Here is a 202,921-nt window from a genome sequence, read left to right as displayed (position 1 = left end):
ACACGGCCGGCGCCAGCAATCCGGCGGCCATCACCGCCGCCGCCATGCCGATCACCGCGCGCCCGACCAGCCTGCGCATCCGACCTCTCTGCCCGTTCACCAAGCCTCCCAGTCGAGGGTTAGCCCCCTATCACTGGCCACGCCCGCACCTGCAAGCCCCGCGAGCGGGTCGTACCCCCACCGCGAGGAAGTAACCCCGTTACGAACCGGATTATCGCCGGGCTCGCATAACTTTGCCTTCGCCGACAGGCAATGCGAAGTCAAATTACGAAAATTGCGAAAACGGTGACCGGGCCGATGTCGAAATGATGCCGGATTACGCCCTAACCGCGACCGACCTCCCAACGAGGCATCGCGACCGACAGACGACAAACCCATGCGCCGACGGTACGCGAAGCCGTTAGCCCGTCGGCGATCTGCCCGCCCAAACGACCATTTCGGCCATTCATTATTTGACGGGCTACCTAGATGGCCGCCACCCGCGTAAGGTCTTCGCCGCGATTGCGGTTGCGCGGCAACGGGATTGCTAGACGCCGAGGCTGCGGCCGACGATTTCCTTCATGATCTCGGTCGTGCCGCCGTAGATGGTCTGCACCCGAGCGTCGAGATAGGCTCGCGCCACAGGGTATTCGCGCATGTAGCCGTAGCCGCCGTGCAGCTGCAGGCAGCGGTCGATCAGGTGCACCTGCTTCTCGGTGGAATACCACTTGGCCATCGCGGCCTGTTCGGCCGTCAGCTTTCCGTCCAGGTGCAGGCGGATGAACTCGTCGACCATGATGCGCACCACGGTGGCCTCGGTGGCCAGCTCGGCGAGCACGAAGCGGCTGTTCTGGAAGCTGCCGATCGGCTTGCCAAATGCCTTGCGCTCCTTGGTGTATTGCAGCGTGTCCTCGAGCACCTGCTCCATGGCCGCGGCGGCCATGATGGCGATGTTGATCCGTTCCTGGGGCAGGTTGCGCATGAGGTAGATGAACCCCATGCCCTCCTCGCCGAGCAGGTTTTCGGTCGGCACGTGCACGTCGGTGAACGACAGCTCGGCGGTGTCCTGGGCGTCCAGCCCGATCTTGTCCAGGTGCCGGCCGCGTTCGAAGCCCTCCATGCCGCGTTCGACGACGAGCAGCGAAAAGCCCTGGGCGCCCTTGTCGGGGTCGGTCTGGGCCACCACGATCACCAGGTCGGAGTTGATTCCGTTGGTGATGAACGTCTTTGATCCGTTCAGGACGTAGTGGTCGCCCTGCTTGACCGCGCGGGTCTTGATGCCCTGCAGGTCGCTGCCGGTTCCCGGCTCGGTCATCGCGATCGCGGTGATCAGCTCGCCGGTGCAGAACTTGGGCAGCCAGCGCTGCTTTTGTTCGTCGTTGGCCAGGCTCAGCAGATAGGGCGCGATGATGTCGTTGTGCAGGCCGAAGCCGATCCCGCTGTAGCGCCCGGCGGTGGTCTCCTCGGTGATGACCGTGTTGTACCGGAAGTCGGGGTTGCCGCCGCCGCCGTACTCCTCGGGCACCGCCATGCCCAGGAAGCCCTGCTTGCCGGCCTCGAGCCACACCCCGCGGTCGACGATCTTCGCCTTCTCCCACTCGTCGTGATACGGCGCCACATGGCGATCGAGGAAGGCGCGGTAGGACTCGCGGAACAGGTCGTGCTCGGGCTCGAAAAGAGTGCGCTGGTACTTGACGGCACCGCTCATGGGTAACCTCCGCTGGCTTCCGGGCGAATGGGACTCTTCGGCCCAAGATATACCAACCAGCCGGTTGGTCGGCATTCGACGGCCCAGTCTCAGTCCGCGGTCGAGAACTCGCGCAGCGCGGCGGCCAGCGCCATCGGCACGCGGGCGCGGATGCGGGTGCCGTCGGCGTCGTGTTCTTCGCGCTGGACGCGCCCGTCGGCGTGCACCCGGGCGACCAGGTCACCGCGCTCGTACGGGATCACCACGTCCACGACGGTGTCGGTGGGCTTTGACAGCTGAGCGAGCTCGGCGATGCGCCGCCGCAGGCCGTCGATGCCCTCGCCGGTGCGCGCGGAAACGAACAGCGCGCCGGGCAGCCCGTGGCGCAGCTTGGCCAGCGCCAGGTCGCCGGCGGCGTCGACCTTGTTGACCACCAGCAGCTCCGGCGGCGCGTCACCGTCATGGTCGGCGATCACCTCCGCGATGACCTGGCGCACCGCGTTGATCTGGGCCGCCGGGTTGACGTCGGAGCCGTCGACCACGTGCACCAAGAGGTCTGCGTCGACGACCTCTTCCAGGGTGGAGCGGAACGCCTCGACCAGCTGGGTGGGCAGATGGCGGACGAACCCGACGGTGTCGGTGAGCACGAAGGGCCGCCCGTCGACGAGTTCCGCGCGCCGGGTGGTCGGCTCGAGGGTCGCGAACAGCGCGTCCTGCACCAGCACCCCGGCCCCGGTCAGCGCGTTGAGCAGGCTGGACTTGCCGGCGTTGGTGTAGCCGACGATCGCGATCGACGGGATGTCGCTCGCCAGCCGGCGGCTGCGCTGCGTGTCACGGGCCTGCTTCATGTCCTTGATCTCGCGGCGCAGCTTGGCCATCCGTTCGCGGATGCGCCGCCGGTCGGTCTCGATCTTGGTCTCACCGGGGCCGCGCAGGCCCACCCCGCCGCCGCTGCCGCCGGCGCGGCCGCCGGCCTGCCGCGACATCGACTCGCCCCAGCCGCGCAGCCGCGGCAGCATGTACTCCATCTGGGCCAGCGACACCTGGGCCTTGCCCTCCCGGCTGGTGGCGTGCTGGGCGAAGATGTCGAGGATCAGCGCGGTGCGGTCGATGACCTTGACCTTGACGGCCTTTTCCAGCGCGGTCAGCTGCGCCGGGGACAGTTCGCCGTCGCAGATGACGGTGTCGGCGCCGGTCGCCACGACCACCTCGCGCAGCTCGGCCGCCTTGCCGGAGCCGATGTAGGTCGACGGGTCCGGCTTGTCGCGGCGCTGGATGAGGCCCTCGAGCACCTGCGAGCCGGCGGTCTCGGCCAGCGCCGCCAGCTCGGCCATGCTGGCCTGGTTGTCGGCGGCGCTGCCCTCGGTCCACACGCCGACCAGCACGACGCGCTCCAGCCGCAGCTGGCGGTACTCGACCTCGGAGACGTCGGCGAGTTCGGTGGACAGCCCGGCGACCCGGCGCAGGGCCGAGCGGTCTTCGAGGGCGAGTTCGCCCGCGCTGGGCTCGAGATCGGGAAAGGGAGCTTCGGGATGTGTCATAGGCAATTAGCAATACTGCACGCCAAATCGGTGGCGTGCATCCGAATTATTGTGCGCGCCACCAATCCTCGCTGAGCTCGCCGCGGGCCACCAGCACCGACGGCCCGCGCAGGTAGCTGGTGGCGTCGGTGATCGTCACCGCGACGTCGCCGCCGGGCACCCGCACGGTCAGCGTGCCGGTGTCGGCGCCGGACTCGGCCAGCGCGGCGACGGCGGCCGCGACGGTCCCGGTGCCACACGAGCGCGTCTCCCCCACCCCGCGCTCGTGCACCCTCATCCGGACCGAGCCGCCGGCCGGGGCGGTGAGCACCTCGACGTTGACGCCGTCGGGGAATTGGGCGCGGTCGAATTCCACGGGCGCGCCCACGTCCAGGGCCGCGAGCGCTTCGGCGCTCAGCTGCGGGTCCACGCACGCCAGGTGCGGGTTGCCCACGTCGACGGCCAGGCCGGTGAAACGCCGGCCGCCGACGACCGCCTGCCCGCTGCCCACCCGGTTGGCCTTGCCCATGTCGACGGTGACGTCGGCGTCGGTGTCACCGGCGCGGTGCAGCACGACGGGTCGCGCGCCGGCCAGCGAGCCGACGACGAACTCGTCGCGGGCTTCCAGCCCGCTGACCCGCAGGTAGTGCGCGAACACCCGCACGCCGTTGCCGCACATCTGTGCGGTCGACCCGTCGGCGTTGCGGTAGTCCATGTACCAGTCGCTCACGCCGACGCCGTCGGGCAGGCGGTCGAGCACGCCCACCCGCAGGGCCGCGCCCGCTGTGGTGACCCGCAGCACCCCGTCGGCGCCCAGGCCGCGGCGCCGGTCGCACAGCGCGGCCACCCGGGCGGCGGTCAGCGTCAGCTCCGCGTCGAGGTCGGGCAGCAGCACGAAGTCGTTCTGCGTGCCGTGGCCCTTGGCGAACAACATCTGATCAGGATACGTCCCGCCACGCCCGCACGGCGTCGCCGACGAGGTCGGCGCCGGCGGCGTCGAGCCAGCGGATGCGGTGGTCGCGGCGAAACCACGACCGCTGCCGCCGCACGTAGCGGCGGGTGGCGACGAACGTCGGTTCCCGCGCGCCGTCGCCGTCGCCGCCGGCGTCCAGGTCGGCGATCACCTGGGCGTAGCCCACGGCGCGCGAGGCGGTGACCCCGTCGCGCAGACCCTCGCCGAGCAGCCCGCGCACCTCGCCGACCAGGCCGCCGTCGAACATCGCCTCGGTGCGCCGGGCCAGCCTCTCGTCGAGAAGCGTTGTCTCGCAGTCCAATCCGACGATGACGGTGTCCCATCGCGGGACGCCGATGCGCGGCGCGGACGCGGCGAACGGGCGCCCGGTGAGTTCGACGACCTCGAGGGCGCGCACCGTGCGGCGGCCGTCGGTGGGCAGGATCGCCGCGGCGGCGGCCGGGTCGCGGCGGGCCAGCTCGGCGTGCAGGCTGCCCACCCCGACCTCGGCGAGCCGTTGTTCCCAGCGCGCGCGCACCGCGGGATCGGTCGCGGGAAACGACCAGTCGTCCAGCAGGGATTGGATGTAGAGCATCGAGCCGCCGACGATCACCGGCACCGCGCCGCGGGCGGCGATCGCCTCGACGTCGGCGGCGGCGGCGCGCTGATAGCGGGCGACGGTGGCGGTCTCGGTGACGTTGAGCACGTCGAGCTGGTGATGGGGAATGCCGCGACGCGCTGCGGGGGGCAGCTTGGCGGTGCCGATGTCCATGCCGCGGTACTGCTGCATCGCGTCGGCGTTCACGATCTCCGCGCCCAGCTCTTCTGCGACGTCGAGCGCCAGGTCCGACTTGCCGGTGCCGGTGGGCCCGACGATCGCCAGGGGTCGCACGGCCTCGCTCACAGCTGCCAGATGCCGGCGAAGTAGCCCACGCCGTAGGGCGCGCCCCGGTAGAGCTCCTTGGCCGATCGCGGCCCCGGCTCGGCGAGGCCCGCCAGCACTCCGAACGCGACCCGGCCGCGGATCTGGGGCGCCAGCGCGGTCAGCGCGGCGGCGTCCCCGTCGGCCAGGGCGTCGTCCAGGGCGCGTTGCGCGTCGGCGTCGCCCGGCCGGTAGCCGCCGGGGGCGGCCGGCGTGAGGGTGTTCGCGCCGTCGGCGACGACCAGCACCCCGACCGGGTCCGGCGCGCGGTCGAGCTCGGCGCGCAGGCGCCTCCCGCGGGCCAGGGCGGCCTCGGCGTCGTGGTCGAAGCGGTAGACGCGGACCTGCACGTCGGCGTCCGGCCGGGCCCGGCCCCGCACCCACGCGGCCAGCAGCGCGCACACCGGCAACTCGGCGGGCGGGTCCTGCGCGCGCGGGGACAGCGCGACACGCAGGTCGGCGCCGAAGCCGGCGAGGGTGCCGCTGGGGCCGTCGGGCTCCAGCACGCGGTCGTCGTCGCCCGTCCCGACGGCCACCCAGCGCGGCGGCAACAGCGCGGCCGCGGCCAGCACCGCGGCGGTTAGGTCGGCGACCTCGGCGGCGGCCGCGCCGGCGAGCTCGGGGACGAGCAGCGGCGCCGAGGGAACGATCGCGATGGGGCCCAGCACGTGACCAAACTTAGCCGGGAGGCGCTAGGTGATGGTCCGGCTTCCGTTCGGCGTGGCCGGGGCGACGCCCGGGGGCAGGGGGGTCTCGTCGCGGACGGCCAACAGCACGTCACGGCCCGTGCCCGCCGCCATGGACGCGGCCTCCCCGCGCGCCAGGGCAACCGTCGCGATGATCACCAGCGCCACCGCCGCGACCAGAACGATCGACTCGGGGCCCCTGGCCTTCAGGGTCTCGTCGAGCACAAAGACGCCCAGCACGCCGGCCACCACCGGCTTGCAGACGGTCATCGTCGGCAACGACGCGGTCAGCGCGCCGGCCCGAAAAGCGGACTGCTGGAAGATCATTCCGCACAGCGCCGCCGCCAGCCACGGATAGAACTCGGGGGCGCGCAGCACGGCACCGGGGCCCGCCTCGAGCACCTCGACGATGCCCTTGGTCAGCACCGCGAACAGCGCCAACGACGAGCCCGCGACCACCGCCAGCAGGGCCGCCGCGATCGGGCGGCCGGACCAGATCCGCGCCGCCAGCACGCACACCACCAGGGCGGGGCCCAGCACCACGGCCACGACGAGCCACGTCGACCACGGCGCCCGCTGGTTGCCGGCCGTCGGGTCGCCGACGATGACGACCACCGCCAGCGCGGCCGCCAGCACGAACGCCCACATCCACTCCCAGCGGGTGACGCGGTGCTTGGTCAGCCGCGCGTAGATCGGCAGCGCGAACAACAGCGCGGTCACCTGCAGCGCCGTCACGAGCACCACCGACCCCCACGCCAGGGCCGCGGCCTGCAGGGTGTAGTTGGTCACGGCCGCCACGCCGCCCAGCCACCACCGCTTGTCGCGCAACGACATCCGGAACAACTCGAGGTGGCCGACTTCTTTGTCCGTGATCTCCTGCGCGGAGCGCTGCCGGACCACGTCGCCGATCGCCGAGGCCAGCGCCGCGCACAACGCGATCAGCGCCGCCACGTCAACTTTCGTCATGGGAACCCCTCACCAGCGCTCCCCCCGAAAGCCTTGTGTACACGCGCCGTTCCTTAGCAGTTCAACGACCACTGTACGGCCAGTGCGCCGGGTCCGCGGCCGCAGCGGTGTCCGCCACGGTACCGGGCGGCGCGGCGCCGCCGGATGACCCGGGCGGCGGTGGAATCGAACCGTTACCCCGTGCGGGCGGTAACTGGTAGGCGCGCTCGACCGGCCAAGCTGCTTGAATACTGTTGGAGCCTGCGCGAACGGTTTTGGCAGAAGGGTGGTGACGAGCGCATGACGGCGGACGAGCCCGGCAGCGACGCCACACCCAAGCCCGCGCCGCGTCCGGGACCGCGTCCCGGACCCCGGCCCGCGAGCCCGGGCCCACACCCGCTGGCCGCGCACCCGGCCAGCGACCCGCACCGGTTCGGCCGCGTCGACGACGACGGCACGGTCTGGCTGATCAGCTCGGCCGGCGAGCGTGTCATCGGCTCCTGGCAGGCCGGCGACCGGGAGGCCGCCTTCGCCCACTTCGGCCGTCGCTTCGACGACCTGAGCACCGAGATCACGCTGATGGAGGAACGGCTGGCCTCGGGGACCGGGGACGCCCGCAAGATCAAGGCCAACGCGTCGGCGCTGTCGGAGACGCTGCCGAGTGCCAGCGTGCTGGGCGACATCGACGCGCTGGCGGCCCGGCTGGCCGGGATCCTCGAGCACGCCGACGCGACCATCGCGACCGACCGTTCCAAGCGCGAGGAGCACCGGGCCGCCCAGACCGCCCGCAAGGAGGCACTGGCCGCCGAGGCCGAGGAACTGGCCGCCAACTCGACGCAGTGGAAGGCGGCCGGCGACCGGCTGCGCGCCATCCTCGATGAGTGGAAGACGATCAGCGGCCTGGACCGCAAGGTCGACGACGCGCTGTGGAAGCGCTACTCCGCGGCGCGGGACACCTTCAACCGCCGGCGCGGAGCCCACTTCGCCGAGCTGGACCGGGAGCGCTCGGGGGTCCGGCAGTCCAAGGAACGGCTCTGCGAGCGGGCCGAGGAGCTGTCCGACTCGACGGACTGGACCGCCACCAGCGCCGAGTTCCGCAAGCTGCTCACCGAGTGGAAGGCGGCCGGGCGCACCACCCGCGATGTCGACGACGCGCTGTGGCGGCGCTTCAAGGCCGCCCAGGACTGCTTCTTCACCGCGCGCAACGCCGCGACGGCGGAAAAGGACGCCGAGTTTCGCGCCAACGCCACCGCCAAGGAGGCGCTGCTGGCCGAGGCGGAGAAGCTCGACACGAGCAACCTGGATGCGGCGCGCGCGGCGCTGCGGTCCATCGCCGACAAATGGGACGCGATCGGAAAGGTGCCGCGGGAGCGGTCCGCCGAGTTGGAGAGGCGCCTGCGCGCGGTCGAGAAGAAGGTGCGCGACGCCGGCGAGGCGGACTGGTCCGACCCCCAGGCGCAGGCCCGCGCCGAGCAGTTCCGCACCCGCGCCGAGCAGTACGAGCAGCAGGCCCAGAAGGCGGCGACGGCCGGCCGGGTTAAGGAGGCCGAGGAGGCCAGGGCCAACGCCGAACAGTGGCGACAATGGGCCGACGCGGCCGCCGAGGCGCTGACCCGCAGAAGCTAGCCTTCGGGTTTCAGCGTCGTATCGGCCCAGTCGGTCCAGTCCTCGGCGGGTCCCCAATCGGCGATCCCGGCCAGCGGCCGCTCGTCATTCTCCAGACGCTGCTCGGCGTATGCCTGCGCGTCCGGATCGGCCCGGTGGCCGGCAACCCGCCTGGGGTTACGCACCGCGATCCTCGGGAGGCAGCGTCCCGTCGTCCAGGCTCTCCAGCAGCGTCCTGGACTGTTGCTGGGCGGCGACGCGGCGGCGTTGCTCCTCGGCCGCCAAGTGGACGGCGGTGCGCGCCCAGACCACCCGGGCCCAGTGAAATGTCAACAGGATCACGGTGATCCACGCGAGGAAGAGCCCCACCCCGGGGCCGGGGTGTCCGGCGGCCACGGTCTGGCGCGACCACACGGCCAGCAGCCCGGTCGCCGACGCGATCGACGAGCCCGCCAGCGCGACCCAGGCCAGGGCCCAGCGGCGCGTCAGCAGCGCCAGCATCGAGAAGCCCACCCCGAACACCAGCGCCAGCCAGGCGAACACCCGCGACGGCAGTCCCACCGCGGCCGCACCGGCGCCGTGGCTGGAAAACAGCACGTCCCATCCGCGCACGTGGCCGGTGTGCGGCAGGATGAACGAGGCCAGCAGCACGAACACCAGGATCGCGACCACCAAAGCCCTTGCGCCGGGGTCGATCTCGCGGGCCACGCGGCGTTCGGCGGCCTCGATTTCGGTTCGCAACGCGTCGATGTCGGTGTCTTCGTTCTTCATCGGGCACATCCCAGGGGTTCTTTCGGATCGGTGGTCGGCCCGACGGCGGGCATGCCGAGGCCGATGGTGCGCGGGCGCTGCCCGGCGGCGTGCGCGTCGCCCGCGCGCGTGCGGCGGTGGATGAGGATGCCCGCGTCGGCGATGAGGTGATGGGGCGCGGCCTCGGTGATCGTCGTCGTGACGACGTCGCCGGGCCGCACCGCGTCGTCGGCCGCGAAGTGCACCAGCCGGCCGTCGCGCGCCCGCCCCGTCATGCGCGCGGTGCGCGTGTCCTTGCGTCCCTCGCCGGCGGCGACGAGCAGCTCGACGGTCCGGCCGATCAGGGCCTGGTTGCCCTCCAGCGAGATTTTTTCCTGCAGGTCGACCAGCCGCTCGTAGCGTTCCTGCACAACGGCTTTCGGCAGCTGATCGGGCAGTTCGGCGGCCGGGGTGCCGGGTCGCTTGGAGTATTGGAAGGTGAACGCGGCCGCGAACCGGGCCCGCCGGACGACGTCGAGGGTGGCGGCGAAGTCCTCCTCGGTCTCGCCGGGAAACCCGACGATCAGGTCGGTGGTGATGGCCGCGTGCGGCATGGCCGCGCGGACGCTGTCGATGATGCCCAGGTAACGCTCGGCGCGGTACGAGCGGCGCATGGCGCGCAGCACCCGGTCGGATCCCGACTGCAGCGGCATGTGCAGCGCCGGGCAGACGTTGGGCGTCTGCGCCATCGCCTCGATGACGTCGTCGGTGAACTCGGCCGGGTGCGGCGAGGTGAACCGCACCCGTTCCAGCCCGTCGATCTCTCCGCAGGCCCGCAGCAACTGTGCGAAGGCGCCACGGTCGCGATGCTGCGCGGGGTCGGCGAAAGACACGCCGTAGGCGTTGACGTTCTGGCCCAGCAGGGTGACTTCGAGCACGCCGTCGTCGACCAGCGACCGCACCTCGGCCAGGATGTCGGCCGGGCTGCGGTCGACCTCCTTGCCGCGCAGCGACGGCACGATGCAGAACGTGCACGTGTTGTTGCACCCGACCGAGATGGAAACCCAGGCGGCGTAGGCGGATTCGCGGGCGGTTGGCAGGTTGGACGGAAACTCTTGGAGTGCCTCTTTGATTTCAACCTGGGCGGTGCGGTTGTGGCGGGCCCGGTCGAGCAGCGTCGGCAGCGAGCCGATGTTGTGCGTGCCGAAGACGACGTCGACCCACGGCGCCTTGCGCAGCAGCGCGTCGCGGTCCTTCTGGGCCAGGCAGCCGCCGACCGCGATCTGCATGTCGGGGTTGCCGCGCTTGCGCGGGGCCAGGTGGCTGAGGTTGCCGTACAGCTTGTTGTCGGCGTTCTCCCGCACGGCGCAGGTGTTGAAGACCACGACGTCGGCGTCGGCTCCGTCGGCCGCGCGGGCGTAGCCGGCCGCCTCCAGCAACCCCGCCAACCGCTCGGAGTCGTGGACGTTCATCTGGCAGCCGTAGGTGCGCACCTGGTAGGTGCGCGCCTCGGCCGCCAGCGAAGTCACCGTCGAAGTCACGGGGCCATGGTACGGCGACCGGGACTTACGGGATTAACCCGCAGCTAGACGCGGCGGCGCTCCCGTTCGGCGGCCAGCTCGGCCAGCACGACCTCGCACGCGAGGTTCTGGCTGTAGCCGCGACGCGCCAGCATCCCGACCAGCCGGCGCGTCACCCGCGTTTCGTCGCTCAGCGTCTCCCGCCGCAACTTGGACCGCACCAGCTCCTCGGCGCGGTCACGCTCGGCGCCGGCGTCGATGCCGGCCAGCGCCGCGGTGATCACGTCGTTGTCGATTCCCTTGGTGTGCAGCTCGGCGGCCAGGGCGCGTTTGCTCTTTCCCGCCCTCGCGTGGCGCGAGGTCACCCACTGCTCGGCGAACTCGATGTCGTCGATCAGGCCGACGGAGGCCAGCCGGTCGAGCACCCGCTTCGTGACGTCGTCGGGGTAGCCGCGCTTGGCCAGCTGCCCGGCCAGCTCGGAACGGGTGCGCGCCCTCGCGGTGAGCAGGCGCAGGCACAGCGCCCGCGCCTGCTCTTCGCGGGGTGGCTCAGAAGTCGACGGGAGCGGGGAGGACATCGCCGGAGGGGTCGTCGGTCACGACCGCGCCAATGCCGAGCTTTTCCTTGATCTTCTTCTCGATCTCGTTGGCCACGTCGGCGTTTTCCATCAGAAAGTTGCGGACGTTCTCCTTGCCCTGGCCCAGCTGCTCGCCCTCGTAGGTGAACCACGAGCCGGACTTGCGGATGAAGCCCTGGTCCACACCCATGTCGATCAGCGAGCCCTCGCGGCTGATGCCCCTGCCGTAGAGGATGTCGAACTCGGCCTGCTTGAACGGCGGCGACACCTTGTTCTTGACGACCTTGACCCGGGTGCGGTTGCCGACCGCGTTGGTGCCGTCCTTGAGTGTCTCGATCCGGCGCACGTCCATGCGCACCGACGCGTAGAACTTCAAAGCCTTTCCGCCCGTTGTCGTTTCGGGCGAGTTATGCACCATCACTCCGTCAACGAAGTAGTTGTGGTTGCCCTCGACCTCGATGTCGAACCGGTTCATGGATCGCGTGTGCGGTTTGACATGCACATCCAGAACGCGGGCCGGCACCAGCTGCTGTGTGGGTTCGGTGAACTGTGGCGTTACCGTCCCCTGTCCGCGGAACCGCGGCAACAGCTTGTACTCCATGGACGGCGCCATGTACGGCGCGACCAGTTCCTGGAACTTCGCCGTGGCCGCGGTGGAGAACACCAGGACCGCCTTGCCGGCCGCGCCGGCAAGGCGTAGCCGGACATCCAGGCCGTGCGTGTCGCGCAGATAGTCGCGCAACCGTACCCGCGTGCCTTCGGTCATGGCCTCGACGCAGATCGCGATGCGCCCGCTGCCGCCGGCGGTCCGTTCCTGCAAACCCTTGGAGCGCAAGGTGAATGAGCCGTCATCCATGTACCAAATAGCCAGAGCGAGGGGCGTAAGCGCCTTGAGGTACTCCTCGGAGAGGAATTTCTTGCCGTCCCCGAGGTAGACCGCGCGCTGAAGCTCGGCGAGCTCCGGCAGTGGGGTGAAGTCGACGAAGCTCGCGCCCTTGGCGTTCTCCCGCACCGTATGCGAAATGTTGCCCATCAACGCGGTCTTCCACCGCAGGTACTCCACCTGCTTGGCGCCGTGACCCAACCGGAAACGAACTCCGTTTCGATCGCGCCGGTTGGGCGAGAGGTTCCCGTCGCCCATCAAAGACCCCAGTACCACCTGGAACTGCTGGTCGCTGAGTAGATGCGGTTCGGCGGCCAGCACCCGGTCACCGGTGTTGAGGTCACCGGCCTCGGTCCAGCCACCGGGCGTGCGGATCAGGTGGTTGGGGGTGGCCGCGAACTGCGATTTGCCGTTGCCGCCGGACTTTTCGACGGTGAACTGCAAGAACTGCTCGGCCGGTCCGTTGTTGAACCAGTTGACGACCTTGCGCGGGACGACCCGATCGGTCGCCGGGTCGTAGGACAGCACCTCGACGTCCATCTTGTTGTTGACGATCTTGCCGATCTTTTCGGTGGAGCCGTCGGCGAGGGTCACTCGGGTGGAGTAGTTCATGCACCCGAACATCACGCCGATTTTTTCGCGGAGCTGGTTGATGAAGATCGCCGTGGTTCCCGAGTTGTTGAGCGCGCCGGTCATCTTCCGCAGCGCCTGGCTCATCAGCCGGGCCTGCAGGCCGACGTGGCTGTCGCCCATCTCGCCCTCGAGCTCCGCGCGCGGCACCAGGGCCGCCACCGAGTCGATGACCAGGATGTCCAGCGCGCCGGAGCGGATCAGCATGTCGGCGATCTCGAGGGCCTGCTCCCCCGTGTCGGGCTGGCTGACCAGCAGCGAGTCGGTGTCCACGCCGAGCTTCTTGGCGTAGTCGGGGTCCAGCGCGTGCTCGGCGTCGATGAACGCCGCGACGCCGCCGGCGGCCTGCGCGTTGGCCACCGCGTGCAGGGCCACGGTGGTCTTACCCGAGGACTCCGGGCCGTAGATCTCCACGACCCGGCCCCGTGGCAGGCCGCCGATGCCCAGGGCCACGTCCAGGGCGATGGATCCGGTCGGGATGACCGAGATCGGTTGGCGCATCTCGTCGCCGAGACGCATCACCGATCCTTTGCCGTAGCTCTTTTCGATCTGGGCCATCGCCAGCTCGAGAGCCTTCTCGCGGTCGGGGGCTTGCGTCATGGTGCCTCTTCCTATCGTCGTTGGGTTCTTCTGACCGGTATCGGTCGGTTGGTCGTGACCCTAGGGAAGGCCACCGACAAGTCGGTCTCCGAACGCTTCCCACAGTAGCCGAACACGTGTTCGATTCAAGCGGACACGCCGGGCGCGGCGCGGGTGTGGCACCATCTGTCTGCCCCGCCCGGGAGCCGGGCGGATCTCCCCCGACCAGGATGGGTGGCCCGGACATGGACATCTCGGCCGCGCTGGCCGAAGTCGCTTCCCACGGGGGCTTTTTCGCGCTCACCGTGGGCGGCGCCGCGGCTGGATGGCACCCGGCCCGGCAGGCCTACGCCGACGGCTTCACCGACCTGATCGACGCCACCGCCCGCCGCTACCACACGTCCGACCTGCGGATCGGCGCCTCGCTGGTGCATCTCGGGCACGCCACGCGGCTGTGGTCACCCGTGCTCGCCTGCGCCGTGGGCCACGGCGTCGTCCCCGACCTGAGCGAGCTGCAGCGCGCGGACGACGGCCCGCGGCTGCGCATGCCCAAGCCCGTCGGGAAGGGCTCGCCGTCGGCCGAGCTGCTGTACCGCGTCGTCGTGCACGAGCACCTGGAGCCGCTGGCCGCCGGCCTGCGGGTGAAGCTGGCGCCCGGCCTGCTGGCGGGCAACATCGCGTCGGCGCTCGTCGGGGCGGCGCGGGCTTTGCTCGCCGCGCGCCCGGACCTGCGCGGCCCGGTCGCCGCGATCACCGGCGCGCTGCTGGACACCGGCGTGCTGGCCGGATCCGGCGTGCTCGACGGGTCGGGCTTCCGGCGCCGCAGTTGCTGCCTGTTCTACCGCGTCCCCGGGGGTTCGCTGTGCGGCGATTGCGCGCTTCGCCGGCCGCCGCCCCGGAATCGATTGTGAAACCTGGGCTTTGATTGTGAAGCCCGGGCGAAAACCGGGCCCGAAATCCGCCCTGCGCTCACACCCAAAGCCGTGAGCTCACACTCGATGCCCGAGTCACCACTGGTCGCGCGGCACGTCGAAGTCGACGCACAGCGCGCGCCAGACGTCGCGCGGCTCGACGCCGTCCTCGATGGCCTGCTCGGCGGTCTTGCCTCCGAAACCGCTCAGCACGTGATCGGCCAGCACCGACGCGCCGTATGCCGCGCCGAACCGCAAGACCACCCGCTCGTTGAACTCCGTCAGCCGCACGTCAGCCAACTTACCCAGCGAGCGCCAGCGCTTCGTGGCACACGGCCACCGGGTCGGCGACGTCGGCGGCGCCTGCGGCGGCCCGCCGCGCGGCCTGCAGGTAGGCCGGTGCCGACAGCACCCCACCGACCGCGGCCACCAGCGCGTCGGCGCTCAGCGGCCGGATCAGTCGGCCGCTGCCCTGGCGTGCCACCCGGTTGGCCATCTCCCACTGGTCCCCGCCGCCGGGCACCACCACCAGCGGCACCCCGGCCAGCATCGTCTTGGCCACCATGCCGTGGCCGCCGCCGCAGACCACCAGGTCGGCGTGCGTCAACAGCTCCGACTGGCGCCCCAGCCCGGCCACCGCGTACGGCGGCAGCGTCAGCTCGGGCCCGCCCAGCCACGAGATCACCAGCCGCGAACCGGCGGGCAGCGTCTCCCCCGGCACCAGGCATTCCAGCGCGACTTCGGCCAGGCCCGCCGTCCCCGTCAGCGCCGTCGACGGCGCGATCACCACCACCGGCCCGTCGCCCGCCGGGATGGCGAGCACCCGGTCGGTCGGCTCGAAGTGCAACGGCCCGACGACGACGGCCTCCTCCGGCCAGTCGGGGCGAGGGACCTCCAGGGCGGGCAGCGTGGCGATCAGCCGGCGCAACGGTCCCGGGTCGACGGCGGGCAGCCCGATCTCGAGCCGGGCGGACCCGCGCTGCTTGATGCCGGCCCGCCACGACCGCGCGGTCAGCGCGCGCATCGTGGCGTCGCGCAGCCGGCCGCGCACGCCGGTGCCCGGCGCCAGCCCGCTGCCGATCGGCGGCAGGCCCTTCGACGGCAGGTACAGCGGATGCGGGTTGAGCTCGATCCACGGGATGCCCAACAGCTCGGCCGCCATGCCGCCGCCGGCGGTGATGACGTCGGACACCACCAGATCGGGCGACAGGTCCCGCAGCGCCGGCACGTTGAGCACGGCCATCCGCGCCGCGCGCCGGTGGATGCGCGCCCCGGCGTCGACGTCCTCGTCGGTGGCCGCGAGCCCGTCCAGCTCGACGGCCTTCACGCCGGCGGCGCGGGCGGCACCGGTCCATTCCTCGCCGGTGAACAGGACGGGCTCGTCGCCCGCCTCGGCGAAGCGTTGGCACAGTGCGATCGCGGGAAACGAGTGGCCGGGATCCGGCCCGGCGACCACGGCGACACGCATCGGCCCTACCCTGCCACAGCGCCGGGCTACCCTGGCAACCATGACCGAGCTGACTGGGACAGGCGTGGCGAACACCCGCACGGTCGAGGGTTTCCTGAACGCCCTGCAGGACACGGATTACGACGCCGCGGCCGCCGCGCTGGACGACAACCTGGTCTACCAGAACGTCGGCCTGCCGACGATCCACGGCCGCGCCAGGGCGATGAAGCTGTTCCGGATGATGGAGGGCCGCGCCGCGTTCGAGGTGAAGATCCACCGCGTCGCGGCCGACGGCGCCGCGGTGCTCACCGAACGCACCGACGCGCTGATCTTCGGCCCGCTGCGGCTGCAGTTCTGGGTGTGCGGCGTGTTCGAGGTGCACAACGGGCGAATCACGTTGTGGCGCGACTACTTCGACTTCTTCGACATGTTCAAGGCGACTTTGCGCGGCCTGGCCGCGGTGGTGGTGCCGTCGCTGAAGGCGTCGTTCTAGCGATGAACACGGCCCGCACCAAGCCCAACGCCTGGCAGTTCGTCCGCTACTGCGCCGGCGCGCGGCTGCCCGACTCGATGCGCGACTGGGTGCGCGACGACCTGGCCGGCAAGGGCGCAACCGGCCGGATGATGAGGCGCGTCGCGGTGCCGGCGGTGCTGGTGCTCGCGCCGTTCTGGTTGATCCCGACGACGCTGGACGTCCACCTGAGCATGACGCTGCCGATCCTCATCCCGTTCGTCTATTTCTCGCACGCGCTGAACAAGGTGTGGCGCCGTCACATGCTGGCCGTGCACGACCTGGACCCCGACCTCGTCGACGAGCGCGCCCGCGAGCGCGATGCCCACATCCACCGGGCGTACATCGAGCGCTACGGCCCGCGGCCCGAGGACTAGTCAGCGCCGGGGCAGCCCGCCCAGTTCGTCGAACGCCTGCGCCCAACCGAGCAGCCGATCGGTGGCGCCGACCAGCTCGCTGCGGTAGCGCTGCTGCGCCGCCCCGGTGTCACCGTTGGCCGAGGACACCAATTGCGCTGCGGCGGTGACCATTTCGTTGTACTGGCGCACGCCGGCGCTCAGCTGCGCGGTGAACGCGTTGATGGTGGGCACCAGATACGACCGCGACGAGTCGGAATGCTGGGCCGCCCGCTCCATCGACACCACCTCGGTGGCGGTGGCCGCCATCGCCGCCGAAGTCTTGCGGGCCGCGGAGGTCAGGTCGTCGATCTCGCCCGCCGGCAGCATGGAGCCGCGCTCGATCACCCCCAGCAGCGAGAAGAACCCGCGCTCGGAGGCGCCCAGCGCGTACATCGCTGGCCGGGCGGCCGAACCGGGCGGGGGCAGCCGGCGGCTGGCGGCGGGCCGCTGCACGGGCAGCGGCTCGGCCCGCAGCCAGCGGTAGCGAAGCAGCAGCAGCGTCGCGGGGATGGCCAGCACGACCGCGACCGCACCCGTGATCTCCAGCAGCAACGCGAACCAGCCCCAGGCCGCCAAAACACCCGTCACCGCGATCCAGAACAGGCAGCCGACGCTGAAGATCAGGCCCCACCGCAGCGCCCGGCGGCGACGGCGCAGCAGCCGGGCCCGCGGATCGGCGGCGGCGCTGATCCTTCGGGCGACCACCTCGGAGAGGTCGGCGGCGGTCTCGAATCCCCGCTGCAGCAACGCGCGCCACGACCCGCGCTGGGTCGCTTTCACCGCCATCGCAGGCCGTCCGGGCCGTTACTGACCAAAGGGCTTCTCGGCGACTTGGCCACCGGCGGTCTCGGCGGGCGCGGGCGTGGCCGGGGCGCCCTCGGGAGCGGCCGTCCCGCCGGCGGGCAGGGCCTCGCCCCGCATCGACGCGCGGATCTGCTCCAGCCGCGAGTGGCCGGCCATCTGGATGCCGGCCTGCTCGACCTCGAGCATGCGGCCCTGCACCGAACCCTTGGCGAGTTCGGCCGCGCCGACGGCGTTGGCGTAGCGGCGTTCGATCTTGTCGCGGACCTCGTCGAGGTTGGGCGTGGTGCCCGGCGCGGCGATCTCGCTCATCGACCGCAGCGACGCGCTGACCTGCTCCTGCATCTTGGCCTGCTCGAGCTGGCTGAGCAGCTTGGTGCGCTCGGCGATCTTCTGCTGCAACACCATCGAGTTCTGTTCGACGGCCTTCTTGGCCTGGGCCGCGGCCGACAGCGCCTGGTCGTGCAGGGTCTTGAGGTCCTCGACGCTCTGCTCGGCGGTCACCAGCTGGGCCGCGAACGCCTCGGCGGCGTTGTTGTACTCGGTGGCCTTGGCGGCATCCCCCGCGGCGGTGGCCTGGTCGGCCAGGGTCAGCGCCTGACGCACGTTGACCTGCAGCTTCTCGATGTCGGCCAGTTGCCGGTTGAGCCGCATCTCCAGCTGGCGCTGGTTGCCGATCACCTGCGCGGCCTGCTGGGTCAGCGCCTGGTGCTGGCGTTGCGCCTCCTCGATGGCCTGCTGGATCTGGACCTTCGGGTCGGCGTGCTCGTCAATCTTGGCGTTGAACAGCGCCATGAGGTATTTCCACGCTTTGACGAACGGATTGGCCATCAGTCAGCTCCACCTTCGCTTCTGGTCTGCCGGGCAAGCACCCTGTCGCTCAATTTAACGGGTCGGCGCCGATCGCCCCACCCCTCGCGCGTCGCGCCGGGGCGGTCAGGCCACGGCCAGCGACGCGACGGGGGGAATGACGACCTTGGTGCCGGGGTCGATGGTGCTCGCGCCGGCCTCGGCGTGGGCGGTGCGTTCCTCGCTGGCCATCCGCTCGCCGGCGCCGGTGAGGACCGTCGACAGCGGCACGTCCAGGGCGTCGCAGATGGCGTTGAGCAGCTCGCTGGACGGCTCCTTGCGCCCGCGCTCGACCTCCGAGAGGTACCCGAGGCTCACCCGGGCCGAATCCGACACCTCGCGCAGCGTCCGGCCCTGTGACGTCCGGGCCCGGCGCAACACGTCCCCGATGACCTCGCGCATCAATGGCGGCATCCTGCTCTCCTTCGTCCAGTCGGCCCTGCCCACACGTCAACAACCCCACTTTCAAGCAGGCGCTCATTACGCTCAACGCCGCCGGCGCCGGGCTGGTTCCCGCTCAGTCGGTGGCTTCTCGCACGGTCTTGACGGTGCCCGCCACGTAGTCGACGCCGGTGACGACGGTGAGCACGATCGCGATCCCCATCACCACCGACGCCGCCACCTGGAACGGCCCGGACAGCGGCAGCACGAACAGGCCGATCGCCAGCGCCTGCACCACGGTCTTGAGCTTGCCGCCCCAGCTGGCGGGGATGACGCCGCGGCGGATCACAGCCAGGCGCAGCAGCGTGACCACCAGCTCGCGGGTCATGATCACCACGGTCACCCACCACGGCAGGTCGCCCAGCATCGACAGGCCGATCAGCGCCGACCCGATCAAGAACTTGTCCGCGATCGGATCCACGAACGCGCCGAATTCGGTTGCCATGCCGTAGTTTCGCGCCAGCAGCCCGTCGAACCGGTCGGTGAGACACGCGATGGCGAAGATCACGAAAGCGGCTATGCGGTTGGTGATCTGGTGGCCATCGGCGGTGAACAGCGCGAGCAGGAAGACCGGGACCAGCACCAGCCGCAGCAGGGTCAGGGTGTTGGCGAGGTTGGCGATGCGGGCGCGGCCGGTCGGTCCGGTTAGTGGACCCGTCTGCGGCTGTCCCGACACGGCATCAGAATAACGGTTGACCAGCGCGCCCTTTCGCGTCGCCGATACTGTTACCCGTGACCGAAAGTTCCCGGGGCCGCCTGACGGCGGTCCGGCGTGCGCGAACCTCGGATGTCCCCGCGATCAAACAACTCGTCGACACCTATTCGGGGCGGATCCTGCTGGAGAAGAACCTCGTGACGCTGTACGAGGCCGTCCAGGAGTTCTGGGTGGCCGAATACGAGTCCAGGGTGGTCGGCTGCGGCGCGCTGCACGTGCTGTGGGCCGACCTCGGAGAGATCCGCACCGTCGCGGTCGACCCGGCGATGACGGGCCACGGCATCGGCCACGCGATCGTCGACCGGCTGCTCGAGGTGGCGCGCGAGCTGCAGCTGCGGCGGCTGTTCGTGCTGACCTTCGAGACGGAGTTCTTCGGCAGGCACGGGTTCACCGAGATCGAGGGCACGCCCGTCACCGCCGAGGTGTACGAGGAGATGTGCCGGTCCTACGACATCGGTGTCGCCGAATTCCTGGACCTGAGCTACGTCAAGCCCAACATCCTGGGCAACTCCCGGATGCTGCTGGTGCTCTGACGCATTAAATGGCGAAAGCCGGTGACCCGTTGAAGACGACCCACGGGACGAACGGCTCGCCGGACTGCGAGATAAACGAGACCCCGGTGGGACCCAGCGGGCCATAGCTTTCCAGAATGCTCGCGCTTACCGGATAGCTACCGAAGATCGGCTGGTTGTAATAAAAGCCCTGCGCGGTGTCCCAGAAGTTGGTGGCATAGAAGGAATACTCGAAACTGTTCGGCCCGACCGGGAGGCCCGACAAAGTCCAGCCGAACCCGTTGTTCAAAAACCCGAGATGGTAATCGAACGGCGTCAAAGGCGCATCCGGCGGCCCTATCGTGGTCGGCGAGACAAAGGCGTTAGCCGACACCAATGAAAAGTTGCCGAGTGGAGTTCCTATATAGGCGTCCAAGGTCGACAAATTGTCCGACGAGGTCGTCGTGACAGTAACCGGACCGTAGCGTTGGCTTCCGGTGGTGGGCGTGCTGGCGGCGGCCACCGGCGCATTTACCGCATGAATGGCGGTTTGCTGAGCGTTGGCGACCTCGGTGTTCAGGTATTGAGACGCCCCGCCGCTCAACAAGTTCACGAACCGATCGTGAAAAGCCGTCGCCTGGGCGCTCGCGGCTTGAAATGCTCCGGCATGGCCGGCGAACAAAGCGGTAATCGCCGCAGAAACCTCATCACCGGCCGGGGCCGCGATCGCGGTGGTTGGTGTCACCGCCGTGGCGACCGCGCTGCGCAGAGTGGAGCCGATATTCGCCAGGTTCCCGCTTGCCGCGGAAACGAGATCGGGCACGACGGTCAATGACGCCATAGCTAGCCTCCTCGGCTGAATCGCCCCCGGCGGGGGTAGCCTAGCCCGCTACCTGGCGCGCCGAGCGTGAAGTGGCTGCGAAAATCCGTTATTCGGCGCCCTCGTCAGAAGCCCCGTCGCCGCGGATCGCGGCCAGCGTGACCGCCAGCTCGTCGGGCTTGACCAGCACCTCGCGCGCCTTGGAGCCCTCGGACGGCCCGACGATGCCGCGGGTCTCCATCAGGTCCATCAGCCGGCCGGCCTTGGCGAAGCCGACCCGCAGCTTGCGCTGCAGCATCGACGTCGACCCGAACTGGCTGGACACCACGAGCTCCACCGCCTGCAGGAACACGTCCATGTCGTCGCCGATGTCGGGGTCGACGTCGGTGCGTTCCCCGGTGGGCTTGGCGGTGGTGACGCCCTCGGTGTACTCGGGTTCGGCCTGGTCCTTGCAGGCGGCCACGACGGCGTGGATCTCCTCGTCGGTGATGAACGCGCCCTGTAGGCGCAGCGGCTTGCTGGCGCCCATCGGCAGGAACAGGCCGTCGCCCATGCCGATCAGCTTCTCCGCGCCGGCCTGGTCCAGGATCACCCGGGAATCGGTGAGCGACGACGTCGCGAACGCCAGCCGCGACGGCACGTTGGTCTTGATCAGCCCGGTGACCACGTCGACCGACGGCCGCTGGGTGGCCAGCACCAGGTGGATGCCGGCGGCGCGGGCCTTCTGGGTGATCCGCACGATGGCGTCCTCGACGTCGCGCGGCGCGGTCATCATCAGGTCGGCCAGCTCGTCGACGATCGCCACCACGTACGGGTAGGGCCGGTATTCGCGCTGGCTGCCCAGCGGCGCGGTGATCGCCCCGGAGCGCACCTTCTCGTTGAAGTCGTCGATGTGGCGCACCCGCGAGGCCTGCATGTCCTGGTAGCGCTGCTCCATCTCCTCGACCAGCCACGCCAGCGCGGCCGCCGCCTTCTTCGGCTGGGTGATGATCGGGGTGATCAGGTGCGGAATGCCTTCGTAGGGCGTCAGTTCCACCATCTTCGGGTCGATCAGGATCATCCTGACCTCCTCCGGGGTGGCCCGCGTCAGCAGCGAGATCAGCATGGAATTGACGAAGCTGGACTTCCCGGATCCGGTCGAGCCGGCGACCAGCAGGTGCGGCATCTTGGCCAGGTTGGCCGAGATGAAGTCGCCCTCGATGTCCTTGCCCAGCGCGATCACCAGCGGGTGGTGGTCGCGGCGGGTCGACGGCGCGGTGAGCACGTCGGCCAGCCGCACCATCTCCCGGTCGGTGTTGGGCACCTCGATGCCGACGGCGGACTTGCCGGGGATCGGGGCCAGCATGCGCACGCTCTCGGTGGCCACCGCGTAGGCGATGTTCTTCTGCAGCGCGGTGATCTTCTCCACCTTGACCCCGGGGCCCAACTCGACCTCGTAGCGGGTGACGGTCGGCCCGCGCGTGCAGCCGGTGACCGCGGCGTCGACCTTGAACTGGGTGAGCACCTCGCTGATGGCGTCGGCCATCTGGGTGTTGGCCGCGCTGCGCTTCTTGGGCGGGTCGCCGGCCACCAGCAGGCTCAACGACGGCAGCGTGTAGGGGCCCTCGACGACCCGGTCCAGTATTTCGGTGGTCTTCTTCGCGCGACGGCGGCGTGGTTCGGGGATGGTCGGCGTGTCGTCGGCCAGCGGCGCTTCGGCACTGGGGTCGCCGGCCGACGGCCAGGCCTGGGGCGCTTCGTCCGGGAACTCGTCGTAGTAACCGTCGGAGAGGTCGTCGCGGGGCTCGGGTTCGTCGTCGAACTCGTCGGCGTAGTCGTAGGCGAACTCGTCATCGCCATTGCCGCGCTGTCCCAGGCGGGGGCCGAACATGGCGCGCACCACGTCGGGCACCTCGCGGATGGTGGTCCCGGTCAGCAGCAGCAACCCGAACATGAAGCCGATGAACAACAGCGGCGCGGCGATCCAGGGCGTCAACCCGTCCGACAGCGGCCCGCCGATGGCGAAGCCGACGAATCCCGCTGCGCGGCGGCGCAATTCGGGATCCTCCGGCGACCCCGACCACAGGTGGCGCAGGCCGAGCGCCGACAGGGCGAGCAGGCTGCCGCCCAGGATCAGCCGCGGCCGCGCGTCGGGGTTGGGCTGGGTGCGCATCAGCGTCACGGCCACCGCGGCGGCGACGACGGGCAGCGCCAGGACGCCCGCCCCGATGAAGGTCCGCAACACGGTGTCCACCCACGCGCCGACGGGCCGGGCGGCGCCGAACCACGAGCTCGCGGCGACGACGACGGACAGGCCGAGCAGCACCAGCGCGATCCCGTCGCGGCGGTGTTCGGGATCGATGTCGTGGGCCCGGCCCAGGGATCGGGCCGCCCCGCCGGTGCCCCGCGCGGCCATCAGCCAGGTGGCGCGCAGGGCCCGCCCGCAGGTCAGTCCGGCACCGACCAGCAGGGACTGGTTGCGGCGTTTGGCGGGCCGGCCGGCCTTCTTGCGGGGGGCCGCCGGTCGCCGGCTTGCGGGCTTGCCTCGCGAAGGGGCCTTTGACCTGCTCGTTCGACTTCCGGAGCGGGCGGCGGTCTTACTGGGCATGAAGCCAAGCCTAGTCGCAATCGCCCCATATTCACCATGTGCCACACGGGTCACAAAAAGATGACGGTTCGGTCGCCGGCGCGTCTTGAATGGCCCCATGGCCGAAACCACCGCTCTTACCCCCGCGACACGCCTGCCGAGGGCCAGCAAGGTCCTGTGCGCCGTCTATGCCGCCATCGCGATCGCCGCGCTGGTCGCCACCTGGAGCCAGAACGTCGCCTATCTGGACCGGCCCGGCCGGTTTCTCGCGGCGTTCCTCGACGACACGAAAGTCACCGCGGCGTCGCGGTCGCTGACGGTGGACATCCTGCTGTTCTTCCTCGCCGCCGCCGTGCTCATGGTCGTCGAGGCCCGCAAGCACGGCATCAGGTTCGTGTGGCTCTACATCCTGGGCGGATTCGCCATCGCCATCAGCGTGACGTTCCCGTTGTTCCTGATCGCCCGCGAGCTGCGCATCGCCAAGTCGAGTCCGGCGCGGCCGGGTGCCGTCGACACCGCTGCGCTCGCGGCATTCGCGATCGCGGTCGCGGCACTGGTCCTGTGGGTGAGTGGGTAGGGTGACAGCCGTCCCCTCAGACCCCTAGGAGCCCCGCATGCCCGTCGTCGTCGTCGCCACCATGACCGTCAAACCCGAATCGGTCGACACCGTCCGCGACATCCTCACCACCGCGGTGTCAGAGGTGCACGACGAGCCGGGCTGCCAGCTGTACTCGCTGCACCAGACGGGCGAGACCTTCGTGTTCGTCGAGCAGTGGGCCGACGAGGACGCGCTCAAGGCGCACAGCACCGCGCCGGCGATCGGCAAGATGTTCGCGGCGGCCGGCGAGCACCTGGCCGGGGCGCCGGACATCAAGATGCTGCAGCCGATTCCGGCCGGCGAGCCGAGCAAGGGACAGCTGCGCGCGTAATGGCTGGGCCGCTCGAGGGCAAGGTCGCCTTCATCACCGGTGCGGCGCGCGGTCAGGGCCGCGCGCACGCGGTTCGTCTGGCCGCCAACGGCGCGAGCATCATCGCCGTCGACGTGTGCGACCAGATCGCCAGTGTGCCGTATGCGCTCGCCACCGCGGACGACCTGGCGGCCACCGTGAAGCTGGTCGAGGACACCGGCGCCCGGATCGTGGCCAGCCAGGGCGACGTGCGCGACCGCGAATCCCTCTCCGCGGCACTGCAGGCGGGCCTCGACGAATTCGGACGGCTCGACATCGTCGTCGCCAACGCCGGCATCGCGCCGATGTCCGCCGGCGACGACGGCTGGCGCGACGTCATCGACGTCAACCTCACCGGGGTCTACCACACCATCAAGGTCGCGATACCGACCATGGTCAAGCAGGGCACCGGCGGGTCGATCGTGCTGATCAGTTCGAGCGCGGGGCTGGCCGGGGTCGGCAGCCCCGACGCCGGATCCGTTGGCTATGCCGCCGCCAAGCACGGCGTGGTGGGGTTGATGCGGGTGTACGCGAATCTGCTTGCCAAGCAATACATCCGGGTGAACTCGATCCACCCGTCGGGTGTCGAAACGCCGATGATCAACAACGAGTTCACCCGGGAATGGCTGGCCAAGATGGCGGCCGGGACCGACACGCCGGGTGCCATGGGAAACGCCATGCCGGTGGAGGTGCTCGAAGCCGAAGACATCGCCAACGCGGTGGCGTGGCTGGTGTCCGACCAGGCCCGTTACGTCACCGGGGTCGCCTTGCCGGTCGACGCGGGCTTCTTGAACAAGTAGCCGCCGGTGGCACCAAACCCCGTGGCGCAGACCGCTTTCGGCCCGATGGTGCTGGCGGCCGTCGAGCGCAACGAGCCACCCGGGCGCCGCCTGGTGGACGACGACCTCGCGGAGCTGTTCCTGCCGGCCCCGCTGCGCTGGCTGGTCGCCGCGACCCGGTGGACCCCGGCCCGCCGGCTGCTGGTCCGCGGATCGGAGTACACCGGCCCCGGCCTGTGGGCCAACCTGGCCTGCCGCAAGCGTTTCATCGCCGACAAGCTCGACGAGGCGCGCGACGGCATCGACGCGGTCGTCATCCTCGGCGCCGGCTTCGACACCCGCCCCTACCTGCTGACCCGGCGGGTCCGCATCCCGGTCTTCGAGGTCGACCTGCCGGTCAACATCGCCCGCAAGGCCCAGACCGTCCGGCGGGTCCTGGGCGAGTTGCCGCTGTCGGTTCGGTTGGTGGCGTTGGACTTCGAGCGCGACGACCTGCTCACCGCGCTGGCCGAGCACGGCTACCGCACCGACTACCGGGCCTTCTTCATCTGTGAGGGCGTGACCCAGTACCTCACCGAAGCCGGCGTGCGGCGCACCCTCGAGGGCCTGCGCGCGGCCGGCCCGGGCAGCCGGTTGGTATTCACCTATGTGCGACGGGATTTCATCGACGGGACGAACCGCTACGGCTCCCGCACACTGTACCGCAACGTGCGCGAGCGCCACCAGCTGTGGCATTTCGGCCTGCAACCCGAGGACGTCGCGGAGTTCCTCGGCGAGTACGGGTGGCGGCTGGTGGAGCAGGCCGGCCCCGACGAACTCGTCCGGCGCTACGTGGCGCCCACCGGCCGCAAACTCGGTGCCTCCCAACTGGAATGGTCGGCCTACGCGGAGAAGGACTAGACTTCGATGACCGTCGGCACGATCATCGGCTGCCGGCGGTAGGTCTCGCCGACCCACTTGCCCACGGTGCGCCGCACGCACTGGGCGATCCGGACCGCATCGGTCACGTTGTCGGCGGCCAGCTGCTCGAGCTCCGCCTCGACCTTGCGCACCGCGGGCTCGAGCGCCTTGGGGTCTTCGGAGAACCCGCGCGAAAGCAGTTGCGGCGCAACCACCGGACGCCCGGAGTCGCGCGAGACGACCACGATCGCCGCGACGAAGCCCGACGACAGGATGAGCCGCTCGCCCAGGGTGATGTCGCCGACGTCGCCGGTGATCAACCCGTCGACGAACATCTTGCCCACCGGCACCGCGCCGGCGATCGAGGCCTGCCCCGCCATCAGGTCGACGCTGACGCCGTTCTCGGCCAACAGGATCGACTCCTCGGGCACCCCGGCGCGCGCGGCCAGCTTGGTGTTGGCGCGCAGCATCCGCCAGGTGCCGTGCACCGGCATCACGTTGCGCGGCCGCACCCCGTTGTAGAGGAACAAAAGTTCGCCCGCATACGCGTGACCCGAAACATGAACGCGCACTTGCTGGTTGGTGACGACGCGGGCGCCGATCTTGGCCAGCGAGTCGATGACCCCGTACACCGCCTCCTCGTTGCCGGGTATCAGCGACGACGACAGGATGATCAGGTCCTCCGACGTCAGCGTGATGCTTCGGTGCTCGCCGCGCGACATCCGCGACAGCGCCGACATCGGCTCGCCCTGGGTGCCGGTGGTGATCAGTACCACGCGCTCCGGCGGCATCATCTCGGCGGCGGAGATGTCGATCAGGTCCGAGTCGTCGACGCGCAAAAAGCCGAGCTCCCGGGCGATGCCCATGTTGCGCACCATGGAGCGCCCGACGAACGACACCCGCCGGCCCAATGCCACTGCCGCGTCGATGATCTGCTGCACCCGGTCCACGTTGGAGGCGAAGCACGCCACGATGACGCGGCCCTCGGCACCGCGGATCAGCCGGTGCAGGGTCGGGCCCACCTCGCTTTCCGAGGGCCCGACACCGGGGATCTCGGAGTTGGTCGAGTCGCACAGGAACAGGTCCACGCCCGCGTCGCCCAGCCGCGACATGCCGGGCAGGTCGGTGGGCCGGCCGTCGAGCGGGAGCTGGTCGAGCTTGATGTCGCCGGTGTGCAGCACGGTGCCGGCGCCCGTGTGGACCGCGATGGCCAGCGCGTCCGGGATGGAATGGTTGACGGCGAAGTACTCGCACTGGAATACGCCGTGGGTGCTGCGCTGCCCCTCGGCCACCTGCACGAAGACCGGTTTGATGCGGTACTCGCGGCACTTGGCCGCGACGAGCGCGAGCGTAAATTTCGAGCCCACTACCGGGATGTCGGGCCGCAGCCGCAGCAGGAACGGGATCGCCCCGATGTGGTCCTCGTGCGCGTGCGTGAGTACCAGCGCCTCGATGTCGTCGAGCCGGTCCTCGATGTGGCGCAGGTCGGGCAGGATCAGGTCGACGCCGGGCTCGTCGTGGGTCGGGAACATCACGCCGCAGTCGATGATCAGCAACCGGCCCAGGTGTTCGAAAACCGTCATGTTGCGGCCGATTTCGCTGATGCCGCCCAGCGCGGTGACCCGCAGCCCGCCCGGGGTCAATGGTCCCGGCGGGGCGAGGTCTACATCCACTTGACGGCCAGCCTTTGGTTACCTGAGCACCGAGGCGGCGCGCATGTCGGCGGCGAGGGCCTCGATTTGTGCGGGGGTTGCCGGCATTTGCGGCAGGCGGGGATCGCCGACGTCGATGCCCTGCAGGCGCAGGCCGGCCTTGGACATCGTCACGCCACCAAGGCGGGCCATCGCGTTGCACAGCGGCGCGACGGAGCCGTTGATCTTGCGGGCGGTGGTGACGTCGCCGGAGTTGAAGGCGGACAACAGCTCCCGGAGTTGGCCCGCCGCCACGTGGGCGATCACGCTGATGAAGCCGGTGGCGCCCATCGCCAGCCAGGGCAGGTTCAGCGCGTCGTCGCCGGAGTAGTAGGCCAGCCCGGTCTCGGCCATGACCTGGCCGCCGCTGTGCAGGTCGGCCTTGGCGTCCTTGACGCCGACGATGTTGGGGTGGCGGGCCAGCGCGTGCAGCGTGTCGGGCTCGATCGGGACGACGGAGCGCGGCGGGATGTCGTAGAGCAGCACCGGCAGCTCGGTGGCGTCGGCGACGGCGGTGAAGTGGGCGATCAGCCCGGCCTGCGGGGGGCGCGAGTAGTACGGCGTGACCACCAGCAGCCCGTGCGCCCCCTCGGCCGCGCAGGCCTTGGCCAGCGCGACGCTGTGGGCGGTGTCGTAGGTGCCCGCGCCGGCGATGATGCGCGCCCGGTCCCCCACCGCCTCCAGCACGACGCGCAACAGCTCGCGCTTCTCGTCGTCGCTGGTGGTCGGCGACTCGCCGGTGGTGCCGGACAGCACCAGGCCGTCGCATCCGGAGTCCACCAGGTGCTGTGCCAGTCGCGCCGCCGCGGCGGTGTCCAGGGAGCCGTCGGCGGCGAAGGGCGTCACCATCGCGGTCAGCAGGGTTCCCAACCGGGCGGGGACGTCGAATCCGACGGAACTCACGACATCCAGGTTACCTGGCGGTACCAAGCCCTTTTGGTACCGCCGCGAGCCTCACCCCCGCGAGCGGGCGTGTGTGTACAACGACACGCCGCTCGGCCCGGCATTTTGCGGACGCTCGGCGTGTGCCGCGTCAGGCCTCGGTGGCCAGCGGGCTGGTGGCGACCTCGGTGCCGTCGGCCAGGGTGGAGACCTCGAAGTCGGCGAACACGGCGGGCGCGACGCCGACGAGTTGGCGCAGGCATTCGATGGCCAGCCGCCGGATTTCGACGTCGGCGTGCTCGCTGGCGCGCATCGCGATGAAGTGCCGCCACGCCCGGTAGTTGCCGGTCACCACGATGCGGGTTTCGGTGGCGTTGGGCAGTACCGCCCGGGCGGCCTGGCGCGCCTGCTTGCGCCGCAGTGTGGCACTGGGTTGATCGGCGAACTTGGCCTCCAGCTTCGCCAGCAGCTCGGCGTAGGTGGCGCGGCTGGCGTCGGCGGCCGCGGTGAGGATTCGCTGCAGTTCGGGGTCGTCGTCCATGCCGGGCGGGACGACGACGCGCGAGTCGCCCTCGGGCACGTAGCGCTGCGACAGCTGCGAGTAGGAGAAATGCCGGTGCCGGATCAGCTCGTGGGTGCACGACCTCGAGATGCCGGTGATGTAGAACGACACGCTCGCGTGCTCGAGCACCGAGAAATGCCCGACGTCGATGATGTGGTTGATGTAGCCGGCGTTGGTTGCCGTCTTTGGGTTGGGCTTCGACCAGCTCTGATAGCAGGCCCGGCCGGCGAACTCGGTCAGCGCGGGTCCTCCGTCGGCATCGGTGCTCCACGGCACGTCCGGCGGCGCCAGGAACTCCGTCTTGGCGATCAGTTGCACCCGCAGCGGCGCGGTCTCGGCCACGGCGACCACCTTATCTTTAAGCGCCCAGCCTACGGCCAGAGCGGGTGGTCGCCCCTTCCGGTCAGGTGATCGCGCACCACCTTCTCCAGCCGCGCGGACTCGTCGAGCGCGTCGAGCAGTTCCGTCGTCAGCCGCGTGACCTTCGCGCCGACCGGCTCCCCGTCGGCCTCGATTTCGGGGGCACCGACGTAGCGTCCGGGGTTGAGCGCGTAGCCAGCGGCCTTGACCTCGGCCAGCGTCGCGGATCTGCAGAATCCCGGGACATCCTGATAGCTCACGCCTTTCGCGACGGCGGACCGAGATCCGCGCCAGGCGTGGTAGGTATCGGCGATGCGACGGATGTCCTCGTCCGTCAGCGCACGCTCGGCGCGGTCGACGAGGTAGCCGAGTTCGCGGGTGTCGATGAACAAGACCTGCCCGGACCGGTCGACGGAGCCCTGACCGCCCGCCGTCTTGTCTTTCGCGAAGATCCACAGGCACGCCGGGATCGCGGTGTTGCGAAAGAGCTGGGCGGGCAGCGCCACCAGGCAGGACACCAGGTCCGCCTCGATGATCCGGGCGCGAATCACGCCCTCTCCGTTGGTGTTCGACGACATCGAGCCGTTCGCCATCACCACGCCGGCCCGGCCGCCGGGCGCCAGCTTGGCCAGGATGTGTTGCAGCCAGGCGTAGTTCGCGTTGGTGGCGGGCGGGACGCCGAAGCGCCACCGCGGGTCGTCCTCGGTGCGGGCCCAATCCTTGATGTTGAAGGGCGGATTGGCCATCACGTAGTCCATCTGGACGTCGGCGTGCTGGTCGCGGACGAAGGTGTCGCCCCAGCCGAGGCCCGTGTTGTCGATGCCGTGGACGGCCAGGTTCATCTTCGCCATCCGCCAGGTATCCGCGACGCTCTCCTGCCCGTAGATCACGACATTGCCGGGATCGCGGTCGCGGGTGTGGATGAACTTGTCGGTCTGCACGAACATGCCGCCCGACCCGCAGCACGGGTCGTACACCCGCCCGCTCGAGGGTTCCAGCACCTCGACGATCAGGCGCACCACGCCGGGCGGGGTGAAGAACTCCCCGCCCCGCTTCCCTTCCGCGCGAGCGAAATTGCCGAGGAAGTACTCGTAGACCTCCCCCATCAGATCCCGGGCCCGGTGCTCGCTGTGCCGGCCGAACCGCGCGCCGTCGAGTAAATTGATCAACTCGCCGAGGCGGCGCTGGTCGACGTCGGTGTACAGCCGCGGCAGCGTGGCGGCGAAGGCGGGGTTCGCCGCCATCACGGCATCCATCGCCTCGTCGACGAGCTGCCCGATGCGCACGGGTTCGTCTTTGGCGTTGTCCGCCAGGAACTTCCAGCGCGCGCTCGGCGGCACCACGAATCCGTCGGAGCCCGCGTCGGAGACGTGCTTGAGGAACACCAGGCCCAGGATCACGTCCTTGTATTGGCTGGCGGACAGCGAGCCCCGCAGTTTGTCGGCGGTCTTCCACAGCGTGGCTTTGAGCTCCTTCGCCGTCGACGGTTCTTGCGTCCCGGGCTTTTCCTTCGGGGGCATCAGGGGCACGCCGACCCGGTGACATGCGCCAGCGCATGTCTGAGCCCTGCGACGTCGGGTTCGCCGACGGCGATGGCGACGATCGCCGACGTATCAACGATCACCGCGGCAGACCGTCCTCGTCGTAGAGGTCGACGTCGCGCTGGCGAATCGCGCGCTTGTCGCTGTCGGTGAGCAACTCGCCGAGTTTCGCCAGGGTCTTTTCCGCGGCCGCACGCCTGGACTCGACCGCCCCCGTCTGGTTGGCCCCGGTGCGGGCGGCCCTGTTGAGGCTCATGGTAGAAGGATGCCAGCAGCGGGGGAGACGATCTACCCTAGCTCGGCCCCGCCTGTCACCAGCAGCGGCAGCAGCGTCTCGCGCACCGACGCCAGCCGCGCGGATTCGGCGCGCCGCCCATGGCAGAGGGCACCGAGGCCGGTCAGCGTTTGCGCCGTCCGGGGCGCCAGGCGGCGCACGTCGCGCACCTCGACGTCGAGCAAGTCGGCCGGTGGTATCCGTTGGTGGCTGCCGGTCACGCCCGCGGCCTTACGTCGCAGGTTCGCCGAGATTTCGGGTTGCCGCAGCGCCGACCAGAGGGCCGAGGCGTCGACACCCGTTGGCTGGAGAACGACGAATTCGGTACTGGCCAACGCGGTTTCGGCAGGCAGGGCGGTGACATCCCAGATGCGCGGTATGCGCGGGTTCAGCTTGGAGAACAACACGCACGGGCCGGTGAGGACGAATTTGGGGCTCTTGATTTCGCTGCCGGCGACGACGCAGGGTTGGGCGCCGTCGTCGTACGCGGAGAAGCTGTAGTGCGCGACGGGGCCGTCGATTCCCTGCGGGTCGACCGAACGCGTCGATCGTCTCGCCAGATTCGACAGGGCGGTCCTTTCGGCGACCTGCCCGACCATCGCGACCATCAGGGCGTCGGCGGCTTCGACGACGCGATGGTTGGCGGCGATCTTGTCATCGAGGGAGCCGAGAATCTCGCCGATGCGCCGGCGGTCCGGCGCGGGGGCGGCGCGGATCGCAAGGCGCCGCAGTACGCCCTGGTTGAGCAGCGGCTGGCCCGATCCGGCGCGGTGCCGGTTGAGCCCGCAGGTCTGCAGCGCGTAATACCAATAGCGCGTCTCGTCGGGTTTCTTGGCGCGGCAGACCAGCGCGTTGTCGGTCACCCATACGTCGCGATCGCAATAGCGCAGACTGCCGCAGTACGAGCCGACGCGACCCACCACGATGAGCGGGCCGCGCGCGTTGTGCGCGTCCGCGTAGCCGATGGTGCCGTTGGCCCCATACACGGGATAGCGTCCGTCGGGCGCTCGCGCCGGCGGCGCGCGCCCGGCGCCGAAGTCGAGATGGTCTGCCAGCCTGACGGTTTCGGCCATCAGCCGGCCCGCTTGACGGCCTTGCGCAGGTCCCCGGCCAGATCGCCGCGGCCGGCCACGCTGAACCCGCCGAGGCCCAGCCACGACGCCATCGACTCCAGCTCGCCGGCCAGGGCCGCGGCGACGCGCGCCCGCGGCCGGCCCGGCTCGGCGAACGCTCCCAGGACGCGCAGCGAGTTGGCGGCCCGGTCGGCCTTGAGGTCGACGCGCGCGACCAGCTCGCCGTCCAGCAGGAGCGGCCACACGTAGTAGCCGTATTTCCGCTGAGCGGCCGGGGTGTAGATCTCGATGCGGTAGTGGAAGTCGAACAGCCGCTCGACGCGGGGCCGAAAGAAGATCAGCGGGTCGAACGGGCACAGCAGCGCGGTGCCGCGGTCGAGGCGTGGCACCGTCCGCCCGGCGCGCAGGTACGCCGGCGCCGGCCAGCCGTCGACGTCGACGCGTTCGATCGCACCGGTGGCTTCCAGCTCGGCGATCGCCGGCTTGGTCTGGGCGGCCGACAGCCGGAAGTAGTCGCGGATGTCGGTCTCGGTGCCCACGCCCAGCGCGGTGGCCGCCCGCAGCGTGAGCTCGCGGACGGCCTCGTCGTCGGCGACCTCGCGGGCCAGCACGCTCGGCGGCAGCACCCGCTCGACCAGGTCGTAGTGCCGCGCGAAGCCGACCCGGGTGGCGGTGGTGAGTACGCCGGCGGCGAACAGCGCCTCGGCGACCCACTTGGTGTCGCTGCGCGTCCACCAGGTTCCCTTCTTGCGGCGCGGCTCGGCGGCAAGGTGGGCCTCGATCTGCCCCGCGGTGCTGGGCCCGAGCTCCGCGACGGCGGTGACGATGTCCTCGGCGAGCCGCGGGTTGTCCCTGGCTGCCTCAAGAGACCGGTGCGTGCGCCAGCGGCCGTGGCGGTACTGGCGCATCCGCCAGCGCAGCAGCGGCCAGTCCTCGACGGACATCAGCGCGGCCTCGTGGGCCCAGTACTCGGCCAGCAGCCGCGACGGCCGCGGCCCCCACGCCGCGCGGTCCAGCACGTCGCGGTCGTAGGGGCCGAGCCGGCTGAACACCGGCGCGTAGTGGGCGCGCACCGCAACCGACACCGAATCCAGTTGCAGCACTTGGATTCTGGATATCAGCCGCTTGAGATGCGCGCGGGTGACCGGGCCGGCGGGCCGCGGCTCGTTAAACCCTTGGGCCGCAACGGCTATCCGCCGGGCCTGCGCGGCGGTCAGCCTGAGGGTCCGAGTGGACACGGCGCAGACAATACCGGCCGCCTCGGACATCTCCGGTCGCGACGCTTAGCCGGCGCCGACTTTGTCGTCCGAGGGGTTCTTCTGTTCCTGGTATGCCGACTCGAGAGCGGCCGGGACGGCTTCCAGGTCGCGGTAGACGCCCATCAACTGCTCGAGGATTTTGATGCGCTGCCGGCTCGCCTCGTCCACCGCGCGCCGGGCCTGCTCGCGATCGTGATCGGCCTTCTGGCGGGCGTCGGCCAGCAGTTGCTCACGCGCCTGGTCGGCGTCCTCGCGCATGCTGGCCAGCTCGGCCTCGAGCTTGTCCTTGGTTTCCTGGTACTCGGCTTCCATCGCTTTGCGCCGCGCCTCGAGGTCCGCCAGCACCTCTTCATGCTTGCGCCGCTCGGCCTCGATCTCGGCCTCGGCCGCCGCGATCATCGCGTCCGCCTCGGCGCGCGCCTCTGCCTGCATCTCGGAAACCTCGTCGACCGCGCGGCGCAGCATCTTCGCCATCCGCTTTTGCATCGCGTGCGGCGAGGGTGACGTGTCGGTGAGGACGGCGACCTCCTTGCGCAGGGCGGCCGCCTCGTCGCCGGACTCCTGCAGCCGGGCCCGCAGGCTCTCGACGTCGTCGAGGAGCAACTGCTGCTTGGTGGTCAGCATCTCGATGTGCGCGTCAACCGCCGACGGGTCGTAGCCCCGGAACATGCGGGTGAACGTCTTTGCGGGTTCGGTTATCACTGCCAATTTCCCCTCCTGGAAACGCCTGGTGGACCCCGTGCGCCCCGACCCCCGACTTTCGAGTATGTCAGGTAATGCCCTCGCCGTCGCCGCGTGCGCTCATGGCCGACGGTAGCTATGGAAGCGGTAGCGCAGCCCGGTGCGGCTGCTCTGCCACTCCCCCGTCACGCCCACCCAGGCCTCGTCGAGCACCGGGGCCAACGCGTCCTCGTCGTCGCGAACCAGGTCGATTTCGACCTCGGTGACCTCGCAGCGGGTGGCCAGCGGCAGCGCAAGCCGGTAGACCTCCGCACCCCCGATTACCCACGTCTGCGATTCTGACTCGAAAATGTCCGACGCGGCCTCGAGCGAACCGACGACCTCGGCTCCGCCGGCGACGAAGTCGGCCCGGCGCGAGAGCACCACGTTTCGGCGTCCGGGCAGCGGCCGCACCCGGGCCGGCAGCGACTCCCAGGTCCGCCGGCCCATCACCACGGTGTGGCCCATCGTCACCTGCTTGAAGCGGGCCAGGTCCTCCGGCACGCGCCACGGGATGTCGCCGCCGCGGCCGATGACGCCGGATGTCGACTGAGCCCACACCAGACCCAGGTCCGTCATACTGCGACGGGGGCTTTGATCGCCGGGTGCGGATCGTAGTTCTGCACGACGACGTCGTCGTAGGTGTAGTCGAAGATCGAATCCCGATGGGCCAGAAGCAGTTTCGGGTACGGTCGCGGTTCGCGGCCGAGCTGGAGGCGCACCTGTTCGACGTGGTTGTCGTAGATGTGGCAGTCACCGCCGGTCCAGACGAACTCGCCCACCGACAGGCCGGCCTGGGCGGCCATCATGTGGGTGAGCAGCGCGTAGCTGGCGATGTTGAACGGCACGCCGAGGAAAAGGTCGGCGCTGCGCTGGTAGAGCTGGCAGCTCAGCCGCCCGTCGGCCACATAGAACTGGAAGAAGGCGTGACACGGCGGCAGCGCCATCTGCGGGATGTCGCCGACGTTCCACGCCGAGACGATGATGCGCCGCGAGTTCGGGTCGGTGCGCAGCAGCTCGAGCGCAGCGCTGATCTGGTCGACGTGCTCGCCGTTCGGCGTCGGCCAGGACCGCCACTGTACGCCGTAGATCGGCCCGAGATCGCCTGTGTCACTTGCCCATTCGTCCCAGATGGTGACGCCGTGCTCGTGCAGCCAGGCGACGTTGGAGTCGCCGCGCAAAAACCACAGCAGCTCGTAGACCACCGATTTGACATGCACCTTCTTGGTAGTCAGCAGCGGGAAGCCGGCCGACAGGTCATACCGCAGCTGCTGGCCGAACAGGCTGCGGGTCCCGGTGCCGGTACGGTCGGATTTGGCCGCGCCCCGCTCGAGCACCAGGCGCAGCAGGTCCTCGTAGGGGGTGGGGATCGGCACGCGGCCAGCTTAGCTCTGGCGCCGGGGAGTAGAACGGATGCCATGCCGAAGATCACCGACACCGTCACCACCCCCGACGGCTCGTGCCCCGTCGCGTTGTTCACCCCCGACGGCCAGGGCCCGGGCCCCTGGCCTGGCGTGGTCATGTACTGCGACGCCGGCGGGGTGCGCGACACCTTCGACCAGATGGCCGCCAAGCTGGCCGGATTCGGTTATGCCGTGCTGCTTCCCGACGTCTACTACCGCAGGGGCGACTGGGCGCCGTTCGACATGGCCACCGTGTTCTCCGATGCCAAGGAGCGCAATCGGCTGTTCCGGATGATCGGCAGCGTCACGCCCGACAAGATGGCCGCCGACGCCGGCGCCTTCTTCGACTACCTTGCCGCGCGCCGCGAGGTGTCCGGGGACCGGTTCGGCGTGTGCGGCTACTGCATGGGCGGGCGCACCTCGGTGGTGGTGGCCGGCCGCCTGCCCGACCGCGTCGGCGCCGCGGCGTCGTTCCACGGCGGCGGGCTGGTGACCGACGGCGAGGACAGCCCGCACCTGCTGGCCGACCGCATGACCGCGACGGTGTACGTGGGCGGCGCAAAGAACGACGCGTCCTTCACGGCCGACCACGCCGAACAGCTCGAGAAGGCGCTGACGGCGGCCGGCGTGGCCCACACCATCGAGTGGTACTCGGCGGCGCACGGGTTCGCGGTTCCGGACAACCCGCCCTACGACGCGGCGGCCGACGAGCGGCACTGGGCGGCGATGACGGAGACGTTCGGTTCGGCGCTGCCTCGCTAACCCGAATGAATTGATCCCGTCGGGCAAAACCGGACGCAACAGCCGTCACACGCGTTCCCGTGCTCGCTAATGAGCGCCGAAAGGCGGGCAATTTCTCCGGCGTCCGAGGCGTCCGGTGGCCCAAGTTAGCGAAGCTTGCGGCGGCCGGTTGCTGCCCGCGGCATTCCGCGGTTCGTCCCAGCGCCACGGAGTTAGCGAAGCCGGGCGTGAAAGTTTGCTGCGCGGGGCCCGTCTGCTGCGTCAAGACGAATAAAGTGAACGGTCAGCTAATAAATAGTGCTAGGAAAAACAGGAGCGATATCCCCAACTACCACGCGAAACAATTGGGCGCGTGGCAAATAGCTAATACGACTAACGAACTATGGACTTACCACCGGCCTTACCATAATATTTGCGCTCAGCGCATTTAGACCGGAATGCGCTTATCCCCGCATCGGGTGCGAGGGCGACGAAGGGCACACCGTGATCACGAAGACTCCCGCAGCCGTCAACAATCGGAGAGTAGAGCGCCGCAGCCCGAGACCACCCGACCAGGGGCCCATCGACGAACTCCAGCGGATGCCCGCGTTGATCGTCCTGGAACGGCTACCGGCCCCGGCCCTGGCGGTCGACCGCGTCGGCAGCATCCTGTTCGCCAACGGCCCGTTCTGCGACATGGTGGGCTATTCGTGCGACGAGCTCCTGGCGATGGAGTTCGAGGACATCTTCTTCCGCCTGCCGGCCGACGACCGGTGGGTCGCGCTGGTCGGCACGGGCGCCAAGCGCCTCGTCGAGCTGCGGCACAAGGCGGGCCACGCGGTGTGGGCCAGCATGAGCAAGTCGGCGATGCGCCGCCGCGACGACACCGTCGCGCTGGTCACCTTCCACGACCGCACCGAAGAGCTATGGCTCCACAGCGACGCGCCGGATCACGACGCCGGCAGGTCGACCAACTGGGCCAACCGGGCGCGGTGACCGTAGGCGCTGCCCAGCGCTAACTGGTCGGCCTTGGCGCGCTTGAGGTACAGGTGCGCCGGATACTCCCAGGTCATCCCGATGCCGCCGTGTAGTTGCACGCACTCCTCGGCGGCGTGCACCGCGACGCCGCTGCAGTAGGCCTGCGCGATGCTCGCGGAGATCTCGGCATCCTCGTCCCCGCGCGCTTGGGTGTCGGCGGCGTAGCGGGCCGCCGCCGTGGCCGACCCGACCTCGAACCACAGGTCGGCCAGCCGGTGCTTGATCGCCTGGTAGGAGCCGATCGCGCGGCCAAACTGCTTGCGCTGCTTGGCATAGCCGAGCGTGGTTTCGAAACACCACTGCGCCAGGCCGAGCTGCTCGGAGGCCAGCAGCGCCGCCCCCGTCTGCAGCGCCGCGGAAATCGATCCGTCCGCCGGACCCACCCGCGTCGACTCCGCCGCCGAAAAATGAACGTCCGCAAGGGGTCTCGTCATGTCCAGCGCCAGCACCGGGGAGACCTCGACGGCCGCGGCGGTCCGCGCGACGGTGTGCAGTTCGGGGCCGTCGGGGCCCGCGAGCGGCACCACCAGCACGTCGGCGGCGTCGGCGCCGGCGACACTGCTGACCGACCCGGTCACGCCGTCGGCGCCAACGGTCAAGCCGGAGAAGGGATCCCAGGGGGCCGCCGACAGCGGAACCACCAACGCCGCGGTGACCGAACCGCGGGCCAGTTCGGGCAGGATTTCGGTGTCGCCGGCGGCCAGCAGCGCGACCGTGGCGAGCACCGCGCTGGTCAAAAACGGCACCGGCGCGACGGCGCGGCCGATCTCCTCCATGACGACGGCGGCTTCCCGGGCACCCGCGCCGGCGCCGCCGAGCGCCTCCGGCACCAACAGACCCGCCACCCCCAGCTCGGCCGCCAGCGTCCGCCATAGCGGCGAAAAGTCATGTGGTGGTTGGTCGTAGGCTTTCGCCACCAGCTCCGCCGGGCAGCGGTCGGCGAACAGCTGACGGACGCTGTCGCGCAACGCCTCCTCGGTGTCGGAGTACAGCAGGTCGCCGACGCTCATCGGTCCCCCTTGTTCAGGTCCTTGAACGCGACGTCCTTGTCGACGCGGTGTTCACCGGGCAGCCCGAGGATCCGCTCGGAGATGGTGTTGCGCAAGATCTCCGACGTGCCGCCCTCGATCGAGTTGCCACGCGCCCGCAAGTAGCGGTAGCCGGGCTCGCGCCCGACCAGGTCGACGGTCTCGGGCCGGCGCATCGTCCAGTCGTCGTAGCGCAACCCCGCTTCGCCGTGCAACTCGATCTCGAATCCCGAGATCGCCTGCGCCAGGCGGGCGAAGGCCACCTTCATGCCGGCGCCTTCGGGCCCGGGCTGACCCGTGCTGGCCTGCTGCCGCAGCCGTTCACCGGTGAGCCGCAGCACCTCCGCGTCCACCCACAGCCGCATCAGCTCGTCGTGCATGGCGGGATTGCGCAGCGCCGGCTCGTCGCGCCAGGCCGCGGCGACCTTGCCGATGTGGCCGGCTTCCCGCGGGGCGCCGGAGCGGGAGCCGATCGCGATGCGCTCGTTGTTGAGCGTGGTCGTCGCGACCCGCCAGCCGCCGCCCTCGGGACCGAGCCGGTTGGCGTCGGGCACCCGGACATCGGTGAGGAACACCTCGTTGAACTCCGCCTCGCCGGTGATCTGGCGCAGCGGCCGGACCTCGACGCCGGGTTGGGTCATGTCGCACAGGAAGTACGTCAGCCCTTGGTGTTTGGGCACCGTCGGGTCGGTGCGGGCGACCAGGATGGCCATCTGCGCGTGCTGCGCCTGCGAGGTCCACACCTTCTGCCCGTTGACGATCCAATCGTCACCGTCACGCACCGCGCGCGTGGCGACACCGGCCAGGTCCGAGCCGGCGCCCGGTTCGCTGAACAGCTGGCAGTAGATCTGCTCACCGGTGAACAACGGGCGCAGGAACTTTCGCTTCTGCTCGTCGGTGCCGAACGCCGCGATCGTCGGCGCCGCCATGCCCATTCCGATGTAGTTCTTGGGGGTCCCGCCGACCGGGGCGCCGGCGGCCGCGAGCCGCGCGTCGACGCGTTCCTGCGCCTTGCGCGGCAGACCCAGCCCGCCGAAGCCCTCCGGCAGATGCACCCAGGCCAGCCCCGCATCGTACTGCGCGCCAAGGAATTCCCGCGCGTCGCTGGTCGCCGGGTCGTGCTCGTCGAGCAGCGCCCGAATGCGGGCGTCGAGGTCCGGGGTGCTCACGAGTCGCCCCGGGACTGGAATCCCTGCGCGGCGCCGAGCAACAGGCCGCCGTCGATCACCATCGTCTCCCCGGTGATCCAGCTCGCCGCGTCGGACACCAGAAAGGCCACCGCGCCCGCCACGTCGACCGGCTCACCGATGCGGCCCAGCGCGATCGATGCGGCCAGCGGGTCCTCGTGATCCTTCCACAGTGCCTCGGCCAGCCGGGTGCGCACCACCCCGGGCGCGATGGCGTTGACGCGCACGCGCGGCGAAAGTTCCAGCGCCAGTTGCTTGGTGACGTGGATCAGCGCGGCCTTGGTGGCGTTGTACATGCCCATCGCCGGCGATTGGTGCAGGCCGCCGATCGAGGCGGTGTTGACGATTGCCCCGCCGTGCTCGCCCATCCACGACTTGACCACCAGCGAGGTCCACAGCAGCGGCGCCCACAGGTTGACCTCGAAGATCTTGGTGAAGCGGGCGTGGTCCTGGTCGATCAGCGGGCCGTAGGCCGGGTTGGTTCCGGCGTTGTTGACCAGGATGTCGACACTGCCGAAGCGCTCCAGCGCCAGATCGACGCAGCGCCGCGCGGCGTCCTCGTCGACGGCGTGTGCGCCGACGCCCAGCGCCTTGTCGCCGACTTGCGCCGCGGCCGCCTCCGCGGCCTCCTGCTTACGGGCGGTCAGCACCACATCGGCGCCGGCGGCGGCGAGTTGCTGGGCGATCGCCAGCCCGATTCCGCGCGAGGCGCCGGTGATGATCGCGGTGCGGCCGCTCAGATCCTGTGAGGTCATCGTGGTATGCCTTCCGTTGCGCGGAAACGAACGATCGCCGTTCGCCCCAAGGATGTTTTACACGTGGCGCCTTGTGGTATGCGAGCCGCATGTCAGCGAAATTAACCCTCACGAAAATATTGGTGGCGGCCGGGGCCGTCGCCGCATAGCGGTTCACCCCCGGCCTCCCGGGAGCCTGGTGATCCAGGCCCGGGAGTCTGCGGGGTCGATGACGTCGTCGAGTTCGAAGGTGGTGGCCGACCGCAGCGCCTTGCCGTGCTGATAGGCCGCGGCGACCAGCTTGTCGAATAGTCTCTGGCGCTCGACCGGATCCGCCTCGGCCGCAAGCTCTTTGCTGAACCCGAGGCGCACGGCGCCTTCGAGGCCCATGCCGCCGATCTCCCCGGTCGGCCAGGCCACGGTGAACTGCGGGGCCCGAAACGACCCGCCGGCCATCGCCATCGCGCCCAGCCCGTAACCCTTGCGCAGGATGATCATCCCCACCGGCACCGTCAGCTTCGCCCCGAGGACGAACATCCGGCCGAAGCGGCGCACCGCGGCGTCCTTCTCCGCGTCCGGCCCGACCATGAAACCGGGGGTGTCGCACAGCGAGACGACCGGCAGCCCAAACGATTCGCACAATGCGAGGAAGTCGCCCGCCTTGTCGGCCGCCTCGGCGTCGATCGCGCCGCCGAGGTGGTGGGTGCTGTTGGCGATCAGCCCGTACGCCACGCCCTCGACGCGTACCAGCGCGGTGACGATCCCGACGCCGTAGTCGGGGCGCAGCTCCAGGACGGACCCGACGTCGACGATCGACTCGATTGCGCGCCGCACGTCGTAGGCCCGTAACCGGTTCTCCGGCACCACGTGTCGGGCCAGCCGCGGATCCGGCGCCTCCCAGCTGTGCGTGCGGCCCTGGAAGTACGACAGGTACTGCTTGGCCAGCGACACCGCGTGCGCCTCGTCGCGGGCGACCAGGCTCACCACGCCGTTGTGGCGCTGCACGTCGATCGGGCCGATCGCCTCCGGCGGGTACACGCCCAGCCCGCCGCCCTCGATCATGGCCGGACCGCCCATGCCGATGTTGGCGTCCGGGGTCGCGATGATCACGTCGCACACGCCGGCCAGCGCCGCGTTGCCGGCGAAGCACCGGCCCGAGACGATCGAGACCAGCGGGACCCGGCCGGACAGCCCGGACAGCATCCGGAAGGTCGGCACGTCCAGACCGGCGGCGCCGCCGACGTCGGTGTCGCCCGGCCGGCCCCCGCCGCCCTCGGCAAACAGAACCACCGGCAGGCGTTTTCGGCCCGCGAGCTCGAAGACCCGGTCGGTCTTGGCGTGGTTGCGCATGCCCTGCGTCCCGGCCAGCACGGTGTAGTCGTAGGACACGACGACGGCCTCGGCCGCCGCCCGCCCGAATCGGTCCGCGCCGATGGTGGCCAGGCCCGCGACCAGGCCGTCGGCCGGGGTGTTGGCGATCAGGTCCTCTTCGGTGCGCCGGCTGCGCTGGGCGGCGATCGCCAGGGCGCCGTATTCGACGAAGCTGCCGGGATCGACCAACTCGGCGATGTTCTCGCGGGCCGTGCGGCGGCCCCGCGCGTGCCGCTTGGCGACGGCCTCCGCGCGGCCCTCGTCCAGGGTCAGCAGATGCCTCCTGCGCACCTCGTCGAGATCCTCGCGCGGCCGGTCCAGATCCATGGCGGCCGAGGCCGATTCGCTCGCGGCGCCGGTGCCGGTGCGGACGAAGACCAGCAGCGCGTCCCCGGTGCCGACGACCTGCCCCGGCGACACCAGGCTGCGGACCGTGCGCAGCGCGTCCGGCGCGGCCAGCACGTGTTGCATCTTCATCGCCTCGAGGACGACCAATTGCGCGCCGGCGACAACCTCGGTGCCCTCCGCCGCCACCTCGACCACGGTGCCGGCCAATTGCGCGCGCAGCGCCTCCTCGCCCGGGTACAGCTCGACGGGCGCCGCACGGACGTCGTGCTGGTGCGACAGCGCGGCGGCCGCCAGCTCGGGGAGCTTGTCGTCGAGGAAGTCCGTCGTCACCCAGCCGGACTGGATCTGGTTGTCGCCGAGCAGCTCTCGCAGGAACGCGAGGTTGGTGCCGACGCCCTCGATGGCGAATTCGCCGAGCGCGGTTCGGGCCTTGCGCACCGCCGCGGCCCACGACGGCCCGCGCACCTGGGTGATGACCTTGGCCAGCAGCGAGTCGTAGCGCGGACTGGTGACCAGGCCCGGCCGGCCATAGGTGTCGACGCGGACACCGGGACCGCTCGGCGGCGAGAATTCCGTCAAAGTGCCCGCGGCCGGGACCACCGACCCGTCGGCGGCGAAGGTCTCCATGTTGACGCGGGCCTGGATCGCGATGCCCCGCCGCGCGGCCGGCTCCCCCATGACTTCGATTCCGTCCGAGGCGATTCCGGCCGGCAGCCCCAGCTGGTAGTACGACGCGCCGCCGGCGATGGCCAGCTGCACGGCCACCAGGTCCACACCGGTGGTCTCCTCGGTCACCGTGTGCTCGACCTGGATGCGCGGGTTGATCTCGAGGAACACGAACTCGTCGCCGGTGACCAGGAACTCGACGGTGGCCAGCCCGCGCAGGCCGACCCTGGCGCACAACCGCACCGCCGCCTGGTGCAGGGCGCGGCGCAGCCCGTCCGAAAGCCCCTGCGCCGGAGCGATTTCGACCAGCTTCTGATAGCGCCGCTGGATGCTGCAGTCGCGGTCGCCGAGCGCCAGCGCGTGCGTCTGGTGCCCGGCCGCCGCGCCCACCACCTGGACCTCGATGTGCCGGGCGGCGTCGAGGACCGCCTCGGCGAACAGCGCGGGATCGCCGAACCCGAGCCGGGCCTCCGCCGCGCAGTGCCGGTAGGCGGCGTCGACCTCGTCGGCGTTGCGCACCTTGCGCATTCCGCGACCGCCGCCGCCGGCGAGGGCCTTGATCATGACCGCCCCGCCCCGGGCGCCGAAGAACGCCCTGATGTCCTCGACACTGCTCGGCCCCTCGGTCGCGGGCAGCACCGGGACATCGGCTGCCGCCGCGGCCGCGCGGGCCGACGACTTGTTGCCGACCAACTCCAGCACGCCGGCATCCGGCCCCACGAACGTGTAGCCGGCGGACGCGCAGGCGCGGGCGAATTCGGCGTTCTCGGAGAGGAACCCGTAGCCCGGGTGGATCAGCTCGGCGCCCGACGTCTTGGCCGCGGCCAGCAGCTCGGCGTGGTCGAGGTAGGCGCCCGGCCCGGTGCCCGGCAGGCCGATCGCTTCGTCGGCGGCGTGCACGTGGGGGCTGTCGGCGTCGTCTTCGGCGTAGACCGCCACCGTGCGGATGCCCAGCTCGATCGCGGTGCGGATGATTCGCAGCGCGATCTCACCGCGGTTGGCGATCAGCAGCGCGGCGGTCATCGGAGCGGGTCGCCCCACCGCACCTGCCCGCGCAGCTGGCCCTTGAGGAGCTTGCCGCCGGCGTTGCGCGGCAACGCCTCACCCACCACGGCGACGTATTGGGGGACCTTGAAGTCGGCCAGCTGGGCACGGCAGTGCTCGAGCACCGCCCGCACGTCGATCTCGCCGTCGCCGGCGACGAGGACCGCGCCCACCTTTTCCCCCATCACCTCGTCGGACACCGCCAGCACGCAGGCGTCGGCCACGTTGGGCGCCCCCAACAGCGCCGCTTCGACCTCGACGCTGGACACGTTCTCGCCACCCCGGTTGATGATGTCCTTGAGCCGGTCGACGATGTGCACCCGCCCCGCGTCGTCGATGCGGACCACGTCACCGGTGTGCAGCCAGCCGTCGGCGAAGGTCGCCGAGTCGGCATCCGGCCGATTCCAGTAGCCCGCAGTGACATTCGCGCCGCGCGCGACCAGCTCCCCCACCCCCGGCTCGTCGCCGGCGAACGGGACCATGCCCAGATCCACCGAGGGCACCGCATAGCCGACCGAGTCGGCGTGCTCGACGGCGTCGCGGTCCGGCAGCGCGGTCATCAGGGAGGCGGTCTCGGTCATGCCGTACCCGTTGAACACGGTGGCTCCCGCAAACGCCGCCTTCACCGAGCTCACCAACGACGGCGCGATCGGCGCCCCGCCGTAACCGACCCACCGCACGCCGGACACGTCGGCGCCGCCAAAGTCCTTGTGCCGCAGCATCAGGGCGTAGATCGCCGGGACGGTCACCATGACCGAGATGCGTTCGGCGCTCAGCGCGGCGATCAACTCGTCGAGGTTGAGCGCGGGCATGATCACCGACGCGCCCCCGAGGCGGGTGGCGACCAAAAGCTGTGAGTTGCAGCCGGTCACGTGGAACAGCGGCACCGAGATCAGGGTGCGCATCGCCTCACCGAGATCCCGCGGCTGATCGAGGCAGCGGATCGCGTTCTCGGTGTTGGTCAGAAACGCCTCGTGGGTGGTGGGCACGCCCTTGGGGTGGCCGGTGGTGCCCGACGTGTAGAACAGTGCGGCCACGTCGGCGCGGCCGAGTCGCTCCGTGACGTACGGCCGGCCGTCGGGCAGCGGCGCGTCCGCGGCCAGGTCCACCCGCGCGCCGGAGTCCGACAGGACGAACTCGACCTCCGGTCGCGCCGAGCGCGTATTGACCGCCACGGCAACGCCGCCGGCCATCACCGTGCCCCAGAACGCCAGCACCCAGTCGATCCCCGCGGGGTGGCGCACGGCAACACGGTCGCCGGGCTTCAGTCCGGCCGCGCGCAGGCCGCCGGCGACCCGCGCCGCGCGATCCCAGAGCTGCCGGTAGGTCAGCCGGCCGCCGCCCAGCTCGACCAGCACCTCGCTGTCCGGGCGCAGGTCGACCTGCTCGGCGAGCATGTCCAGCAGGGTCGCGGGCAGCCCGTCGTAGCGCGGGATGCCGTCGGCCGAACGGGACACCCCGGCCGTCGGGAATGGGTTGTGATCCCGCGGAATTTCGATCACTGCAGGCATGCCCGGTCCCTACTCTCCGGTGTCCTATCGTGATAGCGGTGACGATCGACGATTCCGCCATCATGCCCGAGGCGTTCTTCACTGTCGACGGCGACTCCTACGTGCCGGGCCCGATGACGCGCGGTCCGTGGGGCGCGGCGATGGGCGGCCAGATCGTCGGCGGCCTGTTGGGTTGGGGGATAGAGCGATCGGGCATCGATCCCGACTTTCAGCCGGCGCGGCTGACCGTCGACCTGCTGCGCCCGGTCCTGCTCGAGCCGGTGCGGATCGAGACCTCGGTGCAGCGGGAGGGGCGGCGCATCCGGCTCGTCGACGGCGCGTTGGTGCAAAACGGGCGGACGGTCGCGCGCGCCAGCGCGCTGTTCTTGCGGCGCGGCGATCACCCCGACGGCCAGGTGTGGTCCGGCCCCGCGGAAATGCCGCCCCTTCCGACGCGCACCGACGGCTTTCCGGCGGACATGCCGTTTCTCATCTGGGGCTATGGGGCCACCCTCGACGGCACCCCCGGCATCGCGGCCGGCGAGTGGGAGCAGGCCCATTCCCAGAAGTTCGCGTGGGCGCGGCTGTTCCGGCCGATGGTGGCAGGCTTCCCGCTCACGCCGTTCGTTCGCCTGGCGTTCGCCGGCGACTGCACCAGCTCGCTCACCCATTGGGGCACCGGCGGATTGCGCTACATCAACGCCGACTACACCGTCACCGCGAGCCGGCTGCCCGACGGCGAATTCCTCGGCCTGGCGGCCCAAACCCACTACGGCACCGACGGCGTCGCCACGGGGAGCGCCATCCTGTTCGACCGGCACGGGCCGCTGGGCACCAGCACGGCGCTGGCCCTGGCCCAGCCCGCCGATGCGTTCCGGCCGACCTATCAGTAGGTCACTCCATCAGCGTCGCGGCGAGCGTCCCGCCCAGCTCGTAGGCCCGTTCGCGCGCCGCGGCGTCGACGCCGCCGACGATCTCGAGCACGTCGGCGGCCTGGCTCAGCGACAGCCCCGTGGCCAACTTGCCGACGGCGGCCGCCGCGCCGACGGTGTCGTTGTTGCCGTGCACCCACAGGCCGTAGGGCCTGCCGGCGACGTGGTCGAGGCTCGGGTAGTAGACCGTGTCGAAGAAGTGCTTGAGCGCCCCGGACATGTAGCCGAAGTTGGCCGTGGTGCCGAACAGGTAGCCGTCGGCGCCGAGCATGTCCGGTAGCGTCGCGGCCAGCGCCGGGCGCGAAACCACGTCCACGCCCTCGATCTCGGGGTCGTTGGCGCCGGCCAGCACGGCCTCCAGCAGTTCGCGGGTGCCCGGCGACGGGGTGTGGTGCACCACCAGCAGCGTCTTGCTCACCGACCGGCCTGCAGTTCGACGGCCGTCTTCATGGCTTCCCGCGCGCGCCGCCGATCGCCGGCGTAGTCGTAGGCACGGGCCAGCCGGTACCAGCGCCGCCAGTCGTCGGGCGCCGCCTCCACCTCGGTGCGCACCGTGGCGAACAGCGCGTCGGCCGCGTCCCGCTCGAGGCGGCCCGAGGGACGCCGCGGCAGCGCGCTGGTGTCGAGTTCCAGCCCGTCGTCGGCGATCAGGCGGGCCAGCCTCTGGTGGGCGAACCCGGCGCGCAGGGTGGCGACCATCGCCCACAGCCCGATCAACGGCATCACCAACAGCGCCGCGCCCAGGCCCACGGCGGCGGCCCGGCCCGAGCCGATCATCGCGATGGCCAGGTGGCCGAGCAGCGCGAAGTACACCAGCATCGCCACGCACAGGAACGCGATCAGCAGCTGGATGCGCAGCGCCTTGGTCATTGGAGGTTGAGCAAGGGTTCCAGGCCGACCGTGAGGCCGGGGCGTTCCCGGATGCGCCGCACGGCCAGCAGCACGCCGGGCACGAACGACGTGCGGTCCAGGCTGTCGTGGCGGATGGTCAGCGTCTCGCCCTCGGTGCCGAACAGGATCTCCTGGTGGGCGACCAGCCCGGCCAGCCGCACCGAGTGCACCGGGATGCCGTCGACGTCGGCGCCGCGGGCCCCTTCGAGGCTGGTGCTGGTGGCATCGGGGTTGGGCGGCATGCCTTTTCGCGCCTCGGCGATCAGCTTCGCGGTGCGCGCCGCGGTGCCCGACGGGGCGTCGGCCTTGTGCGGGTGGTGCAGCTCGATGACCTCCGCGGAGTCGAAGAACGGCGCGGCCTGCCTCGCGAAATGCATCGACAGCACCGCCCCGATCGCGAAGTTCGGCGCGATCAGCACCGACGTGTCAGTGCCGGCGAGCCACTTCTCCACCTGCCCGAGGCGCTCCTCGGTGAAGCCCGTCGTGCCCACCACGGCGTGAATTCCGTTGCCGATCAGGAACTCCAGGTTGCCCATTACGACGTCGGGGTGGGTGAAGTCGATGACGGCCTCGGTGTCGGCGTCGGTCAGCAGGCTCAGCGCGTCGCCGGCGTCCACCTCCGCGGACAGGGTCAGATCCTCGGCGGCCCGCACGGCCGCCACCATCGTCGAACCGACTCTGCCCTTGGATCCCAGCACGCCTACCCGCATGGCTTCACCCTAGCCCGGGGGGTTGAGCGGCTTGGAATTTGGAAGCTGTTTCACAGTTGACAGCGGTATTCTGATATTCGACGCAGCCAATTCTGGAGATGAGCTATGGCGGCACGATCAATGGGTTTCGCGGCGATTACCGGCCGCCTGCTGATTGCCGGATTGGCCTGGGCCGCGCCGGCTCACGCCGACGCCACAAGTTATCTCAACCATCTGCACAACGTCGGTATCCATGACGTCGACGGCGGCGACGCCGAGCTGTTGCAGGTGGGCCAGAAATTGTGCAGCCAGATCACGTACGGCGCTTCGCCGGCGGAGCTGGTGGGCATTGCGCTGCAACGCTCCGACGCCACGCTGGGCGCGAATGGCCTCACGCCGGAGCAAGCCAACGATCTGGTGGGCTACGCGGTCGCCGATCTTTGCCCGAACGCCTGATTAGCGCTGCGCATACTCGGGGCAGTAAGAGGCGGCAGCCGCCTCGACCATGAACCTCACGTCGTCGTCCGATATCCCGTTGGTCTCATGCAATTCGTCGCTGTCCACGAGCGCGTTTATGCCGTAGCCGTCGCTCAGCAATCGGCAGACATTGTGCGCGAAGCTGATCAGCTCTTGGTCGCCGTGCTCCATGGTGATGCCGCGGTCGTGGGCGGCGTTGAGAAACGCGGTGTCGTCGTCACCGGCGCCTGCCAGCGGCGCCAGACCGGTCGACAGGGCGGCGAAAAGCGCGGCTCCTAGCACGAGAATCCGGCGCTTCATGGTGCCGCATCGTAGCTGGGTGCTTTGTCAACAGTTGGCTATTCATCCACAGGCGCCGGGTTTCCGATGGCGGGGGCGGCGCCGTCGGCATAGAGTTCGAACATGCGTTCGATAGCTGTCCCGCCGGAGGTCGCCGCCGCGTTCGACGCGCTCGACGCCGCCGTGGCCACCATCGCCGGGCTCGACTTCGGCGCCCTGGCCCCGCCCATCCGGCTGCGCGCGCTGGAGCGCATGGAGACCTCACGGCGGCTGCAGACCGCGGTCAGCCACGACGTGATGGCCGGCCTGGACAAGGAGGATCCCGCCGACGTCGGCGGTCCGGTCCACAAGGTGATCGCGGACTGGCTGCGGATCAGCTGCGCCGAGGCGGGCCGCCGGCTCCGCGACGCCCAACAGCTCTCGCCGCGATTGACGCTCACCGGCCAGGAGTTGCCGCCCGAGCTGCCCGCGACCGCCCAGGCCTGGCGCGAGGGGATGCTCGACGGGCAGCACCTGCGGGTGATCCAGGCGTTCTTCCGCGAACTGCCGGAGGTGACTCCGGTCGACGTCGTGGAGAAGTCCGAGCGATTCCTGGCCCGCCAGGCGCGGGAGCTGCGCCCCGACCAGTTGCAGAAGGTGGCGACCCAGTGGGCGGTGCGGATCAACCCCGACGGGAAGTTTTCCGACTCCGACCGCGCGCGCCGGCGCGGGTTCACCTGGTGTGGTCAGCGCCCGGACGGGATGAGCCTGGGCAAGCTGGTGGCCTCGCCGGAGTTGCGCGCCAACCTCGACGCCTGGTTCGCGCGGTTCGCGGCGCCCGGCATGTGCAACCCCGATGACGAATTCCCCTGTGTGGAGGGCGAACCCGCCGAGATGTTTGTGAACAGGGACACGCGCAGCCATGCCCAGCGCCAACACGACGCGCTCAACGCCCTGGTCCGCGGCCAGCTGGGCGATCCGAAACTGGGCCAGCACAACGGGTTACCGGTGGCCGTCATCGCGTCCGCGACGCTGCCGGAGCTTATGGCGGCCGCGGGACACGCCGTTACCGGTGGCGGGACCCTGCTGCCGATGCGCGACCTGATCCGGATGGCCAGCCACGCCTGGCATTACCTCGCCATCTTCGATGAGCATTCGGAACGCCCGTTATACCTGGGCCGCACCCGCCGGATCGCGTCACCGGATCAGCGGATCGTGCTGTACGCGAAGGACCGCGGTTGCACCCACCCGGGCTGCGATGTGCCCGGCTACTGGTCGGAGGTCCACCACATCGACGAGTGGGCCACCGGAGGCAGGACCGACGCGGACAGGCTCACCTTCGCCTGCCCGCCCAACCACAAGCTGATCGAAATGGGTTGGCGGACGCGGAAACTGCCCAACGGGCAGACCGAGTGGATTCCGCCGCCCGACCTGGACCGAGGGCAGAAGCGCACCAACGACTACCACCACCCCGAACGCCTCATCGACGACGACGACGAGCCCGGTTGATGCCCCGGCTACCTCTTGAACCGCCCGGCGAACCCGCGCAGCGGCAGGTCGGCGCTGGTGATCAGCCCCGGTGGCGCCGCCACCACCGACCTGATCGAGGCCAGCGCGGGCATGCCCGTGACGGTCATGCCGATGGACGCGAAGCTGTCCGGATTGGACAGGTCGACGCCGGGCCTGGGGAAGATCATGTGCTTGTTGTAGATGCAGGGATCGCCCTTGATCTGGGTGATGTAGCAGCCCTTGATGTTCCAGCTCGGGTCGGTGTGCGGGGTCATCTGCCACTCCAGGTGCGTCTCGACGCGCGGAACCCCGTTGACCATCCCCTGGTAGCGGATGTAATTGCCGCCCAGCGAGCCCTTGGGCAGGGTGTACCAGCCCAGGTCGACGTCCTTGGTGCACGCGCCCAGCTCGTAGCTGAACTTCACCTCGTCCAGCGGCAAATCGAAGCAGTCGGCCATCATCAGCACGCTGTCGGCGAACACCCGCGTGTACTTCTCCAGCTTCGACGGGATTTCCGGATCGTCGACCGGCTGGCCGTAGCCCACCTCGATCCAGGTGTCCTTGGAGTGGTGACACGACACGTCGACGGACTCAATGGTGGTGATGTTCTCGATCTCGGCGACGTCGGCCGAGCACACCACGCCGAGGATCTGGTTGACGCCGGGGTTCATGCCGGTGCCGTAGAACGTCGCGCCGCCCCTCTCGCAGGCCTCGGCCAACAGCCGGGTCACCGGCTTGCCCGACGGGTGCGGGTGGTTCGTGTCGCGGTGCCACCCGGTGATCCAGTCGGCGGTGGTGACGATGTTGATGCCCGCCTCGAGCACTTTGACGTAGAGGTCCTCGTCGGGAAACACCCCGTGGAAGGTCAGCACGTCCGGCTTGGCCGCGATGATCTCGTCGATGGTGCCGGTGGCCTTCACCCCGTTGGGTCCGATGCCCGCGATATCGCCGGCGTCCTGCCCGATCTTCTCCGGCGAATAGCAGTGCACGCCAACGAGTTCCAGGTCGGGCTGCGTGGCGAGCCGCTTGATCATCTCCTTGCCGACGTTTCCGGTGGCCACCTGGAAGACGCGGATCGGTGCGTTCATCGAAGTTCAGCCTTTCTGCGCTGCGAATGCCTCGGGGTAGAACTGCTTGGCCCACTTGCGGATTGCGGTGAAGCCCTCGTACTCGTCGGGAGCCAGCGCCGGCGGGTCCGAGTAGCGCTGGTGCCGCCAGATCTCGATGTCCTGCTCGAACTGCCGGATCACCTCCCGCCCGAATTCGGCGGCCCTGAGCTCGGCCCGGGCCGGGTCCTTGCCCGGGGTCCGCCCGATGTAGACCATGAACCGGACGTCGGAGGTGCAGTCGTCGACGGGGGTGACCGCCGAGATGGTGCGGTTGTCGACCATCCCCCAGCTCTTGGTCACCGCGATGCCCAGCCCGCCGTTGATGGCCTGCACGCCGCTGTTGACGTCCTCGATCTTCTGGCCGCCGTCGCCCTCGAAGGTGATGGTGAAGTCGACGAATGACACCGGCTCGGCGAAGTCGTGGCGGGTGAACACCGGCACGATCGGGGTGTGGTGCACGTACTTGAAATGCGCGAAGTCCACGCCGTTTTCGAGCACGTACTGCGGATGCAGTTCCAGGGCCGGCCGGTACAGCCGCTGCTGCGCGTAGTAGTCGCCGGCGCCACTGCCGTCGCCGAACGAGGCGAACACGTCGGGCGCGTCGAAGAACGGCTCGCGGCGCTGCGCGTCGTGCCAGATGTAGACGGACTCGTTGCGCTCGACCACGGGGTAGGTGCGGATGCGCCGGCCGCGGTTGGGCCGGTCCTGATACGGGATGCAGACGTTGCGGCCGTCGGAATTCCACTGCCACCCGTGGAACGGGCACTGCAACACCTCGCCGACGACCTGGCCGCCGTAGCCCAGGTGCGCGCCGAGGTGCTCGCAGTAGGCGTTCATCACGGTCAGCTCGCCGGACTCGGCGCGCCAGGCGACCATCTCCTGGTCGAAGTACTTCATCTTGTGCACATCGCCGGCGCCGATCTCGTCGGACCAGGCGACCTGGAACCATCCCGTCGGCGTCATCGGCAGCGGCGGCTTAGCCATAGAATCACAGTACCCTCTATGAAAATGTTAGGCTAGGCGGGTGGCCGAAACCAAGGTCTCCGGCAGGCGCCCCAACCGGCGCGGCCACGCGACGCGCGAGAGCATGCTCGAGGCGGCGCTCAAGTCGCTGGCCTCGGGCGAGCCCGGCTCGGTGTCGGCCAATCGCATCGCCAAGGACATCGGGGCGACCTGGGGCGCGGTGCAGTACCAGTTCGGCGACACCGACGGGTTCTGGGCCGCCGTGCTGCACCGCACCGCCGAGCGGCGCGCCGCGACGTTCTCCACGCCGCAACCGTGCGACGTCCCACTTCGGGAACGGGTCGGCGCGATCATCGACACCCTCTACCACGGCCTGGCCTCCGCGGATTCCCGCGCGATCGAAAACCTGCGCGCCGCGCTCCCCCGCGACCCCCGCGAGCTCGAGCGCCTCTACCCGCGCACCGCCGCCGAGTTGTTCTCGTGGGGCAAGAGCTGGCTCGAGACCTGCCAGCACGCCTTCGCCGGCCTGGACGTCGACCCGGACCGCGTCCGCGAGGTGGCCGCCCTCATCCCCGGCGCGATGCGCGGCCTGGTGTCGGAGCGCCAGCTGGGCTCCTACGCCGACCTCGACATGGCGCGGCGGGGCCTGACCAACGCGCTGGCCGCCTACCTGGAGGCGTGACCCGTGGCGGCCGCCGACATCCGGATCCGCGAAGCCACGCCGGACGATTACCCCCGCGTCGCGGACATGCACTATCCGGTGTGGCGCCAATCGTGGACCGGGATCCTGATCTCCCCGGTGCTGGATCTGCTCGGGCCGGCCAGGCGCTGGGTCGCCGACGTCTACCCGCAGAGCCTGAGCCGCGAAGGCTGGCGCATGTGGGTCGCCGAGTCCGGCGACCGGATACTCGGCGTGGCCATCTTCGGGCCCGACGCCGACGACCTGCAGATCGACGCGCTGTACGTCGCGGACGATTGCCAGCGGCACGGCATCGGCGGCCGGCTGCTCGACGAGGTGCTGGGCGCGCATCCGTCGGGCGACGTGATCCTGTGGTGCGCCGAACAAAACGCCAAGGCACGCCGCTTCTACGAGAAGAACGACTTTCGCGCCGACGGCCGCACCCTCACCTGGGAGCCGCTCCCCGGCATCCAGGTGGCCCACCTGGGGTACCGGCTCACGCGCCGGTGACGTCGACCCATTCGGCCGTCAGCCGGGCGATGTCGTCGGGGCGCGAGCTGACCACCCAGTGCCCGCCCTCGATCTCAATCACCCTGCCGCCCGGCGCAATTGCGCCGGTGAACCGCTGCAGCGCCGGGGTGACGAAGATGTCGCGGCGCGGCGCCAGGACCTGCACGGCGACGCTGGTCTGCGGCAGGCGCGGCCCGGGCCGCAACATCGGGCCGGGCATGTTCGCGCGGTACAGGCCCAGCCCGTTGACGTAGTCGGCGATCGACCGCGGCGGGCGCCCGCCGCGGTCGCCCGGGGCGCCGATGCGTTCCAGGGCCTCATGGACTTTCACGCCGACCCGCGAGCGGAACGCGAGCTCGGGCACGCCGGGGCACAAGAAGAACGCGATGTAGACCGATCCCAGCAGCTGCCGGGCCACCTGCCCCACGGCCCGCGCCGTGCGCGCCGACCGCAGAAACACGCCCGCATACCGCAGGTGCGGACCCGAAATCGAGGTGAACGACGCGACTTTGGGCATCACCGCGTTGTCGGTGACCGCGTCCCAGGCCTGGATCGAGCCCCAGTCGTGGGCCAGCAGGTGCACCCGCCCGACGCCCAGGCTGTCGATCACCGCGCCGATGTCGGAGACCAGTTGCGCGAAGGCGTATCCGGATCTCTTTGCGGGCAGCGAGGATTCGCCGGCGCCGCGGACGTCGTAGGCCACCACGTTGTAGCGGTTCTGCAGTTGAGCGGCCACCCCGTCCCACAGGTGGTGGTTGTCGGGCCAGCCGTGGATGGCGAGGATGGTCGGGCGCGCCGCGTCGATCTCGGTGTAGCGGTGCACCGCCAGGGTCACGCCGTCGGACGCGGTGACGCGCGAGGATGCGGATGATGTAGTCACGGGTCAGCGCGACGCGCGCGCCGCGGGCGAGACCGCCAGGTAGTCCACCGCCCGCTCCAGCCCGCCCAGCTGTGACGGGTGAAAACCCGGCCGGTAGTAGTCGAACACCACCCGCACGAAGCGCAGCGGACCGGGCACCAGGCCGCGGCGGGCCGCGCGCAGGTAGTGCCACCAGCGCGGCTTGCTTCCCGGCGGCAGGTACGGGTCCACCGAGTACAGGAACCGGACCCCGCGGATCCACAGCAACAGCATGGCCGGCGCCACGACCAGCTGGGCGCGCGCCCGCCGCCAATACCCGGCGCGCAGGTGCTTCATGGTGTCGAAGGCGACGGCCTTGTGCTCGACCTCCTCGGCGCCGTGCCAGCGCAGCATGTCCAGCATCACCGGGTGGGTGCCGATGGCGTCGTGGGCCGGGGCGTCGAGCACCCACTCGCCAAGGATGGCGGTGTAGTGCTCGATCGCCGACACGATCGACACCTGCTCCAGCAGCCAGCTGTGCTGCCGACGCTGGCTCCAGCCCGGTCGCGGGCCCAGCAGCTTCTCGAACAGCCACCTGATCTGGTCGGTGTACGGCGTCACGTCGACGCCGGCGGCGGCGAAGTGGGCGAGCACGTTGGCATGGGCCCGGGAATGCGTGGCCTCCTGCCCGATGAACCCCTGCACGTCCAGCCGCAGCTGGTCGTCCTTGATCAGCGGCAGCGCCTTCTTGAAGGCGTCGACGAAGAACTCCTCGCCGGCGGGCAGCAGCAGGTGCAGGACGTTGAGCATGTGCGTGGCGAACGGCTCGCCCGGTACGTAGTGGAAAGGCAGGTCCGCCCAATCGAATTCGACGTCGCGCGCCTCGAGGACCAGCCGCTCGTGGTCGAGCGACGCGTCATGCGGACCCGCTGCCTGGTCGTCGACAGTGAACATCGTGGTCCCCCTACCCTTTTCAGTGCTGGTGAGTATAGGCGCCGTCGCGGCGCAGGTCGTAGTCCCCCGGGGCGGTGGCGGCCAACATGGCGCGATGTGCTGCCGGGGTGAACGGCCACACCTCGGGCACCCCGTCCTTGTTCAGATACCAGCTGTCGCAGCCGGTGGTCCACACCGTGTCCGGCATCGCCGCCCGCAGCCGCGCGTTGTAGCTCTCGGTCGCCGATTGCGTCGGCTCGACCGTGTCGAATTCGCCACGGCGCCAACGCCGGATCCACGCCACGATGTGGTCGGCCTGATGCTCGGCCACGGCCGTCAGCGAGTGGTTTCCCACCGGGCTGTGCGGCCCCAGCATCATGAAGAAGTTCGGGAAGCCGGGCATCGCCACGGTCCGGTAGGCCCGCGGCCCGTCCCGCCACACCTCGTCGGCGGCGACGCCGTCGCGGCCCGTCAGGCGCATCGGCCGGAAGAACGCGTGGGTGTCGAACCCGGTACACAGCACGATGACGTCGGCCTCGTGCAGGACACCGTCGTCGGTGACGATGCCGCGCGGTTCCACGTGGTCGATTCCGGCGGTCACCAGCTCGACGTCGTCGCGCTGGATCGCGCGGTAGAACCCGCCCGACACCACCAACCGCTTGCACATCGGCTGGTAGTCGGGCGTCAGCGCGGCGCGCAACCCGGGGTCGCGCACCCGGCGCAGGTTGGCGCGGCACAGCGCGCCCATCATCGTGCGGCGCAGGCCCGGCTTGGTCAGCGCGACGGCGAAGGTGTCGAAGAGGAGGCTGTACGCCCGGTACGCGAGCCGATCCAGCCACGGCGCGGCCCGGTGCGTGGCGTCGGCGAACCGGGAGTACCGCGGGTTGGGCATCGGCACCACCCACTGCGCGGTGCGCTGGAACAGCAACACCCGGCCCGCGAGGCCGGCGAGCCCGCAGACCAGCTGCACGCCGGTGGATCCGTTGCCCACCACCGCGATTCGCTTGCCGGCGAGTCCGACGGAATGATCCCAGCGCGCGGAGTGGAAGACGTGCCCCCCGAAGCCGTCCAGCCCGGCAATCGACGGCATCCGGGGATGGTGCAGAACGCCGGTCGCCGAGATCAGGAAGTCCACCGTGCGTTCCTCGCCGGCGTCGGTGCGCAGCGCCCAGCGGCCGCCCTCGAAACGGGCGCCGACGATCTCGGTGCCGAACCGGATCCGCTGTCGCAGCCCGAATTGGTCGGCGACGCCGCGGAAGTACGCCTGGATCTCGCCGCCGGGCGAAAACATGTGCGACCAGTCGGGTTTCGTGGCGAACGTGTATTGGTAGACGCGCGACGGCACGTCACACGTCAGCCCGGGATAGGTGTTCTCGCGCCAGGTGCCGCCCACCTCGTCGGCCTTCTCATAGATGACGACATCGTCAACGCCGCTGCGCAGCAACGCGATTGCGGCGCACAGCCCGGACATGCCCGCGCCGACGATGGCGACCGCGGGATCACGTGTGGCCGTGTGGCTAGCCGGCTTCCGCACGCTGCTTGAGCCGTTGCAGGGTCAGCCGGATGTGCTCGGCGTTGGCGGCCGCGCGATCGGTGACGCCGGTGCTCTTGCCGGCGACCTTGCGGAACCACCCGGGCCGGCGGTCCCAGGTGCTCTCGGTGACGCGGCAGCCGCCGTCACCCGCGACGATGTCGTACTGCCAGCGGGCGATCGGCAGCACGGCGTAGCGCACGTCGAAGGCGAAGACCCGGCCGGGGTCGGCGTCGGTGACCGTGCACTTGGTGCTCCAGCGCCGGCCGGCGTTTTCGTTGCGGCCGACGAACACCGCGCCCGGGCGGACGGCGTCGCCCTTGCGCCACTCCATGGCCACCGCCTCCTCGGCCAGCGTCGCCAGCGTCGGGAGGTCGGTGATCAGGCCGTACACCACGTCGGGGCGGGCATCGATCTGCACGCTGGCCGTCACGCACCGCTCATCCATCCGCCGATCATAAGGCTCAGACGGGTGAAGCCCCGCGGAGGTGCTCGAAGATCAGCGACGTCTGGGTGCCCGCGACGTCGGCGTCGGCGTTGAGGTTCTCCACGACGAACGCGCGCAAGTCCTCGGTGTCGCGCGCGGCGACGTGCAGGATGAAATCGTCCGCGCCGGCCAGGAAGTAGACGTCCATCACCTGGGGCCTGGTGCGGATCTGCTGGATGAAGCTGCGGATCTTGCCCCGCGCGTTGGACTGCAGGTTGACCGAGATCATCGCCTGCAGCGGCAGCCCGACGGCGACGGGGTCGACGTCGGTGTAGAAGCCGCGGATGACGCCGAGTTCCATCAGCCGCCGCACCCGCCCGTGACACGTCGACGGGGCGATCCCGACCGCCTCGGCGAGCGCGCTGTTGGTCATCCGCGCGTCGGCGTGCAGCAGGCCCAGGATTTGGCGGTCCACCGCGTCCAGGTGGGCGGGCCGAACATCCTTCGGGGGATCGCCCGGCCGAGGGTTCGATGCAGCAGATGGATCGGGCATGTCCGAAGTCTACAGAATTATCATCAGCATGTTTGCTGAATAGGTGAACTTTCTTCACAATTGAGGTATGCGCGTCGGCGTCCCCACGGAGACCAAGAACAACGAATTCCGGGTGGCGATCACGCCCGCCGGCGTCGCCGAACTCACCCACCGCGGCCACGAGGTCCTCGTCCAATCCGGCGCCGGGGACGGCTCGGCGATCACCGATGCGGACTTCAAGGCGGCGGGCGCCCAGGTGACCGGCGCCGCCGACGAGGTGTGGGCGGGCGCCGACCTGTTGCTCAAGGTCAAGGAACCGGTGCCGGCCGAGTACGGGTTCCTGCACGGGGGCCAGGTGGTGTTCACGTATCTGCATCTGGCCGCCTCGCGCGTGTTGACCGACGCCCTGCTGGCGTCGAAGACGACCGCGATCGCCTACGAGACCGTCCAGGCCGCCGACGGCTCGCTGCCGCTGCTGGCGCCGATGAGCGAGGTCGCCGGCCGGCTCGCCGCCCAGGTCGGCGCGTATCACCTGATGCGCACCCGGGGCGGGCGCGGCGTGCTGATGGGCGGGGTGCCCGGGGTCAAGCCCGCCGACGTCGTGGTGGTCGGGGCCGGCACCGCCGGCCACAACGCCGCCCGCGTCGCGTCCGGGATGGGCGCCAACGTCCTGGTCTTCGACGTCAACATCGCCAAGCTCCGGCTGCTCGACGCGGAGTTCGCCGGCCATATCGGCACCCGCTACTCGTCGGCCTACGAGCTCGAGGGCGCCGTCAAGCGCGCCGACCTGGTCATCGGCGCCGTCCTGGTGCCCGGCGGCAAGGCCCCCACCTTGATCGCCGATTCCCTTGTCGCGCAGATGAAGCCGGGCGCGGTGCTGGTGGACATCGCGATCGACCAGGGCGGCTGTTTCGAGGACTCGCGGCCCACCACGCACGACGACCCGACGTTCGCCGTGCACGACACGCTGTTCTACTGCGTGGCGAACATGCCCAGCGCGGTGCCCAAGACGTCGACGGTCGCGCTGACCAACGCGACGATGCCGTACGTGCTGCAACTCGCCGACCGCGGCTGGCGGGCGGCCTGCCGTTCGGATCCCGCTCTGGCCCAGGGGCTTTCGACGCACGGCGGCGCGCTGCTGTCCGCGCGGGTGGCCGGCGACCTGGGCCTGCCCCACACCGAACCGGCGGGCGTGCTGGCCTAGCCCGCGAGGCCGGCGACGATGTCGGCTACCGGCCCCGGGCGCGCGTCGCCGAACGAGGTGCCCGCCCACAGCGCCATCCCGTTGGGGTCCTCGCGCTCGGTCGCCGCCTGCCGGATCGGCAGCGTCATCTGGTTGACCTCGGGATAGCCCAGCGGGGCCACGCCGTCGAGCAGGCGGATGAATTCGTTCTCCAGACCGCGGGCGTAGCGACCGGAGAAGGCGCGGGTGACGATCGTCTTGCCGAACAGCTGGTTCTTCATCGCGGTGCGGTGCGCCTGGCTGGTGCCGGCCTCGTCGGAGAGCAGCAGCGCGGTGCCCACCTGCGCGGCCACCGCCCCCCGGCGCAGCGCTTGGGCGACGTCGTCGGCGGTGCCCAGCCCGCCGGCCGCGATGAGCGGGACGTCGCGGTGCGCCCGGTGGATGCGGTCGATCAGCTCGTGCAGCGTCTCGGTGCCGGGCTCGCGGTCGGGCGCGAACGTGCCGCGGTGCCCGCCGGCGTCGGGACCCTGCACCACCAGGCTGTCCGCGCCGGCGGCCACGGCCACCCCGGCCTCGTACGGCGACGTCACGGTGACCATCACCAGCAGCCCCAACGCGCTCAGCCACCGGATGACGTCGGGCGGCGGCACCCCGAACGTGAAGGACACCAGCTCGGGGCGCACGTCGGCGACGACCTCGAGCTTGCTCTCCCAGTCGTCGTCGTCTCCGTACTCCGGCCGGCCGACCTCCACCTGATAGTGCTCGGCGATGCCTTCGAGTTCGTCGGCGTAGTAGTCCAGCGCGACCCAGTCGGCGACGCTGGGCTGCGGCACGAACAGGTTGACGCCGAGCGGGCCGGTGGTCAGGGCGCGGGCGGCGGCGATGTCGTCGGCGAACCGCTCGGCGGTCAGGTACCCGCCGGGGAGGAAACCGAGCCCGCCCGCGTTGGACACCGCCGCGGCCAGCGCCGGGGTGCCCGGCCCGCCGGCCATCGGCGCGCCGACGATGGGCACCGCGATGTCCCAGAAGCCCAGTACCATGGAGAATTAATTTACCATCGCCCGAAGTTGTTGGGGCAGCGACCGTTTCGAGGCGTACGGGCCCAGAACGGCGGCGCCGTAGCGCTTGCCCAGCAGGCGGCGGGCCACGGCGTTGACCTCCTCGACGGTCACCTTGTCGATCTGTTGCAGGGTGTGTTCGATGCTGCGGTGCCTGCCGTAGTTCAACTCGTTGCGCCCGATGCGGCTCATCCGGGAACCGGAGTCCTCCAGCCCGAGGACGAGCCCGCCGCGCAGCGAGCCCTTGGCGATGCGGCATTCCGCCTCGGTGATGCCGTCGCGCGCCACCGCGTCGAGCACCTCGCCGGTGACCCTCATGACGTCGGGGAAACGCTCGGGCAGGCACGCCGCGTACACCGACAGCGCGCCGCTGTCGGCGAAGATGTCCACCGCCGAATAGACCGAATAGGCCAGGCCGCGCAGCTCCCGAACCTCTTGGAACAGGCGGGAACTCAGCCCGCCGCCCAGCGCGGTGTGCAGCACCGACAGCGCCCACCGGTGTTCCCAGTTGCGCCCGGGGGTGCGCACCCCGAGCGACACGTGGGTCTGCTCGGCGTCGCGGTTGACCAGCGCCAGCCCGGGGCTGCCGTTGACCCGTCCGGCGCCCTTGCGCGGGGCGATCGGCCGCCGTCCGCGCACCAGGTGCGCCCCGAAGTGCTCGCGCACCAGTGCGATCACCGCGTCGTGGTCGACGTTGCCGGCGACCGCGACCACCATCCGCTGCGGGGTGTAGCGCCGCACATGAAACGAGTGCAGCTGGCCGCGCGTCATCGCCGACACCGACCGGGCGGTGCCGATCACGGGGCGGCCCACCGGGTGGTCGCCGAACAGCGCCGACAGGAATATGTCGCCCAGCGCGTCCTCGGGGTCGTCGTCGCGCATCGCGATCTCCTCGAGGACGACATCGCGTTCCAGCTCGACGTCGTCGGCGGCGCAGCAACCGTTGAGCACCACGTCGGCGACCAGGTCGATCGCCAGTTCCAGGTCGGTGTCGAGCACGTGCGCGTAGTAGCAGGTGTGCTCGCGGGAGGTGAACGCGTTCAGCTCGCCGCCGACGGCGTCCATCGCCTGGGCGATGTCCACGGCCGTGCGCGTCGGCGTCGACTTGAACAGCAGGTGCTCGAGGAAGTGCGCCGCCCCGGCCACGCTGGCACCCTCGTCGCGCGATCCGACGCCGACCCAAACCCCGACCGAGGCGGAGCGCACCGCGGGCAGGTACTCGGTGACCACCCGCAGGCCTCCGGGCAGCGTGGTGCGGCGCAGGGCCCGGGCGGTCGCAGGATCAGCTGGTGACCGTTGCGGCATCGGCAGGAGCTGAGGCGGGCGCGGCCGCGCTGTCCGTCGAGTCCTCTTCGTCGACCAGGACCAAGGAAATCTTGCCCCGCTTGTCGATGTCGGCGATCTCCACGCGCAGCTTGTCGCCGACGTTCACCACGTCCTCGACCTTCGCGATGCGCTTGCCCCGGCCCAGCTTGGAGATGTGCACCAGGCCGTCGCGCCCGGGCAGCAGCGACACGAACGCGCCGAAATCCGTTGTCTTGACGACGGTTCCAAGGAACCGCTCGCCGACCGTCGGCAGCTGCGGGTTGGCGATCGCGTTGATCCGGTCGATGGCGGCCTGCGCCGAGGGACCGTCGGTGGCGCCGACGAACACGGTGCCGTCGTCCTCGATCGAGATCTGCGCGCCGGTCTCCTCGGTGATCGCGTTGATGACCTTGCCCTTGGGGCCGATAACCTCGCCGATCTTGTCCACCGGGACCTTGATGGTGGTCACCCGCGGCGCGTACGGGCTCATCTCGTCGGGCGCGTCGATGGCCTCGGCCATGACCTCGAGGATGGTCAGGCGGGCGTCTTTGGCCTGGGCCAGCGCGCCGGCGAGGACCTTCGACGGGATGCCGTCGAGCTTGGTGTCCAGCTGCAGCGCGGTGACGAAGTCCTTGGTGCCGGCACACTTGAAGTCCATGTCGCCGAACGCGTCCTCGGCGCCCAGGATGTCGGTCAGGGTGACGAAGCGGCGCTCGGTACCACCCCCGTCAACCTCGACATCGTCGGAGACCAGACCCATCGCGATGCCGGCGACCGGCGCCTTGAGCGGCACCCCGGCATTCAGCAGCGACAGCGTCGACGCGCAGACCGACCCCATCGAGGTCGATCCGTTGGAACCCAGCGCCTCGGACACCTGCCGGATCGCGTACGGGAACTCCTCGACGCTCGGCAGCACCGGCACCAGGGCCCGCTCGGCCAGGGCACCGTGCCCGATCTCGCGCCGCTTGGGCGAGCCGACGCGGCCGGTCTCGCCGGTGGAGAACGGCGGGAAGTTGTAGTGGTGCATGTAGCGCTTGGAGGTTTCGGGCCCCAGCGAGTCGATCTGCTGGGCCATCTTGACCATGTCGAGCGTGGTCACGCCCAGGATCTGGGTCTCGCCTCGCTGGAACAGCGCGCTGCCGTGCGCCCGCGGGACGACGGCGACCTCGGCGCTCAGGGCACGGATGTCGGTGATGCCCCGGCCGTCGATGCGGAAGTGGTCGGTCAGGATGCGTTGGCGCACCAGCTTTTTGGTCAGCGAGCGGAACGCGGCGCCGACCTCTTTCTCCCGGCCCTCGTAGGTGTCGGCGAGCCGCTCGAGCACTTGAGCCTTGATCTCGGCGGTGCGCTGGTCGCGTTCGGCCTTGCCGCCGATGGTCAGCGCGTTGGCCAGCTCCTCGGTGGCCACCGAGGACACCGAGTAGTACACGTCGTCGCCGTAGTCTGGGAACGTCGGGTAATCCGCGGTTTCCTTCGCGGCGGCGTCGGCGAGCTCCTGCTGCGCGGTGCACAGCGCGTCGATGAACGGCTTGGCCGCCTCCAGGCCTTCGGCCACAACGCTTTCCGTCGGCGCCTGCGCGCCGCCGTCGAGCAGGGCGATGACGTTCTCGGTGGCCTCGGCCTCGACCATCATGATCGCGACGTCGCCGTCCACCTTGCGGCCGGCCACCACCATGTCGAACACCGCCCGCTCGAGCTGCTCGACCGTCGGGAACGCGACCCACTGGCCGTCGATGAGCGCCACCCGCACCCCGCCGATGGGGCCGGAGAACGGCAGGCCGCTGATCTGGGTGGAGGCCGACGCGGCGTTGATCGCCAGCACGTCGTAGAGGTCGTTGGGGTCGAGGCTCAAAATCGTGACGACGACCTGGATCTCGTTGCGCAGACCGTCGACGAACGACGGGCGCAGCGGCCGGTCGATGAGCCGGCAGGTCAGGATGGCGTCGGTGGAGGGGCGACCCTCGCGGCGGAAGAACGAGCCGGGGATGCGCCCGGCGGCGTACATCCGCTCTTCGACGTCGACGGTCAGCGGGAAGAAGTCGAAGTGCTCCTTCGGGCTCTTGCTGGCGGTGGTCGCCGACAACAGCATGTTCTCGTCGTCGAGGTAGGCGACGACGGCGCCGGCGGCCTGCTGGGCCAGCCGGCCGGTCTCGAACCGGATGGTGCGGGTGCCGAAGCTCCCGTTGTCGATGGTGGCGGTCGCCTCGAACACGCCCTCTTCAATCTCAGCTACAGACATGGGTGCCCGTATGGCCTCTCTGGGTATTCAGCTGGTTTCGCGCGTCGGCAGACAAGCGGGCGAACCCGGAGAGCAATGAGTCTGAATGCGGCTACGGCCATCGATCGAAGCGGCCGAGAATCCCCAGATCCGGGGAGCGCGGCAGCCACTACCGAAGACCGCCCGATGCAGACTGGGCTGCTTCCGTCTTGACACGCTGGAACGGCACACGCGGATCTGCGCGACCGCACCGTTTGCTCGGGCCAAGCAGGCCCAGAACGCTCCCACTCTACACGGGCGCATCGCCCCCGCCAGCGCCGGACCGCCCGGCCTGGCTCAGCGGCGCAGGCCCAGCCGCTCCACGAGCGAGCGGTAGCGCTCCACGTCGATCTGCGACACGTACTTGAGCAGCCGGCGGCGGCGGCCGACGAGCAGCAGCAGTCCGCGCCGCGAGTGGTGGTCGTGCTTGTGCACCTTGAGGTGCTCGGTCAGGTCGGCGATCCGCCTGGTCAGCAGCGCGACCTGGGCCTCCGGCGAGCCGGTGTCGGTCTCGTGCAGGCCGTAGGAGGTCAGGATCTCCTTTTTTTGCTCGGCAGTAAGCGCCACGAAAACATCTCCATCAATCGGTCCGCGATCATTCGGTATCAAGGCGCGGCCACCGCGAACCGCAGCACGCGCCGATGTCGCCCGGCAGTTTATCAGTCCGTGAGCAGGGCGCGCGCCCGCTCGGTGTCCTGGCCCATCGCGGCGACGAGATCGGCTACCGAGTCGAACTTGTGCTGCCCGCGGATGCGTGCGACGAAGTCCAAGGCCACGTGCTGGCCGTACAGGTCGGCGGTGGTGTCCAGCACGAACGCCTCGACGGTGCGGGTGCGCCCGGAAAAGGTCGGGTTGGTGCCGACGGACACCGCGGCCTGGTAGCGCTCCCCGGGGACGATCGCCTTGGGCGTGCCGGCCACCGGGCCGGGACCGAGCAGGGTGAACCAGGCCGCGTACACGCCGTCGGCCGGGATGGCCGAATACATCGGCGGGGCCACGTTGGCGGTGGGAAACCCCAGCTCCGCGCCCCTCCCGTAGCCGCGGACGATGACGCCCTCGACCCGGTGCGGGCGGCCCAGCGCGTCGGCGGCCGCCACCATGTCGCCGGCGTCCACGCAGGACCGGATGTAGGTGGACGAGAACGTCACGGTCTCGTTGCTGTGATGCTCCGACAGCAGCGACATCGACTCGACGGCGAAGCCGAACCGCTCACCGGCGCGGCGCAGGGTCTCGACGTTGCCGGCGGCCTTCTTGCCGAACGTGAAGTTCTCCCCCACCACGACCTCCACCACGTGCAGGTTTTCCACCAGCAGCTCGTGGACGTAGCGCTCGGGGGTGAGTTTCATGAAGTCGCTGGTGAACGGCATCACCAGGAAGACGTCGATGCCCAGCTCCTCGACCAGCTCGGCGCGGCGCGCGAGCGTCGTCAGCTGGGCGGGGTGGCTGCCGGGATAGACCACTTCCATCGGATGGGGGTCGAACGTCATCAGCACGGCGGGCACGTTGCGGGCGCGGCCCGCCTTGACCGCGTGCGCGATCAGCTCGGCGTGGCCCCGATGCACGCCGTCGAACACCCCGATGGTGACCACGCATCGGCCCCAGTCCGTGGGGATCTCGTCCTGGCCACGCCACCGCTGCACGACCGCAAGCCTACGACGCGGGACGGGGTTGCCTAAACTTTCAGCTTGTGAGGGCTGACGACGAGCCAGGCGGGATCACCGCGGTCGGCCAGGACTACCTGAAGGTCATCTGGAATGCCCAGGAATGGTCTCCGGAGGGCGCGCCCGAGAAGGTCAGCACCAAGATGCTGGCCGACCGGATCGGGGTTTCGGCCAGCACGGCGTCGGAATCGATCCGCAAGCTCGCCGAGCAGGGGCTGGTCGACCACGAGAAGTACGGCGCGGTGACGCTGACCGAGGCGGGCCGGCGGGCGGCCCTGGCGGTGGTGCGCCGGCACCGGTTGTTGGAGACCTTCCTGGTCAACGAGCTCGGCTACGGCTGGGACGAGGTGCACGACGAGGCCGAGGTGCTCGAGCACGCGGTGTCCGACCGCCTGGTGGCCCGCATCGACGCCAAGCTGGGCTATCCCCAGCGCGACCCGCACGGCGACCCGATCCCCGCCTCCGACGGGCAGGTGCCCACGCCGCCGGCCCGCCAGCTGTGGGCGTGCGGCGACGGCGACGCCGGGACGGTGGCCCGCATCTCCGACGCCGACCCCGAGATGCTGCGCTATTTCACCGACGTCGGGATCCACCTGGATTCGCGGCTGCGGGTGCTGGCCCGCCGCGAGTTCGCCGGCATGATCTCGGTGGTCATCGAATCCGCCGACGGCGCCGAGAACGCCGTCGACCTGGGCAGCCCGGCGGCCCGGGCAATCTGGGTCGTCGCCTAGCTCAGGCCTAGCTTTCTGTCCGCGAGCCGAACCTGGCTGCGATTTTCTAGCGCGAGGTTCGCAGTGCGGTTCGGCTCGTGATGCTGGCTTAGTCCGCCAACAGGCCCTTGGCGATGTGGGTGACCTGGACCTCGTTGCTGCCGGCGTAGATCATCAGCGACTTGGCGTCGCGGGCCAGCTGCTCCACGCGGTACTCGGCCATATAGCCGTTGCCGCCGAACAGCTGCACGGCCTCCATCGCCACGTCGGTGGCCGCCTCCGACGAGTACAGCTTGATCGCCGACGCCTCGGCCAGCGTCAGCGGTTTGCCGGCCTGCTGACGCTCGATGGTCTGAAAGACCATGTTCTGCACGTTCATTCGCGCGATTTCCATCTTCGCCAGCTTGAGCTGGATCAGCTGGAACTGCCCGATGTTCTTGCCCCACAGGGTGCGCGCCTTGGCGTAGTCCACGCACAGCCGGTGGCATTCGTTGATGATGCCGAGCGCCATCATCGCGATCCCGATCCGCTCGGCGGCGAAATTGTCGCGGGCGCTTTCGCGGCCGTCGCCGCCGGCGTGCTGTTCGCTCTCCCCCAGCAGCCGGTCGGGGGTCAGGCGCACGTTGTCGAAGAACAATTCGCCCGTCGGCGAGGACATCATGCCCATCTTCTTGAACGGCTTGCCCTGCGTCAGGCCCTCCATGCCGGCGTCCAGCACGAAGACCAGGACCGGCCGGTTTCGCTTGTCTTCGGTCGAACCGTCGTCGAGTTTGGCGTACACCACCAGGACGTCGGCGTAGGGGCCGTTGGTGATGAAGGTCTTCTGCCCGTTGAGGATGTAATCCGCACCGTCGCGCTTGACGTATGTCTTCATCCCGCCGAACGCGTCCGAGCCGGAGTCGGGCTCGGTGATGGCCCACGCCGCGATCTTTTTCAGCGTCATCAGGTCGGGCAGCCAGCGTTCCTTCTGGGCCAGCGTGCCGCGACTGGCGATGGTCGCCGCGCCCAGCCCGAGGCTGACCGACGCGGTGCTCAGCAGCCCGATGCTGACTCCGGCGAGCTCGGAGACCAGCACCGCCATCATCGACGCCTGCGCGCCGCCCGCTCCGAAACCGCCTGAACTATCCCGCTTTTCGTCCCGTCCACTGCGCTCGCGGTCCAGCATGTTCTTGACCGCCTCGGCGGCCATCGCGTCGAGACCGAACTGGCTGAACAGCTTGCGGGCGATCGGATAGGGCGGTAGCGCGCCCGTTTCCAGCTCGTCGAGATGCGGGCGGATCTCCTTGTCGATGAACTGACGGACGGCATCCCGAACCATCAGGTCGGTGTCGGACCACTCGAACACGGGCTGCCCGGGGTCAGCGCTGGGCGCGCTGGTAGGCGGTCACCACGGCGGCCCCACCCAGCCCGATGTTGTGCTGCAGCGCGGCCGTGACGCCCTCGACCTGACGCTTGTCCGCGGCGCCGCGCAGTTGCCAGGTCAGCTCGGCGCACTGCGCCAGGCCCGTCGCACCCAGCGGGTGCCCCTTGGAGATCAGGCCGCCCGACGGGTTGACCACCCAGCGCCCGCCGTAGGTGGTGTCGCCGTTGTCGACCAGCTTGGGTGCCTCACCGGGCCCGCACAGGCCGAGCGCCTCGTACAGCAGCAGCTCGTTGGCCGAGAAGCAGTCGTGCAGCTCGATCACCTGAAAGTCCTCGGGGCCCAGGCCGGTCTGGTCGTAAACCTGTTGCGCCGCTTGCACATTCATGTCGTAGCCGATGAGGTTCTTGGCGGTGCCGTCGAACGTCGAGGCGAAGTCGGTGGTCATCGCCTGACCGACGATCTCCACCGCCCGCTCGGCCAGCCCATGGCTGTCGACGAAGCCCTCCGAGGCCACGATCGCCGCGCCCGAACCGTCGGACGTTGGCGAGCACTGCAGCTTGGTCAGCGGGTCGGAGATCATCCGTGCCGCCAGGATGTCGTCGAGCGTGTAGGACTCCTGGAACTGCGCGAACGGGTTGTTGACCGAGTGCTTGTGGTTCTTGTAGCCGATCTTGGCGAAATGCTCTGCGGTGGTGCCGTATTGGCGCATGTGCTCGCGGCCGGCGGCGCCGAACATCCACGGCGCGACGGGCAGCGCGAACTCGTCGATCTCGGCCATCGCCTTGACGTGGCGGCCCATCGGCGACTCGCGGTCCTCGGCGCCGCCGCTCAGCGCGCCGGGCTGCATCTTCTCGAAGCCCAGCGCGATCGCGCAGTCGACGATCCCGCCGCGGACGGCCTGGGCCGCCAGGAACAGCGCCGTCGAACCGGTCGAGCAGTTGTTGTTGACATTGACGATCGGAATGCCGGTCATGCCCAGCTCGTAGAGCGCGCGCTGCCCGGAGGTGGAGTCACCCGAGCAGTAGCCGACGTAGCCCTGCTGCACCTCGCGGAAGTCGATGCCGGCATCTTTGAGGGCGTTGGTGCCCGACTCCCGCGCCATGTCCGGGTAGTCCCAGCCCTCGCGGCGGCCCGGCTTCTCGAATTTCGTCATGCCGACGCCGACGACGTAAACCTTGTTGGACATCTTTGGCCCCTTCCGAACGGCTTAGGCTCTCAGTTTGCAACGTGGCCGCGCGGGGGTTGTCGGCGGGAGGGTCTTGGGTGTGAGCTCAGGGCCTCGAGTGTGCGGCCAGGGCGCTCTGAAGCCGGTTTAGCCGCCACCGCTTCACACCGAAAGCCACCGGCGCACAGTCGATGTTGAGGCGTCCCGCCGCTACAGCGTCGCCGGGCGCAACACCACCACCGACTTCGTCCGTGAACCCTCGTCGCGCAGCAGGGCGATCACCCGGCCGTCGGCGTCGGCCGCGGCGTAGACGCCGTCGATGCCGGCGGGCGCCAGCGCCCGGCCGTGGCCGGTCGCCAGGGCCTCCTCGGCGGACAGGTCGCGGCGGGGAAAGAGCAGCAGGCACGCCTCGTCCAGGGTCAGGGTCAGCCGGGGCCGCTCGGCCAGCTCGTCCAGCGCGCACGCCCGGTCCAGCCCGAAGCGGCCGACGCGGGTGCGCCGCAACGACGTCAGGTGCCCGCCCACCGCGAGCGCGGCGCCGACGTCGCGGGCCAGCGCGCGGATGTAGGTGCCCGACGAGCAGTCGACCTCGACGTCGACGTCGACCACCTCGCCGTGGGGCCGCACGGCCAGCACCTCGAAGCGGTCGATGCGCACCGGGCGGGCCCGCAGCTCGACGTCGTGGCCCTCCCGGACCAGCCGGTAGGCCCGGCGGCCGTCGACCTTGATCGCGCTGACCGCCGACGGCACCTGCTCGATGTCGCCGCGCAGCCCCGCGACCGCCGCGGCGATCTGTTCGACGGTCACGTGCCCGGCCGAAACGCTCTGCACGACTTCGCCTTCGGCGTCCTCGGTGGACGTGGTCTGTCCCAGGCGGATGGTGGCGGCGTACGACTTCGACGCCGCGGTCAGCAGGCCGAGGATCTTGGTGGCGCGCTCGACGCCGATCACCAGCATGCCGGTGGCCATCGGGTCCAGCGTGCCGGCGTGACCGACCCGCCGGGTGGAAAAGATCCGCCGGCAGCGGCCCACCACGTCGTGACTGGTCATTCCGGCCGGCTTGTCGACCAGGACCAGTCCGGGCCCAGGCCCCGCTTCGTTCACAACACGATGGCCGTCAGCACCAGACCGCGCTCGACCGACCAGCGGCCCCGCAGCGCGGTGAGCGGCGGGCCCGACAGCGCCTCCCCGTCGATCAGGATCTTGGACACGAAGACCCCGGTCGTGCCGCCGTCGGGCGGGTCGAGGTCGAACACGATGTGGGCGTCCTCGAACCCCAGCCACCGCCGGGTCAGCGGGAACCAGGCCTTGTACGTTGCCTCCTTGGCGCAAAACAGGATCCGGTCCCAGTGCAGGCCCGCGGGCAGCGCGGCGATCTCGTGGCGCTCCTCCTCCAGGGTGATCGCGTCCAGCACGCCGTCGGGCAGCACGTCGTGCGGTTCGGCGTCGATGCCCACCGAGCGCACCGCGCCGGCGCGTCCCACCACCGCGCCGCGGTAGCCGGTGCAGTGGGTGAGGCTGCCGACCACGCCGTCGGGCCAGCACGGTTCTCCCTTGTCGCCCTTGAGGATCGGCACCGGCGGCACGCCGAGTTCGCCCATCGCGATGCGGGCGCAGTGGCGGACGGTGATGAACTCGTTGCGCCGTTTGGCCACCGACTTGGCGATCAGCGGCTCCTCCTCGGGCAGCGGCGTCAGGCCGGCCGGATCGTCGTAGACCTCGGCGTAGGCCAGATCCTGGGCCGCCGAACCGAGGAGGGTGCCGGGCAGCACCGACGACACCAGCGTGCGCCCCGTCATCGGGACTGCCGCTGGCGCACGCGTTCCCGGAACTGCTGGGCCTGGCGGCGCATCTCGGGCGTGATCACGAAGTGGCCGCCGAAGTCGTTGAGATAGCCGGGCGCGTACTGCGGATCCGGCAACACCTGGCGCAACCAGCTGTACGGCTTGCGCCGGCGCCACTCCCGCGGGTAGCCGACCGACACCTCCTCGAAGCGCACGTCGTCGTACCAGGTGGTGCGCGGTATGTGCAGGTGCCCGTAGACCGAGCAGATCGCGTTGTAGCGGGTGTGCCAGTCGGCGGTCTTGGTGGTGCCGCACCACAGCGAGAATTCCGGGTAGAACAGCGCGTCGCAGGGTTCGCGCACCAACGGGAAGTGGTTGACCAGGACGGTGGGTGTCATCCAGTCCAGCTCTTCGAGGCGGGCGCGGGTGACCGCCAGCCGTTCGCGACACCAGGCCTCGCGCGTGGGGTACGGCTCGGACGACAGCAGGAACTCGTCGGTGGCCACCACGTTGCGCTCCCGCGCGATCGCCATGCCCTCGGCTTTGCTCGTCGCCCCCTCCGGCAGGAACGTGTAGTCGTACAGCAAAAACATCGGCACGATGGTGGCCGGGCCGCCGCGTTCGGTCCACACCGGGAACGGATGCTCGGGCGTGACGATGCCCATCTCGTCGCACATGTTGACCAGGTACTCGTAGCGCGCCTTGCCGAAGATCTGCATGGGGTCGCGGGTGGTGGTCCACAGCTCGTGGTTGCCGGGCACCCAGATCACCTTGGCGAACCGGCGCCGCAGCACGTCAAGCGCCCAGCGGATCTCGTCGGTGCGTTCGGCGACGTCGCCGGCGACGATCAGCCAGTCGTCCGGCGACGACGGGTACAGAGATTCGGTGACCGGTTTGTTGCCCAGGTGCCCGGTGTGCAGGTCGGAAACCGCCCACAGCGTCGGCCGCCCGCCGTTCGTCGATCCCTCGCCTGCCACGACTACCCAGCCTAACGACCCGCGTCGACGGGCCGGTTTCCCCTCGGCCCTTGCCCCGCGGGACTGCAACGTGTTCTGGTTTGTCTGTGACGGTGCTGACCCGGCTTGTACACTCCCGGCAAGGGACCGCCGAGGCGTCAGGGGGTGGCATGTTCGCCAATCTGCGTTTGCTCGGGGCACTGGGGGCGGTCGCGGCGGCGGTGGTGCTGGGCTGGCAAAGCGTTCCGGCCGGGCCCGGCGGCGGCGGCCCGGTCGAGTTGCGCTCGACCGCCCAGCCGATGGAGACCACGATGAAGAGCCCCATCGTGGCGACCACCGACCCGCGCCCCTTCGACGCGTGCGAGGACATCCCGCTGGGCGCCCTGCAGGGGCTCGGGCTGGCGTTCACCCCGCCCGAACACGAGGACGGGCTGCGCTGCCACCTCGACGCGGGTAACTACCAGATGGCCGTCGAGCCCATCATCTGGCGCACCTACGAACAGTCGCTGCCCGCCGACGCCGTCGAGACGACGATCCAGGGGCATCGCGCCGCGCAGTACTGGGTCCTCAAGCCGACCTACCACAACAGCTTCTGGTTCTTCTCCTGCATGGTCGCGTTCAAGACCAGCTACGGGGTGCTGCAGCAGGCGCTGTACTACTCGACGGTGTACTCCAACCCCGAAGTCGACTGCATGTCCACCAATCTGCAGCGCGCCAACGACCTCACGCCCTACTACAAGTTCTAGCCGCTCCCGCGTGAGTACGACCTCCACCAGCGCCCCGCGGTCGGGGCCGGGCATTGTGGGGCGGGCCGGCGACCACGCGCTGGGCCGGCTGCTGGGGCTGCCGCGGGCGACGAGCGCCTACACGGTGGATCGCGCCGAGGTGCCGATGCGCGACGGGGCCCGGCTGCTCGCCGACCACTACGCGCCCCTGACTTCCAGCCCCGCGGGCACCTTGCTCATCCGGGGGCCGTACGGGCGGGCGTTCCCGTTCTCGTGGGCGTTCGCGCGGCTGTATGCCGCTCGCGGCTACCACGTCGTATTGCAAAGCGTGCGTGGCACATTCGGGTCGGGCGGCGAGTTCGAGCCGATGGTCAACGAGGCCGCCGACGGCGCCGACACGGTCGATTGGCTGCGCGAGCAGCCGTGGTTCACCGGGCGGTTCGCCACCGTCGGCGTGTCCTATCTGGGCTTCACCCAGTGGGCGGTGTTGCGGGATCCGCCGCCGGAGCTGGCCGCCGCCGTCATCACCGCCGGCCCGCACGATTTCAACGCGTCGTCGTGGGGCACCGGCTCGTTCACCGTCCAGGACTATCTGGGCTGGTGCCACCTGGTGGCGCACCAGGAGGAGCCCTCGCGCCTCCGGCTGGTGACGCGCCAGCTGCAGGCCCGGCGCAAGGTGCCCGAGGTGGCCGCCGCGCTGCCCCTGGGTGAGGCAGCCCGGAGGCTGCTCGGCCGGGGCGCGCCGTGGTTCGAATCGTGGGCCGAACAGCACGACCACACCGACGCGTTCTGGGACCGGCTGCGGTTCGCCGAGGCGCTGGACCGGGTGCGGGTGCCGGTGCTGGTCATCGGCGGCTGGCAGGACATCTTCCTGCGCCAGACGCTGCAGCAGTACGGGCACCTGCGCGCCCGGGGTGTCGACGCGGCGCTCACCGTCGGGCCCTGGATGCACGCCCAGCTGGTGGGCAGGGCCCTGCCCATCAGCGCCCGGGAGACCCTGGACTGGCTCGACACCCACCTGGCCGGCGCCGCCCCGCGCCGCCCCGCCCCGGTCCGCGTCTATGTCACCGGGCTGGGCTGGCGCAACCTGCCCGACTTCCCGCCCGCCACCACCGAACGGGCACTCTACCTGCGACCCGGCGGCCACCTGGGCGAGACCGCGCCGACGGGAAAGGGCCTGGCGCCGGCGACGTTTCGCTTCGACCCCGCCGACCCGACGCCCACCATCGGCGGCCCGCTGCTGTCCCCCGACGGGGGCTACCGCGACGACAGCCGCCTCGCGCTGCGCGACGACGTGCTCGCCTTCACCAGCCTCACCCTGGCGCAGGACCTGTACGTCTACGGCACTCCAGTGGTCGAGCTGGCGCACAGCGCCGACAACCCCCACGTCGATGTGTTCGTCCGGGTGAGCGAGGTGGACGCTAAGGGCCGCTCGCGTAACGTCAGCGACGGCTACCAGCGGCTGGACCCCGCCCGCACCGGGGCCGGGACCGTGCGGCTCGAGCTCGACGGGATAGCCCACCGCTTCCGCGCCGGATCCCGCATCCGGCTCCTGATCGCGGGCGGCTGGTTCCCCCGCTATGCGCGCAACCTGGGCACCGGCGAACCCCTGTTGACCGCCCGGCAGACAAAGCCGGCCACCCACTCGGTGCACTACGGGAGCTCGCGGCTGCTGCTGCCCGCCGGGTCAGCCGAACCGTCAGCCGACCGCGTCGCGGACCCGCCGGGCGACCCGGTCTAGCGCTTCGTCGTCGTGCACCGGCGCGGCCAGCCGGACATCGGCCAGCGGCAGCTGCACCCAGCTGACGCAGCCCGCGTATTCGGGGGCACGCGCGATCGGCACCGGTTCGGCCAGCGGAAGCACCGACACCACCAGCACGGCCAGCTTGTGCTTGGGCCGGAAATCGAGCCGGTCGGTTTGCACCGACGCGGCGGTCCAGATGTGCAGGTCCTCGATCGCCGAGAGGCCATCGGGACGGTTGACCTCTTGTGCGGCAACGACTTTCGCCGCGGCCCGCAGCACGAGGCGTTCGCCGGTGCTGTCGGCCGCGGCGGCCGCCAACAGGTCGCGATGCTCGGGCCGGACGCGCTCGGCGTGGCTGTGGGCGACGGTCGGGAACAACAGGAACTCGCGCGCGGCCAGGTCAAAGCGCTTCTCGCCGATGCCGCCCTTGCGCAGCAGCACCAGCTGCCTGCCATCGAGCAGCGCGTGCACGACCGCGCCCCATTCCTTGAGGGCGGTCAGGGTCAAGATGCTCCCGATCCGGCGAGGCGGGCCACCACCTCCGGCCGGCGCAGCGGCGGCACGGTCTTGGGCGGCTGACGGCGCGGCGGCAGGGCCGCCAGCAGCCGCGCCGTCGTCTCGGTGACCTCGGCGACCGCTACTTCGAACGCCTCGGTATTGGCGCTCGTGGGTCGGGTGATGCCGCTGACCTTGCGCACATACTGGCGCGCGGCCGCCGCGATCTCCTCGGGGGTGGCCGCCGGCTGCAGGCCGCGCAGTTCGGTGATGTTCCGGCACATGGCTCAACGATAAGCGCCGCGCGCGACCCTCTACGGTGAACGCATGACCGACGACATCCTGGTGATCGAGACCGACGAACGGGTGCGCACGCTGACCCTCAACCGGCCCCAGGCGCGCAACGCGCTGTCGTCGGCGCTGCGGGATCGGTTCTTCGGCGCCCTGTCCGACGCCGAGGGCGACGCCGACGTCGACGTCGTCATCGTCACCGGCGCCGATCCGGTGTTCTGCGCGGGGCTGGATCTCAAGGAGCTGGGCGGGCAGTCGGCGATGCCGGACATCTCGCCGCGCTGGCCGGCGATGACCAAGCCGGTGATCGGCGCGATCAACGGCGCCGCGGTCACCGGCGGCCTGGAGGTGGCGCTGTACTGCGACCTCCTGATCGCCTCGGAGCAGGCCCGCTTCGCCGACACGCACGCCCGGGTCGGCCTGCTGCCGACCTGGGGGCTCAGCGTGCGGCTACCCCAGAAGGTGGGCGTCGGGCTGGCCCGGCGCATGAGCCTCACCGGCGACTACCTGTCGGCCGCCGACGCGCTGCGCGCCGGGCTGGTGACCGAGGTGGTGCCGCACGACCGGCTGATGCCCGCGGCCCGGCAGGTGGCGGCGTCGATCGTCGGCAACAACCAGGACGCGGTGCGGGCGCTGCTGGCGTCCTATCACCGCATCGACGACACGCACACGAGCTCCGGGCTGTGGCTGGAGGCGATGGCCGCCCGGCAATTCCGGACCAGCCCCGGCGACATCGCCGCCAACCGCGAGAAGGTGCTGCAACGCGGGCGTGCCCAGGTGCGTTAGGGGTCGACTCGCGGGGGCAATACGATCCCCACAGCAGTCACTGTTGGCGCAGGAGGAATCATGCGTGCTGGTCGGCTCACCGTGGGGGCGGCCCTGGCTGCGGCCGCTATTGCAGTGGCGATCGTGTTGGCCCCGCCGCAGGCCGGCGCGCTGCCACCGCCGGGATTTCCCAACCTCGACGGTTTCACCGCCGTCCCCGCCGACGGCTACGCCACGGCACTGCGCCAGCCCGGCGCGCCGCGCATCAGCTTCTCCGCGTCGCCGACGCTGGTGTGCGACTTCTACGGCGGCACGGCGCCGCCGGCCCAACCGTCGCAGGACATCAAGTGCAGCGGCGACATGCCCGGGATGGACGACGTCCCGATCTCCGGCGGCGGCCGCCCGAAGCCCGGTGACTGCGTGGTGGGCGCGGCGAATTTCAAGGGACCCGGCTACGCGTTGAGCCGCATGTCCTACGGCGGGTGCGACGGCAACCCGCCCGCGCTGCCGCCGGGCAAGCCGTTGGCCGCGGGCCAGAAGCTGACCTACCTCAACGTGACCTGCGCCGTGGGCACCGACGACCTCGTCGCCTGCCTGGACACCACCAGCGGCGACCACGGCTTCGTGCTGCAGCGCTCGGGCAGCTGGGCGTTCTGACCGCGGTCAGTCTTGCGTGACCGCCCAGCGGCCGGTCGACGTCCGCCAGCCGACGAATATCAGCCGCAGCACGACGAAGGCGCTCAGGCCAGCCCAGATGCCCGCCAGACCCCACCCGAATATCAGCGAAAGCCAGATCAGCGGCAGGAAGCCGACCAGCGCGCTGATCACGGTGGCGGTGCGCATGAAGGCGGCATCGCCGGCGCCAAGCCGCACGCCGTCCAGCGCGAAAACCGCTCCCGCAAAAGGCAATTGGGCCACCAGGAACCACCACGGCACACCGATCGCGGCCAGCACCGGATGGTCGCCGGTGAACAGCCGGGGCAGCGTGGAAGAACCCGCCGCGAACGCCGCGGCCAGCAGGGCGGCGGCCGCCGTCGAGAACACCGTCACCCGCCGGGCCACCGATTTGGCGTGCGGCGCGTCACCGGCGCCCAGCGCAGCCCCCACCAGCGCCTGCGCCGCGATCGCCAGCGAATCCAGCACCAGCGCAAGGAATTCCCACAGCTGCAGCACCACCTGATGCGCCGCCAGCGCCGAGGCGCCGAAGCGGGCGGCCACCGCGGCGGCCGAGACGAAGCACGCCTGGAACGCCAGCGTTCGCACCACCAGGTCGCGGCCAAGCACCAGCTGGGCCCGCAGCACGCCGCGGTCCAACCGCAGCGGCGCCCCCTCGGCCAGCAGCGCGCGCCCGAACAGCGCGGCGGCCAGCCACTGCCCCGCCACGTTGGCCACCGCCGAGCCGGCCAGGCCCAGCCGGGGCAGCCCCAGCCAACCGAAAACCAGCAGCGGGCACAGCAGCGCCGAAAGGCCGAAGCCCGCAGTCACATACCGCAACGGGCGCGCGGTGTCCTGCACGCCGCGCATCCAGCCGTTGCCGGCCAGCGACACCAGGATCGCCGGGGCGCCCAGGATGGCGATCCGCAGCCACGGCAACGCCGCGACGGCGATGGCCTCCCCTCCCGCTGAGCGCCCCGATTGATCGCCGGCGATGACCGCCACCAGCGGCACCGCCACGGTCTGAATCACGACCACGGTCAACGCGCCCAGGCCCAGCGCCATCCACGTCGCCTGCACGCCCTCGACGACGGCCGCCTTGCGCTGGCCGGCACCGAAGCGGCGCGCCGAGCGCGCGGTGGTGCCGTAGGACAGAAACGTCAGGTCCGACCCGACCAGGCCCAGCACCAGGGCCCCGATGGCCAGCCCGGCCAGGCTCAGCGCGCCGAGCCGGCCGACGACCGCCGTGTCGAACAACAGATAGAGCGGCTCGGCGGCCAGCACGCCGAGCGCGGGCAGCGCCAGGGCGGCGATGCGGCGGGCGCCCGCGGCGGGTGGATCCCCCTCGGTCACCCGAGGGCGGCGCGCAGCGACGCGACGGCGTCGTCGATCGAGCCGGCGGTCGAGTAGCCGGCGGCCAGCCGGTGGCCGCCGCCGCCGAACGCGGACGTGACCGCCGCCAGGTCGACCTCGGCCTTGGCCCGCATCGACACCGACCACTGCCGCGGGGCGACCTCCTTGAACACCGCCGCCACCTCCGCCTGCTGCGTGGTGCGCACGATATCGACGATGCTCTCGACTTCCTCCGGCCGAGAGCTGACCCAGTCCTGATGCCCGACGACCGCGTAGACCAGCCCGCGACCGCCCGCCGCGTCGGGCAGCAGCTGCGCCGACGCCAGCACCCGCGACAGCAGCGGCAGCCACACGAAGGGGTGGGTGTCCATCAACGTGCGGCTGATCGCGGCGTTGTCGACGCCGACGTCGACCAGCCGCGCCGCCAGCCGCAACGCGCGGGCGCTGGCCCAGCGGAACGAGCCGGTGTCGGTCGTCAGGCCCGCGTAGATGCAGTGCGCGACCTCGGGGTCGATCGGCTTGCCCCAGGCGTCGAGGATGTCGGCGATCATCATCGTGGTCGAATCCGCCGCCACGTCGATGAAGTTGGCGGTGCCGAACAGGTCGTTGGAGGCGTGGTGGTCGACGACCAGCAGCTCGCGGCCCGGACCGGCCAGGTCGGCCAGCTGCCCCAGCCGCTTGAGGCTCGGAACGTCAACGGTCACAACCAGTTCGGCGTCGCGGCGCATCTCGTCCGGGGCCACCAGCAACCGGCGGCCCGGCAACGAGGCCAGCGACTCAGGCAGCGTGTCGGGCGCGGCGAAGCTGACCTCGACGCGCTTGCCGCAGTTGTCCAGCACCAGGGCCAGCGCCAGCCCGGCGCCGATGGTGTCGGCGTCGGGGTGGACGTGGGCGACCACCGCCACCGACTCCGCGCGCGACAGCAGCTCGACGGCGCCGTGGGCGTCCACGGATAACCCCGCCGCCGCGCCGGCCAGTTCAGTCGTCGGGTCGATCGCCGTCACCGGTGTCTCCGTCGCGTGCGTCGTTGCCCCCGCTAACCCGGTACGGATCGGCCTCCCCGGCCGGCTTGGCGCCCGAGCGAACCCGCGCCAGATCGGCGTCCGCGGCGCGGGCGCGCTCGAGCAGCTCGTCCATGTGCTGCACGTGGTCGGCCGTCGTGTCGCGGGTGAACGTCAGCGTGGGCGTGAACCGCACGCCGGTGCCCGCCCCGACCTTGGTGCGCAGCGCGCCCTTGGCCCGCTCCAGCGCGGCCGCGGCGCCCGCGTAGTCGGGCTCGTCGTCGAGCGTGCGGCCCATCACCGTGTAGAACACCGTCGCGTCGTGCAGGTCGGCCGTCACCTTGGCGTCGACGATGGTCACCCCGTCCAGCCCCGGGTCCTTGATCTCGAACTCGATCGCCGAGGCGACGATCGTGAAGATCCGCTTCGCCAGCCGGCGCGCCCGGGCGGGATCCGCCATTAGGAGCGTTCTTTCTGCACGAGCTCGTAGGACTCGATGATGTCGCCTTCCTTGATGTCGGAGTAGCCAAGCGTCATACCGCATTCGAAGCCCTCGCGGACCTCGGTCACGTCGTCCTTCTCCCGGCGCAGCGAGTTGATCGTCAGGTTCTCGGTGACCACGATGTTGTCCCGCAGCAGCCGTGCCTTCGCGTTGCGGCGCACCACGCCCGAGCTGATCATGCAGCCGGCGATGATGCCCACCTTGGAGGACCGGAAGATCGCCCGGATCTCGGCGCGACCCAGCTGGTTCTCCTCGTAGATCGGCTTGAGCATGCCGCGCAGGGCCTTCTCGATCTCGTCGATCGCCTGGTAGATCACCGAGTAGTAGCGGATCTCCACGCCCTCGCGGTTGGCCAGCTCGGTCGCCTTGCCCTCGGCGCGCACGTTGAAGCCGATGATGATCGCGTCCGAGGCCGACGCCAGGTTGACGTTGGTCTCGGTGATGCCACCGACACCGCGGTCGATGACGCGCAGCGCCACCTCGTCGTCGATCTCGATGCCCATCAGGGCCTCTTCCAGCGCCTCGACCGTACCGGCGTTGTCGCCCTTGAGGATCAGGTTCAGCTGGCTGGTTTCCTTCAGCGCCGAGTCCAGGTCCTCCAGGCTGATCCGCTTGCGGCTGCGCGCGGCCAGGGCGTTGCGCTTGCGGGCGCTGCGCTTGTCGGCGATCTGGCGGGCGATGCGGTCCTCGTCGACGACCAGCAGGTTGTCACCGGCGCCGGGCACCGACGTGAAGCCGATGACCTGCACCGGCCGCGACGGCAGCGCCTCTTCCACGTCGTCGCCGTGCTCGTCGACCATGCGGCGCACGCGGCCGTAGGCGTCGCCGGCGACGACGGAGTCGCCGACGCGCAGCGTGCCGCGCTGCACCAGCACCGTGGCCACCGGGCCGCGGCCGCGGTCCAGGTGCGCCTCGATCGCCACGCCCTGCGCCTCCATGTCGGGGTTGGCCCGCAGGTCCAGGGCCGCGTCGGCGGTCAGCAGCACCGCCTCCTCGAGGGCCTCGATGTTGGTGCCCACCTTCGCCGAGATGTCCACGAACATCGTGTCACCGCCGAATTCCTCTGGCACCAAACCGAATTCGGTGAGCTGCCCGCGGATCTTGGCCGGGTCGGCGCCCTCCTTGTCGATCTTGTTGACCGCCACCACGATCGGCACGTCGGCCGCCTGCGCGTGGTTGATGGCCTCCACCGTCTGCGGCATCACGCCGTCGTCGGCGGCGACCACCAGGATGGCGATGTCGGTGGCCTTGGCGCCGCGGGCACGCATGGCGGTGAACGCCTCGTGGCCCGGGGTGTCGATGAACGTGATCAGCCGCTCGGTGCCGTCGAAGTCGACGGCCACCTGGTAGGCGCCGATGTGCTGGGTGATGCCGCCGGCCTCGGCCTCACGGACGTTGGCCTTGCGGATGGTGTCCAGCAGCCGGGTTTTACCGTGGTCGACGTGGCCCATCACGGTCACCACCGGCGGACGGGTCTGCAGGTCCTCCTCGGTGCCCTCGTCCTCGCCGTAGGTGAGGTCGAAGGACTCCAGCAGCTCGCGGTCCTCGTCCTCGGGAGACACGACCTGGACGACGTAGTTCATCTCGCTGCCCAGCAGCTCGAGCGTCTCGTCGCCGACGGACTGGGTGGCCGTGACCATCTCGCCGAGGTTGAACAGCGCCTGCACCAGCGAGGCCGGGTTGGCATTGATCTTGTCGGCGAAGTCCGACAGCGACGCGCCGCGTGCCAGGCGAATGGTCTCGCCGTTGCCGTGCGGCAGCCGCACGCCGCCGACGACCGGCGCCTGCATGTTCTCGTATTCGGCGCGTTTTGCCCGCTTGGACTTGCGGCCGCGCCGGGGCGCGCCGCCGGGGCGGCCGAACGCGCCGGCCGCGCCGCCGCGCTGGCCGGGGCGGCCACCACCGCCGCCGCCGGGACGGCCGCGGAAACCGCCCGCGCCGCCGCCGGGCGGGGCGCCGACCCCGCCGCCACCGCGGTAGTTGCCGCCACCGCCGTCGCGACCGCCCGGTCCGCCGGGCCGGCCGCCCCCGGGTCGCGGGGCACCGGGCCGCGGTGGGCGGCCCTGCGCCGCGGCGCCACCGGGCCGCGGCGGCATGCTGCCGGGCGAGGCGCCCGGGCGCGGCGCGCCCGGTCGCGGGGCACCGGGCCGGGGCACCGGACGCGGGATGGGCCGGTCGACGGGCTGCGCCGACGAGAACGGGTTGTTGCCGACGCGCGGGGTGCGGACCCCCGGCTTCGGGGTCGGGCCGGGCCGCGCGCCCGGCGCCATGCCGGGGTGGGCGCCGGGTTGTCCCGGGGCCGGGGGCGCCGGCTGCCCGGCCTGCGGTGGCCGCCCGGGGGCGGGGGTCGCCGGGGGCGCGTCGGCGGTCACCGAACCCGCCGCCGCAGCCGGTTGGGCGGGCGCGGCGGCCTCGCCGTTGCCGGCGGCCTTGCCGACCGCCTTGTCGAGGGCCTTGTCGAGTGACTTGTCGGGCGACTTCGCGGGCGCCTTCTCGGGGGCCGGCTTGCTGCCGCCGAACGACTCGCGCAGCCGGCGGGCCACCGGCGCCTCGACCGTCGAGGACGCGGATTTGACGAATTCGCCCTGTTCGCTCAGCCGGGCGAGGACTTCCTTGCTGGTGACACCGAGTTCCTTGGCCAACTCGTGTACGCGGGCCTTACCTGCCACTACATCTCCTGTCTATGAGGCGACAGTCGGGTGGGCGGCCGCGCCTCGGGTTTAGCTATGACGCATTGTCATCGGGACTTCACGGTGTGCTCATGTTCTTTGCTACCTGTTCTGTTGCCGGGGCGAGTCGTGCACCTGCAAGTGCTCGACCACCGCGGAGGTGTCCGGTGAACCGGTGATGCGCAACGCTCTGGTGAAAGCCCGCCGCCGGATCGCCTGTCGCACGCAGTGCGGTTCGGGATGCAGCCACGCACCCCGCCCCGGCAGGTTACTCCTGCTGTCAACGATCACGGCATATTCGCCGTTCCCCGTCGACACAGCCACCACTCGAAGCAGTTCGGCGGCCAACTCTCGCTTCCGGCACCCCACGCACGTCCGCACCGGTCCGCCGGGGCTTCTGTGCGCCAAGTCCGAAGGCTCGCGCTGGATCACGCGCTAGTTTAGCGCCCCCCGACCGGAGCTCCGAACGGCTAGCGGTCGTGCGCCACCGGATGGCCCGCGCCGTGTTCGGGCTGGCCCTCGGCGTGCCCCGGGGAATCCCCGCGGATGTCGATGCGCCACCCGGTGAGCCGGGCGGCCAGCCGGGCGTTCTGGCCCTCCTTGCCGATGGCCAGCGACAGCTGGAAATCGGGCACCACCACGCGGGCGGCCCGGGCGGTCTGGTCGATGACCGACACGGAGACCACCTTCGCCGGCGACAGCGCGTTGGCGACGAAGCGGGCCGCGTCGTCGTCGTAGTCGATGATGTCGATCTTCTCCCCGGACAGCTCGCTCATCACGTTGCGGACCCGCTGCCCCATCGGCCCGATGCACGCGCCCTTGGCGTTCAGGCCGGACACGTTCGAGCGCACCGCGATCTTGGAGCGGTGACCGGCCTCGCGGGCCACCGCCACGATCTCCACCGACCCGTCGGCGATTTCGGGGACCTCCAGCGAGAACAGCTTGCGGACCAGGTTGGGGTGGGTGCGCGACAGCGTGATCAGCGGCTCGCGGGACCCGCGCGTCACCCCGACGACGTAGCAGCGCACCCGGTTGCCGTGCTCATAGCTCTCGCCGGGCACCTGTTCGGCGGCCGGGATGACGCCCTCGGAGGCCTTGGTCTCGGTGCCCATCCGCACGACGACCAGGCCGCGCGCGTTGGCCCGGCTGTCGCGCTGGATGACGCCCGCGACGATCTCGCCCTCGCGGGTGGAGAACTCGCCGTAGGTGCGCTCGTTTTCGGCGTCGCGGAACCGTTGCAGCATCACCTGACGCGCGGTCGTCGCGGCGATGCGGCCGAAACCCTCGGGGGTGTCGTCCCATTCGCTGATGACGTTGCCGTCCTCGTCGGTCTCGCGGGCGATCACCTTCACGACGCCGGTCTTGCGGTCGATTTCGATGCGGGCCTCGTTCTGGTGGCCCTGGGTGTGCCGGTAGGCCGTCAGCAGCGCGGATTTGATCGTCTCGAGCAGCTCGTTGACCGAGATGCCCCGGTCCACCTCGATCGCGTGCAGCGCGCCCATGTCGATGTTCATGTTGCGGCCTCCGTCCGGTCGGCCCGACCACCCGTCGCCAGTTCCATCTCCGCCTGAGCGGGCTGTGAAAACTCAACCTGCACAACGGCTTTCGCGATATCGACGAGCGGGACCTCGCGCAGCGCCCAGTCGCGTCCGGCCCGGACCACCAGCGTGACCGCGCCGTCGCGGGTCTGGCCCAGCCGGCCGGTCAGCCGCGATCCGTCCGACAGCGCGATCTCGGCCTTGCGGCCGCGGGCGCGGCGGAAGTGCTTCTCGGTGGTCAGCGGGCGGTCCACGCCGGGCGAACTCACCTCGAGCACATAGTCCCGAACGCCGTTCAGACCGTCCAGCAAAGCCGAGGCCGAGCGCGACAGGGCGGCGATGGTGTCCAGGTCGAGGGGGTCGTCGCCGTCGGCGATCACGGTGATCCGCGGGGGGCGCGCCCGGGTGTCGATGACCACGTCTTCGATTTCGTAGCCGGCGCGCACGAACTCTCCGTCGAGTAGCTCGATCACCTGCGTCTGTGAAGGTAGCCCGGTGGTCACGGCGAGCTCCTCATCTTGAGTTGTCCGGTCATCTGGCGGAGGAGCCACCCAGGTGGCTTCCGGGCGGCTTCCGGTCTAGTCAGCTATCCACGATACGCCAGGAATCGCCTAGAACGGGCGGACGCGGCGTGATCGGCGGGTGGTCGCCACGTGGCAGGATGTTGCTGTGTCCAGCGCAGCGCCCGTCACCAACAGGCGGGGTGTGCTCGCCGGCGCCGCGGCCCTCGCTGCGCTCGGGGTGGTCGCCTCCGCCTGCGGCGAGTCCCCGCCCAAGCCGCCGCCCGTCGAGAACCTGTTGGGGCCGTTGGACCAGGCCCGCAAGGACAGCGCGCTCGCCGGTGCCGCCGCCGCGGCCCTCGGCACCGCGCCCCAGATCGCGGCGGCGCTGACCGTCGTCGCCACCCAGCGCGCCGCGCACGCGCGAGCCCTGTCCACGGAGGTCTCGCGGGCCGCCGGCAAGCTCAGCTCCCCCTCGTCGAGCGAGACGACCAGCCCCAGCGCGGCCCAGCCGTCGGGTCCGCCGCCGCCACCGCCGCCGGTGTCCGACGTGATCGATTCGCTGCACGCGTCGGCCGACAGCGCCGCGCGCCTGGTGGCCACCGAATCGGGCTACCGCGCGGGGCTGCTGGCCTCCATCGCCGCGTCCTGCACGGCGTCCTACCAGGTGGCGCTGGTGCCGGGGGGCCCGTCGATATGAGTTCGGGCAAGGACGCCGACAACGCCGCGCTGTGCGACGCGCTGGCCATCGAACACTCGACGATCTACGGCTACGGCATCGTGTCGGCGATGTCGCCGCCCAGTGTCAACGGCATGGTGGTCGAGGCCCTGACCCAGCACCGCCAGCGCCGCGACGACGTGATCGCGATGCTGGCCGCCCGCCAGGTCAACGCGCCGGTCGCCGCCGCGGGCTACCAGCTGCCGCTGCTGGTGGGCAGCGCGGCGGACGCGGCGCGGCTGGCGGTCCGGATGGAGAGCGACGGCGCGATCGCGTGGCGCGCGGTGATCGAGCGTGCCGAGACGGCCGGCGACCGCGCGTTCGCCTCGACAGCGCTGACGCAGAGCGCGGTGATGGGCGCCCGGTGGAACCGGGTGCTGGGCGCCTGGCCCATCACGACGAGCTTCCCCGGCGGCAACGAGTAGCGACTACTGGTTCAGGGCCGCCGCGACGTCGGCGGCCAGGGAGGGGCCCACGACCAGCTCGCGGGTCTGTCCGGAGAAGCGGTCGCGCAGTTCGACCACGCCGTCGGCCCAGCCGCGCCCCACCACGACGATCCAGGGCACGCCCAGCAGCTCGGCGTCCTTGAACTTCACCCCCGGCGACGCCTGCCGGTCGTCGAGCAGCACGTCGATGCCCAACCGGTCCAGGCCGGCGGCCAGCTCGGTCGCCCCGGCGCGGGCCTGGGCGTCCTTGTTGGCGATCACCAGGTGCACGTCGAACGGCGCGACCGCCGCCGGCCAGCGCAGCCCCAGCTCGTCGTGGTGCTGCTCGGCGATGACGGCGACCATCCGCGACACCCCCAGCCCGTAGGAGCCCATGGTCAGCCGCACCGGCTTGCCGTCCTCGCCCAGCACGTCGACGGTGAAGGCATCGGTGTACTTGCGGCCGAGCGAGAAGATGTGGCCGATCTCGATGCCGCGCGCGGAGACCAGCGGGCCGGCGCCGTCCGGGGACGGGTCGCCGTCGCGCACCTCGGCGGCCTCGATGGTGCCGTCGGCGGTGAAGTCCCGGCCGGCCACCAGCCCGACGACGTGGCGGCCGGGCTCGTCGGCCCCGGTGATCCAGCTGGTGCCGTCGACCACGCGCGGGTCGACGAGGTAGCGAACACCGTTGTCGCGCAACGCCTTCGGGCCGATGTAGCCCTTCACCAGGAACGGGTACTTGGCGAAGTCGGCGTCGTCGAGCAACGCGTAGTCGGCCGGTTCCAGCGCGGCGCCCAGCCGCTTGTCGTCGACCTCGCGGTCGCCGGGCACCCCGATGGCCAGCAGTTCCCAGTCCCCGCCGGGCTGGCGAACCTTGAGCAGGACGTTCTTCAGGGTGTCGGCGGCGGTGACGGTGCGGCCCAGCCCGGCGGTGTTGGCCCACTCGACCAGGGTGGCGATCGTCGGGGTGTCGCCGGTGTCGTGGACGACGGCGTCGGGCCGGCCGTCGATGGGCAGCGCCTCGGGGCGCGCGGTGACGACCGCCTCGACGTTGGCCGCGTACCCGGACTGCAGGCACCGCACGAAGGTGTCCTCGCCGACCTCGCTTTCGGCCAGGAACTCCTCCGACGCGCTGCCGCCCATCGCCCCCGACACCGCGGACACGATGACGTAGCGCACCTGGAGCTTTTCGAAGATGCGCTGATAGGCCTCGCGGTGCGCGTGGTAGGCCGCCTTGAGCCCGGCGTCGTCGACGTCGAAGGAGTACGAGTCCTTCATCACGAACTCCCGCACCCGCAGGATGCCCGCCCGCGGGCGCGCCTCGTCGCGGTATTTGTTCTGGATCTGGAACAGCAGCAGCGGAAAGTCCTTATACGAGCTGTATTCGCCCTTGACCGTCAGCGCGAAGAGCTCCTCGTGGGTGGGACCCAGCAGGTAGTCGTTGCCGCGGCGGTCCTTCAGCCGAAACACGCCGTCGCCGTATTCGGTCCAGCGGTTGGTCGTCTCGTACGGGGCGCGCGGGAGCAGGGCCGGGAACAGGATCTCCTGGCCGCCGATCGCGGCCATCTCGTCGCGCACGACACGCTCGATCTTGCGCAGCACCCGCAGCCCCAGCGGCAGCCAGCTGTACAGGCCCGGCGCGACGGGCCGGACGTACCCGGCCCGGATGAGCAGTTTGTGGCTGGGCACTTCGGCGTCGGCGGGATCGTCGCGCAGGGTGCGCAGGAACAGCTCGGACATCCGGGTGATCACAGCGGGCAAGCCTAGCCTGCGCCGATTGGCATCGCGAAAGTGCAACCAGCGACGCGTTTTCCGAGTGGCGCAGTCGGTAGCGGCACCCTCGCGGGCGGCCTGGCGGCGTTACAGCTCGCCGGCGTCGATCGCGTCCTTGACCTCTTGCGCGTGCGCGACCTGCTGGGGGGTGTAGCCGATGAACAGCGCCGCGCCGCCGACGATGACGGCCACGCCGGCCACCCACAGCAGGCCGTAGGTGTAGCCGTGGTCCAGCGCGCCCAGCTGGGCGTCGTTCATGAACTTCACCGGGCCGGTGGTGCCGCCGAGGTACAGGGTGCGGGAGGTGATGACGGCCTGGATGACGGCCAGCACCAGCGGCCCGCCCAGGCTCTGGGCCATCAGCGCGATGGCCGACACCGGGCCGATCTGGTCGAAGCCGACCCCGGCGATCGCCGACAGCGTCAGCGGGACGACGGCCATGCCGATGCCGATCCCGCCGATGATGATGGGCAGCACCAGGTTGGGGAAGTACGGCACGCCGCGGTGCATGAAAAACGAGCCGTACAGCATCGCCCAGAACAGCAGGATGCCGCCGCCGATCGTCAGCACCCGCGGCGAGAACCGCGACACCAGCTGCGAGGACGCGCCGAGGCCGATGCCCATCGCGATGACGAACGGGATGAAGCCGATGCCCGCGTGCAGCGCGCTGTAGCCCAGGATGTCCTGCACGTACAGGCCGATGCACACGGTCAAGGTGAACATGAGCCCGCCGGCCAAGAAGATCGCGATGAAGGTGATCAGCCGGTTGCGGTCGCGGAACAGACGGAACGGCACGACCGGGTTTTCGGCGCTGCGTTCCACCACGACGAAGGCGAGGGCGGACGCCAGCGCCACGCCGGCCGAACCGAGGGTGGTGACCGAGATCCAGCCCTTTTCCGGGCCCATCGAGAAGGCAAACACGGCCGCGGTGCACGCCAGCGTGGCCAGCACGGCGCCGGTGGCGTCGAGCTTCATCCGCTCCCGGTTGGTTTCCCGCAGCGCGGTGCGGGCCAGGTAGATCATCACCAGGCCGATCGGCACGTTCACCAAAAAGGCCAGCCGCCAGGAGAACTCGGTCAGCGCGCCGCCGACCACCAGGCCCATCACCGAGCCGACGGCGGTCATCGCGGCGAACACCGCCGTCGCGGCGTTGCGCGCCGGTCCCTTCGGGAAGGTGGTCGCCACCAGCGCCAGACCGGTCGGCGAGGCGATGGCCGAGCCGATGCCCTGCAGCAGCCGGGCGATGACCATGGTCGCCTCGTCCCAGGCCACCGCGCACAACACGGAGGAGATGGTGAACAGCGCGACGCCGACGATGAAGGTGCGTTTGCGCCCGATGGTGTCGCCGAGGCGCCCGCCGAGCAGCATCAGCCCGCCGAACGTGAGCACGTAGGCGGTGATGACCCAGCTGCGGCCGGCGTCGGACAGGCTCAGCTCGTTCTGGATCTTGGGCAGCGCGACGATGGCGACGGTGCTGTCCATGGTGGCCAGCAGCTGCATGCCGCCGATGGCGATCACGGCGGCGATGAAGCGCCACGAGGGCATCCAGGCCGGGTAATACCGGCTGATCCGTGATGAGGCGGTCTCGGAGGCGGTTTCGGACGGGCGCGTGGTGCGCACCGGGGCCGGACGATCGGGGCGTGCGGATGCGGCCAGGTTCTGGCCCGCGCGCTCTGTGTCGTTGAGAGCCGTCATAATGGGTTACCTTACAGTAATCTTAAGAATCGTTTAAACGCCGAACGCAGCAACCGGGCCGATGACGATGATCGCGGGAGGTCGGATCCCCTCCGCGCGGATCTTCTCGGGCGTGTCGGCGAGGGTGGCCCGCAACGTGTGTTGAGCAGCCGTTGTGCCGTGCTGGACCACCAGCACCGGCGTATCCGCAGGTCGGCCGCCTTTGAGCAGGACGTCGACGAAAAGTTCGATGCGTTCGACGGCCATCAGCAAAACGATGGTGCCCCGCAGGGCCGCCAAAGCGTCCCAATTCACTAACGATTCGGGGTGGCCGGGCGCGACGTGGCCGCTGACCACCACGAACTCGTGGTTGATGGCCCGATGCGTGACCGGAACACCCGCCAGGGCGGGAACGCCTATGGCGCTTGTCACACCCGGCACCACCGTCACCGGGATCCCGGCCTCGGCGCACGCCAGCACCTCCTCGTAGCCGCGCGCGAAGACGAAGGGGTCGCCGCCTTTGAGGCGGACGACGAACTGGCCCGCTTTCGCCCGCGCGATCATGACGTCGTTGATCGCGTCCTGGGCCATGGCCCGCCCGTACGGGATCTTGGCCGCGTCGATGACCTCCACCTGCGGGGGCAGCTCGGCGAGCAGTTCGGGGGGCGCGAGCCGGTCGGCGACGACGACGTCGGCGCGGGCCAGCAGGCGGCGGCCGCGCACGGTGATCAGCTCGGGGTCGCCCGGGCCGCCGCCGACCAGCGCCACGCCGCCCTTTACGACGTCGTCGCTCTCGGGGCTTTCGGTGATGATGCCCCGCTGCAGGGCCTCGCGGATGGCCGAGCGGATCGCGGCCGAGCGGCGGTGCTCGCCGCCGGCCAAGACCCCCACCGACAACCCGGCGTAGTCGAAGGTCGCCGGGGTCACCGCGGTCCCCTCGACGGCGATGTCGGCGCGCACGCAAAAGATCTGGCGGCGTTCGGCCTCGGCGACGACGGCCGCGTTCACCTGCGCGTCGTCGGTGGCCGCGATCGCGTACCAGGCCCCGTCCAGGTCGCCGTCGCGGTATTCGCGCACCGACAGCGTGATTCCGGCCATCGCCTCGACGGCCGGGGTGGCGCTGCGCGAGATGAGGTGGACGTCGGCGCCGCTGGCGATGAGCAGCGGCAGCCGGCGCTGGGCGACGCTTCCCCCGCCGACCACCACGACCTTCTTGCCGGCCAGCCGCAACCCGGCCAGGTAGGCGTTCTCGGTCACCGGGCAAGCCTAAAGGTTGGTGGCCCTCTGGGCCGCGGCGTGCGCGACGAACCGCGCCACCGCGGCGGGCGTCGCGGCGGGGTGGGTGTGCAGGTACGACGCGTGGACGCCACCGTGCGCGACGCCGTCGCGCACGGTGCCTTTTTGGTGGCCGGTCTCGCCGCCCCGGTACACCCACGCCGGCTGGTAGTCCCGCGCGAAAGTGACTGCGGTGCGGTGGAATTCGTGCCCGACCACCCGCTGGCCGGCGCAGTACAGCGGGGAGTCGGCGACGGCGACGGCGTCGCGGTAGGCCAGCGTGAGGTGCGGGGTGAACCGCGCCGACCCGGCCAGCACGCCGCACATCGCGTGCCCGTCCAGCTCGGCGGCGAGGTAGATCAGCCCGGCGCATTCGGCGTGCACGGGCGCCCCGGCGGCGGCCAGCTCGTTGATCTGCCCGCGGACGACGTCGTTGGCGGACAGCTCCGCGGTGAACTGTTCGGGAAAGCCGCCGGGCAGCAACACGGCGTCGGTGCCGTCGGGCAGCGCGTCGGCGAGCGGGTCGAACTCGGCCACGTCGGCGCCGGCGGCGCGCAACAGCTCGGCGTGTTCGGCGTAGCCGAAGCTGAACGCCTTTCCGCTCGCCAGCGCGACGGTCGGGCGCGCAGTGGATGGCTCCCCCACCGCCGCCGCGGGGTCCCACGGCGGGTCGGCGGACCGGCAGCCGGCGGTGGCTTTCACGGCGGCCAGGTCGACGTGGCGGGCGACCAAAGCCGTCATCGCCTCCACCGCGTCCTGCGCGCGGCGGCCGTACTCCACCGCGGTGACCAGGCCGAGATACCTTGTGGGCAGCTCCAATTCGGCCCTGCGGGGAATGGCGCCCAGCACCGGGACCCCGGCCTGCTCGCAGGCCTGCCGCAGCACCTGCTCGTGGCGGGCCGACCCGACCCGGTTGAGGATCACGCCGCACACCCGGGTCGCGGCGTCGAACGTCGAAAAGCCGTGCAGCAGCGCGGCGATGCTGTGGCTCTGGCCGCGGGCGTCGACCACCAGGATCACCGGGGCGCCCAGCAGCCCGGCGACGTGGGCGGTGGAGCCCGCCGCCGGAGCGGTCGCGGTGGCCCCGATGCGCCCGTCGAAAAGCCCCATCACGCCCTCGATCACGGCGATGTCGGCGCCGCCGGCGCCGTGGGCGTACAGCGGGCCGATGCGGTGTTCGCCCACCAGCACCGGGTCGAGGTTGCGGCCGGGGCGAGCGGCGGCCAGGGCGTGGTAGCCGGGGTCGATGAAGTCGGGGCCGACCTTGAACGGCGCGACGGTGTGGCCCGCGCGGCGCAGGGCCCCGATCAAACCCGTTGCGACCGTGGTCTTTCCGCTGCCCGAGGCGGGCGCGGCGACGACCACGGCGGGGACGCTCACCGCGGCCCCTCCCACCTCGGCGAGCGCCCGCAAAATGCCACGTTGCACGGCGTGTCGGCTGGGGGCACCACCCGCTTGCGGGGGAGCAAACACGGGCGCTCGCGAGGGGTGGGGGCTGGGCGGCTCACCACTCGATGCCCTTCTGGCCCTTGCGGCCGGCATCCATCGGGTGCTTGACCTTGGTCATCTCGGTGACCAGGTCGGCGGCCTCGACCAGCCGCGGCGGGGCGTCGCGCCCGGTGATTACCACGTGCTGGTGGCCGGGCCGGGCCAGCAGGACGTCGACCACGTCGTCGACGTCGACCCAGCCCCACTTCAGCGGATAGGTGAACTCGTCGAGCACGTAGAAGTCGTGGCGCTGCGCGTCCAGCCGTCGCGCGATCTCGGCCCACCCGTCGGCCGCGGCGGCGGCGTGGTCGACGTCGCTGCCGGCCTTGCGCGTCCAGGACCAACCGCTGCCCATCTTGTGCCATTCGACGGGTGCGCCGATCCGGTACCGGTCGTGCAGTTCGCCGAGTTGGGCGAACGCCGCCTCCTCCCCGACCTTCCACTTCGCGCTCTTGACGAACTGGAACACGGCCACGCGCAGCCCGGCGTTCCACGCGCGCAACGCCATTCCGAACGCCGCCGTCGACTTGCCCTTGCCCGCGCCGGTGTGCACCGCCAGCACGGGCGTGTTGCGGCGCGCCCGGGTGGTCAGGCCGTCGGCGGGCACGTGGAGCGGTTTTCCCTGTGGCATCGAGGCCTACCTCTCAGGCGGCGCCGCGCACGGCCCGGGTCAGGTGGTCGGCGCGCAACTGCTCCAGCCGCACGGCCGGCGCCCCGAGCTGATCGGCGAGCCGCTGGGCCAATCCCAGCCGCACATACGAGGTCTCGCAGTCCACGACCACCGCGGCGGCGCCCTCGGCGAGCAGCCGGGCGGCCGCGATCCGGCTGCGCCCCAACGGGTCCGGCCCGGCGGTGGCCCGGCCGTCGGTGAGCACCACCACCAGCGGGCGGCGCGCCCGGTCGCGCGCCCGTTCCCGCACGATCAGCTCGCGCGCGGCCAGCAGGCCCTCGGCCAGCGGGGTCTTGCCGCCGGTGTCGAACCGGGCCAGCCGGCGCCCGGCGATGTGCGCCGACGACGTCGGCGGCAGCAGCAGCCGCGCCCCGGCTTGCCGGAAGGTGATGACGGCGACCTTGTCGCGGCGCTGGTAGGCGTCGCGCAGCAACGACAGGGTGGCCCCGCTGACCGCGGCCATGCGGTCGCGGGCGGCCATCGACCCCGACGCGTCGACGACGAAGATCACCAGGTTGCCTTCGCGCCCTTCGCGGATGGCCCGGCGCACGTCGTCCGGCGTCGGCCGCAGGGGCCCGGCCCCGGCGCGCCCGGCGGCCGACAGCAGGGTGGCAAACAGGTGCAGCCCGTGCGCGCCGGGCTGGGGTTGGTCGGCGTCGGCGGCGGCCACCACGCTGCCGGAGGCGTTGCGGGCCCGCGACCGCCGCCCCGGTGCGCCCGCGCCGACGCCGGGGACGGTCAGCGCCCGGGTGCGAAACGTCGCCGACGGGGGCGCGCTGGGCTTCGGCGGGCGTGGAGTCGAAACGTATTGCTGGGCAGGCGAATCCGCGGACTGGCCGCCGCCGGGCGGGTCGGGGTCGGGCTCGGGGTCCTCGGCGCCGGCGCGCGCCAGGGCCTCGTCGAGCTGCTCGCGATCGATGCCGGGGTCGTCGAAGGGGTCGCGGCGGCGCCGGTGCGGCAGCGCCAGCTCGGCGGCCACCCGGATGTCCTGCTCGTCGACGGTGGTCGCGCCGCGCCACGCCGCGTGCGCGACGGCGGTGCGGGCCACCACCAGGTCGGCGCGCATGCCGTCGACGTCGAACGCCGCGCACAGCGCCGCGATGCGCCGTAATTCGCTGTCCGGCAACACCACGTCGTCGACCACGGCGCGCGCCGCGGCGATCCGCTGGGCCAGTTCCGCCTCGGCGCCGGCGTACCGGTGCGCGAACCCGTCGGGGTCGGCCTCGTAGGCCAGGCGCTGGCGGATGACCTCCGCCCGCACGGCGACGTCGCGGGAGGCCTGCACGTCGACGGTGAGGCCGAAGCGGTCCAGCAGCTGCGGGCGCAGCTCCCCCTCCTCGGGGTTCATCGTGCCGATCAACACGAACCTCGCCTCGTGCGAATGGGAGATGCCGTCGCGCTCGACGTGCACCCGCCCCATCGCCGCGGCGTCCAGCAGCACGTCGACCAGGTGGTCGTGCAGCAGGTTGACCTCGTCGACGTAGAGCACGCCGCCGTGCGCGCGGGCCAACAGCCCCGGGGAGAACGCGTGCTCGCCGTCGCGCAGCACCCGCTGCAGGTCCAGCGAACCGATGACCCGGTCTTCGGTTGCGCCGAGCGGCATTTCGACCAGACCGGAGTCCGGGGTGTTACCCGACGCGGCGGCCAGCAGCGCCGCCAGCCCGCGCACCGCCGTCGACTTGGCGGTGCCCTTCTCGCCGCGGATGAGCGCGCCGCCGATCTCGGGGCGCACGGCGCACAGCAGCAGCGCGAGCCGCAGCTGGTCGTGGCCCACGATGGCGCTGAACGGGTAGGGCTTCACGGCTGCTCCGGGAGGCCGGAGCGGGGCTTGAGCATGGGCACGTGCGGGATGCCGTCGTCGACGAAATCGTCACCGTCGCGCACGAATCCGTGCTGGGCGTACATGTCGGCCAGATAGGTCTGCGCGTCGATGCGGCACGGGTAGTCGCCGACCTCGGCCAGCGCGGCGCGCAGCAGCCGGGTGGTGTGGCCGTGCCCGCGCGCGGCGCGCTTGGTACACAGCCTGCCGATCCGGAACGCCTTCTCGCCCCCGGCGTGCTCCTCCATCAACCGCAGCGTGCAGATCACCTCGCCGGCGGGCGTTTCCAGCCAGAAGTGCCGGGTCTCGGCCAGCAGGTCGCGCCCGTCCAGCTCCGGATACGGGCAGGCCTGTTCGACCACGAACACCTCCACCCGCAGCTTGAGCAGCTCGTAAAGGGTCGCGGCGTCAAGGTCTTTGGACCAGGCGCGGCGCAAGGCTTCAGTCATGGCGCCTCCAAGTCGAGCGCCTTGGTTCCCCAGGCCCACACCTCGTCGAACAGCGCCGGCTCGCGGGACAGCTCCGCCCCCAGCGACGGCACCATCTCCTTGAGCGTGGGCAGCCACGCACCGTAGCGGTCGGGGAAGCAGCGCCGCAGCACGTCGAGCATGGCCGGCACGGCGGTCGACGCGCCCGGCGAGCCCCCGAGCAGCCCCGCGATGCTGCCGTCGGCCGCGCCGAGCACGCTGGTGTCGAAATCGAGCGCGCCGCCGGTGCGCCTATCGCGGCGGATCACCTGCACCCGCTGACCCGCGACCGTGAGCTCCCAATCCGAATCGGTTGCGCTGGGCGCGAATTCGCGCAGCGCGCGCACCCGGCCGGGCTCGGACAGGCGCAGCTGGCCGATCAGGTAGTTGACCAGCGTCAGCTGGGTCAGCCCGACGCCGAGCATCGACACCACGTTGTCCGGCCTGATCGAGCGGGGCAGGTCGGTGAAGTGACCGTGTTTCAGGAACTTCGGCGACCAGCCGGCGTAGGGCCCGAACACCAGCCAGGCCTTGCCGTTGACGAACCGGAGGTCCAGGTGCAGCGCGCCCAGCGGCGGGGCGCCCGGCGCCGGCGCGCCGTACACCTTGGCGCGGTGTGCGGCGGTGAGCGCGGGGTTGGCGGTGCGTAGGAACCGGCCGCCGATCGGGAAGCCGGCGAAACCCCTGACCTCCTTGATGCCCGACTTCTGCAGCAGCGGCAGCGCGTCCCCGCCGGCGCCGACGAACACGAATTTGGCGTTCAGCCGGCGCTTTTCGCGGGTGCGGCGGTTGCGGACCGAAAGCGTCCAGCTGCCGTCGGCCTGGCGGGTGAGGTTGCGGACCTCGTGGCCGAACAGCGCGGTGGCGCCGCCCCGCACGCAGAACCCGATCAGCTGCCGGGCCAGCGCACCGAAGTCGACGTCGGTGCCGTCGGCGGCCCAGTTGAGCGCGGTCGGCTCGGAGAAGTCGCGGTCGGCGGCCATGTACGGCAGCCGGCGCGCGAATTCGCCCGGGTCCTCGATCAATTCGGTGCGCGCAAAGAGCGGGTTGTCGGCCAGCGCGCGCCGTCGCCGCCGCAGGTAGTCCACCCGTGCCGCCCCGCGCACGAAGCTGGCGTGCGGGATCCGGTTGACGAAGCCGCGGTCCCCCAGGATGCCGTTCTCGACGGCGTACGCCCAGAATTGGCGGGTCACCTGGAACTGCTCGTTGATGCGCACCGCTTTGGTGATGTCGACCGAACCGTCGGTGCGCTGCGGGGTGTAGTTCAGCTCGCACAGCGCGGAGTGCCCGGTGCCGGCGTTGTTCCAGGGGCTGCTGCTTTCGGCGGCGACGGCGTCCAGCCGCTCGATCAGGGTGATCGACCAATCCGGTTCCAGCCGCCGCAGCAACGCCCCCAGCGTGGCGCTCATGATGCCGGCGCCCACCAGCACGACGTCGACGCGCGCGGTGGTGGCTGGCCCTGACACCGTCCCAGGTTATCCCGACACCACGCGGGCACTTGCGGCGTGCGGCTCCCGGTCCCCAGCAAAACCTTTAAGCTGGCCACGTGACTGGCTGGGCGACTGGCTGGGTGCCCGACGTGCTGCCCGGCTATTGGCAGCGCACGATCCCGCTCGGAGCCGACCCCGCCGGCGAAGGCAACATCGTGGCGACGCTGATCCGGCGCGGCGAACCCACCGGCGACGACCGCCACGCCGTCCTGGCCGTGCACGGCTACACCGACTACTTCTTCCACACCGCGCTGGCCGATCACTTCGCCGGGCGCGGCTTTGCCTTCTATGCGCTGGACTTACAGAAATGCGGCCGGTCGCGGCGCGACGGGCAGACCCCGCACTTCATCATCGACCTCGCCCGCTACGACGCCGAGCTCGAACACGCCCTGGCGGCCATCCGCGAGCAGGCGCCCAGCCGCGTGCTGGTCTACGGCCACTCCTCCGGCGGTCTGATCGCGTCGCTGTGGCTGGACCGGCTGCGCCGGCGCGACCCGGCCGCGCACGCCGCCATGGGCGGTCTGGTGCTCAACAGCCCGTTTCTGGACCTGCCCGGCCCGGCGGTGCTGCGCCTGTTCACCACCTCGGCGCTGATCGCCGGGCTGTCGCGGGTGTGGTCCAAGGGCGTGCTCCGAGCGCCCGCCGAGGGCGGCTACGGCACCACACTGCACCGCGACTACCACGGCGAGTTCGACTACGACCTGCAGTGGAAACCGGTGGGCGGCTTCCCGATCACCGTCGGCTGGCTGCACGCGATCCGCCGCGGGCAGACCCGGCTGCACCGCGGGCTCGACGTCGGCGTCCCGAACCTGATCCTGCGTTCGGATCACAGTGTGCGCGAGACGGACGGCCCCGAGTCCATGCACAGCGGCGACGCGGTCCTCGACGTCAAGCTGATCGCCAAATGGGCGGGCTGCATCGGGAATCGCACCACCACGGTGGTGGTTCCCGACGCCAAACACGACGTCTTCCTGTCGCTGCCGCGGCCGCGTGAGGTCGCCTATCGCCAACTGGACGCCTGGCTGAACGACTACCTCGGCGCCGAGAGCACCTCGGCGTCCTCGGGGAAGGGGTGAGGGCCCGCCAATGGAAACCTACGACATCGCGATCATCGGAACCGGTTCGGGCAACAGCATTCTCGACGACCGCTACGCCGACAAGCGCGCGGCCATCTGCGAGCAGGGCACGTTCGGGGGCACCTGCCTGAACGTGGGGTGCATCCCGACGAAGATGTTCGTCTACGCCGCCGAGGTGGCCGCCACCATTCGGGAGGCGTCGCGCTACGGGGTCGACGCGCACATCGACCGGGTGCGCTGGGACGACATCGTCTCGCGCGTCTTCGGCCGCATCGACCCGATCGCGCTCAGCGGCGAGGACTACCGGCGCAGCGCACCCAACGTCGACGTGTACGGGGCGCACACCCGGTTCGGCCCCGTGCAGCCCGACGGGCGCTACCTGTTGCGCACCGACGCCGGCGAGGAATTCGCCGCCGATCAGGTCGTGATCGCCGCGGGCTCGCGGGCGGTGGTCCCGCCGGCGATCCTGGCGTCCGGCGTGAAGTATCACACCAGCGACACCGTCATGCGGATCGCCGAGCTGCCCGAGCACGTCGCGATCGTCGGAAGCGGTTTCGTGGCAGCGGAATTCGCGCACGTCTTCTCCGCGCTCGGCGCGCGGGTCACGCTGGTGGTCCGGGGCAGCTGCATGCTGCGGCACTGCGACGACACCATCTGCGAACGCTTCACGCGCATCGCGGCGGCCAAGTGGGAGCTGCGCACCCACCGCACCGTCGCGCACGCGGCCAACCGCGGCTCCGGCGTCGCGCTCGAGCTCGACGACGGCTCCACCGTGACCGCCGACCTGCTGCTGGTGGCGACCGGGCGGTTGTCCAATGCCGACCTGCTGGACGCCGAGCAGGCCGGGATCGACGTCGCGAACGGGCGGGTGGTGGTCGACGAATACCAACGCACCTCGGCGCGCGGCGTTTTCGCGCTCGGCGACGTCTCGTCGCCGTATCAGCTCAAGCACGTCGCCAACCACGAGGCCCGCGTCGTGCAGCACAACCTGCTGTGCGACTGGGACGACACCGAGTCCATGGCCGTCACCGACCACCGCTCCGTGCCGGCGGCGGTGTTCACCGACCCCCAGCTGGCCAGCGTCGGGCTGACCGAAAATCAGGCCATCGCACGCGGATTCGACATCAAGGTCGCGGTGCAAAGCTACGGGGACGTCGCCTACGGGTGGGCGATGGAAGACACCACGGGCGTGGTCAAACTCATCGCCGAGTCCAACAGCGGATGCCTGCTGGGCGCCCACATCATGGGCCACCAGGCGTCGTCGATCATCCAGCCGCTGATCCAGGCGATGAGCTTCGGGCTGACCGCCGCGGAGATGGCGCGCGGCCAGTACTGGATCCACCCGGCGCTGCCCGAGGTGATCGAGAACGCCCTGCTGGGTCTGCGCTGACGCTCGCTTTTCGAGTGTGAAGCGTCTGCGCCGAGTGTGAATCGTCGGCGGCCGCGAGGGCCGGTTTTCCGCCGTGGGCTCACGGCGAAAGTGGGCCCGCCCTAGGTCAGCCGCGCTGGCACTGCGGGCACAGGCCGCGCAGCGTCAGGCCGGCGGCCTCCGACAGCGCGAACGAACTGCCCGCCATCGCATGCTCGAGCGCCGAACTGAGCTGGCGGGCGGGCACCTCGATGATCGAGGCGCACCGCGTGCACACGGCGTGATGGTGGGGGGCGGTGGCCAGCCCGTAGGTGGTGACGCCGCCGTCGAGGGTCAGCGCATGCAGCACCCCCTGGTCGACGAGGGTGGTCACCGTGCGGTAGATGGTCGCCATGTCGGGCGGCTGGGTGCCCGGCGGCAGGCACGCGCGCACCCGCTGGTGGATCTCGGCCACCGGCAGGTGCCCGTTGACCGGCTCGAGCACCGCCAGCACCTGGATCCGCGACGCCATCCGGCGCAGCCCGCGGGCCCGGAGAAAGTCACCGAGGCGTTCGGCGACGGCCGCGTCCACCACGGGCGCCTTGCTGGTCATCCGTTCAGTGTCGCGCCCGGCACCGGGGATTGCCAGCTTTCGCCACAACTCGGCGCGTCACCTCCTGCAACTGGCTTGCATTTGGCGCGCGCCGCGCCCTAATGTCGTGCCGGTGGCCAGCACCGTCTCGAGGCTTCGCGCCGCCCTGACCCCCGCGGAGTGGTGGCGGCTGGGAGCGATGGCGGCGGTGATCGTCGCCCTGCACCTGATCGGCTGGATCACCCTGGTGTGGATCGTCGACCCGCAACGACTCAGCCTGGGCGGCAAGGCGTTTGGCATCGGAGTCGGGCTGACCGCCTACACGCTGGGCATGCGGCACGCCTTCGACGCCGACCACATCGCCGCCATCGACAACACCACCCGCAAGCTGATGAGCGACGGGCAGCGCCCCCTGGCCGTCGGCTTCTTCTTCTCGCTGGGCCACTCCACGGTGGTCTTCGCGCTGGCGCTGCTGCTGGTGACCGGGGTCAAGACGATCATCGGCCCGGTCGAGGACGACTCGTCGGCGCTGCATCACTACACCGGCCTGATCGGCACCAGCGTCTCGGGCCTGTTCCTTTATCTGATCGCCTTCCTCAACATCATCGTCCTGGTCGGCATAATGCGCGTCTTCGCGCGGCTGCGCCGCGGCGACTACGACGAGACCCAACTGGAACGGCAGCTGCAAAACCGCGGCCTGATCAACCGCTTCCTGGGGCGCTTCACCAAATCGATCACCAAGTCCTGGCACGTGTACCCCGTCGGGCTGTTGTTCGGGCTGGGTTTCGACACCGCCACCGAGATCGCCCTGCTGGTGCTGGCGGGCACCAGCGCGGCGGCCGGCCTGCCCTGGTACGCCATCCTGTGCCTGCCGGTGCTGTTCACCGCGGGCATGTGCCTGCTGGACACCATCGATGGCTCGTTCATGAACTTCGCCTACGGCTGGGCCTTCTCCAACCCGGTGCGCAAGGTCTACTACAACATCACCATCACCGGCCTGTCGGTGGTCGTCGCCCTGCTGATCGGCACCGTGGAGCTGCTCGGGCTGTTCGCCGAGCAGCTGGGCTGGCGGGGGCCGTTCTGGCAGTGGCTGGGCGGGCTGGACCTCAACACCGTCGGCTTCGTCGTCGTCGGGATGTTCGTCGCGACGTGGGCGGTCGCCGTGCTGGTCTGGCGCTACGGGCGCATCGAAGAGAGGTGGGCCCCGGCCGAGCCCGCCGGCTGACCGGGTCGGGAAAACCGCGTTTCGGGTGCCGGCCCGCTTTTGGGTGTAGAACGGTGCCATGCACGAGCTGTCGCTGTGCGAGGCGATCGCCGGCATGGTCAAGACGCATGCCGACGGCCGGCACGTCGACGTGGTGCGCGTGCGGGTCGGGGCGTTACGCCAGGTGGTGCCGGAATCCCTGTCGTTCTGCTGGACGCTGGTCCGCGACTTCGAGGACATGCCCGACGCCGAGCTGGAGCTCGAATGCGTCGGCGCCGAGGTGGAATGCCGCTCGTGCAGCCACCGATCCGAGATCACCTCGGCGTGGTCGATCTGGTGCCCGCGCTGCGACAGCAGCGACGTCGAGGTGCTGCGCGGCAACGAATTTTTGGTGACGTCGATGGACGTCTCGTGAAAAGCGCTCCCGCCGAACGGATTTGACCATGGGCAGATTTCATCGGCACGACGACGGGACCGCGCACGACCACGATGAGCACGGCGATCACCGTCACTACCGCACCGGCAAACAGCGCGTAGACGTGCTGGAGGCCATTTTCGCCGAAAACGACGTTCTCGCCGGCGCCAACCGGTCGGCGTTCGATCGCAACGGGATCCGCGCGCTGAACCTGATGAGCTCGCCCGGATCGGGCAAGACGACCGTCCTCGCGGCCACGCTCGACGAGCTCGCCGGGGAGTTCGCGATCGGGGTGATCGAGGGCGACATCGCCACGGACCTGGACGCTGCCAAGCTCAGCGGCCGCGGCGCCCAGGTGTCACTGCTCAACACCAGCAACGGCTTTGGCGGCGAATGCCACCTCGACGCGCCGATGGTCGGCCGCGCGCTGCCGGGTCTCGACCTGCCCGGTCTGGACCTGGTGATCATCGAGAACGTCGGCAACCTGGTCTGCCCGGCGGAGTTCGACGTCGGCGAGCACGCCAAGGCGATGGTGTACTCGGTGACCGAGGGCGAGGACAAGCCGCTGAAGTACCCGGTGATGTTCCGATCGGTGGATGTGGTGCTGCTCAACAAGATTGACCTCGTCCCCCACCTGGACGCCGACGTGGACACCTACGTCGCGCACGTTCGCCGGGTCAACGCGACCGCGGCGATCCTGCCGGTCAGCGCGCGCACCGGGGCCGGCATGGCCGCCTGGTTCGGCTGGCTGCGGCGGTTCGCCGGCGCGCCCTGACGCCGCGGCGAAACGGCCGTTTAAAGCCCCGAAAAAGGGGAAGCGTTGACAACCCCTGGGCGCAGGCGTAGACCCAAAATCAGCGCTGCGCAAGTGGGCCGACGGTCGACTCCGGCGGCGCAGGGGCCCCAGCCCGGCCCCGGAAAGCTCCATGACCGCGCGCATCCTGGTGGCCGGGATCGGCAACATCTTCCTGGGGGACGACGGATTCGGCTCCGAGGTGGTCCGCAACGCCCAGATCCCGCAGGGCGATTCGGGTGTGCGCGTCGTCGACTACGGCATCCGGGGCATGCACCTGGCCTACGACCTGCTCGAGGAGTGGGACACGCTGGTCCTCGTCGACGCCGTGCCCGGCCGCGGCAACCCGGGCGCGTTGCACGTCTTCCAGGCCGACCACGAATCGGGTTCGGCCGCACCCGGTATGGACGCCCACAGCATGGATCCCGCGGCGGTGTTCGCCAGCCTGCGGGCGTTGGGGGGCAACCCGCCCTACACCGTCGTCGTCGGGTGCGAGGCGGCCAGCGTCGAGGAGGGCATCGGCCTCAGCGAGCCGGTGGCCAAGGCCGTGCCGCGCGCCGCGCGCGCCGTCGAGGAAATCGTCGCCGCGCTGCAAGCGTCGACCGCGCACGCGTCCTCGCGAGGGGGGTGCTGAACGCCATGTGCCTGGGTATACCCGGTCAGGTGATCCGGATGTTGGAGGGTTACAGCGGGCAGCTCGCGCTGGTCGACGTCACCGGCGAGCAGCGCAGGATCAACGTCGGCATGTTGCCGGAGGAGACGTTCGCGCCCGGTGACTGGATCATCATCCACATGGGCTTCGCCGTCGAGAAGACGGACCGGGCCGGGGCCGAGCAGGCGATGGCCGGCCTGGAGCTGATGGGGCGGGGCGGCGCCGAACCGACGGGCGGCCCGGGGGGCGGTTGACATGACCGGTGCCCCCGTCGCGCTCCGGAGCGAAACCGTCCGGCGGCGCTTCACCGTGACCGGCGTCGTGCAGGGGGTCGGCTTTCGTCCGTTCGTGCACCGGCTCGCCACCGAGCTGGGGCTGGCCGGCTTCGTCGGCAACGATTCCGGCGCGGTCTTCCTCGAGGTGCAGGGGGAACGCGCTCGCGTGGACGAGTTCGGCCGCCGGTTGCGTGGCGAGGCCCCGCCGCTCGCCCGAATCGGCGCCGTGAGCGTCACCGACGCCGCCGTCAAAGCCTCGGGGCGCGACTTCCGGATCGTGGCCTCGCGGGTGCTCGCCGGTGGGACGACGCCGATTCCGCCCGACATCGCGGTGTGCGACGACTGCGTGCGCGAGCTGTTCGACCCGCGCGACCGCCGCTATCGGCACCCGTTCGTCACCTGCACCAACTGCGGGCCGCGGTTCACCATCATCCGCGGGTTGCCGTACGACCGCCCGTCCACCACCATGGCGGCGTTCGCGATGTGTGACCGGTGCGCCGCCGAGTACCACGATCCGGCCGATCGCCGGTTCCACGCGCAGCCGATCGCCTGCCCCGATTGCGGCCCGTCGCTGTGGTTTTCGTCGCCGGCCGGCCGGGTGGGCGGTCCGGACGCCGCGCTGGCGGCCGCCCAGCGCGCGCTGGCCGACGGCGCCGTCGTCGCCGTCAAGGGCATCGGCGGTTACCACCTGGCCTGCGCCGTCGACGACGACGCCGCGGTCGGCGCGTTGCGGGCGCGAAAGGCACGCGGCGCCAAGCCGTTCGCCATGCTGGTGCGCGACCTCGACGTGGCGCGCCGCTATGCGCGCGTCGACGCCGACGAGGCCGCGGTGCTGTCGAGTTCCGCCCGCCCGATCGTGTTGCTGCGACGCCGTCCGGGCGCGCCGGTGGCCGCCGCCGTCGCGCCGGGCAGCCCGCGGCTCGGGCTGATGCTGCCCTACTCGCCCCTGCATCACCTGCTTTTGGCGCCCGTGCCCGGCGCCCCCGAGCGGGTACCCGACGGGCTGGTGCTCACCAGCGCCAATCGTTCCGACGAGCCGATCTGCTTCACCGATGCCGATGCGGCCGAGCGGCTTCCGGGTTTGTGCGATGCGGTGCTCGACCACGACCGGCCGATCCACGTGGCCTGTGACGACTCCGTGGTGCGCGTCGTCGACGGCAGGGAACTGCCGATCCGCCGGTCGCGCGGGTACGCGCCGCTGCCGGTCGATCTCGGGCGGTCGGGGCCGAGCGTGCTCGCCGTGGGCGGCGAACTGAAGAACACCTGCTGCCTCACCGACGGCTCCCGCGCCTACCTGTCCGGCCACGTCGGCGACATGGCCGGCTGGGAGACGCTGCGCGCGTTCGAACGCGCGGTGGACCAGCTCACCGAAATCCGCGGCGCCCCGGCGCGCGTCGCCGCCGACCTGCATCCCGGCTACCACACGCGCAACTGGGCGGAGCGCCATGCGGGCGACCGGCCCCTCGATCTCGTCCAGCACCACCACGCGCACGTCGTCTCGCTGCTGGCCGAGCACGGGCGCATCGGGGAGCCCGTCATCGGGGTGGCGTTCGACGGGACCGGCTACGGCTGCGACCAAACCGTCTGGGGCGGTGAGATTCTCGCTCTCGGAACCGACAGCCACCGATTCGTCCGCGCCGGCCACCTGCTGCCGGCGCCGCTGCCCGGCGGCGACGCCGCGGTGCGCAACCCGTGGCGGATGGCGCTGTCCCAACTGTGGCTGGCCGGCATCGACTGGACCCCGGATCTCGCGCCGGTCGCGGCGGCCAGCCCGGCCGAATTGCGCCTGACCCGCTCGCAATTGGCGAGCGGCACCGGGTGTGTGCCGTGCTCGAGCATGGGCCGGCTGTTCGATGCCGTCGCCTCCCTGCTCGGGGTGCGCCACCGCATCGACTACGAGGGCCAGGCCGCCATCGAGCTCGAGGCGCTCGCGGAGTCGGCCCCCGGCGGCCGGCGGGCCGGACCGTCGCTGCCGCTGACCGTGCGGGCCGGCGGGATGATCGATCCGACCACCATGGTGCGGGCGCTGGTGGCGGCGCGGTGCGCCGGTACGCCGGCCGCCGTGCTGGCCCTGGCGTTCCACGAGGCCGTCGCCGACGCCGTCGCCGAGGCGGTCGGCCGGGTGGCCGGCGCGGTCCGGCTGGTCGGGTTGACCGGCGGGGTGTTCCAGAACGTGCTGTTGTCGCGCGCGTGCCGCACGCGCTTGCAGCGCACCGGGTTCGAGGTGCTCACCCACCACACCGTCCCGCCCAACGACGGCGGCCTGGCGCTGGGTCAGGCGACGATCTCGATGCTGACAGGTCTGGAGCAGGAGGCGGGCCGATGACCACCGCCATCGACCGCGGGCTGGGCGCCGACCTGGCCGAGGACCTCGCCGCCACCGCGTTCACGCTGGCCAAGCGTTTCGCGGCGGGGGCGACCATGTGGTCGATCGCGCCGTCGTGGGAGCCGCACGCGCTGCACATCGCCGTCGAGTTCGTGCACCCGGTGATCATGGGCAAGCGGGCGCTGCCCGCGGTCGCACTGACCGGACCCGACCTGGTCGATCTCGCGCGGGTGTCGGTGCGCCCCGGCGACATCGTGGTCGCCGTCGCCGGTGCGGGCGACGCACAGGTGCGCTCCGTGATGCGCCGCTGCCCCGCGTGGGGGGCCACCACGATCTGGATCGGCAGCGGTGAACGGCCGCCGGACGGGACGGCCGACCACGTGCTGTGGCTCGACGACCCCGATCCCCGGGTCCCCGCGACCGGCGGCTTCGTGCTGTTCTACCACCTGCTGTGGGAGCTGACCCACGTGTGCTTCGAGCACTCGGGGCTGCTCAAACCCGAACGCGCCGACGATGTTTGCGTCACCTGCAGCGACGAGGGTCGCCTGGGCGAGGTGGTCGGCTCCTCCGAAAACGGCCAGGCGGCGGTGCGCACCGCGCGGGGCGTGGAGAACGTGATCACCACGCTCGTCGGCCCGGTCGCGCCCGGCGAGCTGGTCCTGGTGCACGCGGGCATGGCGATCAGCCGCCTCGAGGAAGGGGGGCCGTCATGACCGACGAGCCCACCAACTTCCTGTACCCCTTCATCGACGCGCAGGAGGACAACCCCGAAGCGCTGCTGGCCGACCTCGCCTCCTCGGCGCAGGCCAAGGCGGCCGAGAGCCTGGCGCTGCGCCGCTCGACGCTGGAGGCCAACGCCGAACTGCTGGAGGCGGCCGCCGCCGAGATGGCGCGCCGCTTCGCGGCGGGCGGGCGGCTGTTCACGTTCGGCAACGGGGGCAGCTGCACCGATTCCACCACGCTGGCAAGCCTTTTCGCCCGCCCGCCGGTCGGCAAGCCGCTCCCGGCGTGGCCGCTGACCGCCGATCAGGCGATCCTGACCGCGCTGGGCAACGACGTCGGGTTCGAGCTGGTGTTCGCCCGGCAGCTGATCGCCCGGGCCCAGGCCGGCGACATCGCGATCGCCATGTCGACCAGCGGGGGCTCGCCCAACCTGCTCGCCGCGCTCGCCGAGGCGCGCCAACGCGGCCTGTACACCATCGGTTTCGCCGGTTACAACGGCGGCGCCTTCGCCGACAACCCGAACGTGGACGCCTGCTTCGTCGTTCGCTCGCAAAGCGTGCACCGCATTCAGGAGTCGCAGGCGCTGCTGGGCTACCGGCTGTGGTTGAGCGTGCACGACCGGCTCGGTGGGCGAGGTTTGGGGGCGGCATGAGCAACTCGGCGAGCGAATACCTTTCGTCCGGGCCGCGGTTCGGCGAGGGCGAGGTGATCGAGCGGATCGAGTCGTTCCGCCGGCGCCGCCCCCGGCTGCTCGACGACCACGTCACCCTGGCGCACGGGGCGGGCGGCAAGGCGTCGGCCGCGCTGGTGGGCACCGTGTTCGTGGAGGCCTTCCGCAACCCGCTGCTGGAGTCCCTGGGCGACGGCGCGGTCCTGGCGCTGCCCGGCGGCGAGCGCCTGGCCATGTCGACGGACTCGTTCGTGGTGCAGCCCAGGCGTTTTCCCGGCGGGTCGATCGGCGCACTCGCCGTGCACGGCACCTGCAACGACCTCGCGATGGCCGGCGCCGTGCCGTCGTGGATCTCGGCGGCGTTCGTGATCGAGGAGGGCTTCGCGGTCGCCGAGTTGAAGGAGATCGTCGCCGACATGGCGGCCGCGGCCACCGCCGCGGGGGTGCAGATCGTCACCGGTGACACCAAGGTGGTGCCCCGGGGCGCGGCCGACGGGTTGTTCGTCACCACCACCGGCACCGGCGTCGTCCCCGCGGGGCGGGCCCTCTCGCCCGAGTCGGTGCGCGCCGGGGACGCGGTGCTGTTGTCGGGGCCGATCGGCGATCACGGCATGGCCGTCATGCTCGCCCGCGGTGACCTGGCCATCGAGGCCGACATCGCCTCCGACACCGCCTGCCTGAGCCCGCTGGTGGAGCTGTTGCTGGCGGCGGCGCCGTCCACGCGGTGGATGCGCGACGCGACCCGCGGCGGGGTCGGCACGGTGTGTAACGAGCTCGCGCAGGCCTGCGGCCTCGGGGTGCTGCTGGAGGAGGAGCGAATGCCGGTGCGGCCCATGGTGACCGGCGCGTGCGAGTTGCTCGGCATCGACCCGCTGTACGTCGCCAACGAGGGCAAGTTCGTCGCCGTCGTCGCCGCGGAGGAGGCCGAGGCGGGGCTGGCCGCGTTGCGGTCCCATCCCTTGGGCGTCGAGGCGGTGCGGGTCGGGGAAATCGTCGGCGAACCGGCCGAAACCGTCGTGCTGCGTACCGGATTCGGCGGCACCCGGATCGTCGACATGCTGGTCGGGGATCCGTTGCCGCGGATCTGCTGAAGAGGAAGGGAGGGCGAAGCCATGTGCCTTGGGATTCCGGGCCGGATCGTCGAAATCACCGATCCTGCCGACTATCTGGCGAAGGTCGACGTCAGCGGCGTGCAGCGCACGATCAGCGTGCGCCTGCTCGAGGGCGCCATGCCCGACCCGGGCGACTGGGTCCTGGTCCACGTCGGGTTCGCGATGGCCACGATCGACGAGACCGAGGCGCTGCTCACCCTGGCCGCCATCAAGAAACTCGGCGACGCCTACACCACCGAGATGGAAGCCTTCGACTCGTCGGCCAACGTCTGAAAGGCGGCCCCCATGAAATTCGTCGACGAATTCCGCGATCCCGCCGCGGCGCGCAAGCTGCTGGCCGCCATCGAGCACTTGGCCGGCGAGACAGAGCAATTCAAGTTCATGGAGGTGTGCGGAGGGCACACCCACACCATCTACCGGCACGGCATCGAACACCTGCTGCCCGGCAACGTCGAGCTGGTGCACGGCCCGGGGTGCCCGGTCTGCGTCATCCCGATGGGCCGCATCGACGACGCGATGTGGCTGGCCGGCCAGCCCGGCGTGATCTTCACCTGTTTCGGCGACATGATGCGGGTGCCGGGGTCGGACGGCAGCCTGCTGCACGCCAAGGCGCGCGGCGCCGACGTGCGGTTCGTGTACTCCCCGCTGGACGCGCTGAAGATCGCCGTCGACAATCCCGACAAACAGGTGGTCTTTTTCGCCATCGGCTTCGAAACCACGGCGCCCTCGACCGCGGTCACGCTGGTCCGCGCGCGGGACCTGGGCCTGACCAATTTCAGCGTCTTCTGCAATCACGTCACGATCGTGCCGCCCATCCGGGCCATCCTGGAATCGCCGGACCTGCGGCTGTCGGGGTTCATCGGCCCCGGGCACGTGTCGACGGTGGTGGGCAACCGGCCGTACCGGTTCGTGCCGGAGGTGTACCGAAAGCCGTTGGTGGTGGCCGGTTTCGAGCCGCTGGACATCCTGGCATCGGTCGCGATGCTGCTGACCCAGATCCGTGAGGGCCGCTGCGAGGTGGAAAACCAGTACAAGCGCGTGGTGCCCGAGCACGGCAACCCGGCCGCGCTGGCGCTGCTGGGCAAGGTGTTCGCGCTGCGCCCGCACTTCGAATGGCGCGGGCTGGGGTTCATCTCGCAGAGCGCGCTGCGCCTGCACGACGATTTCGCGGAGTTCGACGCGGAGCTGCGGTTCGCGATGCCCGGGGTGCGCGTCGCCGACCCCAAGGCCTGCCAGTGCGGCGAGGTACTCAAGGGGGTGCTCAAGCCCTGGGAGTGCAAGGTTTTCGGCACGGCATGCACCCCCGAGACCCCGATCGGGACGTGCATGGTGTCCGCGGAGGGCGCGTGCGCGGCGTACTACAACTTCGGGCGCATGCACCGTGACGCGGTGAAGCTGGTCGGACGCGCTTGACCGCCACCCGCTTACCCAGGGGCGCCGAGATGTTCGCCCGCTACGCGTACGCCCCCAACGCGCTGGGCTACTGCGGTCCCCCGCTGGGCGCCACGCTCCGCGACGGCACCGTCGACGAGGTGCGCAGCGCGGCAACGAGATTCGCCGGGGCCTGGCCCTACCTGCGGGTGCTGTCGGCGCTGAGCGGCATCGCCGATCCGCTGGACCATCGGCTGGTCGAGTCGTACTGGCTCGGCGGCGGGGTCGGCGCCGAGGTGGACCCGCACGAGTTCTTCGACGCGTTGCTGGCCATCATCGGCCCGCAGGCGGGCCGGTACTGGTCGCACCTCACACCGGAGCTGGCCGGCGAGGCCGCCGGCAATCACTGCTTTCACGTGTTCGGCGTGTATCCGTGGACACGGTTCCTCGGTCTTGAAAGCCCAAGCATGGATGAACAGCCGCTGCGCGTGCTCGACGACTGCCGGATCACCTGGGGCACAGTGGTTTCCCGCGCCGGGGACAATGTCGAGGTGCGCTGTCAGCGACTGGCGTGGGACGGCCGGGCGCTGACGCTGTCGGAGCCCGCGGCGCGCCCGCTGGAGGTCTGGACCGACGGGTACAGCGCGCTGCCCGACGTGGCCGTCGGCGACGCGGTCGCGGTGCACTGGGGCCGGCTGTGCGGTCGGCTGACACCGGAGCAGGAGCGCACGCTCGCCCAGAGCACCGAGCGTCAGCTGCGGGTCACCGGTCAACGGCTCAACCGCGTGCCACACTGACCGTCATGGCCGGTTCGATCTGCGACGTGCTGCCCGCCGCGGGCGCACTGCTGGGGGCCCCGGACGCGGTCGACAGCCTGGGTCTCGCGGAGTCGGTGGGCCCGGTCGACCGCGTCGCGGTGATGCTGGTGGACGGGATGGGCTGGCACCTCTTGCCCGAGCTGGCGCAGGACGCGCCGTTGCTGGCCGCGACGCTCGCCGGTGACACCGGGCGGCTGAGCGAACTGAGCTGTACGTTTCCGTCGACCACGCCGACCAGCCTGGTGTCATTGGGCACCGGGGCCGCACCCGGCGAGCACGGCATCCTGGGTTTCACGCTCAACGTGCCCGGCACCGACCGGGTGCTCAACCACATCCTGTGGCGAGACGACCCGCCGCCGGTTGCATGGCAACCGCTGCCGACCTGGTTCGAAAGGCTGCGGCGATCCGGTATTGGTGCGCGCGCCGTGCTGCCCGCGCCGTTCATCGGCAGTGGGCTGACCGACGCGGCGTACCGTGGCGCCGATTTTCGCCCCACGCAGCGCACGGACGACTATGCCGCGCGGCTGTCCGTGGAGCTCAAGGCGGCGCCGGGCCTGGCCTTCGGCTATATGGCCGACCTGGACACCGCGGCCCACGTGTTCGGTATCGGCTCGGCACGGTGGCACGAGGCGGCGGCCCGCGTCGATGCGCTGCTGAGCCGGCTGGTCGAGACTCTGCCGCCCAACGCGGCGTTGCTGGTGACCGCCGACCACGGCGGCCTCAACGTCCCGCCGGACGCGCGCGTCGACCTCGACACCGATCCTCGGCTCGGCGCGGGCGTGCGGGTGGTCGCCGGCGATCCGCGGGTGCGCTACCTGCACACCGAGCCGGGGGCCGCCATTGACGTGCGGGCCGCCTGGAGCGAGGCGCTCGACGGCCGGGCCCGCGTCTACGGCCGCGACGAGGCCGTGGCGAGCGGCATGTTCGGGCCGGTCGACCCGGCGCATCTGGAGCGGATCGGCGACGTCGTCGTCGTCTGCACCGGCGACACCGCCGTGCTGGCGACCGGCCACGAACCCCCGGAAGCCGCGCGGCTCATCGGTTTTCACGGCGCGGACAGCCCGGTCGAGATGGCGATCCCGTTGATCGCCTGGCGCGGCTGAGGGCCGGCCGACCCGGCATCTTGCAAGTCGATCGCAGTTATTTTTGCAAATCGATTGCATCAAGGCGGTCGGCATAGCTACGGTCAATGTGCGGGAGTTCGCTCCAGCTACCAAGGAGCTATTGGTTTGCGCCGCGCGCAGATTGAGGAGAAGTGGACGGTCTCGGCCCAACGCGTTGGCCCAAACGCGTTGACACAACGGCTTGGTTGCAGCCCAAGCAACGATCTCCACCGAACCGGCCGTCCGGCTCCGACGATCTCGCTGCGTCGGTGACCCCCGCCGTCATGGCTCGGCTCGGCGGCTGAGTCCCCAAAAGCCTTCCACAACAAGCGGTCCTAGCGCGCGTTCGCATCTCGCCGACGTGCGTCGTTGTCGTGCGCGCCGGATGATATCCGGCCGAATTACCAAGGAGAACAATGCCGTTCGTCACCACCATACCGAAAACCCTTCGCACAGCGGGCCAACGCCGTTGGGCGCCCACACCGGTCGCGGCGAGCTGAAGGGGGCAGCAACCATGGATTTCGCAGCACTGCCACCAGAAGTCAACTCCGCCCGCATGTACACCGGGCCCGGCGCGGCACCCATGCTGGCCGCCGCGACGGCATGGGACGGGTTGGCCGCCGAGTTATCCCGCGCCGCAGGCGATTACGGCATCGTGATCGCGGACACCACCGGTGGCCCGTGGCGTGGCCCGGCCTCGATGTCGATGGGGGCAGCCGCCGCGCGGTACGTCACCTGGATGGGGGCCACCGCCGCGCAAGCCGCGCAGTCCGCGAGCCAGGCCAAGGCCGCGGCCGCGGCCTACGAGGCCGCCTTCGCCACGACGGTGCCCCCGCTGGTGATCGCGGCCAACCGCGCGCAGCTGGCCGCGCTGGTGGCCACCAACTTCCTCGGCCAGAACACCCCGGCCATCGCGGCCACCGAGGCCGCCTACGCCGAGATGTGGGCCCAGGACGCGGCGGCGATGTACGGCTACGCGAGCTCGTCGGCTGCCGCGGCGACGCTGACCCCGTTCAGCGAGCCGCCGCCGACCACCAGCGGCGACGCGGCCGAGACCACCGGCACGCAGAACGCGCTCGCGCAGCTGATGTCCGAGCTGCCGTCCGCGCTGCAGGGGCTGGCCGCACCCGGGCTGGGCGGAACCACGCCGGCCGCGGACCTGGCGGAGATGGAGGGTTGGCTCGGCCTCGGCGGAACCGACTTGTCCAGCCCCGCGGGCGTTCTCAACTTCCTGGCCGGAACGGACGGCTCCTCGGTGGGCGCATTCCTCAACGACAACGGCCTGAACACCATGTTCTCCTCGGGGTTCTACATGCCCGGCAACTTCTTGGGCACGATGACCGACTTCATCGGATTGCAGGGTACGGCCGCCGACGCGGCCGCGGACGCGGCCGGGACCGCGGCCGGCGACGCGGCCGCAGCGGCGAGCGAACTCGGCACTTCCGTGGGCGGCCTGGGGGGCGTCATGTCCGCCGGGGTCGGCAACGCCGCCTCGATCGGACCGCTGTCGGTGCCGCCGGCGTGGACGGCGACCGGGCCGATCGGTGCCGCCGCGTCGGCGCTGCCGACCCCCGGCGTGTCCGCCCCCGCGGGCGGGCAGGGGCTGTCGAGCATGCTGGGCGGAATGCCGATGGTCAGCCCGCAGGGGCGTGCCCTCGGCGAGGTGCCCCGCTACGGATTCCGGCCGAACATGGTGATCCATCCCCCGGCCGCCGGATGACGGGGGTCCGCGCCCATCGTCGCTGATAGGATTGCGGCACTGTGAGTTTGCGTGACGCGGGCAGATCTTCGCGATTGTCACGACGGCGCTCAGCCGTCGCCATCGTTGCCGGGCTCGCACTCATCGCGACCGCCCTCGGCTGCTGGACCGTGCGGGCGGAGATCGCCAGCGGCCCATCCCCCGCGGAAACATCGCTGGTCGCGGCGGACACCCCGGCTCACGCCGACTTCGGCTCCACCCTGAACGACGACAAGGCCTTCAAGGGCGGCGGGCTGAAGCGCGACCGGGCGCCGGATTCCCCGATTCCCGCCCCGCGCGCCGCCTGGACTCCGGCATCCCTGGCGCCGACGGTGTGGACGCCTCGGGCGGACGAGCCGTGCTGCCGGGTGTCCGGGGCCGCGCTTGCCGGACAGGATCTTTTGGCGCAACTCTGCGTCTGTCGCCGCTGATCGGGGCTCGCGCCCGGTCGTCGTCCCGTCGCGGGCGGCCCTGCGCACCGGCATCGTCGGTCCCCGTTCGCCTCCTGATCTGAAGGAAACCCCCGTGTTCGACAGACATGTGTATTCAACCCACCCGGCCTGCGCCGCGCGCCCGAGCGAGGCCGGCTAGCCATGGACTTCGGGACGCTACCGCCGGAGGTCAACTCCGCACGAATGTATTCCGGGGCCGGCGCGGGATCTCTGCGGGCCGCGGCCGAGGCCTGGGACGGGCTCGCCGAGGCGGTCGCGGCGGCGGCAACCGGCGTGCCGCTGAGCCCGCAGGCGGCGCCGTACATCGAGTGGTTGCGGGCCACCGCCGCGCTGGCCGAGGACGCGGCCACGCAGGCCATGGCCGCCGCCGGCGCGTACGAGTCGGCGCGCGCGGCGACGGTGCCCCCGCACGAGGTCGTCACCAACCGCACCTGGCGCACCTCGCTGGCCGCGACGAATCGGCTGGGGCAGTGCGCGCACGCCATCGCGGCGGCGGACGCCGACTACGACAGGATGTGGGCGCAGGACGCCGCCGCCATGTACGCCTACGCCCGCGACGCGGCGGGCGCCGCTGCGATGACCCCGTTCACGTCACCGCCCGCCGCCACGTGCCCCGGCCAGGAGATCGTTTCGACCGGCTCGCAACTGATCTCGATGCTGCCCGACGCGCTGGAGTCGCTGTCCTCGGCGTCACCCGAGCGGTTCAATGCGGCCGTGTTGGCGATGTCGTCGTCGCTGGCGGAGCTGAGCTCGCTGAAAGTGGGGTTCGCCCGGGCCGCGAGCGTGCCCCTCGCGGTGGCCGTCACCGGCGCCGCCAAGGCGGTCTGGGGCAAGCGCGCGGCGATCAGCGCCGGAGTCGGCACCGCGACGTCGATCGCGGGGATGTCGGTGCCGCGGGCCTGGGTGACGGCCCCCGGCGCCTTCACGAGCGCCGCCGAGACGTTCGGCCGGCGGGCAAGCGGTCGGCGCTCTCGCCGCGGGAGCTAAGTGAGGCCGAAACGACGCCCGATCTTGTCGGCTGATCTTGTCGGCGGGTCGGCGTACTATCGCACGTATGTTCGAATCGTTGCTGCCGGACCCGGCGGAGCTGCGCCGAGCCGACGACGGTGCGCTGGTCGCCGCGATCGAGGGGTGCGCGCGCGCCGAAGCGGCCGCCGGCGCGCGGCGGTTGAGCGCGATCGCCGAGCTGACCCGCCGACGCACCCGCGACGACGAGCACGCCTACTGGGCCTGCGACGAATGGGATTGCGCGGCCGCCGAAGTCGCCGCCGCGCTGGGGATCAGCCACCGCAGCGCCTCAGCACAGATGCACCAAAGCCTGGCCCTGGGCCGGCTACCGGCGATCGCGGCGCTGTTTTTCGACGGGCGGCTGTCTGCGCGGCTGATGTCGGTCATCGCCTGGCGCACCCACCTGGTCCGCGACGAAGAGGCGCTGACGCGCATCGACGCCGCGCTAGCCGGGCACGCGGGCCGGTGGGGGCCGCTATCGGTGACCAAGTTGGAGCAGGCCATCGACGCCGTGATCGACCGCCATGACCCCGGGGCGCTGCGGCGCACCCGCGCGGCCGCACGCAGCCGTGACGTGCACATCGGCGACCGCGAAGACGAGGCCGGCACCGCCGCGCTGTGGGGCCGGCTATATGCCACCGACGCCGCCGTCCTGGATCGGCGCCTAACCCAGATGGCCCACGCGGTCTGCGACGACGACCCCCGCACCCTGGCCCAGCGCCGCGCCGACGCACTGGGCGCCCTGGCCGCCGGCGCCGACCGACTGGCCTGTGCCTGCGACCACCCCGAGTGCCCCTGCGGCACCGGCACCGACGAGCGCGCCGGCGCCGTCGCGATCCATCTCATCGGCCACCCCGCGCTGCGTGACGCCCAACCCGATCCGCACACCTCCGGCCAGGCACCCCCCAGCCCGCCCCTCACCGGCCTGACCCTGGCCGAGATGATGGCCCCCGACCCCGAGCCCGACCCGCCCGCGACCTCAGCGCCGCCCGCCGTGATCAGCGGCGGCAAGGTGGTGCCCGCGTCGCTGGTGGCCGAACTGATTCGCCGCGGCGCCAAAGTCAGCCAGGTCCGCCATCCCGGTGACCTCCCGCCCGAGCCGCACTACCGGCCCTCGGCCAAACTCGCCGAATTCGTCCGCATCCGCGACATGACCTGCCGCTTCCCCGGCTGTGACGTGCCCGCCGAATTCTGCGACATCGACCACACCGTGCCCTGGCCCGCCGGACCCACCCACGCCTCAAACCTCAAGTGCGAATGCAAAAAACACCACCTACTGAAAACCTTCTGGTCGGCCTGGCACGACGTGCAGCTGCCCGACGGCACGGTGATCTGGACCGCCCCCAACGGGCGCACCTACACCACCCACCCCGCCAGCCGCATCTTCCTCCCAACCTGGGACACCACCACCGCCGAACTACCCGACCTGCCAACCCCCACAACACCTCTCGGCGACCGCTGCGCGATGATGCCACGACGACAACGCACCCGCGCCACCGACGAAGCCCAACGCATCACACGCGAACGCGCCCTCAACGACGCCCACGTCGCCGAACGAAACAGGCCGCCGCCGTTCTAAGACGAGGCGTCTGGCATACCGGCGCGACCGCCGAATGTCCGCGCGGCCTGCACGACGGCCTCGAACAGGCGCAGGTCGTCGAGCGACTTCTCCGGATGCCATTGCACCGCAAGCACAAAACGCTCGCCGGGCAGCTCGATCGCCTCGATCACGCCGTCGGCGTCCGTCGCGCACACCACCAGGCCGTCGCCGACTTTGTCGATGGCCTGATGGTGGTAGCACGGCGCGTCGACCGACTCCCCCAGCAGCGCGGCGAGGCGGGTGCCCGCCACGGTGTGCACCGGCAACCTGGTGAACACCCCGTTGCCGGCGCGGTGACCGCCGTGGCCGATGGCGTCGGGCAGGTGCTGGTGCAGCGTGCCGCCGAGCGCGACGTTGAGCACCTGCGCGCCGCGACAGATGCCCAGCACCGGTAGCCCACGATCCAGCGCGCCGCGCAGCAGCGCGAACTCGAGGGCGTCGCGGTCGGCGCGGGGCCGGTCGGTGGCCGGGTGCGGTTTCTGGCCGTAGCTGGCGGGGTCGAGGTCGTAGCCGCCGGTGATCACCAGCGCGTCCAGGCTGTCGAGCAGGGCGCCGGCGATCTCGGGTGCGTCAGTGTCAGTGGGCTGCGGCGGCACCAGCACCGCGATGCCGCCGGCTTTGACCACGCCCTCGAAGTAGTCGGCCGGCAGATAACCGGCGGGGATGTCCCAGATTCCAGTGCGCACCCGCTCCAGATAGGCGGTCAGGCCGACGACCGGCCGACCCGCCCCGGCGTGCAACCCCACGCCGTTACCAGGTGCTGGTGCGCAGCACGATCTCGGCGGCCAGCTGCGCGGTCGACTCCTGCGCGGTGCGCCGGCCCAACTCCACCACGCGGTATTCGGCGTAGACGTAGCGCTGGCTCGCCGCGGCCACCGAGCGGGCGGCCGCGGAGCTCACCAGCACCGTGGTGCCGATTTCGACCGGCGGGCAGTGCTCGTCGAGCACCACGCCCTTGGGGTCGGCGACCCGCGGGTGCCCGCGGTCGATCACGATCAGGCCGACGAACCGGCCCAGCCGCGTCGCCGCCAGCTCCCAGGCCAGCTCGCCACCGGCGCGGTCACCGAAGACGACGGCCCAGCGGATGCCCAGTGCGTCGAGGATGCCGACCACCGACTTGGCGGTCAGGCGTTGATCGAGTCCGATGACGACGGTCCGCAGGGAGGCGGTGTGCAGGCGCTCGCACACCGCGTCGTAGGCGACGGGCGCCCGCTGCTGGTCGCCGAGGATGACGACGACGACGCCCTTCTCCGGGCCGGCGACGGCCACCGGAACGGGGAACCCGTCGAGCGTCGTCATCATCGAGTGCACTCACGCACGCTACAGCCAAAGGCCTGCGTGCGCGAGGTTTTACGGTCGCAGCCCGGCCGTGACGTGCGGTCGCCGCGGCGGCGGCCCGTCGAGCAGGCCGACGACGGCGTCGACATCCAGGTGCGCCGCCAGTAGGTCGGCGATCGCGTCGAGCTGGGCGTCGCGTCGCGCGGCGACGTCGATGTCGGCCACGACGAACCCGTTCCGGCCCGCCGCGTCGGCGACCCGGGCCAGCCACGCGCGGCGGAAGTCGTCGTTGTCGAGCAGGCCGTGCCAGTGGGTGCCGAACACCGCGCCGCGCGCGATGCCCTGGGGCTCGGAGTCGACCTCGAACCACGCCCGCTCGTCGCACCGGGAGACCCGCCCGTGGTGGATTTCGTATCCGGACAGCGGCGGCGGCCAGCGGCGCACGACCTTGGCCGTGCCGAAGGAGATGTCGGCGTCGAGCAGGCCGAGGCCCGCGCACTCCCCCGCGCCGGATTCGACCGTGTCCTCGATGTGCGTGCAGAGCATCTGGAAACCGCCGCAGATCCCCAGCACCGGCCGGCCGGCCCGGGCGTGCTCGACGATCGCGGCGGCCAGTCCGCGCTCGCGCAGCCAGGAGAGGTCGGCGACGGTGGCCTTGCTGCCCGGCAGCACGACCAGGTCGGCGTCGGCCAGGTCGGCGGGGTCGGCGACCCAGCGCACCAGCACGCCGGGCTCGCACGCCAGCGCCTCGACGTCGGTGGAGTTGGAGATCCGCGGCAGCCGGACCGCGGCGACTTTGAGCCACTCGTCGCCGCGGGGCGGCGCGGGCGTGCCGACCACGCGGTGCGCGACCACGGATAGCGAGTCCTCGGCGTCCAGCCAGAGCTCGTCTGCGTACGGCAGCACCCCGTAGGTCGGGCGCCCGGTCAGGGCCTCTAACTGCTCGAGGCCCGGCTCCAGCAGCGCGGGATCGCCGCGGAACTTGTTGACGACGAAGCCGGCGATCAGCGCCTGGTCGTCGGGCTCGAGCACGGCGACCGTGCCGAACAGGTGCGCCAGCAGCCCGCCGCGGTCGATGTCGCCGACCACGATCACCGGCAGGTTCGCGGCGCGGGCCAGCCCCATGTTGGCCAAATCGGTGGCGCGCAGGTTGATCTCGGCCGGCGAACCCGCGCCCTCGCAGATCACCGCGTCGAATTCGTCGCTCAGGCAGGACAATTCGTCGATGACGATGGAGGCCAGCCGGTCACGGTGCCGCACATAGCTTCTCGCGGTGACCGAGTCGGCGACCTGGCCCCGGATCACCAGCTGCGAGCTGCGGTCGCTGCCCGGTTTGAGCAGGATCGGGTTGAACCGCACACTGGGCTCGAGCCCCGCCGCGCGCGCCTGGATCGCCTGGGCGCGGCCGATCTCGCCGCCCTCGGCGGTGACCACGGAGTTGTTGGACATGTTCTGCGCCTTGAACGGCGCGACCTTCACGCCCCGGCGACTCAACAGCCGGCACAGGCCCGCGACCACCACCGATTTGCCGGCGTCGGAGCTGGTGCCGGCGACCAGCAACGCCCCGCTCACGGGTTCACGGCTTATATGGCGGTGAGGATCTCGGCGCCGGTGTCGGTGACCAGCAGCGTGTGCTCGAACTGGGCGGTCCACTTGCGGTCGCGGGTGACCACCGTCCAGCCGTCGGGCCAGATCTCGTAGTCCAGCGCGCCGAGGTTGATCATCGGCTCGATGGTGAACGTCATGCCCGGCTTGATTTCCGTGGTGACGGAGGGCTGCTCGTAGTGCAGCACGACCAGCCCGTTGTGGAACGTGGTGCCGATCCCGTGGCCGGTGAAGTCGCGAACCACGTTGTAGCCGAAGCGGTTTGCGTAGGACTCGATGACGCGGCCGACGACCGACAGCGCGCGGCCGGGCTTGACGGCGTTGATCGCGCGCATCGTGGCCTCGCGGGTGCGCTCCACGAGCAGCCGGTGCTCCTCGGAGACGTCGCCGGCCAAAAACGTCGCGTTGGTGTCGCCGTGCACCCCGTCGATGTAGGCGGTGACGTCGATGTTGACGATGTCGCCGTCCTCGATCACCGTCGAGTCCGGGATGCCGTGGCAGATCACCTCGTTCAGCGACGTGCAGCACGACTTCGGGAACCCCTTGTAGCCCAGCGTGGACGGGTAGGCCCCGTTGTCGACCATGTACTCGTGGGCGATGCGGTCGAGTTCGTCGGTCGTCACCCCCGGCGCCACCGCCTTGCCCGCCTCGGCCAGGGCGCCGGCCGCGATCCGGCCGGCGACGCGCATCTTCTCGATCACCTCGGGCGTCTGCACCCACGGTTCGCTGCCCTCGCGGGCGGTGGGCTTGCCGACATATTCCGGGCGGTCGATGCCGCCTGGCACCGACAGCGTCGGCGAGATCACGCCGGGGGAAAGTGCGGTCCGAGCGGGCATGCCGACCAGCTTACGGGCTGTCGCCTGGCTCTGACTCTGTTGACTCTGCGTCCACGGCGCGGCCTACTCGCACTTTGTCGCCATAGCCGCAGAGTCAACGCCAGGGGAAGGCCCGCCGCGGCCCGCGGACGATCACCGACCCGCACACCACCCGCCCGGTCAGCACGACGTGCGGCCGGCCTTCTCCGGGCGCGTCTTTGCGGCGGTCGCTGGCGCTGCCCACGTAGACCTCGACGTCGTCGATCGAGGCGCTGGCGCCGTCGGGCAACCGGACCTCCACCGAGCCGAACCGCATGTCCAGTTCGATGACCACCACCGGCCCGGCGAAGCGGGCCCGGGTGAGGTCGAGCTCGACCGAGCCCAGCCGGCGCACCAGCGCCAGCCGGGTGGGCACGGTCCATTCGCCGTGGCGCTTGAGCGAGCCGGCCCAGCCGCGCAATTCCACCCGGTCGGCCGCGGAGGTGACGATCGCGCCGGGCCCGGGCAGGTCGCCGACGAGCCCGTCCAGCTCACTTCGGGTGCGCGCGTAGGACACTCGCGACGAGCGCTGCTCGAACTCATCGATGTCGATCAGCCCGAGCGCGACGGCGTTGTGCAGCCGCCGCAGCGTGCCGTTGCGATCGGCGTCGGAGACCCGCAGCGCAGCGACTTCTCCGCCGGGTATTTCGCCCATGCTGGCAATTTACCGCGTCAGGCCAGGTAGTCCCGGGGCAGCGATTCGAACATCACCTTGGTCATCCGGACCGCGTATTCCGAGCTGCCGCCCCCGACGATCAGCGCCGCGAACGCCAGGTCGCCCCGGTAGCCGGCGAACCAGGAGTGCGACCCGCCCGGGAACTCGGCCTCGCCGGTCTTCCCGTAGATCTCGCCGCAGCAGCCGGCGATCTCCTTGGCGGTCCCGTTGGTCACCACCAGCCGCATCATCGGGCGCAGCGCGTCGACCATCTTCGGCGAGATCGGGGTGTCGTCGCCCTCGACCGTCGTCGGCCGCCCGGCGATCAGCTGCGGCACCGGGGTCTTGCCGGCGTCGACGGTGGCCGCGACCAGCGCCATGCCGAAGGGGCTGGCCAGCACCTTGCCCTGGCCGAAGCCGTCCTCGGTGCGCTCGGCCAGGTCCACCGTGGGCGGCACCGAGCCGGTCACCGTGGTGATGCCGTCGACGGTGTAGTCCAGCCCGATGCCGTAGCGGTGGGCCGCCTGCGTCAGGCCGCGGGGCGGCATCCTGCTGCTCAGCTCGGCGAACGTGGTGTTGCAGGAACTGGCGAACGCGCGCGACATCGGCACCACGCCCAGGTCGAAGCCGCCGTAGTTGGGGATGGTGCGGTGCCCGATGTCCAGATGCCCCGGGCACCCCAGCATCGTGTTGGGCGTGGCCATGTCGCGTTCGACGGCGGCGCCGGCGGTGATCATCTTGAAGGTCGACCCGGGCGGGAACAGGCCGTTGGCGGCCGGCAGTCCGTCGTCGTCGGCGCCCTTGTTCTGCGCGATCGCGAGGATCTCCCCCGTCGACGGCTTGATCACGACGATCATCGCCTTGCCGCCCCGGGTGTCCACCGCGCGCTGCGCGGCGTTCTGCACCGCGCGGTCCAGCGTGATCGACACCGACGGCGCCGGCGAGCCTTCGACCTCGTGCAGCACGGCGACGTCGACGTTGTTCTGGTTGACGCTGACCACCCGCCAGCCGGCCTGGCCGTCGAGCTGGTCGAGCACCGCCTTCTTCACCTCGCCGATGACGGCGGGCGCGAAATGCGGGTCGGTGGGCAGCATTTCGGCCTGCGGCGTCACCACGACGCCGGGCAGCCTGCCGATCGCCGGGAAGACCTTGTCGTTGTCGTCGGGGTGCAGCGTGACGCCCAGGTCCAGCGGCTGGGCCGACGAGGTGGCCTGCTCGGCGAGCAGCTGCGGATCGACGAGCGTGTTGTTGAACGGCCGCAGCACGTCGACCACCGCGTGCGTCGTCCCGATCAGCGCGGGCCCGGCCTGCGTCGCGTCGAGCGTGTAGTGGTACAGGTAGCCCGGGGCCAGCACGTCGCTGCCGCCGAGCTCGTTGACCGAGGCGCGCCGCGGCCGGTCGGCGCGCAGCGCGAACGTCTGATGCTCGCCCAGCTTGGGATGCAGCCCGGTGGCGGCCCAGCGGACCTCCCAGCGCCCCTCGTCGCGGGCCATCTTCAGCTGGCCGTCATAGCTCCAGGTCCGGTCCTTGGGCAGATGCCAGGTGAAGCGGTAGTCCACCGTGCCGGTGTCCTCGGCGTACTTCGCGCTGAGGACCTGCGCGTCCAGGTGGGTGGCCTGCAGCCCGGCCCACGCGGCGTTGAGCGCCTCGCGCGCCTCGTTGGGGTTGTCGGCCAGCTGCGCGGCGGTCGCGGTGTCGCCGGTGGCCAGGGCCTTGAAGAACTTCTCGGCGGCCGGGCCGGGCCCGTCGGGCCGCGGCGTGCACCCCGACAGCGCGCCGGCCGCGACCAGCAGCACGCACGCGGCAGCTGGGGCCAGTGTTCTTATCGTTACCATCGTTACAGATGTTATGAACTGTGACTGGCAGACCGCGCTCGACACACCGAGACCCCACCGTTATCGCGCCGGGCATCACGCCCAGCGGGCGGATCAGTCCAGCAGCACGGTGGCGAAGGTGCCGACCTCGGCGAAGCCCACCCGGGCGTACGCGGCGCGGGCGACGGTGTTGAAGTCGTTCACGTACAGGCTGGCCATCCGGCCGGCGCCGACGATGACGGCGGCGACCGTCGCGGTGCCCGCGGTGCCCAGGCCCAGGCCGCGCCACTCGGGGTGCACCCACACCCCCTGGATCTGCCCGACGCTGGGCGACTGCGAGCCCACCTCGGCCTTGAAGACGACCTGACCGTGCTCGAAGCGGGCCCAGGCCCGCCCCGCCGCGATCAGGCTCGCCACCCGCCGGCGGTAGCCGCGGCCGCCGTCGCCCAGCCGCGGGTCGACCCCCACCTCGCCGATGAACATGTCGACGGCGGCCACCAGGTAGGCGTCCAGCTCCTCGGGCCGAACCTGACGCACCCCGGGGTCGATGTCGCAGCTGGGATGCACGCCCAGGGCCATCAGCGGCTGGTGTTCGCGCACGTCGCGCGCCGGGCCCCAGGCCGACTCGAGGCGCTCCCACATCGGCATCACCAGCTCGGCCCGGCCGACCAGCGACGAGCAGCGCCGCGTCCCGCTCATCGCCTCGTCGGCGAAGGCGTTCAGGTCGCCCGGCGCGCCGCGCAGCGGGATGAGGTTGGCACCGGCGAAGCACAGCGACTCGTCCGGGCCGCGGCGGGTCCACAGTTCCCCGCCGATCGCGTTGGGCTCGATGCCGTGATCGGCCACCCGGGCCGCGACCATGCAGGAGCCGACCGGGTCGTCGTCGAGCACCCGCCAGACGGCGGCGGCGTCGCGCACCACGGACACCCGTCGCTCACCGACCAGGCGAAAGATGGGCGGAGCCGACATGGGGAACTCTCTGTGGTGCGAAATGAGGACCAGTGCGACGGCGCTGGCGCCTATCAGCTTACGGTCACAATCGGCGAACCGCTCGTTGTTGTTTCCGGTCCCTGCCCGCCGTCCATCTCGGCGGCCAACCGCATGGCCTCTTCGATCAACGTCTCGACGATCTGGGCCTCGGGCACGGTCTTGATCACCTCGCCGCGAACGAAGATCTGCCCCTTGCCATTTCCCGACGCGACGCCCAGGTCGGCCTCGCGTGCCTCGCCCGGACCGTTGACGACGCAGCCCATCACGGCCACGCGCAGCGGCACGTCCAGGCCGTCGAGCCCGGCGGCGACCTCGTTGGCCAGCGTGTAGACGTCGACCTGCGCGCGCCCGCACGACGGGCAGGACACGATCTCGAGCGACCGCGGCCGCAGGTTCAGCGACTCCAGGATCTGGATGCCGACCTTGACCTCCTCGACCGGCGGCGCCGACAGCGACACCCGGATGGTGTCGCCGATGCCGCGCGACAGCAGCGCGCCGAAGGCGACGGCGGACTTGATGGTGCCCTGGAAGGCCGGCCCGGCCTCGGTGACGCCGAGGTGCAGCGGGTAGTCGCACGCCGCGGCCAGCTGCTCGTAGGCGGCGACCATCACGACGGGGTCGTTGTGCTTGACGCTGATCTTGAGGTCGGAAAAGCCGTGCTCCTCGAACAGCGAGGCCTCCCACAGCGCGGACTCGACGAGCGCCTCGGGCGTGGCCTTGCCGTACTTCTCCATGAACCGCTTGTCCAGTGAGCCGGCGTTGACGCCGATGCGGATCGGGATGCCGGCGGCGCCCGCCGCCTTGGCCACCTCGCCGACGCGGCCGTCGAATTCCTTGATGTTGCCGGGGTTTACCCGCACCGCGGCACAGCCGGCGTCGATCGCGGCGAAGATGTACTTCGGCTGGAAGTGGATGTCGGCGATCACCGGGATCTGGCTGTGCCGGGCGATCTCGGCCAGCGCGTCGGCGTCCTCCTGGCGGGGGCAGGCCACCCGGACGATGTCGCAGCCGGTGGCGGTCAGCTCGGCGATCTGCTGCAGCGTCGCGTTGACGTCGTGGGTCTTGGTGGTGCACATCGACTGCACCGAGATCGGGTAGTCGCTGCCGACCCCGACGTCGCGGACCATCAGCTGCCGCGTCTTACGCCGGGGGGCGAGCGTCGGCGGCGGGGCGTCCGGCATGCCCAGGCCGACGGGACTCACTGGAACAACCTGATCGGGTTGACCAGGTCCGCGGTCACAGTCAACAGCATGTAGCCGACCACGAACACCAGCACCACGTACGTGGCGGGCATGAGCCGCAGGTAGTTCACCGGCGCGGCCGCGACCATGCCCCGGGTCGAGCGGATCAGGTTGCGGATCTTTTCGAACACCGCGATGGCGATGTGGCCGCCGTCGAAGGGCAGCAGCGGCACCAGGTTGATCGCGCCCAGGATGAGGTTCAGCTGGGCCAGGAAGAACCAGAACGCCACCCACAGCCCGTGGTCGACGGTGTCGCCGCCGATGATGCTGGCCCCCACCACGCTCATCGGGGTCTGTGGGTCGCGCTGCCCGCCGCCGATGGCGTGCACGAGCGCGCCGACCTTCGTCGGGATCGTCACCAGCGCCTTGCCCACCTCGACGCTCAGGTCGCCGGTGAAGGCGAAGGTGGCCGGCACCGCCGAGAACACGCCGTAGTGCGTGGGCCCGGCCTGCGCGGGTCCGACGCCGATGGCGCCGACGGTGGACAGTTCCGGCTTGCTGCCCTGCCCGCCGGACAGCCAGCGCTGCGTCGGCTGGACGTTGACGTAGGTGGTGATCGGGGCGCCGCCGCGCTCGACGACGATCGGGACGGTGCCGTGCGACTTGCGGATCGCGGCGGCCATGTCGTCGAAGGTGGACACCGGGGTGTCGCCCACCTTGAGGACGACGTCGCCGGCGCGGATCCCGGCCAGCGCCGCCGGCCCGGGACCGCCGCACTGACCCGGCTTGCCGGGGGCGACATCGGCTGCGACACAAGCGGTTTGGCCGACCACGGCCTTCGGGTGCAGGTTGGGCAGCCCCCAGATGAGCGCGATGCCGTAGATCAGCACCAGGCAGATCACGAAGTTCATGCCGGGGCCCGCGAACAGCGTCGCGACGCGCCGCCAGGTCGCCTGCTTGTACATGGCGCGGTCGCCCTCGTCGGGGGCCAGGTCCTCGACGGGCGTCATGCCCGCGATGTCGCAGAAGCCGCCCAGCGGGACGGCCTTGACGCCGTACTCGGTTTCGCCGCGCCGGGTCGACCACAGCGTGGGACCGAAGCCGACGAAGTAGCGGCGCACCTTCATGCCGGTGGCGCGGGCCACCCACATGTGGCCGCATTCGTGCAGCGCCACCGAGATCAGGATGGCGAGCGCGAACAGCACAATGCCGATAACGAACATCATCGGGTTGGTAGGACCTCCTGTGCGACTCGATCGATCCGGCGCCTGGCCATTTCCCGTGCCCAGCGCTGCGCATCGAGTACGTCGTCCACGTTAGCCGGTTCGGCGGCCCATTGGTCGGCGGCGTGCAGCACGTCGGCGACGGTTTGCACGATTCCGGGGAACCGAATCCGGCCCTTGAGGAAGGCTTCTGCCGCCTCTTCGTTGACCGCGTTGTAGATCGCGGTCAGGCAGCCGCCGGTCCGGCCGGCGTGCCGGGCCAGCTCGACGGCCGGGAAGACCTCGTCGTCCAGCGGCTCGAACTCCCAGCTGGAGGCGGTGCCGAACGCGCAGGCGGGCGCCGCGTTGGGGACCCGCCGCGGCCAGCCCAGGGCCAGCGAGATGGGCAGCTTCATGTCCGGCGGGCTGGCCTGGGCGATCGTCGAGCCGTCGACGAAGGTGACCATCGAATGAACAATCGACTGGGGGTGCACCACGACCTCGATGCGGTCGTAGCCGACGCCGAACAGCAGGTGGGTTTCGATGAGCTCGAGCCCCTTGTTGACCAGCGACGCCGAGTTCAGCGTGTTCATCGGGCCCATCGACCAGGTCGGGTGGGCGCCCGCCTGCTCGGGCGTGACGGCCTCGAGGTCGGCGGGCGACCAGCCGCGAAACGGCCCGCCCGAGGCGGTCAGCACCAGCCTGGCGACCTCGTCCGGGTCGCCGCCGCGCAGGCACTGCGCCAACGCCGAGTGTTCGGAGTCGACGGGCACGATCTGGCCCGGCCGCGCCGCCCGCAGCACCAGCGGGCCCCCCGCGACCAGCGACTCTTTGTTGGCCAGCGCCAGCCTCGCGCCCGTCTCCAGCGCGGCCAGCGTCGGTCGCAGGCCCAGCGCGCCGACCAGCGCGTTGAGGACGACGTCGGCCTCGGTCTCGTGCACCAGGCGGGTCACCGCGTCGGGCCCGGAGAAGGGGACGTCCCCGATGCGCTCGGCGGCGCGGTCGTCGGCGACGGCGACGTTCGTCACCCCGGTCTCGGCGCGCTGGCGCGCCAGGACGTCGGGGTTGGCGCCCCCCGCGGCCAGCCCGACCACCTCGAAGCGGTCCGGGTTGGCCGCGATGACCTCCAGCGCCTGGGTGCCGATCGATCCGGTGCTGCCCAGCACCAGCACGCGCAGGCGCCCGTCGGTGGTCGGATTCGTCACCCACTCATTGTGCCCCGCTCGGCCTGACAGCGCGTGTGCCAGAATCTCTGCAGAAGCCGACCGGAAGGGATCACTGTGGCCAGTACCGAGGTGGAGCACTTCAACGGCGTCGACGTCGCCGAGGTGCCGTCGGCAGCCTGGGGGTGGAGCAGGATCAACTACCGCACCTGGCGCATTACCGGGCTGGTCATCGTGATCTTCCTGCTGGCGATGCTGCGCGGCAACCACGTCGGCCACATCGAGAACGCATTCCTCATCGGGTTCGCCATACTGACGGCGGTCGTGCTGATCCGCGACGGGTGGGGCCGCCGCCGCGGCTGGCTCAGGTAGCCGCCCGGTCTAGCGCCGCGCCCGCCGGCGCCAGGCGCCGGCCAGAGCGCCGGCCACCAGCAGCGACAGGGCCGTCGCCCAGGGCCAGAGGCCGTGTTGGTGCACCCAACCGGCCAGCGCGCCCTGCAGGCGGCCGGCCGCGCCGACCACCGCGTCCCGCGGGTTGGCCCGGGAGCCGAAGAGGCGCAGCTCGTAGACGCCGTAATAGGCGACGTAGCCCCCGACGAGCACCAGCAGCGCGCCCCCGATCCGGTTGACGAACGGCAGCACCCGCCGCAGCCGATCGACCAGCGCCGAGCCGGCCGTCACCGCGGCGACGGCCAGGACGCCCACGATCAGCGTCAGGCCGGCGACGTAGGCGAGGTAGACGGCGACGCCGGTGACGACGGAGCCGGATTTCAGCCCGGCGGCGGTGACCGCCAGGAAAGGACCGATCGTGCAGGACAGCGACGCGATCGCGTAGCTGACGCCGTACCCGTACATCGACCCCAGCCGCACGCTCGGGGCCCAGCGCGGGCCCAGCGGCCGGAGCCTCAGCTCCCGGCCCGACGCCAGCCACACCCCCGCCGCGACCAGCAGCGCGCCGATCACCACGGTCGCGTAGGGCAGGTAGCGCTGCACGGTCGACGCGGCCGATATCGTCAGCGCGCCGAACGACCCGAACACCGTCACGAAGCCCAGCGCCATCCCCGCGGTGGCCGCCAGCGCGCGACCGAGCGCGGCCAGACCGGTGCGTTCGCCGGATCGCGGCCCTCGCACCGCGAGGAGCAGATACGCCGGCAGCATGGCAAACCCGCACGGGTTCAGCGCCGCCACCAATCCGGCGGCGAAGGCCAGGCCGACGAGACCCCGGTCCACGTGTTCAGCGCAGCGCGGCCACCCGGCCGGCCAGTTCGTCCTGGGACATCGCCGAGGTGGGGTTGTTGACGAAGGTCGAGCTGCCGTCGGCCCGGTAGAACACGTACGCCGGCTGCCACGGGACGTTGTAGCGCGCCCAGATCGAGCCGTCGGCGTCGTTGAGGTTGGTGAAATTCAGGTGGTACTTGGAGACGAAGTTCTGCATGGCCCCGACGTCCGAGTGGGCCGCGACGCCGACGAACGTGACGGCCGGGTTGGCTGCCGCCACCTGGCTGACGCCGGGGGCCTCGGCGTTGCAGAACGGGCACCACGGCGTCCAGAACCACAGCACGGCCGGCCTGCCCTGCAGGCCGGCGCCGTTGAACGGGGCGCCGCTCAGCGTGGTGGCGGTGAATTGCAGGCGGTCGTCGGCGGCCGCCGCGCGCGGCGCATCGCCCAGCCCGAAGATCAGCGCGGCGCCGAGAAGGGCGGCGGCAATCAGCTTGAGCGCGAATGAGAAACGAAACATGCCCTGTAGACGGGCCGCGCGCCCCGCGGGTTCAGCGCCCGGCGGCCAGCTGTCCGCAGGCGGCGCTGATCTCCCGCCCGCGCGTGTCCCGCACCGTGCACGACACCCCCGCGGCGCGGACGCGCCGCACGAACTCGCGCTCGACCGCCTTGGGGCTGGCATCCCAGTCGCTGCCGGGGGTGGGGTTGAGCGGGATCAGGTTCACGTGCACCAGCGGCCCGAGCGCGCGATGCAGCCGCTTGCCCAGCAGGTCGGCCCGCCAGGGCTGGTCGTTGACGTCGCGGATCAACGCGTACTCGACCGAGACCCGCCGCCCGGTCACGTCGGCGTAGTAGCGGGCCGCGTCGAGCGCCTCGGCGATCTTCCACCGGTTGTTGACCGGGACCAGCGTGTCGCGCAGCTCGTCGTCGGGCGCGTGCAGCGACAGCGCGAGGGTCACCCCGAGCCGTTCGTCGGCGAGTTTGCGGATCGCCGGGGCCAGGCCGACGGTGGACACCGTCACCGAGCGGGCCGAGATGCCGAACCCGCGCGGCGGCGGTTCGGTGATGCGCCGCACCGCGGCCAGCACCCGGGCGTAGTTGGCCAGCGGCTCCCCCATGCCCATGAAGACCACGTTGGACAGCCGCTGGGGGGTCGGGCCGAAGTCGTCGCGCAGGGCCGCCGCGGCGGCGCGGACCTGTTCGAGGATCTCGGCCGTGGACAGGTTGCGGGTCAGGCCGCCCTGGCCGGTGGCGCAGAACGGGCAGGCCATGCCGCAGCCCGCCTGCGACGAGATGCACACCGTGTTGCGCTGCGGGTAGCGCATCAGCACGGATTCGAAGGTGGCGTTATCGACGGCCCGCCACAACGTTTTTCGCGTCTCACCCGCGTCGCAGGTGACGTCGGCGGCCGCGGTCAGCAGGTCGGGGAACAGCGCGTCGGCGATCGCGTCGCGCACGGCGGCCGGAAGGTCGGTCATCTGGCGCGGGTCGGCGATCAGCCGGCCGTAGTACTGCTGCGCGAGCTGCCTGGCGCGAAACGCAGGCAGCCCCAGCTCCGCGACGGCCGACGCGCGGCCGGCCTCGTCGAGGTCGGCCAGGTGCCGCGGCGGCAGCGCGCGCCGCGGTGCCTCGAACACCAGCTCCTGCTTCATCCCATCCCCAGTGTCCCCGCAGACGGTCAGGGCACCAGCGTCAGCACGATCCAGGCCGCCACCGAAGCCGGCAGGAAGCCGTCGAATCGGTCCATCACGCCACCGTGGCCGGGCAGTACGCTGCCCATGTCCTTGATCCCGAGATCCCGCTTGACCTGCGATTCCACCAGGTCGCCCAGCGTCGCGGTGATTACCAAGACGAAGCCCAGCAACAGGCCGATCCACACCGGCTTGCCGACCAGGTATGTCACTGCCAGGGTGGTTGCGGTGATTCCGAGCAGCAGCGAGCCGGCAAACCCCTCCCAGGATTTCTTCGGGCTGATCGCGGGGACCATCGGGTGCCTGCCGAACAGCACACCCGCGGCATAGCCGCCGACGTCGGAGAAAACGACGCCTATCGCCAGGGCAAACACCTTCGCGGGCCCGTTGTGGTGATAGACCAGCAACGCCGCGAAGGAGGCGAACAGCGGAACCCAGGCGGCCACCAGGATGGTGGTCGAGACGTCGCGCAGGTAATTCGCCGGAGGCGCGTGCGTGCCGTGCGCCGCGCGGCGACCCTGCGGGCTCACCAACCGCCAGATCATGCACACCACGACCGAAGCACCGAAGCCGGCCAGCGCGCCGCGGGCGCCGAAGGGCCAGGTCATCCAGACGGTCGCCTGGCCACCGATCAGCAACGGCGTCATCGGAATCACGTATCCGGCGGCGCGCAATCGCCGCCCCATTTCCAACGTGCCCAGCGCGACCCCGGCACCGAGTATTCCGAGAAACGCGTGCGGGGCGTACTTCAAGCTGGCGATGACGGCCCCGCCGATGGCGCCACCGACGATGATGGCGACCGGCAGGTTGCGACCGGCTCGCGACGTATTGGGGGCGGAGCCGTCGGCTGGAGTGCCGTCTGCGCCGATATCAGTCTCTGCCACGTACTTGGTTGCTGAGCGGCCGCTAGACCTCCAGCAGCTCGCCTTCCTTGTGCTTGACCAGCTCGTCGATCTGGGTGACGTACTGATGGGTGGTCTTGTCCAGGTCCTTTTCGGCCCGGCCGACCTCGTCCTCGCCGGCCTCGCCGTCTTTGCGGATGCGGTGCAGCTCCTCCATCGCCTTGCGACGGATGTTGCGCACCGACACCCGGGCCTCCTCGCCCTTGTGCTTGGCCTGCTTGACCAGCTCCTTGCGGCGCTCCTCGGTCAGCTGCGGCACCGCCACCCGGATCAGGGTGCCGTCGTTGGTGGGATTGACCCCCAGGTCTGAGTTGCGGATCGCCGTCTCGATGGCGTGCAGCTGGCTCGCCTCGTAGGGCTTGATGACGACCAGCCGCGCCTCGGGCACGTTGATGCTGGCCAGCTGGGTGATGGGCGTGTTGGTGCCGTAGTAGTCGATCACGATCCGCGAGAACATGCCCGGGTTGGCGCGGCCGGTTCGGATGGTGGACAAGTCGTCGCGGGCCACGGATACGGCCTTTTCCATTTTCTCTTCGGCGTCGAAGAGGGCCTCGTCAATCATGTTGCGCGTCTTCCCCTCAGGTGGTGACCAGCGTTCCGATCTTCTCACCAGCGACCGCCCGGGCGATATTGCCGTTGGTCAGCAGGTTGAACACCAGGATCGGCATGCCATTGTCCATGCACAGGCTGAACGCGGTGGCGTCGGCCACCCGCAGCCCGCGGTCGATCACCTCGCGATGGCTGATCGCGGTGATCAGCTCGGCCTCCGGGTGGTGCCGCGGATCCGCGGAAAACACCCCGTCGACCGCCTTGGCCATCAGGACCACCTCGGCCCCGATCTCCAGGGCCCGCTGCGCGGCCGTGGTGTCGGTGGAGAAGTAGGGCAGCCCCATGCCGGCCCCGAAGATCACCACGCGGCCCTTCTCCAGGTGGCGCACGGCGCGCAGCGGCAGGTAGGGCTCGGCCACCTGGCCCATGGTGATGGCGGTCTGGACCCGGGTGACGATGCCTTCCTTCTCCAGGAAGTCCTGCAGCGCGAGGCTGTTCATGACGGTGCCGAGCATGCCCATGTAGTCCGAACGCGTGCGCTCCATCCCCCGCTGTTGCAGCTGCGCGCCGCGGAAGAAGTTGCCGCCGCCGATCACCACCGCGACCTGCACGCCGCCGCGGACCACCTCGGCGATCTGGCGGGCGACCTGCGCCACCACGTCGGGGTCCAGGCCGACCTGGCCGCCGCCGAACATCTCGCCGCCGAGCTTGAGCAGCACCCGCGTGTACTTGGAGCGGCTCTCCGGTGCGCCGTTGGTGGCTTTGGTCGGCTCCCTGGACTCCGTCATCAAACTCCTCGTATGAGAGTGCCATCCCGGGCGAACTCATCCGGAACGGCATTTCACATCCTGCCTCATCGCAGCACAATGTGGCGTCGGCGGGGTGCATTATCTGCGCAGTTGGCGACACGGTTGGCCGCTGCGGCGCGGCTTGGGTTCCGGCGCCAAATGTTTGAGCGACGGGCGGCCCGGGGAATCCGCACCCTCGCGGGGGGCGAACCCAAGGCCTTGAGAATGAGGGCCCGCCTCGCCGTGTGACGTTGAGCAGCAATCGCTCAGCTCGTACGCCGATGAGGAGGAAACAATCCATGGCGGACAACAAGTCGGGACCTGCTGAAGCAGTGAAGGGCGTCGTCGAGGACGTCAAGGGCAAGGCCAAGGAAGCCGTTGGCGCGGTGACCGGGCGCGACGACCTGACGCGCGAAGGCCAGGCCCAGCAGGACAAAGCCGAGGCGCAGCGCGACGCGGCGAAGAAGGAAGCCCAAGCCGAGGCCGCCCGCGGCGGCGCCGAGGCGGCCGAGGAGCGCCAGAAGGCCAACCAGTAGCTTGCCGCAAACGATGGGTCCGGTCCGTGCAAACGGGCCGGACCCGTCGACTTTCCCGGGTCGCGCAATAGACTTTGCATAGTCTTGCTTTGAAACGGGTACTCAGCGCTGCGCTGCAGACATCTCGCCGTGAGGTGCCTACGGGTGGGGGGCGATGACAACTCACGAGTTTGGAGATGTCTTTGGACGTTCTACTGCTTAGTGACGAAGACGACTTCGCGTCGGCCCTGCCGAGCCTGAAATCGATCACCCACAGCGTGCGACGCGCGCCGCTGAGCGGCCAGCTCGACGGAAAGCGCGACGGCGCCGACGTCGCGATCATCGACGCGCGCACCGATCTCGAGGCGGCCCGCGGCGTGTGCCGCCGGCTGACGTCGGACGCGCCGTCCCTCGCGGTGGTGGCGATGGTGGCGCCGGCCCGCTTCGCGGCGGTGGACGTCGACTGGCACTGCGACGACGTGCTGCTGCCGGCCACCGGGTCCGACGAGCTGGAGGCGCGGCTGCGCCTGGCGGTCGCGCGGCGGCGCAGCGCGATGGACGGCACCCTGAAATTCGGGGAGCTGTTGCTGCACCCGGCCAGCTTCACCGCCTCGCTGGACGGCCACGATCTGGGCCTGACGCTGACCGAGTTCAAACTGCTGAATTTCCTTGTGCAGCACGCCGGCCGGGCGTTCACCCGCACCCGGTTGATGCACGAGGTGTGGGGCTATGACTGCAACGGCCGCGTCCGCACGGTCGACGTGCACGTGCGCCGGCTGCGCGCCAAGCTGGGACCGCAGCACGAATCGATCATCGACACCGTCCGCGGCGTGGGCTATATGGTGGCCACCCCGCCCCAACCGGAATGGATCCTCAGCGAGTCGGCGCTGACGCCGGTGTGGACGACGGCCCAACCCGCCAGCGACCCGATCGCGCACTAGGCGTCCCGAACACGTTGTGGCGCCGCGCCTTTCGCGGGCCGGTCACGCGAAGAGCGGCAGTGCCCGCTTGCGGGCCAGCGCGTCCATGCCCTGTTGAATCGCGTCTTCGACCTCGCGGTACTTGGCCTCGACGTAGCCGTCGTCCTCGGCGCGCGCGGCATCCCGGTCGAGTTCGACCGCGGGCATGAACCGGGTCCTGATCTTGGCCGGCAGCGGCAGCTGGGGCAGCGCCGCGGGGGCGATGCCCCATGGCAGGGAGACCGCCACGGGGAACACCTTGAGCCGCAACAGGCGATCGAGTTTCAGCACCTTGGACAACTGGTCGCCGCGGATCAGCACCGGCATCGCGTCGGCGCCGCCGACGGTCGCGATCGGCACGATCGGCACCCCGGCGCGAATCGCCATTTTCACGAAGCCTTTTCGCCCCGCCAGGTTCGCGCGGTCGCGCTCGCTCCACGGGCGCAGCGAGTCCACCTCGCCGCCGGGCCACAGCGCCACGTCGCGCCCTTCGGCCAGCGCGGTGGCGATCGCGTCGGGGGCGGCCGGCAGCACGCCCATCGACCGGAAGTAACGCCCGAAGATCGGGATGGCCATCAACGCGTCGTGGGCGGTGCCGTGCAGGGGCCGGTCCTGGCCGAAGCGCCGCCACCACTGCAGGCCGACGGTCCACGCATCCCAGACGAACGGGGCGCCGGAGTGAATGCCCACCAACAAGGCCGGGGGCGCGGGGACGTTCTCCCAGCCGTCGATCTCCATGCGGAACCAGTAGTCCACCAGCACATTCCAGAAGAACTTCTGGCGCTGCAGCGTGGCTTCGTCCTGGCCGCTGAGGTCCCATCTGCCGGCCCGCTGGGCGACCCAGCCGGAAAGCCCGCCGTCCTGGCCGCTGCGCCGGTCCTCCATCGCCGCCCGCGCCCGCTCGGCGTGCCGCTTTGCCTGCGCACGTACTGCCTTTGGCCTGTGGTCGGTTTCGGTCATGCCCGCTGGGTACCCCCTTCGGCCGCGCGGGACGCCCGCCTACGCAAATCTCCCCGCGCCACAGGGCGTGGCGCGGGGAGACAAGGCGATCGGATCAGGCGTGTGCCGGCGGGCTGGGCGGCGTGCCCTGCGCCGGTGCGCCCGGTGCGTTAGGCGAGTTCGGCCCGGGGTTCTGTCCCGGCACGTTCGACGTCCAGATCAGGATGTCCTGCATCCCGTCGTTGTAGACGACGCCGTTCGGCGGCGCGCCGGTCACGTCGAAGTACAGGGTGCCGGTCGATTCGGTGCCCTGCGGGATCGGCGCCGGGTTGAGGCCGTTGGGGACCTGAACCTTGTCGATCACCCGGTAGTTCTGCCCGTTGGGCCCGCGGGCGATGAAGTCGTTGACCATGGGCGTCACGACGCCGGCGTCGGACCTCGCCGTGACCTCGGCCTGATACAGCGTCCCCTTCGGCGTGTAGCCGGGGATCGAGACGTTGCTCGGCTGCAGGTTGTTCACGGTGTAGGTGGTGGTCAGGGGCCCGTCGACGAGCTGTTCGCTCGTGCCGAATCCCTGGATGTTGGGCGGGGGCGAAGCGGAAGCGGTTGCCGCAGCGAAAAAGCTGGCCGCCGCTATACCCCCGGCAGCAACGGCTGCCTTTACAGCGGACGTAGTGAATTTCATGGTTTTCCTTTCGTGTCGAACAATCGCTCCCACGCGAGGGCGATAAACGCACAATCCCCCGCATATCCCTTCGGCAGCGGGGCTAAACAACCGATAACGGAGATTGGCCGCAACGCGCCCATCACCTGCGCAAACGGTGGTGGATTTGGTTTGCGGCGCAGCGCCTTTCGCGTCACAGAATTCACATGGGCATCATTGGTCTTCAACCATCGGCGATTAAATTCGCCCGCCCGGGGTAGCCGCAGCCGTACAGTCACCCGTCACGAAAGGGCCGGCCACTCATGAGTTTTGCGGCGCAGCAACAACCCGTTCCGGGCGTGCAGGCGCGGATGGACCCAGTCCCGGACTGCGGCGAGGACAGTTACCGTGGCTCGGGAAAGCTCACCGGCAAGCGGGCGATCATCACCGGCGGCGACAGCGGCATCGGCCGCGCGGTCGCCATCGCGTTCGCCCGCGAGGGCGCCGACGTGCTCGTCTCCTACCTCAACGAGGACGACGACGCGAGCGACGTGGCCCGCCTCGTCGAAGACGCCGGCCGCAAGTGCGTGTTGGTGCGCGGCGACCTCTCCGACGCCGCCCACTGCCGCGCGGTGGTCAACCGCGCGGTCGCCGAATTCGGCGGCATCGACATCCTCGTCAACAACGCCGCCTACCAGATGATGCACAAAACCCTCGAGGAGATCAGCGACGAGGAATGGGACTACACGTTCCGGCTCAACGTGGGCGCCTACTTTCACCTCGCCAAGGCGGCGCTGCCGCACATGGGCCCCGGCTCCTCGATCATCGGCAGTTCCTCGGTCAACTCCGACACTCCCAACCCCACCCTGGCGCCCTATGCCGCGACGAAGGCGGCCATCGCCAATTTCTCGGCGAGCCTCGCCCAATTGCTGGGCGACAAGGGAATCCGCGTCAACAGCGTGGCCCCGGGCCCGATCTGGACGCCGCTGATCCCGTCGACGATGCCCCCGGAGAGCGTCGAATCGTTCGGGGACAACGTGCCGCTCGGGCGGGCCGGGCAGCCGGCCGAGCTGGCGCCGATCTACGTGCTGCTGGCCTGCGAGGACGCCAGTTACATCTCCGGGGCGCGGGTGGCCGTGACCGGCGGCCGGCCGATCCTGTAATCGCACACGTGTAGCGGGCCACGCAGCGGGGTACTGCCCCGATCGTGGCGATCACGACGGACCATCGGCGGCGGCTGCGTTGGGCGGGGGCGGCGGCCGCCGGAATCGTGGCGGCGGCGGGGTGTTCGGCCCCGGGCGCTTCGCTGGAGAGCGCGCCGGAGGTCGCGGTGGCCGCCATCGACGCCGCCCTGCACGACCCGGTGTGGTCGTATCACGACGGCGCGCTGCTGGGCCTGACCGACGACCACAAGCTGGCCTCGATCGCCTTCGCCGCCCCCCGGACCGCCCACACGCGGCTGTCGGACCCCATGGGCAACGGGCGCAACCTGCAGATCAGCCAGAAGGACGACGGGCACGTCTTCGTGCCGCAACCCGAACGCGGCAAGGTGGCCGTCGTCGACATCGCCAGCCTGAAGCCGGTCGGCGCGTTCGACGCCGGGCCCGCCCCCGCGTACCTCGCCGAGGACGCCGGCATGCGGGTGCTGCTCGCGCTGTCGGCGGACGGCTCGTCGGTGACGCCGGTGGACCAGTACGGTTTTCGCAAACTGCCGACCGCAACCTTCGCCGCGCAGCCCGCCGACACCATCGACGGCGCCAACCGCGGCCGCGAGATCGAATACCACCTGTACGGGCCGTCGGGCATCCGCTACTACAAGGGGCCCTCGTCGCCTCCCGACGAACGCGGCTCGCTGCAGATGGATGTCGCCGCGTGGGCCGGCGACTCGACGTCGGTGGCGCGCAGCTACGTCGCCACCCGCGACGACAACGTGCTCTACGCCGTCGACTCGCGCCGCGGCGGCGAGGGGCTGGAAGTGCTTGCCAAAACGCGGCTTTCGTCGCCGATCCGCTATCTGGGCACCGACGACACCCGCGTGTACGCCGCCACCGACCGCGACGTGACGGTGCTGGAGACCGCCAGCTTCACCGGCTATCCGAGCGGCAGCATCCCGGTGATCCGCACGATCGACTACCGGGCCGGCCTGCCGGCCGGTTCCGTCGCGTCGGCGCCGCTGTCGGGAATGGCGATCGGGCCCAAGCGCGTGTACCTGACGCTGCGCGGTCAGCCCGACGTGATCAGCGTGGCGAAACCGCACCTGTGATGGGAGGTCCGATGAGCGCGGCGATCGGGATCGACGACGACGTGGAGTTCTTGACCGAGCAGATCGAGGCGCTCCGGGAGCTCGGCCGGCTCGACGAGGTGAGCGAAAGCCAGGTCTACGACTTCAGCATCCGGTGGGGCACAGCGCTTTCCGGGCGGCTGCGCCGGCTGGTGCACTACAGCTGCCTCGGCGTGCTCGACGAGGCCGGCGAGGGCCGCTTTCAGTCGCTGTGCGCGGAGCTGCGTTCGGTGTCGGACCTGATCGAGCGGTTCGACGTGGCCCGCCCCCGGTTCAGCGACGCCCCGAGCCACCCCAGGTTGCGCTAGCCTGTTCCGCGCGGGCCCGGTAGGCGATGTCGTCGACTTCGCCCATGTCCTCGTACTCAGTCAGGAAGTCTTTGGCGCCCAACACGATTCCGGTCCGGGGCATCGGACAGTCGGGATTGCGGCACGTCAGCGCGACCATGAAGGCGTCGTCCTCCTCGTTGAGGAACAGGAACCCGAGGTAGAGGGCATGGCCGACGGCGAAGTCCTTGGCGCCGCACCCGGCGCACTGCCCGCCCTTGACGGCCACCAGCTCGAGAACCCGTTCGCACTCAGCGGTTTTCAGGTCGATCAGCTCGGGCCGCACGTTGTCGGTCATGTCAGATCTCCACGTCCTTGTCGTAGTGGACGTTGTCCTCCCGCCAGCCCCCGAGGCCGTGGCCGATGCCGGAATAGTCCTCGACGAACTCGATCTGGTTGATCCACTTGGCCATCTTGAAGCCGACCTGCGTCTCCACCCGCAGCCGCAGCGGGGCACCGTGCTTGATGGGCAGCGGCTTGCCGTTCATCTCGTAGGCCAGCAGCGTCTGCGGCTTGTAGGCGAGCTCGAGGTCCATCACCTCGTAGAACTGGCCCTCCCCCTCCGAACTCGGCTCGTCGCGGCCGTTGTCCTGCATGGTCAAAAAGCAGATGTATTTCGCCTGCGGCAGCGGCCGCACATGGTCGGCGAGCTGGGCCAGCGGCAGTCCGCTCCATTCGCCGATGCTCGTCCAGCCCTGCACGCAGTTGTGCATCACCCGCTGGGACTGCTGATCGGCCAGCGCGCGCAGCGCCTCCAGGTCCAGCGTCACCGGGTTCTCCACCAGGCCGCCCACCCGCAAGCGGTAGTCGACGAAGTTGTGCACGGCCATCACCTTGTATTCGGTGCTGGCCGGCGGCTTGCCGTTGACGCGGTGCTCCTTGGAGATCATCCGCTCGGGGTAGTTCTGCCGCGATTTCAGCGGTCGCAGCAGGATCTTGCGGGCGCGGGTGACGACGGCGCCCAGGACGCGGCGCACCTGGACGGGCCGGCGCAGGCTCCACACCGTCGCCGCGACGTGGATGGCGACGATCGCGGCGATGATCACCAGCGACCAGAAGGTGGCCCACCCGATGTTGCGGACCGACCCGAAGATCATCGACGCGGTGAGCTGTCCCCAACTCCAGAAGAAGACCATCGACAGGTGGATCACGATGAACACCAAAAACGCCACCAGGCCCACGAAGTGCAGGCTGCGCGCCCACTGGCGGCCACCCCACATGCGCACGTACCAGGGGAACGCCGCCTCGATGGCCGGGGACTGGGCGGCGCCGGTCAGGATCTGGAACGGCGCGAGCAGGAAGACCACGCCGGCGTAGGTCAGCTTCTGGATGGCGTCCAGGGGTTCGCCGGGCAACAGCGGCGGCAGGTTGAAGCTCATGTAGGTGACGATGTCGTTCCACGCCTCGGGGAAGATCGACCACGAATACGGCCAGTACCGGTGCCACTGCCCGGTGGAGAACAGCAGGATGTAGTAGGACAACCCGACGAGGATCCAGCCGATCACCGAGAAGAAGTGCCAGTGGCGGCCCATGCCCAGTTTCTTGTGGCCGGGCAGCGAGAACAGTGAGCTGTAATCCTCCTCCTCGTCGAGGGTGTCGTAGAGCTTGTTGGTCGGCATCTCCTTGGTGGTGAAGCGCGCCCACTCCGAGCCCGGCTTGCTGTCGTCGTGCCAATACAGCTTGGGGTGCGTGGACAGGATCTCGACGCCGCTGCGGATCACCAACGTCAAGAACAGCACGTTGAGCCAGTGGTCGACGCGCAACCACACCGGGTAATCGAGCACTGTCATAAATCCCTGCCCCGATCAGTCGTGCCAGTTCTGGTGCTGCGGGTAAGCCACGTTGATGCCGGACAGGACCGTGGTGTGCACCGCGAGGAAGCCGGCCGCCAGCGCCATCGCCATGGTCCCCGGCGCCAGGTCCCATCGGCCGGTCAGCGCCACCAGCCCGGGCAGGCTGACGAACCGGCTGACCAGATAGATGACGAGGAAGACCGTGCACAGCAAGCTGCCGAAATACCAACCACGCTGCGGCACAAGCGGTTTGAAGGCAAACGCCATCGTGACGACCGCGGCCGCGCAGGCGGCCATCAGCACGGCGGCGTAGACCACGAAGTACACCGGCAGGCCCGGTTGGGTGGCCAACAGGTAGACGTGCACGGCGACCACACCCAGGAGAAGCGATGCGCCCAATCCCGTCACCGCCCGCGGCAGGTCGAACGCGACGTAGCCGTTGAGCGTCAGCGGTGGCGAGGAGAAAATCCCCTCCCACGCTTTATGCGACAGTCGCGCAAGAAGACCAGCCACCGCAGCTAGATACCCCGCCGCACCCGCCGACAAACTGGCCCCCGCCCAGCTGTCAGCGCTTCCACAGGTTGCCGTGTGTCGGCAAGAAGCCCAACGGATCTGGCGCTCACGATGGCGGGGTCACCGTCGGATAAGGCGTGTACGTCGGCGCCGCGCTCTTGCCCGCCGACGGGTAGGGCGTTCCCGGATAGGTGCCCGGGTAGGTGGTCGTCGGGTACGTGGAGCTCGGATAGGTGCTGGGGGGAAGGGTGGTCGTCGGGTAGGTGGTCGTCGGGGCGGTGGTCGGCGGCGTCGTGGTCACCGGCGCCTGGGTGGTGACGACCGTCGTGGTGACCGCCGTCGTCACCGGCGGCGGCGACTCGGTCGGCCCGGCATTCGGGGACTCGACCGCGGTGGTGGCCGGCGGCGGCGGGGGTGGCTGCAGCCGGGATGATTCGACCGGCGGGGTCACGTTGCGCACGTTGTCGGTGGGCTTGTTGCCGGTGCCGGCGAGCCGCACGGCCAGCCCCGCGGCCACGAGCAACACCAGGGCGGCCGCGCCGCACGCGCTGACGAGTATCCCCGTGCGCCGGCCCCGCCGCCGCCGCGGTGGTCGCGGTGCCACGTGCGGAGTCGCTGGGACCGCATCGACCCCGCCATGGTCGCCTCCGACGTCGCTTCCCACGTCGCCGTCGTATCCGCCGCCGACGTCGGCGGGTATGGGCACCTCGGCCGACGCGGCCTCCTGCGACCACGCCAGCGCGCGGTAGGTGGCCGATCGGTCGTCGTCGGCGACCGACTGTCCCGCGGCGCTGCGGGCGGAGGCGGCGGCCCACGCCGCCGGGGCCATGGCGGTGGCGGCGGCGACGCCTTCGGTCAGCGCCGACGGCGCCTGCCCCACGCCGGTCGCCGCGTCCGCGGCAGCGGCGGCCGTGGGCGCGCCGGCGGAGGCGCGCATCTGGGCCAGCACCGCGGCGCCGATGGCCGCGCTCAGCCGCGGTTGCGCCGTGGTGACGACCGGGGCTCCCAGCCGCTCCGACAGCACGCTGGTGACCAACGGGATGCAGGCACCGCCGCCGACCGTCGCGATCGCGGCCAGCCCGTCCGCCGGAATCCGGTTGCGCTGCAACACCTCGTGGATGCATTCGACGAAGCGTTGCAGCGGTTCGGCGATGAGCGCTTCGAACTCGCCGCGCGTCAGCCGGACGTCCGCGCCGATGCCGGGAAGGTCGGCCGGGATGACGGTGACCGTCGCCGACGACAGCTGTTCCTTGGCGGTGCGGCACTGCGCCAGCCGGCGGCCCAGCGGGGCCAGCGGCGCGGTGCCGGCGGCGTCGGCGCCGGGATCCGACGCGACGTGTCGCAGGATCATCTGGTCGAGCTGGTTGCCGGAGAACCCGGTGCAGCGCAGGGTCGGCGCGATCTGGCGGAAGTTGGCGGCCGCATCGGTCAGCGTGATGCTGCTGCCGCTCGCGCCGAAGTCGCACAGCACCACGACGCCGTCGTAGGGAAACCCGGGTTGGGCGTACAGCGCCGCCAGCGCGGCCGTGCCGTCGCAGATGAACGCCGGCGGTGCGGCGTCGGGTGCCAGCGCGGGGCAACCGCGCAACGCCGCCCGCAGGGCGCCGACCTGATGCTCGGTCCAATGCCCGGGCACGGCGACGGCGACCGGGGCCGCGGGTCCGGCCGCGCGGGCCATCCCGTCGAGCGCGGCGGCGGCGAGCGCCTCGCCGCGGTGGGCCGACCCGTCGGGCGCGACCAACGGATCGGCGTCGCCGACCCGCTCGACGAATCCGCTCAGCGACAGCCCGGGCTCGTCCAGCGCGGGGTTTTCCTCCGGCGCGCCGACCTCCGGGGGACGGTGACCGAACAGCGTCACCACCGAACTGCGCGACACCGGGGTCCCGCCGGTGCGCGCGGCCACCAGGTTTGCCGTCCCGATCGACAAGCCGAGCGGATCGCTCATCTTTCCCCCATGTCCTTTGATCTTTGGGCGATCCGCACCCGCGCGTGTCGGCGCGGCGGCGGATGAGGGGCAACGGGTCCCCGCGGTTCCGGCGCGCCTGCGCATGGCGTGTTGCCCCGACTCGGCGCTGCTGGTTTAACGCGATGGCCGCCCTGGACGGGGCGTGACGGATCAACCCTGCGGCAGGCTTCCCGGCCGCCGGGGGGTCTAAACGGTCGGCCGGGATCAGCCGGCGCGCGGGCGGCAGCGGGCTACCGGCGTGCCGACGAGCCGGAATTCCTCGCTCTTGTCCAGCTGCGGCTCGACGCCCTCCTGAAACAGGATGATGATGTCCGAGCCGCCGAACTGGAAGTATCCGAATTCTTCTCCCTTGGCCATATGCCGGCCGGGCGTCGCGGTGAGGACGACCGACGACACGTGGGCCATGCCGACCGGGATGACCGCCACGATGCCGAGGTCGCCGCAATCCGACTGCGACGTGTCGAGGGTGACCACGCCGCGCGTCTGGGAGAACTCGTAGCCGCTGCTGGCGCTGTCGCTGGCGGCGAACTCGCCGTCTTCGAGGCCGACCTGCATGAAGACCTTCCCGTTGATCCGGAACGACTCCTTGACCAGACCGGCGACCGGCAGATGGAAGCGGTGGTAGGCGTGCACCGGCAGCATGTAGTGGACGAACGTGCCGCGGGCGAAGCTTTCGGCGTACTGGCTGCCCTCGATGAGTTGCTTGATGTTGCCGTACTTCTCGTTCTTGACGGTGGTGGCCGGGATGCTCGAGTCGTCGGCGATGTCGTAGGAGTGCTGGTATTGGCAGTCGGCCGGGCGGGTCACCACCAGGTTGCTGGTCGGCTCGACGATGGGGCGCAGCCCCCCGTTGATCTCCCTCGCGATGAACTGGTTGGCCGTCAACCAGCCGCTGGGCGCGTTCGGCGCCCCGTCGACCAGGGATTCGTGCATGCGGTACTCCGGCGCGTTGTCGATGAACGACTGCAGCGCTTCGGAGCTGAACGACTCGGGCGAGTCCAGGAAACTTCCCCACTCCCGGGCGAATTCGGTGAGCCAGTCGCGAAAGACATCGGAGCCCTGTGGCGGCTCGTCCCCCTGGTCGACCAGGAAGTAGAAGTGCGACATGCGGTCGCTGACCTCCTGGGCCTGCCGCTTTTCGTTCTTCCACGCGTCGGCGTCCGACTCGTGTGGCACCCACCGGACGAAGCGCTTCAGGTAGGTCTCGTACTCCCCGATGTCGCGGGGCCATTCCAGCGCCTCATACAGTTCGGGGTTCAGCTCGGCGCTGGCCCACTCGCGGGCCTTGGCCAACGACCGCTCGAGTCGGCCGGCGAGCCCCTGTTCCTTGTCGAGGGCGTTGCGGAGTTTTTCGATGACGATGTCGGGCTGGCTCATGTGCGGTCACGTACCCGCGCCGTTGGGGCGCAAACCGGCGCACCCCGGGGCGGGGGGTGCATAACCGTCCGCATTCCGGGGAAGTTTCGACAGGTGAGCGGTGTGGCGGAACGAACCAGGGAAGAGGTCTGGGAGCAGCGCACCCGATGGCTGCTGGCGCTGGTCGCGATGGCGTACCTGGCCATGTACTCCGTCCACGTGCTCGCCCGGCCGCACGGCGTCGAGCCGCGCCTCGTGTGGGCGGCGACCTGGTGCACGTGGGCCCTGTTCGTCGTCGACTACCTGGTGCGCCTGACGCTCGCGTCCGACCGGCTGCACTGGTTTGTCCACCACCTGTTCGACGTGGTCATCGTCGCCCTGCCACTGATGGGGCCGCTGCGCCTGCTGCGGGCGGTGGTGGCCTTCGGAGCTCTGCAGAAGGCGGTGGGCAACGCGGTGCGCGGCCGCATCCTGCTCTACACGCTCAGCGGTGCCGCGCTGTTGATCTATGTCGGGTCGCTGGCCGTCCTCGCCCAAGAGCGCGATCGCCCGGGCGCCACCATCACCTCGTTCGGGAAGGCGCTGTGGTGGGCCATCTCCACCGTGACCACCGTCGGCTACGGCGACGTGTATCCGATCAGCGTCCCCGGGCGGGTGATCGCCGCGGTGCTGATGGTGTGCGGCATCAGCTGGATCGGTGTGGTCACGGGATCGCTGGCGTCGTGGATAGTTCAGGCCGTTTCCGACACCGAGACCGCCCGCTACACGGCCTCCGCCGCCGGCATCGACGACCTCCGCAGGGAAGTCTCGGCGCTGAGAGAGGAGATGCGACGAACCAGCGGGTAATTGGCTGTTTGGGCCACCGGCGAGCGGGTACGACGAACCAATCCGGTCGGTTGCACCGGACACTGCTGGCAGCGGGGTGACTGTCATGGTCGAGCGGCTTCTACCGTGAATGACCCGCCCGACTTCAGCGCGCTCGCCGGCGTGGCCGACGCCGTCCTCTACGAGGGATACCTGCTGTACCCGTATCGCCGCTCGTCGCCAAAGAACAAGGTGCGCTGGCAGTTCGGCGTGCTGGCGCCGCGCGGCTGGCTGCCGGCCGACCGCGCGGCCGACACCAGCGTGGCCGGCTCGGCGGACGCCTGGTACCAACAGACCGAGTGCCTGCTGGAGGCCCCCGAAACGGCGGTGGTCAGCGTGCGGCTGCGATTTCTGCACGTGCACCATCGCAGCGTCGAGCGGGCCCGCGGGGGCCGCGGCTTCGAGCCGGTCGACGCGTTGACCGTCGGCGACCAACGCTTTCTCACCTTCGACGACGCGGTGGCGCGCGAACACGACGTGGTGGCCACCGTGGCCGAGCTGCGCGGCACGCCCCTCGTCGTCGAATTACAGACCCCGGCCGGGGAGGATGTCGAGCTCCTCCCCGGCGGGTCGGGCCGCGTCGTCCGCACCTGCGGGCCGATCTCGGCGCGCATTGCGCTGTCCGTCACCGACGCCGACGCCCCGTTCGGGTTGGCCAAGCTCTCGGTGCGCACCGAAAACCGTGACGACAGCGTCCCGGCCGGGGCGGCGCGCTCAGAAGCGTTGCGGGCGTCCATGATTGGGACCCACACGCTGCTCGGCGTCGACACCGGCGCGTTCGTGTCGCTGCTCGACCCGCCCGAATGGGCCACGCCGGCGGTCAAGGGGTGCCGCAACGTCCACACCTATCCGGTGCTGGGCGGCGACCGCCGCGTGATGCTGTCGTCGCCGATCCTGCTCTACGACCACCCGGCGGTCAGCCCCGAAAGCCCGGGCGACCTGTTCGACGCCGCCGAGATCGACGAGATCCTGTCGCTGCGCACCGGAACGCTCACCGACGAGGAGAAGCGCGAAGCCCGCGCGACCGATCCGCGCGCCGCGGCGATCGTCGACCGCGTCGAGGCGATGCCGCCGGAGATCATGGACCGCCTGCACGGCGCCATTCGTTCCCTGCGGCCGCACCGCGGGCCCGAGGCGAACGCGGTGACCGTCGCCGGCGTCAGGATCGCCAAGGGCAGCCGGGTGCGGCTGCGTCCCCGCCCGCACGGCACCGACGCCCACGACGTCTTCTTGGCAGATCGGCTCGCCGTCGTCGAAGACGTACTGGTCGACACCGACGACCGGTACCAGATCGCGGTCACCCTGACCGACGACCCCGGCGCCGACCTGCACGAGTGGTACCGGCGCTTCTACTACTTCGCTCCCGACGAGGTGGCGCCGGCGGATCGGCCGCCCGAGGGCGGTGAGCGGCAGGAGGAAAGATGGACGCCCTGGAGCTGTTGAACCACGACCACCGCATGGTCGAGCAACTATTCCGCGACTACGAGACCGCGAAGACCGACAAGCAGCGCCGCGGGGTGGTCGACATCCTCATCCGCGAGCTCTCCAAACACGCTGCGCTGGAAGAGCTGATGGTCTACCCGCTGGCCAAACAGGCCTTGCCCGACGGTGACGAGGAGATCGACCACCACCTCGACGAGCACATGAGCGTCAAGAAGACGCTCGTCGCGCTGGACGAGGCCGGCGCTAGCCGCGACGAGACCGAATCGCTGATCGCGTCGTTGCAGAAGGACATCGAGGAACACGTCCAGGACGAGGAAGGCCAGCTGTGGCCGAAGCTGCGCGAGGCCGTCGACTCCGACGCGCTCGTGCAGCTCGGTGAGGTCCTCGACCAAGCCAAACAGGTCGCGCCCACCCGGCCGCACCCCAACGCCCCGACCGAGCCGCCCGCGCTCGCGCTGGCCGCGCCCGTCGCCGCGCTCTACGACCGGCTCCGCGACCGGTTCCAGAAGCGGCCCCAAACCTAGCCGAAAGGACGGACCGATGACGCTGCCAAAAGAAGCCACCCAGCCCAAGCCGCACGGCTTCGACGAGGTCCACATCCTGTGGATATCCGAGGGGATGAGCTGCGATGGGGACACCGTCTCGATCACCGCGTCGTCACAGCCGCCGATCGAGGACGTGGTGACCGGGTTGATCCCCGGGCTGCCAAAAGTCAACCTGTACAACAAGGTTCTGTCCCCCACCCTGGGCGGCGAGGAGTTCCTCAAGCCGTTCCGGGCGGCGGCCCGCGGCGAACTCGAGCCGTTCATCCTGGTGATCGAGGGCTCGATACCCAACCAGAACGTCCTCGAGGAGGGCTACTGGACGTCGTTCGGCAACGACCTGGACACCGGTGAGCCGCTGACCCTGAATTGGTGGATCGACAACCTGGCGCCCAAGGCGTGGGCCGTCGTCGCGGTGGGGACGTGCGCCGCCTACGGCGGCATCCACGCGATGGCGGGCAACCCGACCGGGTCCATGGGGCTGTGCGACTACCTGGGCTGGGATTTCAAATCCACTGGCGCGCTGCCGATCGTGAACATCCCGGGGTGCCCGGTGCAGCCGGAGAACTTCATGGAGACGCTGACCTGGGTGCTCTACCACGCCGCCGGGTCGGCCCCGCCGCCGCCGCTGGACCACATGCTGCGGCCGCAGTGGATCTTCGGCAAGACGGTGCACGAGGGCTGCGACCGGGCCGGCTACTACGAGCAGGGCGACTTCGCCCACGACTACAACTCGCCGAAATGCCAAGTGCACATTGGGTGTTGGGGGCCGGTGGTCAACTGCAACGTGCCCAAGCGGGGCTGGATGTCCGGCGTCGGCGGCTGCCCCAATGTCGGCGGGATCTGCATCGGCTGCACCATGCCCGGCTTCCCGGACAAGTTCATGCCGTTCATGGACGCCCCGCCGGGCGGCAGCTTCTCGTCGATGGTCGTCAAACCCTATGGCGCACTGATCCGCCGGATGCGCGGCATCACCAACCTCGGCGCCAACCGCGAACCCAAGTGGCGCCACAAGAAGGACGCGCTGACCACCGGGTACGACCCGCGCTGGCGTCCGTGAGCAACGACTTTTGAAGAAGGGACCACAGAGATGACGCTCACCGAACCGGCGCAAACCGGCGCCCAAGGCTCGTCGCAGACCATCGAGATGGCGTGGGATCCGATCACCCGGATCATCGGCAACCTCGGCATCTACACCAAGATCAACTTCGGCACCAAGACCGTCGAGCAGTGCCACAGCACCTCGTCGCTGTTCCGCGGCTACTCGGTGTTCATGAAGGGCAAGGACCCCCGCGACGCCGGGTTCATCACCAGCCGCATCTGCGGCATCTGCGGGGACAACCACACCACGTGTTCGATCTACTGCCAGAACATGGCCTACGGGATCGACAATCCGCCGCTGGCCGAGACGATCATCAACCTGGGCGAGGCGGCCGAATACCTGTTCGACCACACCATCTTTCAGGACAACCTGGTGTTCGTCGACTTCTGCGAGGCGATGGTCAAGGACACCAACCCCGGCGTGCTGGCGCAGGCGGAGAACACCGAGGCCCGCAACGCCCATATTCACGGTTACCGCACCATCGCCGACATCATGCGGGCGTTCAACCCGTTCGAGGGCGAGGTGTACAAGCAGGCGCTGCGGGTCAGCCGGACCACCCGGGAGATGTTCTGCATCATGGAGGGCCGCCACGTGCACCCCTCGACGCTGTATCCCGGCGGCGTCGGCACCATGCCGTCGCCCACCACGTTCACCGACTACCTGAGCCGGCTGATCGACATCCTGGACTTCGTCAAGCAGGCCGTCGCGATGAACGACGACGTCTTCGACTTCTTCTACGAGGCGTTGCCCGGCTACGAGGAAGTGGGGCGCCGGCGGGTGCTGCTCGGGTGTTGGGGCGCTTGGCAGGACGCGTTTTCGGTCGACTACCGCTACGAGCACATGACGGACTGGGGCCGCAAGATGTTCGTCACGCCGGGCGTCGTGGTCGACGGCAAGCTGGTCACCAACGACCTGGTCGACATCAACCTGGGGATCCGGATCCTGTTGGGCAGTTCGTATTACGAGGACTGGGTCAACGAGGAGCCGTTCGTGACGCACGACCCGTTGGGCAACCCGGTGGACATCCGCCACCCGTGGAACCAGACGACGCTGCCGGACCCGCAGAAGCGGGACTTCAACGACAAGTACAGCTGGGTGATGAGCCCGCGGTGGTTCGACAAGGACAGCGGCGAGCACCTGGCGCTGGACACCGGCGGCGGTCCGTTCGCCCGGCTGTACAGCACGGCGCTGTCCGGGCTCGTCGACACCCCGTACGTGAAGGCCACCGGGCACAGCGTGCGGATCTCGCTGCCGAGGAGCCGCAACCTGCCCGAGACGACGCTGGAGTGGAAGATCCCGCAGTGGTCCAATGCGATCGAGCGCGACCGGGCCAGGGCGTACTTCATCGCCTATGCGGCGGCGATGGCGTTCTTCTTCGCCGAGCGGGCGATGGAGATGGTGCGCGCCGGAGACACCAAGATCTTCAACAACTTCGAGGTGCCGCACGACAAGGCGATCGGCTGCGGATTCCACGAGGCGGTGCGCGGGGTGCTCTCCCACCACATGGTGATCGACAAGGGCGTCATCGCCAACTACCACCCCTACCCGCCGACCCCGTGGAACGGCAGCCCCCGTGACTCGTTCGGAACGCCCGGCCCCTACGAGGACGCCGTGCAGAACATGCCGATCTTCGAGGAGAACGGCCCGGACGACTTCCGGGGCGTCGACATCATGCGGGCGGTGCGCAGCTTCGACCCCTGCCTGCCGTGCGGTGTGCACATGTATGTCGGCGGCGGGCGCACCATCAAGAAGACCCATTCGCCGACCCAGTACCTCGGATCATGACCGAACCCGACGAGCAGGTGCGCCGGGAGCTGACCCGGCTCGACGAGCTGCTCGGCGAACTCGAGGAGACACCGGGCCCGGCCGGAGACATTGCGCGGGAGGCGCTTTCGGCGCTGGCCCGGGTCTACGGCGAGGCGCTGGCGCGCGCCCTCGGGTGCGTGGCCGCCACGCCGCAGGCGCGCGCCGCGTTCCTGGCCGACGAGCTGCTGGGGCACCTGTTGGTGTTGCACGATATCCATCCCGAGCCGGTCGCCGATCGCGTCGCGCGGGCCCTGCGCGAGGTGTCCGAAGCGGTCGAGGACCGCGGCGGCACCGTCGAATTGGTGGGGATCGACGGTGGCGTCGCCACCGTGCGGCTGAGCAAGCGCGGCTGCGGCTCGTCGATCGCCGGGCTCGACGAGGTGGTGCGCGAGGAGGTGCTGGCGCTGGCGCCGGAGCTATCCGGCGTCGAGGTGGTGTCGGGCGCGGCGCGCGGCGCCGCCCGCGAGGCCGCGTTCATCCCGCTGGACACGATGATGGCCCGACCGCGCGGGGTGCACGCGTGACGCTGGATGCCTTGCGCCGCACCATTCATCGGCCGCCGCAAACGGTGGACGCATCCCAGCACTGCCAGTTGTGCGACGCGCCCATCGGCGAGGTGCACCGGCACATGCTCGACGAGCACGACGGCAACGTGCTGTGCGTGTGCCGCGGGTGCCGGCTGCTTTTCCAGCGCGACGCGGCCGGGCGCGGGCACTACCGGCTCATCCCCGAGCGCCGGCGGAGACTGCCGGCGTTCGACACCACCGGCCTGGGCGTGCCGGTCGGCCTGGCGTTCTTCGTCTGCCGACCCGGCGGGGCGGTGGTCGCGCACTATCCCAGCCGGGCCGGCGTCACCCAGTGGGAGGTGGACGGCGCGGCGTGGCGGGCCGTGCAGGACGAGCGCCCCGAGATCCGCGACCTCGCCGCGGGTGTCGAGGCGGTGCTGGTCAACACCACCCGTGACGCCGCCGAACACTGGATCGTGCCGATCGACGACTGCTACCGGCTGGTGGCGGTGATCCGGCGCGAATGGCGCGGCCTGTCGGGCGGCAGCCGGGTGTGGCCCGCGATCGACCAGTTCTTCGGAGAGCTACACGAAAAGCCGCACGACAGAAGGGAATTGGTATGAGCAAGATACGAGTGGGCAAGTCGCGGGCCAAGCCCACGACGGGCTCGCATTCGTGGCGGGTCCAGCAGGGCAACCAGGGGCCGTACACCAGGAACGTCGGCCACAACAAGGACGGCACCGCCGACGCGCGCCGCTCCACCGGCGTGCACCCGAAGAAACACAACGCAATGCTGCCCATCATGCCCAACCTGCCGCCCGGATGATCGCCATGAACGCAACCGACGCAGTGCACGTCTCCATTCCGATGACCGTCGTCTACGCGGTGCTCGGCGTCCTGGGCCTGGGCGCGCTGGCCTTCGCGTGGCGAGAAGCGCCCGCCATCATCCGCTACATCAAGAGCGAATCGATCTGAACCCGTTCAGGATCCCCGGTTTTCGCCGAGCTCGTCGACGATCGCGCTGCCGGACGGGTTGTCGCCCTCGGTGTCGTCGGCGATGGTGACCGACGCGGCGACCTGGGCGATGTTGTTGTAGGTCTCCGGCGGGATCGCCCGCAGCGCGTGGACGGTCTCGTCGTCGCCGCCGTTGCGGCCGGCGGCGTCGAGCAGGTCCTGCTTGCTTGCCGGGAAATCCACGTCATTGAGACATTGTCGAAGCCGGCTACGAGTGGTGGATGCGACCATGGCTGTCGGGGTGCCCAGGGGATGGCGGCTCAAACTTCACCGGCCGCGCCGCCGGCGGTTCTCCTTTTTGATCGCGTCGACCAACTCCGATTTCGTCATCGTCGACCGGCCGCACACGTCGAGACGGCGTGCCACGTCGAGCAGGTGCCGCTTGCTGGCGTTGGCGTCGACGCCCTCGGCCGATTCGCCGGTGTTGCGCAGCCCGCCGCGCTCGGCGCGCTCGTCCGACGGGCCCGGTTGCTCCTTGGGCTCCCAATGGTCGCCGACCTTTTCGAAGCTGTGCTTGACCGCGGCGTAGGCCACCCGGTGGGCGCGCTCCTCGCTGCCGTACTGTTCGGCCGCCGAGTCGTGCGCCTTGGCGAACGTGCGCTGGGCCTTGTCGTCGGAACGCCGCAGGGTGCTGGGCAGCTCGCTTTGTTTCGCGTCTCCCTTTTTCGTCGTCTTGGGCACCGGCTAGCCCTCCGTCAACTGCTGGGCCTTGGCGTAGGCCAGCTGCAGGAAGTCGGCGCCGGCCAGGGCGGTGAAGGTGCCCGCGGCCAGCCGGGTCAGCCGCGGCGCGAAGATCAGCCCGATCACGAACCCGGTGGCCACCCACATGTCGAGGCAGAAGGGGCAGGTCAACAGCTCCCCGACGCTGTGCCGCAGCGCGCTGCCCTGCCGGGTTTCCTCCATCACCTCGGCCGGGCCCCCGGAACCCGCGTAGTGGGCGAACGGCGCCCGCAATGGGCTGGTCACGGCGTCCTTGGACACTGTGCGCGACAGCTTGTGGGTGCCGACGGTGACGGTGAGGAGGTCCTGGACGCCCCAGCGCTCGGGCAGCCTGCGCCCGGTAGCCGCGGCGATGGCGGCGGTGACGGTGACCAGCAGCCCGTAGATGGCGAGGACCACCGTGTAGCCCTCCAGCGGCCGGGGGTTATCCCCGCGATACGCGTCGGCTTCCCGCCGCGCACGGTCGGCGACCTTCTCGGTGATTTCGGGTGCTTCGCCCATGGGCGCTCCTTCGGGTTCGGGTCCTGAGTGGGTTACCCCGTTGAGCGGCCGAAAATCACGATCTTGGGCGAATGGCCCGCGGCGATGCGAGATATGTCAAGATCGCTGACATGGGTCAGGCCGAAGACGCTCCGCTTGGTTATCTGCTCTACCGGGTGGGAGCCGTGCTGCGACCGGAGGTTTCCGCGGTGCTCGGTCCGCTGGACCTGACACTGCCCGAATTCGTTTGCCTGCGCATCCTTTCGCTGTATCCGGGCATGTCCAGCGCCGAATTGTCCCGGCACACCAACGTCACGCCCCAGGCGATGAACACAGTGCTGCGGGGGCTGGAGAACATCGGCGCGGTGGAACGGCCGGCGTCGGTGTCCTCCGGGCGCGCGCTACCGGCCACGCTGACGGGTCAGGGCCGCGCGCTGCTGAAGCGCGCGGAGGCCGCGGTCCGGGTCGCCGACGCGCGGATCCTGGGCAAGCTGACCGACGCGCAGCAGCGCGAGTTCAAACGCATGCTGGAAAAGCTGGGCTCCGACTAGCCGGCCTGGATGCGGGCCCAGGGCCGGGCCTCCTCGAGCTCGTAGGCCAGTTCGAGCAGCAGCGCCTCGTGCCCGAGGTCGGCCGTCAGCATCATGCCCACCGGCAGGCCGTCGGCGGACCGGGTCAGCGGCAGCGAGATCGCGGGCTCGCCGGTGACGTTTTGCAGCGGGGTGAACGCGACCCAGTCGATGAGCCGGTCCATCACCTGCCGGTAGTCGGTGGGGGCCAGGTAGCCGACGCGCGGCGTTTCGTCGGCGAGGGTCGGCGTGAGCACCGCGTCGTAGGTGCCGAACAGTCGCGCGGTGCGCCGCCGCAGCCTGCGCAGGCGCACGATCGCCAGCGGGAGCCGGTGCAGGTTACGGCTGGCGTGGCGGTCCAGGCCGAGCGTCAGGGCGTCCAGGCGGGTGCGGTCGAACGTGTCGCCGAACAGCCGCCGCCCGGCGCGCACCTGCGTCATCGCCAGAAAGCCCCAATACAGCACGAAATCGTCGACGAAGCTGGCCGGCACCGGGGGGTCGATCGGTTCGACGCGGTGGCCCAGCTCCTCGAGCAGCGCGGCGGACTTCAGGGTCAGCTCCCGCACCTGGGGGCTGGATTCGCGCAGGACCGAGCGGGTCGACACCGCGATCGTCAGCCGCTTCTTGCCCGGCCCGGTCACGTGGCCGACCGGCTTGAGCTTGGGGCTGGGCCACAGCCGCTCGGCCTCGGCGTAGAAGGCGGCGGTGTCGCGCACCGAGCGGGTCAGCACCCCGTTGGCGACGATGCCCACGGGCATCCGGCGCAGCTCCGCGTCCAGCGGCAGCCGGCCGCGCGACGGCTTGAGGCCGACGAGCCCGTTGACGGCGGCCGGGATGCGGATCGAGCCGCCGCCGTCGTTGGCGTGGGCGATCGGCACCACCCCGGCCGCGACGAACGCGCCGGAGCCCGAGGACGAGGCGCCCGCGGTGCGGTCGGTGTCCCACGGGTTGCGGACCGGCCCCAGCCGCGGGTGTTCGGCCGATGCGCTGAACCCGAACTCCGACATCTGCGTCTTGCCCAGCGACGTCAGGCCCGTCCCCAGGAACACCCGGGTGAACTCCCCGTCGGCGGCGGCGTTCTGGGGCGCCCACGCGTCGGTGCCACGCATGGTCGGCTGCCCGGCGACGTCGACGTTGTCCTTGACGAACGTCGGGACGCCGGAGAACGCCCCGTCGCGGTTTGCGGCCTTGCGGGCTTGCTCGAACCCGTTGTACGCCAAGCCGTTCAGGGCCGGGTTGACGGCCTCGGCGCGGGCGATGGCGGCCTCGACGGCGTCGGCTCGCCCGACCGAACCGGTCCGGATCGCGTCGGCCAGGCCGACCGCGTCGAGGTCACCGAGGGCGTCGTCGCCGAACGCGTGCACATGTCGCATCCGGCTGATGCTACTGCTGGCCCACCTCGAACCGGACGAAGCGCGTCACGGTGACGCCGGCCTCGTCGAGCAGGGCCTTGACGGTCTTCTTGTTGTCGGAGACCGACGGCTGCTCGAGCAGCACCGCGTCCTTGAAGAAGCCGTTGAGCCGGCCCTCGACGATCTTGGGCAGCGCCTGCTCCGGCTTGCCCTCGGCCTTGGCGGTCTCCTCGGCGATGCGCCGCTCGCTGGCCACCACATCCTCGGGCACGTCGTCGCGGGACAGGTAGCGCGCCTTGAGCGCGGCGATCTGCAGCGCGACGGCGTGGGCGGCGTCCTGGTTGTCGCCCTGGAACTCGACGAGCACGCCGACGGCCGGCGGCAGGTCGGCGGCGCGCTTGTGCAGGTAGGCCTCGACGTTGCCGTCGAAGTACTGCACGCGGCGCAGCTCGAGCTTCTCGCCGATCTTGGCGGACAGGTCGGCGATGGCCTGCTCGACGGTCGTAGTCGCCGAATCTTTGTCAATAGGAGAAGCCTTCAGCGCGTCGACGTCGGTGGCCTTGGCGTCCAGCGCGGCGTCGACGATCTGGTCGGCCAGCGCCTGGAACTCGGCGTTCTTGGCGACGAAGTCGGTCTCGCTGTTCAGCTCGATGAGCGCGCCGCCCTTGGCCGCGACCAGGCCCTCGGCCGTGGCCCGCTCGGCGCGCTTGCCGACGTCCTTGGCGCCTTTGATCCGCAGCGCCTCGACGGCCTTGTCGAAGTCGCCGTCGGACTCGGCCAGCGCGTTCTTGCAGTCGAGCATGCCGGCGCCGGTGAGTTCCCGGAGCCGCTTGACGTCGGCGGCGGTGAAGTTCGCCATATCAGCCTTCCGTGGGGGTGTCGGTGGGGCCCGCAGCGGCGTCGGTGGGGGCGGACGGGGCGGCGGTCGCGGTGGCCGAGGCCAGCAGCTCCTGCTCCCATTCGGCGAGCGGCTCGGCGGCTTCCGCCTCGGGCTTGCCGTCGCCGCGGCCCAGGCCGGCGCGGGCCTGCAGGCCCTCGGCGACCGCGGAGGCGATCACCTTGGTCAGCAGCGCGGCCGAGCGGATCGCGTCGTCGTTGCCGGGGATCGGGTAGTCCACCTCGTCGGGGTCGCAGTTGGTGTCCAGGATCGCGATGACCGGGATGCCCAGCTTGCGGGCCTCGCCGACGGCGATGTGCTCCTTGTTGGTGTCGACGACCCAGACCGCCGAGGGCACCTTGTTCATGTCGCGGATGCCGCCGAGGCTGCGCTCCAGCTTGTTCTTCTCCCGGGTCAGGCCCAGGATCTCCTTCTTGGTGCGGCCCTCGAAGCCGCCGGTCTGCTCCATCGCCTCGAGCTCCTTGAGGCGCTGCAGCCGCTTGTGCACCGTGGAGAAGTTGGTCAGCATCCCGCCCAGCCAGCGCTGGTTGACGTACGGCATGCCGACGCGGGTCGCCTCGGCGGCGACGGACTCCTGCGCCTGCTTCTTGGTGCCGACGAACAGCACCGTGCCACCGTGGGCGACGGTTTCCTTGACGAACTCGTACGCCTTGTCGATGAACGTCAGCGTCTGCTGCAGGTCGATGATGTAGATGCCGTTGCGGTCGGTGAAGATGAACCGCTTCATCTTGGGATTCCAGCGTCGGGTCTGGTGCCCGAAGTGGGTGCCGCTGTCAAGCAGCTGCTTCATGGTTACGACAGCCATTGGCCGCTATTCCTTTTTGTCGGTTGTCGCCCGGCATCGGGTGAGGCCGGGCCCTGGTGTCTGTCGAGATGCCCAACCCTGTATCAGGGACCGCTCGGCATCTTCTTTGGTGCAGACACGCGAAGTCAGCCCGTTTTCACGGACCGCGGAATGCAGTTTACACCGTTTCGCCAGGTGCTTTGTCCACAGCGCTGAGTGGCCCGATCGGCTTCGTCGCGCTGGACTGGGCGGGTGCGGCGGGTGGCGGTGATGCTGACGCTGGGCCTGGTCGGCGCGGCGCCTGCGAGCGCGGACGACGGGCGGCTGGAGTGGCCGCTGCGCCCGCCCCCCGCCGTCAGTCGGGGGTTCGACGCCCCGTCGCCCGACTGGAACCCCGGCCACCGGGGCGTGGACCTGCCCGGCTCCCCCGGCCAGCCGGTGTACGCCGCCGGCGCGGCGACCGTGGTGTTCGCCGGGCTGCTGGCCGGGCGGCCGGTGGTGTCGCTGGCCCATCCCGGCGGCCTGCGCACCAGCTACGAGCCGGTCCGGGCGCGGGTGCGGGCCGGGCAGGCGGTGAACTCGCAAACCGTGCTCGGTGAGCTGGTCGCGGGCCACGCGGGTTGCCCGGCCGCGGCGTGTCTGCATTGGGGCGCGATGTGGGGCCCGGCGTCGGGCGCCCGCTACGTCGACCCGCTGGGCCTGTTGCGCTCCACGCCGATCCGGCTCAAGCCGTTGGGCGGGTAGCGCTCACGCGTGCTCAAGCGGGTTGGTCCAGCGGACGCCCGGAAACCGCAGGAAATCCGTGTCCGCCGAGGCGATCTCGACACCGTGTTCGATCGCAAGGGCGGCCAGTTGTGCATCGGGGACGAGATTGCCGGTGATTTCCACTCGGGCGCAGAGCTTCCCGTAGACCCGTGCGGTGGTCTCGGTCGCGGGCGGAATCCACACCACCGGGATCGCCAGCCAATCGTCGATGTATCGCCAGGCCTCGGCGGCTGACAGCGGGTTCTCGGTGACCCGCGGATGTGTGACGATCCGCAGGAACGCGCCGACGGTCTGCCAGGGCAGCCCTACCCGGCTGTCGCCGTTGAGCGTGCGTTCCAGCCAGGCTGCGGCGGCCGCGTTGTTGGGGCTCTTTCCGTCCACCGCATACAACAGCAGGTTCGCGTCAACGATCATCGAGCAGGTCGAGCACCTCGGCGACGTTGGTGACGTCGACCTTGAGGCCGAGGTTCGACGTCCGGTGCTCGTACTTGGCGGGCTTGGTGGCGGCGGCTTTGGCCATTCCTCGCCGCGCGAGAAGGTTCAGCGCCTCGCTGATGCCCAGGCCTTCGCGGCGAAGCCGTTCGATCTCACTGGCGACATCGCTATCGATCACGACAGTTGTTCGCATCACCCCATGCTACCGGAGGCGGCGCATCATGATGCATCGCCGACAACATCAGCATGCTAGGCCCGCGGGTGGGCCTGGTCGTGCACCGCCCGCAGCCGGGAGACCGCGACGTGGGTGTAGAGCTGGGTGGTCGCCAGGCTGGAATGGCCCAGCAGCTCCTGGACGACGCGCAGGTCGGCCCCGCCCTCCAGCAGGTGAGTGGCCGCGCTGTGGCGCAGGCCGTGCGGGCCCATGTCGGGCGCGCCGTCGACGGCCGCGATGGTCTGGTGCACGACGGTGCGGGCCTGGCGCACGTCGAGCCGCTTTCCCCGCGCGCCCAGCAGCAGCGCCGGGCCGGACTGCGCGGTGGCCAGCGCGGGACGCCCGTCGGCCAGCCAGGCCGCCAGCGCGTCGGCGGCCGGCGCCCCGAACGGCGCGCTGCGCTGCTTGTCGCCCTTACCGAGCACCCGCACCAGCCGGTGGTGGGCGTCCACGTCGTCGACGTCAAGGCCGCACAGTTCGCTTACCCGGATGCCGGTGGCGTAGAGCATCTCGACGACTAGCCGGTCCCGCAAGGCCAGTGGATCGCCTTGCTGCGCACCGGATTTCGCGGCCGTCATGGCCGCCACCGCCTGATCCTGGCGCAGCACCGACGGCAGGGTGCGGTGCGCCTTGGGCACCTGCAGCCGCGCCGCCGGGTCGCTCGCGAGCAGGCCGCGCCGCGCCGCCCACGCGGTGAACGCCTTGATCGCCGAGGTGCGACGGGCCAGCGTCGTGCGGGCCGCACCGGCCGCGGCGGATGCGCCCAGCCACGACCGCAGCACCGGCAGGCTCAGCGTGTCCAGGTCGCGCCCGTCCAGGAACGCGAGCAGCGAGCGCACGTCGCCCAGGTAGGCCCGGCGGGTGTGCGCCGAGCGCCCGCACTGCAGGTCCAGGTACTCGTCGAACTCGTCGAGGATCGCCTCCACGCCATCAACGTTCGCAGGCGCGGGGCGCTGCGCTCAGGTGACGCGCCGAAGCGTGTCCGGGGTGAGATCTTTGCGGGTGGGATAGCCGTCGACGGCCATGATCAGGTCGGCCTCGGCCAGGATCGAACGCAGCACGTGCACGATGCCGTCGACGCCGCCGAGGGCCAGGCCGTAGGCGTACGGGCGGCCGATGCCCACCGCGGTGGCCCCCAACGCCAGCGCCTTGATGACGTCGGCGCCGCTGCGGACCCCCGAGTCGAACAGCACCGGCATCCCGTCGGCGGCCTCGACCACCCCGGGCAGGCAGTCGATCGCGGGCAGGCCGCCGTTGGCCTGCCGGCCGCCGTGGTTGGAGCAGTAGATGCCGTCCACGCCGCCGTCTTTGGCGCGCCGGGCGTCGTCGGGGTGGCAGATCCCCTTGACGAGCAGCGGCAGGTCGGTCAGCGAACGCAGCCAGGGCAGGTCGTCCCACGTGAGGGGGTTGCCGAACAGCTGCGCCCAGCGCAGCACGACGGCCCGCGGGTCGGCTTCGGGCGGTTGCTGCAGGCCGGCGCGGAACACCGGATCGCTGGTGTAGTTGCTCAGGCAATGCCCGCGCAGCTGCGGGAAGTTGGCAGTGCTGAGGTCGCGCGGCCGCCAGCCGGGCACCCAGGTGTCGAGCGTGACGACGATCCCGCGGTAGCCGGCGGCCTCCGCGCGGTGCACGAGGCTGGCGGCCAGGTCACGGTCTTTGGGGGTGTAGAGCTGGAAAAAGCCTGGGGTGTCGCCGAATTCGGCGGCCACGTCTTCCAGCGGGTCGGCGGTCAGCGTCGACACCACCATCGGCACACCGGTGGCCGCGGCCGCGCGGGCGGTGGCCAGGTCGCCGTGGCCGTCCTGGGCGCAGATGCCGATGACCCCGATCGGCGCCATGAACAGCGGCGACGGCAGGGTCATGCCGAACAGCTGCACGGACAGGTCGCGCTGGTCGGCGCCGACGAACATCCGCGGCATCAGTCCCCAGCGCTCGAAGGCGGTGCAGTTGGCCCGTTGCGTGCGCTCGTCGCCCGCGCCGCCGGCGACGTACGACCACACCGACGGCGACATCGCGGCGCGCGCCTTGGCTTCCAATTCGGCGTAGGCCACCGGCAGCGACGGCACCGTGCCGGCCAGGCCCTGCAGGTAGATCTCGAACTGGTAGTCACCGAATGCCATGCGACGAGCATGCCAGCCGGCGCTCAGCCGGTGGCTTCTGCCTCGGCCAGTTCTTTCTTCCATTGCCGGAAGGTTTCCTCGGTGCGGCCCCGGCGCCAGTAACCCGAGATCGACGACGCCCATTTCGCGTCCACGCCGCGCTCCTTGCGGATGTAGGGCCGCAGGTTGTGCATGACGGTCTGCGCCTCGCCGTGGATGAACACCTGCACCTGGCCCGGCAGCCAGGGCGCGGCCTTGACCGCCTCGATCAGCGGCGCGAAGTCCCCGGCGCGGTCCTCGGGCACCAGATCGGCGCGGCCGCCGCGGTAGACCCAGCTCACGTCGACGGATTCCGGTGCGGTCAGCGGGATCTCGTCCTCCTGGCCGGCGACCTCGATGAACGCCTGACCGACGGCGTCGGGCGGCAGCGCTTCCAGCGCCGCGGCGATGGCCGGCAGCGCCGACTCGTCGCCGGCCAGCAGGTGCCAGTCGGCGGTCGGGTCGGGGGTGTAGGCGCCGCCGGGGCCCATCAGGTAGATCGGCTGGCCGGGCTGCGCCGTCGCGGCCCACGCGCCCGCGACCCCGTGCTCGCCGTGCACGACCACGTCGAGGGTGATCTCGTGGGCGTCGGGGTCGACGCGCCGGACCGTCAGCGTGCGCACCGTCGGCTTCTTCTCCCGGGGCAGGTCGGCGAAGCTGTCCAGGGTCAGGGGATGCGGCAGCCCGGACACGTCGACGTCTCCGGGCAGGAAGGCCAGCTTCACGTAGGAGTCGGTGAACTTGCTGGGCACGAATTTGTCGAAGTGCGCGCTGCCGAGCACCACCCTGACCATGTGCCGGGTGAGTTGTTCGGTGCGGGCGACTTGGAAGCTCTGCAGAGGTCGACCTGCCACTGATCCTCCTGTCTCCTCTTATCGAGCCCCGACCTCCGTCGACTATACGAGCCGCGGCGTCGCAGCCCGGGTGCGGACGATGCGCCACCTCCCCTCGTCGCGGCGCGCCAGCCCCGCGAGCTCGAGGATGGCCAGCGGGCCCAGCACCTGCTCGGGCGCCAGGCCGGATGCGACGGCGATCTCGTCGACCGTGGCCGCGCCGCGGCCGGGCAGCGCCTCGTACACCCGCCGTTCGGTGTCGCCGAGCCCGTCGAGCGCCGTGGTGGGGTGGGGTTCCTCGGGCGCGAGCTCGCCGATGCGTCCGACCAGCTCGACGACGTCGTCGGCCCGGGTGACCAGCTCCGCGCCGTTGCGCAGCAGCGCGTGACAACCCGCCGACGCCGACGAGGTCACCGGCCCGGGCACCGCGGCCACCACGCGGCCGAGCGCCCGGGCCCAGGCGGCGGTGTTCGCCGCGCCACTGCGCAGGCCCGCCTCGACCACCACGGCCGCGCCCGCGACGGCGGCGACCAGCCGGTTGCGGGTCAGAAACCGGTGCCGCGCGGGGCGGACGCCCGGCGGGTATTCGCTGAACACCAGCCCGCACTGGCCGATGCGGTGCAGCAGCGCCGAATGGCCTGCCGGATACGGGATGTCGATCCCGCCGGCCAGGACGGCGACGGTGACCCCCGCGCAGTCCAGCGTCGCGCGGTGGGCCGCGCCGTCGATGCCGTAGGCGCCGCCGGAGACCACCGTGACGTCGCGCTCGGCCAGCCCGGTGGCCAGGTCCGCGGCCACGTGCTCGCCGTAGACGGTGGAGGCGCGGGTGCCGACCACGGCGGCCGCGCGCTGGGCCACCTCGTCGAGGCGTTGGGGGCCCAACGCCCACAACACCAGCGGCGGACCGCCGCGTGCCTTCACCGCGGCGGCGTCGAACGCGGCGAAGGCGAGCAGCGGCCACTCATCGTCGTCGGGCGTGATCAATCGGCCGCCGCGGTTGTCGAGCAGCGCCAGATCGGCTGCGGCCCGGTCTATTTCGCGCCTGGCCTCGGTGTGCCGGGCCAGCGCGTCGTCGACCGACCCGCGCCGGACCCGGTCGGCGGCCTCCACCGGCCCCACGCGTCGCACCAGCGCGGCCAGCTCCGCGCAGGGCGGTTCGGCGACCCGGGACAGGTAGGCCCACGCGCGCCACACCGGATCGTTCATCGCTGCGCCCCGGGTTGCCGGAAGCTGAGCGCGGTGGCGACCTCCTCGAGCCCGGGCGCGACGCGGCCGGCCAGATCGGCCAGGCTCCACGCGACCACAAGAACAGCGAAATAGCGGATGTGTCTCGTCTACATATGTATGGTTCCGTACATATGCCCACTTCAGCGCATATATACGACTTCTCCTGTGGCCCTTGGCATTTCGTTGCTATCGCCTTACCGTTGGCCCTATGACCACCACCGCACTGCCCGGCCAAGCCGCATTTACCCAGCTGTATGCCTGCCGATCCGAACTGCTGCGCGCCGAAGCTGCAGCGCTCAACGCAACCGACGCGCTGGACGGCGCGCACAGAGGCCGCGGCGAGGAATTGGCCGAACGGCTGGGCTACACCATCGCCTTTGTTGAGCGCCTGGCCCTTGCCGTCAGGGGTGACCTGCTATGACGACGCGACGGCTGCCGGGGCCAGCACCAACCGTGCTGCCGGCGCGCTGGGCGCGCTGGGTGGAACTGTTCGCCAACGAGCAGCACGCCGCCAAACGCAGCCCCAACACCATCGCCACCAGAGTCGGCCACCTGCGCGCGTTCGCGTTGGCCCACCCGCGCAGCGACCCGCTGACCGTCACCCGCGCCCAACTGATCCACTACCTGGGCAACAACGACTGGACCCCGCGCACCACTCACAGCGTGCGGTGCACCCTGCGCGTGTTCTTCCGGCTGCTGTTCGATCTGGAGCATCGCCGTGACGACCCGGCCCGGACGCTGCCGCCAGTCAAGCTGCCGCGCGCGCTGCCCCGCCCATGCCCGGACCACGTGATCGTCACCGCGTACGGCACTGTGACCGACACCCGCGTCGGCTTGGCCATCCGGATCGCCGTGGAGACCGGGTTGCGGCGCGCCGAGATCGCCCACCTACGCCCGGCCGATGTGGAAGGCGGTCCGGGCAACCACTGTGTGCACGTGGTCGGCAAGGGTGGCCACGAACGCACCGTGCCCATCTCCGATCAGCTTGCCGCCCAGCTGTTGTCAGTGAAAACCGCGTGGGTGTTCCCTGCCCCGTACGGCGGCCCGATCACTCCGCGGCACTTAGGCAAGCTGATCACTCGGGCACTACCGGGTCCGTGGACCACACACACGCTGCGCCACCGATTCGCTACGGTGGCCTACCAAACCACCAGCGACCTGCGCGCCGTCCAAGAGCTGCTCGGCCACACGTCGCCCGTCACTACAGCCATCTACACCAAAGTCAGCGACGAGTCCATGCGACGGGCGGCGATAGCGGCCGCCGTCCAGGCAACACCGCTAGGTTTGGTGGCGACTGACTGTTAGGACATTGGTTTACGGGAGTCGGACAAGTAGTCGAGGTCCAAGCTTTCGGTCCGTAGGACGAGCGAGAGCGGAAAATCATCGATCGAAGCCAGCTCCGCCGTTACCGAGCTCACCGAGCCGGTAAGACCCAACGAATGTGCTTCGGCTTCACACTGGCGAGCCCAAATCTCGATTAGGTACTGCCACGCGAAGTACCGGTCGCTCTGACTGTGACCCGTCTCGCCAAGGTATTTCACATATTTGCTGATTTGGGCCTTGAAATTATGATCCGTTGGCGCGTCGAGGTCATCCGGTGGCTCTCCGACGTCTTCCGGGAACGGAATGATGTTGGCTTGAAGGATGACAATGAGTGTCAATTGGTGCGGTGGCTGCGTCCAGTCCGCGCATTGGACCCTAATTGAGTGAACGCTGGTTACCGCTTGTCCGAGCGGCGATTTCTCCTTGCGCGCCTTAGCTTTTAGCGCTTCCGTGAGGGGATTCAGGCAATCATTGACTTCGTTTGGGTACGCAAAGCGTCCGTAGCGGCGCGAGACCGAGAAAGCGAATTCCCTTACCTCCTTATCTGATTCGACTCCCGCGACGCGGTCGCACGAGAGCAATGCGGTCTTCGCCACCGTAGTGATGCCGTCGAGGTCTGCAAAAAAGTCCGCACCGGCTCTGGGAACGGCTACGTATTGTGTCCGCGCGCCCGACGCTGCCTCACGGAGATCATTGGGGTCCTTCAGGCGTACCAAAGGGGCAATCTGAATACGCTCCCGATGGGGCAGTGACGCATCGCACGATTGGCTGATGACGACCACGCTATCCGTATCTTCGACCACTCTAGGCGTCCAATTATGGTCGAACACAAATGCTTTGGCGTTGCGGAAGATATCCCCTTGACGCCAGTCGCTGCATGATGTGCCTAGCTCGGGTGCCGGAATCTGATCTTTGTCATCCTCAGTAAAACCAAATAGCGCCAGAATCCTACCGATACCCCACACCGCTATAGCTCGACTTCACCCACCGGCGTACGCAGGGGCTCGCGGATGGCATCAATGAGGCGTTCAGGGCCGAAAGGTGCGCCCCAAGTCGGGCCAGCAGAATGCTCTTGGCGTAGACGGTCGATGACACTCAATCCGTCTGGTTCAACTTGAAGTAGCCGCGCACGAACCACCTCTGGCGCCGTCGATTCGTCAGGCATTTCAGACTCAAATCCGCGGATGATCGCAGCGAAGGCGCGGAGCCGCCGAGCATTCGACTCGTTGAGCCGTCCACCGTTGGCCCACATATGAACCGCCCGTCGGGAGACACCGAAGACCTTGCCCAGCTGATCCCATGTGAGTCCGGAGTGCGCCTTGACCCATGCAACCTCTTCGCGGTCGCTGCGAGACTCAGCACTGCGAGGCGCGATTGGAACCGGCTTCGGTCTAACCGGAGGGGCGAAAGCGCCAGAGCCCGTACGATTTACAGCCGCGAGTGATTGTATCGCACCGTAATTACCGCCAATTGATGTCCCGGCTATGCCCCCAAAAGCGGCAAGGCCAGCCATGATCAGCGATATGCCTGCTCTGGTCACATACGGACAGTTGGGCGGCACGTCGGTGCCGAAATCGCTGAACTCATAACGATATTCGGTCACTTGATCGCAAACGTCTACCGTCATCGTCACACTTCACCCCCAAAAGCGATGAGGAATTCTTCTGTCACAGCCCACCGGAAGAATTGATAGCCCCTTAGCGCTAAATCCCGTGCGTCCTCGTAGAGGTTCCCGCCCTGTTGTGTGCCTGGAGCGAATTCGCGGAACGAATCCATGTCAAGCATCCATGTCGGGTAGTCGTACGTCGATACCGAGCTATCGATCGTCGTGCCGGCCGGCAGCATTCCCCACCGCGCCATGAAGGACGCATCGCCGGGCAAGCGGTAGCGCGCTTCGGTGACAGCCGAGAGCAGTTCAGCTTCATCCTTGTGTTGGGATTCCCAGATTCCTAAGACCTCGGGCCGCAACAGTTCAGGCAGGCGACCGAGAAGATCCGGCTGTGTCAGTTGATTGACGTAACGAACGCCAAGCCGACTGATATACGGCACGGTCACATGCTCGTTCAAGGCCTGCCACGCGTCAACAAGCCGCTGAGCGAAGTCCCTGCGACGTACATACTGGGTGGTGTCGATGCTGAGGAAGGCCCCACAAAAAGTGATTTGCCAGTGGCGATCGGCGCTAAGGAGACGAAACAGTCGGGTAGTAGTGCGATCCTCGCTGACACCGTCAGCGGTGATGGTCATCGTCATTTCTTGACCGATTTCCATCAAGGGATACTGGTCGGCAAGCGCGTCGGCGACCTTTTTGCCGACGGCGTCCTCGTTGGTCGAGAACCTGGTGAGGTGCGGAAACCTGACCTGTGCGATGGTACGAACAAGCGGAGCCCTCACCAACGGGATGTTGGTGTCGGACTCGGCGAAGGCGAATGGATGTGCTGCTGCCGCCATGCTTCACACTGTACTTCACACTAGTGACAAGGTTTAGGTTTCACCCAACGCGCCCAGGGCGCGCGCTGCCCCAGCTTGGCCAGTTCCTCCATATTTGGCTTCGTCGGGTCCCGGTTCCACAGCGCCGGGACCCCGCGCTGGCCCGCCACCAACTCCACCCAGGTGCCGCCCGCCCGGCAGCAGCGCCCACACGGCCCCCGCACGCCACCAGGCAGGCCAGACGGGGAGGGGGCGGCCAAACAGGACGGGGACCGGGAGGCAAACCACGCCCGCCCCAGCGGTGATATATCCCCCCGAGCGTGAATTGCCCGATTGACGCCTGACTGCGGCCTTGCTGCAGGCGGGTTTTAGGTGCCTGTGACGTGCGGGGATACCGAAATCCGTGGTGCGTCAGGGGGTTGGGGGAAAATGCCCATCATGAAGGCCGCCGAGCGGGAGCGCCGCAACGCCCAGGTGCTGCAGCTGTGGTTGTCCGGGGCCAGTCACCGGGTGGTCGCGCGGGCTGTGGGGCTGCGGTCCCACCGCAGTGTGGGCAACATTGTGGCGGCGGCGCTGGGGGACTCCACGGATCGTCGGGAACTGCTGGCCGGTGAGGCGTTCGCGGTGTGGCAGGAGCGCACGGAGCGGCTGTTTCGCGCCCACTGGCAGCTGGCCCTGGATGGTAATCACCGCTCCGCGGAGTTGTGCCGCAAGTTGCTTGCGCACATGGCGTTGGTTTATGGCTTGCACCAGGAGATTCGGGTGGCGGGCACCCAGCTGGATGCGGTGGGGCCGGGGACTGTACCGGTGGCCGATGAAACCGACGTGGAAGGTGAGGATCTGTTGGCGCGTATGCGGCGTGACCACGCCCGCGCGCTGGGCGGTGTCGGTTAGAGCGGCGGTACGGCGTCGCCGCGTGTCACGGCAAGCGCATCCACGCCTGTGTGGCACCGCGTTTCACGGAAAGCGGGAAAGCCGAGCTGGCGCGGCTCTCGTGGAATAAAGCCCACCACGGTCGCGGCGGCGGTTTTCGCCGGACTCCTGGCACCACGACGACCCCGCTCAGGCAATCCGCAATCGGGCACGCGCCGTGCTCGCCGCCAGCGACGGCATCACCTGGCAGGATCGCCACAGCGCATTGATGGCACTCAACACCGCCGCTAGCGTGCCCGAAACCCTATGACCGGGCGCACAGGACCACCCGAAGGTAGCTAATCAGTTGTGTCCTTCCCTGGTGCGGACACGCCCATATGTGGCGTACGGGCCAGTTGCAGGGCATGGGTGCACGTTCAAGCGATGATGTGAAAGTGTCGACTGCGCCTGTAGATCTCGCGACCGAAGTCAGCCGGTACGGTGCCCAGGTCAAGAAGAAGTTGAGCGGCATCCACGTCACCGGCCAACCCGAAGACCAGCTGCGCGCGCCGTTGGAGACGTTTTTTGCGGCGATCTGTCAGCTGATCGGGAATGATCCCGATCAGCTGACAATGATCGGTGAAACCTCCCTGAGCGCGAACTCGGTACGTCCCGACTACGCCGTGGAGTACAACGGAGCCCTAGTCGGGTTCGTTGAAGTTAAGGCACCGGGCAAAGGAGCCGACCCCCGGGCGTTCAGCGGCCACGATCGAGAGCAATGGAAAAAGCTGCAAGCGCTCCCAAACCTCATCTACACCGACGGCCAGGCGTTCAGCCTTTACCAGAGCGGGCAGCGTATTGGTGAAATACGCATGTTGAACGGCGATCTCGCCAGTGCTGGCGCAGCACTGGCAGCACCCGACGCATTCCTTACCGTCTTCCAGGGTTTCATGTCGTGGACCCCGGTCGCCCCGGAGTCACCACCGGCGCTCGCCGAGGTGTCGGCGCGGTTGTGCCGGTTGTTGCGTGATGAAGTCAGCGAACAAATAGCGCTTAACAATTCATCGCTGATTTCGTTGCGCGATGAGTGGAAATCACTGCTTTTTCCTGAGGCCACTGATGAGGAGTTCGCAGACTGGTACGCCCAGGCGGTCACGTTCGGTTTGCTGCTGTCCCGTGCCCGCGGGATTGATCTTAGGCCTGGAATCGACTACGCGGCTAAACAGCTTGCCGCTAGTACGAATTCGCTGATCGGCTCTGCACTGCGCATCCTAGTCGATACGCCTGGCAGTGAGCAGACATTGCAAACGTCAGTGGCGACGATGGGACGAGTGCTAGCGGTCGTGGATTGGGACAAAATCTCGCGGGGAAACGCTGATGCATGGCTGTACTTCTACGAGGGTTTCCTACAGACCTACGACACAAACCTTCGCAAGAAAACCGGCTCGTATTACACGCCCCCGCAAGTAACAACTGCGATGGTTCGATTAGTGTCCGAGGCTTTGACTGAACACCTCGGTCGAACCGCTGGTTTCGCTGATCCGGCGGTCACCTGCCTTGACCCCGCAATGGGCAGCGGAACATTCATGTTGGAAATTATCCGGTCCATCGCCGAATCGGTAGCGGCCGACCAGGGGCCGGGAGCCGTACCGCCTGCTTTGGCCGACAGTTTATCTCGATTGGTCGGCTTTGAACTTCAGCTAGGACCTTTCGCGGTAGCGCAACTGCGGCTATTGGCAGAACTTGCCGATCTCGGCGTGTCGGAGGTCAGCCCACAAGCGCTCCGCACTTACATCACCAACACTCTCGACGATCCTTTCGTTGAGGAGACCCAGCTCGGCACCTGGTACAAACCGATCACAGACGCCCGTCGCGCCGCGAACAAGGTCAAAGCCACGGAGCGAGTTCTGGTGGTTACGGGCAACCCTCCGTATAAAGACAAATCCCGGGGCTTCGGCGGATGGATTGAACACGGAGCCGAAGGCTATGGTGCGCCACTGCAACAATTTATGCCCGAACCTGCCTGGGGCGTCGGATCGCATACCAAACACCTTTACAACGCCTACATCTACTTCTGGCGCTGGGCAACTTGGAAGGTCTTCGACAGCCACCAGACCGATGCGCAAGGTGTCGTGTGCTTCATCACGGTCGCTGGCTTCCTCCACGGCCCAGGGTTCCAAGGCATGCGACGATACCTCCGCGAGACTTGTGACCATATCTGGGTAATTGACTGCTCTCCGGAGGGATTCACCCCACCGGTCAACACGCGCATCTTTGAGGCAATGAAGCATGAAGTGTGTATCACCATCGCGCTACGGTCGGAGAGCGCAGATCCCACTAAGCCTGCGGAAGTGCTATTCAGACAACTCGAGCCAGGACACCGCACGACGAAGTTCGCTCAACTCAATAACATTCACCTCGATGGCAGCGACTGGCAACTCTGCGCCAACGGATGGCGCGACCCTTTCCTTCCTCAAGCCAGTGACGAATGGTCGTCGTTTCTTGCCCTCGATGATGTCTTCCTCTACGACGGCTCTGGCGTAATGCCTGGACGTACGTGGGTCGTTGACGTCGACCCCGAGCAACTTGAAGCCCGCTGGAATGCTCTGATCTCCGCTACCGACCGCGATCAGAAACGCGAGATGTTCAAAGAACACAGAACTGATCGCACCATCGACAAACGAATCAGCGACGCGCTACCGGGATTCCAACCACGCCCGACCCGGATCACCGACGAAACCGGCCGATGCTCCAAACCCGTCAGGATCGCGTTTCGCTCGTTTGACCGCCGGTGGATCATCCCCGACAAGCGACTGATCAACCGTCCCAACCCCACACTCTGGACGGGGCGCTCCCCGCACCAAGTTTGGCTCACCGCACCCACCCGCGAATCACCCACGGAAGGTCCAGCGGTCACCACATGCGCAGAAATTCCGGACCTTCACCACTACAACGGACGAGGTGGCCGCGCATTTCCCCTCTGGCAAAATGCTGCAGCTACCGTGTCGAATATTCACTCGTCCCTGCTTGCGTTTCTCAGTGAGCGGTACGGCACGCCTGTGACAGCGCCCGACGCCATGGCATACGTGACAGCCCTATGCGCCCACCCTTCGTACACCGCCACCTATGCCACCCAGCTCTCCACGCCTGGCATCCGAATCCCTTGGACCCGAGATGCCGACTTATTCCGGCGGGTTAGCGACATTGGTGCAAAGGTGATTTGGCTGCACACGTACGGCGCCGCCTACCGTGACCCCGACAACGGGCGACCCGCTGGTGCTCCGCGCCTGCCGGTAGCGCAGCGTCCCCAAATCCCTTCCGGCGGAACCATCCCCACCACCGCCGACGACATGCCGAACGCCATCAGCTACGACCCCGCCGCTCAGCAACTTCACGTTGGTGACGGTGTAGTCATTAACGTCACTCAAGCCATGTGGGACTACAGCGTTTCCGGCGTTCAGGTTGTCAGGGAATGGTTTAATGACCGCCGACGCGACCGGACGCCCACCGTGATCGGTGACCGCACCGTGTCGCCGCTATGGAAGATTCACAGCAACACCTGGCAAGCCTCCTACACCGCAGATCTTCTAGATCTTCTAAATGTGTTAGGGCTCCTCAGCGAACTTGAGTCGACCCAGGCCGAGCTACTGCACACCGTCGCACAACAACCCATATGGACTGTTGCAGACCTCACTGCCGAAAGCGTCCTGCCGATAACCGAAGCACAGCGCCAAGTGACCGTAGAACGCGACGGGACGCTGTTCTAACTCGCCCAGACGTGATGTCACTAACGCAATGGCAACCATCCACTTTCCAGGCCGGCACGACACCGCGCCGCAGGAAGCACCCACCGAATCGCAGCTTCGGTAGGCGTCGCCCGCGCGGCGTCCCGCGCGGTGGCCCGGCGGGACGATGGTTTGGTCTCGTGGGAGTGGCCTGTCGCCGGACACACATGGGGCGCGCTGGGTTCCATTCGGCGCACCAGCCGCTCCACGCGGGAGCCTGGTGCCCGGCGGCGGTGGGCAACAGAGCCCTGGTGTTGTCCCGGCCCCATTGGTTTACCGGCCACAACCTCTGTTCCCTCCATCGGCAGTCTTTCGGGTGCCGCGCGGGTCCAGGCGTTCCCAGCGCCGAGGTTGGGCAGATAACCACACCCGGACCCGCGCAGCACCGTCAATGGGATTACGTGACGTTGAGCATCCGGAATGCGGCGTCGTTGACGCTGTCCGCGCCCACCCGGTAGTAGGCGTACCAGCCACGCTGCCCGGTCGGGCGCTGGCTGCCCGTGCCGAACAGGTGGGGAATGAACTCCACCGTCATGCCCAACCTGTCCGCAATGACATAGTTCTCGAAGTCACCGAAGATCAGGTTGTAGTTCTCAGCCCCAGCGGTGATGGTGCCGTCCATGGCTTCGGCTTCCAGGTTGGGGTAGCCCATCAGGTTCGGCGGGGTGCCGCTGCCCAGGGTGGTCCACAGACCGGCACCACCGTAGACGTCGAACTGACGAATCAGGTTGTACGTCAGGTTGTTGGCCAGCCAACTGGCGTTGGAGCGGTAGCGCGCCGGCAGCGAGCCGTGCAGCGCGTACACGTCCGCGATGGCGAAGGTGTCCGTGGTCTTGGAGTTGACCACCGAGGCACCGAGGGCCGCCGACAGGGCGGTGACGATGCCGGTGGGCATACCAACCCCGGTGCCGTTGATCAGAGCCACGGCTTCCAGGGTTTCCCGTCCCATGGCCAGCAGACGCCCGACCTCTTGGGCCACGTTCTGCTCATCGGCCAGCGCCTCAATGGTGATCGGCACGAAACCGGCTGCCTTGTAGACGGGGATGGTGGGCTGGGCGAACGGCGGCGAGTCATCGCTGACCTCACTGCCTTCCGCGTCCCAAGACCACTGGACCGCCGCAGCCGACACACCGTGCCACACGTCGCCGGTGGCAACCACCTGGCGCGCAGCCTGGCGAATGTCGTTGCGGCTACCCGCGCTGGTGATAATCACGGTGGGGTCCAGCTGGAACGGCACCAGGAACCCGCCCGCGCTGTCCGTCAGCGACATGGCCCGGTACTGGTTGACATCAGCGATCGCGCGGCGCTCCTCCACAGTCAAGGAGTCCTGGCGGTTGGTGGCCATCTTCGACCACGCCCGCAGATATGCCGGCGAACTGGTCGCCAACACATGGCGCGCGATCCGGCTGTCCGCGGTGTCGAAACGCTCCAAGATGCTGGTGGCCGCCGAACGGATGTTGTCCGAAGCACCCGGCATCGCCTCGATGGCCGACCGTGCACGCGACCGCAGCTCACCGGCCACCTGGCCCCGCTCGCCGAACGTGCGAACCTCGCTCAAATCCCACGGATTCCGGAAACGGCGCGGCTCCTGGGCGCTGGCCGGATCACGCAGCGGGTCCACGTCATAGTCGCCGCAGCTGCCGCGCTCCACCCGCAGCTGGCCGCCGCCGCCGCGAGCGGCATCAGCCAGCGCCTGGCAGCGCTCCAAACCCTGCCGATGTAGGTCGAGCTGCTCGAACTCGCGCGTCAAATCGTCGACCTCGCGAAGATCGGACTTGGACAACTGGCCGGCGCGGGACTTGTCCTGGATGGCGCGCAGATGGTCATCGACCTGCTGCATACGCTCGGCGGTCTCGCCGTAGTTGAGGTTCATTTTGGTTCCTGACTGGTTAACGGGCTGTGGAAGTGGTTGCGCGCGGCCCGCGCACCAAAACCCAAAGGGCAGGGATGCGCGCGCACCGGCGTACAGCGAAAAGGCGAATTGCCCGGACACCGGGCGGCCTTGCGAATCTGTCCAGTCTTGCGGCCTGTTTCTGTGTGGCCAGCCCGTTCTCCGTTCACAGGCTGCAGTCCACCAGGTTGCGCAAAGAGCGACAGCAGCATCAGCTTAGACCTCCTGTGCGACAAGACAGCACGCCAACACGGCAGCGAAACACATTTACCCAGCACCTCATTCGATTCCGCGACCGCTGTTGGCGTGTCGGGCCAGTTCCACTGCCAGCGCGGCGGCCACTCGGGCGAGCTGGATTCGCGTCAACTGATCGGTGTGCCGCTGGAACGCTCGGTGGAAATCGCCCAGATCGGTGCTGACGCTGGCTGCGGCGACGATGACACCGACCGTCCGATCGACCACCTGGCGATCCCGACGACCGGCACGACACGGCTTCTGCCTGGCCAACAGCCGCGATATCGCACCCGCCAACATGCCGATCAGGTCCTCACGATCACCGGCCTCCAAATCCGCGATCTCCCGCAGCACCCGATGTTTCAGGTTGTCGTCATCCCGGCTGTCCTCGGCGGCGTCCAGGACGCGGCGGAAAGCACGGCCTACCGGCTCTTGGTCTTCATGGCCGATCATTTCGGCTGCTTCCGTGAAAGCTGCGACTCGAACCACCCTGGCCGGTCACCGAACAGCGCCACCCCCAACGGATCGTCGCGGCCCAACCGCTGCAGTGCGTCGTGCTGGTCGTCGAGCGCCTGGCCCAGCGCGGCAAGCTCGTTGGCGTCGTCGGGCACGCTGCGCGCCACGACGGCTTCCCCTACAGCCTCGCGGATTTCACGCACAATCCGCTTCCGTTCGTCGTGAGTGCTCATCGCGCGGCCCCCAGCTTGGCCAGGTCGCTTTTCAGGCCCCGCAGCGAGGCCGCCACACCATCGCTGCAAGTCCCCGACAGCTGGTGTGCCCACAGCGCGGCCTGGATCAGGTACTCGCTCAGCTGCTCATCCCCGTCGCTGGTGGCCTCGGACAGGGCCTGCAGCTGGTCGGTGAGCGCGTCCAGTTCGGGTGCCAGCGCGGTGATTCGGGCTATAGCTGCATCGGCCAGGGCGTCCAGCGGGTGCTGCCCGTTGGTGTCAATCGTCATCTCAGTGAACCTCTCGTTGGGTTGGTACCGGCCACCCGGATGGGTTGCTGGGTGTCGCCACAGCCGTTGCTTGCAGCGGGCTTGTGTGGGCCTCCACACCCCACGTTTCCTCCACCCATAAAGGGTGGAGGGAAAACGTGGAGGTAAGCCGCGTTCTCGGCGTGGACACTGGCGTGGACCCTCTGACCCGCTGTTACGCACAAAACGTGGACCCCGTGGACCCTCCGTGGACCCATTGCGTGGACCAAATCAGCGTGGACCCTCTGACCTGAGGTTATGGAAAAAACGTGGACCCCCGTGGACCCCCTCATGTCGGGTCCTGGCCCGCAAGGAAATACACGCTTACCCCGTCGCTGCGATCCATCACGGTGAGCGTGCCAGCGGCCTGCAGCTTGGCCAGCTTGCGGCGGGCCTTCTCCTTCTGGGCCTTGGTGGGCTGGGTGGTGTCGAACATGGCCGCCGCCGCGTCCGTGGCCGTGAGGCCGTCCACGCCGCTGGCCCGCACCAGGTTCAGCACATCAACTTCCGACTCCACCCGTAGCTCACCGTCCACGGAATCGTGGAGCAGCTGCCACGGGCCGACTTCACTCACAGGCGCTTTCACGTGGCGGAAGCCAACTATCGGGTCCCCAGGATCTCCGGTAAGCAGCACGACGGAGCCGCACCCGTTGGTGAGCCAAGCGGAGCCGTAAATGTCGTTGATGCCGCCCACCGCCGCGCCGTTGGGGCCGCGCTTGACAGCGTGGTGGCTGTCTACCAGCTGCCGCCCGTCCGCGATTACGTACTGCCGCGCCCGGTTGTACGCTGCCCCAACCTCGTCCGAGGACAGGCCCAGCGCTGCGTCCTTCACGGAATCCACGAACACCACGTGGCAATCCAGGTCGCGCGCCATGGTCAGCAGTAGCTCCGGGCGCTTGGCAATGTCTGCGGGTGGTGGCCCTGGCCGGAATATCAAGCTTTGCTCCAACACTTTCCGGGTGTCCGGTGGGAACTGGCGGCCCAGTGAGCGCGCTATCTGGCGGGGCCTATCCATGGCCAGGTATAGGATGCGGCCCTCTATCGGCTGGACCGGCAGGCCCAGGACCTCCCCGCTGCCCAGGCCCAGCAGCGCCCGAACCAGTTGCCCCATAAGGGTGGTTTTGCCAAGCCCCTGCTGGCCCGCGATCATCAGCGACTCCCCTTCGGGCCACAGCACATCGGTGCCGCTGCCCCAAAGGCTCGGAATCCCTTGCGGCTGGTCGAATATGAACGTGCCGCCATCCACCACCTGCCACAAGTCGCGCGGGTTCGGTGGCGGTGGCGGCGTTGGGCCTGGGTCGTCTGGGCCTGAACCGTCCATTGGTGGCGGCTTCTGTTCGTCCCCGTCGTCGCGCTGCTGGGGCAGTGCAATCACCTTGCCGTTGATGCCGCCGTCGTCGCGCTGGTTGGCCTGTTGGAAGCGTTTCCAGGCCGCATCGGCCCGGGCCTTCGCGTCGCCGATGTCGGTCATGCGGTCTCACCGCCGAGTTTGTCGATGACGGTGTTCAGCGTGTCGCGGAACCGGATTAGGTCGTTGCGGTACCGGGTCAAGCTCTGGCGGTTGCGGCCAACACGGTCATCAAAACCGAGCTTGCTTATCCGCTCAACACGCGGATGCCACTTCAATATCTCGTGGAAGAACTCGTCGGTGATCGACCGGCGACGAGGCTTGGACACCGGTTGTGGCCGTGGCGGTCTCGGCGGGTAAGTCTTGCCATCGCGGCCCGTAATCGGTGTCGTCGGCGTCTCGTTGGCAACTGGATGCTCCCCCCTTTGAACGCAATCGCTTCCAGGTGGGTGAATTTCATCCACCTGGAAGCGTAGATCGGTTCGTACGGTGTTGCGGTCAGCCCCAACAACATCAGCGATGGCCCGCTGGGACATGCCCTCGCCGGACAGGTAGCCCACCAGCTCCCTACGTTGGCCGCGATCAAGTCGAAGTTGAACCTTGAAAACGTCAGCCACATAGGCGGTCCAGGACGGGAAGCTGAGCGCCTTGTGAATCTCGCCGGTCTTGGCTTGCTCCACCAGCTCGTAGACCTTGGCTAGGTTGTCGTTGATGGAGCTCACCAACATGCGGATGCGCTTGTCTAGTTGTTCGGCATCCGTGGGTGCCAGCGGTTCGACGACCTGGGCGTCAACCACCGAATCCACGTCGCCGCTCATGCGACCAGCTCCCACGCCTGGGCGATGGCCTCGGCGGCCTGGCGAGAGGCACCACCGCCGCGGTACATCTCACGGAGCCCGTCGCGGTCGGCCGCCGGCATCAACCCGCGATCCAGAAGGTGCATCGCGGCGGCCTCGTAGCCGCGCGCACCGGGCGGCTCATACCACCACGGGTCGCGTCGGCCATCCATCGGCTCGGACCTGTCGGCCGCGACACGTCGCCTGCCCATGCCCTCCGCGTAGCTCTGGCACTCCTGTCGGTGCGGGCGATACAATGACGGGGAAGGCGTCGAATTTCTGTGGTCTGGTCCAGCTTCTTGCCGGGGGCTGGGCCTTTCCCATTCCGGGGGCGGCCCTTCGCTATTCCTGGCCTGTTGGTAACTCATGCCGCACCGGCCCGGAGGATGGCGGCGATGCGGTCGATCTGGGCGTCCGTCAATGGCGGGCTCGCCTCGACGACCTTCTTGACCTGTTCGGCCAGTCGTTCGGCTCGAATATCCCGGCGAAGTTCTTCCAGCGTGGGGTGGCCGGGCGGCAGGTCCTTGGATTGCCTGGCCAGCTGGCCGCGCTTCTGTTGCCAGGTTGTTGATGTAGCGGACAACTTCTCACCTCGAAATGAGGGTTGAGCCGCCTTGTGGGGTGACTCTGAGAAGCTGGCGCGGGAAAATGCGCTGCTACGGGATACGGAGCCCGCTCGTTAGGTCAAACACTAGCACTCTTAGTTGACGTACTGGCGTAGCTGCCCGATGGTCAGTCGCTCGATGTTGCGCTCGGCAAGCCGGTCCAGGATCGGACCCACCCTTTCCCATCGCAGAGTCAGGCCGGGTAGCAACAGATTGAATCCGCCGTCGGGGCGGTGTTGCATCCGGGATTGTGTCTTGTGTCCTGGGTTGTATTTGACTGCAGCGTCCAGCATTTGGCGTCGTTGCTTCTCGGTCTGCGGCTTATTCTCGGGTACCCAGCATTCTTCACCGGTGGCCCACGGCGCGAGCGGGCCTTGCGTGTGCTTGTACCAGCCGAACACGCACACCGTTCGACCTCGCTCATCTACGAGTTCGATCTTTGGCCGACCGGGTTGGGGCAACCAGTAGTCCGAAGGTGTCAACTCAATCCACCTTGCTTCCAACGAATTTCGACCGTCTCAGGCCGAAAGGTTCGCGTCCCACGGCCGGGCAGATGCAATACGGGTGTCATCAGTGCCGCGATGATGTTGCGCCGCTGGGCCACAGTGAGACCAGCCCACGTCTCCTCAACGTGCCCACTGGCAACGATGGACAGCGGCGATGACGCTCCAGCCGCAGCCAACTTGGCCTCAATTTCTCCAAGGCGCTGAGTAATTCGCTCGTTCATGGTGCGCCATCGAACCCGGTCAATTAGTCCCTCGGCGCGGTCCTGGTCGATGGCATCACGTTCTCGACGCAGCTTGTCGGCCTCAGCCATCAGGTCGTCGGCATCAGGTAGCTCAGCGACCCAAAGTCTGGCCGCGGCCGGTTGTTTCAGCTTTTCGACCGCAACCATTCCGACGTACTCATCTACCGGTCCGGCCTGGCGTGAAACGTGACGGCCGCTGATGCAGCGGTACATCGGATAGCCACCGTAAGCCCCTCCGCGGTGCACCGTCTGCTCGCACGCGCCGCACAGCCCAACCCCGGTCAATAGCCCCTTCGAGCCGGTGCGGCCCGTGTGCCTGCTCGGGTCGGTGAGGATACGCACCACGGCCCGCCAAGTCGGCTCGTCAATGATCGCTGGCCATTCCGCCTTGGCCACGATGCCTAGCTCCGGATTCTGACGGATCTTCGCTCGTTCCTCAGGTGTCCGATGCCGGCGCAGCCCGGCGTGCCGCGGGTTGGTCAGAACGTCCTTGACTGTCCCCCGATACCAGCACTTGTCACTCTGGGCCGGTTTGACGCCGGAGGCGTTCCACCGCCGCGCGATCTCACTCAGCGACTCACCGGCAAGCACATCCACGCAGGCCTGCTTAATCATGGCGGCCTCGGTCTCACAAATGGTGCGGCCATCCCGCTGATACCCGAACGGCCGCCGTCCACCAACCCAGCGGCCCGCCTTGGCCGCCTGGATTGCCGCGGAGCGCTGCCGCGCCCCCTTGCGCTCCACTTCCCCCTGGGCCACCGACGACAGGATGCGTGCGACCAACCTGCCGCCATCGGTGGACGTGTCCACACCATCCGATGCGGTGACGATCGCAACCCCGGCCGCCTGGCAGCGCTCCAGCGTGCTCTCTAGCTCGCCCAGGCGACGCAGCAGCCGGTCCATGTGGCGGGCAACGATGACGTCGAACTCCCCCGCGTCAACCCTGGCCATCATCGCCGAGAATTGCGGGCGCGGCTTACGAGACAGCGCAGACACGTCGTTGTCCACGAACTCGGCGTCGGGTGCGACGGTCCAGCCGCGGGCTTCGATCAGCCGCCGCACGTCTTCGCGCTGGCGGTCAATGCCCAGGCCGTCGCCGGAGCGGTCAAGGGATTGGCGGAGGTAAACGGCGGCGCGCATGGTTGGACAATAACATCAGTTCAGCGATTTATGATGCCACGCGACCCGCAGCGTGCGATCCAGGCCGCGGATGCTGAGCAGCCCGCCGTCCAGCGCCCTCTTGAGCGGCTCCATCGCGGCGTTGCCGGGTCGGAACTCGCGGCGCAGCAGCGTGCCGCTGACTTCGGCGTTGGTGCGAAATCCATACGGCCGCCACCGCTGGCCGGCCGCGGCGCGCGCCGCCGCGACCCGCTGGCGGACCTGGGCGGTCGATTCGCCGCCGGTGATCGCGATCGCCCCCGCCCGCACGGGGTTCATCTGCACGCGCAGGTCGACGCGGTCCATCAGGGGCCCGGACAGCTTGCCCAGGTAGCGGCGTTTGGCCGCGGCCGCGCACACGCAGTCCCGCGGATCGGCCGGCGCGCACGGGCACGGGTTGGCGGCCAGCACCAGCTGGAAGCGGGCCGGGTAGCACGCCACCCCGTCGCGGCGGGCGAGGCGAATCTCCCCGTCCTCCAACGGCGTTCGCAGCGCCTCCAGCGCGCTGACGCTGATCTCGGCACATTCGTCCAAAAACAGCACGCCGCGATGCGCGCGGCTGACCGCGCCGGGGCGCGCCATCCCCGATCCCCCGCCGACGAGCGCCGCGACGGTGGAACTGTGGTGGGGCGCCACGAACGGCGGCGCGGTGATCAGCGGCGTCTCCGTCGACAGCAGCCCGGCCACCGAGTGAATCGCGGTGACCTCGAGGGACTCGCTGTCGGCCAGCGGCGGCAGCAGCCCCGGAAGGCGTTGCGCCAGCATCGTTTTGCCCACCCCCGGCGGCCCGGTCAGCATCAGGTGGTGCGCGCCGGCGGCCGCCACTTCCACGGCGAACCGCGCCTGCGCCTGCCCGACCACGTCGGCCAGATCGGCGGACGGCTCCGGGGCCGTGGCCCGCGCGCCGATCCTGGGGTTCAGCCCGCCGGAGCCGCCGAGCCAGCGCTGCAGCTGCCGCAGCGTGCGCACGCCGAAGACGTCGATCCCGTCGACGAGGCAGGCCTCGGCCAGGTTGTCCACCGGGACGACGACGGCCGGCCAGCCGTCGCGTTTGGCGGCCAGCACGGCGGGCAGCACCCCGCGCACCGGCCGCACCCGCCCGTCCAGGGACAACTCGCCCAGTAGCACCGTCTTCTCCAGGCGTTCCCACGGGTGCTTGCGCTTCGCCGACAGCACCGCAGCGGCCAGTGCGATGTCGTAGACGGAGCCCATCTTGGGCAGGGTGGCCGGCGACAGCGCCAGCGTGAGGCGGGCCTGGGGCCAGCTGTTGCCGCAGTTGGTGACCGCGGCCCGGACCCGGTCCCGCGATTCCTGCAGGGCGGCGTCGGGCAGGCCGACCAGGTGCACGCCGGGCAGGCCGGAGGTGATGTCGGCCTCGATCTCGACGATCGCGCCGTCCAGGCCGCGCACCGCGACCGAGAACGCCCGTCCCAGCGCCATCAGCCGATCCCCCGCAGGTGGGTGAGCTCCGGGGTGCGCCGGCGTCCGACCCGCACGCCGATCACGTCGATGCGCAGCGCCGCCCAGCGCCGGTCCTGGCCGGCCAGCCACAACCCGGCCAGCCGGCGCAGCCGCGCGACCTTGCGGGGGGTGACCGCGTGCGCCAGCCCGCCGTAGCCGTCCCCGGTGCGCGTCTTGACCTCCACGAACACCACGGTGCCGGTGGCCTCGTCTGCGGCGATCACGTCCAGCTCCCCGTAGCGGCAGCGCCAGTTGCGGGCCAGGACCCGCAGCCCCGCCTGCATCAGGTGATCCACGGCGAGCGCCTCGCCCATCGCGCCCAGCTCGATGCGGGTCATCGTCTGTTCGGTCGTCATGGCGGCCACGATGCTCAGCCGGTCAGACGAGAACCGCCGCGATGGGGCCGGGTGGGCCCCGAATCGACCGGTTATCCCCAGTCGGGGATTTATCCCCAGGCCGGGCTCAGGTGACCCGGTCGGCCCGGGTGTAGACGTTCATCGAGTCCTCGCGCAGGAACGCCACCAGCGTCACCCCGGACTCCTCGGCCAGCGAAACCGCCAGCGACGACGGCGCCGACACCGCGGCCAGCACGGGGATCCCGGCCATCACCGCCTTCTGCGTCAACTCGAACGAGGCCCGGCCGCTGACCAGCAGCACGCAGCCCGCCAGCGGCAGCCGCCGGTGTTCCAGCGCCCACCCGACGACCTTGTCGACCGCGTTGTGCCTGCCGATGTCCTCGCGCACCACCAGCGCGCTGCCGTCGACCGAGAACAGCGCCGCGGCGTGCAGCCCGCCGGTGGTGTCGAAAACCTTTTGCGCGCCACGCAATTGGCCAGGCATCGCCTGCAGCGTGGCCGCGGCGATCAGCATGGGATCCGAGCCGGGCGTGAACCGGCCGATCAGCCGCACCGCGTCCAGCGACGCCTTGCCGCAGACCCCGCACGACGAGGTGGTGTAGAAGTTGCGGGTCACGTCCAGGTCGGGCGGCGCGACGCCCGCCGCCAGGGTCACGTCCAGCACGTTGTAGGTGTTGGCCCCGTCCTCACCGCGCCCGCCGCAGTAGCGGATGCTCACCACGTCGTCGCGGCCGGAGATTACCCCCTCGGTGAGCAGAAACCCTTGCGCGAGTTCGAAATCCGAGCCGGGCGTGCGCATGGTCACCGTGACCGGCGCGCCGTTGACGCGGATCTCCAGTGGCTCCTCGACGGCCAGGGTTTCCGGTCGCGTGACGGCCCGCTCCGCGGTGCGATGCTGTGCGCGCCGGCGCGCGGTGACGTGCCGCACTAAGCCGCCGGCTCCACCCGGATCGTGATCGCCTTCGACACCGGAGTGTTCGACTTGTCCGCCGTGTGATCCAGCGGGACAAGCGCATTGGTCTCGGGATAGTAGGCCGCCGCGTTGCCGACCGGGGTCGAATAGGCCACCACCAGAAAGTCCTTCGCGCGCCGCTCCTGCAGCCGCCCGTCGGCGTCGCTGAACTCCGACACCAGATCGACGCGCTGGCCCGCGGCCAGGCCCAGGTCCTCGATGTCGGCCGGGTTGACGAACACCACGCGGCGGCCGCCCTTGACGCCGCGGTAGCGGTCGTCGAGCCCGTAGATCGTGGTGTTGTACTGGTCGTGGCTGCGCAGCGTCTGCAGCACCAGCCGGCCCGGCGGCACCGGCACCCACCGCAGCGGGTTGATCGCGAAGTTGGCTTTGCCGGTGCCGGTGTGGAATTCGCGGGAGTCGCGTGGCGGGTGGGGCAGCTGGAAACCGTCGGGCGCGCGCACCCTGCGGTTGTAGTCGGCGCAGCCGGGGACCACCGCGGCGATCGCGTCGCGGATGGTGTCGTAGTCGGCGGCGAAGCGCTCCCACGGCACCGGGTGCGCCGCGCCGAGCAGGGCACGGGCCAGCTGGCACACGATCTCCACCTCGCTGCGCACGAGTTCGCCGGGCGGGTGCAGGCTGCCGCGCGACAGATGCACCATCGACATCGAATCCTCAACCGACACAACCTGTTTGCGTCCGCCGCGGATGTCGCGGTCGGTGCGCCCGAGCGTCGGCAGGATCAGCGCGGCGGCGCCGTGCACCAGGTGGCTGCGGTTGAGCTTGGTCGAAATCTGCACGGTCAGCGCGCAATTGCGCAACGCGGCCTCGGTGACGGCGGTGTCGGGGGTGGCCGACGCGAAGTTGCCGCCCATGCCCACGAAGACGCGGGCCCGCCCGTCGCGCATGGCGCGGATCGCGGCCACCGTGTCGTAGCCGTGCTTGCGCGGGCTGGTGATGCCGAACTCGCGATCCAGGGCGGCCAGGAATTCCTCGGGCATCTGCTCCCAGATGCCCATGGTCCGGTCGCCCTGGACGTTGGAATGCCCGCGCACCGGGCACACCCCCGCGCCCGGCTTGCCGATCATGCCGCGCAGCAACAGCACGTTGGTGATCTCGCCGATGGTGTCGACGGCGTGGGTGTGCTGGGTCAGGCCCATCGCCCAGCACACGACGGTGCGCTGCGACGCCATCAGCATGTCGGCGACGCGCTGGAGTTGCCGCCGCTCGACGCCGGTGGCGGCGAACACCGTGTCGAGGTCGACGTCGAGCGTGCGGCGGCGGTACTCGTCGAACCCCGCACAGTGCGCGTCGACGAACGCCCGGTCGACGACGGTGCCCGGGGCGCGGTCGTCGGCCTCGAGCAGCAACCGGCCCAGCCCGGCGAACAACGCCATGTCGCCGCCGAGGCGGATCTGCACGAACTCGTCGGCGATCGGGACGCCGTGGCCCACGACGCCGTGCACCTTCTGCGGGTCCTTGAACCGGATCAGCCCCGCCTCGGGCAACGGGTTGACCGCAATGATCCTGGCGCCGTTGGCTTTCGCCTTCTCCAGCACCGAGAGCATCCGCGGGTGGTTGGTGCCCGGGTTCTGCCCGGCGATGACGATCAGGTCGGCGCGCTCGACGTCGTCGACGGTGACCGATCCCTTCCCGATGCCGATCGACTCGGTCAGCGCCGAGCCGGACGACTCGTGGCACATGTTGGAGCAGTCGGGCAGGTTGTTGGTGCCGAAGCTGCGCACCAGCAGCTGGTAGCAGAACGCGGCCTCGTTGCTGGTGCGGCCCGACGTGTAGAAGACCGCCTCGTCGGGGTTGTCCAGGGCACCCAGCTGCTCGGCGATCAGTCGGTAGGCGTCGTCCCAGCCGATCGGGCGGTAGTGGTCGTCACCGGGCCGCAGCACCATCGGGTGGGTGAGCCGGCCCTGTTGGGACAGCCAATACTCGGGCTTGGCCGACAGTTCGGCCACCGAATGCCGCGCGAAGAACTCCGGGGTGACGGTGCGTTTGGTGGCCTCCTCGGCGACGGCCTTGGCGCCGTTCTCGCAGAACTCGGCCAGCTTGCGCCCACCATGCTCCTCCGGCCACGCGCACCCGGGGCAGTCGAAGCCGTGGCGCTGGTTGAGCCGGGCCAGCGCCGCGGCGGTGCGCAGCGCGCCCATCTGCTCGAACCCCCGCTGCAGCGAGACCAGCACCGCGCGCGCCCCCGCGGCCTCGTGCTTGCGGGGCGCGACGGTCACCGCGTGTTCGTCGTAGTCGGCGGGGATATCGGCGATGCCGCCGCGGCGGTGCAACCTCACAGAGTCACGCTACCGCTTGGGGCGCACGCCGCGCGGCGTCAGACCGCCGCGGCCAGCGCCGCCAGGGTGTCCTCCGAGGAGTGCACCGGCCGCCAGCCCAGTTCGATCCTCGCCTTGGTGGTGTCCATCACCACCGACGTGCGCGCGCTGTGCAGCCACTCGAGCATGGACGGCACGAACGGGACCCGCGAAATCGCCTTTGACGCCGCCGTCGCTGCGACGGCGGGCACCCGCACCGGGCGCCCGCCCAGCGCCTTGGCCACCTCGGACACCGTCACCACGCCGTCACCGGCGATGTTGTACGCGCCGGGCGGGGCCGGAGCCGTCGCCGCCAGCGCGATCGCCTCGGCGACGTCGTCGTGGTGGACCAGCTGCAGCGGGAAACCCGGGTCGGGCACCACCGGCTTGAGCATCGGCAGCAGCCCGGACAGGGCGCGCAGCGGCCCGGGCAGCTGGTTCCAGGGCATCGCGTCGGCCAGCGCGGTCGCCCGGGGCCCGGCAACGATGCAGGGCCGCAACACGAACACCTCGAGCGACGAGCCCTTGGTGACGTCGGCGAGCAGCGCCTCGCACGCGGCCTTCTGCGCGGAGTAGTAGTGCTCCTCCGACCCCCGCGCCGGCACATCCTCGGTGAGCGGGACCGGGTTGTCGGAGTGGTAGCCGTAGGCGGCCACCGACGAGGTGTAGACCAGGCGCCGCGGGCGCTCGGCGGCGACGGTCGCCTCGAACACGTTGCGGGTGCCCTGCAGGTTGATGCGCTCGCTCTCTTCGCGCGAGCCCATGATGATGAACGCCAGGTGGATCACCACGTCGGCCTGCGCCACCAGGGCGTCGACGGCCTCGCGGTCCAGGATGTCGCCCTGCTGGTAGCCGGTCTTGACCCAGCCGCTGGCGGACGGGTCGAACGGCCGCCGGGCCATCCCGATGATCTTGTCGACCGTGGGCTCGCGCTCGAGCGCCGTCACCGCCGAGATCCCGATCTCGCCGGTCGGCCCGGTCACCGCCACGGTCAGCCCCATTCGACATGTCCTTCCCTTCCCCGCCGCGCTGAAACCACGAGTGACGAAAGTCGCGAGTCGATACTCTCGACGGCGGGGCACGCGGCACCGTTAGGCAGATAGCGTGCGCGGCGCGTTTAGGCGGCCGATAATCTACGGCGATTGCACGCGGGTCGAACACCGACAGCGCGGGAACGGGACAGCACAGTGGCAGACAAATCGGATGCGGGCGCGAACGGCGCACCGCCGGGCGGCGAGAAGGCCGACCCGGCGACCGTCTTCGCCGCGCTGGCCGAGATCATCTACCGGGGCTCGGACGCCACCGAGATGTACGCGGCCATCTGCGTGGCCGCCACCCTGGCCATCCGCGGCTGCGACCATGCCAGCCTGTTGGTGCGCGAAAACGACCGCTATGTGACCGTCGGCGCGAGTGACCGCATCGCCCACCAGATCGACGAGCTGGAGCGCCGCGCCGGCGACGGCCCGTGCATCGACGCGATCGAGGAGGAAACCCCCCAGATCGACACGGACCTGACGTCGCCGTCGCTGTGGCCAAAGCTGGCCGCCGTCCTGGTCGAGGAGACCCCGGTGCGCGGGGCCATGGGCTTTCGGCTGCTCGTCGACAAGCGCAAGGGGGCCGCGCTCAACCTGTTCAGCGACACCCCCAACCTGTTCGACGCCGAGTCGGCCGGGCGGGCGGCGGTGCTGGCGGCGTTCGCCAGCGTGGCCATCAATGCGGTCGCCAAGGGCGAGGACGCCGCCACCCTGCGAAAAGGGCTGCTGTCCAACCGCGAGATCGGCAAGGCCGTCGGCATGCTGATGGCGCTGCACGACATGTCCGAGGACCAGGCGTTCGACCTGCTGCGCCGCCACTCCCAGTCGCTCAACATCAAGCTGGCGGAGGTGGCGCGCGCCGTCATCGAAAACCGCGGTCAGCTGCCCCCCGACGTCGAAAGCCAGCTGCCGTCCAACTCGTGAGCGCTACTCCGGCAGGCGCAGCTCGGGCTTCTCGACCTCTTCGATGTTGACGTCCTTGAAGGTGACCACCCGCACCTGCTTGACGAACCGGGCCGGGCGGTACATGTCCCAGACCCAGGCGTCGGACAGCCGCAGCTCGAAGTACACCTCGCCGTCGGCGTTGCGCGGCGTCATCTCCACGCTGTTAGCCAGGTAGAAGCGCCGCTCGGTTTCCACGACGTAGCTGAACTGGCCGACGATGTCCTTGTATTCGCGGTACAGCGAGAGCTCCATCTCGGTTTCGTACTTTTCGAGATCTTCCGCACTCATCTGCTCAGACGTCCTTCTCCCGGCAACTTGGTCCCATCTTTCCTCACCGCCATCGCTGTCGCTCGTCCGGAGGGTCCGGTTTGCACTCGGCCACCAGCCGCCCGCCCGACCCGTCTGACCCTATGGCCACGCGCCGCACGTTGATGAAGGAATAGCGGTGCTCGGCGCAGGGGCCCAGCCGAGTCAGCGCCGTCGAATGCGCCGGGGTGGCGTAGCCCTTGTGCTCGGCGAAGCCGTAGCCGGGGTGGTCGGCGTCCATGGCGACCATCAGCCGGTCCCGGCTGACCTTCGCCAGCACGCTGGCCGCGGCGATGCAGGCGGCCACGGCGTCCCCGCCGATCACCGGCAGCGACGGCATCGGCAGGCCGGGCACGCGGAAGCCGTCGCTCAGCACGTATCCCGGGCGCACGGACAGCCCGGCCACCGCGCGGCGCATGCCCTCGATGTTGGCCACGTGCACCCCGCGGCGGTCGACCTCGGACGACGGGATGAACACCACGTGGTAGGCCAGCGCGTAGCGGCGGATCAACGGGAACAGCTTTTCCCGCGCCTTCTCGCTGAGCTTCTTCGAATCATCAAGGACGGCAAGGCTTTCCAGCCGCCCCGGGCCCAGCACGCAGGCGGCGACCACCAGCGGGCCCGCGCAGGCGCCGCGGCCCACCTCGTCCACCCCGGCCACCGGGCCCAGGCCGCTGCGGTACAGCGCCGACTCCAGGGTGCGCAACCCTGCGGACTTGCGGATCACCGTCCGCGGCGGCCAGGTGGTGGCCACGGCTACCGACTCTGTTGGGGATTCACCGATCCGACACCGCCCCACCGCGACGGCGGCCAGACGATGAACCTGGCCTTGCCGATGACGTTGGACACCGGCACCGTCCCCGACATCGGGTCGCCGGTGCACAGCACGCCCTTGAGCGCGTCGGCGGGGACGCTGGTGCAGTGCGCGCGCGAGTCCGCCGAGTGCGTCCGGTTGTCGCCCATCACCCACAGCCGTCCCGCCGGCACGGCGACAGGACCGAACTCGCTGCCCAGGCACGGGTACTTCGTCGGGTCGGCCATCATGGTGTTCGGATCCAGGTAGGGCTCCCTGAGCGGCTTGCCGTCGACGGTCAGCCCGGTCTCGGCCCGGCACGCCACCGTCTGCCCGCCGACCGCGATGACCCGCTTGACCAGGTCGTTCTCGTCGGGAGGCACGAAACCGATGAACGACAGCCCGTCCTGCACCCAGCGCAGCGCGGTGTTGTTCGACCGGATCGACTTGTACCCGGCGTTCCACGACGGCGGCCCCTTGAAGACGACCACGTCGCCGGGCCGCGGCTGACCGAACCGGTAGGTGAGCTTGTCGACCATGATCCGGTCGCCGACGCAGCCCGTGCACCCGTGCAGCGTGGGCTCCATGGATTCCGACGGGATCAGGTACGGCCGCGCGATGAACGTCAGCATGACGTAGTAGAGCACCACCGCGATCACCGCGAGGACCGCGAGTTCGCGCAGGGTGGACTTCTTCTTGCGGTCAGGCTCGGCCGCGGCGTCGGGGGGCGCGGTCCCCTCGTCGGGGGTGTCGGGGTCGCGGGTCGAGACCTTGGGTTCCGTCTGACCGGCGTCGGACTGGGGCTCGGGCGAGTCCGGGGTATCCGTCACGAGATCAGCGTAGGGGCGTCAGCGCTTTTCCTTGATCTTGGCCTTCTTGCCGCGGAGTTCACGCAGGTAGTACAGCTTGGCGCGGCGGACGTCGCCACGGGTCACCACCTCGATGTGGTCGATGTTCGGCGAGTGCACCGGGAAGGTCCGCTCGACGCCGACGCCATAGCTCTCCTTGCGCACGGTGAACGTCTCGCGGATGCCCCCGCCCTGCCGGCGGATCACCACGCCCTTGAACACCTGGATGCGCTCCTTGGCGCCCTCGATGACCTTGACGTGCACGTTGATGGTGTCGCCCGGGCTGAAGGCCGGGATGTCGTCGCGCAGCGACGCCTGGTCGACGAAGTCCAGCCTGTTCATCGTTAGAACTTCCTTGCGCTCGCGGCCCGCGACCGCGGCCCACGCGCGGGCGTGGGGCGGTCATCAAGCCGATGGATTTCGGGCTTTGTCCGTGTATCTCGCAGCGCCCGGGAAGCGGCCCGGCCCGCTGACGGGTTCGAGACAACTGCACAATTGTGCCAGACGGCCCGCGTGCATTGAAAATCACAGGTAAACGGTCGCGATTCGGCACGAGCCGAAGGCCCGGTGAGTGGTACATATGACTGGGGTCGATGCGGCCCTTCAAGCTGTCGGTTTCACCTCGAGGAGATCCAGGCATGCGCGCCCGCCCGCTCACCGTGCTCGCCGCCGTGGCGGTGGTGACGCTGGTGCTGGCCGGGTGTGACGAGGCGCTGGTGGAGACGCAGGCCCAGCCGACGGTGCCCCGCGACCCGGGGCACAGCGCGCATCAGGCCCCGACGCCGCCGGAGACGGTTCACCTGCTGCTGGACAGCGCGCCCATGCACGGGCCGCCGCAGGCGCTGCCGGGCACGGTGTTCAACGGCCTGCCGGCGCGCATCCAGCGGGCCATCGACGAGGCGGCCGCCGCCGGGGCCAACCTGTCGGTCGCCGTCCTCGACCGCAAGACCCACGAGCTCGTGGCCAACGGCAACGGCCAGGTCATCGGCACCGCCTCGGTGGCCAAGCTGTTCATCGCCGACGAGCTTTTGCTGGCCGAATCGCAGGGCCGGACGGCCCTGTCGCCGGAGGACCGCCAGGCCCTGGACACCATGCTGCAGTCGTCCGACGACGGCGCGGCCGAGAAGTTCTGGGGCCAGGGCGGCGGCGACGCCATCATCACCGCGGTCGCGGCCCGGTACGGGTTGTCGTCGACCACCCCGCCCGGCGACGGGCGCTGGTGGAACACGATGAGCACGCTGACCGATTTGGTCCGCTACTACGACATGCTGCTCGACGGGACGGGCGGGCTGCCGCCCGAGCGGTCCGCGGTCATCGTCAACGACCTGGCCCAGTCGACGCCGACCGGCATCGACGGGTACCCGCAGCGGTTCGGGATTCCCGAGGGGCTGTTCGCCGAGCCGGTGGCGGTCAAGCAGGGCTGGATGTGCTGCATCGGCAGCGACTGGATGCATTTGTCGACCGGCGTCGTCGGCACCGACCACCGCTACGTCATGGTGGTGCAGTCGCTGCAGACCTCCGACGACGCCACGGCGCGCCAGACGATCACCCAGGCCGTCAAGACGATCTTCCCCAACGGCCGCATCTGACGCGGGATCCAGCGTGCGGCCAGCCGCACAGTGGCGCCCACCGGTGCGGCCAGCCGCACGCTCGCGCAATCGTCACTCGCCGCCCGGCGCCAAAAGATCGGGGCGGCGTTCGCGGGTGCGCCGCAGCGACTCTTCCCGGCGCCAGGCGGCGATGCGCGCGTGGTCGCCGGACAGCAGCACCTCGGGCACGTCGAGCCCGCGCCAGCTCGGCGGCCGGGTGTACGACGGGCCCTCCAGCAGGCCGTGTGAGTGCGAATCGTCCTGGTGTGACTGGGGATTGCCGATGACCTCGGGCAACAGCCGGACCACCGCCTCGATCATCACCACCGCCGCCGACTCGCCGCCGGGCAGCACGTAGTCGCCGATCGAGACTTCCTCCACCCGCATGCGGCGGGCGGCGTCCTCGACGACCCGCTGGTCGATGCCCTCGTAGCGCCCGCACGCGAACACCAGGTGGCGCTCGACGGTCCAGCGCTGGGCGGTGGCCTGGGTGAACGGCGTGCCCGCCGGGGTGGGGACCACCAAAAGCGTTTCGCCGGAACAGGTCTCGTCCAGCGCCTCGCCCCAGACCGGCGCCGTCATCACCATGCCGGGGCCACCCCCGTAGGGCGCGTCGTCCACCGAGTGGTGCACGTCGTGGGTCCAGCGGCGCAGGTCGTGCACGCGCAGGTCGACCAGGCCCGACGCGATCGCCTTGCCCGGCAACGACTGTCGCAGCGGATCCAGGTAGGCCGGGAAGATCGTGATGACGTCGACGCGCACGGCTACCCCAGGTCCAGCAGGCCGTCGGGCGGATCGATCTCGATCAGCCGGTCGTCCAGCGACACCGACGTGACGATCGCGCCGACGAACGGCACCAGCGCCTCCCCGGCGTCGCGCCGCACCGCCAGCAGCTCACCGGCCGCGGTGTGCAGCACCTCGGCCACCACGCCGACGTCCTGCCCCGTCACCGTCCGGACGCGCAGGCCCTCGAGCTGATGGTCGTAGTAGGTGTCCGGCTCGTCGATCGGCGGCAGGTCGTCGGAGTCCACCACGAACAGGCTGCCCCGCAACGCGTCGGCGGCGTCTCGGTCGTCGACCCCGGCCAGCCGCACCAGCAGCCGCCCGCCGTGCTCGCGCGCCTGCTCGATGACGAAATCGCGTTCGGTGCCGCCACGAGAATCCCTGGCGCGCAACGTATTACCCGGGGCGAACCGGGCGGCGGGATCGTCGGTGCGGATCTCCACGACCACCTCGCCGCCGATGCCGTGCGCCTTGACCACGCGCCCGACCGTCAACTCCACGGGAGTGTCCGGCTACTGGTCGGTGTCCACCACGTCGACGCGAATGCCGCGGCCACCGATCCCGGCGACCAGGGTGCGCAGCGCGGTCGCGGTGCGTCCGCCGCGGCCGATCACCTTGCCCAGGTCGTCGGGGTGGACGTGCACCTCCACGGTGCGCCCACGCCGGCTGGTCACCATGTCCACCCGGACATCGTCGGGGTTGTCGACGATCCCGCGGACCAGGTGCTCGACTGCGTCAACGACGACCGTGCTCACGTCGGTCAGCTCTCGCTCGTCGGCTCGGCCGGCGCCTCGGTTTCGGCGGCCGCCGGGGTTTCCGCGGTTTTGGTGGCTTCAGCGGGCGCCTCGGCGGCCTCCGGGGCGGCCTTCGCGGCCTTCTTCGCGGGCGCCTTCTTCTTCGGCTTGGCGGCCTCGGTGGTGGGGGCGCCGTCGGCCTCGGCCAGCGCGGCGTTGAACAGCTCCAGCTTGCTGGGCTTGGCGGGCTTGACCTTCAACCGGCCCTCGGCGCCGGGGATGCCCTTGAACTTCTGCCAGTCGCCGGTGATCTTCAGCAGCTTGAGGACGGGCTCGGTCGGCTGGGCGCCCACCGAAAGCCAGTACTGGGCGCGCTCGGAGTTGATCTCGATCAGGCTCGGGTCTTCCTTCGGGTGATACCGGCCGATGACCTCAATCGAGCGGCCGTCGCGACGCGTGCGGGCGTCGGCGACGGCGATGCGGTACTGGGGATTGCGGATCTTGCCGAGCCGGGTGAGCTTGATCTTCACAGCCATGGTTACGCGATGTCTCCTGTGGGTGTCACGCTGCAATTCAGCGACGCCGGCGGGATGCCGGGGCCCGGTTTTGCCTCGCGTGTGTGACCACCGCGCGACCGTGATCGCGGGGCGGACAGCCGCCCATTGTGCCAGACCAGGGCGCCGGGGCCGAAATCGTCACATGACCTTCTGGAAGGTCTTGGTCTCCACCCGGCGGCTCATCCGCCAGCCGTCGGGCGTGCGCACGAATTCGTCGTCGTACCAGAGCCCGCAGAACAGGATCTGATCCTTGTCCCCCGGCAGCACCATGGGGTTGAAGCAGATCACCCGCGACGACGCGCTGTCCCCGTCGATGCGCACCGAGAAGTTGCCGAGCATGTGCGCGTACACGGGGAAGGTCGGCAGCACCTCCGCCAGCCACTTCTTGACCTCGGGATAGTGACCTTCGATGCCGCCCAGCGCGGTGTAGTCGATGTAGGCGTCCGGCGTGAACACCTGGTCCAGGTCGTCGAAGCGGCGGTTGTCGATGGCGGTGGAATAGTCCACCAGCAGCTGCTGGATCTCTAGGCGGTCGGAAATCTCGGCCAGGCTCAACATGCGTCGATTCAACACCGTGGTTGGGATCGGTAGCGGCGCGGGCGGTGTCGACTTGCCGGATGAGTCTGTTGCGGGCCGCGGTCGCGGGGTTGGCGACGACGTTGTTGCTGTTGGCCGGTTCGGCACCTTCCGCCGAGGCCGCCCCGTGCCCGGCCGGGAAGTCCTGCCAGCGCTGGTGCCCGGGTGATGTCCTTCCGGCCGGCCGGCCGGTGCCGTGGGACGGCGGCGTCTGCCACGACTACTTCTGGGACTACTACGGCGTCCACGACATCCGCGACGGCAAGTTCTACGCCTGGCGCGACATGCCGTGGCACTGACTGCGGGCGGCCCCGGAAGTTACACTTTGCGCCCATGCGCAAGCTTCTGGCCGCGGTCGCCGCGTCGCTGGCGGTGGCCGCGGCGCCCGTGTCGCGGGCCGACAACACGCAGCCGATCGGCTCGGTGCCCATCCCCGACGGCCCGGCTCAGACCTGGATCGTGGCCGACCTGGACAGCGGTCAGGTGCTGGCCGGCCGCGACCAGAACGTCGCCCACCCGCCGGCGAGTACCATCAAGGTGCTGTTGGCGCTGGTCGCGCTGGACCAGGTGAGCCTGGATTCCACCGTCGTCGCCGACGTCGCCGACACCGAGGTCGAGTGCAACTGCGTCGGCATCAAGCCGGGCCGCAGCTACACCGCGCGCCAGCTGCTGGACGCGCTGCTGCTGGTCTCGGGCAACGACGCCGCCAACACGCTGGCGCACCTGCTGGGCGGCGCCGAGGCCACCGTGGCCAAGATGAACGCCAAGGCCGCCTCCCTGGGGGCGACGAGCACCCACGCGTCGACACCGTCCGGGCTGGACGGGCCCGGCGGCTCCGGGGCGTCGACGGCCCACGACCTGGCCGTCATTTTCCGCGCGGCGATGGCCAACCCGGTGTTCGCGCAGATCACCTCCGAGCCGTCGGCGATGTTCCCCGGCGAGCACGGCGACGAGCCGATCACCAACCAGGACGAGCTGCTGGCTCGCTATCCCGGCGCCATCGGCGGCAAGACGGGCTTCACCAACGCCGCGCGCAAGACCTTCGTCGGCGCCGCCGCCCGCGGTGGCCGCCGGCTGGTGATCGCCATGATGTACGGCCTGGTTAAGCAGGGCGGTCCGTCGTATTGGGATCAGGCCGCCACCCTGTTCGACTGGGGTTTCGCGCTCAATCCCGAGACCGGCATCGGCTCGCTTTAGCCACCGCCCAGGGCCGCGGTGAGCAGCGCGGTCAGCACCGGAATGCGCTGCTCCGCGATCTCCGGGTGGGGCAGCACCCCCTCCACCACGGCGGCCCCGTCGAACACGTTTCTCATCAATGTCACCAGGACCGGGAAGGTTTCGGCCGGAAGGTCCTCGGCGCCGGGCAGCGCCCGGGCGGCGTCGTGAATCTTCGCCGCATACTGGGCGAGCTCGTGTTGCATTGTGGCCCTGAGCTTTTCGTCGGTGCGCGCGGCGATAGTCAGTTCGTAGAAGACGGCGTTGGTCGGGCCGGCGGTGATGTCGCGCAGGATGGGCAGCGCCGCTTCCAGCACCGGCTGGTCCGCCGGAATTTCCGCGACCCGCTTGGTGAACGACTCCACCTGACGGCGCAGCACCTCCGACGCGGTGGCGGCCATGAAGTCGCCCATGGTGTCGAAGTGGCGGAACAGGGCGCCGACGGACACGCCGGCCCGCTTGGTGATCACCGCCGCCGAGGCCCGCGCGTAGCCGACCTCGATGATGGTGGCGATGGCGGCCTCGAGGAGCCGCGCAACGGTCTCCTCGCGGCGCTGCTGCTGGGTTCTGCCCATGTCAGGCACCGACTTTCAGCGCCCCGGCGTGACGCTCCCCCGCCCGCAGGTAGCGGCCCGACTTGACGGTTTGCCCGTAGCCGGGACGGAATTCGCCGTTGCCGAAGACGACCGTGCCGCCCACGCCGGTGGCGATCACCGCGCCGTCGTTGCGGTTGACCATGCGCCGCAGGCCGCCGTAGAACGGCACCGCCTCCTCGTGGTAGCCGTCCACCGACTCGTCGAGCCCGGCCGGGTCGATCACGACGAAGTCCGCGCGGTCGCCCTCGCGCAGCGTCCCGGCGTCGATGCCGAACCACTCCGCCAGCTCGCCGGTGAGGCGATGCACGGCCCGCTGCATGGACAAGAACGGCGCGCCCGCGCGCTCGGCGTCGCGGGTGCGCTTGAGCATGCGCAGCGCGAAGTTGTAGAACGCCATGTTGCGCAGGTGCGCGCCGGCGTCGGAGAAGCCCATGTGGACGCTGGGCTCGGCGGCGAGCTTGTCGAGCTGCCTGGGCCGGTGGTTGGCCACCACCGTCGTCCACCGCACGTTGCGCTCGCCGTTGTCGACGAGCACGTCGAGGAACGCGTCCAGCGGGTGCAGCCCGCGTTCGTCGGCGATGGCGCCAAAGCTCTTTCCCACCAATGATTTGTCGGGGCACTGGACGATGACCGCGTCGTGGAAGTCGCGGTGCCACAGCGACGGGCCGAGCTTGATGCGGTCGAACTCCTTGCGGAAGTTCCGGCGGTAGGACTCGTCGGCCAGCAGCTCGTTGCGCCGCAGCTGGTCGCGCAGGTGCAGCGCCGCGGTGCCGGCGCCGAACTCCTCGAACACGGGCAGGTCGATGCCGTCGGAGTACAGCTCGAACGGGACCGGCAGGTGCTGGAATCGCACCTGGGAGCCCAGGATCTTGTTGAGCAGGCGGGTGCCCAACCCGAAGGTGTGCACGGCGAACGGCATCGACTTGGCGTCGGCGGACACCAGCAGGCTCATCCGAACCCCCTTGCGCCAGCCCCACATCGCGCTGCTGGCCAAAAAGAACAGCAGCCCGGACTTCGGGTCGTCGACGTTGGGCGCGCTCTGCAGGATCCGGCCGCGCTTGCGCAGCACCCTGATCAGCCGGCGCCGCTCGCGCCACGTCGCGAAGGTCGACGGCAGGGCGCGCGACCGGAAGCGCTCGCCGTCGAGTTTGTCGATGGCGGCGTCCATTCCGGACATCCCGAGCATCCCGGCGTCGAGCGCCTCGTCCAGCAGCGCCGCCATCCTCTCCAGCTCGGCGTCGGTGGGCCGCACGGTGGCGTCGGTGGCGCGGTCGAGGCCCAGCACCGCCGCCCGCAGGTCCGAATGACCAAGCAGGGAGCCGACATTCGGCCCCAGCGGCAGCGCGTCGATCGCCTCGACGTAGCCCGCGGCCGTCGACCACGATTTGGTGGAATCCAAAGCGCCGTAGACGTATTCGTGCGGCACCGCCTCCACCCGGCTGAACAGGTCGGCGGCGTCCTCGGAGCCGGAGTAGACCGTCGACAGCGAGCAGTTGCCCAGCAGCACCGTCGTCACGCCGTGGCGCACCGACTCCCGCAGCCCCGGGTCCAGCAGCACCTCGGCGTCGTAGTGGGTGTGCACGTCGATGAAGCCGGGCAGCACCCACTTGCCCGCCGCGTCGATCACCTCGGGGCAGCCGGTCTCGTCCAGGGGCCCCGCCGCCACGGTGGCCACCACGCCGTCGCGGATGCCGAGCGTGCGGGTCTGCGGCGCGGCGCCGGTGCCGTCGAACCACAGCCCGTCGCGAATGATCACGTCGTAGGTCACCGTTGCCTCCAGGTCGTCGGGTTGGAGGCAACCTAACATAGATAGCAAGTACTCGCAATCTTTTCCGAAGGGGTGTTTCATGCCAGGTCAGGGGCTGAGTCAGGGCCGGGGCGGCACCGTCACGCCCGGCGGCACCTCGCCCGTGCGGGCCACCAGGACGGGGGCCCGCAGCACGGCACCGAGCTGACGGCACTCGTTGCTGTGCACGGTGACCGTGATCTCGCCCGCCAACTCGCCGTGCCCGCGGGGGCGCAGGGCCAGGGCCTGCGTCGTGGCCTGGGTCGCGGCGCCGCCGGGCCCGATGCACGGAAACGTGCCCTGCTCCGTGCGGGACAGCCAGTGGCCGTCGCGGAAGTCCAGCACGATGGGTTCGCCGCCGGGTGATTTCGCGCGGGTGAGGTCGGCCTCGTCGAGCAGGGTCCCGACGGCCGTGCACGGGCCGGGCGCGCACGAGGAGCGGAAGGCCCACCACGTGATCACGTCGGGCGGTTGGGGGTTGGGCCGCTCGTTGAACGTCTGCTTGGTGCGCCGCACCTCGAGGCGGTAGGTGCCGTCAAGCGGGATCGGCTCCGCGACCGCGGTGCCGGGTGCCGGCGCGCTCGTGGTCGGGCTGGCGACCGGGGCGGCGGTCGTGGGGTCGGTCCTGTCGGTCTTGCGGCCGAGGGCGAAGCCGGCGGCGAGCAGCCCGGCGGCGAGCACCACCGCGGCGGCGCCCACCACGATCGCGCGCGGCCGGCGCCGGCGCGGCGTGGCCGGTTCGCGTTCGTGCGCCGCGGGCGCCTCGGGGACGCCGGGTACTGCGTCGGGCTCGGGCCAGTACGCCGGATACTCGGCCACGACGCCCGCCTGCCGGTTGGCCGCGTCGGCGAACTCGCGGCAGGTGCCGAACCGGTCGGCGGGACGCGGGGCGAGCGCCCGAAAGAACGCCCCGTCGAGGCGCGCGAGCTCGGGACGCCACTCGCTCAGCCGGGCGCCGGGGGCCGGCAGGGCCCCGCTCAGCAGGTGAAATGCGGTGGCCGCCAACGCGTACTGGTCGGCTCGGCCGTCGACGGCCCCGTCCGCGAGCTGTTCGGGCGCGGCGTAACCGGCCGCGGGTTGCCGCGCTGTCCCGAAGTCGGTGAGCAGGAAGCGTCGTTCGCCTTCGGCGCGCCCGGTCACGAGGATGTTGGCCGGTTTGACGTCGCGATGCAGCAGCCCACGCTCGTGCGCGTGGTCGAGCGCACCGGCGACGGCGCTCACCAGCGCAAGCACCTCGTCGACCGGCGCGACGGCCGGGAACCGGTCGGCGGCCAGGCGCGCGGCGCTGGACCCGTCGACGTAGTCCGTCGCGATGTAGAGCCGGCCGTCGAACTCGCCGCGGTCGCGGACCCCGACGATGTTCGGGTGCCACAGATTCGTCGCGATCGGGGTCTCCGCCTCGAAGCGGCGGCGGAATTCGTCGTCGGCCGACAGCGCCGGCGACAGGACCTTCAACGCCTGCCAGCGCGACGATCGAGGGTCCTGGGCAAGGTAGACGGCACCGGTCGCTCCAGAACCCAGCCTCCGCGCGACCAGGTAGCCGGCGAAGGTCGCGCCGCTGGCCAACGCCATGCCGCGATACTACCGAGGCGGCCGAAAGGCCTTGCCGCGCAGGATCACCAGGTCGGGGCGGCGCAGCACGTCCGGGCCCGACCGCGGGTCGTCGGCGTAGCACAGGAGGTCGGCCGAGGCTCCGGGGTCGAGCCCGGGGCGGCCCAGCCAGCGGCGCGCGTCCCAGCACGCGGCGCCCAGCGCCTCCGTCGGGCTCATCCCGATGCCCTTGAGCGCCTCGACCTCGTCGGCGATCCGGCCGGGCGCGACCATGGTGCCGGCGTCGCTGCCGGCGTAGACCGGCACGCCCGCGTCCCTCGCCGCGGCGATCCGCGCGGGGCCGCGGGCGTGCAGGTCGCGCATGTGGGCGGCGTAGGCCGGATACTTCGCGGCGGCCTCGGCGATGCCCGGGAAGTTCTCGACGATATTGACCAGCGTGGGGACCAGCGCGGTGCCGCGCTCGACCATCAGCTCGATGGTGTCGTCGGTGAGGCCGGTGCCGTGTTCGATGCAGTCGATGCCGGCGTTGATCAGGCCGGGCAGCGCGTCCTCGCTGAAGACGTGGGCGGTGACCCGGGCGCCGTGGGCGTGGGCGGTCTCGATCGCGGCCTTGAGCACGGCGTCGGACCACAGCGGCGCGAGGTCGCCGACGCCGCGGTCGATCCAGTCGCCGACCAGCTTGATCCAGCCGTCGCCGCGGCGGGCCTCCTCGGCCACCGCCGCCGGCAGCTGCCATTCGTCGTCCAGCTCGCGCGAGAAGCCGGCCGCGTAGCGCTTGGGGCGCGCCAGGTGTTTTCCGGCGCGGATGATGCGCGGCAGGTCGTCGCGGTCGTCGAGGCTGCGGGTGTCGGTGGGCGAGCCGCAGTCCCGCAGCAGCAGCGCGCCGACCTCGCGTTCGATCTCGGCCTGGGCGATCGCCTCCTCGAGGGGGATCTCGCCGTGATCGCCCAGCCCGACGTGGCAGTGGGCGTCGACCAGCCCGGGCAGGATCCAGCCGCCGTCGAAGACGGTGTCGGCGCCCGCGACCGGTTCGGCGCTGATGCGGCCGTCGGCGATCCATAGCTGGGTCTCGGCCTCGTCGGGCAGCCCCACGCCCCGCACGTGCATGCGCACGGGGCGGCTAGTTCTTTCCCGGGAACTTCAGCTTGGACAGGTCGAAGTCGGCCAGGCCGGGCGGCAGTTCGTTGAGGCCCTCGGGCATCTGCGACAGGTCGGGGAACCCGGCCGGCATGCCCGCTCCGAGCGGGTTCCTGACCTTCGGCGGGGTCGGGCCGCGGCCGCCCTTCTTGCCCTTCTTGCCCTTGGACCCCTTGCCGCCCTTGGCCTTTCGGGTCGCCGACTTGCGGCCCATGCCCGGAATGCCCATGCCGCCCAGCATCGACGACATCATCTTGCGGGCCTCGAAGAAGCGATCGACCAGCTGGTTGACCTCCGACACCGTCACCCCCGAGCCGTTGGCGATGCGCAGCCGCCGCGAAGCGTTGATGATCTTCGGGTCGGCCCGCTCCTGCGGCGTCATGCCGCGGATGATGGCCTGCAGCCGGTCGAGCTGGCTGTCGTCGACCTGGGCCAGCACGTCCTTCATCTGGCCGGCGCCGGGCAGCATGCCCAGCAGGTTGCCGATCGGGCCCATCTTGCGGATGGCGAGCATCTGCTCGAGGAAGTCCTCCAGCGTCAGCTCGCCGGTGCCGATCTTGGCGGCGGCCTCCTCGGCGCGCTGCGCGTCGAAGACCTGCTCGGCCTGCTCGATCAGGGTCAGCACGTCGCCCATGCCCAGGATGCGGCTGGCCATCCGGTCGGGATGGAAGACGTCGAAGTCCTCCAGCTTCTCGCCGCTGGAGGCGAAAAGGATTGGCACACCGGTCACCTCGCGGACCGAGAGCGCGGCGCCGCCGCGGGCGTCGCCGTCGAGCTTGGTCAGCACCACGCCGGTGAAGCCGACGCCCTGGCCGAACGCCTCGGCGGTGGTGACTGCGTCCTGGCCGATCATCGCGTCCAGGACGAACAGGACCTCGTCGGGGTCGACGGCCGCGCGGATGGCCGCGGCCTGCGCCATCAGCTCGTCGTCGATGCCGAGGCGCCCGGCGGTGTCGACGATGACGACGTCGAAGTGCTTGGCGCGGGCCTCCTCCAGACCCGCGGCCGCGACGGCGACCGGGTCGGGGGGCCCTACGTCGGCGCCCGGCGCGCCGGCGCCGGGGTGCGGCGCGAACACCGGAATCCCGGCGCGCTCGCCGACGACCTGCAGCTGGTTCACCGCGGCCGGCCGCTGCAGGTCGCAGGCCACCAGCAGCGGCGTGTGTCCCTGGCCGCGCAGCCCGGCGGCCAGCTTGCCGGCCAGCGTGGTCTTACCCGAGCCCTGCAGGCCGGCGAGCATGATGACCGTCGGCGGTGTCTTGGCGAACGCGAGCTGGCGGGTCTCGCCGCCCAGGATGCCGATCAGTTCCTCGTTGACGATCTTGACGACCTGCTGGGCCGGGTTGAGCGCGCCGGAGACCTCGGCCCCGCGGGCCCGCTCCTTGATGCGGCCCACGAACGCCCGGACCACGGGCAGTGAGACGTCGGCCTCCAAGAGCGCCAGCCGGATCTCGCGGGTGGTGGCCTCGATGTCGGCGTCGGTGAGCCGGCCCTTGCCGCGCAGCCCCTGCAGGGCGCCGGTCAACCGGTCGGACAGCGATTCAAACACGACCGCCAGCCTAGTGGTGGGTGCGAGCCCCGCGCTGCGGGGCGCGGCAGCGTCCCGGTCTCCGCGACACGTAAACCACGCACAAAACACGCCGACGAACGGCGCAGGGCCTTATGTCTCAGTGCAACCATTCGGTCGGTCATGTCGTCCTACGGCTATGAACGACGCGTTCCTGGGCAGCGAAGCCCTGCGGCAGCGAAAGCTGACGCCTTACCAGTTGCGTACCGGGTTTCGCATCATATTCCCCGACGTGTACGTGCAAGCTGGTGCATCGGTGACGCTGCGAACCCGATCGGAAGCGGCCTGGCTGTGGACCCGCCGGCGCGGCATCCTGGCCGGACTGGCCGCGGCGGCACTGCACGGCTCGAACTGGATCGACGACGACGAGCCCATCGAGTTGATATGGCGTAACCAGCATTCTCCACCAGGCGTGATCACGCGCAATCAGCGCATCGAGGGCGACGAACTCACCCGCGTCGTGGGTCTTCCGGTGACCACATCTGCTCGGACGGCTTTCGATCTGGCGAGGCTGCTGCCCCCGGGCGAGGCGGTGGCGCGCCTCGACGCCCTCGCGCGGGCCAAGCCGTTCTGCACCGAGGATGTGTGGCTTCTCGCCAAGCGGCACGCGGGTGCGCGCGGCCTGCGCCAACTTCGGGGCAGTGCTGCCGCGGGTCGACCCCGGAGCAGAGTCCCCGAGAGAGACGTGGCTGCGGTTGCTACTGGTCGACGCCGGATTACCCGTTCCGACAACGCAGATTCCGGTGCAGGAAAACTGGCGCCTGATAGGTCTGCTGGACATGGGTTGGGAGCAGTACAAGGTAGCTGCGGAGTACGACGGTGATCAGCACCGGACCAGCCGGCGCCGCTACGTGCACGACATCCGGCGGTTGAAAAGGCTGCAAAAGTTTGGATGGATCATCATCCGGGTCGTCGCCGAAGACCGGCCCGACGACATCGTGCGCGAAGTCCGCGCTGCGCTGCGCCGCCGCGGCTGGCGCGACACATAAACCACGCACAAAACACGCCGGCCGACGTCGCCGTGGCTTATGTTTCGGGGAAAGGAGGCATCAGCAAACAAGGGGTGAGTCCATGCTCGAGGTGATCGACAAGGGGACCGCCAGCGACGCGCATCCGGTGCCGCTGCTGTTCGTGCACGGCGGCTGGCACGCCGCCTGGTGTTGGGAACACTTCCTGGACTTCTTCGCCGACGCCGGCTACCGCGCGGTGGCGATGAGCCTGCGCGGGCACGGCAGCAGCACCACGGCCACACCCCTGCACAAGGTGTCCATCGAGGACTACGTCGACGATGTCCGTTCGGTGGCCGACGACCTCGGCGGCGCGCCGGTGCTGATCGGCCATTCGCTGGGCGGCTACACCATCCAGCGCTACCTCGAGGGCCGGTCCGCGCCCGCGGCGGTGCTGGTGGGCTCGCTGCCGCCGCAAGGCGTGCTCGGGGCGGCGCTGCGCGTGTGGCGCCGCCGCCCGTGGATGACGGTGCGGTCGTTCAACGACCCGACGCTGGTCAAGTTCCTGCGCACCCAGGCGCTCGCCCGCGGCTACCTGTTCTGCGCCGACACGCCCGAGGACATCGTCTCCGCGTGCTACGAACGCGTCGGGCCCGAGAGCATCCGGGCGGCGATGACCGATCCGATGTTTCGCCGGGTCGACACCCGGCTGGTGACCACCCCGATCTTGGTGCTGGGCGCCCTGCGCGACGGCTTCGTCAGCGTTCGCTCGGTGCGCGCGACGGCGCGCGCCTACCGGACCGAGCCGGAGTTCTTCGACATGGGCCACAACATGATGCTCGAACCGGGCTGGCCCGACGTCGCCCAACGAATCCACGGGTGGCTGGAATCCCGCGACCTGGCGCGCCAGGCCGTCTGACCGCATTCGCGTCGCTGCTGCGCCGAAAAGCGTTGGCATGCTACATTTCACAGCCGTCACCAAACCGAGCCGGCCGCGTCGACGACGCAACTTCGGGGGGAGCTGTTTCGATGCAACCGGCCAGCGACACCGGCTTGGCGCTGCGCGGCTGGCAACGCCGGGCACTGGTGAAATACCTCACCGCGCAGCCCCGCGACTTCCTGGCCGTCGCCACCCCCGGCTCCGGAAAGACGACGTTCGCGCTGCGCGTCGCGGGCGAACTGCTGGGCCAGCGCGCCGTCGAGCAGATCACCGTCGTGGTGCCCACCGAGCACCTCAAGGTGCAGTGGGCGCTGGCCGCGCAGCGCCACGGCCTGGCCCTGGACCCTCGGTTCTCCAACACCAGCCCGCAGACGTCGCCGGAGTATCACGGCGTGATGGTGACCTACGCCCAGGTCGCCGCGCACCCGACACTGCACCGGGTGCGCACCGAGCAGCGCAAGACGCTGGTGATCTTCGACGAGATCCATCACGGCGGCGACGCCAAGACCTGGGGTGAGGCCATCCGCGAGGCGTTCGGCGACGCCACCCGCCGACTCGCCTTGACGGGCACGCCGTTTCGCAGCGACGACAGCCCCATCCCCTTCGTCACATACGAGGGCGGCGCCGACGGGGTGCTGCGGTCGCAGGCCGACCACACCTACGGCTACGCCGAGGCCCTCGCCGACGGGGTGGTGCGGCCGGTGGTCTTCCTCGCCTACTCAGGGCAGGCCCGCTGGCGCGACAGCGCCGGCGAGGAGCACGCCGCGCGGCTGGGCGAGCCGCTGACCGCCGAGCACACCGCGCGGGCCTGGCGCACCGCACTCGACCCCGCCGGCGAATGGATGCCGGCGGTGATCGCGGCCGCCGACGAGCGGCTGCGCCAGAAGCGCGCCCACGTGCCCGACGCCGGCGGCATGATCATCGCCTCCGACCGCACCGCGGCCCGCGCCTACGCCGCGCTGCTAAAAAAGCTGACCTCGGAGGCGCCCGCGGTGGTGCTGTCCGACGATCCCGGATCGTCGGCGCGGATCACCGAATTCGCGGAGGGCACCGGCCGGTGGCTGGTCGCGGTGCGGATGGTCTCCGAGGGTGTCGACGTGCCGCGGTTGTCGGTCGGCATCTACGCCACCAGCGCCTCGACGCCGCTGTTTTTCGCGCAGGCCATCGGCCGGTTCGTGCGCTCGCGCCGCCCGGGGGAAACCGCGAGCATCTTCCTGCCGTCGGTGCCCAGCCTGCTGCAGCTCGCCAGCGAGCTGGAGGCCCAGCGCAACCACGTGCTCGGCCAGCCGCACCGCGAGGAAGCCGATCCCCTCGACGGTGACCCCGCGGTACGCACGCAGACCGAAAAGACCGAAACCGACCAGGGTTTCACCGCGCTGGGCGCCGACGCCGAGCTGGACCAGGTCATCTTCGACGGGTCCTCGTTCGGCACCGCGGCCCCGGCCGGCAGCGACGAGGAGGCGGACTACCTCGGCATCCCCGGGCTGCTCGACGCCGAGCAGATGCGCGCGCTGCTGCACCGGCGCCAGGACGAGCAGCTGGCCAGGCGCGCGGCGGCGGGGGCGCCCGCGCCGCCGCCCTCGATGCACGGTCAGCTGCGCGAGCTGCGCCGCGAACTCAACACGCTGGTGTCGGCGACCCACCACCGCACCGGCAAGCCACACGGCTGGATCCACAACGAGCTACGAAGGCGATGCGGCGGGCCGCCCATCGCCGCGGCCACCCGCGAGCAGATCCAGGCCCGCATCGAGGCCCTGCGGCAGCTGAACTCCGAGCACTCCCGATAGGTCTGGTTTTCCCGAAGCGCTCCGTGACTCGGCGTACGCTCCGCATATCACTTGATCGCCAGCTGGCGGCCGGGTTGTCCCCGGGGGCGGCTTGGAGGGGTGGAATTGTCGTACGCGATCGCGGCGCCGGAGATAATGACCTCGGCGGCAACGGATTTGGCCAACGTCGGCTCGACACTGGACCTGGTCAGCGGGGCCGCGGCGGCCCCGACGACGGGCGTTATCGCCGCGGCCGGGGATGAGGTGTCGGCGGTGATTGCCGAGCTGTTTTCCGCGCACGGCCGGCAGTTTCAGGCGCTCAGCGCGCAGGCGGCCGCGTTTCATACCCAGTTTGCGCGGCTGTTGAACGCCGCCGCGGGCGCCTATGCGGCCGCCGAGGCGGCTAGTGCCTCGCCGCTGCAGACCCTAGAGGGGATCGCCGGGTACGGTGACGCGCTCGTCGCCGATATCTTCGGGTCGCCGCCCACGCTCGTCTCGGCCACGCAGGGAGCGATCTTCACCGGCACAGCGTCGCTGGCGGCCAAATTTGAAAACGGTTCGCTGTTCGCCTTGCAAAGCGTCGCGGGTTACCTCCCGCCGAGCCTCACCGCTCAACTGAGCCGTGCCACCGGCGCACTTTTCTCGCTGGAGTTCAGCAACGCCCCGCCGAGACTCTTGACGTTGCTGCTCGGGGAAACGGTGCAGCACACCACATTCGAGGGGATGCCCGTCCTGCAGATCACCCCCGCACATCCGTCCGGCCACTATGTGGTGGCCCTGCCCGGTGGCGATTATTCGCTCGAGCCGTCACTCTTCCACTGGCTCAACTACACGCTGATGGCCTACCAGACCGGCGCCACCATCGAAGTGCCGTTCTACCCGTTGGTGCCACAGGGAGGCACCGCCGGCACCGTCGTGCCCAAAATCGCCGGCTTCATTTCCCTCGAAATCGCTCAGCACGGGGCCCCCAACGTCAGCGTGACCGGTGACTCCTCCGGCGGCAACCTCGCACTGGCGACCGTCGAATATATGGTGGCCCACCACGAAACCGTCCCGGCGTCACTGGTTCTGGTGTCGCCGTGGCTGGACGTGACCATGACCAATCCCAACATTGCGCTCGTCAGCGATCCCCTGGTCAATTCGCCGTTGATCAGCGGGCTGCTCGGCTCCGCGCCGAATGTCGGCGCGCAATGGGCGGGCAACCTTCCCGAGACCGACCCGCTGGTGAGCCCGCTGTATGGGTCGCTCCAGGGGCTTCCGCCGACCTATGTCTATGCGGGCGCCCTGGACTCACTCACACCCGACGCGCTCGTCCTTCAGCACAACGCCGCGCTTCAGGGAGCCCCGATCAGCTTCGTATTTGCCAGGGGCCAAGCCCACGACTGGGTGTATCTCACTCCCGACGGTTTCGGGTTGCTCCCGCAGATCTACCAGGAACTCGGCATTTAGACGGCTGCGCCGCCGTTAGCCGAGGGCGATATCGCCCGGGCCGGTGAACACCGCCAGCAGTTGCTTTTCCACCGCCGCGCGCGCGGCCCGCTCGTCCTCGGGCGCCTGCACGCAGAACACGTCGGCGGCCGTCGACCCGAACGTGTTGACCTTGGCCCACGCGATGTCCACCTCCGCGCGCTCCAGCGCCCGGGTCAGCAACGCCAGCAGGCCGGGCCGGTCCATGGCGCGCACCTCCAGGACCAGCTGCCCCTCGGCGCCGGTATCGACCCACAGGATGCGGGGTGGGGCGGTCGAGCGGGTGACCGGCACCCCGGCCTGCACCTCCCCCGCCCGGGAGACGGCGGCCTCGCCGTCGCGCTTCTCCACCATCGCCAGCACGTCGATGTCGCCGGCGAGCGCGCCCACGAACTGCTGGCGCAGCAGCTCGGCCGCGGCTGGCGAACCGAAATGCGGCGACACCACGAACTCGGTGATCGCGACGCCCTGGTAGCTGTTCACCGTCGCCGAATGCACCCTCAGCGAGTTGAGCGCCAGCACCGCGGCGGCCTTGGACACCAGGCCGCGCTGGTCGGGGGCGACCATCACGACCTGGTACATGCGCGCGCTGTCGCCCGGCGCGATCTCGACGTGCACGCCGCGGTCGGCGGCCAGCGAAAGATAGTGCGGCGCAGCGGGATCGGCCTGCGGCAGCGGCTCGCCGGCCATCACCAGCCGGCAGCGCCGCACCAGGTCCTCGATCAGCGAGGCCTTCCACTCGCTCCACACCCCGGGCCCGGTCGCCTTGGAGTCCGCCTCGGTCAGCGCGTGCAGCACCTCCAGCAGCTGCGGGTCCCCGCCCATGGCCTCCGAGACACCCTCGATGGTCTTGGGGTCGTTGAGGTCGCTGCGGGTGGCCACCACCGGCAGCAGCAGGTGGTGGCGCACCAGCTTCGACAGGAACTCGGCGTCCTTGGGCGCCACCCCGATCCGCGGGCCGATCTCGAGGGCCATGTCCGCGCCGAGCACGCTGTGGTCGACCGCCCTGCCCTTGCCGATGTCGTGCAGCAGCGCGCCCAGCGCGAGCAGGTCGGGCCGCGCCACCCGGGTGGCCAGCGGCGCCGCGTTGACGGCGGTCTCGACGACGTGCCGGTCCACCGTCCACTTGTGCGCGACGTCGCGGGGCGGGAGGTCGCGGATCGCCGCCCATTCCGGCAACAACCGCTCCCACAGCCCGGTGCGGTCGAGCGATTCGACCGTCGCCACGGCGGTGGGCCCGGCGGACAGCACAACCAGCAGGTCGTCCAATGCCTCTCGGGGCCAAGGGATTGGCATCTCGGGCGCGGCGGCGGCCAGGCGAGTCAGCGTCGCCGCGCCGATCGGCAGCCCGGTGTCGGCCGACGCGGCGGCCACGCGCAGCACCAGCCCGGCGTCGGTGTCGGGGGCGGCGTCGCGGGCCAGCACGA

208 protein-coding genes and 6 pseudogenes (1 of these 214 running past the window's edge) are annotated in these 202,921 nt (G+C 70.1%); 72 read left to right on the top strand and 142 right to left on the bottom strand.

Annotated features, from left to right (window positions below; translation table 11 throughout):
* Positions 1–526 precede the first annotated feature (526 nt).
* The 6 genes from AC5Y4Z_RS14030 to AC5Y4Z_RS14005 form a co-directional block, all read right to left on the bottom strand.
* The gene (locus AC5Y4Z_RS14030) at positions 527–1,687 is read right to left on the bottom strand and encodes an acyl-CoA dehydrogenase family protein (protein WP_499964717.1); all 1,161 of its coding nucleotides are present in this window, start codon (positions 1,685–1,687) and stop codon (positions 527–529) included.
* Positions 1,688–1,776: 89 nt separating this feature from the next.
* Positions 1,777–3,207, bottom strand: coding sequence for a GTPase HflX (gene hflX, locus AC5Y4Z_RS14025; RefSeq protein WP_499964715.1), 1,431 nt, complete (start codon positions 3,205–3,207; stop codon positions 1,777–1,779).
* Positions 3,208–3,253: 46 nt separating this feature from the next.
* Positions 3,254–4,120 carry a diaminopimelate epimerase gene (gene dapF / locus AC5Y4Z_RS14020; protein WP_499964713.1) on the bottom strand — a complete coding sequence of 289 codons (867 nt, stop codon included), beginning with the start codon at positions 4,118–4,120 and terminating at the stop codon, positions 3,254–3,256.
* Positions 4,121–4,124: 4 nt separating this feature from the next.
* Positions 4,125–5,030, bottom strand: coding sequence for a tRNA (adenosine(37)-N6)-dimethylallyltransferase MiaA (miaA, locus tag AC5Y4Z_RS14015; protein ID WP_499964843.1), 906 nt, complete (start codon positions 5,028–5,030; stop codon positions 4,125–4,127).
* Between the two features lie 8 nt (positions 5,031–5,038).
* Positions 5,039–5,728: a class III extradiol ring-cleavage dioxygenase family protein gene (locus AC5Y4Z_RS14010; protein ID WP_499964709.1), complete on the bottom strand. Its 690-nt coding sequence runs from the start codon at positions 5,726–5,728 to the stop codon at positions 5,039–5,041.
* Between the two features lie 24 nt (positions 5,729–5,752).
* Positions 5,753–6,712, bottom strand: coding sequence for a DMT family transporter (locus tag AC5Y4Z_RS14005; protein ID WP_499964707.1), 960 nt, complete (start codon positions 6,710–6,712; stop codon positions 5,753–5,755).
* 279 nt (positions 6,713–6,991) lie between these two features.
* Between AC5Y4Z_RS14005 and AC5Y4Z_RS14000 the strand changes: the two genes are divergently transcribed.
* Positions 6,992–8,317 (top strand): DUF349 domain-containing protein, encoded by a 1,326-nt coding sequence (locus tag AC5Y4Z_RS14000; RefSeq protein WP_499964705.1) that lies wholly within the window; start codon positions 6,992–6,994, stop codon positions 8,315–8,317.
* On the opposite strand, the pseudogene AC5Y4Z_RS13995 reads toward AC5Y4Z_RS14000, so the two are convergent.
* The 5 genes and pseudogenes from AC5Y4Z_RS13995 to recA all read right to left on the bottom strand — a co-directional run.
* Positions 8,314–8,454 (bottom strand): annotated as a pseudogene (locus tag AC5Y4Z_RS13995) (hypothetical protein); the annotation flags it as partial. The gene AC5Y4Z_RS14000 and the pseudogene AC5Y4Z_RS13995 sit on opposite strands and share 4 nt — an antisense overlap.
* 19 nt (positions 8,455–8,473) lie before the next feature.
* Positions 8,474–9,076 carry an Rv2732c family membrane protein gene (locus tag AC5Y4Z_RS13990; RefSeq protein WP_499964703.1) on the bottom strand — a complete coding sequence of 201 codons (603 nt, stop codon included), beginning with the start codon at positions 9,074–9,076 and terminating at the stop codon, positions 8,474–8,476.
* Positions 9,064–10,566 (bottom strand): tRNA (N6-isopentenyl adenosine(37)-C2)-methylthiotransferase MiaB, encoded by a 1,503-nt coding sequence (gene miaB / locus AC5Y4Z_RS13985; protein WP_499964701.1) that lies wholly within the window; start codon positions 10,564–10,566, stop codon positions 9,064–9,066. The genes AC5Y4Z_RS13990 and miaB overlap by 13 nt, the downstream gene beginning before the upstream one ends.
* Before the next feature lie 44 nt (positions 10,567–10,610).
* A complete protein-coding gene (recX, locus tag AC5Y4Z_RS13980; RefSeq protein WP_499964698.1) occupies positions 10,611–11,123 on the bottom strand; it encodes a recombination regulator RecX in 513 nt (170 codons plus the stop codon).
* A complete protein-coding gene (gene recA, locus AC5Y4Z_RS13975) occupies positions 11,095–13,236 on the bottom strand; it encodes an intein-containing recombinase RecA (protein WP_499964693.1) in 2,142 nt (713 codons plus the stop codon). The genes recX and recA overlap by 29 nt, the downstream gene beginning before the upstream one ends.
* A gap of 224 nt (positions 13,237–13,460) precedes the next feature.
* On the opposite strand from recA, the gene AC5Y4Z_RS13970 reads away from it, so the two are divergent.
* Complete coding sequence (locus AC5Y4Z_RS13970) at positions 13,461–14,126, top strand: (2Fe-2S)-binding protein (protein WP_499964841.1); 666 nt, start codon at positions 13,461–13,463, stop codon at positions 14,124–14,126.
* A gap of 96 nt (positions 14,127–14,222) precedes the next feature.
* Here AC5Y4Z_RS13970 and AC5Y4Z_RS13965 read toward each other — a convergent pair whose 3' ends face one another.
* A complete protein-coding gene (locus tag AC5Y4Z_RS13965) occupies positions 14,223–14,417 on the bottom strand; it encodes a DUF3046 domain-containing protein (RefSeq protein ID WP_499964690.1) in 195 nt (64 codons plus the stop codon).
* A gap of 10 nt (positions 14,418–14,427) precedes the next feature.
* Positions 14,428–15,594: a glycosyltransferase gene (locus AC5Y4Z_RS13960; protein WP_499964686.1), complete on the bottom strand. Its 1,167-nt coding sequence runs from the start codon at positions 15,592–15,594 to the stop codon at positions 14,428–14,430.
* 40 nt (positions 15,595–15,634) lie between these two features.
* Here AC5Y4Z_RS13960 and AC5Y4Z_RS13955 point away from each other — a divergent pair, with 40 nt between their 5' ends.
* Complete coding sequence (locus AC5Y4Z_RS13955) at positions 15,635–16,066, top strand: limonene-1,2-epoxide hydrolase family protein (RefSeq protein ID WP_499964684.1); 432 nt, start codon at positions 15,635–15,637, stop codon at positions 16,064–16,066.
* Positions 16,067–16,068: 2 nt separating this feature from the next.
* Positions 16,069–16,461, top strand: coding sequence for a DUF5313 domain-containing protein (locus AC5Y4Z_RS13950; RefSeq protein WP_499964681.1), 393 nt, complete (start codon positions 16,069–16,071; stop codon positions 16,459–16,461).
* Here AC5Y4Z_RS13950 and pspM read toward each other — a convergent pair whose 3' ends face one another.
* The 4 genes from pspM to pgsA form a co-directional block, all read right to left on the bottom strand.
* Positions 16,462–17,268, bottom strand: a complete 807-nt coding sequence (gene pspM / locus AC5Y4Z_RS13945; RefSeq protein ID WP_499964679.1) for a phage shock envelope stress response protein PspM — start codon at positions 17,266–17,268, stop codon at positions 16,462–16,464.
* A gap of 18 nt (positions 17,269–17,286) precedes the next feature.
* The gene (pspA, locus tag AC5Y4Z_RS13940) at positions 17,287–18,114 is read right to left on the bottom strand and encodes a phage shock protein PspA (protein WP_499964677.1); all 828 of its coding nucleotides are present in this window, start codon (positions 18,112–18,114) and stop codon (positions 17,287–17,289) included.
* 105 nt (positions 18,115–18,219) lie between these two features.
* The gene (gene clgR, locus AC5Y4Z_RS13935) at positions 18,220–18,546 is read right to left on the bottom strand and encodes a transcriptional regulator ClgR (protein WP_499964675.1); all 327 of its coding nucleotides are present in this window, start codon (positions 18,544–18,546) and stop codon (positions 18,220–18,222) included.
* Between the two features lie 103 nt (positions 18,547–18,649).
* Complete coding sequence (pgsA, locus tag AC5Y4Z_RS13930) at positions 18,650–19,249, bottom strand: CDP-diacylglycerol--glycerol-3-phosphate 3-phosphatidyltransferase (protein WP_499964673.1); 600 nt, start codon at positions 19,247–19,249, stop codon at positions 18,650–18,652.
* A gap of 56 nt (positions 19,250–19,305) precedes the next feature.
* Here pgsA and AC5Y4Z_RS13925 point away from each other — a divergent pair, with 56 nt between their 5' ends.
* Entirely contained in the window at positions 19,306–19,821 is a 516-nt protein-coding gene (locus tag AC5Y4Z_RS13925) for an amino-acid N-acetyltransferase (RefSeq protein WP_499964670.1), read from the top strand.
* A gap of 4 nt (positions 19,822–19,825) precedes the next feature.
* Here the strand turns inward: AC5Y4Z_RS13925 and AC5Y4Z_RS13920 are convergent, their stop codons facing one another.
* Positions 19,826–20,620, bottom strand: coding sequence for a PE family protein (locus AC5Y4Z_RS13920; RefSeq protein ID WP_499964666.1), 795 nt, complete (start codon positions 20,618–20,620; stop codon positions 19,826–19,828).
* Between the two features lie 88 nt (positions 20,621–20,708).
* Positions 20,709–23,285, bottom strand: a complete 2,577-nt coding sequence (locus AC5Y4Z_RS13915; protein WP_499964663.1) for a DNA translocase FtsK — start codon at positions 23,283–23,285, stop codon at positions 20,709–20,711.
* Between AC5Y4Z_RS13915 and AC5Y4Z_RS13910 the strand changes: the two genes are divergently transcribed.
* Genes AC5Y4Z_RS13910 through AC5Y4Z_RS13895 form a run of 4 tightly spaced genes read left to right on the top strand, consistent with a single transcriptional unit; the run spans position 23,284 to position 25,791 of the window.
* Positions 23,284–23,742, top strand: a complete 459-nt coding sequence (locus AC5Y4Z_RS13910; RefSeq protein ID WP_499964661.1) for a DUF2834 domain-containing protein — start codon at positions 23,284–23,286, stop codon at positions 23,740–23,742. The genes AC5Y4Z_RS13915 and AC5Y4Z_RS13910 overlap by 2 nt on opposite strands.
* Positions 23,743–23,779: 37 nt before the next feature.
* Positions 23,780–24,094 carry a putative quinol monooxygenase gene (locus AC5Y4Z_RS13905; RefSeq protein WP_499964659.1) on the top strand — a complete coding sequence of 105 codons (315 nt, stop codon included), beginning with the start codon at positions 23,780–23,782 and terminating at the stop codon, positions 24,092–24,094.
* The gene (locus tag AC5Y4Z_RS13900; protein ID WP_499964656.1) at positions 24,094–24,912 is read left to right on the top strand and encodes a mycofactocin-coupled SDR family oxidoreductase; all 819 of its coding nucleotides are present in this window, start codon (positions 24,094–24,096) and stop codon (positions 24,910–24,912) included. The genes AC5Y4Z_RS13905 and AC5Y4Z_RS13900 overlap by 1 nt, the downstream gene beginning before the upstream one ends.
* Positions 24,913–24,918: 6 nt before the next feature.
* Positions 24,919–25,791: an SAM-dependent methyltransferase gene (locus AC5Y4Z_RS13895; protein WP_499964652.1), complete on the top strand. Its 873-nt coding sequence runs from the start codon at positions 24,919–24,921 to the stop codon at positions 25,789–25,791.
* Here AC5Y4Z_RS13895 and AC5Y4Z_RS13890 read toward each other — a convergent pair.
* The 10 genes from AC5Y4Z_RS13890 to AC5Y4Z_RS13845 all read right to left on the bottom strand — a co-directional run bounded on the left by AC5Y4Z_RS13890 (position 25,788) and on the right by AC5Y4Z_RS13845 (position 35,529).
* A complete protein-coding gene (locus AC5Y4Z_RS13890; RefSeq protein WP_499964650.1) occupies positions 25,788–27,464 on the bottom strand; it encodes a ribonuclease J in 1,677 nt (558 codons plus the stop codon). The genes AC5Y4Z_RS13895 and AC5Y4Z_RS13890 overlap by 4 nt on opposite strands.
* A gap of 18 nt (positions 27,465–27,482) precedes the next feature.
* On the bottom strand, positions 27,483–28,385 hold the full coding sequence (gene dapA / locus AC5Y4Z_RS13885) for a 4-hydroxy-tetrahydrodipicolinate synthase (RefSeq protein ID WP_499964648.1): 903 nt from the start codon (positions 28,383–28,385) through the stop codon (positions 27,483–27,485).
* A gap of 130 nt (positions 28,386–28,515) precedes the next feature.
* Entirely contained in the window at positions 28,516–29,268 is a 753-nt protein-coding gene (thyX, locus tag AC5Y4Z_RS13880; protein WP_499964646.1) for an FAD-dependent thymidylate synthase, read from the bottom strand.
* A 29-nt stretch (positions 29,269–29,297) separates the two neighbouring features.
* Positions 29,298–30,806 carry a class I SAM-dependent DNA methyltransferase gene (locus AC5Y4Z_RS13875; RefSeq protein WP_499964644.1) on the bottom strand — a complete coding sequence of 503 codons (1,509 nt, stop codon included), beginning with the start codon at positions 30,804–30,806 and terminating at the stop codon, positions 29,298–29,300.
* A gap of 100 nt (positions 30,807–30,906) precedes the next feature.
* Complete coding sequence (locus tag AC5Y4Z_RS13870; RefSeq protein WP_499964642.1) at positions 30,907–31,083, bottom strand: hypothetical protein; 177 nt, start codon at positions 31,081–31,083, stop codon at positions 30,907–30,909.
* Positions 31,084–31,115: 32 nt separating this feature from the next.
* The gene (locus tag AC5Y4Z_RS13865; RefSeq protein ID WP_499964641.1) at positions 31,116–32,174 is read right to left on the bottom strand and encodes a restriction endonuclease subunit S; all 1,059 of its coding nucleotides are present in this window, start codon (positions 32,172–32,174) and stop codon (positions 31,116–31,118) included.
* Positions 32,174–33,442: a winged helix-turn-helix domain-containing protein gene (locus tag AC5Y4Z_RS13860; protein WP_499964639.1), complete on the bottom strand. Its 1,269-nt coding sequence runs from the start codon at positions 33,440–33,442 to the stop codon at positions 32,174–32,176. Before AC5Y4Z_RS13860 ends, AC5Y4Z_RS13865 begins: the two co-directional genes overlap by 1 nt.
* A gap of 15 nt (positions 33,443–33,457) precedes the next feature.
* Positions 33,458–34,135, bottom strand: coding sequence for a cell division protein DivIVA (locus tag AC5Y4Z_RS13855; protein ID WP_499964839.1), 678 nt, complete (start codon positions 34,133–34,135; stop codon positions 33,458–33,460).
* A gap of 99 nt (positions 34,136–34,234) precedes the next feature.
* Positions 34,235–34,732: a dihydrofolate reductase gene (locus AC5Y4Z_RS13850; RefSeq protein ID WP_499964637.1), complete on the bottom strand. Its 498-nt coding sequence runs from the start codon at positions 34,730–34,732 to the stop codon at positions 34,235–34,237.
* Positions 34,729–35,529, bottom strand: coding sequence for a thymidylate synthase (locus AC5Y4Z_RS13845; protein ID WP_499964635.1), 801 nt, complete (start codon positions 35,527–35,529; stop codon positions 34,729–34,731). The genes AC5Y4Z_RS13850 and AC5Y4Z_RS13845 overlap by 4 nt, the downstream gene beginning before the upstream one ends.
* 42 nt (positions 35,530–35,571) lie before the next feature.
* Here AC5Y4Z_RS13845 and AC5Y4Z_RS13840 point away from each other — a divergent pair, with 42 nt between their 5' ends.
* Together AC5Y4Z_RS13840 and AC5Y4Z_RS13835 are read left to right on the top strand one after the other, a co-directional pair.
* Positions 35,572–36,318 (top strand): dienelactone hydrolase family protein, encoded by a 747-nt coding sequence (locus AC5Y4Z_RS13840; RefSeq protein WP_499964633.1) that lies wholly within the window; start codon positions 35,572–35,574, stop codon positions 36,316–36,318.
* A gap of 462 nt (positions 36,319–36,780) precedes the next feature.
* Positions 36,781–37,272 carry a PAS domain S-box protein gene (locus tag AC5Y4Z_RS13835; RefSeq protein WP_499964632.1) on the top strand — a complete coding sequence of 164 codons (492 nt, stop codon included), beginning with the start codon at positions 36,781–36,783 and terminating at the stop codon, positions 37,270–37,272.
* Here AC5Y4Z_RS13835 and AC5Y4Z_RS13830 read toward each other — a convergent pair.
* The 5 genes from AC5Y4Z_RS13830 to AC5Y4Z_RS13810 form a co-directional block, all read right to left on the bottom strand.
* The gene (locus AC5Y4Z_RS13830; RefSeq protein ID WP_499964629.1) at positions 37,227–38,324 is read right to left on the bottom strand and encodes an acyl-CoA dehydrogenase family protein; all 1,098 of its coding nucleotides are present in this window, start codon (positions 38,322–38,324) and stop codon (positions 37,227–37,229) included. The two genes, AC5Y4Z_RS13835 and AC5Y4Z_RS13830, sit on opposite strands and share 46 nt — an antisense overlap.
* Positions 38,321–39,511: an acyl-CoA dehydrogenase family protein gene (locus AC5Y4Z_RS13825; RefSeq protein ID WP_499964626.1), complete on the bottom strand. Its 1,191-nt coding sequence runs from the start codon at positions 39,509–39,511 to the stop codon at positions 38,321–38,323. Before AC5Y4Z_RS13825 ends, AC5Y4Z_RS13830 begins: the two co-directional genes overlap by 4 nt.
* Positions 39,508–40,284: an SDR family oxidoreductase gene (locus AC5Y4Z_RS13820; RefSeq protein WP_499964624.1), complete on the bottom strand. Its 777-nt coding sequence runs from the start codon at positions 40,282–40,284 to the stop codon at positions 39,508–39,510. Before AC5Y4Z_RS13820 ends, AC5Y4Z_RS13825 begins: the two co-directional genes overlap by 4 nt.
* A 153-nt stretch (positions 40,285–40,437) precedes the next feature.
* Complete coding sequence (locus tag AC5Y4Z_RS13815) at positions 40,438–43,671, bottom strand: acetyl-CoA carboxylase family protein (protein WP_499964622.1); 3,234 nt, start codon at positions 43,669–43,671, stop codon at positions 40,438–40,440.
* A complete protein-coding gene (locus AC5Y4Z_RS13810; protein ID WP_499964619.1) occupies positions 43,668–45,203 on the bottom strand; it encodes a class I adenylate-forming enzyme family protein in 1,536 nt (511 codons plus the stop codon). The genes AC5Y4Z_RS13815 and AC5Y4Z_RS13810 overlap by 4 nt, the downstream gene beginning before the upstream one ends.
* 38 nt (positions 45,204–45,241) lie before the next feature.
* Here AC5Y4Z_RS13810 and AC5Y4Z_RS13805 point away from each other — a divergent pair, with 38 nt between their 5' ends.
* Positions 45,242–46,075, top strand: coding sequence for a thioesterase family protein (locus tag AC5Y4Z_RS13805; RefSeq protein ID WP_499964616.1), 834 nt, complete (start codon positions 45,242–45,244; stop codon positions 46,073–46,075).
* Between the two features lies 1 nt (position 46,076).
* Here the strand turns inward: AC5Y4Z_RS13805 and AC5Y4Z_RS13800 are convergent, their stop codons facing one another.
* The 3 genes from AC5Y4Z_RS13800 to dapB are packed head-to-tail and all read right to left on the bottom strand — an operon-like array spanning position 46,077 to position 47,715.
* The gene (locus AC5Y4Z_RS13800) at positions 46,077–46,532 is read right to left on the bottom strand and encodes a flavodoxin family protein (RefSeq protein WP_499964614.1); all 456 of its coding nucleotides are present in this window, start codon (positions 46,530–46,532) and stop codon (positions 46,077–46,079) included.
* Complete coding sequence (locus AC5Y4Z_RS13795; protein ID WP_499964612.1) at positions 46,529–46,984, bottom strand: hypothetical protein; 456 nt, start codon at positions 46,982–46,984, stop codon at positions 46,529–46,531. The genes AC5Y4Z_RS13800 and AC5Y4Z_RS13795 overlap by 4 nt, the downstream gene beginning before the upstream one ends.
* Positions 46,981–47,715, bottom strand: a complete 735-nt coding sequence (gene dapB / locus AC5Y4Z_RS13790; protein ID WP_499964608.1) for a 4-hydroxy-tetrahydrodipicolinate reductase — start codon at positions 47,713–47,715, stop codon at positions 46,981–46,983. The genes AC5Y4Z_RS13795 and dapB overlap by 4 nt, the downstream gene beginning before the upstream one ends.
* Before the next feature lie 120 nt (positions 47,716–47,835).
* Here dapB and AC5Y4Z_RS13785 point away from each other — a divergent pair, with 120 nt between their 5' ends.
* Positions 47,836–48,150, top strand: a complete 315-nt coding sequence (locus AC5Y4Z_RS13785) for a DUF732 domain-containing protein (protein WP_499964606.1) — start codon at positions 47,836–47,838, stop codon at positions 48,148–48,150.
* Here AC5Y4Z_RS13785 and AC5Y4Z_RS13780 read toward each other — a convergent pair whose 3' ends face one another.
* Positions 48,151–48,471 carry a DUF732 domain-containing protein gene (locus AC5Y4Z_RS13780; protein WP_499964604.1) on the bottom strand — a complete coding sequence of 107 codons (321 nt, stop codon included), beginning with the start codon at positions 48,469–48,471 and terminating at the stop codon, positions 48,151–48,153. It abuts the gene before it with no gap.
* Between the two features lie 102 nt (positions 48,472–48,573).
* On the opposite strand from AC5Y4Z_RS13780, the gene AC5Y4Z_RS13775 reads away from it, so the two are divergent.
* Positions 48,574–49,938, top strand: a complete 1,365-nt coding sequence (locus AC5Y4Z_RS13775) for an HNH endonuclease signature motif containing protein (RefSeq protein WP_499964601.1) — start codon at positions 48,574–48,576, stop codon at positions 49,936–49,938.
* 8 nt (positions 49,939–49,946) lie between these two features.
* Here the strand turns inward: AC5Y4Z_RS13775 and AC5Y4Z_RS13770 are convergent, their stop codons facing one another.
* Together AC5Y4Z_RS13770 and AC5Y4Z_RS13765 are read right to left on the bottom strand one after the other, a co-directional pair.
* A complete protein-coding gene (locus tag AC5Y4Z_RS13770) occupies positions 49,947–51,026 on the bottom strand; it encodes an NAD(P)H-dependent amine dehydrogenase family protein (RefSeq protein WP_499964598.1) in 1,080 nt (359 codons plus the stop codon).
* 6 nt (positions 51,027–51,032) lie between these two features.
* Positions 51,033–52,031: an aromatic ring-hydroxylating dioxygenase subunit alpha gene (locus AC5Y4Z_RS13765; protein WP_499964594.1), complete on the bottom strand. Its 999-nt coding sequence runs from the start codon at positions 52,029–52,031 to the stop codon at positions 51,033–51,035.
* A gap of 103 nt (positions 52,032–52,134) precedes the next feature.
* Between AC5Y4Z_RS13765 and AC5Y4Z_RS13760 the strand changes: the two genes are divergently transcribed.
* Entirely contained in the window at positions 52,135–52,692 is a 558-nt protein-coding gene (locus AC5Y4Z_RS13760; protein WP_499964838.1) for a TetR/AcrR family transcriptional regulator, read from the top strand.
* Between the two features lie 3 nt (positions 52,693–52,695).
* Positions 52,696–53,199, top strand: coding sequence for a GNAT family N-acetyltransferase (locus tag AC5Y4Z_RS13755; protein ID WP_499964592.1), 504 nt, complete (start codon positions 52,696–52,698; stop codon positions 53,197–53,199).
* Here AC5Y4Z_RS13755 and AC5Y4Z_RS13750 read toward each other — a convergent pair.
* From AC5Y4Z_RS13750 to aldR, 5 genes are read right to left on the bottom strand one after another with little or no spacing between them, the layout of a single operon-like run.
* Positions 53,186–54,079, bottom strand: coding sequence for an alpha/beta fold hydrolase (locus AC5Y4Z_RS13750; RefSeq protein ID WP_499964590.1), 894 nt, complete (start codon positions 54,077–54,079; stop codon positions 53,186–53,188). The genes AC5Y4Z_RS13755 and AC5Y4Z_RS13750 overlap by 14 nt on opposite strands.
* A gap of 3 nt (positions 54,080–54,082) precedes the next feature.
* A complete protein-coding gene (locus AC5Y4Z_RS13745) occupies positions 54,083–54,991 on the bottom strand; it encodes a metal-dependent hydrolase (RefSeq protein ID WP_499964587.1) in 909 nt (302 codons plus the stop codon).
* A gap of 19 nt (positions 54,992–55,010) precedes the next feature.
* On the bottom strand, positions 55,011–56,504 hold the full coding sequence (locus AC5Y4Z_RS13740) for a flavin-containing monooxygenase (protein ID WP_499964585.1): 1,494 nt from the start codon (positions 56,502–56,504) through the stop codon (positions 55,011–55,013).
* A complete protein-coding gene (locus AC5Y4Z_RS13735) occupies positions 56,488–56,949 on the bottom strand; it encodes an SRPBCC family protein (RefSeq protein ID WP_499964583.1) in 462 nt (153 codons plus the stop codon). The genes AC5Y4Z_RS13740 and AC5Y4Z_RS13735 overlap by 17 nt, the downstream gene beginning before the upstream one ends.
* A 16-nt stretch (positions 56,950–56,965) precedes the next feature.
* On the bottom strand, positions 56,966–57,481 hold the full coding sequence (gene aldR / locus AC5Y4Z_RS13730; RefSeq protein WP_499964581.1) for an HTH-type transcriptional regulator AldR: 516 nt from the start codon (positions 57,479–57,481) through the stop codon (positions 56,966–56,968).
* A gap of 67 nt (positions 57,482–57,548) precedes the next feature.
* On the opposite strand from aldR, the gene ald reads away from it, so the two are divergent.
* Complete coding sequence (gene ald / locus AC5Y4Z_RS13725; RefSeq protein ID WP_499964579.1) at positions 57,549–58,664, top strand: alanine dehydrogenase; 1,116 nt, start codon at positions 57,549–57,551, stop codon at positions 58,662–58,664.
* On the opposite strand, the gene AC5Y4Z_RS13720 is transcribed toward ald, so the two are convergent.
* From AC5Y4Z_RS13720 to AC5Y4Z_RS13700, 5 genes are all read right to left on the bottom strand, one after another.
* Positions 58,661–59,683, bottom strand: coding sequence for a nitronate monooxygenase (locus AC5Y4Z_RS13720; protein WP_499964576.1), 1,023 nt, complete (start codon positions 59,681–59,683; stop codon positions 58,661–58,663). The two genes, ald and AC5Y4Z_RS13720, sit on opposite strands and share 4 nt — an antisense overlap.
* A gap of 6 nt (positions 59,684–59,689) precedes the next feature.
* Positions 59,690–61,006 (bottom strand): M16 family metallopeptidase, encoded by a 1,317-nt coding sequence (locus tag AC5Y4Z_RS13715; RefSeq protein ID WP_499964574.1) that lies wholly within the window; start codon positions 61,004–61,006, stop codon positions 59,690–59,692.
* Positions 60,984–63,245, bottom strand: a complete 2,262-nt coding sequence (locus AC5Y4Z_RS13710; RefSeq protein WP_499964571.1) for a polyribonucleotide nucleotidyltransferase — start codon at positions 63,243–63,245, stop codon at positions 60,984–60,986. The genes AC5Y4Z_RS13715 and AC5Y4Z_RS13710 overlap by 23 nt, the downstream gene beginning before the upstream one ends.
* A gap of 315 nt (positions 63,246–63,560) precedes the next feature.
* Positions 63,561–63,830 carry a 30S ribosomal protein S15 gene (gene rpsO, locus AC5Y4Z_RS13705; protein ID WP_066928262.1) on the bottom strand — a complete coding sequence of 90 codons (270 nt, stop codon included), beginning with the start codon at positions 63,828–63,830 and terminating at the stop codon, positions 63,561–63,563.
* Between the two features lie 92 nt (positions 63,831–63,922).
* Entirely contained in the window at positions 63,923–64,903 is a 981-nt protein-coding gene (locus AC5Y4Z_RS13700) for a bifunctional riboflavin kinase/FAD synthetase (protein WP_499964568.1), read from the bottom strand.
* A 47-nt stretch (positions 64,904–64,950) separates the two neighbouring features.
* Here AC5Y4Z_RS13700 and mntR point away from each other — a divergent pair, with 47 nt between their 5' ends.
* On the top strand, positions 64,951–65,655 hold the full coding sequence (mntR, locus tag AC5Y4Z_RS13695; protein WP_499964566.1) for a manganese-binding transcriptional regulator MntR: 705 nt from the start codon (positions 64,951–64,953) through the stop codon (positions 65,653–65,655).
* An 88-nt stretch (positions 65,656–65,743) separates the two neighbouring features.
* Here mntR and AC5Y4Z_RS13690 read toward each other — a convergent pair whose 3' ends face one another.
* The 5 genes from AC5Y4Z_RS13690 to pptH form a co-directional block, all read right to left on the bottom strand.
* Positions 65,744–66,979: an acyl-CoA dehydrogenase family protein gene (locus AC5Y4Z_RS13690; RefSeq protein WP_499964564.1), complete on the bottom strand. Its 1,236-nt coding sequence runs from the start codon at positions 66,977–66,979 to the stop codon at positions 65,744–65,746.
* Between the two features lie 13 nt (positions 66,980–66,992).
* The gene (locus tag AC5Y4Z_RS13685) at positions 66,993–68,183 is read right to left on the bottom strand and encodes a lipid-transfer protein (protein WP_499964562.1); all 1,191 of its coding nucleotides are present in this window, start codon (positions 68,181–68,183) and stop codon (positions 66,993–66,995) included.
* A gap of 189 nt (positions 68,184–68,372) precedes the next feature.
* Entirely contained in the window at positions 68,373–69,266 is an 894-nt protein-coding gene (gene truB, locus AC5Y4Z_RS13680; protein WP_499964559.1) for a tRNA pseudouridine(55) synthase TruB, read from the bottom strand.
* Positions 69,263–69,961 (bottom strand): 4'-phosphopantetheinyl transferase PptT, encoded by a 699-nt coding sequence (pptT, locus tag AC5Y4Z_RS13675; RefSeq protein WP_499964557.1) that lies wholly within the window; start codon positions 69,959–69,961, stop codon positions 69,263–69,265. Before pptT ends, truB begins: the two co-directional genes overlap by 4 nt.
* Positions 69,958–70,923, bottom strand: a complete 966-nt coding sequence (pptH, locus tag AC5Y4Z_RS13670) for an ACP phosphodiesterase PptH (RefSeq protein ID WP_499964554.1) — start codon at positions 70,921–70,923, stop codon at positions 69,958–69,960. The genes pptT and pptH overlap by 4 nt, the downstream gene beginning before the upstream one ends.
* 149 nt (positions 70,924–71,072) lie before the next feature.
* On the opposite strand from pptH, the gene AC5Y4Z_RS13665 reads away from it, so the two are divergent.
* A complete protein-coding gene (locus tag AC5Y4Z_RS13665; RefSeq protein ID WP_499964551.1) occupies positions 71,073–71,648 on the top strand; it encodes a DUF3558 domain-containing protein in 576 nt (191 codons plus the stop codon).
* A gap of 10 nt (positions 71,649–71,658) precedes the next feature.
* On the top strand, positions 71,659–73,368 hold the full coding sequence (locus AC5Y4Z_RS13660) for a CocE/NonD family hydrolase (RefSeq protein WP_499964549.1): 1,710 nt from the start codon (positions 71,659–71,661) through the stop codon (positions 73,366–73,368).
* Here the strand turns inward: AC5Y4Z_RS13660 and AC5Y4Z_RS13655 are convergent.
* Both AC5Y4Z_RS13655 and AC5Y4Z_RS13650 read right to left on the bottom strand, forming a co-directional pair.
* Positions 73,327–73,878 carry a DUF1802 family protein gene (locus tag AC5Y4Z_RS13655; RefSeq protein ID WP_499964546.1) on the bottom strand — a complete coding sequence of 184 codons (552 nt, stop codon included), beginning with the start codon at positions 73,876–73,878 and terminating at the stop codon, positions 73,327–73,329. The two genes, AC5Y4Z_RS13660 and AC5Y4Z_RS13655, sit on opposite strands and share 42 nt — an antisense overlap.
* Positions 73,875–74,150, bottom strand: coding sequence for a DUF2277 domain-containing protein (locus tag AC5Y4Z_RS13650; protein WP_499964544.1), 276 nt, complete (start codon positions 74,148–74,150; stop codon positions 73,875–73,877). The genes AC5Y4Z_RS13655 and AC5Y4Z_RS13650 overlap by 4 nt, the downstream gene beginning before the upstream one ends.
* A gap of 43 nt (positions 74,151–74,193) precedes the next feature.
* Here AC5Y4Z_RS13650 and AC5Y4Z_RS13645 point away from each other — a divergent pair, with 43 nt between their 5' ends.
* Positions 74,194–74,943, top strand: coding sequence for an enoyl-CoA hydratase (locus AC5Y4Z_RS13645; RefSeq protein ID WP_499964542.1), 750 nt, complete (start codon positions 74,194–74,196; stop codon positions 74,941–74,943).
* 60 nt (positions 74,944–75,003) lie between these two features.
* Positions 75,004–75,579 carry a hypothetical protein gene (locus AC5Y4Z_RS13640; RefSeq protein WP_499964541.1) on the top strand — a complete coding sequence of 192 codons (576 nt, stop codon included), beginning with the start codon at positions 75,004–75,006 and terminating at the stop codon, positions 75,577–75,579.
* Positions 75,580–75,585: 6 nt separating this feature from the next.
* Here the strand turns inward: AC5Y4Z_RS13640 and AC5Y4Z_RS13635 are convergent, their stop codons facing one another.
* From AC5Y4Z_RS13635 to rimP, 7 genes are all read right to left on the bottom strand, one after another.
* The gene (locus AC5Y4Z_RS13635) at positions 75,586–76,929 is read right to left on the bottom strand and encodes an MATE family efflux transporter (protein WP_499964539.1); all 1,344 of its coding nucleotides are present in this window, start codon (positions 76,927–76,929) and stop codon (positions 75,586–75,588) included.
* Complete coding sequence (locus tag AC5Y4Z_RS13630; RefSeq protein ID WP_499964537.1) at positions 76,926–77,933, bottom strand: DHH family phosphoesterase; 1,008 nt, start codon at positions 77,931–77,933, stop codon at positions 76,926–76,928. The genes AC5Y4Z_RS13635 and AC5Y4Z_RS13630 overlap by 4 nt, the downstream gene beginning before the upstream one ends.
* Positions 77,908–78,390: a 30S ribosome-binding factor RbfA gene (gene rbfA, locus AC5Y4Z_RS13625; RefSeq protein WP_499964535.1), complete on the bottom strand. Its 483-nt coding sequence runs from the start codon at positions 78,388–78,390 to the stop codon at positions 77,908–77,910. The genes AC5Y4Z_RS13630 and rbfA overlap by 26 nt, the downstream gene beginning before the upstream one ends.
* On the bottom strand, positions 78,390–81,101 hold the full coding sequence (gene infB / locus AC5Y4Z_RS13620; RefSeq protein ID WP_499964533.1) for a translation initiation factor IF-2: 2,712 nt from the start codon (positions 81,099–81,101) through the stop codon (positions 78,390–78,392). The genes rbfA and infB overlap by 1 nt, the downstream gene beginning before the upstream one ends.
* 102 nt (positions 81,102–81,203) lie before the next feature.
* Complete coding sequence (locus AC5Y4Z_RS13615; protein ID WP_499964836.1) at positions 81,204–81,419, bottom strand: YlxR family protein; 216 nt, start codon at positions 81,417–81,419, stop codon at positions 81,204–81,206.
* A gap of 152 nt (positions 81,420–81,571) precedes the next feature.
* The gene (gene nusA, locus AC5Y4Z_RS13610; RefSeq protein ID WP_499964531.1) at positions 81,572–82,615 is read right to left on the bottom strand and encodes a transcription termination factor NusA; all 1,044 of its coding nucleotides are present in this window, start codon (positions 82,613–82,615) and stop codon (positions 81,572–81,574) included.
* The gene (gene rimP, locus AC5Y4Z_RS13605) at positions 82,612–83,142 is read right to left on the bottom strand and encodes a ribosome maturation factor RimP (protein ID WP_499964529.1); all 531 of its coding nucleotides are present in this window, start codon (positions 83,140–83,142) and stop codon (positions 82,612–82,614) included. Before rimP ends, nusA begins: the two co-directional genes overlap by 4 nt.
* A gap of 166 nt (positions 83,143–83,308) precedes the next feature.
* On the opposite strand from rimP, the gene AC5Y4Z_RS13600 reads away from it, so the two are divergent.
* Together AC5Y4Z_RS13600 and AC5Y4Z_RS13595 are read left to right on the top strand one after the other, a co-directional pair.
* Positions 83,309–83,839, top strand: a complete 531-nt coding sequence (locus tag AC5Y4Z_RS13600) for a twin-arginine translocation signal domain-containing protein (protein WP_499964527.1) — start codon at positions 83,309–83,311, stop codon at positions 83,837–83,839.
* Positions 83,836–84,282, top strand: a complete 447-nt coding sequence (locus AC5Y4Z_RS13595; protein ID WP_499964524.1) for a ferritin-like domain-containing protein — start codon at positions 83,836–83,838, stop codon at positions 84,280–84,282. Before AC5Y4Z_RS13600 ends, AC5Y4Z_RS13595 begins: the two co-directional genes overlap by 4 nt.
* A 3-nt stretch (positions 84,283–84,285) precedes the next feature.
* Here AC5Y4Z_RS13595 and AC5Y4Z_RS13590 read toward each other — a convergent pair whose 3' ends face one another.
* The 8 genes from AC5Y4Z_RS13590 to mqo form a co-directional block, all read right to left on the bottom strand.
* A complete protein-coding gene (locus AC5Y4Z_RS13590; RefSeq protein WP_499964522.1) occupies positions 84,286–86,034 on the bottom strand; it encodes a proline--tRNA ligase in 1,749 nt (582 codons plus the stop codon).
* 108 nt (positions 86,035–86,142) lie between these two features.
* The gene (locus AC5Y4Z_RS13585) at positions 86,143–87,750 is read right to left on the bottom strand and encodes an MFS transporter (RefSeq protein ID WP_499964520.1); all 1,608 of its coding nucleotides are present in this window, start codon (positions 87,748–87,750) and stop codon (positions 86,143–86,145) included.
* Positions 87,751–87,783: 33 nt separating this feature from the next.
* On the bottom strand, positions 87,784–88,986 hold the full coding sequence (cobA, locus tag AC5Y4Z_RS13580) for a uroporphyrinogen-III C-methyltransferase (protein ID WP_499964518.1): 1,203 nt from the start codon (positions 88,984–88,986) through the stop codon (positions 87,784–87,786).
* Positions 88,987–88,995: 9 nt separating this feature from the next.
* Positions 88,996–90,384 (bottom strand): cobyrinic acid a,c-diamide synthase CobB, encoded by a 1,389-nt coding sequence (locus AC5Y4Z_RS13575; RefSeq protein ID WP_499964517.1) that lies wholly within the window; start codon positions 90,382–90,384, stop codon positions 88,996–88,998.
* Positions 90,385–90,508: 124 nt separating this feature from the next.
* Complete coding sequence (cobO, locus tag AC5Y4Z_RS13570; RefSeq protein WP_499964515.1) at positions 90,509–91,123, bottom strand: cob(I)yrinic acid a,c-diamide adenosyltransferase; 615 nt, start codon at positions 91,121–91,123, stop codon at positions 90,509–90,511.
* A gap of 13 nt (positions 91,124–91,136) precedes the next feature.
* Complete coding sequence (locus AC5Y4Z_RS13565) at positions 91,137–92,963, bottom strand: magnesium chelatase subunit D family protein (protein WP_499964513.1); 1,827 nt, start codon at positions 92,961–92,963, stop codon at positions 91,137–91,139.
* On the bottom strand, positions 92,960–93,430 hold the full coding sequence (locus AC5Y4Z_RS13560; protein ID WP_499964509.1) for a GNAT family N-acetyltransferase: 471 nt from the start codon (positions 93,428–93,430) through the stop codon (positions 92,960–92,962). Before AC5Y4Z_RS13560 ends, AC5Y4Z_RS13565 begins: the two co-directional genes overlap by 4 nt.
* Positions 93,427–94,914, bottom strand: coding sequence for a malate dehydrogenase (quinone) (mqo, locus tag AC5Y4Z_RS13555; RefSeq protein ID WP_499964505.1), 1,488 nt, complete (start codon positions 94,912–94,914; stop codon positions 93,427–93,429). The genes AC5Y4Z_RS13560 and mqo overlap by 4 nt, the downstream gene beginning before the upstream one ends.
* Before the next feature lie 104 nt (positions 94,915–95,018).
* Here mqo and AC5Y4Z_RS13550 point away from each other — a divergent pair, with 104 nt between their 5' ends.
* Together AC5Y4Z_RS13550 and mtr are read left to right on the top strand one after the other, a co-directional pair.
* On the top strand, positions 95,019–96,014 hold the full coding sequence (locus AC5Y4Z_RS13550) for an alpha/beta hydrolase (protein WP_499964834.1): 996 nt from the start codon (positions 95,019–95,021) through the stop codon (positions 96,012–96,014).
* A 10-nt stretch (positions 96,015–96,024) separates the two neighbouring features.
* On the top strand, positions 96,025–97,404 hold the full coding sequence (mtr, locus tag AC5Y4Z_RS13545) for a mycothione reductase (protein WP_499964502.1): 1,380 nt from the start codon (positions 96,025–96,027) through the stop codon (positions 97,402–97,404).
* A gap of 106 nt (positions 97,405–97,510) precedes the next feature.
* Here mtr and AC5Y4Z_RS13540 read toward each other — a convergent pair whose 3' ends face one another.
* Positions 97,511–97,975 carry a Fur family transcriptional regulator gene (locus AC5Y4Z_RS13540; protein WP_499964500.1) on the bottom strand — a complete coding sequence of 155 codons (465 nt, stop codon included), beginning with the start codon at positions 97,973–97,975 and terminating at the stop codon, positions 97,511–97,513.
* Positions 97,976–98,081: 106 nt separating this feature from the next.
* Here AC5Y4Z_RS13540 and nicT point away from each other — a divergent pair, with 106 nt between their 5' ends.
* The 17 genes from nicT to AC5Y4Z_RS13455 all read left to right on the top strand — a co-directional run bounded on the left by nicT (position 98,082) and on the right by AC5Y4Z_RS13455 (position 114,193).
* The gene (gene nicT, locus AC5Y4Z_RS13535; protein WP_499964497.1) at positions 98,082–99,179 is read left to right on the top strand and encodes a Nickel transporter NicT; all 1,098 of its coding nucleotides are present in this window, start codon (positions 98,082–98,084) and stop codon (positions 99,177–99,179) included.
* A 58-nt stretch (positions 99,180–99,237) separates the two neighbouring features.
* On the top strand, positions 99,238–99,573 hold the full coding sequence (locus AC5Y4Z_RS13530; RefSeq protein ID WP_499964495.1) for a hydrogenase maturation nickel metallochaperone HypA: 336 nt from the start codon (positions 99,238–99,240) through the stop codon (positions 99,571–99,573).
* Positions 99,574–99,601: 28 nt separating this feature from the next.
* Positions 99,602–100,348, top strand: coding sequence for a hydrogenase nickel incorporation protein HypB (gene hypB / locus AC5Y4Z_RS13525; protein ID WP_499964493.1), 747 nt, complete (start codon positions 99,602–99,604; stop codon positions 100,346–100,348).
* Between the two features lie 151 nt (positions 100,349–100,499).
* Positions 100,500–101,000 carry a hydrogenase maturation protease gene (locus AC5Y4Z_RS13520; RefSeq protein ID WP_499964491.1) on the top strand — a complete coding sequence of 167 codons (501 nt, stop codon included), beginning with the start codon at positions 100,500–100,502 and terminating at the stop codon, positions 100,998–101,000.
* Between the two features lie 5 nt (positions 101,001–101,005).
* Positions 101,006–101,272, top strand: coding sequence for a HypC/HybG/HupF family hydrogenase formation chaperone (locus AC5Y4Z_RS13515; protein ID WP_499964488.1), 267 nt, complete (start codon positions 101,006–101,008; stop codon positions 101,270–101,272).
* Position 101,273: 1 nt separating this feature from the next.
* Positions 101,274–103,619, top strand: coding sequence for a carbamoyltransferase HypF (hypF, locus tag AC5Y4Z_RS13510; RefSeq protein ID WP_499964486.1), 2,346 nt, complete (start codon positions 101,274–101,276; stop codon positions 103,617–103,619).
* Positions 103,616–104,332 (top strand): HypC/HybG/HupF family hydrogenase formation chaperone, encoded by a 717-nt coding sequence (locus AC5Y4Z_RS13505; protein ID WP_499964484.1) that lies wholly within the window; start codon positions 103,616–103,618, stop codon positions 104,330–104,332. The genes hypF and AC5Y4Z_RS13505 overlap by 4 nt, the downstream gene beginning before the upstream one ends.
* Positions 104,329–104,994 (top strand): D-sedoheptulose-7-phosphate isomerase, encoded by a 666-nt coding sequence (locus AC5Y4Z_RS13500; RefSeq protein WP_499964482.1) that lies wholly within the window; start codon positions 104,329–104,331, stop codon positions 104,992–104,994. Before AC5Y4Z_RS13505 ends, AC5Y4Z_RS13500 begins: the two co-directional genes overlap by 4 nt.
* Positions 104,991–106,103, top strand: a complete 1,113-nt coding sequence (hypE, locus tag AC5Y4Z_RS13495; RefSeq protein WP_499964480.1) for a hydrogenase expression/formation protein HypE — start codon at positions 104,991–104,993, stop codon at positions 106,101–106,103. The genes AC5Y4Z_RS13500 and hypE overlap by 4 nt, the downstream gene beginning before the upstream one ends.
* Before the next feature lie 21 nt (positions 106,104–106,124).
* Positions 106,125–106,397, top strand: a complete 273-nt coding sequence (locus AC5Y4Z_RS13490) for a HypC/HybG/HupF family hydrogenase formation chaperone (RefSeq protein WP_499964478.1) — start codon at positions 106,125–106,127, stop codon at positions 106,395–106,397.
* A 12-nt stretch (positions 106,398–106,409) separates the two neighbouring features.
* A complete protein-coding gene (gene hypD / locus AC5Y4Z_RS13485) occupies positions 106,410–107,537 on the top strand; it encodes a hydrogenase formation protein HypD (RefSeq protein ID WP_499964476.1) in 1,128 nt (375 codons plus the stop codon).
* Positions 107,534–108,292, top strand: coding sequence for a DUF6390 family protein (locus tag AC5Y4Z_RS13480; protein ID WP_499964474.1), 759 nt, complete (start codon positions 107,534–107,536; stop codon positions 108,290–108,292). Before hypD ends, AC5Y4Z_RS13480 begins: the two co-directional genes overlap by 4 nt.
* A gap of 5 nt (positions 108,293–108,297) precedes the next feature.
* Positions 108,298–109,416, top strand: coding sequence for an alkaline phosphatase family protein (locus AC5Y4Z_RS13475; protein WP_499964471.1), 1,119 nt, complete (start codon positions 108,298–108,300; stop codon positions 109,414–109,416).
* A 514-nt stretch (positions 109,417–109,930) separates the two neighbouring features.
* Positions 109,931–111,136 (top strand): PPE family protein, encoded by a 1,206-nt coding sequence (locus AC5Y4Z_RS13470; protein WP_499964466.1) that lies wholly within the window; start codon positions 109,931–109,933, stop codon positions 111,134–111,136.
* Positions 111,137–111,177: 41 nt separating this feature from the next.
* A complete protein-coding gene (locus tag AC5Y4Z_RS13465) occupies positions 111,178–111,585 on the top strand; it encodes a hypothetical protein (RefSeq protein ID WP_499964464.1) in 408 nt (135 codons plus the stop codon).
* A gap of 162 nt (positions 111,586–111,747) precedes the next feature.
* Positions 111,748–112,593, top strand: coding sequence for a PPE family protein (locus tag AC5Y4Z_RS13460; protein WP_499964462.1), 846 nt, complete (start codon positions 111,748–111,750; stop codon positions 112,591–112,593).
* Between the two features lie 67 nt (positions 112,594–112,660).
* The gene (locus AC5Y4Z_RS13455) at positions 112,661–114,193 is read left to right on the top strand and encodes an HNH endonuclease signature motif containing protein (protein WP_499964459.1); all 1,533 of its coding nucleotides are present in this window, start codon (positions 112,661–112,663) and stop codon (positions 114,191–114,193) included.
* On the opposite strand, the gene AC5Y4Z_RS13450 is transcribed toward AC5Y4Z_RS13455, so the two are convergent.
* The 10 genes from AC5Y4Z_RS13450 to dxr form a co-directional block, all read right to left on the bottom strand.
* A complete protein-coding gene (locus AC5Y4Z_RS13450; RefSeq protein ID WP_499964456.1) occupies positions 114,190–114,960 on the bottom strand; it encodes a gamma-glutamyl-gamma-aminobutyrate hydrolase family protein in 771 nt (256 codons plus the stop codon). The two genes, AC5Y4Z_RS13455 and AC5Y4Z_RS13450, sit on opposite strands and share 4 nt — an antisense overlap.
* Before the next feature lie 4 nt (positions 114,961–114,964).
* Positions 114,965–115,516 carry an alpha/beta hydrolase gene (locus AC5Y4Z_RS13445; protein WP_499964832.1) on the bottom strand — a complete coding sequence of 184 codons (552 nt, stop codon included), beginning with the start codon at positions 115,514–115,516 and terminating at the stop codon, positions 114,965–114,967.
* Positions 115,517–115,564: 48 nt separating this feature from the next.
* The gene (locus AC5Y4Z_RS13440) at positions 115,565–117,064 is read right to left on the bottom strand and encodes a cobyric acid synthase (RefSeq protein ID WP_499964454.1); all 1,500 of its coding nucleotides are present in this window, start codon (positions 117,062–117,064) and stop codon (positions 115,565–115,567) included.
* Positions 117,065–117,075: 11 nt separating this feature from the next.
* Positions 117,076–117,933 (bottom strand): type I methionyl aminopeptidase, encoded by an 858-nt coding sequence (gene map / locus AC5Y4Z_RS13435; RefSeq protein WP_499964450.1) that lies wholly within the window; start codon positions 117,931–117,933, stop codon positions 117,076–117,078.
* A 94-nt stretch (positions 117,934–118,027) separates the two neighbouring features.
* On the bottom strand, positions 118,028–118,606 hold the full coding sequence (locus tag AC5Y4Z_RS13430) for a DUF1707 SHOCT-like domain-containing protein (protein ID WP_499964448.1): 579 nt from the start codon (positions 118,604–118,606) through the stop codon (positions 118,028–118,030).
* Between the two features lie 17 nt (positions 118,607–118,623).
* A complete protein-coding gene (locus AC5Y4Z_RS13425) occupies positions 118,624–120,441 on the bottom strand; it encodes a penicillin-binding transpeptidase domain-containing protein (protein ID WP_499964446.1) in 1,818 nt (605 codons plus the stop codon).
* 93 nt (positions 120,442–120,534) lie between these two features.
* Positions 120,535–121,389: a GNAT family N-acetyltransferase gene (locus AC5Y4Z_RS13420; protein ID WP_499964442.1), complete on the bottom strand. Its 855-nt coding sequence runs from the start codon at positions 121,387–121,389 to the stop codon at positions 120,535–120,537.
* A gap of 53 nt (positions 121,390–121,442) precedes the next feature.
* Entirely contained in the window at positions 121,443–122,591 is a 1,149-nt protein-coding gene (gene ispG / locus AC5Y4Z_RS13415; RefSeq protein WP_499964829.1) for a flavodoxin-dependent (E)-4-hydroxy-3-methylbut-2-enyl-diphosphate synthase, read from the bottom strand.
* Positions 122,592–122,608: 17 nt separating this feature from the next.
* Entirely contained in the window at positions 122,609–123,817 is a 1,209-nt protein-coding gene (locus AC5Y4Z_RS13410; RefSeq protein ID WP_499964439.1) for a M50 family metallopeptidase, read from the bottom strand.
* Positions 123,814–124,998, bottom strand: a complete 1,185-nt coding sequence (dxr, locus tag AC5Y4Z_RS13405; RefSeq protein ID WP_499964436.1) for a 1-deoxy-D-xylulose-5-phosphate reductoisomerase — start codon at positions 124,996–124,998, stop codon at positions 123,814–123,816. Before dxr ends, AC5Y4Z_RS13410 begins: the two co-directional genes overlap by 4 nt.
* Before the next feature lie 75 nt (positions 124,999–125,073).
* Here dxr and AC5Y4Z_RS13400 point away from each other — a divergent pair, with 75 nt between their 5' ends.
* On the top strand, positions 125,074–125,328 hold the full coding sequence (locus AC5Y4Z_RS13400; RefSeq protein ID WP_499964433.1) for a DUF2631 domain-containing protein: 255 nt from the start codon (positions 125,074–125,076) through the stop codon (positions 125,326–125,328).
* 9 nt (positions 125,329–125,337) lie between these two features.
* Here AC5Y4Z_RS13400 and AC5Y4Z_RS13395 read toward each other — a convergent pair whose 3' ends face one another.
* The 6 genes from AC5Y4Z_RS13395 to pyrH are packed head-to-tail and all read right to left on the bottom strand — an operon-like array spanning position 125,338 to position 130,104.
* Entirely contained in the window at positions 125,338–126,186 is an 849-nt protein-coding gene (locus AC5Y4Z_RS13395) for a cytochrome c biogenesis CcdA family protein (RefSeq protein WP_499964431.1), read from the bottom strand.
* 4 nt (positions 126,187–126,190) lie between these two features.
* Positions 126,191–126,694, bottom strand: coding sequence for a disulfide bond-forming protein DsbE (gene dsbE, locus AC5Y4Z_RS13390; RefSeq protein WP_499964429.1), 504 nt, complete (start codon positions 126,692–126,694; stop codon positions 126,191–126,193).
* A gap of 31 nt (positions 126,695–126,725) precedes the next feature.
* Entirely contained in the window at positions 126,726–127,826 is a 1,101-nt protein-coding gene (rlmN, locus tag AC5Y4Z_RS13385; RefSeq protein ID WP_499964427.1) for a dual-specificity RNA methyltransferase RlmN, read from the bottom strand.
* A gap of 26 nt (positions 127,827–127,852) precedes the next feature.
* A complete protein-coding gene (locus AC5Y4Z_RS13380) occupies positions 127,853–128,749 on the bottom strand; it encodes a phosphatidate cytidylyltransferase (RefSeq protein ID WP_499964425.1) in 897 nt (298 codons plus the stop codon).
* A gap of 22 nt (positions 128,750–128,771) precedes the next feature.
* Positions 128,772–129,329 carry a ribosome recycling factor gene (gene frr / locus AC5Y4Z_RS13375; protein ID WP_499964423.1) on the bottom strand — a complete coding sequence of 186 codons (558 nt, stop codon included), beginning with the start codon at positions 129,327–129,329 and terminating at the stop codon, positions 128,772–128,774.
* Between the two features lie 16 nt (positions 129,330–129,345).
* Entirely contained in the window at positions 129,346–130,104 is a 759-nt protein-coding gene (gene pyrH, locus AC5Y4Z_RS13370) for a UMP kinase (RefSeq protein WP_499964421.1), read from the bottom strand.
* Positions 130,105–130,403: 299 nt separating this feature from the next.
* On the opposite strand from pyrH, the gene mbp1 reads away from it, so the two are divergent.
* Together mbp1 and AC5Y4Z_RS13360 are read left to right on the top strand one after the other, a co-directional pair.
* On the top strand, positions 130,404–130,640 hold the full coding sequence (mbp1, locus tag AC5Y4Z_RS13365; protein ID WP_499964420.1) for a microaggregate-binding protein 1: 237 nt from the start codon (positions 130,404–130,406) through the stop codon (positions 130,638–130,640).
* Positions 130,641–130,816: 176 nt separating this feature from the next.
* Positions 130,817–131,560 carry a winged helix-turn-helix domain-containing protein gene (locus AC5Y4Z_RS13360; RefSeq protein WP_499964418.1) on the top strand — a complete coding sequence of 248 codons (744 nt, stop codon included), beginning with the start codon at positions 130,817–130,819 and terminating at the stop codon, positions 131,558–131,560.
* A 42-nt stretch (positions 131,561–131,602) separates the two neighbouring features.
* Here AC5Y4Z_RS13360 and AC5Y4Z_RS13355 read toward each other — a convergent pair whose 3' ends face one another.
* Positions 131,603–132,538 (bottom strand): lysophospholipid acyltransferase family protein, encoded by a 936-nt coding sequence (locus AC5Y4Z_RS13355; protein ID WP_499964416.1) that lies wholly within the window; start codon positions 132,536–132,538, stop codon positions 131,603–131,605.
* Between the two features lie 94 nt (positions 132,539–132,632).
* On the bottom strand, positions 132,633–133,202 hold the full coding sequence (locus tag AC5Y4Z_RS13350) for an MPT63 family protein (protein ID WP_499964414.1): 570 nt from the start codon (positions 133,200–133,202) through the stop codon (positions 132,633–132,635).
* A 281-nt stretch (positions 133,203–133,483) separates the two neighbouring features.
* On the opposite strand from AC5Y4Z_RS13350, the gene AC5Y4Z_RS13345 reads away from it, so the two are divergent.
* From AC5Y4Z_RS13345 to AC5Y4Z_RS13335, 3 genes are read left to right on the top strand one after another with little or no spacing between them, the layout of a single operon-like run.
* Positions 133,484–134,323 (top strand): SDR family oxidoreductase, encoded by an 840-nt coding sequence (locus AC5Y4Z_RS13345; RefSeq protein WP_499964411.1) that lies wholly within the window; start codon positions 133,484–133,486, stop codon positions 134,321–134,323.
* 50 nt (positions 134,324–134,373) lie between these two features.
* Positions 134,374–135,423, top strand: coding sequence for a hypothetical protein (locus tag AC5Y4Z_RS13340; RefSeq protein WP_499964827.1), 1,050 nt, complete (start codon positions 134,374–134,376; stop codon positions 135,421–135,423).
* Between the two features lie 11 nt (positions 135,424–135,434).
* The gene (locus tag AC5Y4Z_RS13335) at positions 135,435–135,749 is read left to right on the top strand and encodes a hypothetical protein (RefSeq protein WP_499964408.1); all 315 of its coding nucleotides are present in this window, start codon (positions 135,435–135,437) and stop codon (positions 135,747–135,749) included.
* Here AC5Y4Z_RS13335 and AC5Y4Z_RS13330 read toward each other — a convergent pair.
* The 5 genes from AC5Y4Z_RS13330 to AC5Y4Z_RS13310 all read right to left on the bottom strand — a co-directional run bounded on the left by AC5Y4Z_RS13330 (position 135,715) and on the right by AC5Y4Z_RS13310 (position 141,416).
* Entirely contained in the window at positions 135,715–136,065 is a 351-nt protein-coding gene (locus AC5Y4Z_RS13330; protein WP_499964406.1) for a hypothetical protein, read from the bottom strand. The two genes, AC5Y4Z_RS13335 and AC5Y4Z_RS13330, sit on opposite strands and share 35 nt — an antisense overlap.
* Before the next feature lies 1 nt (position 136,066).
* Positions 136,067–137,557: a molybdopterin-dependent oxidoreductase gene (locus tag AC5Y4Z_RS13325; protein ID WP_499964404.1), complete on the bottom strand. Its 1,491-nt coding sequence runs from the start codon at positions 137,555–137,557 to the stop codon at positions 136,067–136,069.
* 15 nt (positions 137,558–137,572) lie between these two features.
* Entirely contained in the window at positions 137,573–138,073 is a 501-nt protein-coding gene (locus tag AC5Y4Z_RS13320; protein ID WP_499964402.1) for an oxidoreductase, read from the bottom strand.
* A gap of 106 nt (positions 138,074–138,179) precedes the next feature.
* Positions 138,180–140,018, bottom strand: a complete 1,839-nt coding sequence (locus AC5Y4Z_RS13315; RefSeq protein ID WP_499964400.1) for an Hsp70 family protein — start codon at positions 140,016–140,018, stop codon at positions 138,180–138,182.
* Between the two features lie 225 nt (positions 140,019–140,243).
* Positions 140,244–141,416 (bottom strand): phosphatidylserine decarboxylase, encoded by a 1,173-nt coding sequence (locus AC5Y4Z_RS13310; protein ID WP_499964398.1) that lies wholly within the window; start codon positions 141,414–141,416, stop codon positions 140,244–140,246.
* 102 nt (positions 141,417–141,518) lie between these two features.
* Between AC5Y4Z_RS13310 and AC5Y4Z_RS13305 the strand changes: the two genes are divergently transcribed.
* The 9 genes from AC5Y4Z_RS13305 (at position 141,519) to AC5Y4Z_RS13265 (ending at position 148,633) form a co-directional block, all read left to right on the top strand.
* Positions 141,519–142,241 (top strand): potassium channel family protein, encoded by a 723-nt coding sequence (locus AC5Y4Z_RS13305; RefSeq protein WP_499964825.1) that lies wholly within the window; start codon positions 141,519–141,521, stop codon positions 142,239–142,241.
* A 105-nt stretch (positions 142,242–142,346) separates the two neighbouring features.
* A complete protein-coding gene (locus AC5Y4Z_RS13300) occupies positions 142,347–143,702 on the top strand; it encodes a hypothetical protein (protein WP_499964396.1) in 1,356 nt (451 codons plus the stop codon).
* Positions 143,681–144,226, top strand: a complete 546-nt coding sequence (locus AC5Y4Z_RS13295; RefSeq protein WP_499964392.1) for a hemerythrin domain-containing protein — start codon at positions 143,681–143,683, stop codon at positions 144,224–144,226. Before AC5Y4Z_RS13300 ends, AC5Y4Z_RS13295 begins: the two co-directional genes overlap by 22 nt.
* A gap of 16 nt (positions 144,227–144,242) precedes the next feature.
* Positions 144,243–145,304: an NADH-quinone oxidoreductase subunit B family protein gene (locus tag AC5Y4Z_RS13290; protein WP_499964388.1), complete on the top strand. Its 1,062-nt coding sequence runs from the start codon at positions 144,243–144,245 to the stop codon at positions 145,302–145,304.
* A 30-nt stretch (positions 145,305–145,334) separates the two neighbouring features.
* A complete protein-coding gene (locus AC5Y4Z_RS13285; protein WP_499964386.1) occupies positions 145,335–147,131 on the top strand; it encodes a nickel-dependent hydrogenase large subunit in 1,797 nt (598 codons plus the stop codon).
* Complete coding sequence (locus AC5Y4Z_RS13280) at positions 147,128–147,676, top strand: NifU-related iron-sulfur-binding protein (protein WP_499964383.1); 549 nt, start codon at positions 147,128–147,130, stop codon at positions 147,674–147,676. The genes AC5Y4Z_RS13285 and AC5Y4Z_RS13280 overlap by 4 nt, the downstream gene beginning before the upstream one ends.
* The gene (locus AC5Y4Z_RS13275; RefSeq protein ID WP_499964381.1) at positions 147,673–148,281 is read left to right on the top strand and encodes a DUF5947 family protein; all 609 of its coding nucleotides are present in this window, start codon (positions 147,673–147,675) and stop codon (positions 148,279–148,281) included. Before AC5Y4Z_RS13280 ends, AC5Y4Z_RS13275 begins: the two co-directional genes overlap by 4 nt.
* A complete protein-coding gene (locus tag AC5Y4Z_RS13270) occupies positions 148,278–148,484 on the top strand; it encodes a hypothetical protein (RefSeq protein WP_499964378.1) in 207 nt (68 codons plus the stop codon). The genes AC5Y4Z_RS13275 and AC5Y4Z_RS13270 overlap by 4 nt, the downstream gene beginning before the upstream one ends.
* A 5-nt stretch (positions 148,485–148,489) precedes the next feature.
* Positions 148,490–148,633, top strand: coding sequence for a hypothetical protein (locus AC5Y4Z_RS13265; RefSeq protein WP_499964376.1), 144 nt, complete (start codon positions 148,490–148,492; stop codon positions 148,631–148,633).
* A gap of 6 nt (positions 148,634–148,639) precedes the next feature.
* Here the strand turns inward: AC5Y4Z_RS13265 and AC5Y4Z_RS13260 are convergent, their stop codons facing one another.
* From AC5Y4Z_RS13260 to AC5Y4Z_RS13250, 3 genes are read right to left on the bottom strand one after another with little or no spacing between them, the layout of a single operon-like run.
* Complete coding sequence (locus tag AC5Y4Z_RS13260; RefSeq protein ID WP_499964374.1) at positions 148,640–148,903, bottom strand: DUF2795 domain-containing protein; 264 nt, start codon at positions 148,901–148,903, stop codon at positions 148,640–148,642.
* A 36-nt stretch (positions 148,904–148,939) separates the two neighbouring features.
* Positions 148,940–149,353, bottom strand: a complete 414-nt coding sequence (locus AC5Y4Z_RS13255; RefSeq protein WP_499964371.1) for a ChaB family protein — start codon at positions 149,351–149,353, stop codon at positions 148,940–148,942.
* Positions 149,354–149,356: 3 nt separating this feature from the next.
* Positions 149,357–149,893: a DUF1360 domain-containing protein gene (locus AC5Y4Z_RS13250; RefSeq protein ID WP_499964369.1), complete on the bottom strand. Its 537-nt coding sequence runs from the start codon at positions 149,891–149,893 to the stop codon at positions 149,357–149,359.
* A 110-nt stretch (positions 149,894–150,003) separates the two neighbouring features.
* Between AC5Y4Z_RS13250 and AC5Y4Z_RS13245 the strand changes: the two genes are divergently transcribed.
* The gene (locus tag AC5Y4Z_RS13245) at positions 150,004–150,423 is read left to right on the top strand and encodes a MarR family winged helix-turn-helix transcriptional regulator (RefSeq protein WP_499964367.1); all 420 of its coding nucleotides are present in this window, start codon (positions 150,004–150,006) and stop codon (positions 150,421–150,423) included.
* On the opposite strand, the gene AC5Y4Z_RS13240 is transcribed toward AC5Y4Z_RS13245, so the two are convergent.
* The 3 genes from AC5Y4Z_RS13240 to rpsB are packed head-to-tail and all read right to left on the bottom strand — an operon-like array spanning position 150,420 to position 153,496.
* Positions 150,420–151,814, bottom strand: a complete 1,395-nt coding sequence (locus AC5Y4Z_RS13240) for an amidase (protein WP_499964365.1) — start codon at positions 151,812–151,814, stop codon at positions 150,420–150,422. The genes AC5Y4Z_RS13245 and AC5Y4Z_RS13240 overlap by 4 nt on opposite strands.
* A 10-nt stretch (positions 151,815–151,824) precedes the next feature.
* Positions 151,825–152,652, bottom strand: coding sequence for a translation elongation factor Ts (gene tsf, locus AC5Y4Z_RS13235; protein WP_499964363.1), 828 nt, complete (start codon positions 152,650–152,652; stop codon positions 151,825–151,827).
* Between the two features lies 1 nt (position 152,653).
* Positions 152,654–153,496, bottom strand: coding sequence for a 30S ribosomal protein S2 (gene rpsB, locus AC5Y4Z_RS13230; RefSeq protein ID WP_499964361.1), 843 nt, complete (start codon positions 153,494–153,496; stop codon positions 152,654–152,656).
* A 249-nt stretch (positions 153,497–153,745) separates the two neighbouring features.
* Here rpsB and AC5Y4Z_RS13225 point away from each other — a divergent pair.
* A pseudogene (locus AC5Y4Z_RS13225) lies at positions 153,746–154,210 on the top strand (M23 family metallopeptidase); the annotation flags it as partial.
* 12 nt (positions 154,211–154,222) lie between these two features.
* Here the strand turns inward: AC5Y4Z_RS13225 and AC5Y4Z_RS13220 are convergent.
* The 7 genes and pseudogenes from AC5Y4Z_RS13220 to AC5Y4Z_RS13190 form a co-directional block, all read right to left on the bottom strand.
* Positions 154,223–154,654: a TA system VapC family ribonuclease toxin gene (locus AC5Y4Z_RS13220; RefSeq protein WP_499964358.1), complete on the bottom strand. Its 432-nt coding sequence runs from the start codon at positions 154,652–154,654 to the stop codon at positions 154,223–154,225.
* Complete coding sequence (locus AC5Y4Z_RS13215; protein WP_499964355.1) at positions 154,644–154,868, bottom strand: CopG family transcriptional regulator; 225 nt, start codon at positions 154,866–154,868, stop codon at positions 154,644–154,646. Before AC5Y4Z_RS13215 ends, AC5Y4Z_RS13220 begins: the two co-directional genes overlap by 11 nt.
* 56 nt (positions 154,869–154,924) lie before the next feature.
* Positions 154,925–155,815, bottom strand: coding sequence for a tyrosine recombinase XerC (locus AC5Y4Z_RS13210; protein WP_499964352.1), 891 nt, complete (start codon positions 155,813–155,815; stop codon positions 154,925–154,927).
* Positions 155,816–155,848: 33 nt separating this feature from the next.
* Complete coding sequence (locus tag AC5Y4Z_RS13205) at positions 155,849–157,009, bottom strand: alpha-hydroxy-acid oxidizing protein (RefSeq protein WP_499964349.1); 1,161 nt, start codon at positions 157,007–157,009, stop codon at positions 155,849–155,851.
* Positions 157,010–157,032: 23 nt separating this feature from the next.
* Positions 157,033–157,881, bottom strand: coding sequence for a siderophore-interacting protein (locus AC5Y4Z_RS13200; protein WP_499964347.1), 849 nt, complete (start codon positions 157,879–157,881; stop codon positions 157,033–157,035).
* Positions 157,882–157,923: 42 nt separating this feature from the next.
* The gene (gene dprA, locus AC5Y4Z_RS13195; RefSeq protein WP_499964345.1) at positions 157,924–159,066 is read right to left on the bottom strand and encodes a DNA-processing protein DprA; all 1,143 of its coding nucleotides are present in this window, start codon (positions 159,064–159,066) and stop codon (positions 157,924–157,926) included.
* A pseudogene (locus tag AC5Y4Z_RS13190) lies at positions 159,063–159,167 on the bottom strand (hypothetical protein); the annotation flags it as partial. The pseudogene AC5Y4Z_RS13190 and the gene dprA, both read right to left, overlap by 4 nt.
* A gap of 128 nt (positions 159,168–159,295) precedes the next feature.
* Here AC5Y4Z_RS13190 and AC5Y4Z_RS13185 point away from each other — a divergent pair.
* Positions 159,296–159,508 (top strand): hypothetical protein, encoded by a 213-nt coding sequence (locus tag AC5Y4Z_RS13185; protein WP_499964343.1) that lies wholly within the window; start codon positions 159,296–159,298, stop codon positions 159,506–159,508.
* Complete coding sequence (locus tag AC5Y4Z_RS13180) at positions 159,505–160,392, top strand: tyrosine-type recombinase/integrase (protein ID WP_499964341.1); 888 nt, start codon at positions 159,505–159,507, stop codon at positions 160,390–160,392. The genes AC5Y4Z_RS13185 and AC5Y4Z_RS13180 overlap by 4 nt, the downstream gene beginning before the upstream one ends.
* Here the strand turns inward: AC5Y4Z_RS13180 and AC5Y4Z_RS13175 are convergent.
* Genes AC5Y4Z_RS13175 through AC5Y4Z_RS13165 form a run of 3 tightly spaced genes read right to left on the bottom strand, consistent with a single transcriptional unit; the run spans position 160,389 to position 162,858 of the window.
* The gene (locus AC5Y4Z_RS13175; RefSeq protein WP_499964339.1) at positions 160,389–161,375 is read right to left on the bottom strand and encodes a hypothetical protein; all 987 of its coding nucleotides are present in this window, start codon (positions 161,373–161,375) and stop codon (positions 160,389–160,391) included. The two genes, AC5Y4Z_RS13180 and AC5Y4Z_RS13175, sit on opposite strands and share 4 nt — an antisense overlap.
* A gap of 2 nt (positions 161,376–161,377) precedes the next feature.
* Positions 161,378–162,037 carry a hypothetical protein gene (locus AC5Y4Z_RS13170; RefSeq protein WP_499964337.1) on the bottom strand — a complete coding sequence of 220 codons (660 nt, stop codon included), beginning with the start codon at positions 162,035–162,037 and terminating at the stop codon, positions 161,378–161,380.
* Positions 162,038–162,039: 2 nt separating this feature from the next.
* Positions 162,040–162,858: a TIGR04255 family protein gene (locus tag AC5Y4Z_RS13165; protein WP_499964336.1), complete on the bottom strand. Its 819-nt coding sequence runs from the start codon at positions 162,856–162,858 to the stop codon at positions 162,040–162,042.
* Positions 162,859–163,275: 417 nt separating this feature from the next.
* Here AC5Y4Z_RS13165 and AC5Y4Z_RS13160 point away from each other — a divergent pair, with 417 nt between their 5' ends.
* Both AC5Y4Z_RS13160 and AC5Y4Z_RS13155 read left to right on the top strand, forming a co-directional pair.
* A complete protein-coding gene (locus AC5Y4Z_RS13160; protein ID WP_499964334.1) occupies positions 163,276–163,731 on the top strand; it encodes a hypothetical protein in 456 nt (151 codons plus the stop codon).
* 413 nt (positions 163,732–164,144) lie between these two features.
* The gene (locus tag AC5Y4Z_RS13155; RefSeq protein WP_499964332.1) at positions 164,145–167,456 is read left to right on the top strand and encodes a type ISP restriction/modification enzyme; all 3,312 of its coding nucleotides are present in this window, start codon (positions 164,145–164,147) and stop codon (positions 167,454–167,456) included.
* Positions 167,457–167,871: 415 nt separating this feature from the next.
* Here AC5Y4Z_RS13155 and AC5Y4Z_RS13150 read toward each other — a convergent pair whose 3' ends face one another.
* The 15 genes and pseudogenes from AC5Y4Z_RS13150 to AC5Y4Z_RS13080 form a co-directional block, all read right to left on the bottom strand.
* Positions 167,872–169,347, bottom strand: a complete 1,476-nt coding sequence (locus AC5Y4Z_RS13150; protein ID WP_499964329.1) for a phage major capsid protein — start codon at positions 169,345–169,347, stop codon at positions 167,872–167,874.
* 297 nt (positions 169,348–169,644) lie between these two features.
* Positions 169,645–170,052, bottom strand: a complete 408-nt coding sequence (locus tag AC5Y4Z_RS13145) for a hypothetical protein (protein WP_499964326.1) — start codon at positions 170,050–170,052, stop codon at positions 169,645–169,647.
* A complete protein-coding gene (locus AC5Y4Z_RS13140; protein WP_499964324.1) occupies positions 170,049–170,288 on the bottom strand; it encodes a hypothetical protein in 240 nt (79 codons plus the stop codon). The genes AC5Y4Z_RS13145 and AC5Y4Z_RS13140 overlap by 4 nt, the downstream gene beginning before the upstream one ends.
* Positions 170,285–170,557: a hypothetical protein gene (locus AC5Y4Z_RS13135; RefSeq protein WP_499964322.1), complete on the bottom strand. Its 273-nt coding sequence runs from the start codon at positions 170,555–170,557 to the stop codon at positions 170,285–170,287. The genes AC5Y4Z_RS13140 and AC5Y4Z_RS13135 overlap by 4 nt, the downstream gene beginning before the upstream one ends.
* Positions 170,558–170,864: 307 nt before the next feature.
* A complete protein-coding gene (locus tag AC5Y4Z_RS13130) occupies positions 170,865–172,046 on the bottom strand; it encodes an AAA family ATPase (protein WP_499964320.1) in 1,182 nt (393 codons plus the stop codon).
* Positions 172,043–172,741: a hypothetical protein gene (locus tag AC5Y4Z_RS13125; protein WP_499964318.1), complete on the bottom strand. Its 699-nt coding sequence runs from the start codon at positions 172,739–172,741 to the stop codon at positions 172,043–172,045. The genes AC5Y4Z_RS13130 and AC5Y4Z_RS13125 overlap by 4 nt, the downstream gene beginning before the upstream one ends.
* A complete protein-coding gene (locus AC5Y4Z_RS13120) occupies positions 172,738–172,971 on the bottom strand; it encodes a hypothetical protein (RefSeq protein ID WP_499964313.1) in 234 nt (77 codons plus the stop codon). The genes AC5Y4Z_RS13125 and AC5Y4Z_RS13120 overlap by 4 nt, the downstream gene beginning before the upstream one ends.
* A gap of 152 nt (positions 172,972–173,123) precedes the next feature.
* Positions 173,124–173,342 (bottom strand): hypothetical protein, encoded by a 219-nt coding sequence (locus tag AC5Y4Z_RS13115; protein ID WP_499964310.1) that lies wholly within the window; start codon positions 173,340–173,342, stop codon positions 173,124–173,126.
* 117 nt (positions 173,343–173,459) lie between these two features.
* Positions 173,460–173,765, bottom strand: a complete 306-nt coding sequence (locus AC5Y4Z_RS13110; RefSeq protein WP_499964308.1) for a hypothetical protein — start codon at positions 173,763–173,765, stop codon at positions 173,460–173,462.
* A gap of 77 nt (positions 173,766–173,842) precedes the next feature.
* On the bottom strand, positions 173,843–175,252 hold the full coding sequence (locus AC5Y4Z_RS13105; RefSeq protein ID WP_499964306.1) for a recombinase family protein: 1,410 nt from the start codon (positions 175,250–175,252) through the stop codon (positions 173,843–173,845).
* Positions 175,253–175,288: 36 nt separating this feature from the next.
* Positions 175,289–176,710: pseudogene (locus tag AC5Y4Z_RS13100) on the bottom strand (YifB family Mg chelatase-like AAA ATPase); the annotation flags it as partial.
* Positions 176,710–177,087, bottom strand: a complete 378-nt coding sequence (locus tag AC5Y4Z_RS13095) for a YraN family protein (protein ID WP_499964305.1) — start codon at positions 177,085–177,087, stop codon at positions 176,710–176,712. The gene AC5Y4Z_RS13095 and the pseudogene AC5Y4Z_RS13100, both read right to left, overlap by 1 nt.
* A gap of 106 nt (positions 177,088–177,193) precedes the next feature.
* Positions 177,194–178,015: a formate dehydrogenase accessory sulfurtransferase FdhD gene (gene fdhD / locus AC5Y4Z_RS13090; RefSeq protein WP_499964303.1), complete on the bottom strand. Its 822-nt coding sequence runs from the start codon at positions 178,013–178,015 to the stop codon at positions 177,194–177,196.
* Entirely contained in the window at positions 178,015–180,339 is a 2,325-nt protein-coding gene (locus AC5Y4Z_RS13085) for an FdhF/YdeP family oxidoreductase (RefSeq protein ID WP_499964301.1), read from the bottom strand. The genes fdhD and AC5Y4Z_RS13085 overlap by 1 nt, the downstream gene beginning before the upstream one ends.
* Positions 180,340–180,377: 38 nt before the next feature.
* Entirely contained in the window at positions 180,378–181,358 is a 981-nt protein-coding gene (locus AC5Y4Z_RS13080) for an NAD-dependent epimerase/dehydratase family protein (RefSeq protein ID WP_499964299.1), read from the bottom strand.
* A 186-nt stretch (positions 181,359–181,544) separates the two neighbouring features.
* Between AC5Y4Z_RS13080 and AC5Y4Z_RS13075 the strand changes: the two genes are divergently transcribed.
* Complete coding sequence (locus tag AC5Y4Z_RS13075) at positions 181,545–182,315, top strand: GAF and ANTAR domain-containing protein (RefSeq protein WP_499964296.1); 771 nt, start codon at positions 181,545–181,547, stop codon at positions 182,313–182,315.
* 3 nt (positions 182,316–182,318) lie between these two features.
* On the opposite strand, the gene AC5Y4Z_RS13070 is transcribed toward AC5Y4Z_RS13075, so the two are convergent.
* The 4 genes and pseudogenes from AC5Y4Z_RS13070 to rplS form a co-directional block, all read right to left on the bottom strand.
* On the bottom strand, positions 182,319–182,624 hold the full coding sequence (locus AC5Y4Z_RS13070; protein WP_003875077.1) for a DUF2469 domain-containing protein: 306 nt from the start codon (positions 182,622–182,624) through the stop codon (positions 182,319–182,321).
* Positions 182,625–182,651: 27 nt separating this feature from the next.
* Positions 182,652–183,396, bottom strand: a pseudogene (locus AC5Y4Z_RS13065) (ribonuclease HII); the annotation flags it as partial.
* Between the two features lie 2 nt (positions 183,397–183,398).
* Positions 183,399–184,265, bottom strand: coding sequence for a signal peptidase I (gene lepB, locus AC5Y4Z_RS13060; RefSeq protein WP_499964294.1), 867 nt, complete (start codon positions 184,263–184,265; stop codon positions 183,399–183,401).
* A gap of 18 nt (positions 184,266–184,283) precedes the next feature.
* Positions 184,284–184,625, bottom strand: coding sequence for a 50S ribosomal protein L19 (gene rplS, locus AC5Y4Z_RS13055; protein ID WP_012393605.1), 342 nt, complete (start codon positions 184,623–184,625; stop codon positions 184,284–184,286).
* Positions 184,626–184,921: 296 nt separating this feature from the next.
* Between rplS and AC5Y4Z_RS13050 the strand changes: the two genes are divergently transcribed.
* A complete protein-coding gene (locus AC5Y4Z_RS13050; RefSeq protein ID WP_499964292.1) occupies positions 184,922–185,872 on the top strand; it encodes a serine hydrolase in 951 nt (316 codons plus the stop codon).
* Between the two features lie 72 nt (positions 185,873–185,944).
* Here the strand turns inward: AC5Y4Z_RS13050 and trmD are convergent, their stop codons facing one another.
* From trmD to AC5Y4Z_RS13025, 5 genes are all read right to left on the bottom strand, one after another.
* Entirely contained in the window at positions 185,945–186,634 is a 690-nt protein-coding gene (gene trmD, locus AC5Y4Z_RS13045; RefSeq protein WP_499964290.1) for a tRNA (guanosine(37)-N1)-methyltransferase TrmD, read from the bottom strand.
* A 2-nt stretch (positions 186,635–186,636) separates the two neighbouring features.
* Positions 186,637–187,155 carry a ribosome maturation factor RimM gene (gene rimM / locus AC5Y4Z_RS13040; protein WP_499964288.1) on the bottom strand — a complete coding sequence of 173 codons (519 nt, stop codon included), beginning with the start codon at positions 187,153–187,155 and terminating at the stop codon, positions 186,637–186,639.
* Between the two features lie 12 nt (positions 187,156–187,167).
* Entirely contained in the window at positions 187,168–187,410 is a 243-nt protein-coding gene (locus AC5Y4Z_RS13035) for an RNA-binding protein (RefSeq protein WP_003878715.1), read from the bottom strand.
* A 5-nt stretch (positions 187,411–187,415) separates the two neighbouring features.
* Complete coding sequence (rpsP, locus tag AC5Y4Z_RS13030; RefSeq protein ID WP_499964286.1) at positions 187,416–187,925, bottom strand: 30S ribosomal protein S16; 510 nt, start codon at positions 187,923–187,925, stop codon at positions 187,416–187,418.
* A gap of 159 nt (positions 187,926–188,084) precedes the next feature.
* On the bottom strand, positions 188,085–188,504 hold the full coding sequence (locus AC5Y4Z_RS13025) for a nuclear transport factor 2 family protein (protein ID WP_499964284.1): 420 nt from the start codon (positions 188,502–188,504) through the stop codon (positions 188,085–188,087).
* 59 nt (positions 188,505–188,563) lie between these two features.
* Here AC5Y4Z_RS13025 and AC5Y4Z_RS13020 point away from each other — a divergent pair, with 59 nt between their 5' ends.
* Together AC5Y4Z_RS13020 and AC5Y4Z_RS13015 are read left to right on the top strand one after the other, a co-directional pair.
* Positions 188,564–188,821 carry a hypothetical protein gene (locus AC5Y4Z_RS13020; protein ID WP_499964282.1) on the top strand — a complete coding sequence of 86 codons (258 nt, stop codon included), beginning with the start codon at positions 188,564–188,566 and terminating at the stop codon, positions 188,819–188,821.
* Positions 188,822–188,855: 34 nt separating this feature from the next.
* Positions 188,856–189,719, top strand: coding sequence for a D-alanyl-D-alanine carboxypeptidase family protein (locus AC5Y4Z_RS13015; RefSeq protein WP_499964280.1), 864 nt, complete (start codon positions 188,856–188,858; stop codon positions 189,717–189,719).
* Here the strand turns inward: AC5Y4Z_RS13015 and AC5Y4Z_RS13010 are convergent.
* From AC5Y4Z_RS13010 to ffh, 5 genes are read right to left on the bottom strand one after another with little or no spacing between them, the layout of a single operon-like run.
* Positions 189,716–190,312 (bottom strand): TetR/AcrR family transcriptional regulator, encoded by a 597-nt coding sequence (locus AC5Y4Z_RS13010; RefSeq protein WP_499964278.1) that lies wholly within the window; start codon positions 190,310–190,312, stop codon positions 189,716–189,718. The two genes, AC5Y4Z_RS13015 and AC5Y4Z_RS13010, sit on opposite strands and share 4 nt — an antisense overlap.
* A gap of 1 nt (position 190,313) precedes the next feature.
* A complete protein-coding gene (locus AC5Y4Z_RS13005; protein WP_499964276.1) occupies positions 190,314–192,140 on the bottom strand; it encodes an N-acyl-D-amino-acid deacylase family protein in 1,827 nt (608 codons plus the stop codon).
* A gap of 60 nt (positions 192,141–192,200) precedes the next feature.
* Entirely contained in the window at positions 192,201–193,691 is a 1,491-nt protein-coding gene (locus tag AC5Y4Z_RS13000; RefSeq protein WP_499964275.1) for a serine/threonine-protein kinase, read from the bottom strand.
* A 9-nt stretch (positions 193,692–193,700) separates the two neighbouring features.
* On the bottom strand, positions 193,701–194,777 hold the full coding sequence (locus tag AC5Y4Z_RS12995; protein ID WP_499964823.1) for a metal-dependent hydrolase family protein: 1,077 nt from the start codon (positions 194,775–194,777) through the stop codon (positions 193,701–193,703).
* A gap of 13 nt (positions 194,778–194,790) precedes the next feature.
* Positions 194,791–196,356, bottom strand: a complete 1,566-nt coding sequence (gene ffh, locus AC5Y4Z_RS12990; protein WP_499964273.1) for a signal recognition particle protein — start codon at positions 196,354–196,356, stop codon at positions 194,791–194,793.
* Positions 196,357–196,513: 157 nt separating this feature from the next.
* On the opposite strand from ffh, the pseudogene AC5Y4Z_RS12985 reads away from it, so the two are divergent.
* The 4 genes and pseudogenes from AC5Y4Z_RS12985 to lipY all read left to right on the top strand — a co-directional run bounded on the left by AC5Y4Z_RS12985 (position 196,514) and on the right by lipY (position 201,476).
* Positions 196,514–197,363, top strand: a pseudogene (locus AC5Y4Z_RS12985) (putative endonuclease domain-containing protein).
* 82 nt (positions 197,364–197,445) lie between these two features.
* Positions 197,446–198,240, top strand: coding sequence for an alpha/beta hydrolase (locus AC5Y4Z_RS12980; protein WP_499964271.1), 795 nt, complete (start codon positions 197,446–197,448; stop codon positions 198,238–198,240).
* 110 nt (positions 198,241–198,350) lie between these two features.
* Entirely contained in the window at positions 198,351–200,048 is a 1,698-nt protein-coding gene (locus tag AC5Y4Z_RS12975) for a DEAD/DEAH box helicase (RefSeq protein WP_499964269.1), read from the top strand.
* Positions 200,049–200,183: 135 nt separating this feature from the next.
* The gene (gene lipY / locus AC5Y4Z_RS12970; RefSeq protein WP_499964821.1) at positions 200,184–201,476 is read left to right on the top strand and encodes a triacylglycerol lipase LipY; all 1,293 of its coding nucleotides are present in this window, start codon (positions 200,184–200,186) and stop codon (positions 201,474–201,476) included.
* Positions 201,477–201,491: 15 nt separating this feature from the next.
* Here lipY and AC5Y4Z_RS12965 read toward each other — a convergent pair whose 3' ends face one another.
* Positions 201,492–202,921: the 3' portion of a [protein-PII] uridylyltransferase gene (locus tag AC5Y4Z_RS12965; RefSeq protein WP_499964267.1), read on the bottom strand. 994 nt of this gene lie beyond the right edge of the window; 1,430 of the gene's 2,424 nt are visible here — the last part of the coding sequence; its start codon lies beyond the right edge, outside the window — the gene reads right to left on this strand; the stop codon is at positions 201,492–201,494.

The organism is Mycobacterium sp. NGS63 (assembly GCF_059812295.1).
This window is presented reverse-complemented; position numbering and strand designations above follow the sequence as displayed.

Bases quoted from the DNA above. Each gene is read 5' to 3' on its own strand.
- aldR (WP_499964581.1), bottom strand. From the start codon at position 57,481: ATGCCCGATCCATCTGCTGCATCGAACCCTCGGCCGGGCGATCCCCCG.
- AC5Y4Z_RS13025 (WP_499964284.1), bottom strand. From the start codon at position 188,504: ATGTTGAGCCTGGCCGAGATTTCCGACCGCCTAGAGATCCAGCAGCTG.
- AC5Y4Z_RS13105 (WP_499964306.1), bottom strand. From the start codon at position 175,252: ATGCGCGCCGCCGTTTACCTCCGCCAATCCCTTGACCGCTCCGGCGAC.
- AC5Y4Z_RS14000 (WP_499964705.1), top strand. From the start codon at position 6,992: ATGACGGCGGACGAGCCCGGCAGCGACGCCACACCCAAGCCCGCGCCG.
- rpsP (WP_499964286.1), bottom strand. From the start codon at position 187,925: ATGGCTGTGAAGATCAAGCTCACCCGGCTCGGCAAGATCCGCAATCCC.
- AC5Y4Z_RS12980 (WP_499964271.1), top strand. From the start codon at position 197,446: ATGCTCGAGGTGATCGACAAGGGGACCGCCAGCGACGCGCATCCGGTG.
- AC5Y4Z_RS13095 (WP_499964305.1), bottom strand. From the start codon at position 177,087: ATGACGACCGAACAGACGATGACCCGCATCGAGCTGGGCGCGATGGGC.
- AC5Y4Z_RS13770 (WP_499964598.1), bottom strand. From the start codon at position 51,026: ATGAACGCACCGATCCGCGTCTTCCAGGTGGCCACCGGAAACGTCGGC.
- AC5Y4Z_RS13310 (WP_499964398.1), bottom strand. From the start codon at position 141,416: ATGAGCCAGCCCGACATCGTCATCGAAAAACTCCGCAACGCCCTCGAC.
- mtr (WP_499964502.1), top strand. From the start codon at position 96,025: ATGGAAACCTACGACATCGCGATCATCGGAACCGGTTCGGGCAACAGC.
- AC5Y4Z_RS13970 (WP_499964841.1), top strand. From the start codon at position 13,461: ATGGACATCTCGGCCGCGCTGGCCGAAGTCGCTTCCCACGGGGGCTTT.
- AC5Y4Z_RS13720 (WP_499964576.1), bottom strand. From the start codon at position 59,683: ATGGTACTGGGCTTCTGGGACATCGCGGTGCCCATCGTCGGCGCGCCG.
- AC5Y4Z_RS13355 (WP_499964416.1), bottom strand. From the start codon at position 132,538: ATGACCGAAACCGACCACAGGCCAAAGGCAGTACGTGCGCAGGCAAAG.
- rbfA (WP_499964535.1), bottom strand. From the start codon at position 78,390: ATGGCGGATCCCGCCCGGGCGCGCCGGCTGGCGAAGCGGATCTTCACG.
- hypF (WP_499964486.1), top strand. From the start codon at position 101,274: ATGACCGGTGCCCCCGTCGCGCTCCGGAGCGAAACCGTCCGGCGGCGC.
- AC5Y4Z_RS13280 (WP_499964383.1), top strand. From the start codon at position 147,128: ATGACCGAACCCGACGAGCAGGTGCGCCGGGAGCTGACCCGGCTCGAC.
- AC5Y4Z_RS13915 (WP_499964663.1), bottom strand. From the start codon at position 23,285: ATGGGGCCATTCAAGACGCGCCGGCGACCGAACCGTCATCTTTTTGTG.
- AC5Y4Z_RS13650 (WP_499964544.1), bottom strand. From the start codon at position 74,150: ATGTGCCGGAACATCACCGAACTGCGCGGCCTGCAGCCGGCGGCCACC.
- AC5Y4Z_RS13000 (WP_499964275.1), bottom strand. From the start codon at position 193,691: ATGGCGTTGGCCAGCGGCGCGACCTTCGCCGGCTACCTGGTCGCGCGG.
- AC5Y4Z_RS13460 (WP_499964462.1), top strand. From the start codon at position 111,748: ATGGACTTCGGGACGCTACCGCCGGAGGTCAACTCCGCACGAATGTAT.
- AC5Y4Z_RS13830 (WP_499964629.1), bottom strand. From the start codon at position 38,324: ATGAGCGTCGGCGACCTGCTGTACTCCGACACCGAGGAGGCGTTGCGC.
- AC5Y4Z_RS13515 (WP_499964488.1), top strand. From the start codon at position 101,006: ATGTGCCTGGGTATACCCGGTCAGGTGATCCGGATGTTGGAGGGTTAC.
- AC5Y4Z_RS13585 (WP_499964520.1), bottom strand. From the start codon at position 87,750: ATGACGGCTCTCAACGACACAGAGCGCGCGGGCCAGAACCTGGCCGCA.
- AC5Y4Z_RS13445 (WP_499964832.1), bottom strand. From the start codon at position 115,516: ATGATGACGACGCTCGACGGGTTCCCCGTTCCGGTGGCCGTCGCCGGC.
- AC5Y4Z_RS13785 (WP_499964606.1), top strand. From the start codon at position 47,836: ATGGGTTTCGCGGCGATTACCGGCCGCCTGCTGATTGCCGGATTGGCC.
- AC5Y4Z_RS12995 (WP_499964823.1), bottom strand. From the start codon at position 194,777: ATGCACGTGCGGGGCGTGGGGCTGCCCGACGAGGCCGAGACCCAGCTA.
- AC5Y4Z_RS13820 (WP_499964624.1), bottom strand. From the start codon at position 40,284: ATGACCTCACAGGATCTGAGCGGCCGCACCGCGATCATCACCGGCGCC.
- AC5Y4Z_RS13160 (WP_499964334.1), top strand. From the start codon at position 163,276: ATGAAGGCCGCCGAGCGGGAGCGCCGCAACGCCCAGGTGCTGCAGCTG.
- AC5Y4Z_RS13165 (WP_499964336.1), bottom strand. From the start codon at position 162,858: ATGGCGGCAGCAGCACATCCATTCGCCTTCGCCGAGTCCGACACCAAC.
- AC5Y4Z_RS13840 (WP_499964633.1), top strand. From the start codon at position 35,572: ATGCCGAAGATCACCGACACCGTCACCACCCCCGACGGCTCGTGCCCC.
- AC5Y4Z_RS13875 (WP_499964644.1), bottom strand. From the start codon at position 30,806: ATGCCCCCGAAGGAAAAGCCCGGGACGCAAGAACCGTCGACGGCGAAG.
- AC5Y4Z_RS13960 (WP_499964686.1), bottom strand. From the start codon at position 15,594: ATGCGTGTCGCCGTGGTCGCCGGGCCGGATCCCGGCCACTCGTTTCCC.
- AC5Y4Z_RS13505 (WP_499964484.1), top strand. From the start codon at position 103,616: ATGACCACCGCCATCGACCGCGGGCTGGGCGCCGACCTGGCCGAGGAC.
- AC5Y4Z_RS13500 (WP_499964482.1), top strand. From the start codon at position 104,329: ATGACCGACGAGCCCACCAACTTCCTGTACCCCTTCATCGACGCGCAG.
- AC5Y4Z_RS13150 (WP_499964329.1), bottom strand. From the start codon at position 169,347: ATGAACCTCAACTACGGCGAGACCGCCGAGCGTATGCAGCAGGTCGAT.
- AC5Y4Z_RS13760 (WP_499964838.1), top strand. From the start codon at position 52,135: ATGCTCGAGGCGGCGCTCAAGTCGCTGGCCTCGGGCGAGCCCGGCTCG.
- dsbE (WP_499964429.1), bottom strand. From the start codon at position 126,694: ATGTTTCGTTTCTCATTCGCGCTCAAGCTGATTGCCGCCGCCCTTCTC.
- AC5Y4Z_RS13955 (WP_499964684.1), top strand. From the start codon at position 15,635: ATGACCGAGCTGACTGGGACAGGCGTGGCGAACACCCGCACGGTCGAG.
- AC5Y4Z_RS13900 (WP_499964656.1), top strand. From the start codon at position 24,094: ATGGCTGGGCCGCTCGAGGGCAAGGTCGCCTTCATCACCGGTGCGGCG.
- AC5Y4Z_RS13070 (WP_003875077.1), bottom strand. From the start codon at position 182,624: ATGAGTGCGGAAGATCTCGAAAAGTACGAAACCGAGATGGAGCTCTCG.
- AC5Y4Z_RS13315 (WP_499964400.1), bottom strand. From the start codon at position 140,018: ATGAGCGATCCGCTCGGCTTGTCGATCGGGACGGCAAACCTGGTGGCC.
- pspA (WP_499964677.1), bottom strand. From the start codon at position 18,114: ATGGCCAATCCGTTCGTCAAAGCGTGGAAATACCTCATGGCGCTGTTC.
- AC5Y4Z_RS13865 (WP_499964641.1), bottom strand. From the start codon at position 32,174: ATGGCCGAAACCGTCAGGCTGGCAGACCATCTCGACTTCGGCGCCGGG.
- AC5Y4Z_RS14030 (WP_499964717.1), bottom strand. From the start codon at position 1,687: ATGAGCGGTGCCGTCAAGTACCAGCGCACTCTTTTCGAGCCCGAGCAC.
- AC5Y4Z_RS13470 (WP_499964466.1), top strand. From the start codon at position 109,931: ATGGATTTCGCAGCACTGCCACCAGAAGTCAACTCCGCCCGCATGTAC.
- AC5Y4Z_RS13270 (WP_499964378.1), top strand. From the start codon at position 148,278: ATGAGCAAGATACGAGTGGGCAAGTCGCGGGCCAAGCCCACGACGGGC.
- AC5Y4Z_RS13185 (WP_499964343.1), top strand. From the start codon at position 159,296: ATGACCACCACCGCACTGCCCGGCCAAGCCGCATTTACCCAGCTGTAT.
- AC5Y4Z_RS13950 (WP_499964681.1), top strand. From the start codon at position 16,069: ATGAACACGGCCCGCACCAAGCCCAACGCCTGGCAGTTCGTCCGCTAC.
- AC5Y4Z_RS13015 (WP_499964280.1), top strand. From the start codon at position 188,856: ATGCGCAAGCTTCTGGCCGCGGTCGCCGCGTCGCTGGCGGTGGCCGCG.
- dprA (WP_499964345.1), bottom strand. From the start codon at position 159,066: ATGAACGATCCGGTGTGGCGCGCGTGGGCCTACCTGTCCCGGGTCGCC.
- AC5Y4Z_RS13990 (WP_499964703.1), bottom strand. From the start codon at position 9,076: ATGTGCCCGATGAAGAACGAAGACACCGACATCGACGCGTTGCGAACC.
- AC5Y4Z_RS13080 (WP_499964299.1), bottom strand. From the start codon at position 181,358: ATGGGGCTGACCGTGGCGGTGACCGGGCCGACCGGCGAGATCGGGATC.
- AC5Y4Z_RS13430 (WP_499964448.1), bottom strand. From the start codon at position 118,606: ATGGGCGAAATACCCGGCGGAGAAGTCGCTGCGCTGCGGGTCTCCGAC.
- AC5Y4Z_RS13540 (WP_499964500.1), bottom strand. From the start codon at position 97,975: ATGACCAGCAAGGCGCCCGTGGTGGACGCGGCCGTCGCCGAACGCCTC.
- ispG (WP_499964829.1), bottom strand. From the start codon at position 122,591: ATGCCGGACGCCCCGCCGCCGACGCTCGCCCCCCGGCGTAAGACGCGG.
- pyrH (WP_499964421.1), bottom strand. From the start codon at position 130,104: ATGACGGAGTCCAGGGAGCCGACCAAAGCCACCAACGGCGCACCGGAG.
- AC5Y4Z_RS13295 (WP_499964392.1), top strand. From the start codon at position 143,681: ATGGACGCCCTGGAGCTGTTGAACCACGACCACCGCATGGTCGAGCAA.
- AC5Y4Z_RS13520 (WP_499964491.1), top strand. From the start codon at position 100,500: ATGACCGCGCGCATCCTGGTGGCCGGGATCGGCAACATCTTCCTGGGG.
- AC5Y4Z_RS13020 (WP_499964282.1), top strand. From the start codon at position 188,564: ATGAGTCTGTTGCGGGCCGCGGTCGCGGGGTTGGCGACGACGTTGTTG.
- AC5Y4Z_RS13330 (WP_499964406.1), bottom strand. From the start codon at position 136,065: ATGACCGACAACGTGCGGCCCGAGCTGATCGACCTGAAAACCGCTGAG.
- AC5Y4Z_RS13345 (WP_499964411.1), top strand. From the start codon at position 133,484: ATGAGTTTTGCGGCGCAGCAACAACCCGTTCCGGGCGTGCAGGCGCGG.
- AC5Y4Z_RS13775 (WP_499964601.1), top strand. From the start codon at position 48,574: ATGCGTTCGATAGCTGTCCCGCCGGAGGTCGCCGCCGCGTTCGACGCG.
- AC5Y4Z_RS13050 (WP_499964292.1), top strand. From the start codon at position 184,922: ATGCGCGCCCGCCCGCTCACCGTGCTCGCCGCCGTGGCGGTGGTGACG.
- dapB (WP_499964608.1), bottom strand. From the start codon at position 47,715: ATGCGGGTAGGCGTGCTGGGATCCAAGGGCAGAGTCGGTTCGACGATG.
- pptT (WP_499964557.1), bottom strand. From the start codon at position 69,961: ATGACGGGGCGCACGCTGGTGTCGTCGGTGCTGCCCGGCACCCTCCTC.
- AC5Y4Z_RS13215 (WP_499964355.1), bottom strand. From the start codon at position 154,868: ATGCGAACAACTGTCGTGATCGATAGCGATGTCGCCAGTGAGATCGAA.
- AC5Y4Z_RS13135 (WP_499964322.1), bottom strand. From the start codon at position 170,557: ATGACGATTGACACCAACGGGCAGCACCCGCTGGACGCCCTGGCCGAT.
- nusA (WP_499964531.1), bottom strand. From the start codon at position 82,615: ATGAACATCGACATGGGCGCGCTGCACGCGATCGAGGTGGACCGGGGC.
- AC5Y4Z_RS13870 (WP_499964642.1), bottom strand. From the start codon at position 31,083: ATGAGCCTCAACAGGGCCGCCCGCACCGGGGCCAACCAGACGGGGGCG.
- AC5Y4Z_RS13120 (WP_499964313.1), bottom strand. From the start codon at position 172,971: ATGGGCAGGCGACGTGTCGCGGCCGACAGGTCCGAGCCGATGGATGGC.
- AC5Y4Z_RS13170 (WP_499964337.1), bottom strand. From the start codon at position 162,037: ATGACGGTAGACGTTTGCGATCAAGTGACCGAATATCGTTATGAGTTC.
- AC5Y4Z_RS13920 (WP_499964666.1), bottom strand. From the start codon at position 20,620: ATGGCGTCATTGACCGTCGTGCCCGATCTCGTTTCCGCGGCAAGCGGG.
- AC5Y4Z_RS13420 (WP_499964442.1), bottom strand. From the start codon at position 121,389: ATGTCGGCTCCGCCCATCTTTCGCCTGGTCGGTGAGCGACGGGTGTCC.
- AC5Y4Z_RS13245 (WP_499964367.1), top strand. From the start codon at position 150,004: ATGGGTCAGGCCGAAGACGCTCCGCTTGGTTATCTGCTCTACCGGGTG.
- clgR (WP_499964675.1), bottom strand. From the start codon at position 18,546: ATGCCGCCATTGATGCGCGAGGTCATCGGGGACGTGTTGCGCCGGGCC.
- AC5Y4Z_RS13240 (WP_499964365.1), bottom strand. From the start codon at position 151,814: ATGCGACATGTGCACGCGTTCGGCGACGACGCCCTCGGTGACCTCGAC.
- AC5Y4Z_RS13180 (WP_499964341.1), top strand. From the start codon at position 159,505: ATGACGACGCGACGGCTGCCGGGGCCAGCACCAACCGTGCTGCCGGCG.
- rplS (WP_012393605.1), bottom strand. From the start codon at position 184,625: ATGAACAGGCTGGACTTCGTCGACCAGGCGTCGCTGCGCGACGACATC.
- AC5Y4Z_RS13795 (WP_499964612.1), bottom strand. From the start codon at position 46,984: ATGACCAAGGCGCTGCGCATCCAGCTGCTGATCGCGTTCCTGTGCGTG.
- AC5Y4Z_RS13530 (WP_499964495.1), top strand. From the start codon at position 99,238: ATGCACGAGCTGTCGCTGTGCGAGGCGATCGCCGGCATGGTCAAGACG.
- AC5Y4Z_RS13005 (WP_499964276.1), bottom strand. From the start codon at position 192,140: ATGTTAGGTTGCCTCCAACCCGACGACCTGGAGGCAACGGTGACCTAC.
- AC5Y4Z_RS14005 (WP_499964707.1), bottom strand. From the start codon at position 6,712: ATGACGAAAGTTGACGTGGCGGCGCTGATCGCGTTGTGCGCGGCGCTG.
- tsf (WP_499964363.1), bottom strand. From the start codon at position 152,652: ATGGCGAACTTCACCGCCGCCGACGTCAAGCGGCTCCGGGAACTCACC.
- AC5Y4Z_RS13735 (WP_499964583.1), bottom strand. From the start codon at position 56,949: ATGGATGAGCGGTGCGTGACGGCCAGCGTGCAGATCGATGCCCGCCCC.
- AC5Y4Z_RS13710 (WP_499964571.1), bottom strand. From the start codon at position 63,245: ATGTCTGTAGCTGAGATTGAAGAGGGCGTGTTCGAGGCGACCGCCACC.
- mbp1 (WP_499964420.1), top strand. From the start codon at position 130,404: ATGGCGGACAACAAGTCGGGACCTGCTGAAGCAGTGAAGGGCGTCGTC.
- AC5Y4Z_RS13665 (WP_499964551.1), top strand. From the start codon at position 71,073: ATGTTCGCCAATCTGCGTTTGCTCGGGGCACTGGGGGCGGTCGCGGCG.
- dapF (WP_499964713.1), bottom strand. From the start codon at position 4,120: ATGTTGTTCGCCAAGGGCCACGGCACGCAGAACGACTTCGTGCTGCTG.
- AC5Y4Z_RS13595 (WP_499964524.1), top strand. From the start codon at position 83,836: ATGAGTTCGGGCAAGGACGCCGACAACGCCGCGCTGTGCGACGCGCTG.
- AC5Y4Z_RS13560 (WP_499964509.1), bottom strand. From the start codon at position 93,430: ATGACTGAAGCCTTGCGCCGCGCCTGGTCCAAAGACCTTGACGCCGCG.
- AC5Y4Z_RS13780 (WP_499964604.1), bottom strand. From the start codon at position 48,471: ATGAAGCGCCGGATTCTCGTGCTAGGAGCCGCGCTTTTCGCCGCCCTG.
- AC5Y4Z_RS13810 (WP_499964619.1), bottom strand. From the start codon at position 45,203: ATGCCTGCAGTGATCGAAATTCCGCGGGATCACAACCCATTCCCGACG.
- AC5Y4Z_RS13910 (WP_499964661.1), top strand. From the start codon at position 23,284: ATGGCCGAAACCACCGCTCTTACCCCCGCGACACGCCTGCCGAGGGCC.
- AC5Y4Z_RS13715 (WP_499964574.1), bottom strand. From the start codon at position 61,006: ATGCCGCAACGGTCACCAGCTGATCCTGCGACCGCCCGGGCCCTGCGC.
- AC5Y4Z_RS13130 (WP_499964320.1), bottom strand. From the start codon at position 172,046: ATGACCGACATCGGCGACGCGAAGGCCCGGGCCGATGCGGCCTGGAAA.
- AC5Y4Z_RS12975 (WP_499964269.1), top strand. From the start codon at position 198,351: ATGCAACCGGCCAGCGACACCGGCTTGGCGCTGCGCGGCTGGCAACGC.
- AC5Y4Z_RS13285 (WP_499964386.1), top strand. From the start codon at position 145,335: ATGACGCTCACCGAACCGGCGCAAACCGGCGCCCAAGGCTCGTCGCAG.
- rlmN (WP_499964427.1), bottom strand. From the start codon at position 127,826: ATGAAGCAGGAGCTGGTGTTCGAGGCACCGCGGCGCGCGCTGCCGCCG.
- AC5Y4Z_RS13745 (WP_499964587.1), bottom strand. From the start codon at position 54,991: ATGTTCACTGTCGACGACCAGGCAGCGGGTCCGCATGACGCGTCGCTC.
- lipY (WP_499964821.1), top strand. From the start codon at position 200,184: ATGACCTCGGCGGCAACGGATTTGGCCAACGTCGGCTCGACACTGGAC.
- AC5Y4Z_RS13220 (WP_499964358.1), bottom strand. From the start codon at position 154,654: ATGATCGTTGACGCGAACCTGCTGTTGTATGCGGTGGACGGAAAGAGC.
- AC5Y4Z_RS13850 (WP_499964637.1), bottom strand. From the start codon at position 34,732: ATGACGGACCTGGGTCTGGTGTGGGCTCAGTCGACATCCGGCGTCATC.
- AC5Y4Z_RS13815 (WP_499964622.1), bottom strand. From the start codon at position 43,671: ATGACCGCCGCGCTGCTGATCGCCAACCGCGGTGAGATCGCGCTGCGA.
- hflX (WP_499964715.1), bottom strand. From the start codon at position 3,207: ATGACACATCCCGAAGCTCCCTTTCCCGATCTCGAGCCCAGCGCGGGC.
- AC5Y4Z_RS13490 (WP_499964478.1), top strand. From the start codon at position 106,125: ATGTGCCTTGGGATTCCGGGCCGGATCGTCGAAATCACCGATCCTGCC.
- cobO (WP_499964515.1), bottom strand. From the start codon at position 91,123: ATGCCACAGGGAAAACCGCTCCACGTGCCCGCCGACGGCCTGACCACC.
- AC5Y4Z_RS13290 (WP_499964388.1), top strand. From the start codon at position 144,243: ATGACGCTGCCAAAAGAAGCCACCCAGCCCAAGCCGCACGGCTTCGAC.
- pspM (WP_499964679.1), bottom strand. From the start codon at position 17,268: ATGGCGGTGAAAGCGACCCAGCGCGGGTCGTGGCGCGCGTTGCTGCAG.
- AC5Y4Z_RS13260 (WP_499964374.1), bottom strand. From the start codon at position 148,903: ATGGTCGCATCCACCACTCGTAGCCGGCTTCGACAATGTCTCAATGAC.
- AC5Y4Z_RS13125 (WP_499964318.1), bottom strand. From the start codon at position 172,741: ATGAGCGGCGACGTGGATTCGGTGGTTGACGCCCAGGTCGTCGAACCG.
- AC5Y4Z_RS13685 (WP_499964562.1), bottom strand. From the start codon at position 68,183: ATGTCCAACAAGGTTTACGTCGTCGGCGTCGGCATGACGAAATTCGAG.
- AC5Y4Z_RS13140 (WP_499964324.1), bottom strand. From the start codon at position 170,288: ATGAGCACTCACGACGAACGGAAGCGGATTGTGCGTGAAATCCGCGAG.
- hypD (WP_499964476.1), top strand. From the start codon at position 106,410: ATGAAATTCGTCGACGAATTCCGCGATCCCGCCGCGGCGCGCAAGCTG.
- AC5Y4Z_RS13325 (WP_499964404.1), bottom strand. From the start codon at position 137,557: ATGACAGTGCTCGATTACCCGGTGTGGTTGCGCGTCGACCACTGGCTC.
- AC5Y4Z_RS13335 (WP_499964408.1), top strand. From the start codon at position 135,435: ATGAGCGCGGCGATCGGGATCGACGACGACGTGGAGTTCTTGACCGAG.
- AC5Y4Z_RS13645 (WP_499964542.1), top strand. From the start codon at position 74,194: ATGACCGACGACATCCTGGTGATCGAGACCGACGAACGGGTGCGCACG.
- hypE (WP_499964480.1), top strand. From the start codon at position 104,991: ATGAGCAACTCGGCGAGCGAATACCTTTCGTCCGGGCCGCGGTTCGGC.
- AC5Y4Z_RS13765 (WP_499964594.1), bottom strand. From the start codon at position 52,031: ATGGCTAAGCCGCCGCTGCCGATGACGCCGACGGGATGGTTCCAGGTC.
- AC5Y4Z_RS13410 (WP_499964439.1), bottom strand. From the start codon at position 123,817: ATGATGTTCGTTATCGGCATTGTGCTGTTCGCGCTCGCCATCCTGATC.
- hypB (WP_499964493.1), top strand. From the start codon at position 99,602: ATGGGCAGATTTCATCGGCACGACGACGGGACCGCGCACGACCACGAT.
- AC5Y4Z_RS13145 (WP_499964326.1), bottom strand. From the start codon at position 170,052: ATGATCGGCCATGAAGACCAAGAGCCGGTAGGCCGTGCTTTCCGCCGC.
- AC5Y4Z_RS13360 (WP_499964418.1), top strand. From the start codon at position 130,817: ATGTCTTTGGACGTTCTACTGCTTAGTGACGAAGACGACTTCGCGTCG.
- frr (WP_499964423.1), bottom strand. From the start codon at position 129,329: ATGATTGACGAGGCCCTCTTCGACGCCGAAGAGAAAATGGAAAAGGCC.
- AC5Y4Z_RS13350 (WP_499964414.1), bottom strand. From the start codon at position 133,202: ATGAAATTCACTACGTCCGCTGTAAAGGCAGCCGTTGCTGCCGGGGGT.
- ald (WP_499964579.1), top strand. From the start codon at position 57,549: ATGCGCGTCGGCGTCCCCACGGAGACCAAGAACAACGAATTCCGGGTG.
- AC5Y4Z_RS13205 (WP_499964349.1), bottom strand. From the start codon at position 157,009: ATGGCATTCGGTGACTACCAGTTCGAGATCTACCTGCAGGGCCTGGCC.
- recX (WP_499964698.1), bottom strand. From the start codon at position 11,123: ATGTCCTCCCCGCTCCCGTCGACTTCTGAGCCACCCCGCGAAGAGCAG.
- AC5Y4Z_RS13010 (WP_499964278.1), bottom strand. From the start codon at position 190,312: ATGGGCAGAACCCAGCAGCAGCGCCGCGAGGAGACCGTTGCGCGGCTC.
- AC5Y4Z_RS13265 (WP_499964376.1), top strand. From the start codon at position 148,490: ATGAACGCAACCGACGCAGTGCACGTCTCCATTCCGATGACCGTCGTC.
- AC5Y4Z_RS13250 (WP_499964369.1), bottom strand. From the start codon at position 149,893: ATGGGCGAAGCACCCGAAATCACCGAGAAGGTCGCCGACCGTGCGCGG.
- AC5Y4Z_RS13475 (WP_499964471.1), top strand. From the start codon at position 108,298: ATGGCCGGTTCGATCTGCGACGTGCTGCCCGCCGCGGGCGCACTGCTG.
- AC5Y4Z_RS13860 (WP_499964639.1), bottom strand. From the start codon at position 33,442: ATGTCCGAGGCGGCCGGTATTGTCTGCGCCGTGTCCACTCGGACCCTC.
- recA (WP_499964693.1), bottom strand. From the start codon at position 13,236: ATGACGCAAGCCCCCGACCGCGAGAAGGCTCTCGAGCTGGCGATGGCC.
- rpsB (WP_499964361.1), bottom strand. From the start codon at position 153,496: ATGGCTGTCGTAACCATGAAGCAGCTGCTTGACAGCGGCACCCACTTC.
- map (WP_499964450.1), bottom strand. From the start codon at position 117,933: ATGCCCGCTCGGACCGCACTTTCCCCCGGCGTGATCTCGCCGACGCTG.
- AC5Y4Z_RS13455 (WP_499964459.1), top strand. From the start codon at position 112,661: ATGTTCGAATCGTTGCTGCCGGACCCGGCGGAGCTGCGCCGAGCCGAC.
- AC5Y4Z_RS13425 (WP_499964446.1), bottom strand. From the start codon at position 120,441: ATGGTAACGATAAGAACACTGGCCCCAGCTGCCGCGTGCGTGCTGCTG.
- AC5Y4Z_RS13640 (WP_499964541.1), top strand. From the start codon at position 75,004: ATGCGTGCTGGTCGGCTCACCGTGGGGGCGGCCCTGGCTGCGGCCGCT.
- AC5Y4Z_RS13905 (WP_499964659.1), top strand. From the start codon at position 23,780: ATGCCCGTCGTCGTCGTCGCCACCATGACCGTCAAACCCGAATCGGTC.